This is a genomic window from Lachnotalea glycerini (genome assembly GCF_003201285.1).
GTDB lineage: Bacteria > Bacillota > Clostridia > Lachnospirales > Lachnospiraceae > Lachnotalea > Lachnotalea glycerini.
In genome coordinates this window covers 115,344-282,031 of record NZ_QICS01000004.1, presented here as the reverse complement: position 1 = coordinate 282,031, position 166,688 = coordinate 115,344, and the positions used below count along the sequence as shown (strand labels likewise).

Below are 166,688 nucleotides of genomic sequence, written 5' to 3'. Positions count from 1 at the left end.
ACTTAAGAGCTGTCCTTTGGCATCATATGTATAGATGGTTCCTGCTCCTGCCTCTTTTTCGGCTTCATATTCCTTAGGACGGATAACCTTAACGAGCTGCCCATCGGTATCATAGAACTGTCTGGTTACCCCTCCATCCCGCTCGGTACGGCGGATTTCGCGGTTTAGCAGGTCGTATTCGATTTTGGTTTTACGTCCCTGATTATCGGTTATCTCTATGAGATTTCCGGCTTTATCATACGCAAAATGGGTGGTATTGTGTATTTTGCTTTTCTTCTCTTTGTGTGTTTCTTCGATTAAGCGGTCGGCTGCATCGTATTCCCGAAGAATTTCTCCGCCCGAGGGCAGTTGAATGCGGGTTTGATTACCGTTTTTATCGTATTCATAACGTACCGATACGGCTTCTTTTCCACAGCCTGATAAATCGGCACGTTTCAGCACCCGAATCAAACGGCCTCCCTCATCATAAAAGTAGCGCATGATCTGTTCGGTGCTTTGATTGATTCTTCGCTTTTCCAGCGTTCTTCTGCCTTTTTTGTCATAAGCGTATTGCAGCACGGCTCCGGTGCAGTCGCTGACTTTTATCAAACGATCCTGCTTATCGTATCCGTAGGAAATGATGTGGGTTTCTCCCTCCTGGCTTTCCTTGGTCTGGTAATCGCGGTAGCGTTTTTCTTTGATTAAGTTTCCTGCCAGATCGTATTCGTATTGGATGAACTGATACCATACCGTTTCGTCCCGGTATTCCATGGGAGTGCGGCTTTGTGTCAGCCAGCCAAGGCTGTTATAGGAATATAATTCTCCAATCGTTTCGGTTGTCTCTTTGGCGTTGCCTTCTTTGGTATCGTTTCCTTGTGTGTTGTCTCTTTGCGTATTCACTGCAAGGCAGTTTTTTCCATGAACTGCTTTGACCAGATTTCCGGCTAAGTCATAGGTGTACTGGTAGAGGATTTCTCCCTCTGGTCCTGCGATCTGAATCAATCGGTTAGTGCTGTCGTATTGGTATTGATAACCTGGACCATTATCGGTCTTTTCCTCATACTGTGTCGGATTGCATACCTTTTTGATGTTTCCGTTTGCATCGTACCAGATGCGCCGGATTCCTCCGTCCGGGTACTCGATTTTGTATTTATGGTCACCAGAATCGTAATGGTTTTGGATGCCTTCTCCGTCCTTGTCTTCTTTTTGGTAGGCATTGGGATGAATTTCTTTGACCGGGTTTCCCTCTCCGTCTAAAAGCAGGGCGTACACGCCTCCCACCGCATCGATGTGCATGGTCTGATGGTGAAATGCATCGTATTGGTAACGATCCCCGGATTCAGCCCCCATTGTTTCTTTGTAAAGATTGGGAGACACCACCTGCACCAAGTCAAGCACTCCGTCGTAGACATAACGGCTTGTATGTCCGAGTGGATTGGTTGCTTGACATAAAAGGTCATAATGATTGTAGGCGTATCGGCTGGTTCCGTCTGCGTCTGTACGGGTCATTAAGCGCCCTGCCGCATCATAGGTGTAGCTGGTTTTCTCTCCATTTGCATTCACATAGATCTGCTCTTCACCAAAGAGATGACCGTATTCATAGCTTTCCCGATTGCCGTTTGGATCTTCAAAAGAGGTGATTCTTCCATAGGCATCATAGGTAAAGTGGTAACTGCGGCTTCGATTGTCGTCCACCTTTTGGATTTCTTCTATCAGATTTCCTGCTAAGTCATAGGTATATCGACTGTCCATTTTGGCATTGTCCCATTTATGAATGCAGTTTCCGCTTTCATCGTATTCATAGTAAAGCGTAAGACCGGATGGCTCGCTGCGTCTGAGCAAATGACCGCTTTCATCGTATTCTTGTCTGGTTTCATTTTCGTTTCGGTCTTTTTCCCATACTCTGTTTTCCCATGCATCGTAACCGTATTCCTCAAAGGTACCATCTTCGTATTCGGTTTTGACAAGCTGTTTTAACAGGTTATAGTGATACTTAATCTCTTTCCCATTGTTCGGTGCCAGATAGGTATTGACTCGGTTATCTTCTTCATAGAGCAGGATGTATTCCTGACCGTTTGAAAGACTTTGCTTTGTCACGCGGCCTTTGTGGTCATATTCGTTGTGAACATAGGTGATGCCGTTGGCATCGGTAATCTCATTGACTCTTCCTCTGGTATCGTATCCGTAGGTTTCTGTTTTTTCATTAACCATGGTGACAGCGATCAGATAATCATCCTGATAACGGTATTCCACCGTTCGTCCAATACAGTCTTTCATACTGACCAGCTTATCTTTTTCCCAGGAAAGCATCAGGTATTGACCACTGGCAAAGCTGATTTTTGTCAAGGTATCTTGGTTATACTCATATCGCGTCTGATTGCCATTTCGGTCTGTGATGGAAAGAAGTCTGCCCTCCCTGTCATAGAACCAGCTCGTCTTTGCTGTTTGGTTGGTCAGACGATATCCTTCTCGTTCTTCAGTAAGGCAAAGACGCGTGGTTCCTCCTCTCCGATTTCGATAACCCTCTGCGGTTTTTAAAAAAGTCTCCGTATGCTGGTCTGGAAGTAGAATTTCTATCTTTTCGTCCTCGATATCGGCATGACTGAAAATGCTTAAGGTCCAGCCCTTTCCGACTGGGGAGTCTTCCTCTGACAGAAGGGATTCATACGTTCGCTCAATGGCCGTGGAGCCTGTGATGTCATTGATTAGCATATCACACTGTTCAATCAGATAACTTCCAGTTACCATGTCAATTGGCTCGCCGTTTTTACAACGGTTGGCCGAATATTCATCCAGCTTTGCCTTGGCATTTTTTTTGACGTTATTCACCGTGTCTTTGGCTTTTTGTATGTTCTGCTTTCTGGTTTCCTTTCGCTGTTGACGTTCTGCTTCTTTCTCTCCGCGGGTCTTAAACCGTTCTTTTCCATCCTCTCCTTTTGTCTTTGATTTCTCTACTTTTGATTTGGCAACGTTTGAGGATGCCTGAATGATACTCATCACATCCTGACGGCATTGTGGGTCATTCATGTCGAACGTGCCGTTACTAATGGCAGTTCCAATATCCCAGACAGCCATACCTGTGGTTAGAACCAAGTTTAGATTGCTTGCTCCACTGCTTAACATTTTTGCAACTTTTATTACGGTCCCAATTTTTTTAACTGTTTTTGCAAATTTTCCGGCAGTGACAGCTGCTTTTGCGGCACCGGCTACTGTATTGGCACCTGGAATTAAGGATAAAGCAGCGGTTCCTGCTGAAATAGCAGCACCCATATAGTCCCCTCTTGCCAGACTAATTCCTGCATTCACAAGATTTGCCGCTGTGGATACACCTGGGATTGGAAGAGCACCTACAATATCAAGCGCACACTGAGTGACATCCAATATCATATCCTTCCATGTATAGTTAGCATCCTCCAGATGTTCAAAGGTGGCACTGCGGTCTGTTCCAAGCTGCATATAGGCATTGGTACGAATCTGAATTACCCCTCCTGCAAAGGTGACACAAGTGGTTCCCACCTGCATAATCAATTTATCTAAAGATAGTATGCGGGCTGCTCCATCCTCAAATTCCAAAGCGGCTTCTGCTTCTGCCTCGCTTTCTGTTCCTGCACTGCCTCCGATGCGCCCGGTTAGCTCTTGTAACGTTCCTACCACCTGAAAGGGTGCTTCTATCGTCTGTATCACATTTTGCTTTAAAGCATTATAGCTTCTTGAAGCGAGCAGGGACATGGCATCAAATTCCATCGTTCCGCCATCTGATGTGTATTTCGTGTCTCCTTCTCCATACATCTGGTCAAATTGCTGTTTTAGTTCATCGATTCCACTATAGGTTCCATTTAAGGCCTGTATGTTTATTTTCTCATCCGCTTTTATGCTGATGTCTTTTGTGCTTTGTATTTCGATTCCTGTTTCATCATTGAAGGTGATTTTTGCCTGCTCTCCTCCGTTTCCGTCATATTCTGAGCGATTCCCGATAAAGTCTGCTTCTTTTTCTGCAAATTTCACCATCCGGTTATTGGCGGTCATCATCTTGTTTTTTGTATTGGAAAAGTCAGGGCTTTGATTCACATGGCGGCTTCCTAAGCATACGATTTTTTCACTGTCTCCGGTTTCATAGTAGACAAATACGGTATCTCCAATGTCTGGCATAGAATAAAAGTAGTTACTTACGGGGCTTGCATAGGGCATCCACCTTGGCGCATCGTTTGGTGTATGGAAATCTACTTTTACGTTCGTTCCATCGATTGCAGTTACGGTTCCTGTCAGGATACTGGAACGTTTTGTTGTCCCCTGAGAGCGGGAAACCTCTGGCATGACCCCTTCTGCATTAACTAAAGTAATCCGATTGACCAAAACTCCTTGGCTTGCTTTTATTTCGCTTTGGGTAACCGTTTGTGTCCTGCCCTCATAGTGAATCGCATATCCTGCTCCAATGGTAAGGTCGCAGATTGTTAGTGTAGTCTCTTCAAATTCAAAGACAGAGGCACTTTGACTAGCGCCTGCCTGAATGGCTCTTACCTTGTCCACATTTCTTCCTTTCGATAACGAAAGAATCGTTCCTGCTTCCTTTATGGTAAAAGGTTGATTCCCGACATGTATCTGGCATCCATTTGTCTTACTGTTAACAAATACTTGCTTTCCATACTGATTCGCAATTCTGCGGTTAAATACCCAATCTGTTTCTTCCTCCTGGGACAACATTTCCGGCACTGTCAAGTCGGAATCCACCTGTACCAATGTTTGATTACCAATTCCTTGATTCAGTATTCCTAGTAATGTCTTTCCTGTACTTTGAAAAGTCTTTGTTTTGCTTTGTTGATCCGTTTGTATGGATAAGGTCTTAGCTTGAACCTGTACTTCTGTATACTCTGTCTCCTTTTGCAGCTGAATTGCTGTACAGATTCCCGAAAAAATACATGCCCCTGTTTCATCCAGAACCTGTAGCTGACTGCCTTGATAGCGCAGTGCATCCGTAGACTCCATCTGTTTTTTGGAAAGAAAGCTCACCCTTAGAATGCCGTGTTCATTGGCCTTTTCTATGATGTGAATGTCCTTTATGTATCGTGCTTCCATTTCCGAAAGTAGCACAAGCTGCCCTAATCCAGTCATTTCCTCTTTTGCCATACATTCTCCCTCCTTGTATGTTTAATTCCTATGTCTTACCTTGTCAACTGCCACGAGTAAGACAACTGCCAGAACTAGAAATACTACTGCTGAAATTCCAACTCGAATCATAAATAAGGTAAACTCATGTTCTTCATTCCATTCATTATCGATTGCATACAGAACATAGTCAGGGTTAGCCCCATATTGGCTGCATATCTCGTTCAGATACGACCTTGTTTCCTTTCCTGTTGTTTTCCTTATTCCAAGTGGAAGTGTAACTGTCTCCCCTTTTTCGATTGCCTTTCTATAGGTATCACTAAATTGTGCCAGAATATAAGAATCATCTGGTAGCTGAATCAAATTATATTCGATATAATGGGACGCTGCCATAATAGCACTATCGGTAACTTCTGCTGCTTTTCTGCCTGTCGTGTACAACCTACCGCTGTTATTTCTTCCTTTCGTAATTTGATATGGATCCAGCCACGGCTTCAAGCCATATACCCCTGTCTTTATTACCTTTTGAGGGGTAACCGTGATATACTGTGAACCTGTCATTTCTTCAAATTCTTCACTTCCTGTAAGCCTTGGCACATCTTCTCCGGCCACTTTTCCTGTATAGGCACCGTTATCACCTGCTGGAATATCGGTCAGACTAACCGTCTTACTCTCCTTTTTCAGCCATCCCTCTGGATTTATCTTTGTAAAAAGAAAGAACGCTGCTATCAGACAGAATATTACAACAATAATTGGCAATATTCCTATTTTTCCCTTATCACTCATAAATACCTCCTCATTCATTTGGTCTTTTCCATTTTGATTTACTCCCTTGGTTGTTCTAAATTGCTTAACTTCTTCCAAACAGCATAAGTTATCTTGATTCTTTTGTTCCTCTTAATTCTCCTCTTCCAACTCATAATCTTCATTATGCTTCTTTCTTTTCCTGCAAAACTATGTTTAAAGTCATTCCGATGAATACTGTACTTCTTTTATTTGATAAAGAATTATTGACTGCTTTTTTTACATTAACGCAATTTCTTACGACTAAACTATTCAATTACTTTTTTGTTTTTTAAGTACTTTAAAATATCTTTAATCTCTATTTCAATCTCAAAATGGTCTCCAGCAGTATGTGCTGTAGCAAAACTGATTCCTAAATAATCCTCAGTAAGATAGCTAAAGCAATCTGAACCCAATTCATTATCCGCTTGCCTAAATACATTTATAAAATCATCATCATCATATTCCAATTTTTCTTTATATACAATTTCCAAATCTGGATTTTTGTTAATAAATAGACGTAACACTTCTCTAATCTCTTTAACAAACCCATAATCAACATTTATCATATCTCTAAGTTGTAGTCGGGTTCCTTTATTTAAATCAATATTAATCGTAGTGAGTATTGATCTTGAATAAGCAGAGTCTTTTACAAAAACATCGCCCGTATATTTCACGCTTAAGCAATTATTATTTTGATTTAAAATTTGATATTCTATAAACAACTTTATATCTTCTACACCATTTTCTTCAATAAACGGTTCACCCTGTAAGTCTAATTCTCTAAAGGCTTCTTTTTTCAACAAATCATTAATACGTTGTTGTATTTCAGCGTCTTTTAATCCCGAAATATTTGGATAAGAAACGTTCACATCATTTTTTGTGTATGTTAAACTTGATATATTATAAGTGTTATTAGCTTGAAACCGAGTTCTAGATGTCATATGTATACCAACATAAAACAATGCTAAAAAAAATAATATAACAATAAACACTTTTAATCTTTTTTTTCTCATTTCACTCCTCCCAAAATAATGTTTAATTAGGCGTTTTAGAGACGCGAAAGCGATAAACTTGTTTCGCAATTATCTACAATGTTTTATTGATAATTTCAGAATTCAAATTTATTTATCCCAACGACTATATCTTTTAATGTGAATTTTTATCATAACTATTCGTAAGCACTTAAAACTTCATTAAACCGTTCTTGTCTATCACTCCACTCTCCTGGATCCTTTTTTGAATCAGCATTACCCCTATTAATTGCATTGGATACTCGTTTATAAATCATAATATCGTCTAAATTATCATCATTTCCATCTTGAATAATTTTGTTAATTTCATTTTTATTCCAATAATATCCCGCCGCTTCCCAAGCATATTTTGTAATAATATAATCAGCTCCTCTTTTCATGATTTCTGCATCATAGCCATATTTTATTTCTATATGTTCAGAGAATTTCTGGTAATTATATCGACCAGTAAGTTGAATATATCCAGCACCTCTAAACTTGTATCCGTCACCTGTTTGTATATTTCCTAAATCTTTTCCGATAGATGTATTCGGCTCATACTTCTCACAATATTTTTTGACAGTTTCTGTGCCACACCAACCTGCCTCTGAAAGAGAAAGGCGTGATTCATGTATAGTCGCAGCTAAAAACATTTGAACTTCCTGTTTTGTTGTAATGTTATATTCTTGTAAAACTCTATTCAATTCAACAGCCATAGAATCAGTGACAGCATTTGCTTGAAAATGATTTGTATTTACTAATATTTCAGTTAATTGCTGAGTACTAATACTCCCCTCTGAACTCTCATTTATTTCATTTTCTTTAACCTCCTTATTCTTTGCCGCTATTGCCATTCCTGCCAATGCCGCTGCAACTCCTGCTGTTACTCCTTCCGCCATTTCTGCCTTAGTTTTCATCCCGGTTTCTGCCGTTTCGGATGCCGCTGCTACTAAAGGTACAGCATTCGGTTCAATTTCTACTACTTCCTCTTCCTGCTCGCTTTCCTCCTCTGAAGCCTCCTCTGCCTCAGGTACAATCGTAATAATTCCGCCAAACTTGCAGGCGCACTGGCTCTCCATCGTAAGAGCGGGGGCTCCGTCTATCATATGATCCCTGCTGGCAAAGATCCACGGCAGAGGGGTGTCCAGTTCACACTTATTTGATGCAAATACCGCCTTTACGTCAAGCACTGCCTTCGTTACGGTCTTTGCAACTGCTTTTCCTATCTTAGAAAAGAATCCGTCCCCTTCTTCTGTTTTATATTTTTCATCTGCCTGCTTTTTTGCTTCCTCGTAAATAAGCTTAGAATTACAGTCTCCAAAATGGGTCAGATTCACATTCTTTTCATGATCATTGGCATTTAGAACAGGCTGACCCTGATAGACAATTCCATGTCCGACATCGGTGTTGATATAGTTTTCCATTGATCCTTCGCTGCATTTTGCTCTCATACCATGCACTACATATTTTTGTCCATCCGCCATTTAGACCACCTTAACCCTTCGTAATCCAATTCCGTAAAGCCTCCTTCTAAGTATACTTTCTGCAACCGGGAGAGTGACAATCACTTTGTGCTCCAACAGTCCTGCTACACGGAAAATATTAAGTCCCCTTATCTTCTTTTTATCTAAAATCAATTCCTTTAACATTCCATTGCCATATTTTTGTGAGCTTTCATGCAGACAGTCAATAATAGGAAATCCTGCCACCCAGTACAGCGGACTTGTCGTATTCTCACTTGCCGTAGAAAAGAGCTGCACTCCTTTGTATTCCAGACTTCTGTCATATAATTCAAACAGTCTTTTTATTTCATTGGAAATAAGACAGGTGGGTTCCTTTAGAATATCACACATTTCCTCCGTCTCACGACCGCTGTAATAGGCAACTTTTAATTTATCAAGTACTTCAAAATCTCCTTTTGTCATGGCATAAGGATACTGGCTGCTGTCAAGTCCCATTAGCTCCACAGCATTTTCTACTTTTTCACTTTGAAATAATTCAAAATAGTCCATGCATTACTCCCCCTGTCCATTCAACCATAAAATTTCATCCTTCTCCAAAAAACCGGAATACTCTGTTCGTCCACCATCAATTGTTACTTGTTCCATGTCACATTCATTCGTAGAACAATATGACAGAATGCATTCTTTGAACTGGCTCTCCTTTAAATCACAGCGATAAAACTCCGCAGGCTCATAATATTGTGTCTCATCTTCTTTCGGTTCTTCCAGATCAAATACCACCTCATCCCAAACGCTGTTCTTTATGGTACAATCAAGGAATAGACATCCTATCATTTTCGTATTTTTAATAGTCATATTTTCAAAAACGCAGTTTGAAAACACGCAGTCGTTCATCACACAATCTTCTATAACAGAACATGTGAACGTACAATCCATGAATCTCGCACTATTCATTTTCAGTCCGCTAAATCTCTTGTCCTGATAATAAAATGCAGCGAATCTGCGAAAAGACAACACCGTATTTTGCTCACAATTAAAGAGATCTACTTCTGGAAGAATGGCATATGTGGTTTTCTGCCAATCCATATACTCACCCATCGAAATCACAAAGCTTTCATCTTTCTTTATCTTTGCCATTTGTTTGTAATCCAAAATATCAGGGATAATGTAACGAAACCGGCTGGAAAAGTAATAAAGCAGGCTTCTAACCGCACGAAGCTTAAGTACCTCTAGTTCAGCCGGTCTGACAAAACGTCTGATACTCTCTGTTAATGTATATTCATAAAGCTCCTGAGTAAATTCCTCTACATAAGCATAAAGCCAGTCTGCAGAAAGTTCTTCAGTGAAAACACTTTCCGAAATAAGCCTTCCGCCTTCTCCATAGCTGTCAATGCGAAACTTAGGCTCTCCACATAGACCGGAGGTATACAAAAAGGAAATGTTTATCTCTGATACTTTTGGCGCTAGTCTCTCTTTTTGTAGGTTACAAAGCCCCAGAAAGTAATTTTTCATTTTATCGTTTAATTGTTCTATCGTCTCTTCCAACCGTTCCTCGAATGCTTCTATTGTCTTATTTGTCAGATTTAAAAATGCTTTGGGATAAAAGGTTTCCTCAAACATCTCAATGCAACTGTTTCCCATTATTTTATCCCCCTAATTAATCAATACCTGACTTGCAGCCAGCGTTGCTGAGTTTTGAGTCAGATCAAGATAAGCGCTTTCGGTTCCTATAATAATTTGGTTTTTCGCTACGATTTGCACCTCTGAGGAAGAGTTGATATTAATATTTGCATCGGAAGATATATTAATGTCTTTGTCTGAATGAATTTCTATGCCCTTTTCATCGGTTAAATTGATATATATCTTTCCAGACTTTCCTATAATATACATACCCTCATCGGTAAGAAGTATTTCTTTTCCTCCAGGTGCCTTCCAGCTTTTATGCTTGGGATTGGTCGGTGGATTCGCGCAGACCGAGCTGGCTGCAAAGGCATCTCCTTCATTTCCTGACGGAAAAAATACCCGAACCTCATCTTTGATCTCCGGCATACAGTACCAGCCGCTTCCATCACTTGAGGAATATGCTGTGGAATAAGGAAACCACCAGCTTCCGCCTCCGTCATAACTGCTGTCGACATCCGTAAGGTGCACCTGTACCTTGTCCCCTGATACCGCCATCACTTTTCCCCGCATCATTTTCCCAGATGCTTGAGCATTGGGAGTAACCGGAGCCGCTATTCCTGCAAATCCTCCTGTTCCTGAACCGGCACTGGCTCCTGCACTGGCTGAGGCAGCCGAGCCACCTCCTGATAATAAGCCATAGCTCATCGTTAAGATTCCGTCTTTCAGGCAAGCTTTCACGCTCTTTATTCTTCCGCTCTTTTCTCCAAACGTAATCTGATCTCCCACGTATCCGTATTCGTAGCTCTCAATCTGTTCACTGCCAAAATCCTGTGCCAGTGCACCCGAACCCATCTGTGCATAAGCTCCGGTATCACTGCCGTAAGAATACGAAGTCTTTTTCACCGTAATCGTCTTACTTGCCGGAGGCAAGCCAATATAAATCTGTGGTCGGGGAGAGGATAAATTGGAAACCAAAGGGGCATTTAATTTGGCAGCCATGCGCATTGCAAATTGCCAATCCGTTTCATTATATTTCATGATGAGTGCACCGATTGCCTTATCTGATACCATCATATGTAAATCACCTTTGTCGGAAATATCGGCTGAGATAATTTGTCCATAGGTTTTCGCCGTATTTTGATAAGTCTTATTCTTTTTCTCCATATCCAGTATTCTGCTCATGGAGTATAACTGTAAGGTCACCTTGCTGTACTCTGTTTCCTGTTGCAAGGAAACGTTGCGAACGCAGCCAAAAAAGAGATTTGTGGGCTGACCCTCTGCTTTTGAAGTGATAGACACCATCATCTTTTCATCCACTCGCTTTAAAAAATCCTGTGCCGTTGATGAATCTAGTTCACCAACTACTTCTGCATAGCCATGATCGTTTGGTGCATGGCTGATGAGAAGCTGTTCAATTTTTTGAAAGGGAAATCCATCCACAGTGATATCTGCATAAGAAATTGTATTCATTATTCATTCTCCTCCCCAGAATCTTCTATAAATCGGAATGACTCTAACATCTCTTTCGCAATTGTCTTATACCGATTTAAATATTTATAATTAAAGTTAATAAATCCAATCAATACTTTACCATTTAAGGAGCTGTAAAACATGACATTATAAATGGCATCCGTTACCGTATGAGAAACCAGTTCCATGCTTGAAACGATATGGTTTCCTTTCTTTTTTACCTTTTCGGAATAAATCGTTACTTTAGGTCCTGATTTTTCCAAAATCATTTTTGCTATCTTGTTAAAGTCTCCCATATATTCATTTGGTACTTCGTTGGAAGTAAAATGAAAGCCAATGGAGAAGTTCAGGTATGTGTTACCATACACTACATCCGGCTTGTTCCCAAGGAGGTACACTGCATTGATTTCCTCTTGTGTGAATTCTTCAAAATCCTCTGGCATCCAGATCGCTATCTTATCGTCTAAGAGCGTTCTTTCTGCAAAGCCCACCGGAATTTTATGTATCTCAACCATACCGTCAAAGATTGAACTTTGGTTCTCTATTTCAATCGTCTCCTCGCTAAATCTCTGCTTTTCAAATTCCTCCATCATTTGCTTTTGTTTTAAAATTTTCTCATCTACATGCTCCATATTAATCTTCTCTCCTCCTTTTTAATGAATTAGTAACAATGGTTAATCTCTTAATACAAATAAACTGTTAATTTTTACCAATACTTATCTTAATATAATACGACAAAATCCGAGTCAAGTCTATATTGTTAAACAACTTTTTTTACCAATTATATACTATTTTTGCCAAAAAGTATTCATTATTTGTCAGCATAGGAACAAAGTACTGCACTTTGTTACACCTCTTTACAGAGTGTTTTTTATATTCCAAAAACCCAAGAGAATTTATCAAGGTATAAAACAACCCTCCAAACTTCATGGGTTCGGAGGGTTAAAATTCTATTTTATGAATTACTTTTTCAGCTTTGCAGATAGATTCTTGATCCGTCTGTGAAGCTGTCAGATATCTATTGCTTCATCTTTTTTAAAACAACAGTTGCAAATCCAGCCAATTTCTGGGTATTTTCACCGTAAATAATCGTATATTCCTGTAACGGCAAAGTCATATCTACCGAATCTGGATTAAAGTTTTGTATGATTAGATAAATTGCTTCATCGGATTCTCTGGTGGTGACTTCTACACCTTTTGGAATATAAGAAAGAGGTTTTTCTAAATTTGCCTCTTTCTGTATTGCCTCCAATAAATCATCATAAAATGCCTGCTCCATATCCGCACAAATATAATATGCCTTTCCTTTCCCATATTGATTGCAAGTTAAAACAGGCAAACCTTTATAGAAATCTTTTTCGTAAGTCATAAGCACTTTAGCATCAGACACTTTCACCAATTCACACAGCTTTTGGCAAGTATAGCTCCTTTTAAAGGAAAGCGAATTTCCTTCGATTGGAAGTGCTGTGTTTTCTTCTTTGTCATATAATCCATCCATTTCCATTTGACGTAGTCCAAATACATCTGTCAGATTACCAGGTGTGCCTTTCAAGAAGCAGGCATCCGTTTCATCAACGATGCCCGACCAAAAGGTCATAACCGCTATACCTCCGTTTTCTACAAAGAATTTGATTTTATCTTCAATTCCTGCCCGAAACAGATAAAGCATGGGAATCAAAACAATACGATAATCCTCTAACGAATCTTCCATATCAATGACATCCAAGTCTATTCCCAGTCTTCTAAGTCCACCATAAAGCTTTTGTGCTGTTTCATTATATGGCAAGCCAACATTTCTTGGTCCTTGTGCGTCCATGAGCGCCCATCTGTTTTCTGTATCATATAAAATTGCAGCCTTTGGTTTTTGTATGGTTCCCGCAAGTTCAGACAGACCCGCAAGTGTTTCTCCCACTTGACAAACCTCACGATAAACTCTGGTGTCTTCTCCTGCGTAATGGTCAATTACTGCTCCGTGAAATTTTTCAGAAGCTCCTTGACTTTGCCTCATTTGAAAATACAGTACACTGTCAGAGCCATGTGCTATAGCCTGTAATGAAGCAGCATGAAGCATTCCGGGCTTTCTCAATTTGCTGACTTCTTGCCAGTTTGTAGAAGAGGGTGACGATTCCATTAATAAAAATGGCTTTTTGAGAAGCGTACGCATAAAATCATGCATAAATGCAGTTTCTAATGCTGTTTGAGGCTCTGGCTTGCTATGCCACTGCGGATAGCTGTCCCAAGATGCAATGTCAATTACCTCTTTGAATTTTCTATAATTTAGTCCATCATAATCTCCCATAAAATTAGTAGTAAACGGTTTTTGGCAGCCTGCGTCACGAATTGCTTTCTTCTCCTGTAGTGCAAAATCCACTGTTTGTGCTGTAACAAATCTTTTCCAATCCAAATTTAAAGCATGAAGATGCATTTCCCCGATTGAAGAGGGGCTTTCTATCTGCTCAAAGCATTGGTAGGTATGACTCCAGAAAGTGGTATTCCATCTGCGGTTTAGTTCCTCTATTGTACCATATCGTTTTTTCAACCAGCTTCGAAATTTTTCTTGACACAGCGGACAATGGCAATCTCCGCCATATTCATTTGAAAGATGAAAAAGCAAAACACCGGGGTGATTTCCCAATTCTTTTGCCAGAAAAAAATTTATTTCTCTTACCTTTTGGCGATAAGCAGGAGAAGTATAACAATGATTATGACGTCCTCCAAAAAGATTTCTTTCCCTTTTCTCATTTACTCGAAGCACCTCTGGATAGCACTTGGCAAGCCATTGTGGTCTTGCTCCAGAAGGTGTGCCAAGTATTGTATAAATTTCATTTTGATACATCCGATCAATGATATGTAACAGCCAGTCAATTTGATATTTCCCCTCTTCTGGTTCTAGCAAGCTCCATGAGAACATTCCCACTGTAACTACATTGATGTCTGCCTTTAAAAAAAGCTCCAAATCTCGTTCCAGAATTTCCGGAGAATCCAGCCATTGCTCTGGATTATAATCACCTCCATGCAATATTTTTTCAAGTCTGATTTCCCTATTTTTCTCCATCTTATTTCTCCGTTTTTCACAACTTCCTTGACTACATCGTAGAATCTTTGATTAAAACATGATAGCCAAGGATTAATTTATTGTAATCTGCATTTTTGTTTATGGCATCTAAAAGCTTCTTAGAAGCGACACCACCTATTTCTTTTACATCAAATTCCAGACAGGTGACAGCAGGATAACAACTTGCCAACAGCTTGCTTCCATAGCAAGAAGCAACCTTGATCTCTTTAGGAATCTTGATCTGATTCTTATGAAGCGCATTTAACACCTCCATACAGATATTATCATCAAGGCAAAGTATGCATTCCGCTTTTTTTTGCAGAATCTCCATCACATTTTTTTCCACGATCGATGGATAGACTGCTCCGGTATAAAGTAAATCCTCCTCCATGATAACTCCCGCCTCACGGTAGGCATCTCGTATGCCTTTTAATCGGCTCTGGGTTACAATATGCCCTTCGTCACCACAAATACATGCAATTCTCTTAATATTCATTCGAAGCAATACAAAAGCCAAATCTTTGCAGCCGCCCTCTTGGTCAAAATCAACCTGAATTACCTCTTTTTCCGGCCAGCTTCCAATGACCACAAAAGGAATCTTTTGGTTTTTTAAATAGCGTATTGCCGAATCTCCTTTTATTGTTCTGGAAAATACCACTCCGTCTATTTTATGCTGCTCTACCAACGCTTTTAATGCTTGTATATCCGAAGCAGTTGTCTTGGCCAGTAATACCCCATAATCAAACGCTGAAAAACAGTCATAAATACTTAACAAAATCTCTTGAAAATAAGGCAGTTGCGCATGTCCTTCTTCCCCTGGCAAAAGTACACAGATATTCTTCGACTTTTTATCTGACTTTTCATTAATATTTGGTATGTAATGATTCGTCTCCAAAAAGTCAAATACCTTATTCTGTGTTTCTAAGCTAACCCTGCCTTTACCAGAAATCGCTCTCGACACAGTCGTTGAAGATAATTTCAGCTTCTCTGCTATTTCTTGTATTGTAATTCGCTCATGTCCATTCTCTTGCCCATACTGGAATTTCATACCTACCTCCTGATCAATTCATGAATGCCAATCGTACTGTTAAACTTTATTGATAATTATACCTAATTTCTTCTTTAGAAGAAAGAGAATTTTGAATACCCTTTTGTTTATTGCAACCCATTACGCTGCAGATAGGAATTATATTGAGTTTTTAATTCCTCCGTAACCTTATCAATCCCTGCATCACTTAATTTTTTTTGAAAACTTGTAAATTCTGTTTCAGTATTATCTCCATAAATTCCAAGTGCAAAGCTTTGCTTGTATTCATCTATAATTGATTTAATTACAGTATATTCTATTTCTACATTCTTCGGATCAAAAGTAAATCCTGCAATCTGCGGATGATATTCATTTGCATCAATAATTTTAGAGATTGCAATTTGTCTTTCATCTAGTCCATCTTCATCCGGTTCATCCTGACGGTTGAGAGCCCACGCCCAGTTATTCCAACTGTAATTTTTGGCTTCATCTAAAACCTCTCGTGTCCCTTCCTCTGTTAATTTATAATGTGTTCCCTCGATTCCTCCAAGCAAAAGTCTGTTCAGGGAGACATCACTTTTTATATAATCTAATACCAGCGCCGCTCTTTGCTGATCCTCTGATTTTGTCGTAATAGCAATTGCATCTGTTGCGTAGCTGGCACGGCTTCTCGGTGCATTTGGTGTTAAATCGTAAACTGCATAAGTTCCGATATCTGCTGACTCAAGATTTTTCCCAGCCTGAAAAACTGTAGTGTTCCAAAGAAATGAACCGGAGGTTCCATTTTCAAAATAGGCCTGTGCATCTGTTGTATCATTGATTGCATCTGCTGACCAAATTCCTTTTTTTGCAAGCTCAGCCATTTTCATTGCATATTCCAAGTTTAAATCAGAGCCATAGAAATAAAAGATATCATCGGCTTTTGGTGCATCTTCTTTGCCGTTATGATAATACATCCAGTCATATCCTTCTGCCACATTTTGAATCCCCTTGGTCTGTAAAAACGTAGTAAGTAATTGCTCACGGTTTGCATTCGTATTTAAAGGCGTAACGCCTGTCTCTGATTTTATCGCTGCCAGTTCTTCTAAGTATTTCTGATAATTCTCCCAACTGTCTGGTACTGTAAGAGAGTATTGGTCAATTAAATCCTGACGTACGATTGCCATATTATACGCGGTAAAGGTAGCCTTAGCCTTTGGTACGGCATAGATTTTTCCATCAATTGAAATTTGATCCCAGCTTTCTTTGGGCTGCTCCTCGTAAGTATAAGGCATATTTTCTTTCAAGAAGTCCTCTGTCAACTCTAAAAATGCTCCTTTTGACGCCTCTTCATTATAATAACACCAAGCTGCGGTGTAGATGAGGTCAACCTGCTCTCCTCCTGAAAGCAAAAGTAAATACTTTGTAGTGTAATCACTCCAGTTCAAGAATTTAATTTCCACGGTTGTATTTAAATTAGGTTCAAAATAATCTTCATTTGCCTTATCCAGTACCTTTTGCATATCTGTTGGTTCATCCCCCAACACATACATGACAATCGTTTTTTGTTGAGATAAATCATATCCTTTTTCTGCATATGGACTGTCACTTTTCATTGTGAATGTACCTGTTCCATTTGTGCTGTTTCCAGATACATTGGCGGTTACCTCATTTGAATTTGAACTTCCACAGGCTGCCAGCATAAAAGCAGTAATACATGATAGAGCGAGTGTGAGTGCACGTCTTGCTTTCTTTTTCATTGTTATTTCCTCCTATTTTTCATCTATAATAAAATTAAAAACACTCCTTATTCTTCCTCTTGTAAGACTTCTAATTCTAAATTATCCTTTTACTGCACCAATTGTAAGCCCCTTTACAAAATATTTCTGCAAAAATGGATAAAGCAGCACAATAGGACCTGTAGCAATTACTGTCATTGCAAGTTTTAATCCCTCTGACGGAAGCTGCCCAACCTGCATTCCAGTCTGTGCAGCAACACGCTTTAATGCAGTTGTACTGTTTAAAATATTCTGTAATGTATACTGTAAATTCCAGTTGTCACTCGTACTCATAAATAGCATACAATGATACCAATCATTCCAGTATGCCAATGCAATAAACAAAGTTAATGTTGCAGCAAGCGGCTTTGCCATTGGCATAATTACCTTATAAAAAATTAAGAAGTCTCCTGCTCCGTCTATTTTAGCAGCTTCTGTCATTTCAAACGGAATTCCTTTCATAAAGCTCTTTGCAATAATCATATTCCAAATGGAGAACAGTCCCGGAATTATTAAAGAATAAATATGGTTGCTAAAAGCTAAATATTTAGTACAAAGCAAGTACCAAGGTACAAGACCACCATTAAACAAGGTCGTAAAGAAAAAGAAAAATGAAAATCCATTTCTCCACGGAAAATCCGGTCTTGCCAAAACATATCCTGCCATTGTTGTTAAAAAGATGGATAATATTGTGCCCACTACAGTTACAAAAATTGTTACTCCATACGCACCTATAATACTTTTGGGATCTTTTAATGCCATCTGATATGCTTCCAATGAAAATTCTTTGGCAGTAACAAAAAATTGATACCCCTCTGTAATGATTATATTTTCTTTTGTCATTGATCCTACTATAATCAAGTAAAATGGTATAATGCAGGCAATAGCAAAAATTCCAACTAGTATGTATGCCATAATCTGAAACACAATTGCGTCTTTTCCTTTTTTAATTTTCATTTTCCTGCCTCCTAAAACAAGGTGTAATCCGGATCAACTTTTTTTACAATATAGTTTGCCGCACAAATAGTTACAAAACATAACACTGACTGATACAAGCCGGCCGCCGCCGACATTCCAATATTTGGTGTAGTAATCAAGGAGCGGTAAACGTAGGTATCGATGACATCGGAAGATTGTAACAGCAGTTGGTTAGAACCTACCAACTGATAAAACATTCCAAAGTCTCCTCTAAATATATTTCCAATTGCCAGCAATGTCATAATGATGATAGTGGGTTTTAGACTAGGAATTGTAATATATCGTATTCTCTGCCATACACTTGCCCCATCAATTTGTGCCGCTTCTGTCATTTCCTGGCTGATTCCTGCAATTGCAGCTAAGTAAACAACTGTTCCATATCCTGTCTGCTTCCATAATTTCACCAAAACCATCACAATAGGCCATTGAGAAACATGCTGATAAATACTAAATTCTTCTATACCAAATGTTCCCAATATAGAATTTAGTACTCCATTTTCTCCGAAAATGTTCAACATAATAGTAGAAACCACTACCCATGATATAAAATAAGGTAGAAAAATAAAGCCCTGTGATACTTTTTTAAATACTTTTCCTGTTATTTCACTTAATATAATTGCAAACCCCACCTCAAATATAATTCCAAAGAAAATAAACGCAGTATTATAAAGCAAAGTATTTCTGGTAAGATCCCATATTTTTCCGGTTACAAACAAGTAACGAAAATTATCAAATCCTACCCACGGACTACCAAAAAAGCCACCATAATAATTGTAATTTTTAAACGCCACAATAATTCCAAACATAGGAATATAGCTAAACAGAACAACAAAAATAATAGGAGGAACCAACATGAGTAAAAGGGTTTTGTTTTTTGAAATACGTCTGGTTATGCTTTTCATCAATCTATCCTTTCTCTGACAATGTTATTTATTATAAATCTGCTAATGTTTAGAAGCAGCATTCTTCAAAAGATTAAATACCTGTAAGGAATCCAATGCTTTTCCATTTGTGTCAAACATCGCCATGTTATCCCAAGAGCTTCCTTTATCTTCTGTTGCATATTCGATAATGCTATTATGAAAGAGCAATTCATAATTTCCGGATACTGAGGAAGCAAAACCTGTTCCATATAATCCGCTGCTTGCTGCATCCGTACCAATCCATGCTGGTTCCCAATAAAAGCCTCCAAGTCCGTAACCTTTTGTACCGGCTTGTGTGTTTACTGATGCAACAGCCATGAATACATCATAAATGGCTTTTTTTTGACCGGTAACACTGACTTCATATTCGGAATTTGACATATCACTTTGCGATCTTATGTTATTTTCTGTTGCATCTGCATTGGCAAAGGTATATGGATAAGCAGTTTCAGCTACCATTACTTTTTTATTATAGGTCTTTGCAATGTTTTTTAAAGTAACAGCTAAATTCTTAGGACTGCCATGCCAAAACGGATACGCTGAAACCGCAAATACATCATAATCAATTCCTCTGGCTGCAGCCTGCTCGGCATACCAAGAGGCTGTCGTATTGGGATCTGTAAAATGCAAAGCCTTTAAAATAGCCGTTTTCCCATTCAATCCATATTGTTTGTTGATAGCGTTGACCGCCTCACAGCCCTTTTGCATCGCTGCACCTACTCCGGTAGTAAGATTCCACACCCCATCATAAAGGCCTCCCATTCCAGCCATAGTTCCCATTGTCTCATTTCCAATCTGAACCATACCCACTTCCACACCCGAGGATAAAAGTGTCGAGAGCGAGCTATAGGTGAAGTCATAAACTGCATCGGCTTTTTGTTTCGGAGTATAATTTTTCCATGCTTTCGGTGCATATTGCTTGGCGGGATCTGCCCAAAAATCAGAATACTGAAAATCCACCAATAGTTTCATCCCATGCGTTTTAGCTCGCTGCCCGATTGCAATGGCCTTGTAAATATCATTATTTCCCCCTCCATAACCTTGATGCGTTTTTGTATCATAGGGATCATTCCACACACGTACTCGTATATAGTTCACGCCTGCTTCCTTTAGAATATCAAAAATGTCTCCTTGTGCTCCATTGGAATAGTAAAATTTTTGTCCCATTTGCTCAAATGCTATGATACTCGAAATATCTACTCCTCTAATAAAATCCTCCGTTATTCCCGTGTCCGTTTGAGCCGCTTTTACCTGACTGCTCGCCTGAGGTATTGCTGCCAGCCCGGTTAACATGCTTACCGCTAGAGCGATACGAACCAGTAAGCGTTTCTTTGTTGTTTTATTCATACATACCCTCCCTTTTATTGCGCAATATTACTACTATTGCGTTATATAATTGCGCTACACCTATATTTTATGTCAATTTTATCCAGTTGTAAATACATAATATTATACAAATATTACAATACATTCTTGTGTGTTTTTTTAATTTAAAAAGAGTCTGCGCAATTTTAACTAATTGCACAGACTCTTTTTATGTAACTGCTTCTTTTTTTATATCAATAACTTTTAACTTTTTATTTCAAATTTTCTAAATTCTCAAGCTTTGCGTAAACCCTTAATAGTTCTCCAACACTCCAAGCCTGAGCAAAACAGCCCCTGGATACAGAAGGGGTTTCTCCATCATAGATTTCAGCAATCTGACCTATGCACCCTTCTCTCATACAAGCTTTAAGTGCACATAACTGTTCTTTCACTTTGCTAACTGCCTCCCTTTTATAATCATTTACTTTAAGATATGCCAAATAATAAGCTCCCAAAGGAAACGCCCACACAGTTCCTTGATGATATGCCATATCACGGTTAAAATGAGTTCCACCATAAAATGGTTTATAGTCTTTATCATTTTTATTTAAACTGCGCAATCCATAAGGTGTATATAACGTTTCGTATACCTTATGAACAACCATTTTTTCTTTTTTGGGATCCAATAAAGAAAAAGGCTGAGAAACTGCCCATATTTGATTGCAACGTATTTGATTATCTTTTGCTTTCCCTGAAATAAAATCTTTCAAACAATCTTTGGATTCATTCCAGAATTTTTCACAAAAGCTGACTTTTACCAGCTTTGCAAGTTCTTCATATTGGATGTCTTTTTTCCCTAATAACCTTGCAAAATACCCCATAATTTTTAAATCATTATACCAATATGCATTGACTTCGACCGGTTTGCCATGCCTTGGCGTAGGAAGAATGTCTCCAAAACGAACATCCATCCAAGTTACCTGCTCTAATCCACTTCCAGCCATAATCAGACCGTCTGTATCCATTTTGATGTGATATTTTGTACCCTGTTGATACCATTTAATGATATCCTCCATTGCAGCATAAGCTTCCTTTACAAAATCAAGGTCATTACTTGCCTGATAATACTCATAAACAGCACCAATAAATAAAAGGGAAGCATCTACTGTATTATATAAAGGAACACTTTCACCCTCCGAAAATACATTGGGCATCAAACCATTTTGACAGTGCTCTAAGAACGTGCCAAAAATACTTTTGGCTTCCTTATAACGTTTAGTCACAATGCAACAGCCCACCACCGAAATCATTGTATCTCTTCCCCAGTCGGTAAAAAATGGATAACCTGCCATCAGTGTTTTTCCTTTGGTTGACTTTCTGTCTACAATATATTGGTCTGCACTTTTTACTAATTGTCTGCCTGTTGCATCTTTTATCCCAGACTGCTCCACTAGCCTGCTCTGCCTTTTAATCTCCTCTATGATTAAACCATCCAGTGTATGATTATTCTTTTGTGTACTATAGATAATGTCCAGCTTCTTCTTTTCAAAGCCTTTGACTTGTATGGATATATTATGGTTATGGGCAGTCACTCCAATGGATGCTCGGTCATCTCTTGCATCATAGCCATAATATAAATCATCGATATATTCGGTATCATAAACGCTAAGCTCTCCATTTGCAGTATAATAAATTTTAATTTTGTTACTGATAATTGTATCCTGTTTCAGCTCAAAAGATTGTTTTTTATTTAAAGTTTCCCCTTTTGGAACAAATTGAAGCTGTGGTGTTATAATTAATTTCACTTGACTTTTTCTGCTATTTGTAATCTCATAACGTATCCCGATTGTATTTTCACCATAAGCCATTACCGTTTGCTTTTTCATCTCAACTCCCTCAGCCTGATAGATCCAAATGGGATAATATTCAAACATAAATTGATTTAAATACAAAAATCCCATTTGGTTTTTGGCGTAATTCACGTATTCCTGACTCGATAATTCCACTTTTGTACCTGTCTCTAGTAAGATTGACTCTTCTAGTTTGGTAATGAGGTGATAACGATGATTGGGCGCAGTGGTACACGCCATTAATAATGCATGGTCATTTCGAGTATTAGAACCTATCATTGTCAAGGAGGAGTAACCGCCTAATCCATTGGTTATTAAATAACAGTTTTCCTGCCCTCTCTCCATTGTTTTCCAATCATTTTTTCCGTATATAAATTCCATGTATCCTCCACATTTTTTACATGATTCTGATTTAACCTTTCACTGCACCTGATACCCCCTCCACATAAAATCTTTGGGTTATTAAGAATATAATAGCAATTGGTATGGATATTAACACGCAGCCGGCAAAGAATTGGGTATAGTAATACTCAATAAACTCTTTTTCCAACATACTCCACAAACCAATGGCAATCGTATAATATTTTCTATCCTGACCAAGAATTACTTTTGCAAAGATATAATCTATCCATGGACCCATAAAAGATGTTAACAAGGTAATAGCAATTATTGGTTTTGATAAAGGTATGGTAATTTTACAAAAAACATCCCATTTAGTAGCTCCATCGATAAAAGCAGCCTCATCAATGGTTTTGGGTATGGTATCAAAGAAGCCTTTCGCTATATAAAACCCTAATCCGGCACCTCCCGAATAAACCATAACCAATGCCACTAATTTAAGTGGACCTGCTTCTAAGAAACCCAATCCTTTTAATATATAGTAAACAGCAATCATCGACATAAAACCCGGAAACATTCCTAAAATCATAGCAATTCTCATATATTTTTTACGTAGTTTAAACCTTAATCTCGACATAGCATAAGATACACTTAAAACAAAAAAAGCGGATAACAGGCAAGTAAAGATTGCAACAATCAAGGTATTGGTAAACCACCTGCTAAATGTTAAACTATTGGTCTGACTAAAAAGGTTTTTATAATTATCCAGAGTATATCCTCTTGGTAAAATATAGCTTTTATAGGTTCCGCCTTCTTTGCGAAATGATGTTAAGATAACAAAGAAGATAGGCAAAACCCATACTAATCCAAGAACAGATAAAAACACATGCACAATAGAATTAGAAACAAATTGCCGCACTGTTACAGATGTTTTCTTTTTCATTATTGGAAAGCCTCCTCATCTTTATAGGAACCAGAATGGCGATAAGTTAATAATGATAATGTTGCAAGTATGACAAAAACAATAATGCCGATAATCGATCCAATATTATAATCCTTATTTGTAATTGTTAATTTGTACAGCCAAGTAACTAACAAATCCGTCTTACCTGCGTAATAAAATTCGAGTGATTGAGGACCTCCTCCTGATAGCAAATAAATAACGTTAAAGTTATTTATATTACCAACAAAAGTAGTAATTAATGTTGGCGTTGTAACAAATAACATATAAGGTAAGGTTATTTTGAAGAAAGTGACAAAAGCATTTGCACCATCAACTTTTGCTGCCTCATATAAATCTTTGGGTATGTTTTGAAGTATGCCTGTGGTTGTTAACATGGTAAAAGGAACTCCAATCCAGATATTGATTATAATAATCGTTATTTTTGCCAATGTGGGATCTGTAAAAAATGGTATGGATTCTGTTGAACCAAGGATTCCAATGTTACGTAATATTGCATTAAAAGGACCATTGGCATTAAAAATAGTTCTCATAGTAAGTAAGGATACAAATTGTGGAACCGCAACAGACGTAACAAACAAAAACCTCCAGAACGCTTTCAATCGGGTTCCTTTACGATTAATCAACATAGCCAGCAGCATTCCTAGAATGTAGCAGGTAAATGTTGCAGAAATGGCCCATATTACAGTCCAGCCAAGAACCGGCCAAAAAGTATTGGCCAATGTACTTCCTTTTGAAAACATTGCAACAAAATTATCAAATCCCACCCAATCAAATAAATTCCCAGGCGGCTGATGATTTTTATCATAACTGGTAAATGCAATTAAAATCATAAACACAAGGGGAACGATGGTAAAACACAAAATTCCTATAACAGGCATAAATAGCAATGTTTTATGCAGGTTATTTTCTAATAAGGAATCTAAATCATCCCTAAAAGCAGGAATTTGCTTACTCAGTTCTAATCTTTTTTGTGTATCGTATGCACTTTTTACAGAAGTTTCTAAAAGCAAGATAATGCCAACAGTTAATATTGCCGTAATAACACCATAAAGCAGGCAAAGCATGGAATTGTCACCTTTCACATACTCATAAATCTGCTTTGTTTCATTAAAAACTTCTTCTTGTACACTGCTTCCTAATGTTATAAAGTTCTTAATTGAGCTAAAGCCAAAGCTTATCATGTAATAAAAATAAGCAATTTCCAATGACAGCATTAACAATCCGCGAAGTATCTGCTTATGAAGAAGGTTGCCTAAACCAAATATTACAAAAGACAGCTTCGTAATTTTATTTCCTTTACCAAAAGCAGTTTTAAAGCCAACATCATAAATTGGTGTGTTAATTTGAGACTTATTTTGCTTTTTATAAGCCATAATCCAACCTCTTTTCTCAAATGATAGAATGGGGAGCTGCCAAAACAACTTCCCCATTTACAATTTATTTTATTCTGTAACAAATACGTCAATTCAATCGTAATTTATTTTGCTCTTTATCATCCGAAAATTGTTTTATTCTACTACCAGAGAAGCAACAAAAGTATTTAATTTTTCTTGTACATTATCTTTGTTTAATTCACCGCTTCTGATTTCAGTAGCAATGCCTTCTACATTTGACCAATATCTTGAACTGAATTCAGTCGATGTGGGCTGCATGACAGATGCCGTGTTAGCTTCGTCTACAATGACTTTAGCAATTTCGTCAGCCTGAACTTCTGCTGATTCACCGGCCGTAAGATTAGTTGGCACCTGACCGCTTTCTTCAAAACGTTGCATTTGCATTTCTTCACTGCCAAGATATTGAGCAAAAGCTACTGCTACGGCAGGATAAGCTGCTTGAGAATTAACGCCGATTGCTTTGGAACCATAGAAGCTCTTTAATTGGTAGTCCGTTCCATCTGGGTTAAAGGTAGGAATTACAGATAAGCCCAAATCATCACCTAATGCATCTTTGTATAAATTGTAATTCCAAGAACCATCAAACCATGCTCCCACTCTATGATCTTGTGTTAATTCAGATAAAGAGACATCCTCCATATATGCACACTTAGGATTATGAATCAAATCAATTAAGTAGTTAGTTACCGAAACACCGGTTGCATTATTCCAGTCAGCTCCGGCTGAAAAATCTGTCTGGCTTTCCCCATAGACCGTTAAACCTGCTCCATAATACCAGGAGCTTAGTTTCCAGCCGCCAGCCGAATCAAAGCAAAAATTATATACATTATCCGCTGTTTCTTTTGCCATAATGCTTTCCACTGATTGAATATCATCTTCATTTAACAGTGATTTGTCATAATACATGAAGAATGTGTTATGCGTGAACGGAATCCCATAGATCGCTCCATCGATGGTTACGGTATTAGCAACTTCATTAGCCATGGTAGATTTCACCATCTCTTCAGCCAAGCCGCCTAGTCTTGCAATAGCTCCTGCATTTACTAATTCATTTAATTGGTCATTTGCAAAGAAGAATACATCACCTGCAGCAGTAACGTCTTTAAGAATTTCTTCTTTCGCCGTATCCTCGCCTTGCGTTTCAACTGTAAAAGTGATATTCCATTCTGGATGTAATGCCTGAAATGATTTCGTCATAGAATCCATTGTTCCATTTTGAATTTGATTTTCAGGTGCCCAAATTCTAAGCGTAACCGCCTCAGCCTCTACTGGTTCTTGTGTAACCTCCATAGATTGTGTTGTTTTTGTATCCTTACCACAGCCAGTCAAAGATCCGAACAATGTAGCAATCATAAGGAATGCCAAAAGTTTCATTTTCATAAATTTACCCTCCTTAAATTTAGTTATTGATGTGACAGTTGTCAAAAAAGTTTCTATCATAAAATGTGAAATCACATTTTACTTCATGTTTCATGATACATGCCATATATCCTTGTTATACTCGGCAATGGTTCTGTCTGAAGAAAAATATCCTGCTCTGCCAATATTGACCAACATCATCTTAGCCCACTTTTCTCTATTATTATAATCCGCTAACATTTCTTCTTTTTTCTTGATATATTCTTTGATATCCAATAGAGTCATAAACCAGTCTGTGTTAATTATCTCGTGGTAAAGACGCATTAAATTCTTTTTGTTCCCTATTTTTATAAGTGTATCACCGATAATGAAGTCCACCATTTGTCGTATTTCTTTGTCCCCTTCGTAATACTCTTTGGAAATATAGTCTCTGTTTTCATAATGCGAGATTACCTTTTCACTGGACTCACCAAAAATATAAATATTATCCTCTCCTACCAATTTCGCAATTTCAACATTTGCTCCATCCATGGTACCCAGAGTAACCGCACCATTTAACATCAACTTCATATTACCAGTTCCACTTGCTTCCTTTGATGCCAATGAAATTTGTTCTGATATATCACAGGCTGGAATTAGTTTCTCAGCTAAAGTAACATTGTAATTTTCTACCATAACCACTTTAAGATAGGGGCTTACATCTTTATCATTATTAACAAGCTCCTGCAAGCATAAGACCAAATGAATTATATCCTTTGCAATGATATAAGACGGTGCTGCCTTAGCTCCAAACAGAATGGTAATTGGAGTTGCAGGCTTTTTACCACTTTTGATTTCAAGGTACTTATGGATGATATATAATGCATTCATTTGTTGTCTTTTATATTCATGTAAACGTTTAATATGAATATCAAATATCGAATTTTCATCAATCTCAACACCTTGTGTTTTCAGTATATACTCTTTGAGACTTTTTTTATTTTCACGCTTGATCTGTAATAATGTGTTTAAAACTGTTCTATTCTCTACAAATGATAATAGTTTTTCTAATTCATCCGCATTCTTTTTAAATCCATTTCCTATTAGCTTTGACAGGTAAGCAGTTAATAGTGGATTGCAATGTATTAACCAACGTCGGAATGTAATACCATTCGTCTTATTATTAAACTTTTGAGGATAAATTTTATAAAAGTTATGTAACTCATTTTGCTTTAAAATCTCAGTGTGCAGTGCAGCAACACCATTAACACTAAAACTATAATGTATATCAATATGAGCCATATGAACTCTGTTTTTGGTATCGATGATATATACAGAAGAATCATCGTACTTTCTTCTTACCTTATTATCCAATATTTCAATAATAGGGAGTAACTGTGGCACTACTTGTTGCAGATATTTAATTGGCCACTTCTCTAACGCTTCGGCTAAAATGGTATGGTTCGTATAAGCACAGGTCTTTGAAACAATTTCAATTGCTTCATCTATTTCAATGCCTTGTTTGATTAACAAACGAATTAATTCTGGTATCACCATAGTTGGATGTGTATCATTAATCTGAATTACGGCATAGTCATATAAGTCATGCAGATTGCTTCCCTTAGAAATACATTCCTCCAATATCATTTGCGCACTGTTGCTTACCATAAAATATTGTTGATATATTCTTAAAAGTTCACCCTTTTCATCGCTGTCATCAGGATATAAAAACAAAGTCAGATTATGAGTAATGTCCCCTTTTTCAAAGGAAATCCCTTCTTTAACAATTGATTCGTCAACCGAATCAATGTCAAACAGATGCAGCCAATTAGTTCGGTTATCAAAGCCTGTCACTGCAATGTCATATAATTTTGAGGTTACCGTTAAGTCTTTAAATTGTACCATATATGATTTGTCACGTTTGATCAGCCAGCTTTCATCTGTCATCCATGGATTAACGGTTTCTTTTTGCCGTTTATCATTTAGTATTTGACGAAAGAGTCCCAAATGATAATTTAAACCAATACCATCGCCGTTGATTCCTAAAGTTGCAATCGAATCCAAGAAGCAAGCAGCTAACCTTCCCAGACCTCCATTTCCCAAAGAAGGTTCCAATTCTATATTTTCAATTTCTGTAATCGATTTATTGTTTTGCGTTAATAACTCACTTATTTGATCAAAAATTCCTAAATTGATAAGATGATTGGATAATAACTTACCAATCAGAAATTCTGCTGAGATGTAATATAATTTCTTCTTACTTCTTGTTCTATATTTCTTATCTGCCAATTCCTTTGTCATTTCCAATAATCCGAAATAAAGTTCTTCATTACTGCACTCAGATATTGTTTTTTTATATTTGTTATGTAAAATCTTTTCTAACATATACGTTCCTTTCTGATGGCACAACAAATCTTTTGCTGGAAAGGTTTAATTTTTTTAAGATTTTTACTTCCTTTTTAAACCTTTTAAAGGGTGCTTCTTCCCATTCCCCTTTTACGGCTGTTTCACAAAGCTGCGGGTATCTTCCAGTAGGTATCAAAGGCACGAACAATCCATCCCAAACCAATCCCTCCAAACTAATGTAAATCTCATCACCTGCAGTGTCATTACAATCGTTATATTTAGTTTTGGCTCCACATATAAACCTTGGTATCCACTACTCCTGTACTGACTGAACTAGAAGTAATGACACGATTGGAGGAACTTTCCCAGGTTACATTACCCTTTGCATCTTTTTTTATGAATTTAAACTTAAATGTAGTACCTGCAGGTACGCTTACAGGCAAATACCAATTTGGATATTCTGGGCAATGCATTGCTTCCGTGCAATTGTCAGGATTCCATGAACCCAATTCAGGTATACTGCCTACGACATAAATATTTTCACCGTAATTAGTCTGTGCATTTACATGGAAGATCATCTGATTTTGGTCACCTGATAATACATTGTATTTAAATACATTACTTTTTTGTTCCTTATTTGTTACCGTAATATCATTTATGCCGGCAGTCGCAGCTTCAGGTACCTCTGCAACAATTTCAGTATCGTTTGCCGAAAGCACCAAAGCTTTGGCTGCACCAAAGGATACCGTTGGATTACCTCCAAGTCTCTGACCAGAAATATATACTTTTTGTCCTGCTCTGCCCATCGTATTGATTACATCTCCAACATGAGGTGCCCCATCAGAATCATTTCCCATATCATAGGACCATATATCAACTTCTCCGCCTTGCAGATTCAAGCTGTCAATCACATGACTGCCATTGGAATCAGCAACCGTTACGCTATCACCATATAATAGCCCATCCAGAATATCCTCATATTTTCCGGTTGGAAGGCTCGTCTTAATGTTACTTATTGTATAGGAATGATCCGGTTGACGGTTAGCCGCAACAACAACATATTCATCAAAAAATTGGCGTTCAAAAACCAAAACATTATCATCGCTATATAAAATAGTAGTTGTGCCGTAAGCTACTGCATGATTGGTCTGTCTTAGTCCGGATAATGTGCCAATGACTTTATATGCTGTAGTATTTTCGTCGAAATCGGATGATGTCTGCATAAAGATACGGCCGGCATCATTTCCCGAGGTACCGGGATTTATATATTGCTCTGTGCCATAATAAATATTTGGAATTCCTCTCGATGTCAATAGTACCGCTAACGCAGCATGATATGGTTTCTGATTTTGTTGGATATAACCAAAACGACTGACATCATGATTATCAAGAAATGTTACAGTCTGATTCTCATAAGCATAATCAGTGGATGTATATAACAGCATTTTTCCGAAATCGCTCATTGTAGTTGAAAAGTTACCAAAAGTAGAGGTGGCCGCATTGTAAAATTCAAAATCCAGATTATTTACTCCGGTTCTCGTTGGAAAACTGATGTATTCACTGTATTTGTCACTTGGTCGTCCAATAAAGAACTCGCCAAAATTTGTAACCGTCTGTATGCTGTTGGTTGCATCCATTAAGCCACGGACATAAGCCGGATTCATATGTAATGTAGCATCATGACGAATACCATCAATACCTAATTTAGTCCAAAATCCTACTGCCTTTTCAAGATACGATACTACACTGGAATTCTCATGAGAGAAATCTGCTAAATTTGCTAAATCTTTGTTTCGATAGCTAAAAATATCTGTTTCACTATCCAAGCGATTGCCAAGATGATGAAACCAGCCGTTAGAATCATTATTAGGATCCGCCACAAGATTTTCAATGATACCATCTTGGTTGGCATCGTATGGCTTACCATCCGGGCCAATGGCATATTCACCATTCGTTAATAGATCCGGCTCATATAATTTGCCATCTGTGTTTGTATCGCTTGTATGATTTGTCACAAAATCAATGACAAGTTTTATACCGTTTGTATGAAGCTCATCTCTTAATTCTTTGAATTTATTAAGAGTTCCAAAGTGCTCGTTAGCAGCAAAATAATTACGTACATGATATCCATGGTATGCTACCCAGCTATTATTTCCACTTATAGTAGCCGCTTCACGATTCTCATAGGGTGCGGTTATCCAAACAGCAGTTATACCCATTTTTTTAAGATAGGATATCTTATCAATTATCCCTTGCCAGTCGCCACCCTGATAATGATTTAAGTTACTGCCTGTACCGTCGAAATAGGCTGAATCAAAACCATCCGGTATATTATTACTGGTATCTCCATCATAAAAACGGTCAGTAATAATCTGGTATATTACATCCTTTGCTGTCACTGGTCCTAGATTTGTATCATAACCTGATTCTGCCTGTACCTGTTGAAACGGTTGAGGTACAAAATTAGAAGTAATTAGAAGTGATACTCCCACCATTGTTGAAACAATTCCTTTAATCATTGATCGAAATTTCATTTTTCTCATATTGACCCTCCTTCAATATAATGTTTTTTAGTTACTCTGCTTCCTAAGTATCATTAAAAAGTATCTTCTCATATATGCTTTTTCTTATGTTTTCGTGTTGATGAATGACCTTTTTATATCAAACCACTTTTTACTTCTTCAAGCAAAAGCAGCTTAACATCATATTTACTCAATATTTATTTGAAATAAATAACTTTGATGCGCTGGCACTACAAACCTAAGTTTTTCCTTTTCTGTATCTGAATTAATATGATTACCAAAGAAATCCTCTTTTATTGTAATGTTTTTAATTCCAAAATAGTTCAATGGCAGTGTAACCTCCTGCTCTGTCGTATTCGTAGAGCAGACAACAAAAATCACTTCTGTTTCTGTAAATCTTGCAAATGCAAATACATATTCTTCATCAAAAACCACTTGAAAACCGCCATCACTCAAAGCTTCTGAATTTTGCTTTAACATTGCCAGCTTTTGGTATAGCAAATAGTTACTCCGAGTTTCTCTATCTAGTTTTAAGTTCCAGTTCATCGGAAAACGATATCCCTCATTATCTGTTATTCTCCCCGCAAGAAGTATTTCATCTCCATAATATAGATTTGGTGCTCCCGGTAAGGTAAATAGCATCATAACTGCTCCTTGATATTCCATTGGATGAATCTGCTTGTTATTATGTAATCTGGCTACATCATGACTGTCTAATAAATTAAATAACTGGTTGCAAACACAAAAGGGCATTTGGGAATAGTAGTCTAGTATTCTATTTTTTAACTGCCTTGCATTCATTTTCACTGGCACTGATTTTAGAATCTCATTTCTTATATGAAACAAATCAGTTTCTCCTAGAAATTCACGGATTGGTCTGGCACATCCGAAATAATTCATCGCCGAATCCCACTCATCTCCCTGAAACATTTTCGAGCAATCAGACCAATCCTCTGCCAGAATTAATAAATCTGGTTTTTCTTTCTTCAATTCATAACGAAGCTCTCTCCACACTTCGTGATAAACATCGGCGGTATCATTACGTGCCATACAATCCGCAACATCAAATCTCCAGCCATCAATCGAATAAGGAGCATGAATCCATTTTTTTAAAACCGAATGATAATCCCTATAAATCCTATTTCTCAATTCTTCTGAAGTATAGTTAAGCTTAGGCATTGTTTGAACACCTGCCCACGTATCGTAATGGTTCTCATCGTCAAAGAAATAAAACTCCCGTTCCTTTGCATTTTTATTTTGATACGCACCAACATTTGCTTCATAGAATTCATTATCACGATTGAACCATTTACTGGCTGAGCTAGTATGATTGACTGAGATATCTAAAAGTAATTTCATATTTCTCTTATGAAGCTCTTTTGATAATTCAGCAAATGCTTCTTCTTTGCCAAAATGAGGATCTACGTGAAAGTAATCAATACAATCATATTTATGCACACTCGGGGATACAAAGATAGGATTTAAATAGATCGCGGTAACTCCCAACTCTTGAAGATAATCCAATTTACTTTGTATTCCATACAAATCCCCTCCATAAAAATCAACGCCATGTCCTTCTTCCCATGTAACTGCCGGAGTATTCCACTCTTTCACCCGAACAGTCTCATAACCTTGATAGGTGTACTCCCCATCCTTTACGCTTATCTCCTGTTTTCCATTACAAAAACGTTCTGGAAATATTTGATAAAATACAGATTTTTTTACCCAGTCAGGCTTCTGATAATCTACTAATATGGTAAAATCTCTCGATTCATCCGGTATATAATCAGTTATTCTATATTGAGTGTAATAATAGACGCAATTCTTTGTGATTAAATAAAACTGATAATGCAGCTTTGTCTCCCAAACTGTAACATCATAAGTAAAGTACGTAAGACCATTCTTTTTTTCGAAAAGGTTCATGGTGTAGAGCTGCTCTATCCCAAATTCTTTTGTTCTTAACAAAACATGCTTAATATCTGGGTTGCTAAGCATTCGTAATCGAATGGAAATGGTTTCACCTTTCTTTGGAAAAGGATTACTTACATAATATTTTGAGCCATCTGAATATACACTATCTAACCATTGAAACAATTTATTTTCCTCCTTTTTATATTAATCAGCCGGTTCATTCTCCTGTGCCAGCAAGACTTCACTAATAGCTCCATATAAATCTGCATTCACTGACAAAGTCTGCATTGAGCTTAAAACACTCTTTGCAGAATCTTGTTGCACCCAATCGTAAATTATTTCCTTAAAATAGAAATCAATCTCTGCACGATCTAATATCTGAAAACACAACTCCTTCACATGATTTTGTGCTAATTGCATACCAGTGGTAAACTTTATTTTTATTTGCTCCATCACAAAAGGAATTTCTTTGATTCGAATTTCGTTTTGTATTGAATCATATTGGTAATTCAGCTCCTGCTGTTTCATATTGCAAATCATCAGAATTTTTCCTGGATTTTTAAAGCCTTTCATTCTGATCTGATATTTTCTGTCTTTTGGTAATAAATTAATGTCCCCTTTTGGTTTCTGTATGATGAATTCTCCCTCTTTTTTATAATCTAATATCAATTTGGTTATTACAAAATGACCCTGACCATAATCCATACTAACTCCATCATCTTCATACAGCATAAACTCACCAGCCGCACCGGCAGCCACACAGATTTCTATGCTTTTAGGATTTGAAGTATCGTTGACCCTCTCACCTTCCACCGCTAACGGCACAATAGCTCCGGCTTTCATAAGCACCGGTATACTCATTTTATCTCTATATAAATTCATTCTGCGTTTCCCTTGATAAATCACACCGGTAAAGAAATCAATATATAAGTCCTCCGGAAGCCAAAAGCTCACTTTTGCTACTTTAATCTCTTCACTCACCACGGATGTAATCGGTAATACAATCAATTCAGAACCAAAAAAATATTCATTTGGGCTATGGTATGCGGCTGTTTCTTCAGGATACTCATAATACATGGGAATTATTAGTGGAATTGCGCAAGTATGCGTCCTGTAATTCATGGAATATAAATATGGAATCAGGCTGTGACGTAATTTCATGTACTGACTCATGATTTTTTCTGTCTCAACTGAGTAATTCCAAGGTTCTTTATGATTAAATGCACCAGCCGAGCTATGCAAACGTAAAATCGGAGAAAATACGCCAAACTGCAGCCATCGAATTTGAAGCTCTTCATTATATTTTCCCATCATATGTCCTCCAATGTCGTGACTCCACCAGCAATATCCAACATTAGAAGCAGTCGCTGTAAAATATGGCTGAAAATCCAAAGAGTCCCATGATATGATAGAATCTCCCGAAAACCCAACCGGATATCTATGACTTCCAATTCCTGCAAATCGGGATAAAATAAGAGGACGTTCTTTCCCCTTACTATGGTCCAGAAAATGATAATGATTTAATACCCATAGAGGATCCAACCCCGGCAGTTTGGTTGTTTCTCCCTGCTGCCAATCAATCCACCAAAAGTCTACTCCTTCTTTTTCCAATGGATAATGAAGATATTTAAAATATGCTTCCAAAAATTTTGAATCTGCAGCATCAAAATCGACTGTTTGTTTTTTATTCACATCATAGCCCAAGCTTTTTGCAATTATTTCATATTGTTCTTCATAAGGTCGAACTCCCTGCGCCGGATGAACATTCAGCGTAATCCTCAGTTTCTTGTCATGAAGCCACCGAAGCAATTTCTCTGGATTTGGAAACAATTCCTTATTCCATGTATAACCAGTCCAGCCACTTTCATACTCCGGTTTTACCTCTGTGATATGCCAATCCATATCGATCACCACCACAGACAGCGGTATTTTCTTTTTTTCAAAGGTAGTGACAAGCTGCCTGTATTCCTCTTGCGTATATTTATGATATCTGCTCCACCAATTCCCAAATGCATATCTTGGAAGGAGCGGAGGCATTTGGGTCAAACGATAAAAATCTCTGATACACTCCTGATAAGAATGCCCGTACCCAAAGAAATAACAATCAATATGATTCTGCGGACGTTGCTGTAATTCTCCCTCTTCATTAATCAGATAACTTTCACTATCTTCTATCATAGTAAACCCTTCTCGTGATATCACCCCTTCCCCTAATTTCGTACTCCCGTTCACTGCATCTAAGGTTCTGATTGTTCCTTTTAACGTCTGACATAAATCACCATAATGCCAGCATTGTGCTGCCAGATGCTTGTTTGGAAATATTTGAATTTTTAGAGATTCTTTTGAAAACATATCACCTTTTAGATAGTCTAATTGCAGACTTTTAGTTCGTATCGTGATTGAGTCTGCATCTTGCACCGTTTCATATTCCGTTTTAGGGAAATCCCGAAACCAAATCGTTTGAGATGGTAAATCTACAAATTCGTTTCTCTCATGATATTCCATTCGTATTAATCGTTCAGTCAGTATGGTAAAGCGGTAATTTTCACCCTGAACTATATTTAAGACATTACTTGTAGATACCGTATTAATATGATAGATTTCTTTCATGTATTTTTCTCCAAAATTATTATTCTTTTACTGCTCCTACAACAAGACCTGTTGTAAAATATTTCTGTAATAACGGATATATGATAAGTAATGGAATCACCGAAATGACAATTTTAGCAGAGTTAAGTGTTCTTGTTGAAACCATCAGGTATTGCTTTAATTTTTCAATATCCGTTACTTTCGATAAATCAAAGGTGGCTGAAATCAACTGAATGTAAGTCTGCAATGGGTAATTGGATGTTTTGGAAATATACAAGATTCCGCTAAAATAATCATTCCAATGCCCTACGATGCAAAAAAGGCAAATAGTTGCAATACATGGCTTTGAAGCCGGCAAAAATATATAAGTCAATATTTGCACTGGATTTGCTCCATCAATCTCAGCCGCTTCCTCTAATGATTTTGGCACACTTCGAAAGAAGTTCATTAGCAAGATAACATTACCAACTCCAACCGCTTGAGGAAGTACCAATGACCAGATAGAATTGAGTAATCCGAGTTTATTTACTATCATAAACAATGGAACCATGCCACCATTAAACAACATCGCAAACAAAACAAATTTAATATAAATACCCTGCGCATAAAATTCTCTTCTATTCTTGGATAACGGATAAGCCATTGTAACAACCAAGGCTATATTCAAAGCTGTTCCTAAAATGACACGCACTACAGATATCATAAAAGACCGCCAAAATTGATGATCATCTAAAATTTTGCGATACGCATTTACGGTAAAGTCTACCGGCAGAATACCAACTTTACCCGCTGTTGCCGCAGCACTGCTGCTAAAGGATGTAGCTACAACATTCATTAGTGGAAGCAAGCATAACAGCATGAGTATAAATGTTACGATATCTATCAAAATATCAGATGTATGTAGTCTTTTTCTTTTTTTTAACTTCATTTTGCTCCTCCTAAAACATGGTACGATCCGAGTGAGTCGTAACTAATTTATTTGCAATCGCTATTAATAATGCACCAATCACCGATTTTATCAAACCCACTGCGGTAGCAAGACTATATTGTCTCTGTAACATACCTACACGATAAATGTAGGTATCAATGATATCTCCCGATTCATATACCAATGGGTTATAGAGATTAAAGATCTGATCAAAACCTGCATTCAAAATATTAGGAAGACTCATTGTAGTCATAATAAGAATAATCGGTAAAATCCCCGGTAAAGTGATATGAAGTAATCGTCGCCAACGGTTTGCCCCATCAATTGCTGCTGCTTCATATAAACCAGGATCTATGCCTGTTAAAGCAGCAAGATAAATAATAGATCCATACCCAAACTCTTTCCAGCTTTCTGTAAAAATCATAATCGGTCGAAACCACTTATTACTTCCCATAAACATAATTGGATCGAACGATAATAAGGATCGTAATGAATTGATTGGACCATCATATGCAAATATATATTGTACGACAGCAGCCAAGACAACCCATGATAAAAAATGTGGTAAATACACAATTGTTTGAACTGTTTTCTTAAATACCTTTCTACTGATTTCATTTAGCAGTAAAGCAAAGCATACCGGAACAATAATTCCCAGAAGCATTTTTCCAAAAGCAATTATAATTGTGTTTAGGAATATTTGTTTACTGTCTGGTATTGTAAATATAAACTTAAAATTATCCCAGTTGACCCATTTTGATTTTAAAATGCCTTTTGCCGGAATATAATTTTGAAAAGCCATAATAATACCAAACATGGGAACAAAAGAAAATATAATCAAAAATATCATTCCGGGAAGCATCAAAGCATGATAATATATTTGTTTTTTCCACCTACGCATCTTAATTTACCCGCCTTATATTTACTTAATTGCTTCATTTACTTCTTTTGTAATCTGTTCTCCACCGGCTTTCATCCATTCATCTACAAAAGTATCAAAGTAATCTATATTTTTTTCATTCGTCAATATTTTTAGCATTGCTTCTTTTTCCAGCTTTTCAAGACTAGACCACTTAAGGGGCATTGAATCCGTTTGATCAAAAAATACTGGCTGTATTACATTTACGGGAGTATCATGCATCAGCTTGCTTGATACCAAACGAGCATTGTAGTTTAACCAATCTGTTGACTCTGGCTTTTCTCCTTTATCAAGGGCTTCCTGATACTTTTGACAAGATTGAAACAATGTATTCTCATACATAATCATATTCTTCGAATCCCGTTTTCCTTCTATTGCTTCACTGATATGCTCATAAGCCAATGAAGCAGCTTCATAATAATCAAATCCTCCAATCGGATCGACTCCGTATGCATGATTTACATATTCAAGGTATTCTTTGGCTATATCACTGGTATCCGTATAGCAGGAGGTTCCCTGATTATAATCCAAAGAAATATTAACAGCCTTCACTAACAATTCCGGATGCTCATAACCTTTTCTTACAACTTTATAATGTTGATTAGGATCTCCTGCAAACATCGTTACTTTTCCATCTGCGCCTGCGGGTACAATATATGCTCTCCAATCGGCCTCATTATTTAATGTATAAGATGCTTCCAGTGTATAGGGTGCCCACCAGCCGCAAAATAAAGCACCACATTGCCCTGATGTTACTAATGCCGTAATATCATCAGTAGCTCTGATGGCAACCTGTTGATCGATTAAGCCTTTCTTATACCAGTCTGCCAGTACCTGTAAGCCTTGCTTCATTTGAGGCTGTACCGATCCATATACTGCATTTCCATCTTTATCCTCAATCCACTGCTTTGGACATGCTCCATAATATGTAAAAATATTATTAGCCTGATAAGCCTGTGCATATCCGCCATAATAAATATCTGGATTAAGTACAAGACCTACTGTTTTTCCGGCACCGTTGTTCCCCGGATCTTTGTCAACAAATTCCTGTAAAATATGTTCAATATCATCTATTGTTTTAGGCTCATCAAGGTTCAATTGATCCATCCAATCCCCTCTTAACCATAGCATTTCCTGTCCTGCCGATATTGATGTTATCGGAATTGCATACAATTTGCCATCAAAGGTTGCCATATCAAGAGACTTATTATCATTGGATGCATAAATATCTCTCATCAGATCACTGGCACAATTGTTATAGCATTCTGTAAGATCTTCAATCATATCATTAGCAATTAATTCCTTTAACGTTTTATAATCAACGTTCATAATATCCGGAATTTCCTGAGATGTTATTGCCATAGATACTTTCTGGTCATAATCATCACCATCAACAGCTTCAAAAACATCCTTATTCTGAATGTTTAATTTGTTCTTATACAATCTGGTATATCCGTTGTTTTCAGCGTTGTCATCACTGCCACTTGGATAAGTAACACTTGCATTTACCTGCAGACCAATGCTGTAGGTGACTTCTTCTGGATATGGTTCATATGGAGTTGTTCTTGCCAATTCCCATGAATCTGTTGAGTTTGATTCTAAAGTCTCATTCCTAACCCCGGTTTCCTGAGTTGCGTTATCTTTTTTTAGTGAGCATCCTGTAAATAAATTCATAGTGAAACAAATTGTGATCGTCATTAAGAGACATTGATGAATAATTTTTCTTAGCATATATTTATCCTCCCCTATAAGCCATAAATAGATTTAACGTTAAACTCTATTTATAATATAATACTTATTCATATATCAGTCAATTCGTTTTTTAATATTATATTATTTTTTGGTTATATTGTCGATTGATAATAAAAATTATCTGTGTTAAACTTATGTTAAACCAATATTTTCTACAAATTAGAAATTTTTTGTTCTGCAAAATAAGGTGATTAAGTTTATCGATAAACTATCAAACCAAACGAGAAAGGATATACTTTAATGGCTACATTAAAAGATATTGCAAAAGAAGCTGGTGTCAGTATTATGACCGTATCGAATGTTATTAATGGAAAGTATTCGAAAGTGTCGAGCAAGACTATAACACTCATTCAAGAACTGGTAAAAAAATATAACTATGTACCAAATCTTAGTGCCCGAAGTCTTTCTATGAAGTCTTCCAAACTGATTGCTGTATTTATCAATACTTACGAAGTAAAACAAAACCTCTTTAAAGACCCCTACATCAGCGAATTATTTGGTGAATTGGAATCTTTGATTCGTCAATACGGATATTATGCAATCATTAGGTCCATTGAAACAATAGAAAATGTATCTACAATTTTACAGAACTGGAATGTAGATGGTGCCATATTTATATCACAGCAAACAGAAGAAGAAATGAATCAAATTCTCAAAAATAGTAAATGTCCGATTGTTTTCATCGATAGTTATAATAAAACCAATCCTAAGGCTATTATGGTTGGCGTTGATGATTATAAAGGAGGTTATATTGCTACAAAATATCTTATTTCAAACGGTCACACAAACATTGCTTTTGCTGGTTGCTATAGTGAAACCAATGCAATTGTGAGCCATAGATATCAGGGATATCGTAAAGCACTCAAAGAATCTGGCATCCCTTATAATGAGAAAAATTTGATTAACACTTTCACTCGTTATGAGGATGGAGTCAACATCGGCCGCGATATTGCAAATCGTAAGTATAACATTTCTGCAGTATTTGCAGCCGCTGACCTTTTTGCATTAGGTCTTATTGAGGGTGCAAGAATTAACGGCTGTGTTGTACCCAACGATTTATCCGTTATCGGATTTGATAATCTGGATCTTTGTTCTTTGGTCACTCCAAAATTAACTACGGTTTCCCAGAATGTAAAAAAGAAAGCAGAGTCGGCAGTTAATTTATTATTGAATGCAATCAAGGAGCTTCCTATTCCTTCTCAGAGCATAACTCTAGATGTTCAATTAGAGGTTCGTCAGACAGTTCAAAAATTGTCGAACTAGTATGACAGTAGCAGTCTGTCGAACCAGTATGTCATTCCCTCTAATATTGCAAAAGGACCGCTTAATTATATAAGCTGTCCTTTTCAACTTGTTTCGATTAATAGCACAAAGAATGTTTGTTTTGCATTTTATCTAATGATTTCGGATATAACTTAGCATAGATACCGTTTTTATTAAGAAGCTCTTCATGGGTTCCCATTTCAGCAATCTCACATTGATCAAGTACGACAATTTTATCCACTTTTTTAACAGTCGATAACCGATGCGCAATGATAATTGTTGTTCTATTTCTACTAAGCTTTTCTAATGCTTCCTGTATTTCCTGTTCCGTTTTGGTATCCAGTGAAGATGTAGCCTCATCTAAGATTAAAATCGGAGTATCTCTAAGTATAGCTCTTGCAATGGATATTCTTTGTTTCTGACCTCCTGAAAGGCGAGTTCCTCTCTCTCCAATTACCGTATCATAACCTTGTTCTAAATCAATAATAAATTCATGGGCTTTTGCTGCTTTTGCTGCTCTTTCAATTTCCTCTTTACTTGCATGTTCATAACCATATGCAATATTATCATACACCGTACCATGAAATAAAAAAGTGTCCTGCAATACCATACTAATATTATCTCTAAGGCTTCTAAGTGATACCTCTTTTATATCATACCCATCTATATATATTTTTCCTTTTATAGGATCATAGAATCGATTTAAAAGGCTGCTTATGGTAGTTTTGCCTACTCCTGTTGTTCCTACAAAGGCAACGCTTTGACCAGCAGAAATTGTTAAGTTAATATGTTTTAGTATTGGTATATCTTCATTATAATGGAAAGAAATATTATTTAATTCAATATTGCCTTTAATATTTTCCATTCCTGTCGGATTATTTATTTCTTTCACTGCGGATTGTTCTTCTAACACCTCAAATACTCTCTCACAGCCAGCTATTGCATTATTAATTTGTTCATTCACACCAGAAAGATTATTGATTGGCTGATAAAATAAGTTTAAATAGGTTATAAAACCGACGATATCTGCAACAGAAACTTCTCCAATGGAATTTAAATATCCCCCATAAATAATAACAATAACTGAACCAATCGAACTTAGAAAAGTAATGGAAGGATGAAATATCTCGCTTGATTTGGTTGCTCTTAAAAATACATTGGTTTGCTTTTTCGCTAAGTTCCCAATCTTTTTTGCTTCATATTCTTGTTTATTAAAAATTTGTATTTCCTTTATCCCTGATAAATTATCTTGTAATGATCCACTGAGTTCACCAATCGTTTCCTGATTTTCTCTCCACAAAGGTAAAACATATTTAGAATACGTCATATTTGCATACATTAAAAATGGTATTGATATTAAGCTTGCAAGTGCCAATTTAACATCAATATAAAACAACATGATGGCTACACCCAAAAACATAAGTGCGTTCACGATCAGATCCGGTATTACGTGAGCTATCAGTAATTCTGCATTTACAACATCATTTAATATTCTACTTACAATTTGCCCAGTCTGCTTATCATTAAAGTAACCCAAAGAAAGATTTTGTACTTTATCATATAATTTTTTCCTTGTATCTGCAACATAATGATAAGCGCCATAATGAGTAAAATAACCTTTCAGAAACGAGCATATTCCTCGAATGATATAAGTGAATAATAAAATGGATCCCATATAAAAAGATTTCTTCACAATATCCCTATCACCATTCGTCGCTAATTCGGTAAACTCTTTTAACACCCACGGTGAATAAAGCTGTAAAATGGTTGAAATGGATACCGCAAGCATGCCAATCAATATGTAAATCCAATACTTTTTTGCATCTTTTATTACTTTTATGCATGTATTCATTTCAACTTACTCCTCTCAATAATTTATATGTGATACAAATCGGACGGCCTGTTTCACTTTCTTCTACTATTTTGGCATCAATATTAAATACTTCTTTTAAAACATGCGATGTCATCACTTCCATCGGATTTCCTGCTTTAATTATATTTCCCTTGGAAATTGCTATCATATGATCCGAAAATCGGGCTGCTAAATTTAAGTCATGCAATACCATTACAATGGTACATCCTTGATTACGATTTAAATCATATAATAATTCTAAAATTTCAAGCTGATGAGACATATCTAAATATGTAGTCGGTTCATCTAATAAAATTTGATCCGCTTTCTGTGCCAGTGCCATGGCTATCCATACCCTTTGTCTTTGACCGCCTGATAACGTATCTACTTCTCTATCCTTATACTCATCCAATTTTGTTACATGGATTGCCCACTCTACAATTTTTTTATCTTCATCCGTTAGCTTACCAAAACCTTTTTGATGAGGAAATCTTCCATATGCTACTAATTGGCCTACGGTTAAACCACTAGGCGCTGTAGGTGTCTGTGGCAAAATAGCCATTTTTTTTGCGACCTCTTTGGTTGTCAGCTTTTTAATATCTTCACCATTCAAATACACCGTACCTTGTTTCGGTTTTAAAACACGCCCTACTGCTTTTAGTACCGTGGATTTACCGCATCCATTTGCTCCAATAATGGATGTAATTTTTCCATGAGGAACTTTCATATTTAATTGTTTTACAATTAACGCCTCCTCATAGGCGATATCTAATTTATCTGTCATGATACTATTCATATATTACCTCCGATTTGTTGATTTGCTGTAATTGCATCCTCATGATTTGCTAAGTAAATATAAAAAATAAGGTATACTTAACACAGTAATAATAATACCTGTTGGTATATCTGCACCAAAACTTATCGTTCTTGTAATGGTATCTGCCAACAATACAACAATTGCTCCGCAAAAACCGGAAGCTGGAATTAATAACTTATGATTTGGTCCAACTAATTTTCTTGACATATGAGGGCATATCATTCCAACAAAAAAGAAATTACCACCTAGCGCCACGCTGCCAGAAGACAATGCAATTGCAGCAACAAGTAATCCTGTAAATTCCTTTTTTACTGCTAACCCAAGGCCTATCGCTGTTTGATTGCCAAGATGCAGGGTATTAATCATTCGGGATTTATAAAATGCATAGCCCACAAACAGCAACGTCCATGGTGCTAAAATTTTTAAGTAATCCCAATGATCCCCCCATAGACTTCCTGCGCTCCACCTTTGGGCAAATTCCATCTGCGTTTTATCCAGCTTAAGTGTAATCATTAATGATAGTGCACTATATCCATTGCCCAATGCAACACCCGTTAATATTAGACTCGTGGGTGAAATATCCCGTCCTCGCCGATAGGATAATATGAAAATCAATATTGCCGCTGTAATACCTCCTGCAAATGCTAATAACGGCAATAGATATTTTGATGAAGCTCCACTGGTTGAAAACATCACTACATATACCAAGACAAGTAAGCCTGATCCCGAACTGATTCCCAAGGTTCCCGGACTAGCCATATCATTTCTAAGCAGACTTTGCATAATAATACCCGATACTCCCATACCAATACCTACTAAAATGGCCAATGTAATTCTTGGTAATCGAAAATCAAAAACAATAAGATTTTGCTTCTTAGTACCGTTTCCAACTATTGTTTGGAACACTTCCATTGGAGACAGATTCATTTTTCCAACATACATACTAAAAACACCGATTAAAATACAAAGTAAGAACATAACTGCAATAATCATGATGCCATTTTTCATCGTATATCTTTGCTTTTTCATTCAAACTCCCTCCTCTGTTTTCTAGCAATATAAAGAAAGAAGGGTACTCCAATTACTGCAAAAATAATACCAAGAGGAGTTTCAAATGGTTTATTAATGAATCGTCCAAATATATCAGCCCCAACTAAAAAAACAGCTCCATACAGGGCACAGCTTGGAATGATATAGCGATAATCCACACCTACGAAAAAGCGCATGATATGAGGAACTAAAAGACCTACAAATCCAATAGGACCAACAATAACCACAGACACACCCGTTAATAGAAAAACAACAACTGTTGAGATTCCTTTCACCAAATTCGTTTTAATACCAAGCCCTGTTGCTACTTCTTCACCCAAACTAAGAACTGTGATAGATGGTGAAAACGTTACTGCGATTGCTACACTTAATAAATATACTGGTGCCGTCATAGCAAGTTCCCTCCATTTTGCACTGGCCGTTCCGCCTGCTGTCCAATAAGTTAAATCCTGTCCTATGTTATATTTTATTGCAATATAAGAGGTAAGTGCACTAAATAGCATAGAAATAGACAGCCCTGCCAATACCAGTTTTTGAGGTGACATACTTTTTTTACCCACACTAGCAAAAAAGTATGTCATAAAAGTTGCCAAGGCAGCTCCAAGGCAAGTATATAACATGGTTTCACCATAGGTTCTACCAGGAAAAAAAGCGAGACAAATTGCCATAGCAAAGGTAGCTCCTGAACTAATCCCCATAAGCCCTGAGTCTGCCAGCGGGTTTCTTGTCGTTCCTTGCATAATCGCTCCGGCTACTGCCAGACTGCTTCCTACAATTATGTCAGCAACTGTTCTTGGAAAGCGAAGGGTGCGAATGATTTGATGCTCCATTATAGTTTCATTAAATTGAAATACAGCACCCCAGGCTACCTTTAAATTCATGTCAGCAGCACCATAGGATATGGAACAAAAAAAGGATATCGCCAAGAAACAAATTCCTAATAACATATAGAGTGAAAACTTAATTTTACGCTTTTTATTACGTTTTGTTATATCTCTTTTTACTATCATTTAGAAATCCTCTTTGTGAAGTCAATGACATTGGATGAAGGCTTTGAAAATGTTCCAGTGTCATGACCTCCTTTTGTATTTTGTCTTATTTATTTTCAACGACATCATTTAGTTTATCTATAATATAATCCATTTGTGCAGACATACTAGCAACATCTGAAAAATAGAATAAACCAAGAAATGATGCAGGTATTTCTATTATATTTCCTTCTTTCACTGCAGGAATATTGTTCCATATTTCAGTTTGCGCATATTCTGATTCATTTTCGTCAACTAAGAACCATAATACATAGTCTCCAAAATAATCAGCGGCTACTTCATAGGATACGGAACCTCTTCCTTCCCCTGAGTCCTCAATCAGTTTCGTTAAACTTTCTGGTTGCTTCAAATTAAGATAATGATGGAGCAGGGTACCACCTCTAGAATCCGATTCATAATAGATCCCATAGGAATTGCTTCCCCAGTCTGATAAAATACTAAATGTTTTTTCCGAAAACTCCGCTGATGTAAGTAATTCTTTCGCTTCTTCTAATTTCTGTTCAAATGTGCTTATAGCCTCTTTCGCTTCTGCCTCATGTCCCGTTACTTCACCTAAAAATTCGATACGCTCTACAGATGTCACAGATTCAGGAACTACGATAACAGGGGCAATCTGAGAAAACTTATCAAAATCTTCCTGATCATACGTTATAATTAAATCTGGTTCATATGTTAATATCTCTTCCTTGTCCCAAGTCTCAATAGCCGGTATCTCTTTTACCATATCATAAAACGGCATAGATTCTTGTATCCAACCATATATTGCAACAGGCTTAATCCCTAATGTGACAACGTCGCCAAGATACCAATTCACAACAATCCTTTGAGGATTAACCGGTACTTCCACATCCCCCATAACGGTTGATACAATCTTACTAGTTCCTTGTTCTATATCCTTATCTTCGGTTGAATCTGTACTTGTTTGTGTTGTAACTTCCGTATTAGTTTGTGTTGAATTTACACTTTCTTTCTGGCAGCCTGTTAACCCCATTCCCCCTAATAAAACGACACAGCTCATGATTAGATATCTTTTCATTAAATTACTTTTCATATGTTTCCTCCTGTAATATGTAATCAATATAAATATGATCGAATGCTAATTCTGATTTATTTGGTTAGCATTGACTAACTCGGAAAGTATATCATTGCAGTGTTTCACTGTCAATAGAAGAAAAAAGCGAAGCAGATGTTGATCTGAGCCATAAATACATACACTCGCCATTTTTAATAGCTTTTTCTATCACTTCTCTTTATTTTATTGTTCATTTTGGTGTAGTATTGTCCAATTTAGGAATCGTTTTATTTGATTATAAAATTTATATATGTTATGATTCATTCGATTATATTGATTAAATGTTAGGAGAATTGTTATGCATACAGATGAGTATAGGAATGGATTCGAATCAATGGCATTGCATTTTAATATGACAGAGCGTAAAATGGGTAACGGAAAATCCTTTTATTTTGGAACGAAAAGCAGTGATGGTTGGATTACTCAAATTCAACCGTCGACCGGACTTTTCGTTTCAAGCATGTGGTTTACACCAACTAAAACACTGACTTACACAATGAATATTGATCGCCCATGCTTCTTAATCTGGTGTGTGGATTGTGGTGACGTAACTTTCACCCAAAAGGGAGTCAAAGCATATCATCTTAGCCCCATTAATCACATCATTACCAATCCTTTAAAACCTTATAAAATAACATTTCCAGCACATATTCATACCTGTTGCACTTGTATTCTTGTATTTGAGGAATATTTATACAGATTATTAAATACTCATATAACTGACTGTGAAGATTTCATCGGTAAGTTAAAATCACATAGCAATTATATTTGTAATACGCCTGATATCACACTGGTTCTTGAGCAAACGAAGTGGGCAGCAAGAAATGGTATTCTTCCTTTGTTTAACTATGAGTGTAAGATAGGTGAATTATTTACTATATTGTATAAAAATATGCAATTTATATCGACTATCCATTTTAATCGAAGATACCATATAACCTGGGAGAATGAACAAAAATTATGGAATATAAAAGCTATTCTTGACAAAGATATATTACAGACTCCTACTGTTGAAAGCTTAGCTTTATCCGAGGCTTTCAGCGTAAGCAAATTACATCGTTGCTTTAAACAATATTTCGGAATGACAATAAATCATTATATTAGAGTAGAAAAGATGAAAAGGGCTTTGTTGATGCTTGCAAGTGACGAATTCAGCATTAAAAACATTGCTCATATGTGTGGATATGATAGTCCAAGTAAGTTTACTGAATCTTTTAAAGAAATACATCATATTACACCCAGCCAATACAGAAAAGCTCATTACTTATAAAAACACAGAAATCAGTTGTTTTGTATACTCTTCTTTTGGTTGTTCTATCAAATTTTGCGTTAGTCCCTCTTCTATGCATTTTCCGTTTTTCATGACCATAATTCTTTTACACATATGAGTGACTAAGGCTATATCATGGGAAACAAAAATAATTGCCAACTTTCTTTCTTTTGAAAGTCTAAGTAAAAGCTGAATGATTTCCGCCTGCACCGAAACATCCAGTGCACTTGTAATTTCATCACAAAGTAATATCTCTGGTTGTACTGCAATTGCTCGTGCTATGGCAGCACGCTGGCATTGGCCTCCACTTAGTTTTCTTGGATAGCGATTTGCCAAGGTTTGATCTAAGCCTACCAAATCCATTAGCTCACTTATTTTCTCTTCCCGCGATTGCCGGCTTTTCATCCCACACAGATTTTTGAGACTTTCACTGATTGCCTGTTTGATTTTATGTTTTGGATTAAAAGAATCCACTGCATTTTGAAACACCATCTGGATATTACGTAAATCTTCTTTTTTTCTCTTGCCTAACATATCTTTTTCTCTACATGTCATAACGCCAAGGGATGCTTTTTCTAATCCAGCAATTAATTTTAATAAGGTACTTTTTCCACTTCCACTTTCACCTACAATACCAAGTATTTCTCCAGATTTCAACTGTAAATCTATCTGGCTGACTGCCTGCAACACACCAGTATGATTATGAAATTCTTTACAAATCTTATCTAATACAAGCATAGGATTTTCAGTATTTTCACATTCCTCTACATACCTGATATTAATTTGCGGTACCGCCTGTAAAAGTGACTTGGTATATTTCTCTTTCGGATTTGCTATAACATCTTTTACCAATCCCATTTCAACAATTTTTCCCTGCTTCATAATAGCTATGGAATCCGCTATTTTGGATACTACATGCATATCGTGTGTAACAAGAATAATCGACATATGAAATTCATCACGAAGTCGAATCAGTTCATCCATGACCAACGATTTTGACATACTGTCCAATGCACTTGTTGGCTCGTCTGCCAGTAATATTTCTGGCTCTAACATAACTGCCAGGGCAATAGCTATTCTCTGATTCATACCACCACTCATTTCATAAGGATAACTGTCAAGGATTCTCTTTGCATCGCTCAAGCTTAATTTTTGAAAAACAGAAAAAATTTGTTCTTCAAATTGATCTTTGTTATATTTTCCATGACTTTTTAAGGTTTCTATAAACTGATTGCGAAACTTACGAATAGGATTAAAAGAGGCTTTTGGATTTTGAAAAATCATTCCAATCTTTCGGCCTCGCAAGATTCTTAAGTCTTTTGTTGAACAATTGCTTATTTCTGTATTTTTCAGACAAATACTTCCCTGATTGATTGTCATATCCGAAGATGAAATTGGAAGAATAGCTTTTAAGAGTGTACTTTTTCCGCTTCCGCTCTCTCCTGCAATTCCAAGAATTTCTCCTTGTTTGAGTTCTAAATTTACATCTTCAACAACTGCTTTTTTCCCGTAGCTTACGTACAAATTAAAAATTGATAAAACACTATTCTCCATCTTCTGTTTTCCTTATCCCCATATAATCACTTAGTGCCTCTCCAAATAAATTAAATATAACTACAGTAAGAAACAATGCCAATCCTGGAGCTAACACAGCCCAAGGTGCCTGTTGCATATAAGATAGTCCTTCACTTACCATAGACCCCCATTCTGCTTTAGGCACCTGTACGCCTAGTCCTAAATAAGACAAACCAGCAAATCCAAGCATGACTGACCCAATCTGAATAGAAGCATTTACTATCAATTCTCCAACCAGATTTGGAAGTACATGAACGAACATAATTCTTGTATTCGAATTTCCACCTAGTCTTGCAGCATAAATAAATTCTTCATTTTTTAGCGAAAGTACCTTTCCTCTTGCCAGTCTGGCGTACAAAGTCCAACCTGCAATTCCCAGAGCAATCATCGCATTAATCATGCTTCCTCCAAGAATTCCTGCCACGGCAATTGCAAGTACCATTTGTGGAAATGCAAGCATAATATCTGCGATACGCATAATAATAAAATCCCAAATTCCACCATAATACCCCGCTAGTATACCTAGAAACGTTCCAAGTACCATAGTAATGAGAACCAGAATCAGTGAAGATAAAATGGTAGTTTTGGCTCCTGCTAAAACTCTGGAATAAATACACCTTCCCAGCCTATCCGTTCCAAAAGGAAAATGCGAACTTGGGGCGGCCATCATATAGCCAGCATTTGTCTTATTTGGGTCATTTGCCAGAAAAAGAGTATCGCACAAACTTAATAATATCAGAGAAAAAAGAAAAAAGAATAATACAAGAAGCTTTCTCTTTTTCCTATTGTTTTGTAAGTGAAACATATTCTACTCCTTTACCCTTGGGTCTAAAAAATGATAACTAATATCTACCAATAGATTAACAATTATATAAATGCCTGTCATTATCATGACAAATCCCTGAATAACTGGATAATCTCTTGCCTGAATAGAATCCATAACCAGTTTACCAATTCCCGGCCACATAAATATACGTTCTGTCACAACACTACCTCCTAACAAGGTACCTATTGCAAGTCCTAAAACGGTTGTAATGGATATCATAGAATTATGTAACACATTTTTAAATAAAATATAAATTTCTTTCATCCCGCGGGCTCTGGCTGCTGCCACATAAGGTTGTTCCAACTGCTCAAGCACTGCAGCTCTTGTTTGTGTGATTAACCGACTCATAAATGGTATGGAGAGCGATAATGTTGGGAGAAATAGCCCCTGTGCATTTCCCTTTGCAATGATTGGAAATAAATTTGTCTGAATGCAAAAAAAGTATATCAAAGCAACTGCAACCAAAAAGTTAGCTAAAGAATTGCCTGCAAAACAAAATACTTTAATAATAGAATCCGGCAACTTGTCCTTTTTCACTGCTGCATAGATTCCTAACGGTATAGAAATGACTACAGAAAGTAAAAACGAACTAAAAGCTAGTATCCCTGTATATTTCATACCTTTTGTAAGCTTTACGATAACAGGACTTCCATCCTTATAGGAAACACCCAGATCACCTTGAAGCATATTCAAAAACCAATCTTTATACTGAACCAAAAACGGTCTGTTAAGACCCATTTCTTCTCTGGTCTGTTCCAGCACATCACTGGTTACTGCTGTTTGGGCGGTGAGCTTTCGCTGGGCAGGATCCCCTGGTGCAAGATATAATAGTAAAAAGGAGAGAAAAGTGATACCAATCATGATCGGTATCAGATACAGTAATCTTTTCAAGATATAAAATTTCATTGTAAACTCCATTTCATTTAGAACACAACCCCAAGCTGGCTCTGCTCTTTTACTTATGATTACTCCATATTTGTTTCTGCATTCAGGAAGTAGAAATCAAATGGACTATTTTCATTCACATTGGATACCCCTGTTACCATAGCTGTTGTTTTATTAAACAAGGCTATATACCCAAATGCATTTTCATCGATAGCAATCTGAATAATTTGATTTGCCAGCTCTGCACGCTTCTCCACATCTGCTTCATACTGCAATTCTTCAATTAAATGTTGCGCTTCTTGATTTGAAAAACCACCGCAGTTATAGGGCGCATCCTGTGCCAATGTGCAACTGATAAAATAATAAGGGTCACCAGCTTTATCTGCAATCATACAGTATAATCCAATATCAAAATCTCCTGTTTGAATATAGGTAGCGTCAGGATCTTCTTCCAAAGTAAGTTCTGCCTTGATTCCAATTTCTTTCAATTGTTCTTGCATTAAAGCAGCTACTGTATCCAGACTTCTGGCTGCATAATAAGCAACATTCACAGTCAAAACCTGTCCATCTTTTTCATAATATCCCGAGCTATTTAAAATATAACCTTCTTCTTCCAAAAGTAGTTTTGCTGCATTGATATCTACTGAATCTTTGGTTACCTGTCCATATGCAGCTTTACTGCTAAAAGGCCCAACTGTTGCTGATACAGAACCATTTAAATACTTTTCTATATCAGATGAATCTACGGTTAAGTTAATAGCCTTTCTCACGCTATCACTTAATCTGTTTTGATTTAAAATATAAAACTGAAGTCTGGTAGCTGATACTGTTGACAATTGGTATCGATCCTGTTCTTGCTCCAATGTTTTTGCTGCATCTGCTGTAACACTTGTATAAGTATCAATCTCCCCATTTTGCATTGCAAGTAAAGAAGTGCTTGATTCTGGCATGTAGTAGAATTCTGCGCCATCTAATTGCACCGCTCCATCCCAGTATTGCTGATTTTTTTCTACTGTAATCGTCCCACCTGGTTCAAACGTGGATACAACAAATGGACCAGTTGCAACTAACTGCGTAGCCATATCACCACTTTCATCTAAGTCAACAATTGCAAGTTCCGGGCTTGCTAAATCATTTAATAAAGTTGGATACGGTTCTCCTGTTACTATCTTAAATGTCTTATCATCAACCACTTCATACGTATACTTGGTAAAATAAGTAAATCTGGCATTCATCGTTCCTGCTTTTTGTAAATTACGAATTACCATTTCAGACGTAACAGGAGTTCCATTTGAAAAACTAGCTGCCTCTTTTATGGTAATCGTCCATACATTGCCTTCTACTTCTGTGTTTTCTGCAAGAACAGGTACAACTGCGGACTGCTCATTTATTTGAAACAACGACTGCGTCAATCCATAAATAGATGTATACCAACCCTGATAATCCTGATGAGGATTCAGATTTTCAATTGAAAATGCCTCCGATACCTTAAGAATTTTAGTTTCAGGTGTTTCTGTAGTCTCTGCAATTTTCACCTTTTCTTTGCCTCCACAACCTATCAAAGAAAAAATTCCTGCAACAAACAGTAGCCCTAATAATAAAATACGCTTTTTCATACTTAACTCCTTCGTTTATTTTCTAAAAGTATACGTATTCAAGCATATCTTTACAAGCCTCCGGGGGGGTAATTTTTCTTACGCCACCATAGAGCGAAGTATCCCCTTAGCGGCTAGAGGGTACTGTTTATAGTTTATTCTTTCGTTTGTGTTTTCGAATATTTTTGAAGCCATTTAGACCACAAGCCCATGGCTTTGTGTAGCATCGGTATCAAAATGATGATCAAAATAATTCCCAACAAGCAGGATAGCAGAATTGTTCTCATATCATAGCGTATAATCGTTTGAGCTAAATATAAGATCCAGACATTCGGCAGTATAAAAATAATCGATGTGATTACTCCTGGCACATAGTTTCTAAATCGGATACAAAGCAACATATGGACAAAAACCAGATGTAACGTAATCCCTAAGAAACCACTATACCAAAGAAAATAACTTTGAAATATAACGGAAAACAAACTGATCAGCGAAAAGAGTAAAAACTCAACTTCTACTGCGATGGAAATACCTGGTGTTTTGTAAAAGTGCATATTATTTAATCCAAATGGTTGCCTATTAGGCCAAACTTCGCTGATCTCTTTTCTATAGCGACATCCCCAAACCTCTGCCATAATAATTTCTTCAAAATCGTGGATCATAAAAATAACTGGAAACATCCATACGATAAAATTCATAGTAAACATAAAATTGTCCTCCTTCTATTGTCACACTTGTGTCGATCGGCAATATCTATTATAATAGTTGACGTAATGAAGTCAATCATTTCGATATAATAGCTACACATTAGAAAAAATGTGACGATAGGGGAGGAATTATTATGTCCTGTAAAAATAAAGGAAATCCAGTGTCTAACAAGTCAAAACTGTGGATGGAAAACACCCTGCTTAAATTAATGCAGACAGAAAATTATCAAGAAATAACGATACAAGAGATTACGGATTATGCTGGGCTTTCCAGACGAACATTTTATCGTAATTACTCATCAAAAGATGAAATTATTGAAGGCTGCTTCTATAAAATATGGTTAGAATATAGAGCACTTATCATACAACAAGCAGACTTAACTTTGCCCAATATTGCTAGAGTATTTTTTACAGTGATGTTAAGGCATTTAGACTTTCTCTCACTCGTAAACCGCCATCAACTACTCCCACTTTTTCTCACAAAGGTTGATGCGCTTTTGCCACCCGCTTTTGACGTGGTAAAGGGAGATAGTACGCCTTTTTCCAAAGAAAGTATTCAGTATGCTTTAGCATTTAGTTCTGGCGGGTTTATGCGCATCCTTATTCTTTGGCTAAACGACAGCGTGCAGAAATCACCAGAAGAAATGGCTGTAATCGTAGAAGATTTTATTTCAATCTGTAATTATACGAATAGATAGAATTCCATTCAGCGTAACTGCTTGTTCGGGTGAAAGTGACTGATGTAAAATAGTGTAAAATTATGTCGAGGAATAATTCTTTTTAATTTGTAAAAATTATGATATGATTATGTTTATAGACTAATATTTACCGAGATATTGTCGAAATTTGTCACAATACAGCAAAAAGGGGTGCAAAAGATCAGTTTGATTTTTTTAGAATAGATGAGCTGTTATTTCATAATTAACAGGTTGTTCATAATACTCTAAAAATTTACAAACTAATGTAAAAAGGAGGGTGGGGGCTATGATAGATGTTAGCCTGAATCTTTAAGACAGGGTTCAGTGCTAAAAGACAAATAGGGGGGTTACGAAAAAGCGACTGGGTATTATACTGATTTCCCCGTATAAAGCAAAAGTATAGTATAAACAGATAGAATATTAATGGGAGGGCTAACTATGTTAAAAAGTATAAAAAAACAAATTAGTATATTATTAATCTGCATCATTACATTATCACTAATATTTGAAGTACCTATTTCTGAGGTTTCAGCTGCCGGAAGTGCGACAATAAATCTGGCGGGTACAAAGCAGAAAATAACCGGATTTGGTGCATCAAGTGCCTGGTGCGGCACTATCAATGATACCGTAATGAATTCTCTTTATAGTGATCTTGGATACAGCATCTTAAGACTGCGTATTGAAGAAGGAATAGGTGACAAATGGAAATCAGGTAACTACAGTGCATGGGCATCCGAGCTTTCAAATGCCAAAAAGGCAAGTGCAAATGGAGCTATCGTATTTGCTTCACCATGGAATCCTCCTGCCTATATGCAGGAAAGCTTTACTAAGAGCGGTGATTCTGATGCGAAACGTCTCAAATACGATAAATATGATGAATATGTACAATATCTCAATGCTTACGTTAAATACATGAAAGATAATGGTGTCAATCTTTATGCTATTTCTGTACAAAATGAACCAGATTATGCGAATGATTGGACATGGTGGACTTCGCAGGAAATGCTCAACTTTATGAAAAATAATGCTGGATCAATTAATTGTAAGGTAATGGCACCTGAGTCATTTCAATACCGTAAAGATATGTCCAATCCTATTTTAAATGATTCTGCGGCTCTTAATAATTTGGATGTGTTAGGTCTTCATCTTTATGGCACTCAGCTTAGTGAATTTTCTTATCCTCTTTTCCAACAAAAGGCAGCTGGAAAAGAACTCTGGATGACAGAACATTATTATGATAATGACAATACGGACAACCTGATGAAAATGGGTAAAGAAATTCATGATTGTATGGTAACAGGAAACATGAATGCTTATGTATATTGGTGGATAACCTGGCCCAATGGTTTGGCTTCTTCCTCAGGTACAATCTATAAGAGAGCATATGTACTTGGTCAATTTGCAAAATTTATTCGCCCTGGTTACAATAGAGTTGATGCAACAGCGAATCCAAATACAAATGTTTATGTTTCGGCCTATACAGGTGACAATAAGGCGGTTATAGTCGCAGTCAATACAGGTACCTCTGCGGTAAGCCAAAAGTTTAACATACAGAATGGATCAGTATCAAAACTATCTACATATACAACCAGCAGCAGCCAAAGTATGGCATCCGGCTCATCCATTAATGTATCAGGAGGCTCATTTGATGCACAGCTTCCGGCTCAAAGTATTACCACCTTTGTAGGTGACTTGGGAGAAATCACCTCTACGGATTCAGTCGATGCATATTCAAGGATAGAAGCAGAGAACTATGACAACCAGTCGGGAACTCAAAACGTTAATTGCTCTGAAGGTGGAGAGTACGTAGGATATATAGAGAATGGTGATTACACTGTTTATAAAAACGTTAATTTTGACAGTAATGCGACAAGCTTCCAGGCTAGAGTATCCAGTGCCACCAACGGAGGTAATATTGAACTAAGACTTGACAGCATTACCGGATCCTTAGTTGGAACATGCTCAATTTCAGGAACCAATGGTTGGGAGAATTGGGTTAATGTAACGTGTAATGTCAGCGGCGCAAGTGGAAAACATGACTTATACCTAAAATATACAGGGCAAAATGGATACCTGTTCAATATTAACTGGTTTAACTTTGGAAAATAAATAATTTGATAAGAATAGATGGACAGTGTAAGGAAGAAGTGCTAATAAAATAGGAGATCTTAATTTACTGTTTCATCCAAAATATAATAAAGCAGGGAGAATTATCGCTTGATAGCTGGTAGCTCCCTGTTTTAGCGCTATTAAATGCTGCTACTTTGCTGATTTCAAAACAAATCTATCCATTGAAAGACACTCCCTTGACAGAAGAAATTCGTATCAACTTATTCACTGTTTTTCTTGTGCTCTCAATTCTAATTAAGGCCCATTTTTCATCAACATCTAAAAGGATAAATTTATTTTTGTTAGTGTTGACCATGTCTAAATCTTCTTCATCTTCATAAAAGTCAAATATTACTTCTTTTCCAACATATGGAGTCAATATCATCTTCATATCGTCTTTCATACTACTTCTTACCTGAGAATCATCATTTTCACGTCTTTCCATTCGCTTCTGCTTGGTTGACAAGCTACTAACTTGTAAAAAGGCAAGGAAACCTAAAAAGGCCCATATTCCATATATATATTCCATTTACGAATCCTCCTCATCTACAATTTCAAAGGACAGTATTGACGAAAGCGCAATAATCTTTTTTCGTTCTTCCTTCTTTTTCATAATTATTACCCTTATCCAATTTCCTTCAAAGCCCTCAACTTTACAGATTACATTTGATGCATCCATATCCTCTTCATTATCATAAAAGGACATGCGAACTGTTTTTCTTTCCAATGTAGTGAGCAATCTCGTAACAGAAGTGAACGAAGCTAGATTACCTTTATTTTCATTGATGGGATCTTCATTCCTCATGTTGGAATCTGTCATTAAAAGATAGTCACATGATACATGAAGGATTTCAGCGATATCTACTACTTTCTCTATATCAGGATAAGCCACTCCGGATTCCCAGCGGGATACTGTCTGTCTTGTTACTGACATTTTTTCTGCCAGCTCTACTTGTGTGATTCCTTGTTCACGTCTTGCTTGGGATATTTTAATACCTATTTCCATTTCGGTACCCCTTTCGTTTTGTTGCTATTAGTATATATCAACAGCCAACTACAAACAAGCACTTATCCTGTGCATATGTAACATAGGATGTTACATAGCTAGTATTTCACTACATGTATCAATTGCTTAGCATATAAATCAACCCGTTAAACCAACCGTTTTCCTCATACTGTTTCATACCTTGATAAGTAATTATCAGTTTTTCTTTTACGGTAGATACTCCTATAATATAATTTCTATTCAAACTTATCCTAAAAAATCTCTTGTATCCAATCGGATGCAAGAGATTCTTTTATTTCATACGAGAAAGACCTTGTTGTAAGTAGAGAATGTCACTGCGTGACTGCATTTGGCGTGGTAAAGCGTTCAAGACCCTCATGAGTGAGGGAGTCCGCTTTCTTGTTTGTAGTCCTATAAACGTGAAATTTCTTGAGATACCCTCAAAAATTCTTCAATCTCCTCAGGCGAATTAACATGTAATGGTGAAAGTCTTACAACCCCTTTTGAGTCAAAAGCTTCAACCATTCTCTTGGAATACAAACTAGAAGCAGATCTTTCAAACGTTACTGTATTGCGTTTTTCATACTCTTCTACCGCCTGCTCGCAGCTCATATTCGCAAATTCAATGCTCATAATTAAATCCCTGGTATAGAGATCTGTTCCATCCATTTTCACTGTCAAGCCATCAACATAACGTAGTCCTTTAACATTTTCTGTTCCTTCCAGCATCATGTAAAGTAAACCTCTTTCATGATCGGAAATTCTTTTCATTCCCATTTCGAATAGTTTTCTTCTATTTGTCTCACCATTGCCGTGCTTTTCACCAAGTTCGGCTACATAGTCAACAATTGCTGAAATTGCTGCAAAATGTGCAGGTGCCGGACTACCAATTTCCCATTCATCGGAAGCTTTTCCCAATAACCTATGATGGGCAAATGAGGCAATTCTGTCTGAAAGATATGCAATACTGAATCCCCTTATCCCAAAAAATTTATAAGGTGCAATATTCATGGCATCAATACCATATTTCTCGGGATCCAGAATTCCATGGGGCGCATGCTGTACAGCATCACAAATAATATAAATTTCAGGGTTGATTTCTCTTGCTTTTTTGAATATCTTTTCAATATCATAAATATAGCCGGATATATTAGAAGCAGCCATACAGCATAAAATAGCCGTTTCTGAATCAATGAGTGATGTAACCGCATCAACATCGATACCACCAGTTGAGATATTTACTCCAGCAACCCTCATCTCGCAATTATTTTTTTTAGAATAGTATGTAATTGCGTCATATGCAGATGGATGCTCTAAAGTTGTTGTAACGTAATTTGTTCCTTTTGCATTGTCACTAATTACTCGTACTATTTCCATCATGATCTGGGAAGCTGTAAAGCCTGGATAGATAACGCCGCTTTTTGCATTAAAAATAACACTTTTTATATCTTCTCTTCCTTTATTTTCAACATCAGCCAAATAAAGTGCCAGCTTATTCGAATGCTCAGATGCATCTGGCAATTCATCAATACGCTTGAATTCCTCTTCTGCTTTAATCAATCTTAAAGAGCCACCCGCATTATCAAAAAACAACCTGTTTGTCCCTTCAAAATCATGATCAACATATTTAAATTTTGATCTAATTTCCTGTAGTTCTTCTTTCGTAAACATTTTATCTGTCATATTTTTCATGTTATATCCTCCTAATATCATCAGCTAAATCATTATGTTCTTTCGTTTTGAAGTAATAGATAGGTAGTCCAATTACAACAAGTAATACACTCAGTAAAGCAATCTTAGGCTGATATATAGTTGTTGATATAACTACGAATATACCTCCCATTACACCAATAATTGGGATAACCGGGTATAATGGAACCTTGTAAAACCTTTCAACATCTGCCCATTTTTTTCTTAAGATAAAAAGTCCAATAAATGTCAAGGTATAAAAGAACCAAATTACATAAGAACCAATATCGGTTAAAACGTTGAAGTTTGGAAGTAAAATAGTGCTTAGAATTGTAAGTACAGTTACAAATATTCCACTATTTACTGGCATCTGAGTCTTTTCACTTACTTTACTAAACCATCCACTAAATGGTAGCCAGTCACGTACTCCCAATGCATAAGGGATCCTCCATGCTGCTCGTGTAAATCCTGTATGTGATCCCATTATTGATATTAAAATACCAACGGCAACAGTTTTTTGACCTATATTGCCAAACAACCTTCCTGCTGCATCGGAGGCAACGGTAGCACTTGCTGCCATTTCAGAAGGTGTCATTACCCGAAGATAAGCAATATTAATTAAAAGATATACACCACTGACTGTAAGAAGTCCGCCAATCAGAGCCTTTGGAATATTTTTCTGAGGTTCTACAATTTCACCTCCTATGTTGGTAATATTGATCCAGCCATCCGTAGCATACAATGTTGCTATAACGCTTATGGAAAGTCCCTGAAAAAACGGATGCGTATTAACTGTTACCGGAAATAGTTTGATTTCCACCGGATTTGTATTTAAGAAAAGCCCAAATACAATAATTAAAATAATCGGAACAAATTTTAAAAAAGTTGCTATATTGATGGAATAATCACATACTTTATTTCCCAATAAATTAACAACAAATAAATAAACAGTTAATCCAACAGCAATTGGTATCGCATATTTCTCATCAAGCGCGAATAGCGCCGTAGCTTGTATTCCAAACACTACAGCACTTGCAGATTTTCTAATTGGATAAAAAACCACCATTTGTGCCCAACCAACCATAAAACCTAATGATTTTGAGTATATTTTCTCAATATAGGTCATTAATCCCCCTGTTTCTGGTATCATTGCCCCTATTTCGGCAACTATGAGTCCTCCGCAAAGCCCTAAAAAACATCCGATAACCCATGAGATCAATCCCAGGGAAGCCGTACCAGTCGCACTAAAAATGGCTTGGGGTTTGAAAAAAATTCCAGTCCCAATAATTGTTCCTACGACCATGGTGTATGCATTAAAACCCGAAACATTTCGTTTAAGCTGATCATTTTTTACATTTTGCACCATATTTTAACTTACCTCCTCTTCTTTTATCGTCATTTAAAACAAAATACTCTGCAGAATATATCGTGATTATAGTCATTAATACCATTATTGTAAAATCAATTATTATTATGTATAATATAAATAATATCTATAATTAATACTACAATCTAAAGGAGCTGATTTTTTATGGATTATGATCTTCTCGAAACATTCGTTCTTTTGTGTGAGAACAGAAATTTAACGAAAACTGCTGAACTTCTTTATAAAACGCAGCCAACAATTACTAGTCGAATAAAAACCTTGGAAGAAAAATTGGGCTATTCTTTAATTGTCAGGGGAAAAGGGAAAAAGAATGTTGAAATAACAAGAAAAGGAGGAGAATTTTTAATTATTGCTCAAAAATTTTTAAATTTATATGAAGAAATAGAAGTTGTTCAAGAAAAACTTTCTAAAACATTACTTGTATCTTCTATTTCAAGTTTAGGTTCGCCCATCGTAGCTAATGTTTGTAAAAAAATGGCTGAAGATGAAGAGGTTAATATTTCTATTTTTACCTATCAGACAATTGAAGCTTATGAATTAATCGCAAAAAAAGAATTAGATGTTGCATTTGTTTCTGAAGCAAGAAATGTAAATGGTGTTATGTGTGAACCAGTTTTTATGCAAGATTATTATGTTATTAGACCTTGCAAAAATCCCGAAGGCATCAAGAAAATTTGTACTGAAGATTTAGATGTAAACTATGAAATTTATCAGCGATGGAGCGACGATTTTAAAATGTGGCATGATTATAAATTCGCTTCAAAGAAACCCAGAATCGAAGTTGACTCTTGCGCTTTATTAAAACAGTTTCTTACCAATGAAACTTACTGGTCCATAATACAAAGAAGTAATTTATTACTATTAAATCAGGAAATGTCTCTTCAGATATATAATCTAATTGATTCGCCCCCCGCAAGGATCTGCTACATGTTAACCAATTATTATCCAGACAGGGGAAACATATATTTATTAAAAAAGATGAAAAAGTTATTACACCAATACGCTTTTGACAATGATCTTCAGTTAACTCCAAATTAAAGTAGTGGTTATATTAACTTAAAAAATATAACAATAGTATACATTTGGGTATTTATTATCCAGACTTGGCTTTCCGGTCGGCATACACCTGACTCTCATACTCTATATGTTATTCTATCAATCTTTTCCATTATCATATAAGTTATGAAAACCAAGTTTTCGTTCTATTTGCAATTTTTACCAAGGTAAGCATGACTGGCACTTCTACCAAGACGCCTACTATCGTTGCTAGTGCCACTGGACTTTTTGCACCAAATAACGATATTGCAACTGCAACTGCCAATTCAAAGAAATTAGAAGCACCTATCATTCCTGCAGGTGCTGCAATATCATGCGGCAATCGTAAGAATTTACCAGCCAAATAGGCTAAAAAGAATATAAAGAAGGTTTGTATAATCAAAGGTACTGCAATAAACAAAATATGCAATGGATTCACAATAATCACGTTACCTTGAAAAGAAAATATAATAACCAATGTCAGCAATAAGCCTATCATGGTAATTTGATTAAATTTAGGAATAAAACTCTGATTAAAATATTCTTCTCCCTTATTCTTAATAATAGTAATTCGTGTGATAATTCCTGCACCTAGCGGAATAACAACAAATAAAATTACCGATAAGAATAAGGTTGCCCAAGGTATGCTGACCCCGCTCACACCTAGCAAAAATCCTACAATTGGAGTAAATGCAAACAATATAATCAAGTCATTCGTCGCTACTTGAACTACCGTATAGGCTGGATTTCCTTTGCATAGATGACTCCAAACAAATACCATAGCGGTACACGGCGCTGCGCCTAATAGCACGGCTCCAGCCAGATAATCCTTGGCAAGCTCTGGCGAAATAAATCCCTTAAAGACCACATAGAAAAAGAAAGAGGCAATAAAATACATGGTAAATGGCTTAATCAGCCAATTTGTAACCCATGTAATATACAGACCTTTTGGATTCTTTCCTACATTTCGTACGCTTTTAAAATCCACTTTCAACATCATTGGATAAATCATGACCCAAATTAAAATAGCAATTGGAATCGATACATTGGCATATTCAAATTTGCCAAGAAAATTAGGTATCGCTGGTAAATACGTTCCTATTAATACACCGATTACCATACATAATACAACCCAAATCGTTAGGTATTTTTCAAAAAATCCGATTTCTAATTTACTTTCCTTACTCATAATTACCCTCTCTTTCATTAAATAAATACATCTAACATTGCCATTCTGTTATTCTTGAATAAAGTATCTGCACAGTATCAATATCTTTATAAACAACACTTATCTTTTGTATCAGAGTAGATAACCGTAATTTCTTTCAATAATTTTCTAGCATATTCACTACCCTCTGGACTAATCGAATAATAAATCCATTTTCCATCTTTTCGTGCATTTACCACACCAGATTCACACAAAATTTTCATATGATGAGATAACGTTGATTGACCAATTTTTAAATCTTCCAAAAGCCTACAAGCACATTTTTCACCCGTTTGCAGTAATTTTAGAATCTTTAAACGATTTTCATCACAGAAAGCTTTAAATACCTTTGCATCATTTTCATAAGTACTCACTTTTATTTTCACCTCAAATCTATATTATTCGATATATGTATTATAGATAACAAATCGATGAATGTCAATGTGTTTATACTCTAAATTTAGGTTGCAGTTTTATAGTCTTATATTGCGCATTTTTACACAAATTTAGTACATAGATTATATTCTTTTTCCATCCTATTTACCTCATTTCTTTCTTTCCAAATTGGATGACAGCCAGTGCAAGAACCAGCACAAAGATCAGTATCGCACAAGGCAGGAACGGTAACAGCGAAAGTGCGGTATCGGAGGATGCTGTTGTGAAATCATGCAGCTCCGATACTTCCCTTATCCTAATTATCGCTGATAATGGTATTGGATTATCGGCTGAAAAGCTGCAAGAGTTAGAGGAAAAACCTCATTACATGAACAGCACTGATGAAAGGCTGGATTTGAGACATGGTTTAGGGCTGCTGCTTGTCCGACAGATTGTGGAAGTCCATGAGGGAACAATGCAGATAAATAGTGTTGCTAATCATTTTCCACTTGCTTTCGTGCGCATTGTGTTTTTGTTTCATAGGAATCAATACTTTTATACGTTACCACAAAAAGGTCTTTCCTATGAAAGAAAAAAACTGTGGAAAAATTTCCACAGCTCAAATAAGTGCATTTACTGTTGTGTGTGGAAAACAAATAATCATCTTTGGGTATAAAAACAACACCTGCTGAAATCGTGCAGGGAAGCTATTTTTATGCAATTTATGATTATTTTAGTTTTCCACGTTTCACTTATATTGCTAATTGTCCAATATCAAGTGCGCCGGACTGGATCAACTCCTTTGCTAAGACAACGGTTTTACAAACATTATACAGATATACGACCGATTTTGCAAGACATTGCGCACGATTTAATTATCTACGTTTTAGTCTTGTCTCAACCTTACACAACAAGTATATCCCTAAAAGTGCTGTAAGGCAACAGAACAAAATTTCATTTCCTGATAATAATAACAATTATTTTCACTTATATTTCAAAGCGATATCTAATAACTCTCCAAAACTTTTCAAACTATAATCTGATTTATCATAACTAGATGCATCACCTATTCCAACCGCAATCATACCTGCCGCTTTCGCCGCATAGATACCAGCATGCGAATCTTCTACTACGATACAATTTTTTGGCTCTACTTTCATATATTCCGCTGCCTTTAAGAATACTTCAGGGTCTGGTTTAGAAAGGGTAATATTATTACCATCAGAGATTTCATCAAATGCATCTAGTAATCCTACCTTTTCTAAAATAAACCTCGCATTTTTACTAGATGAACCAATCGCAAGTTTAAAACCTTGATTTCTTAGTGTTTGTAATGTTTCGCGTACTTCATCTGAAACATCTGCTGACGTCATAGTTGTAAGCCGTTCTCGATAGATACCGTTCTTTTCCTCCATCAACTTTGCTTTTTCAACTTCTGTTAATGTCCCCTCATATTTTTCTAGAATTATCTCTAGACTTTCCGCTCGACTTACGCCACGTAAACGATTATTAATAGTCTCGTCAAAGTAAATACCTATTCGATCGCACATCTGCTTCCATGCTTGATAATGAAACTTATCAGTAAATACAATAACACCATCCAAATCAAAAATAAATCCTTTTATACTCATATCATTCTCCTATTACTTGAATCTTGCAAATCTCTTCAATTGCTACTTTAAATTGATTTTGGTCAATTGGTAAAAATCCCATATGCGTAAGCTGCTCTAAGGAGGTTGCTCCTAGTTCTGCATCCCCTGATGCTGCAATGCCGGCTAGTGCTGGTGTGTATTTACCTAATACCTCCATTGCTTTTCCATCTTTCGCCAGTCTGCTTAAGGTTGTTTTCGTATGATATGGAAAACGTAAATCCCTTATTGGCTTATAAGCAAAGTCATAACTTCCTTTACTTAATACCATAATTTCTTCTTTGTATTCTGGTAATTCCACCTGTGCCTCACAGTTAAATGGGATTTCAATGTGAACTCTAAATTCTCCATTATTCTCAATTTTCCAATTACAAATATATCTTCCGTTTACTGAATCATATGTTCCATTCACATAAGTCAAACGCGCGTCTGGATGTGGAGCAATAATAGCTTTTTTAAATCCTGGTTCGGCAAAGCGAATACCTGCCACATAGGCATAGACAAATTCCATAACGGAGCCATATGCATAATGATTCAAAGAATTCATGCCTGTATTGCTAATCGTTCCATCTGGCATCACAGAATTCCAACGCTCCCATATTGTAGTTGCACCTAAATTCACGCTATACAACCAACTTGGAAATTCTTCTCTTAACAAGAAATCATATGCTAATTCATATAGTCCAACCTCTGCCAGCACCGTACAAAGCATTGGAGCTCCAACAAATCCACATTTAATCTGATTACAGTCTTTTTTCAGACGCTCTTTAAACTGTTCTATTACTCGTTCTTTGTCAATATAAATCCCAAATTTTAACGAAATCACATAGGCTGCTTGCGTATCTATGGCAAGTCGCCCATTTGGCGTAAAATACTCTTGTAAAACAGCTTCTTTAATACACTTCTCTAATTTAAGATACCGCGAAGCTTCTGCACTTTTTTCTAATCGTTTTGACATTTCTTTTACTATCTGTACGGAACGACAATAGTAAACACTGGCAATATAAGAATCATCTGTACTACCTTTAAAACTTGTTGGGGTAGATCCATCCAATGCTAACCAGTCTCCAAATGTAAATCCAAAATTGAAGAGATATTGACGCCCCCTTTTTGAATCTTGTCTATCAATATAATCCACCCATTCTTTCATAAGTGGATAAAAATACTCCATCTCGCTCAAATCATCATAATAATGAAATAATGTATTTGGTAGAAATGTAGCCACATCTCCCCATACACTACTCACATCATCTTTGTGACCTAGATTTGGAACAAAGTTAGGAACACCTCCATTTAATACCTTTTGCTCTTCTCGAAGGTCCTTTAAATATTTGCGGAAGAAAGCTCTTGTATCCATATGATAGCTGGCGGTTGGAGCAAATACTTGTGCATCTCCTGTCCACCCAAGACGCTCGCTACGTTGTGGACAATCCGTAGGCATATCTAGGAAATTTGATTTGAGTCCCCATACTGTGTTTTCATATAGACGATTCACTTTTGCATTTGAAGTTTCAATATATCCTGTTCTTCTAATATCCGAATATAATGCCTTTCCTATAAAATCTTCTTTATTCAGTTCACCAACCCATCCTGTAATTCGTACATAACGAAATCCAAAATAAGTAAAATGGGGTCTTACCATCTCTTTTTCCCCATTTGAAACATATACAAATTGTGATTTGGCATCACGATAATTCTTATTATAAAAATTACCTTCTTGTAGAATCTCTCCAAAGTCTAATACAACTTTTGTTCCTTTTGGTAAATCTGCTTCAAATTCCATCCACCCTGCAAAATTCTGTCCCATATCTAGCACAGTTTCACCCTCTGGTGTATGAATAAGCTTTTTTACGTTTATTTCTTCTTTGGCAAGAACAGGCAAGCTTACTCTATCTGTCAAATAAGACTTATTCAGATTTTTTGTTCCTTCTTCTTGTTCTGGATGAAATAATACTTCAATCTGTTTTTCTTTGTTATCCTTCTCATCCCACAATAGCCTGTTATAAATCTCTCCCTTATAGATTCCTGAATCTTCAATATTAGAACCAATGTAATTCCAGGTATTATCTGTTGTAATACAATCTTTACTACCATCTTCATACTCAAGATGTAGTTCTCCTATAGCCGCCATTCGGCTTCCATAGTTTTCATTTTGAAGTTCCAGCCCAAACATTCCCATATACCAGCCTTTTGCCAAGCTGATTTCTAAAATATTCTCTTCATTCAAGCAATCATCTAAATCAAAAGTAATTGTTTGAATGGTCTTTTCATAATCATTTATATAAGGAGTTAATAATTCTTCTCCTAATTTCTTTTTATTTAAATAAGCCTCAAAAAGCCCCAAACCTGTTACATATAATCTAGCTCGCTTTACTTTCTTTTGTATTCCAAATTTTTTTATAAAGATAGGATGGAAGCTATCACTTTTTGCCGAGCTAATCCATTCAGCTTCCCATGATTCTCCCATTTTTCCTGTTTCAAATGTCTGAATATCACTTACCGCTTTATCCCCAGCTTCGCCCGTTACTGTCACTCGATAATAATAAGTTTTTCTAGGCTCTAAATCCATATGCAGTGTTTCACCACTTTGCTTTAATGCTTTATCTTCTTTTTTATAAAGAATATTTCGAAATTCCCTACTATCACTGACTTCAATCGTTGCTAAATCTTGCTTTTTGCTCACTGTATCAATCACATTCCATGAACAGAGTGGTTTATCATAAATAAAGCCTACAGGATTTGCAATTCCATTTATTGAAACATTTGTAATTTTCATGTTAGAATCCTACCTTTTAATATATTAATTCTTCTCTTCCACAGTATGGATCAATTGGTGATATACCTGTAAACTCACTTCTTCCCATAATCTTTTCGATTATAGCTCCAATAACATACTCAGAATTACAATACCCGTTAATAAACGTTTTCACCATCGGTACATCAAGTAAATGATAAGGATTTCCTAGACTGATAAACATCGTTGGAATTTCATGTATCATCCAAGGCATGTTATTTCCTAATCCAAACATGGTATGCCAGTTCATTCTTGCTACTGTCTTATTGGATGCGGTTTCAATATTTCCAATATATAGAATTAAATCATATTTTCCTTTGAAGTTTGTAACTGTGTCACCCATAACCTCAAAACCTTCTGGTACATAAACCGTTACTTCAAAGCCTTCTAATTTTAGCTTCTCAACAAATGATGTAGAAACTCTTTCGTTAGAAGGGAAATCTCCCATTAACTCTAATAATATTCGTTTATGTTTTGTAGGACTTACAGGAAGTAAATCTTGTGTATCTTTTACCAGGGTTACGCCTTGATTTGCACATTCTTTTGCCCATACTTGATGTTCTTTGCAATTTATTACTTTTAATTCACTTTTTTCAGGAACTAATGTTCCTTCTTTTTGTTTTTCTATCAATCCCATTGCTGCTTTCGTTGCAAGGATTCGTTTTACCGCTTCTTCTAAACGAGTTTCCGATAAGATTCCATTTTGATAACCCTCGTGCATAAAAATAAAATCTTCTTCCATATTTTTATTGAATAAGAATAGATCACAACCATTTTCAATACAAGTTGGGACCGCTGTAGCTCTATCCATAGCACTACAAAATCCTACCATTGGTGTAGCATCTGATGTAATAAGTCCATTAAATCCTAATTTTTTACGTAACAAGTTAACCAATAGATTTTTGGACAAGGTTGCAGGAATAACATTATCACATTTCTTACCATCAAAATACTCTTCATAGGCTGGCATAGCAATATGACCTGCCATAATTGTGAGTGTCTCGGCTTCAATCATTTCATTATAGATTATTCCATAGCTTTCATCCCACTCTTTACAAGATAGAGAATTAACACTCGTCACAAGATGCTGGTCCCTTTCATCCACACCATCCCCCGGAAAATGTTTGACTGCTGTGGCTACCCCTTCTTCTTTGGCTGCTCTAATATAAGCTTTCCCCATGTTAATAACGGTTTCTAACTTATTACCAAAGGTTCTTACATTGGTAATTGGATTATGATAATTTATATCCAAATCTACAACTGGTGCAAAAGACCAGTTTACACCAACCGTTGCGCCTTCCTTGCAACTAACTTTGCCTAACTGATAGGCTTTTTCAACATCTCCTGTAGCCGCTACTAACATTTCACTTCCAAAATATGTTCCTTCCGTAGCAGAACCACTGCCACCAGACTCTAAATTAGCTGCGGTAAACAAAGGTATTTTAGATGCATTTTGTAATATCTTATGACTTTTTCGTAATTCCTTGGCGGGTCCTTCCCGAAATAGCATGCCACCAATATGCTTTGTCTCAACTAGTTCTCTCAATTGAGATTCTTCATTTGTGAAAACAATCGGACAAAACAATTGACCTATTTTTTCATCCACACTCATACTTTCATATGTATCATTTACCCATTTTATCTGTTCCTCTGATAAATAAAATGGGTTGTCATTCATTTTAATCATAATACACTCCCTTTATGCAATGCAGCCTCTGCTTTTGCCTTTTTCTCTTTAAACATTTTAAATTCAACAATCTTATAGGAATTAAAGGAATATGCAAAGAATACTAATACAATCATCCCAGTAATTACAGATTGCCATGACGAGGGAACACCTAACTTTCCAATACCTGCAAAAATAATGGATTGAGTCAGCGCTCCCATAATAACTCCTGTATTACGATCAAAATATTTTGCTAAAATATTACCTATAAACATTGGTAAAAAGGCATTTGCCATATAACTTGCACTTCCTAATCCAAGCTCTGGAGTAACAGTTCCTAGTACCGACAAATTAACCACACCCGCCGCTGCCATACATAGTCCACCAATAGAAAAACAGATAATTGCATTTTTCTTTTCATTAATACCTGTATTCACAGCAATTTCTTGTCCTCCACGTAGTGAACCTGTGTCAATTCCAAATTTAGTTTTATTGAGTGCCAAATAAAGAATAAATACAATCATAATACATAATAGATAAACATATGGTTCTTGGCTCCAAACCAATAATTTGTAATTTCCGATTAATTTAACTCCAGCGCCTTTTGTTATGGTAAAACCAATTGCTTCATAAATCATAGCAAGTCCCAAGGTAACAACCATTGGTGGCAAACCTAACAAGGTATATACCAATCCACTCAAACATCCAATCATTGCACCAAACAATAAACTGAATAATAAAAGTGCAATTGGACCTAAGTTCAACTGTAACGTTACAATAGACCCAAGAATCGTTGAAAGGATTAATGTTGCCCCAATACTAAAATCAAATCGTCCAGATGTTAAATTATAGGATACTGCAAGTGCAATAAATCCTGTATATACTGTATTTCTTAAAATAACACGAAGATCTGTTCCAACTCCAAAATTAGTAACTCCTTTTATATGGCAAAGTATCCAAAAAATAAGATAAACTACCGCTGGTATGATAATCATCATAATAAAATTTTTAGTAATTTTTTTTGTTCTAACCATCTTAATCTCCTTTTACTCTTATCCTTAACGTGGTAACAGTTTCGTCCTGTAGGTCATAGATGTAATAAACACTACAAAAATAAAGATAATACCTCGAACAATCTGAATCATATCATTTGAAACATTACAAAGACTAAGCCCATTGTTTAAAATAGTAATTGTTGCCGCCCCTATAATACCAGCACTTATTTTACTTTTCGGACCACCTGTAAGTGGCATTCCACCTAATACAATTGCTACTAAAACATCATTTCCTATTGAACCACCTGAAGCTGCTGTTACAGTTTTCGTTTTTAAAATTGTTATGATTGCTGCCAATGCAATACCTGCTCCACTCATTAAGAACGACATAATAATTATTTTCTTTTCGTCTATTCCTGATTGTCCAGAGGCTAAGGGATTACCACCTTGTAATTTACAAGCCTTCCCAACCTTTGTATAATTAAAAATAATCATAGCTACTAGAAAAAATCCAATAATAAATATAAGGTTAATGGCAGTTAAATCCTTGATTTTTACAATATATCTAACCGATAAAGTCGTTTCATCTCCAAGTAATACCAATCCAATTGCTGAAAGCAAGCTTCCTAAAATGATAGTTACAATGAATACTGGCAATGTTAAATAAGCTGCAAGTAAACCCTTCACTAATGCAATAAGCATTGCCACAATGATTACAACCACTATCATTACTGCCAAACTGCCAGTCTTTACTCCGGCCAGAGCTCCGCAAATTGCGGATAAACAAAGACTTCCTCCTGCTGACATATCAAGAGCTCCACAAGCAAAGCAATAAACCATTCCAATTGCAACAAGTGCTGTCATTATAAATTGATTTGTCAGAACTTTTAAATTTACCTTACTAATACTCTTACCTTCCGTTAAAACTGCAAAAGCAAGCATAACTAGGACAAGACCAATAATAGGTGCGGCACTCATTACTTTTTCTTTATTTAAAATAATTTTTTTAATATTATCTTTTGACATTTTTTCGCCTCCTTATCTAAATCATATTCTCAATGACTGCTTTTTCATCTAAACCGTCATCCCTTTTTAGTTCACCTGAAATAACGCCATCTTTCATGATAAGAAGTCGATCACACATTCCAATAAGTTCTGCCATCTCTTCCGAAATAATTAAAATTGATTTACCTTCCGCTTTCATCTGCACCATAATTTCATACATAGCTGCCTTTACACCAATATCCACCCCACGTGTGGGGCAATCTAGTATTAATATCTTAGTTCCTCGTCCAATCCATTTTCCAAATACAACTTTTTGCTTATTTCCACCGGATAAGAATTTAACTGCTTGATCTATGCCAGCACATTTAATTCGTAGTACTTCTACTTGCTTTCCTACATATTCTTTCTCTGATTTTGGTGTAATAATTCCATGATTTGATACCTTATCAAAACCCGCACCTATAATATTATCTCTGATACTAGCCGTTAAAACTAAGGCTTCAATATCTCGATTTTTCGAAACATATCCCATTTCATGCTTCATAGCAATTCTAGCATTGACAATTTCTTCTCCTGTAGGTGCATAGGTAACCTTACCTGTCACAATTGGCTCTTCTCCAAAAATAGCTCTTCCAAGTTCATGCATCCCACAATGAGATAAACCACCAATACCAAGAATTTCTCCCTTATGTAATTCAAAGCTTACATTCTCTGTCAATCCTCTTCCTGTCGTAACATTTTCTACTCTAATTACAACTTCTTTGTCATAGGTACATATCTTATCTTCTCTATAGTAATGCTCTCCTATTTCACGTCCTACCATGCAGGATTTTACCTTACCTGGTTCAAACTCACTTTTTTCTAGTGTGGTAACCAGCTCACCATCTCGTAGTACAGTTAAAGTATCACAATGCTTCATAGTCTCATCTAAATCATGTGAAATGAATAAAACCGCTTTATTCTCTTCTTTCATTTGCTTAATCAGTTTATAAATAATATCCCTTCCCTTTTGGGATAAAGCAGTAGTTGTTTCATCAACAACTAAAACTTCAGGTTTGTTATACATTACCTTTGCGATTTCTACTAATTTTCTATCTTGCATATTTAATGCATCTATATACATCTTTGGATCACAATCTGTAAAACCAATTGCATCTAGCGCTTTTTTTGCTTCTTTATACATATCTTTCAAACTGATAAAACCATGTTTTTTAAATAAATTTTCTTGTCCTAAAAAGATATTTTGTGCAATAGTAATTCCTGGAATTGTTCCCATCTCCTGCACAATCATTCCAAATCCAGCCTTTGCCCCATCTATCATAGTAGCTGGTTTATGTGGCTGTCCTTTAAAATACATTTCCCCACTCGTTGCTGGCTGCATACCTGCGGCTATTGAAGATATTGTAGATTTTCCAGAACCATTTTCTCCAATAAGTCCCCTTACTTCTCCTCTATATACGGTTAAATTAACATGTTTTAACGCAGCTGTAGAACCGAAATTCTTACATAACTCTTTTGCTTCAAATAAGATTTCTTTGTTATTTTTCATGTTTGCCTCCATTCGTGCGATACTCGCACGCACAAATTGGGAGATGTGAAAGTTGTTATCTCACCCTGATCTCCATATATGTGAACCTAGCTAATGTAGTGTAACCGGCAATTAGATTCTTTGCCGGTTACTACCAAGTGATTCAATCTTTTTAATTACTTTGATAATACAGCGGATATACTTCCTGTTTTAGCAAGCTCTTCTAATGTTGCCAATGAAGCCTGTGGATTATTGCTTACGCTTAATGTCATAAGTTGCTCTGCTGTAAATACGCCCTCACCAGATAAAACTTCATATAACTTTTTACAGTCGTCTGCATTATTAACAATCCAGAAATCTGTACTTAGAAGGGGAGCTTTTCCCTCAGTTTTTAACGCATTTGCATTTCCGTCTACTGCATTACAAATAATTGGAATTACAAACCCATATGTGTCAATATTATTTGATACAAGTAATGAAACAGAGTTATTTTCAAATGCACTTAAATAAGTTTCATTTACAGAACCAATGGTAGCTAACGCTACTTTATCCGTTAAGCCTGCTGAAGCAATTGGCTGTGCCCAGAAATCAAGACCATTAAAGGATGCAACTACTGCTTCTAATCCTTCTGTTGAAAGTGCTGCTGCCTGATCTGCAAAGAACTGGTCTCCTGGGAATCCCCCTACTGTAGTAACTGTCACATCATCTCCGATCGCATCAAGGAACCCTTGTTGTCTATCAACAAACTGACCAACTCCAAAATCTGCTCCACCATTTGCATAAACTACATTTTTATAACCATTTGCTACTACCCAATCACCTAAAGCTTTACCTTTATCATACTCATTACCACCTGCAAGTACACATCCTAAGTAGTATGGATCTCCGGCAAATTCTTCATAAGATGCTTCATCATAGTATCCATAAAAATACATTTCATAATCGATTACACTTTGAATCAGTTGTGCACCAGTAACATTGTAATATCCAAAATATCCCTTGCATCCTGCCATTGCGCAATCTTCAACAAATTTCATTTCTGCATCTGCATCTGCAATTGCTTCTGAATACTTAAATTCAACATTATAAGTTTCTGATAGTTTTGCGAAATATTCTTGCATTGCTAAAGTCTCTGATTCTGTAGGATCATAAAGTTCAACTCCAATTAGAATTTTTTCTTCAGGGTAAGTACCTGTTATGGCAGCACTTGAATCACTTGTTGCTGCGTCTGTTGCTTCTGTCGTGCTTGTACCACTGTCTGAATTGCTGCTTCCACATCCCACTAATGTTACTGCTATTGAAAGACCAAGAAGTAAAGATAATAATTTCTTTTTCATAGTTTTAACCTCCTAAGATATATCTTAATCTTTGTTATTTACTTATTGTATCTGTTTCTACCCTATAATGACATGTAATATTTTCTTTATAATCCGATATTTTTTAAGATTAAATATGTTGTATAAATTAAACATGATTGCTACAATATAACTATACTATTTATTAATTAAGGAGATGCCTGTTATGCCATATTACATTACTTACGGAGAATTTCAAAAACATTTGAAAGATTATTACACAAGAACTGGTAATAGACTTCAATTTACTGAAATGAGTGATTATTTATATAAAAAAGGGTTATTACAGGAAACCAATACTCCTTCTACACCAGAAGGTTTTTTTGACGATATGACAGATGATGAATTTGAACAAGTCATTAATTCATTAACACTGACCCTTTCTGCCACATGGGAAACCCCTGTAAAATCAGCAGTTCAAGAAAGTGATATTATCCCCCTAACTAGAGATGTGTTTGTAATTAGACATCCTCGCTATACCAGACCCCAGAATCATATGCATAATTATTTTGAAATTAATTATGTAGCACAGGGACAATGTAATTTTATATTTGAAAAAGTAAAACGCATCATGCATGAAGGAGAACTTTGTATTATAGCCCCCTCCTCTGAACATGATATCATTATTGAAGATGATTCCACTGTCTTTACTATTATAATTAGAAAAAGCACTTTTGATACTACATTTTTTTCCTTACTATCACGAAGAGATTTATTGTCATACTTTTTTCGCACCATTTTACAAGATGATTCCCATGCAAATTACTTACTTTTCTTTGCTGCTGATAATGTATGGTTAAAAAAAATCATTCGTAATCTGATAGGGGAATGTAATAAATCTGATTCATACAGCAATCATTGTTGTATTAATTGGGTAAATCTTTTGTTTTCATCCTTATTACGTAATTATAGCAAGACCATACAGTTTTATAACTATCAGTTGGGATCTGACTTTTCGTTAGTTTTGCAATATATACAGCACAATTATCAAGCCCTTTCGTTATCTGCTTTGGCTAAACTATTTCATTATAGCGAACCACATCTATGCACATTAATCAAACAAAATACAGGTTATACCTTTACCAATTTAATCAAAAGACTCCGTATGGCTGATGCAGTTGATTACCTACTTAATACCGATTTAAAAGTGAGTGAGATTGCAGAAAAGATTGGTTATAACTCTGCCGACCATTTTTCACGTGTTTTTCGTGCTACCTACAAAATGTCTCCACAAGAATACAAAAAAAAGAACAAAAAACAGAATTTGCCTTTTGTTCCCTTTTCCTGCTAATAATTATACTTCCATGCAAACCTGGCTTTTTAATCCACTATCTGAGCTAAGTTCTACTTTTATTTCTCCTTTATTTTTATTTTTCTTCAAAATCAGTAATGCTCTTCCGCCAAAAGTATGGGTTACTTTTTCATTATAATTATTGCTTGGTTTTGGATTTCCACTTCCAAATCCTGCAACTTCTGCTGCGCCTTCTACTGCAATCTCAAGGCTTATATCCTCTCCTGTAATGATAGTCCCATGCTCATCTTGTAATTCAATTGGTAAATAGATTAACTCTGAATTTATTTTTTCTGGTGTCATTACTAAGTTTCTCTTTTTGCCTGCTGTTGTTAAATTCATTCTTCCTATTTCGATTCCCGCCTCATAAGAAATAGCAGTCAGTGTACCAGCTTCGTAAATGGTATTGAAATAAGTTATAAAACCAACTTTCCCTCCTGCTGGTTTTTTCCCTAACGTTTTTCCGTTACATACTAATTCTACCTCTTCCCCTGGTGCATAGACTTCGACAACAATAGGGTTACCTTGACATCCTGACCATGTCCAGCTCGAAACACTATCACTCAAAATCCAAGGTGTTTTTATCAAATGCTCCCCGTATTTAAAAGGATTTTGTACTGTAATATATGGGTTTTTTCGAAATCCAAACACAATTTCTCTAAAGTAAGATACCGGTCTTCTAAATCCTGTAATATCAAAGTCTCCACAGTAGGCTAGCTGACAAGGAAACTTAGCCCCAAAACCGCCTTCTCCCCAGTTATATGCTGGAATTCCTACTCCAGCTTCCCCAATATAGTCCCATCCTGTCCAGGTAAAATCACCAATAACATGAGCATATTTTTCTACCAGCTCCCAATTTCTTGCAATATCAGGCGGATAAGTTTCGCTTCCAACAATTACTCGGTTTGGATATTTCTCCCCATCCACTTTATATCTTGCTGACATATAGTTATAACCAGCTATATCAGTTGAGGCACATGCCTTTTCTAACCTTTCTGAAATCACTGGATGTACTACTATTTCATCCATATGTCCTTCCATAAGTGTCATAAAGTCATTTACATTTCCATCTATCTTTCCTTCTTTACTTAACTCTGCCACAACATCGGCTACAATTCTGTCTATTTTATCACCGCTTGCAAATACGCCGTTTATAGAAGCTAATGTATATCTCGTATGATCCAGTGATTTTATTTTTTCATTGATTTGATGACAAATTTTTGCACCATGATTCAAACCTATTTCTGGTATTTCATTTCCTACCGAATATAAAATTACAGATGGATGATTGAAATTCTTTCTCACCATGGCTGTAACATCCTTTTCCCACCATTCTTGAAAAAACAGCCCATAATCATAATCTGATTTACAACGATTCCACATATCAAAGGTCTCATCCATTACATATACCCCAAGTTCATCACATGCTCGAAGCATAGACTGTGACATCGGATGATGTGACATTCTGATTGCATTGAACCCTGCTTTTTTTAATAACATCACTTGACGATACTGTGCATCATCGTAAGTAGCTGCCCCAAGAAGTCCACTATCATGATGAATACATGCACCTCGAAGTTTAACAACCACTCCATTTACACGAAATCCCTTTTTTGTATCAAGTTGCAAGGTTCGAATACCAAATTTACTTTCACTTTCATCTATAACGTTTCCATCTTTCATTAATTTACTGCTGCATATATAAAGGTCTGGTGTATGCTCAGACCAAAGCAAAGGATTCTCGATCGCAATTCTCTGAGACATTTTTATTTCTTCCTGTTCAAATAAAACTATAGGAATCGTATCAACTGCAATCACATTTCCATATAAGTCTTTAATGGTGGTCTCAAGCAATAATTCTTCTACTGTATGACACCGATTCTTCAATTCTGTGGAAATGTAAAGAGTTGCATCCGCTTTTGTTGCTTCTTCTGTAACAACTTGAACACCATCTTTTACGATATATGTCAAACCTGATACTAACAGATATACATCTCTGTAAATACCACCGCCAGAATACCAACGGCTATTGGTCATAGCACCATTACGTACAATAATTCGAATTTCATTTTCTTCGCCATACTTAAGATAATCATTCATAGGAACGTAAAAGGTTGAATATCCATACGGACATTTGCCAGCTAATTCTCCATTAATGTACACGGAAGCGTTCATATACACGCCTTCAAATTTTAGTATAGCGGTTTGGTGTTTATAATCTTTTGGAATATTAATTAATTTAACATAATTATAAATGTCTCCATCCCGATATCCTGTATTACCTTTATTATTGCTTTCTACATGTGCAGTATTTTCTAACATTGCGTCATGTGGTAATTGAATTTCTCTTGCATTTTCTGGGATATTCCATACCAGTGCAAAAGCATCCTTATCTATCCAGAATTTCCATGATTGATTAAATTTCTTTTCTAACATAACATTTAACTTCCTCTCTCAAATATTACTTTCTATATAAGTTACCTATATTAAATCTTATCGTTATTTAACTCTTATAGCTATGTTTTATTTTTTTGTAAATCCGACAAATTATAAGATAATAATTTATATAATAAATATGCTGCGAATTTTCAAACTGAATACAAAATGCATCGGAATTTGATTTTTCCCGATGCATTTTATGTTTAGAATTAAATTTTATTGACTATACATATTGTATATTCCCTAGCTTTTCTAAGACCGTTATTTATTTTTTTCTCATTCTCTTCCTCATTGATCTGCTTGGGGAGCCAGTTATTAGGCATCACAATCTCACAGGCACCAATACAGTTATATCCCTTTTCTGTTAGAACTTTTTTCAATGGTCCCACAATAGCACCAGAGAAAGCCATCATGGTATCCACCATAAAGACAGGTGTTTTCTCAGTCCTTGAAAACACCACAAAAATCACCCAAGTCACATTGACTGTGAATTGAGTGATTATAGAAATATTTTTATTCTATTTGTATTTACATGTTCTAAAATTTCCTTCAATCCAAAAAGTTGCTTCAATCGCATGGAACTTTATTAATCTAAATTTAGGGTCATCTATTCCATCCTTAAAAAACTTCCTATCAGTTTCATTCCATATTTGACTTTGTAAGTCCTTATCTACTACAAATTCAACATTTCCAATAAGTGTTACACTATCTTTGTCCTTAAAATAGCATACGCTTGCTTTAGAATTTGCTTCAAAATGCGTGGCTTTACCATTAATTTTAGATCTTTTTGACGTCACAAAATAAATATCCGAAAAAACATCTGCTTTTGTAATAGAAAGGATACATGTTCGAGGGTAACCCTTTTCATTTACAGATGTTAATGTTGCAACATTGCACTGCCTAATCAATGCATTTGCCTTGTCTTCTATATCTTTTATTCTTTCCTTTTGAATTTCATTTTTTGTTTTTTCCATTACGATTACCTTCTTTTCTTTTTAAGTGCCCGTTCGGGTAATTCATCATACATTTCCTTCACCATTTTCTGTAATAACTCTCTGTCTTCCAATATTGTGACTAAAAACATCGGCTTTGCTCCTTCATATGGTGGTTCCGCATCATTATCTGGCATATACTTTCTACCTGCCTCTGTGATTTTCACCATAAAACCATTGCCATAAATTCCACCAAATATTTTCTCTTTATAATAAAATATGTATCCTCCCATCATAGGAATATTCCGGACATCTTTCAAATCAAACAACTGTTCCATGATATAATCTTTAAGTTCTTTATTATCTAACACAGAAACACCTCACGTATTTTTCTTTAATGTCAGTATTCGCATTGCTATATTTTTTTCAAACTCTTCATCTGAGAATTTTGGATCTCTGGTCTTCACCCAGATACTACATGGAACTTCTTCACATTCGCCACAATTCTTTAAATGTTTCTGATTTATAACGCAATCATAAATTGCACAAGCTTCACCCTTTGGAGCATGAAATACTTTACCTTCACATTCATTGCATCCATTACACATATTCCCATAGCAGTAACATGTACTACATTCTGTACCACAACAACTTATATCTGACATATTGGCACCACCTTTCCTTTGGCATATTATCACAAATCACTATAACTCTCTTGTATTTTTTCGACATTCTGCAACGCATATCTTTTGGCATCAGCAATATTCATAGAATGATATTTTTTAAAAAATGGTAACCAACATCAAAATGAGCATTTCTGGTATCACACATTTTTTCCTCTGAAAACACAGGAACACTCCATGCATAAAATCTAATAGCAAATGAAAACATTGTTTGTTCTGTGTCATTATAATTTGTTGTAGAAAATGTACGGTCATTAATTCCACAAAAGCTATTATGTATTCTGTTATTTGTAAAATCAATATGAAAAATAATATCCATACAAGTGTCAGGTATCACAATTCCATTTGTCTTAATATATGTTTTTTCTTGATTAACAGGCTTTTTTGTTCCCCAAAAACATCGAATATATGGCTTTAATGCATCGCATGGAATAAATTCCTTATAATTATCACTACACGCAAATGGAGTCGCTATTATGGGGTTATATATTTTATGTAATTTCATACAGAACAATCTCCTATTTATTAATTCTAGCGCTCTATGCAGCCTTTTCTTTCTTAATAACATTTGTAATGTTATAACCTATAATTTGCAATTATATAATAGCCCACACTGAATTTTTTACAAGTTCTCCCTCTTTAAATTTATTTCATTATACCTCTTTATTCCAGTTATTTCTACAAAGACATGCAGCCAAGTCCGCATCAGCTCCCTAATCCCTCACTCATGGGGACTTGGCCTGCGCCGAATGCAGTCACGCTGTGACATTTTCCACTTGCTTTTGTGCGCATCCTGCGGAGCATTTTTATGTAATAGGACGCAATTTCCTATTGCATGAAAAAACCACTCCTTCGCTTGTTCAAGCAAAGCGCGTGAGTGGTTTTTGTAAAGATTATAACAATTACAGCGTAATACTACTGCTATTCTCTAAGTCGATGGTTACATCAGCTTCTTGAAAATGCACCTCGAATAAAACAAGATATTCTCCTACTTGCTCTATTGTCATGGCATAGTCGGGAATTTTCTTAATAAACTCATCCTTCAGGTCGTAAACGGTATAGTTACTTTTTTGAACAGTTCCTTTTTTTACTCGAACATGAGAATTACCCTCGTGTGGAACAGTTGTAAAAGCAACGGTCGGATTTATTTCAAACTCTTCTACTTTTTGATTATCGCCAAACGTAGAAAAATAAATAACCCCCTTAGAAGTGTTGTTATAACAGAAATTAACAATCCTTACGTTTGGATTTCCTCCTTTGCAAGTAGCCAATGCAATTTCTTTTTGTTCTTCCATAATACAGTTAAATTCTTTTACAAAATCCATTTTCAAACCTCCTTTTCTTTTGATATTCATATCATACTACAGCAACCTTGACAACAGTATGTCATAGTTATAAAATTAAAGAAATTTATTTATCTTTTTAAGGAGAATGCTAATGAAAATTGATCGATTGATTTCCCTCATCATGGTGCTTTTAAACTGCGAAAAAATGAGTGCTACAAAGCTAGCAGAACTGTTCGAGGTAACACCTCGTACCATCTATCGTGACGTGGAAGTTATTGAAAAAGCCGGTATTCCCATTTTCACTACAACAGGTGTAGATGGAGGTATCGGGATTCTACCGGAATATAAAGTGGACAAAAGTCTGTTTACCACCTCCGACATACAAACCCTTTTAATGGGACTAGGCAGCATTTCCACTGTTTTATCACAAAAGGGGTTGATTGGCACACTAGAAAAGGTGAAAAATCTGCTACCTGAAAAACATACAGTTATGGCAAATCAAATTATGGTGGACTTATCTACATGGATGAGCAATAAATCATTGCTCGTTTCTATTGAGCTGATTAAACAAGCACTTGATGAAAGCAGACTTCTAAAATTTGCATATTATAACAAAATGGGTGCCGCAAGTACGAGACAAATAGAACCTTATCAGCTTGTTTTAAAGGAGTATCATTGGTATCTTCATGGCTACTGTCTACAGAAACAGGATTTCCGTATATTCAAGCTAACACGCATGTCGAATCTTATTTTAGAGAAGCAGACCTTTATTTTACGAGATTTTTCACCTAAACCCATGGATGGTAGTGGCTGGATTGACAAGAAACTAATTCCTATTCAGCTTTTGATTGATCATTCTCTCTATGAAAGAATGATGGAGTTGTGCGGCGAAGAACATATCAAGCCTTATGCTGACAACAGGTTTATTGCAGACTTCCTGTTTGCTCCAGATGATTATGGCTACAATCTTTTGCTCGGTTTTGGTGACAAATGTGAATGTATTGCACCACTTGAAGTTAGAACCGAGCTGATAAAAAGAATTGAAAAGCTGGCAAGTCGTTATAAATGATGACATTCCTTTTTCACTACATCCCCTGCGCCTGCCAAATATAAAGTGAAGCAGTCAGGGTAAATTGTATTTATGGTTTATATGAAAACAGAGGCATTAAGATTTTTTATCTCAACGCCTCTGAATTTTCTTATTTGAAATTGTGTTACTTGAATGACCAAAAATTTATAGAAGTTTTTCTGCTGCTTCTACAGTTTGCTGCATCAGCATCGAGATAGTAACAGGGCCAACACCACCTGGAACAGGAGTATAGGCGCTACTCTTAGGAACACAGTTTCCCATATCTATATCGCCAACATTGCCCTTGTTGTAGCCAGCATCCATCAGCACAGCACCTTCTTTTATCCAATCAGCTTGAACAAATAACGGCTTTCCTACTGCAGCGACCACAATATCAGCACGACGAACCACTTCTGATAAATTAACTGTTTTTGAGTGTGCAATTGTAACCGTAGCATTTTCATTAAGCAACAGCGCCGCAATAGGCTTACCCAATATAGCACTGCGACCGATAATCACAGCCTCTTTACCTTCAATTTGAATACCATAATGTTTTAAAAGCGAAAGAATAGCCAATGGAGTCGCACTCTTAAATGCAGGTAACCCCATCGCCATCTGTCCAAAACTAGAAGTATTTACACCATCCACATCCTTTTCTAGAGATATAGCATTGAAACATGCCTGTTCGTCAATCTGCTTTGGTACAGGATGCTGCAACAATATACCGCAAACATCAGGTTTTTTATTCAATTCCTCTATTTTCTCAAGTAACTCCTCTGTGGTTGTATCACCCCTCATCTCTACCTTTAATGATATCATTCCAACTCTAGTACAAGCATTACCCTTCATCCGTACATAGGTTACACTGGCAGGATTATCACCGACTAATATCGTAGCAAGTACCGGAGTTTTACCACATCTTTCCTTAATAGTCTCAACGCGTTTTTTCAGTTCCAAACGTTTCTAATCCATTTATCCAAAAATTCCATCTGCTGGCTGGTGTGAAACCAATGCTCTCCACCGTCCATTACCGTCAAGTCCGCTTTACTTCTCTTTGCAAATTCAGTCATGATATCGATGGATGTAAGATGATCTGCACTTCCGTATAAAATATCTGTTTTCACCTGCCATCGAACCTTTCTTTCCCTCACATAAGACAGATATTCCCATGATAGTGTTTCGCCAAATGTAGTTTCGATGCTCCTCTTCATCTGCAGCTCTTCCTCTGTAACATTTGCCCAGCACATCATATCCCGAATCAGTTTTTCCATATCGACAATCGGTGAAATGAAGTATGCCCTACTGATATCCACATCAATTCCTGCATTCATAGAGAAAAAAGCGCCAATACTATTTGCAATAAGGATGATACTTTCGTGTTTTTTCTTAAGTGCAGCGATTTCCTCTTTTATTTCCTCGCATGTTTCCCACGGTGTAAATGTATGATAATCTAAACCATAAACATCACATTCCGGAAATAAAGGTTTATAGTGTTCGGCTTCCTTTGCATTTCCACCCTTTCCGTGAATATATAAGACTGCTGCTCTCTTATCTGCTATTCTGCTTATCTCCCATTCTTCCTTTGTTAGATAAGTGTAATGTTCTGTTCTTACATCTCCCATCAATTTGCATGGTTTATTTTTTTCTGTATGGTGATATGTAAACCCACATTTCTCCTGACAACGCTTAGACTTTTCATTGCCATCGTAGTAACCACACCACATTGCTTTGCAGCCTAAATCTTCAAAGGCGTGTCTCTGCATTTCACGTACAGCCTCCGGAATATATCCACATCCCCAGAAAGGAACACCAATCCAATATCCTATCTCTATTTCATCCTCAGTGGCAGTTGTGTGAGACTGCATTGGCGGTATCAGGCCAATGCTCCCTATTGCTATATTATCTTCCTTTAAACACACTGCATATGTTTCTGGAGCTGACAGGACATTTTTTATAATTTCAAGACTATTCTCTACTCTTGTATGAGCAGGCCATCCAGCAATTGGTCCAACAGCAGGAACCTTTGCATATTCATATAAACTCTCAGCATCTGATTTCTTCCACGGACGCAGTATTAATCTTTCAGTTTTTAATTCCATTGCTTATTTTCTCCTTAATCAGTTGATTTTTTATAAGATTCGTAATTGATTTGAAAACATCAGGTGTCATTGGTATAATTCTGCTCCACATTCGAACACCCTGATATGCATACAAAATAACATTTACCAATTCATCTGCATTGACATTGCAAAACTCACCACGTTCAACCCCATATTTAATAAGTGCTGTCCATTTCTTTTCGCCAATTTTATTAAAATGTTGCATTAGGTTTGAATCTACACTACCGGAATATTCGTACATCGCAAGGCTTAACGAATCTTCCGGATGCTTCATCTCATTTTCCATAAGCGCAAGCGCGCGATTCATGATCTCTATAGCAGGAATACTTTTTTTCATCTCCTCATAAAAATTCATTTCATCTTTTTGATTTAGCTTTTCAAGTATTACCTCAAAGATTTCTCTTGTGCTGGAAAAATGGCTGTATATACCTCCTCGACTCATATTTGTTGCATCACATATATCTTTCATCGTGATCTTGTTGAATCCATTTTTCGCAAAAAGCGTATATGATATATCTATAATCAATTCTCTTGTTTTTTCTTTTTTTTCAGTCATCATTCAACCTCCCTTCATTTTCGACACTCGTGTCTATTTCAATTATAGACATACCTGTCGCTTTTGTCAATGCCCATAAAACAAAAAGCACTCGGCAATCTATTTTTAGATCACAAAGTGCCTCGGCACCTTAAATGCAAGTAAACTTTACATTATTTATATCTCAATCTCTATTTCAACCCCAGCTTTGAACTCCACAACAAATTTCTCATCAAAAACCCCTCCTTTCCTTTTGAGACATGTCTTTCGACTGATATATTTCTTCTCGCTTTACTACTATAAGAATCATTAATTTAATATTGACTTGACAAAAGCGTATAGCAACCATATACTATTGATATGGATAAAATTAAAAACAACAAACATAAAATTGCATATGAATCTTTAGATTTGGCGTTTGCTTTAATGGAACTAGATAAAAAGACACGTTACTATGGAACGGATGTGCCAATTTTTCACTCTGAAATACATGTAATAAAAGCAGTAGCTGAGCACCCATACATTCATGTGGGCGGCCTGGCGGATATTCTAGGAGTAACAAAAGGAGCTGCTTCCGAAATCCTCAAAAAGCTGGAGAGAAAGGCTCTGGTTAAAAAGGAAGTTGATGAGTTGAATTTATCTAGATATTCACTGAGTCTAACAGAAAAAGGGGAAAAAGCTCATAAAAATCATATGCACTACCATGATATTTTAAACGCTATGGTGGAAGATGAACTAGAGAATGCGTCTGAAGAGGAACTGGAGTTTATGTTAAACTTCTTTTCATCCATGATAAGCAGGATTGAAAAATTCGATGAAAATATAGTTAAATAAAAATTTCGCGCGAGTGTATGGTAGCCATACACATTTTTTACACAAATAAGTTAGGAGGAACTAACATGGAAAAGAAAAAGATTGAACATCATATTTATGAGAATAGCGAGGCTAGTGAACGGCGATATCTACAAAAACTTAAAGCTGACCAGAGTATGCTTCAAGCATTTTGGGGTGCTTTTTCCCAATGTTACCGGGGTCCATTTTATCCATATAGTTATCCATTTGGTTATCCGATGTTTCCGCAAACAGATTTGCTGGTCAATCAATCGGATGATAACATAAATAAGGATTGCTTAAAGAGCAAAAAAACCAAATAATTGCGCCAAATTGTATGGTAACCATATGCATTTTACTAAAGTTTAAAATGGAGGGCTTGTAGTGCAACAAAATAGATGCCGTTATTCTGAGAAAAAGCTTAGTCCTTCAAGGGAGGAATATTTAAAAGCTATATATAAGCTGTCTGAAAGGACTCAATTAGTACGTTCAATTGACATTGCTGAATATTTAGGGGTTTCAAAGCCTAGTGTTCATAACGCTGTGACTAGATTGCGGGAAGAAGGGATGGTCATCAAGCCCTTGGGCGGTGAAATTCAGCTTACTGCGGAGGGACGCAAAAAAGGAGAAATCATTACAGCTAAGTTTCGGATTATAAGGCAATTTTTAAATTCGTGTTGTAATGTTAGTGAACCGACAGCAAGTGCAGATGCTTGTAAAATGGAGCATATACTCAGTGATGAGTCTATATTAGCTCTAAAAAAATATTTGGATTTAGAACACGGAGATGACTTTACTTCAGCTCAGATATCAATAACAACGAAAAATAAGTTTTCCTAGTAAGTATAAAAGAAAAACGCTGCAAACCCGTATCGGCTGCAACGTTTCTTATTCCATATTCTGTTGTGCTTGGGACATTCATTTGTCCTCTGTTTCGACTTCCTTAACCTCTTTTGCTGTGGCGGTAACTATCCTCAATCCCTTATCGCTTATATCATCAAGCAGGCTTTCAAGCTGTCTGCGCTGCGTAGATTTGTCCGTTTCATTATTTGGAAAAAAGAACTGGTCTACTGACACATCTAAAATTTCACGCTTCATTATTATTTCACCCTATTACATCTTACCGTTCACCTTTATGCTTTGGATATGATTACACATATCATATACATGACTTAATTAAATCTAATTATTATACTTAGCGTAAAATTCTATTCTAGTCATTGCAAAGAAATAAAAATGGTGATAAAATATAGTTAACTCACTCATATATTAACTATGTCACATAAATAAAAGCGAGGAAAAAGAATGTCTGATAATTATATTCATGTATCAGGTGCAAGGGAACGAAATCTAAAAAACATAAACGTTCTGATACCCAAAAAAGAAATTACGGTTTTTACAGGTGTTTCCGGTTCAGGAAAATCATCTTTGGTATTTGATACAATAGCGGCAGAATCGCAAAGACAATTAAATGAAACCTACACCAGCTTTATCCGTCACCGTATGCCACATTACGGAAAACCCGATGTGGACACCATTGAAAATTTGTCCGTAGCCTTTATTATCAATCAAAAACGATTAGGCGGTAATGCTCGTTCAACAGTTGGGACAATTACAGATATTTATTCTGTATTACGTTTATTGTTTTCCAGAATTGGAGAGCCATTTGTAGGTTATTCAGACGTTTTTTCATTCAACAATCCGGCTGGAATGTGTGAATATTGCGAGGGCTTGGGCAAAATTGAAACCATTGATATTGAAAGGCTGTTAGATAAAAATAAATCCTTAAATGAGGGGGCTATCCGTTTTCCAACTTTTGAACCCGGCGGTTGGCGATTAACCCGCTATATTCATTCAGGCTTTTTTGATAATGACATAACAATTAAGGACTATTCTGCCGAAGAACTGGAGCTGTTACTCTACGCTGATGGAATTAAGATTAAAAATCCAACACCCGAATGGCATAAAACCTCCTTGTATGAGGGTTTGATTCCACGCATTGAACGGAGTTTTCTTAAAAAAGAAGATGGCGAAAAGGTTAGATATGGAAAAGAAATTGAGCGGTTTGTTGTAAAACAAGATTGCCCCCACTGTCATGGAACACGCTTGAATGATAAGGTATTATCTTGTAAAGTGAACGGTAAAAATATTGCGGAATGTGCAGATATGCAAATAAATGAGCTTTTGGATTTTGTTCAATCTATTCATGTTCCCGTAGCCATTACAATTGTTTCGGAACTTGTGAATCGGATTCAGCACATGGTATCTATAGGACTGGGATATTTGAGTTTAAGCAGAGAAACATCTACACTTTCAGGCGGGGAGTCTCAAAGAATTAAAATGGTTAGCCAGCTTGGCAGTAGCTTGACCGACCTTACTTACATTTTTGACGAACCAAGTATAGGGCTTCACCCTCATGACATAAGCAAAATTAATGAGCTTATGAGGTTATTGCGTGATAAAGGAAATACTGTTCTAATCGTAGAGCATGACCCTGACATGATAAAAATTGCAGACCATATTATTGATATGGGACCGGGTGCTGGAATCCACGGAGGGGAAGTTGTATATCAAGGAAATTTAGATGGGCTGAAAACAGCGGGTACTCTCACGGGAAGATACTTATCCTACTTCCCCAAGCTAAAATCTGATATTCGTGCCCCAAAAGGCTGGCTTTCTATTCAAAATGCAACCATGCATAATTTGAAGAACCTTTCGGTTGATATACCAAGAGGAGTAATGACTGTTGTAACCGGAGTTGCCGGTTCAGGAAAAAGTACGCTTATTAATGGGGTATTGCCACGGTTATATCCAGAAACTGTTTTTATTGACCAGAAAGGAATTCAAGCGTCAAAACGTTCCAACATTGCGACCTTTACAGGTATCTTTGACATGATCAGAAAATTATTTGCGAAAAGGAACGGTGTAAGCGCTTCCTTATTCAGTTTCAATTCACAAGGTGCTTGCCCTGCCTGCAAAGGTCTAGGAGTTACTTATACCGATTTGGCGTTTATGGATACCATCGTTACGGTATGTGAGGAATGTCACGGAAACCGTTATACGGACGAAGTGCTTGCCTATCAGCTAAAAGGAAAAAGTATTGCCGATGTTCTTAAAATGACAGTTACGGAAGCCTTAGAATTTTTTCAGGAAAAAGAAATCGTAACGGTACTAAAACGGCTTTCAGACGTGGGTATCACTTATGTTTCTTTAGGACAACCATTAAGCACGCTTTCAGGTGGTGAATTGCAGCGAATTAAACTTGCTTCCGAACTTGAAAACGGTGGTCAGATTTATGTTTTGGACGAACCGTCAACAGGTTTGCATATGGCTGATATAAAACAGTTGATTCGTGTTATGAATCGCCTTGTAGAACGAAATTCCACTCTGATTGTTATAGAACACAATTTGGATATTATTTGTCAAGCAGATTGGATTATTGACATAGGTCCCTATGCAGGACAGAATGGTGGTAAGATTATGTTTACAGGATTACAGAAAGATTTAATCAACTGTCCAGATTCTTTAACTGGAAAGCACCTGAAAAAGTATATTAATGAAAAATAGGAGGTTGACTTAATGGCTATAAAAGAATTAGAGGAACGTTATGTTCCCTTTCAATGCATGATTGTATCAGATTCAAATCGGTTCAATGTTGAGGGTGTTTCAACGGCACAATACTATATACTCGACACATTGAATAAGCAGGGAGCAAAAACCACAAAAGAACTTGCTGAAATGAAAGGTATCTCACAATCAGGAATTTCAAAATTAACAAAGCGTTTGCTGGAAAAAAAGTATATTATTCAGGAAAGACAGATAAACGACCGCCGCTCTTACAATATTGTTCTTACCAAAGAGGGGAAAGCTTTTTTAAATCGTGTTGAGGATTTTGGAAATGAAATTATGAACCTAATTGAAGAAGCATTAACAGAGGAAGAAGTACATGCTTTTTCAATGATGTGCAAAAGGATTACGAACTTATACGCAGAAAAGCAATAGACATACTTAGTCGAATACAAGAAATTTTCTGCCCTACGGTAAATAAAAACCAGTAAGACAGATTTTTTGTTTTGCAATTGCATAAAGTAACCAGACGGCGGTTTTGAGTAAAATCAAAGCCGCCGTTTTTCTTAAAAAATTGAATTACGGAGGGTGTGTTAAAGTCGCCCATTTTTTAGGACACGACGGTATTAGGATTAATTGGAGGTCAACTACTATGAATCGGAGTGGAAAAAAATGTGTACTTTACCCTCGTGTAAGTACCGAAATGCAGGTGGATGGGTTCAACTTGGACGGGCAAAAAAATAGCTTAAAGCGTTTTGTAATCAGAGAAGAAATGGAGATCGTAGACGTTTACGAAGATGCTGGTAAATCCGGCAAATCCATAGACGGCAGACCCGCTTTTAAACAAATGCTATGTGATATTGAAAATGGGTTAGAAATTGACTACATCTTAGTCTATAAGCTCTCCCGATTTGGAAGAAACGCAATTCTACCAAGAATCAATTATCGGAAATCACTACTGAATTAAAGAATATTTCAAAATCAGAATCCGCTAATTCTCACTTTGATGATAAATTAGATAAGCTTATAAGTCTTATTCAAGATTATATAGATAACTTAGAAAAATAATTTTTCCGAATACTACGACTACCAGCATCTTAATTATCAATCAATATTTCATCTCCGAATCTCTATTCTATTTTTAAAATTATTTCAAGTTCATTCAATATTTTTATTATGAAACGGCATCTCTGCCGTTTCATAATCTATCTAAATCTGTATTTTCCTTTTCCTTGTCCAACAACCGTCTCCAGTAACCCTGCTTTATCCATTTTAGCCAATAAATTACTTGCACTTGTTGGCGATATTTCAAGCAGTTTGGCAACTTCTTTTCTACTGAAAACTGTCTGAATGCCAAAACTCAAAAATACTTCTTTCGCCTTTTCCTTTGTTGGCAAATTAACTTTCATTTCCGTAAGTGCTGTCTCAATAAATTCAATGTTAACTTTTTGACCCTCAAAATCAACTTTTTTGCTATGAAAATCAACTTTTTCATCACCAAAATCAACTTTTTCCACTGGAACATTATAGTTAAGATTATATAGCGTTACCCAGAACGAAGAATTATCGGAATAAAACTTAGGTTCCAGAGCTTCTTTATAATTGACTTCTTTTCGATAATCACCCTTTATCTTCTTGAAACCGCTTCCTCTTCGCTCCATGTAGTTCATCCGATTAAAGATGTCTGCAATAATGGGATTTCTTCTTCTTGAAGGAACTCTGTCCGTATCAAGATTTTGTACCTGTGAACCGTCATACATTCCACCGGGCGAATATATTTCAAGTCTGTCATCATACATATCGATATGAACTTCACTTCCCAAGTCTAAATAATCACGATGAATTAACGCATTCACAATACATTCAAGAATTGCTCGCTCCGGATAGTCTGGCATTTCTAATCTGCCATTGGCCGTTTTCTTCCATCTTTTCTTAGAGTTATTTTTTACAAATTCTTCTCCACTTTGAAGTAATGTTACAAGACTTCCACTGAACTCTTTATCATCAATAGCTTCCATAACACCTGATGCTTTATCAAGCCCATACCATCTTGTACAAAATAATCTAGAATGTCTTACGGGTGAATCGTCAGCTAGTAAAGCACCTGCATTAGTTAACATTCCATTCACATCCGTCAAACCAAAAGATGTGAAGTCCGATTCTTCCAATTCCTGTCCAGCTCTTTTTCTATATACAGATCGTAATTTTGTAAAAGCAAAATTTTCATATTTGTACTGTGAAGTAAGACTATCATAAGTCTTGTTGCTTCCATGAAGTACTAAATGTTTTAGGTCAATGGTTCCTGCTGGAATACTTTGATTACCAACCCTTATAAACGCAGTTCTGTTTCCTTCTCCTATGTAGTAATAAGGAGTCTCAATTCCTGATGGAACTCTTAAAATCACAAATTCATTTCCTGCTTCTTCGTGAATTTCCATAATTACTTGTGGTATTGGATCCATTTTTGTTTTGATGATCTCACTTATTTTTTCAGACACATCTTTTGAATCTGAAAGTCCAACAGGCTCTTCGTTATCTGTGACCCCAAATATTAATGCTCCACCGATACCATTAGCAAAAGCACTTACACTTTTCAACCAACTCTTGGGTCTTCTTTCTTCTAATGTTTCTTTTTTATCATATTCTGTTGCTTCACCAATTAAATCTGATATTTTCAAGATTTCACCTCCCACTCCTAAATTCAATTATATTACTATTCTTGTCATTTACTCTATCATTTATAATACCGATCCTATTCATATCAACTTCTAAAAATTCCACTGGATACCCATAGTCTTCAAACCCTATTGGAGAACAGATATCCCTGTTCAAAAATCTGCAATGAAATTCTTGATATAAATGCTCTGGATCTATTGGTTCTGGTAAGTAATATAAATAATCAATTGCTTTATTCATTCCACCAACCGGTTTTCTTCCATGTGTCTTAGTGAAGACCGGCTCATCTGCCAAACTGAAATATGCATCAATCTGCTCTTTTGTATAACCTTCACTCAAAAATCCGGCTGTTACTGCTTCTTCAAAACGTTTCTGTAGTAACTTCCAGTCAGCAGCTTTCATACCAACCATTAATACCAAAAATCTATTATTTGCATTTACTGCTGCAAGTGCATTCTTTCCTTGAAAACGAATAATATGCAACTCCCAACAGAAAAATAGATCAGCTGGCTTACCATAGGATGGTGATTTTAATTTAAGATGCTTTTGTAGAGAGATTGTAAGTCCTAGTTGCATATAATTCACCTTCCTAAATTCAATTACATTATTATTCTTATCCTGTTCATTATCCTTTATAATACCTACTACTCTACAGCAAACATTATTAGAACGACTCTAAACCCTTAGTTTTCTACCTTTCTTCAAATAATTCCTCATATAACACTGCATATTCTGCCATAGTTTCTTTCCTACTTAAACTCGAATATTTGCTTTCAACCTTATTGTCTTCTGCTGACAATTATACTGACTACTTACCGATAATGGATACCCATCGTTTTGAATGTATTTCATCACCAGCTCTTGTAACTGTGAAATTTCCTTCATGAAAATTGTTTCCGACATATTATCTTTTAGGTAATCTAACTTTATATATAATTCACAAGTACTTTCCACTCTGCTTCCTGTCATTTCAAAGTAATTATAACGACTCGTACTGCATGACACCTGAATAATCACTATGATCCTTTATTATATTTTCATCTGTCACATTAAAATAATCGTAATTAATCTGACCATCTTTTGAGTTACATACATCCCAGGTAGAATCCAAATGACATGCTTGTCCTTTTATATTGACAATATTCCATGCGTGAGGTTCATATTTTCTATGTAATGCTGCATTACCAATCTCATCTTCCGTATACCCTTTGTTTGCCAAACATATACTATCTAAATAATTCTGTATTCCAGAATGTATTTCTTTGTATGCTTGCTTTTCTTTTGCATTAAGACTTTTATAATAATAATAGTCGTGAATCACTACCTCACACCACCTCACATAAACAATCCTTGTACCCTTTTCTTTACGCAATATTCTCTGCAACAAAGATTACCCCACTTTATAACCATGAATCATTAACTTTCTCGAAGTGATCATTATATGCTTTCTATCTTCTCAGTTATTTACATAAAGAAATTATTGCTTGCATTCTATTGTTCTAAGGCTATAGGGCTTCTTCATAATAACCAATCATAACTGTAATATCATCACCGCATCCCAGTGCACTTGTTTCACTTAACCATTCTTTTATATAACGCGCTATCGTCTTGCAACCATGTGCTTTTATTAGATCATAATAATCCCGACATGTTTTATAGAATTCATCCTGACTCGTGAAGCTATTTGACATTCCATCTGAAGATAGCATATACATATATGGCACTTTTTCCCCCTCGTCTTTATTTAAAACTACAGTAATGGCAGACTTCCATGAATCCTGCTTTGATAATGAATGTGTTTCTGTACCAAGTATTTTATCGCCCTCAATAACTGATTTCACCCCATCAACATCCACATACATAATATCTCCATCACCCAGTTGGAATGCGAAAAGAAATGTACGGGTAATCATTACACCTAACAATGTGCTTCCGTACTGTTTATAAATTGCTCCTTTATCAATTTTCCCTTGCTTGTCAAGAACAATTTCTCTTTTATTGTTACGGTGTTGTATATAAACACGTTTCTTCCACTCGGTATCTATAACCTGTGCGACCTTGGTATCGCCTTCTCTATTTAAATAAGTCATTAATGCATTCATATTATCTTCATAATGACAGCAGAAATCTGTCATAACTTTACAAAACACATTAACAGCAATTTCAGATCCAGTTTTGCTGTATGGACACGAATTGCTCCCATGACCATCTGCTACAGAAATAATAGCAATATCCTTTCCGAAGTCAACTTTCTTATAGCTATCCTGACATTCTTTATCTGCTCTTATATGAGAAGCTCCCTGTACGCTTTCACCGAAAATAATTCGATTCATAGGCACTCCTCTCTTACCATACGTCGTTATCATCAATATCATCTGGGTTAGGAATATTATTCATGTCTAGTATAAGAGGTGCATTGCCACCACTGGCCGCAGACCGTTCTCCTGCTACTTCAATTGGTTTACTTGCTGGAGAAGATACCAAGGAAGCAGCTGTGGACGCCCATTTAATCATCTTAACCAGTGCCTGTGGACTATTTGCTTGTAAAACCAATTCTCTGTTACCTGTAAATTCTTCAAGTACACTAATATCTGCATCTTGTCCAATCGCAATTGCAATCTTAACTGCTTTTTTCCCCCAAGGTAAATGCTGCAAGTTATTTAATGATTTCTTATAATCATCAGTAGGCTGTCCATCTGATAAAAGAACTAATACAGGTGGCAATGCTCTATCTGACATAGGTGGTATTGTAAGCTGCGCTGCTAAAAGTTCAAATGCCTTTCCTAAGTCTGTTACGCCACCTGCTTCCAAGTCATTCCAAGCAAAATCTTCAATATTAACCGGATTTGATGTAACCCATGATGCTCCAGATGCAAACTTCAAAGTACGTACCAATAACTGTGCATTTGGATTATCGTCTGCTGCTTCTACCATCTCCGGTATTGTAGATTGAATTGCATGATTCACAGTCCCAATCTTTTCTCCATACATTGAACCTGAACAATCTACTACCCAAAAGAAGTGCAACGGTCTGCTCGCTAATTCTCCACCTGGTCTTTTTAACTTTTCACTCATATTAATATCCTCCTATATGTGTACGAACTATTCCAATTATTTCTATTGTTGTCTTTCTGATTTTCTTATTATTTCTACATAGAAATCCTCAAAACTAATTGTTGGCATTCCTTTATATTGAATTAAGTATATTCTCATAGCCTCTATTTTAGTTGGTGGTAAAACTTCCCTTCTATTTGATTTACAAAAACTGTTATACACTTTTGTAAACCCCTTTGTCCTTTCAAATTGCCTATTAATATTAGATATTTCAAGCATAATATGTTTTCTTTTAATCAGTTTCTTTGCTTTTTCAGCTTTCAGAAATAAAGTTTGTTCATCAATCTTATTTACGTCCATTCCAAATTTTCCAACCATGCCATTACATTTATTTACAAGTTTATCTTCCATCTCTTGGATCAATTTTTCTTGACAAAACGCCTTATTAGTTTCGGTGTACTCTATCTTTTGCAAATTGTCTAATAAATTAACCTCAACTCCAAATGCTCTTGCCCAATTTAGAATACCTTCTTTTGCCACTTCTTCATATATTCCATAATTAATAACCAATTTTTTTATATATCGCATCATAAGAATATTATCAATACTAGTAATTTTCCTCATTTCGACAATGATATCTTCATCAAATACCATCAAAAGAATATTACTTTCTCTTTTCTTATCTGGAAAATAATCCAATAACAGAGCTCTCAACTTCTGTCTATTACTTAATGCCTCTGGATACTTTTCAATAATCTCTTGCAATTTTTCATGCATACTCGCTCCCCGTTAATTAAACTCACCAATCAACTTTCCAAAATCAATCTTAGTTCCTTTTGCAATAGCTGCCGTTCTGCCCACAGTAACTGGAATTTGAGTTCCATCTGCTTTAATATATGTCCAGTTTTCTTTATCTTCATTCTTAATGCCCCAAAGGCTTGGATTGTTCGGATTCTGAACAACCTCTCCAACTACAGTTTCCATATTATAGTCTTCATGAAGATAATGTGAATATATCTTTGTATCCACAGTCAATAAAATATTGCTCTTACCTATAATAAGCTTTGAAGAAATTGTTATTGTTTGTTGACAACTCCAGCATGTATGAGCCACACCTTTTGTTTCTTTATCTGAATCATAAAATACTTCGGCACCACATCCTGGGCATATTATAATCTGAGATAACATATTTGCAAATATTTCTAGCCATTTAGATTCTGTTACTCGTCTATTTGGTTGCTGTAAACCGATTGTAAATGAATTTATAAACAAGTCCTTAAAATATTGTGGGTATAAATCCCAGAAGACAAGTGCATTGTCTTGATATCCGGCTAATGGTCTGTTGCTCTTATCATCTGGATCATAGATAAACAGAGGACTGCTTCCATATAGCTTGTTCATTGCATGAATATCCATACATTTAATTTCCGCCTCTAATTTACCTTCTAGCGGATGATTTAACATGAACATATAAAATAGCAAGACTGACAATGAAAATAAATCTGTATTTCTAGATGGCTTTGCCTTTCCAACAACAATCTCTGGTGCCATGAATCTAGGCGTACCATATACAGAACTATCATCACTTCCATTCACAGATACATTATCATTATCACAAATAAGTACTTCTCCATTATCTGGATTAAAGAATACATTTCCAAAAGAAATATCTCTGTAACTATATCCCTTTGAATGAAGCATCTGATAACCCTTGGTAAGATTAAAAGCTGCCTTACATAAACAATAAAAAGAGGGCTCTGCCTTTCTCTTCATCATATCTACAATACTCTTATAATTCTTTGGGCGTATTGGCATGATATATCCAAACGGTTCTCCTATCGACTTATACACCATATCCTGCGGCCACAAAAAAGACTTATCGGGGCTACCCTTATCAATTAGATTATCTAATATGTCCTTTTGACTCTCCGTAGCCATATGTTTGAAATACCATTTTAAAGCATATGTACTACCATTACTTTCGACTTCATATACTTCACCCTGTCCTCCTGCTCCCAATAATCTTTTTACTTCATAACGATTACCACTTTCAGAGTTCAATATTGTTCCTGCCTTTAATTGACCGTCCACAAGTAAACACCTCCTATGTATTAATTAATTTTATAACATCATTCGCTAAGCTTCCATCGGGAACTAACAAGCAATAAACCGTACTACCATATTGGAATTCGATTGCATTTGAATATGGAATAACCGCTGATAAATAACGATACATTTTATCAAATCCATTCTGCTTTGCAACAAAAATAATTCGCTTATTAGTAATATACAAAATCCCTTTAAACTGCTCTGTGATAATCTCTTCTACTGGATCTACTGTACCACCTCCAACATGGATTCTGTCACCTTTAAATAGACCTGGGACACTATAACCTACATGCTTACCTTTATAATGCTTCTTAGTTTTTTCTTTCAGCAAAATAGCTTTATCAATATAATGACAATATTCATCCTTTTTCAGAAAGATTGTATCTGTATTCAATATTGGCAATCGTCCACCTTCAATCTCATTCACTGCTGCAACTGGTAATACAGATGTTACCGTAGGTAATGGTGGTGGTGTCGGTTGTCCAAACAATGCATCAAAAAATCCCATGCCCGTACCTCCTGATCTGTTTTTATTTTATATATCAAATTGATATTTCACATGGAATGCCTAAAACCCTTTCTCCATAACTGACACACCACAAGGATACTGCCCATGTTGCAGCTTCTTTTCTAATTCCTTGTTCATCAGAGAGCTTTTTAACAAACCGATATAAAAAAGTTGTGTTTAATGAGTCTGCTTCTTTAATCGCTTTTACAATTTCCATTGTATGCAATGAATTAATTAAATTAATTTGCATTGGATTCTGCGGAAAATAATCCTTTAAAAGTCCCAAAAACTGTCTCTTATCATTTATAGATTCCGGATATTTTGTTAGTAAGTTTAGAAACTCTGATTCAAATCCTTTAATATCCCGCATGAAATCTTCTGTATTAGCTTTCTGGGCAACAATTATATCATCTTCCGTCACTTCATCCATATCAATGTCATTGACGCCTTTAGCCTTACCTACTTGAAATTTTTCATTCCATAATGATACTTCTTTAATTCTTCCAATATTCATTAACCAGCCTTCGAAATATGGGTTCAAATTATAATCGTCTAAAAATAATGCCTTAGTCTTACTTTGTAACTTCCCCATAGAACTATCCGCCAATCCTTGTAAATAGTCTGATAAGTCTTTTATGTTATTATAATTCTTCAAATCATAATCAAAGGACTTGTTTTCAGACAACACTACATAGAGTAACGTGGTTAACTTCTTTCTATCAAATCTGCTGTTTTGCCTATTGTAATACTTTTCAATGAGTTTTACATTTTCTACTACAGAAGTTTTCTGTGTAGCATTTACAATATAACTACTAAGTAATTTTTCTTTAACCAGCATTCCTAACAATTGCTCAAGCTCCTTGTCAGAAGATAAAGTACTCTTTTTTAAAAGTGAAATTAATTCAGGTAAATTCCCATAATCTTTCCCTTCCCAATATAGCCTTTCAACTTTACTTGCCTTATATATCCATTTCCAGAAAATAATGTTTCCGTCTTTCGAGTTGGCATGAAAATCTTTCTCAGCATTAGAACTACATAAAGTTATTTCTTTATTGGTATGCTTAAAATGGTCACGAATTTTTCCAGAAAAGACGGCTTGTCGCCCTTCTTTCCAGTTCAACGCCATAGTCTCTACCAATCTATCTATATTCATATATGGTTTCTGCATGAATATAAAAGGTTTCTGTTGATTATTGTCGTTGCTCATTTGAACATCAAGCCTCCTTCCTGTATATTTTTCCATCAACTTCATACAACTTCTCTTCACTAATTAAATCATCAAATACCCTTGCAAACGACTGTTTGATTTTTGGTCCTGTTCGAGCGAATTTAAATGTTCTGGCAGCTTCTGCAAATAAATCTGCTTGATTTAAACCCAATGCATAATCCACAATTTGAACCATTGCATCTTTAATTTCTTCATCACAAATATAATCAATTACTCTTATATCCTCATCAGATACCGGTACACGAGCGTGAATTTCACTATCTCTATAATACAGAAATCCATTTTTTTCTTCTACTTGATGCTTTAGTTTACTTTTAATTGCTAAATCGACTGTCCTTCGTACTGGCTCAGTAGCTTTTTCTCTATCAAATATCGGTGCAAGCCTTTTATATAATAATTCCTTATGGATTGGTTGCTCATGCTGCATTACCCACATAATCCTGCTTGCAACGTTAGTGATATTATCTGCGCCTGCCGTTAGTTCTGCTTCCCGTGGATTGCAAACTTTATATTCTGGAAATTCTAATTTAAGTACTTGGTTAACCGTTTCCGTTTCGCTTACTATTTTTTCAAATTCTTCTCTTACTCCCTGCGTTTCATAAATCGGTCTCTTCAATCCCTTTTTCTGCTTGTCAAGCTTAAATTTTTGTTCTGCATCTTTGAGAAATTGAATCAATTTTTGTTTTTCTTCTATTGGATTTTTAAACCAAGCAACTGACCAGATGTGATAAATATTCCATCCTATCGAATACATAATATTTCTTCTTAATACGTCTCTTTCTCTAGCAGTTCGTGCCATAATGTAATTCCCGCCATCACACTCAATACCAATAAAAAATTCATCTGTTGCATCCGGATGCACAACTGCAATATCCATTTTGTACTTTGATGCTCCAATATTACGTTTTACACTATAACCATTCTCAATGATAAAATCTGATATGATATCTGTAAAAAACTCATCCTCATTAGCTTCTGGCGAACCTTGCGGCATATTATAATCGTCCTGTATTGCATACAAAATATAATCACGAAGTAACTTAACACCTTCTGGACTGGTATTTTTCAAATCAAGATCAGAAGGTAAAATAGAGCCAACCAATTTCACATTATACTTTGCCCTGGTGATTGCAACGTTTAATCGTCGTTCCCCACCAGCATGTCCAAGTGGTCCAAAACGCATATACATATGTCCCTCTTTGTTCTTTGCATAACATATACTAAATATAATGGTATCTCTTTCATCGCCTTGCACACTTTCTAAGTTTTTTACAAAAAAATACTCTTCTCTGTTATCGTCAAAGAAATCATTATATTCTGGATGGTTCATTCTAAAGTCCTCCACAGCATCTTTAATTACACTCTGCTGCTTCTCAGAGAATGCAATAATTCCAAGAGAACGATTCGGATGCTTTTTAATATGTTCCTCCACTAACTGCACGCATCTTTCAGCTTCTTTTACGTTACAGTTCTTAGGTTTCCCCTCATAATATCCATCTTGTACATAATCATATTCCAAGCCTTTATCAGGTTCTTTCTTACAATTTGGGAATGTGATTAACTCGTTCCTGTATATCATTTTATTTGAAAAGGCTATTAAGGATTCATCCTTACTTCGATAATGCCACAACAGTGTACAACTTGGGAGACATTTATTATTTTCAGCCTCCTCTAAAATGGATTCACCGCATATATCATAGTAATTATCCTCTTCATCATCTGAATCATATAAATCATCAGAGTTATTCGACGTAGAACTGAAGAAATTTGTTGGTGGCATCTGTTTAGTATCACCCACAATAACAACCTGTTTCCCTCTATATATTGCCCCAATAGCATCCTCTGGAAGTATTTGAGACGCTTCATCAAATATAACCATATCAAATGCATAAATGTCTGAATCCAAAAAATAGGATACCGACAACGGTGACATCATAAAGCAAGGCTTTAACTTCTGTAATAATGTTGGTATTTCTTTAAACAATTTTCTAAGTGGCATAATCTTACGTTTCTTTTCAGATTCACGACGTAATATAGATACTTCATCCATTGCACTGTTCAATATCCGTGTTCCAGAAGGTTTTAGATTGGAAAGCATTGCATCCAATCGGGCTTGTGCTAATAAAAGTTGCTTTTCATCATGAGATTTAAATTCGTTGATTTTTGCTTCATGTGCATATGCTTTAAACCGTCTTAAATAAGCAAATTCATCCTTTTCCAATATGTTATATACCCATTTCATTAAAAAGCTCTTTCTATATATAGGTATTATTCGTTCTGTATTAATCCCGTGATTCATTACATAATCAGCATATTCTTTTAAACCAGCATTATGGCATTCTGATAAAATACCTGCGAAATCCACCCACTGTTCTAACATATTTAGGTCACTACAAGCAGCTATTCTTTTTACTAATTCTGAAAATGATAATTTACTGATTTCATCTTTTTCTTCAAACCATTCAATGAATCTATCATACTCTTCCGAATTATTCAAAACAGGAGAAATATTATTTAAATGTTTCTCTATCATTATTTTCCATTCATCTATAGTATCAATACTGTAACATTTCCATTGCTCAAATAATCGATTGCAATCCATATCATCTTTTTTACAATCCATAAATTCGGACAATACTTCAATAAATACATCCCCTGTCACGTCCTGCTTAAATAAAATACCTTGAATATCAAGTTGATTGTGTAATTCTATTGCAAAATTATTCAATGTTTGTATCGCAAAATAAACTCGCTTAATATAATCTAGAATTTCCGCCTCTTCTTTTTCGCGATACGAATCTACTAATATGCAAGTAATATTTTTCCAAAATCCATTCAATTTTTCAGCCAATTGACACTTATTCTGTGCAATCTGAATCACATCTTCGATTGGTCCAGAATGCTTTTCTGTAAACTTAATATATTCATTTAGTAGCTCATCATTAATTAGATCACCCAAGGTTGTATTACCAACGCGAAACTGTGATCTATTTGCCAATGTTTGTGCAAGAATTGCAAACGTATTTTCTGAAAATCCTTTTGTATTCTGATATTCATAAAGTACTGTACATGTTTCCAATGAAACCTGTAATTTTGCCCAATTAGTTGAAAATCCTTGATAATTATTCTCGAAATAATTTCTATTTACTACTTCATTTGACTGGTACTCTGCTCGTAGTACATAATAGTCTCTCAAATAATCCATGATACGCTGCATAACAGTATTGTTAATATTCTCTTGCATATTACTATCTACTAGAATAAGTTTCTCTGCTTTTAAAAGTCGGATTAAATATTCATATATTTCCTTATTAAATTCCTCATATTCACCAATTATTTCAATCTTTTTAGCGCACTGCTTTTGTATCTCCAATGCTGACTGTTCACCATTATCGTGAAATAGATCCTTATACTCATCTAAATATACTGCTTCAGACAGCATCTCCAAAGTCATACCTTTGATACTCGCTTTTCTACGAACAGCAAAATCTTCAGTTAGAACCTCCAAAGCTTTTTTCGTAAATCCAAAGTCCGAATGATATTTTACTAATGTCTCACAGGCATTAGCCATATCCTGTAGCAAGTTCCAGTCTGTGTCCAATGCCATATAATAATTCCCAAAATATCGAACAGATAATTCTTTATTAGCTTCAAATTCATTTATTAGCTGCGTATAATCTTTCAGTCTAGTAAGCGCTTCAATAATAACTCCATCATCCAATTTTCCAACTAGGCCACGCTTCATTACTGTAAGCATCTTCTTATCGAATTTATAACTTGAGCCTAACCGCTTAAAGAATGATTTATAATCCGTCTTAAATCGAACTAAAACATCCTTGTAATTATATGTAAGAATGTCTTTATCCCACTCTTGTAAAAGATTGTCCCGCATCTTAATTATATTCTGTGATAATTCCTGCATCTTGTTCATATGGCTATGGATCATGACCATATTATTAGCATCAATCCACTCTGCGGAAATATTATATGGAATCATCAAAAGTTTTATAAATTTTGGAATATTCTCTATTTCTTTATATGTATATGAATACTCCGTTTCAAACTTTATATTAACAGCATCAATCAATTCCATTAATTCTGTTATCTTTACAATCTGCTTCTTTATTTTCTCTACATACGAATTACGTATATCATGATTGTCTATGAATTCTTCTGGAATGCCTATATCAATTAATTTTTTATTCCACGTATCATTTTCTTTAATCCTATTCTGAAGAGTCATCCTTCTATCAACAACATCATTAACTGCTGAATCAAGTAATGAGCAAAAATCGTCATTTTTTAAACCTAGTGCAGATTCCTCCATGCATAATCCATTTTTAAGATTATCAATTATTTTATTTCGTATATTGTGCAAATTACCAATCAAATCAGACATTGCTTTTTCTTGTTCTTTTACTTTTGGTAATCTTCTATCTTTCAGCCAGTTAACATTTATATCTTCAACTGACATTATAAGCCTGAATAAATTCCTCAATTCTTCTAAGTCATTTTTTTTACATTTGTACTCTACTCCAAATTTCTTATCAAAATCTGTAACAAAATCTCTAAGTTCTATAGCCTTTGAAGCAATACACCGCCACTCATTAATATAATTATCACGTTTTTTCTGACTATCCAAATTGTTTGGAATTACCATTGCCTGTACAAATACATCTGTCAATGCAATTGATTCATCAATTATCTCTTTCAATTCAACTGCCGTTGGAATTGTAGCAAATGCCTCCTCCAACCAGTTCTTTGCCTTATTTTCTAAATTATTTATTATATACAACTTTTCGACATTACCAATAATCTTGGAAAAACCATCCCATGACCATTGTTTCTTTGTAGCAAGTTTATCATTTAGATATTCAGTAGTTGCCAAATAGCTATTCACTGTAACCAATAATTTTTCCAAAGTATTACCTATTTTATTTTTTTGTTCCAATGATAACAGCGACAATGTAGTATTTTTCCAAGGATTTTCATTAATATTGCCCTTATAATTTTTCAAAAAATCTCGGTAATGTTTCAATGTTGAAATCATTTTCTGATATTGTATCTTTGTTATAATTTCAACCGGTATATCAAAATTTATATAGTCAGTACTTTCCAGTACAGACAACTGTGTTAGAACATCATATAAGGTCATTCCCAATGGTTCAATAACCATATGAATTTTATCAAAATAAGCATTCAAATCATTTTTTTCCTGTTCAAAATCAGGATAAAAACTGAGCACACCATCATTTATTGCCTTTGCAGGGGCATCTAATGAATCAATCAAATCTGTTATAACTTCTTTTTTATTTGCTTTGTAATTATGCAAAGAAAGACAGTAGTTAGTAAGATGAACATCTTTCAAACGGTTATACACTACACTTAGTGCTGCCATTTTCTCAGAAACAAATAATATCTTTTTTTTATCAGCTAATCCCTCTGCAATAATATTTGTAATAGTCTGACTCTTTCCTGTTCCAGGGGGCCCTTGTAAAATGAAGCTTACACCCTTTTTTGATAATAAAATAGCATCCTGCTGGCTGGAATCAGAATTTACAACCTGATATTTTTCAATTGCCAATTCTTTATCATGTTTATAATCGTTCCACTCCTGTTTCAAATCTGGTATTTCATATGTCTCACCACAAAAAGCATTAAGAACTGAATTCTCAAAGATTCTATTTTTATTTTTTACCATATCTTTGTACATTACAATCTTAAGAAATGATAGTAACCCAAGGTTTACTTCCTTAATTACATTCCATCCCATTAACTTAATACTATTTTTAACTTCATCAACATAACTATCCAAATCATCTTTGTTTGCATCAAATTCTGGCATAGTAATCCCATATTCTGTTCCAAAAAGATATTCTAACGTAGGATTGACTACTATATCTTCATCATGACGCTTCATCTTATAAGGTTCTGTCATTGAGTCAACTGTTAATGTAACAGGAACCAATACAATTGGTGAAAGCATAAAATTATCTGTGGCTTTTTGTCTCCATTCAATAAAACCAAAACATAGATACAAGATATTAATACCTTGCTCTTCTAATGACAATTTAGCTTTTTCCCTGAGATTTTTTAATGTATTCTGTGTTTCATTTACATTCAAATCCGTATCTATTTCTCCAATTGTAATATTAACTGGATTTCCTAGCTTATCAAACAAATAAAATAATTCTGTCAACTGTAAGTCTCTACTACAATCTACTGCCTTTTTAAACTTGATTTCTTCATCTGAATTTACTAATCGGCTGAATAATTCATTGAATGTAGGAGATTTGATTTGTAATGTTGCTCGTTTGGTTTTGCGGTAATTAATCATCTTGTTTCGTTTACTAACATCTAATAAACCGTGTTTCCATATTTCATATTTTTTTTCTTTTATTTCAAGTGACATAAGTTACCCTCCCCCAAATCTATATAAATAGTTGTATTACACACATGGTTAATTATTATACTCTAATCAATTACAATGCACTTTTTCCACTTTTAACCCAATCATCTACTTCCGAGAATTTAAACTGCCACAATCTTCCTACTCTATGAGCTGGTATATTTGTCTTTTTTATCCAACTTCTTATCGTATCTTTTGTAACACCCAGATACTCAGCAGTTTCTTCTAAGCTAGACCATTTTTCATTTATTTCAGACATATTAATCCTCCACTTTTGGATTTAGGTATAACAGCTCCAATGATAATTATAGTTTTTATTTGCTCTAATTACAACCTAATTTTTACCACTTAAACCGCGTTTAGTATTATTTAATATGGATTTCGTTCCTGCTACTTTTCTATTAGTTTCTTCCAACCTACAAAACTCTTCCGTTTCATCTGAAATATACTGATAGACAATTCCAATAGATTGAAGTTTTTCATGGAATTGCTTCATCGACCCATATACATCATTTCCATCTATGCCAATCCATTCAGCTTTTTCCTTATCTGTAATGGATTCATAGATTTCCTTGGTAATAACTTTCTTCTGTGGCTCGACATCCCCATAAACCGCTTTCTCGATTTCATCAAACATTGATAATCCTTTAACATCAAATGCTTTTGTTTCTTCTACATCCTCTATCGTTTCATTGTTAGAAGAAATAATTTCATCAGGTTCCAAATCCATATCTGAAGAATTCATCTCAATAGAAGCTACCGTTTCTTCCTCAACACTAGCAGCAACTTCAACCTCTCTTATTACTTCCGGCATTCTACTTCCCTCTTTCCTCAAATACCAAGGTTTTTTCGGCACATCAACTTCATAAACATTGCCAATTTCAATATTCTAGGGAACCAACAACCCAACATAAAGACTTTCTTTCAAGCATCGTTCCGCAACATGTTTTTCACCTTGAAGTTTCTTCTTTTCCGATTTAATATCTTCCAACTGCTTTCGATATTTAGGTTCAGAAGTATAAAAGTCTAAAATATTATTATCAGTCACACATTTTCTCTTTAAATCTGCTCGCTCCTGATACAATGTTTTCTGCTTCTCAGTTAGTTTTTTTATATTCAATTTCGCTAACCCGATTTTGGTTACGACATCCGCAACACCATTAATATCCTTTCTTCTCAGAAACAGATACTCCTCTTGCAGCATATGCATCCGTTCCAAATCCTCCTTGAATCTAGCTGACTTATATTGAAAACGACACTTTTCAACAATACGCATACGGTAGAGCTTGGCATAGAACTTCTGCTGATAAGGATTCTTTGGCTTAAGTAAATATTTTACATCAGGTGTTAATACTCTTGGTGTTTCAAAGGCAAAACTTCCCTTTGTAAAGAACGCTTCCAGATTTTCTTTGGAATATTCTTCATTAATCGTATCCAATCTACGAAAACGCTTCATCTTCTCTGCTTTTATTGCCAGATGAGCTCCCTTTTTCACCTCATAACCCAATTCCTCCAACAGAAAAAAAAATGTTCGAATCTCATATTTCCAATCACCTTTTTTATACTCATATTTCTTACCTGTATACATATTCACACTATTAAAAACTAAATGCCCAAGACAATGCTCCTTATCCGCATGAACGCTATACACCGCCTCATAATCCTCTCCCAAAAACGCCTGTGCAAATTCCCTCATGAGTTCTAATAACTGTTCAGGCGTACCTTCTCCTGGCGGACAGGATATCACAATATGATATCCCTGCCTTCCTCCCATCTTTCCATATAATTCTTTTATTCCTACCATCTGTTCAAAACAAACTTTGGAACACAATTCCAACCACCGACCAAAACACCGCTTTCTGTCTTGGTTTCATTCATAATATAGTCCAAAGCATGTTTCAGATGATTTGTGATTTTTCCCTTCTTTCCAGCTCCTACATTCATAATCTTGGTTATCGCCATAATTGAATCAACTCCTTTAACAAACCTAAAATAACTCCTAATTGCATACACATTTGATCAATTCTACTCTGTGGAATATACTTGTTTTCGTTTGCTCATTTTGTAGCCTGATTTACATTCGTAGCGACTCCTGTTATCTGTCTTATGATGTTTTGCCGGTCACGGATATAACTATGTCAACACCACCATGCAAAATTAAATGTCTGACATATTCGCTTTCTGACATGCCCGCAGCCTTTGCCCCCTCTGCTAATTTCTGTAGTTCCGATTTCGATAAACGAAATGTTCTATTCTGCCTCGCTATACTTGCTTTCTTCTTTTCCATAATTTAATCTCCTTCTTCGAATTATTTGTTTACGTGCTTTACATCCTGAACACTTTTTTCAATATAAAGATAAGTGCCGGGATTTTTTGCAAGATACGGATTTCGCATTGCGAAATCCTGTCGGGCACTGACGCACCCTTATCTTGTTAGGAATTCCATCCCTAAGACCCCGGTTTATTTACAGCCTTTGGTCTGTAAAAATAGGTACAAAAAAAGACAGATAAGCTATAAAAATTGCCTTCTGTCTCTTTTGCACCCAATATTGTATAAATGGCTACAAAACATTTCTATTTTGTAACCATCATTTATATTGCATATAAAATTATATTTTCTGCTACCATTTCCTCTATTCTTTGTAGCCAACTAAAAATTTTTGATAGCATTTCTGTATCCAATACCTATTACTCCATCATTCCAAAATCAAGGAACTCATTTTCATCAAGTTCTCGCTCCTCTGAAAGATTAGGTGACGAAAAACTTGCATTGCCACTTGCTCGCCAGCATTTCATCTGTCCGAACCCTTGGTTGCTCTTTCTCCAATTGTTGACTTCCTAATTGGCATTTTCCTAAATCATCATAGGAACAAACCAATTGATTCATTTCTAACGTTGGATTTTCTAACTTCGTCCCCACTGGAGACAACGTCCCATCTTCCTGTAACAAATCATTTTGCTTACCCTGATGCTTCATCGCCTCCAATTTCATCTTATAAGCAAAAGCTTTTTCACTAGGTCTGATATGCTCTCTTTGCAGATTGCTGTCTATCATAGCTATTGTCGCTTCTGCATCATCCATCTGCATGACCATTACAGGAACCGTATCAACACCAGCCCATTCACAGGCAGCCTTTCTTCTGTGACCTGCAATAATCTCATATCCTTCACCATGGAGATTAGTTCTAACTATGAGTGGAACCAATACTCCCTTTTCTTCAATACTTCTGGATAATTCAAACAACTGCATATCATACGATTTATGAACGATATATTTTTGTGTCCACTCATACCAGTTCCATAACTACCGAGACTTTAATCTCATTGGAAATCTCTTTTTTTCTTCCAAAATTCGATTTCCCAGTGAACTTAAAAACCCTCGCAAAGTGCGTAAACCTTAGAATCTCTACGAGATTCTCGGTTGTCGGGCAGTCGTCGAATCCCTTATAAACACTGGCTTTACAGCCAGTTGTTTCTTCGTGACCCCGTGACTCTCCTCGTTGCCTCCGTCAAATTCAAGGATTTCTACATATTCACCCTTTGTAGACAACAAACGGTCTCAACGTGCACCGTATGCCCAAACATATCCACTGGCTGCACCTTTTTTACATCATACCCTCTGTCGCACAGATATCTTAAATCTCTCGCCAGAGTAGCAGAATCGCAGCTTACGTAAACAACTCTTTTGGGATTCATTTCAATAATCGTATCCAAGAGTACTTGGTCGCAGCCCTTTCTCGGAGGATCAACGACAATAACCTGAGCATGCTCTCCATCCTCTTTGTATTTGCGTGGAAGAACCTCCTCTGCTTTTCCTACAAAGAATTCTGCATTGAAAATTCCATTAATCTTTGCATTGTTTTTTGCATCCTCAATGGCATCTGGTAGGATTTCAACACCCATAACTTTTTTTGCCTTTTGAGCTAAAAATAGAGAAATCGTACCGATACCGCAGTATAAGTCCCATACCGTCTCACTACCATTCAGACCCGCAAAGGATAATGCTGTTTGATAAAGCTTCTGCGTCTGCACTGGATTGACTTGATAAAAGGATAATGGTGAAATCTGATACTTTACCTCACCAATGTAATCGGTAATATAATCCTGTCCCCATAAAGTCCTGACAGTATTTCCCAGAATCACATTAGTGTTTACCTTGTTTATGCTAATAGAAATACTGGTCATCCCGGCAATTTCTTGTAAGGCTTCTACCAATCTTTCACTCTTTGGAAGCTGATTGTCATTAATTACAATGCACACCATAATTTCTTTTGTAGTAAATCCAACTCTGATTAGAACATGGCGAATCAATCCCTTGCCTGTCTCCTCCTGATATGCCGTAATATGATTTTCTCTCATGAATTCAATCAGTTTAATTAGAATGACTTCGTTTATTTCAGCTCCAAGATAGCATTTGGTATTTGCAATAACGTTATGGCTTCGTCCTGCGTAAAACCCTGTAATAATATTTCCTTCCTTGTCCTGCCGGATAGGAAACTGAGCCTTATTTCTATAGAAGTAAGGTTTGTCCATACCAATCACAGGAAGTACCTCTAAATTCTCAAAGCCACCAATTCGCTTTAAATTATTACTCACCTTATTTTGTTTAAACAATAACTGCTGCTTATAATCAAGTGCCTGAAGCTGGCATCCCCCGCACTGCCTGTGAAATTCACATTTTGGATGAACTCTGTACTTTGATTCTTTAAGAACACTGACAAGTCTTGCATAGCCATAATTTTTCTTAAGCTTCATAGCCTTAACTTCTACCATATCACCTATCACTGCATCCTTTATAAACCATGTAAAACCATCAATTTTACCGATTCCTTCCCCCTCAGTTCCCATATCTTCTATTGTAATTGTAAATACATCATTCTTATTAATTTTCATGTTAACCTCAACTATATTAATCTATTATTTATATTATTTATATTTTTAACATATCCGCTTTTTGATAAGCGATTCTTTCATCACCATTTTCAAGATAAATGATTCCGCATAAAACAAAACCATTCTTTTTAAGCAGTCTTTGCATCGGAAAATTATCCTTATGAGTATCAATTCGTAAATTTTTACACTTTCGATAGCACCAATCCAGACAAAAGGTTGCCACTCCCCTTTTTTGTGCAGATGAAGCAATTCTATGAACCACACCATATGGATTATCATTCACCCAATCACCTTGAACAATAGTTGCATATGTAGGCTCTTTCTCTTCTGCATACATAAATGTGCCTACTATCTTGTTCTCATCTATACACACATAACTTTTCTCATTTACAATATCCTCTTCAATCACCGAAACTTCAGGATAATAATTTCCCCATTGAGTTGGATTATTATGTTCTTTCATAAATTCTCTTGCCTGTTCATACAGATTTAGAATGTGGTTGAAATCCTCTATTGTACTCTTTCTAATTTCCATTTCTTTGATTCCTTTTCCTGCTTATTATTATATGTTAGTATAACATAAATATAAAAAATACATATAAATTATCTCAACTTTATGTCAAAAAACGATACTATAATAACATAGGTAAATAAAGAAGCTTCATAAAATATAAACATTATACTAATTAATGAACTTTATCAACATTTTTTGCTATTATTTTTTTAAAGTAATGTCCGTCTATGTTATTTCTCTATGCCGTGTTATAATATTAAGGATTTTTCATTTAAAGGAGTTAAATGACATATGAAAATAATTATAATAGGCTGCGGCAAGGTTGGCGCTTCTCTTGCTGAGTTATTAGATGAAGAAGGCCATGAAATAACATTAATTGACAATAAGGCATCTGCCATTCGAAATATAACAGATACCCTTGACGTTCTGGGTGTAGTGGGCAATGGTGCCTGCCATAGCATTCAGATAACAGCGGGAATTGAAACTGCGGATTTATTGATTGCTGTAACCAATTCAGATGAATTAAATCTGCTATGCTGTATGATGGCCAAAAAAGCCAGTGATTGTCATACAATAGCCAGAGTACGAAATCCTCAATACAATAGTGAAATATCTTTTATCAAAGAAGGTATGGGGCTATCCATGATTATTAATCCAGAAGAAGAAACAGCGACTGACATTGCACGTTTAATCAGACTTCCTTCTGCAATCAAAATTGATGTTTTTGCAAAAGGCAGAGTAGAACTGCTCCAATTAAAGCTTCCTAAAGATTCTATTCTTCATAATATGATGATTAAGGATATTCAAATTAAATTGAGATGCAATATTTTAGTATGTGCTGTTGAGCGGGCAGATGAAATCTTTATTCCCTCCGGAAACTTTACTCTTCAAGCCAATGATAAAATATCAATAGTGGCAACGCCCAAAAATGCGATTGAATTTTTTCATAAAATTGGTATTACAACAACACCAATTAAAAATGTAATGCTTGTTGGTGGAGGCAATATATCAGTTTATCTGGCGCAGAAATTTATAGATATGGGTGTAACTGTAAAAATTATTGAGCAAAACATAGAACGTTGTGAGCAATTAAGTGAGACACTTCCAAAGGCTTTAGTGATTCATGCAAATGCGTCTGAATATAATGTACTTCTTGAAGAAGGAATTTTAGAAGTGGATGCCTTTGCTTCCCTTACAAATATGGACGAAGAAAATATTCTTTTATCTCTTTATGCCCAGAAGAAAACACATGCAAAAGTTTTTACAAAGATTTCCCGCCTGCTTTATGATGAAATTACAAATGAAATGGAAATTGGAACCATAATAAAGCCAAAGCTAATTACAGCAGACCGAATTGCTCAACATGTACGTGTCATGCAAAATCCAAAAGGCAATAATGTTGAGACTTTGTATAAGATTGTTGGAAATAAAGTGGAAGCGTTAGAATTTCGTATCAGAGATAATTCTAAGCTGATTGGCATTCCTTTATCAGATCTTCCAATTAAGGAAAATATTTTGGTAAGCTGCGTCAATCGCAAAAACCATATTATTATTCCGGATGGACAAGTTTCTCTTCAAAGTGGTGATTCTGTTATCATTGTAACAACAAATACAAGATTAAATGATTTAAATGATATATTAATATAAGAAGGAGCAATTATGAATAAGTCTGTTATTTTGCATGTAATTGGCTGGATTTTAACTGTCGAGGCTGCATTTATGCTATTACCATGCATTGTTGCCGTTATATATAAAGAACAAAGCGGTTTTTCTTTTTTAATAACTATAGGATTATGTTTGTTAATTGGCATTCCTCTTCTCCTACATAAGCCAAAAGAAAAAAAGTTTTTTTCAAAAGAGGGTTTTGTAAGTGTTGCCCTAAGCTGGATTGTAATGAGTATTATGGGTGCTCTTCCCTTTTATTTCAGCAAAGAGATACCTCATTATGTTGACGCATTATTTGAAGTAATATCTGGATTTACTACAACGGGATCCAGTATTTTAAACGATGTTGAGGCTTTAAGCTATTGTATGATTTTTTGGAGAAGTTTCACTCATTGGCTTGGTGGTATGGGAATACTTGTTTTTATTCTCACAATTTTACCTATCACCGGCGGAGAAAGTATGCATCTGCTTCGTGCAGAAAGTCCGGGTCCTACCCCAGAAAAGCTGGTTCCTAGAATAAAGTCAACCTCCAAAATCCTCTATACGATTTATTTGGGAATGACTATTTTACAGATTATACTATTAGTGCTTGGTCAAATGCCATTTTTCGATGCAGTAACGATTTCTATGGGTACCGCCGGAACAGGCGGTTTTGCAATCAAAAATTCAAGCATTGCATCTTATTCTATTTATAATCAAAATATTATTACGGTATTCATGATTTTATTTGGAGTCAATTTTAATATCTACTATTTGATATTAATAGGTAAGTTTAAAAATGCGTTTAAAAGTGAGGAGCTTCGCTACTATTTATTCATTATTTTCTCTGCTATTATGATGATAGCTATTAATCTTGGCGGAATAACACATTTTACTCATTTTATTCAGGTTTCAGCCTTTCAAGTTGCTTCTATCATTACAACGACAGGCTATGCAACTATCGACTTTAATACATGGCCAACTTTTTCAAAAACCATTTTGGTATTCATAATGTTTGTTGGTGCTTGTGCCGGCAGTACAGGCGGTGGAATAAAGGTATCTCGTATTATTATTATGTTAAAATCTTTGAAAAAAGAGCTGTCCTATCTTATCCATAAGCGCAGTATAAAAGTAATTCGATTTGATAATAACAAAGTAGCTCATGAGACACTGCGCTCAATTAATGTTTATTTTATATCTTATATGATAATATTTGCTGCCTCTATTATTGGTATATCCATAGATGATTTTGATTTTGCCACTAATGTAACTGCTGTAGCTGCTACCTTAAATAACATAGGTCCGGGACTTGAAATTGTTGGTCCCGCAGGAAATTTTGGAGGATTTACAGATTTTTCCAAGATAATACTAATATTTGATATGCTTGCCGGAAGACTTGAAATATTTCCAATGTTAGTACTGCTTGCCCCCGGAACCTGGAGAAAATAAAAACAGACCCTGAAAGCAGAATATCGATGCTTAAATCGAATTTTTATCTGTTTTACAAGGTCTGTTCTTTTAAGGTTTGTTTTTCAAGGTCTGTTTTTTAAGGTTTGCTCTTTTATTATTTTACGGCGTTACAAGTTTTGTCGCAAAATCATTAGTATTGTAACACATTGTTGCATCCTCTCCTGAAGCTTTATATACCTTAATCATAAGTTTTTGATTATCTAAGGTAACCGGATCTAATGAATAAGTAAAGTTCGACGCATGGTTTCCTGTACCCGTAGCAGTAACATTTACTGTTTGTGAACCAAGTAGAGTTTGATTACTTCCGTCTGCATCAACCTTATAAATGTCTACAGTAACATTTGATGCTTTGCTTGGACTGTTTGTCCATAAAGTAAAGTTCCAATTACCACCCGAATAAGTTCCGTTAATGGCATCAGAAGTCCAGTAGTTCGGTGTTGTACTAATCTTCTTAGTTGGCTGCCAGCCTGTTACAGTACTTTTTGTCGTTTGCATATTCTGATCGGATAAGTACCATGTTGTACTAGAAAGGTTCTCATCATCGCTTGTACTTCCACCGTCACCATCCTGCTGATAAACACGAACATAGTCTACACACATTTGAGCTGGAAATTGTGTTGAAGCATCAGGGCTTCCTGGCCAGTTACCACCTACAGCTAAATTAAGTAAAATAAAAAATGGTTTATGGAATTCATCAGTGCCATTAATACTGTCTTTAATATTAGATTCCCAATACTGTTCACCGTCAATGAACCATTTTATTGATTCTTTATTCCATTCAACACTATAAACATGGTATTGTGTTACATCAATGCTTGAAGAAACTCCTCCATAATATGCATATCCATTCGTATCCCAATGGATTGTACCATTAATACCAGCTACATTATTCACATGTTCCATAATGTCAATTTCACCACATTTTGGCCAACTAACCTCTGGCATGTTCGCACCAAGCATCCAAAATGCTGGCCATATTCCCTGGCCTGCCGGAAGTTTGATCTTTGCCTCTATTTTACCATATGTAAATTGCTGTAATCCCTGTGTTTTGATTCTTCCTGAGGTATAATTCATACCATTGTAGCTTTCTTTCTTAGCTTCAATAATTAAATTTCCATCCTCTACTCTAACATTATCTGTTCGATCGGTATAATATTCAAGCTCATTATTTCCCCAGCCTCCTGAACCAGTTCCAGTTTCACAAACCCAGTTTGATTTGTTAAGACTATTTCCTGAAAACTCATCACTCCAAACCAGATTATATGTATCACTTGCACTGACATTCATAACTGGAGCCGATGAACATATCAATGATAACGCCGCCATAAAACTAAATATTACTTTTTTCATCCTTTTATCCCTTTCATATGTTTCTAATTTTCTTGTAATTACAATAGTTACAATAGATATCTATGATAAAATCGTAGCATTTTAAGATTTCTATGTAAATAGAATATTTTGACTATTTTCCATCAATTTTAACTGTTTTTTGCCAAAAAGGTAAAATATTTAACTATAAATTATTAATTTAATTATTAATTTATTTATTTAATATAATATTTATATGTATCTGATTACAATGCTATTTTTTATATATAAATTGATAATTTATATATAACTGCTTGCGTGTCTTTTAAACAATATAATAAATTTTCCTAACAATCAAAAAATCCCAAAATGCCTGTTCGCATTTTGAGATTCTTTGAATCTAGAATATTACAGCAGCTTACTAAGCTCTGTGTTTTTAACCAACTCACCCAATGGTATATTTTTGAGCGGAAGCTTCTCAACTCCAAGACAAGTTTTGGCTGCATTTGCCAATACACGAATATCATATTGGCTTGGATAAACTGGGTCTACTACTTTGTCAATTCCCGTTAGCTCATATACTGCCATCATTGCGCTTCTTACGGAATATTCTACTGTAAATACACAATCATTGGGCACTTCAGCATATTGTCCGAGGAAGCCAAAGTTCTTACTTCCTGCCGGTATGACATTTGGTCTGTCACCTGCTACTCTTGGCATAAACTGTGAAGTAATATAAGGCATCATACTAGGAATTACATTCACCGTATGCTTAAGAATTTCAGGAATTTGATCTTTTAATCCCATGTGATACAGCAGCTCTTCAAACATTTCTTTTCCTGTACATTCAGAAAATGTCTTTTTAATATAGTCACCTGCTACATCCATATTTAATGCATATGCCCAAAGTACCTTGACGTGATCCGGTTGATTAATAAAATGCGGATGTTTGGGAACAACCCAACTCATAAGCCAGCTTGAATCCTTAATTGTTACCAGACCTCCCATACCGGGCTTGTCATTTGTCAGCTTTAATAAATAAGGAAATACAATGTCGTCCTCGTTCAAGGTTACGGTAAAGGACATCCACTTTGACTGATCGATATTGGAACAGAATTTTTCAGGGTGACCAAAGTCTGGTGATTTTTTTGCAAGCTTTTCCCAAACACTAAAGCAGCCTTTGTCATTAGACCTGTTAATAACAGCAGGATGGTTGAAATCTCCTCTTGTTGTATTTTCTGTCATGGAACCATTTGTAAATAATACAATATCCTCTTTCGTAACAGAAATTATCTTCTCTTTACCTTCCTTAATAAAGTGAATTGCAGTAGCAACTTTCTCATGATTGGTAAAGTCAAAATCAATATCAGTTATCTTGCAACCTGGTTCAAAGCAAACTTCTTGCTCCTTTAGCCAGCTAATTAGTGGTAAAATTAAAGAATCATATTGATTATATTCTGTATGAAGAATTCCCTCTAGTCGGTTCATCCCACCAATCAAATGCATAAATCTTTCCATATAGCGCTTTACTTCAACAACACTGTGCCATTTTTCAAAAGCAAACATTGTTGCCCAGAAATACCAAAAGTTAGTTTCAAAAAAGCTCTCATCAAAATATTCTCCAATGGTAGCAGCGCCAAGAGCCTCTTCCGTTAACATATGAAGTCTGGCAAGCTGCATGGCATTCATAGTTGATAATCCAAGACTTGAGAAATCTGCTCTTTGTCCTTGTTTTTCTACCAGTCTACAATGTGACTCAATTGGTTCTTGCTTATTAAGCTCAACAAATTCGTCTAGCACACTTCTGTTTTTGTCCTTTAAAGAGGGAATGAAGCTATAAAGATCCATAAAGCATTCAAAATGCTCCTCAATTTCTCGTCCTCCTCTCGCTGTATAGCCGCTTTCTGCCATTCCAGCTCCATCCATAGAGCCTCCTATCACTTCTAACTGCTCCATGATATGAATGTTCTTTCCAGACATATGTGCATCTCTTATTAAGAAAGCAGCCGAAGCCAGGGAACCGATTCCTCCTCCTAATAAATATGCCTTTTTATTTTCAATGTTTTTAGGTGCAATTGGATTAATTCTTTGATAATTATTCATAATAAGTCATCCTTTCTGTTTGTTTGTCCTTTGATAATTTCATATTACGCTTTGCAAAAAGTATTTTCAAATAACAAAAAAAGCATCTGTGTTAAAATTACACAAATGCCTTAAAGTGTGAAAATCAAAATTCACACACTGTTCACTTTTAAAATTCTAAGGATGGTTCCATCAAGCATTTTCTCTATCCGATCAGATATATTTTCCTTATCCTCTTTTAATCCATTGTTGATCCATGTTAAAAACTCACCCGTAATCGCATACGAAAAGAACTCAGCTACTTCCTTTTTTAGCTCATCTTCCACTTTCATTTCAAGGACTATATCCTCTATCACACCCTCCAAAACAATCGTAAAGGTTTTGTGCAAAAAGCGCTCTAAATGCTCACGTCCAAGAGAATTACAAGTATTTATACAAATTATCCTATTGTTTTGTGTATACTGTAAAACTAGTATTAATCCGTCTTTCCATTTTGACAGACTACAACATTCATCCAGCTCTTCAATCACTTCATTTTCGAAAATCCAGCCAAGAAGTTCATAGACATCATGAAAATGATTGTAAAATGTATGTCTGGTTACGCTGCAAGCATCAGTAATCATCAAAACGGATATTTTATTAATTGGGGTATGAAGCATTAATGATTTTAGCGCCTGAGCTAATGCATTCTTGGTGATGAATGAAGATGACATAAATTTACCTTTCCCTCTTTAATCAGTATATTTAAAGTGACTTTGCAAAATCATATACCTGACTCAGTCCTTCGGCTTGTTTAATACTGCCCTTTTCCTTTAAGTTTGGTATCTTAATGATACCTCTATTCTCCCATTTTAAATAGGAGCTAATTGCTCTTAGCTGTGCTTCGGCTGCATCATATACATGATCTGCCCCAGAGTTAAGAAGCATTGCTATTGAGCTAACATGAAAGCCTTTTACTCCAAAGGCATACATGCGGTCTATAAAACATTTCATTTGTGCCGAAACATCAAACCAATAAATGGGAGATGCCAACACAAGCATATCCGCCTGATCCAAATCAACTAACAATTCATTCATATCATCCTTTTGAATACAGACACCATCATGTGTCAAGCGAGGGTTTTCCTTGATAAGATTTAAATTGAGGTCTTCCTCATATTGGATTCAAATAACCGATTATATCCAAGCCAATCCTGATTATCGCCTGCAGCATTGAATAGCTCCGTAATCGTCTGAATCTTTGCATCAGTATTATCTGCAAGATTTAATGCCAACGCCTCCGCAAGTGCCGGCTTTTTCGGTGAACCGTATGCCAGTTCTCCATGATGAGCAATGATACAGTGCTTAAGCTCTAAAGCCAAGCATGCTGGAAAACCTTCGATACACCTGATTCGTTCTCCCAAAATTTCTACTCCAATAATAATATGTCCAAGTAATTGTCCGTCATCGGTATAATCATTGCTCGGAAACTCTGAGATTTCCTTTAGCTTTCCTACATCATGAAACAGTGCCGCCGTAATCAACAAATCGCGATTGAGTACCGGATAAGCATTTGCATAATAGTTACAAAGGTTCACAACTCCCAACGTATGTTCCAACAAACCTCCAATAAAACCATGATGTACGCTTTTTGCAGCGGAATGGGCTTTGAATTTCTTTTCAAATGAATTATCCTCAAAAAAACTTTTGGTTAACTGGCTGAGATATGTATTTTTAATGTTATTTACATAAACCATAATTTCCTGATACATTACATCAATGTTCTTTGAACTAACAGGAAAATAATCGCTTGGGTTATACTCACCTTCTCCTGCCTTTCTGATTCTCTTTATATTTACCTGCAATGCACCCTGAAAGCTGGTAACATCTCCAAATACCTCGATATAATCAAGAATATCAAATTCATCAATTCCTGATGAATTAGGATCCCATATTTTCGCATCCAAAACTCCAGTTTTATCCTGTATTATTAAATTATCGTATGGCTTTCCGTTTTTTGTAGTAGCCGCCTGTCTGAATTTGCACAGATAAATATCTGATATTCTGTCACCCTCATGTAATGTTTCAATATATTTCATAATTTAAATACCAAGTCTCAAAGAAACATGCAAGCATATACCTTTGAGACGCAAACACAGAAAGTGCAAGCTTGTGTCTGCCTTTTTCCTTTCAATAAATTCTTTCACCTTTCCTCCACTTGTGCGTTCAAAATGCACTAGTTCATTGCACCCAGAGTTACAGTAAAATTAATGTCCTTATATTCATCCATTCCCTGCCGTTTTACGACTACCGTAATCGCTTGATTTACCTGATATTTAGCTAATTCGTTTTGCATATCTCTTACTGTCTTAATGTCTGCATCACCAATTTTGGTAATCACATCACCATTTTGAATTCCCGCACTCATTGCAGGAGAATCCATAACAGCCTCAATCACATAAACACCAACCGGAATATTTTGCTGTTTGGCAATTTCAGTTGAAACATCACTTCCCTTAATCCCCAGATACACCACATCTTCCGAATTAGATAACTTCTCAATCGAAGCTTTTAAATCCGATATTGCAAGAGCAGTTACTACGCCCATACTTGTATCCGGAGTGTATTCAGGTGCAATAATTCCTATAATCTCTCCTTTTAAATTGATGATTACCCCACTTGAATTTGAACTTCCAACTGCATCCGTAGTAAGAATCCGGTAATTTGCATCAACCGTAGTAACTGACTTAGAGGTTGAAGTAAGCATTCCATAAGTAACTGAATTGCTATAACCAAGCGGACTTCCAAGCGCAAGTACAATCTCTCCTGTATGAGATGCATAGGAATTGCCCAGTGTTGCAACACTGATACTATTCATGGTTGATTCTTCAATATTCTCTAATGGAACACCGACTACGGCCAGCCTTGTATTACCGTCATACTTTCCGCTTGATGCCTCTATTGTACAGCCATCACAGAAAGTAACCAGAATTTTCTCTGTATTCTCTACCACATCTAAATTGGTTAGCATCAAAAGCTCTTGTCCATTATTGGCAATAATAAGACCGGCAGCCTGGCCTTTATTTTCCAACGTATCATTAAACCAATCTACATCACTGGAAACTCCTGTTACTGTAACTACAGACTGGTCCGCCTCCTTAGCAACCTCATTAAACTTCTTATATAAATCCTCTACGTCATCTAATTCAAGCTCAAAATCCGGAATTACAACCGGAGTATTCTCTGTCTGAGCTGAATTTTGTGCTGTAGCATCTGTGTTAGCAGACACTGCACTGTCAGCATTATCAGATGATGTTTCGTCCTGAGGAATCGATACTTTATCCGGTTCTTCCTTTTTGGTCAGCTTTTCCTCAAAATAAGGCTTAGTAAGTACAAAAGATAAGCTTGCAATCGAACCAAATACAACAGCCATGCCAATGCATAGCAGGGCTTTTAACGCAAGCCTTTTTTTATTCAATGGTTTCTCCTTAATCTTTTCTTTTATAAATGAAAATTCTTCTTCATTATTTAAGCCTGACATGATTCTCTCCTTCTTATCCCTATATTTCAATGCATCCGCATTACTATAAGTCTTATATCACAAGAGTCACTTACCATATAATAATTAATTCTAGCAAATAGATATGAACAATTTATTACACAAATGTAAACGATAACAAGCATGTTTAGCGAGTCTGATATCATAAAAATAACACTTTATCTTGAATATCTGTGAAAGTTTTTCCTATCACTTGTTTTCATTTAGTCCATTATAATGTAAAATAGGAATATAGTAAATAATATTATGAAACAAATATAAAGGACTGTAAAAATTATGAATCAAAAAGCATTAAAAACACTAGAGTATTTTAAAATAATTGAACATCTTGAATCATTGGCATCTTCTCTTATGGGAAAGGAAATGTGCCATAATCTCAAGCCTTCTACCGATATAGAGCAAATACGAAAAGAGCAGACACAAACAAGTGATGCTATGAAACGTATTTTTAAGAAAGGCAGCATTTCTTTTTCGGGAGTGAAAGACATCCGCGCTTCACTTAAGCGGCTTGAAATCGGCAGCATCCTAAATGCAGGTGAGCTGTTAAGAATTTGTATCCTGCTGGAGACAACAAGCAAAATAAAATCTTATTCTAAAAAGGAGAATCCCGATATAGCGGATGATTCTCTGGACTCACTTTTTGCTGCCCTTGAACCAGTGCACCCTCTCTATAGCAGGATTCGTACCTGCATTATATCGGAGGAAGAAATCAGTGATGAAGCAAGCAGCACCTTAAAGCATCTTCGAAGAAGTATGAAAATTGCAAATGATAAAATACACTCGCAACTGACTTCTATGGTTAACGGCTCAGCCAGATCCTATCTTCAGGATGCCGTTATTACGATGCGAAATGACCGTTACTGCATTCCAGTTAAGGCAGAATACAAAGGACAGGTTCCCGGTATGATACACGACCAGTCGTCAACCGGTTCTACTTTATTCATTGAACCGATGTCTGTGGTAAAACTAAACAACGATATCAAGGAACTGTTACTAAAAGAGCAAGAGGAAATCGAGAAAATTCTCGCCGAACTTAGCGAATTGGCAGCCGGCTATACTGAACTGATTAAAGAGGATTTTGCAATTCTGACGGAACTTGATTTTATTTTTGCAAAGGGACAGCTTTCCATACAATATAAGGGCAGTGAACCACAGTTTAATACCGATGGAATAATTGATTTAAAAAGCAGCCGTCATCCTTTATTGAATAAAGATAAGGTGGTTCCTATTAACATTCGTTTGGGAAGTGATTTTGACCTTTTGATCGTAACAGGGCCAAACACAGGAGGTAAAACTGTTTCCTTAAAAACCGTAGGTCTATTGACCTTAATGGGACAGTCAGGACTCCATATTCCTGCCTTTGACGGCTCTCGTCTGGCTGTTTTTAAGGAGATTTATGCAGACATTGGTGATGAGCAAAGTATTGAGCAAAGCCTAAGTACCTTTTCTTCCCATATGACTAATATTGTCACTATTTTAAATGAGGCAGATAAGGATTCTCTTATTTTGTTTGATGAATTGGGCGCAGGAACTGACCCGACAGAGGGGGCTGCTCTTGCTATTTCTATTCTGACCTTTTTACACAGACTTCAAATACGTACAATGGCAACCACACATTATAGTGAGCTTAAGATATTTGCCTTATCTACTCCAGGCGTTATCAATGCCAGTTGTGAATTTGATGTAGAAACGCTTCGTCCTACCTACCGCTTATTAATTGGTATACCCGGAAAGAGCAATGCGTTTGCCATATCAAGCAAGCTTGGACTACCTGACTATATCATTGAGGAAGCCAAGCAGCATATTACAACACTTGACCAAAGCTTTGAGGATGTTATTACTGATTTGGAATCCAGCCGAAGTATCATTGAAAAAGAACGCGCAGAGATTAAGCTTTATAAAACAGAAATCGAAGCACTAAAAGCAGCTCTTACCAAAAAGGAAGAAAAACTGGAGGAAAGAAAAGAGGCAATTTTACGAGAAGCAAATGAAAAAGCCCATGCTATTCTTCGGGATGCCAAGGAATATGCAGACCAAACAATCAAGAATTTCAATAAATATGGCAAGGCCGCTTTTTCCATGAAAGATATGGAAAATGACCGAAATAGCTTAAGAGGTAAACTGTCCGAGGTAGAGAAAAATCTGACTTTGAAAAATAAAGCCCAGACAAAGAAATCAAATAAGCCAACTGACTTTAAAATAGGTGACAGCGTTAAGGTACTTAGCATGAACCTTAACGGAACGGTAAGCACGTTGCCAAATCAGAAAGGTGACTTATTCGTACAGATGGGTATCCTTCGTTCACAGGTTAATATAAAAGATTTAGAATTAATCGATGAGCCTGTTATTACTGCTCCTACAATGTCCAAAACAGGCGGCGGTAAAATTAAAATGTCGAAATCTTTAACGATATCGCCAGAAATAAACTTAATCGGTAAAACGACCGATGAAGCTGTCTCCTTGCTTGATAAGTATTTGGATGATGCTTATCTGTCTCATTTGCCGCAAGTTCGAATTGTACACGGCAGAGGAACTGGGGCGCTTCGAAGTGCTGTTCATAATTACTTGAAAAAACAAAAGTATGTTAAATCATTTCGTCTTGGTATCTTTGGGGAGGGCGAAACTGGTGTAACAATCGTAGAATTTAAATAAATAGGAAACTTTGGAGGAAAGAAAATGGTTTCGAAACAAAAAATACTTATCGTTGATGATGATGTCAATATAGCAGAACTGATTTCCCTGTATTTGACTAAGGAATGCTTTGATACTACGATGGTTCATGACGGCGAAGACGCTTTGACTGCCTTTGATACCTTCCAGCCTAATTTAATCCTGCTTGACTTGATGCTTCCCGGAATTGACGGCTATCAGGTATGTCGTGAAATTCGAGCCAAATCCAGCGTACCAATTATTATGCTTTCTGCTAAGGGAGAGATTTTTGATAAGGTATTGGGTCTTGAACTGGGTGCCGATGATTATATCATTAAGCCGTTTGATTCCAAGGAGCTTGTTGCAAGAGTCAAGGCAGTATTAAGACGCTATCAGGCAGTCAAGCCGGTCGCAGAAGTTCCTGATATTAAGGCCGTGGAATATCCAGGTCTTGTTATCAATCAGACCAATTACTCTGTTGTCTACAACGGTGCTACCATTGATATGCCACCTAAAGAGCTGGAGCTTTTATACTTTTTGGCCTCTTCGCCAAATCAAGTATTTACAAGAGAACAACTGCTTGACCATATATGGGGTTATGAATACATCGGAGATACCAGAACCGTAGATGTTCATATTAAACGTTTAAGAGAAAAAATAAAGGACCATGAGTCATGGAGTCTTTCCACTGTATGGGGAATCGGATACAAATTCGAGGTGAAATAATATATGAAAAGCCGAATCTATCTTAAATTTATACTGGCATATTTATTGTTTGGTGTTCTGAGCTTCATTACTGTTGCGACCCTAACTTCTGATTCAACCATGAATCATTTAAAAGAGAAGAAAGCAGAATCTCTATATAAGGTAGCAAATATTATTGTCTCAAAATATGCTTCCGGCTTTTATAAAGGTGAGCTTTCGATTGATACTTTTCACAATCACTTGGAGGCTATGGGTGCTTATCTGTCTGCTACTATTTGGATTGTTGATTCGGAAGGCAAGATTATTATTAATTCAGAGGAAACAACTGATTTGAATAACTTGACTGTGATTGAAAATTTTGACCGGACAATATCAGGAAGCAGCTATTATCAGACTGGCAATTTCTATGGTATGTTTGATCAAAGTATGCTAAGTGTAATCAGCCCAATGACATCAAATTATAAGGTTAAGGGTTATTTAATTATATTGACCCCCATGAGTGAAATTATCGCTTCAAAAGATCGAATCCTAAATATTACATTCGTTACACTGGTTGTTATATTCTTGTTGTCTACTATTATTATGATTGCCTTTACCTTTATGGTATATTTACCAATTCGAAAAATTACCACTGCTGCCAATGAGTATGCGCAAGGTAATCTGAAATACGAGCTGGATATCAGAAAGCAGGATGAAATTGGGTATCTGGCAAATACGCTGAATTATATGTCAAGCGAATTAAATAAGAGTGAAGAATATCAAAAGAAATTCATCGCCAATATTTCACATGATTTTCGTTCTCCGCTTACTTCTATTAAAGGTTATGTGGAGGCGATTATTGATGGAACCATTCCGGTTGAAATGCAGGAAAAGTATCTAAAGATCATACTCTTTGAGACAGAACGACTTACCAAATTAACTAGCAGTCTGCTCACATTGAATGATTTTAACACGAAAGCCGCAATGCTGGAAATATCAGATTTTGATATTAACAAAGTGATAAAGAAAACAGCATCTACTTTTGAGGGTACCTGCAAGGATAAGAAGATATCAATCGAATTAATTTTGACAGGACACCACTTGTATGTAGCCGCTGATATGAGTAAAATACAGCAGGTACTCTATAACCTGATTGATAATGCGATTAAATTCAGCCACAATAATTCAAATATTTTTGTGGAAACAACAGAGAAAAATGGGAAAATTTTTGTCTCTGTCAAAGATACGGGAATCGGTATTCCAAAGGACAGCTTAAAAAAAATCTGGGAACGATTCTATAAATCGGATTTATCACGAGGCAAGGACAAAAAGGGAACCGGCCTCGGTTTATCAATTGTAAAGGAAATTATTCAGGCTCACTCTGAAAATATTAATGTTATCAGTACGGAAGGTGTCGGTACTGAATTTATTTTCACATTGCCGCTTTCAAAGACTTCGCCAAGAGAGAACTAGCAGTTATTGTTACACCCATAACTCAAAATAAACCCTTTCATATCCATATTTATAAGACATGAAAGGGTCGTTAAAATTACTTACATTATAATATTAGAGTTAGTTCATAATTTATAAAAAGTACTATGCGAATGAAAGACGTGCTTTAAAACATTGCTTACTAGCTTTCCATTTGTCTTCCAAGAAAACCTGCTGCTGATATTGCAAGCTTTTGTTCTGCTTTTTCAGTTTTGCCGCTTTTATCCTTGCAAAGTATAATGACAGCTCCGATTGCGTCTCCTTCACTTAGAATTGGTGCAATAACCTCTGAAGCAAATTCATCCATCTCCTCATCAATAACATTGATAAATTGCTTTTCTCCTGCTGCCACAGTAAGAGTTTCTCTATCATTTATGGCTTCATCCAACTTTTTGCTAATATTTTTTCCCAAGAATTCTTTCTTACTTCCACCTGACACCGCAATAATCTGATCTCTGTCGGCAATGCATACGACATGACCGCAGGTCTGTGCCAACACCTCTGCATACTGCTTTGCAAATAGGCTTAATTCTCCGATTGGAGAATATTTTTTTAATATAATTTCACCTTCTCGGTCGGTGAAGATTTCAAGTGGATCTCCTTCACGAATTCGAAGAGTTCGTCTAATCTCCTTTGGTATAACCACACGCCCCAAATCATCTATTCGCCTTACAATTCCAGTTGCTTTCATTTCGATTCCTCCATTTAATGTTTAGTAACTATTTACTTTGATACTATTATTTGTTAAATCGAGGATTTAATACATAATTATAACAATTATTTAAAAAGATTTTTAATTCCATTTTATTCTAAGTTTATATTTTTGACTATAACAATGCCTGAGTTAATTAAAGTGAGTATACAAAATGCGCCTAAAAGCTTCATGGAAGTATCATTATTTACAAAATTCATCATTGGATTATACTGATCCAAGATAAGAAAGGTTATAAATATAACAGCGAGTATCAAGGTTGCATGAGGCAACAGCTTCACTATTTGATTGAGTATCTTTTTCATTATTCTGTAACCTCCTTAATTAAAATGCAATCACTGCTTTGTCGACCGCCATTTACTGGATTGTTGACAACTGTACCATCATATGTCATAACGGAAGATTTACCTCCATCTAAATTATAGGCACTGGTACAGCCAAGCTCTTCAAAAAGATTAGACAAATTGGTTAATGTCATTCCTGCGGAATCATCATCACGACCATCCACTGTAACCAGACAGTAATGTCCCGGCTCATAGTAACCGATTGCAGTTCGAGGATTTTTACTTTGCAATCGCTTTGATGCATTAAATGACGTAATAGCGTTTCCCGAATCGTCTAACAGCATTGGTCCAAAGGTCCATGCCTGGTAGGCACCATCATTGATTGCCTCATCTATATCAAACTCACTGCCGGAAAAAGTTTTCATCGTTCCATCATAATATAGCACACATACATCTGCATCGGTCTGTGCAGAGCGGTATACGACTCCGTTTCTTATTACAATTCCTTCATTGGAATAGCTGTAATAATCACCGTTTGTTGCTAAAATTGCATTATTATCAGAAGCCATATTAGATATTGTATCTTTATAGCCTGTTCCATATGTATCCTTCGCAAGCGCCGTTTGGAAACAGGTAATATCTGCTACATAAATATCTGCCACATAATAACTAATCTGAGATGAACCTGATTCTGTTGTAACATTTTCTATCGTAATGGATACATCTGGACTTGTATAGGATGAATCCGTTTGTACTACGGTATCTGTAAATTTATCTGCGAACTTCTCACTCCAATCAGTTACTTTTGATGCTGTTGTCGAAGTTGCTACATCTGTTGTACTAACCTCTGTAGTTTCTGAATTACTCGTATCACTTGTATTTGCCGAAGTGCTTTGTGTATTTGTATTTGTGGTTGACGTGCTTGCCGCAGTTGTAGTTGCGGCTGACGAAATTATTGTATAATCGCCGCTTGCCTTACTTGGTATGAGATAATGTGTAACATAAAATACTCCTACACATAAAAGTCCTACGATAATATCAATGGCTATTTTCTTACCTGCTGCCTTTACTGTCTTACTTGTAGTCTGGCTCATGATTCTTCATCCTTTCTTGTTACCTTCTGATTATATACTTTGTTGATTCACTTTTCTTGTAAATATGAATCTTTGCTGTATAAGAAAGCTGACAAAGAATAATAGAATTTCCGTAACTATCTTTGCAATTGCTGCAGGGATAAACATAAGGTTTGTCAAAACATATAAAATAAGTGAATTAGCACATAAAATGCCAATTGCCAAAACAGCGTACTTTATTCCATAACTTCTATTATCATTGTTGCTTTTAAAAACACATTTTTTATTTAGATTGTAGTTCGTTATCGCACTCACCACTCTTGCAAAAATATTACAGACTATAACTGAGAGTGAACTTTGAATGCCTGCAAATAAACTGATTAAGAAAATAAACAATACATAATCTAGTAATGCGCTGACCGCCGATGAGGTCATAAACTTAAATATCACACTATAAATTCTTATCGAATCCTTAACTGCACGAAAATGTGACGTTGAGTTACTAGAATCCTCATAAATTGTCTCAATGGATACCTCTGCTATTTTAATCTTTTCCTTTGCAAAAGTTAAAAGCATATTCATTTCATATTCATATCTTTCACCCTCTATTTCAAGCAGCATTGGAATATATTTTGTTGATACCGCCCTTAGTCCTGTTTGGGTGTCTGACACTGCAACTTTGCTTAATATCTTAAAAATTAATCGGGTTATTTTATTACCAATTAATGATTTAATAGGAATCTTTCCTGTAAATTCTCTGCTTCCTATAATCAATGCACCCTGATTAAGATAAAATGCTTCTATTACTTTTTCCATATCTTCAATGGAATGCTGACCATCCGCGTCTATAAATACGACTCCATCCTCAAAAGGAAATTGTTTTTGAATGTATTTTAACCCGGTTTTCATCGCTTCACCCTTACCTAAATTCGCAGGATGATTGATTACATCCACAAAAGATCTTAAGCGGTCAAAAATAACCTTTTTATCTTCACTGCTGCCATCGTTAACAATGACAATCGGATAATTCGTATAATAGATCAAATTTTCTACCATTTTGACTAAATGATGATCCGGTTCATATGCTGGAATGACTATTACCATACTATCGCCTCCTTGTGATATTACTATAAAATACGGTATTGTTATCCATGTGTAGGCAGTTTGAATGATTTGTGAAAAAAAAGATGATTCTAATATAAGAATCACCTTTTTTAATCCTATTTATAATAATCATTTGGCTACATTCATAACATATAATAAAACGGTAGTATGCCTCGTGGCTTTCTTAAAGCTGTAAATGATACCTATTCCGTCAGACTCATTTTATCAAGCAGCTCTGCTTTCATCTGATAGAGTTGATCTGATAAATCAACATATACATTATGTGGATTTATCAAACGTTTTGTTTCATCCCATAAGGTATCTAATTCTTGTGCGCAATAATTGCGAATTTCCATCACCTTTGGTGTCTTGTAAATACATTCTCCTGACTTAAATACAGGCTCTAAAATTTCTCTAAGTGTATACGTACCGGCCTTAAGCTTTGTTTTCTTCCAAGTTTCAATTGGGTCAAAAATCATTAAATCTTCATCTTCTGAAAAACTCTCACCAACCAACGAAATAAGATCCGCTTTAATTTTACCAGTATCCTTTTCATAAATGCGATAAATTGTTTTATTACCCGGATTCGTAATCTTTTCTGTATTCTCTGAAAGTTTAATCTTTGGAATGAATTCTTGGTTCTCATTCATAATTGCTGCCAGCTTATAGACACCTCCAAATGCAGGGCAATCCTTTGAGGTAATCAGATTCGTTCCCACTCCCCACGAAGATATTGCTGCTCTTTGCGTCTTCAAACTATCAATTAAATATTCATCCAAATCACTGGAAGCGGCAATTACGGCATCATAATAGCCCGCATCATCCAACATTTTTCTGGCTTTTTTAGATAGATATGCCAAATCTCCACTGTCCATTCGTATCCCATAATAAGGCATTGGTATATGGTTTGCTTTCATCTCATCGAATATCTTTATGGCATTTGGAACGCCTGATTTTAAGGTATCATATGTATCCACTAAAAGAATACATTTGTCAGGATAGAGCTTAGCATATTTTTGAAAAGCACTGTATTCATCTGAAAAGCTCATGATCCAGCTATGCGCATGTGTACCAAGTACCGGAACATCGAACAACTGACCTGCCAATACATTAGAAGTCCCAATACAGCCGCCGATTACTGCAGCTCTTGCACCGTAGATACCGGCATCCGGTCCTTGTGCTCGACGAAGTCCAAATTCCATCACTCCATCGCCCTTTGCTGCATAGACCACTCTTGCGGCCTTAGTAGCAATCAGACTTTGATGATTAATTATGGTAAGTATCGCAGTCTCCACAAGCTGTGCTTCTATAATAGGTGCAATCACCTTAATTAACGGTTCCCTTGGAAATACCACTGTACCCTCCGGTATTGCATAAATATCTCCCGAAAATCTAAAATCTTTTAAGTACGCTAAAAAATCTTCATCAAAAATAGATAGACTTCTCAAATATTCAATATCTTCTGTTACAAAACGTAAATTTTTAATATAGTCAATTACCTGGTCAAGACCTGCTGTTATGGCATAACCATTACCTGATGGGTTCGTTCTGTAAAATGCGTCAAAAATTACGGTTTCTGTCTTGTTGTTTTTAAAGTATCCCTGCATCATTGTCAGCTCATAAAAATCTGTCAACAATGTCAAATTCATTGTACTCATCCTAATCTCCTTTATTTAGCCCTATGGTACTTATAAAAGGATTCGAAAGTATCATCGCTTCCCGACTAAATTCAACATTTTTTATAAACGCTTTTATTATATCATAATTATCAAAATATGCACAAGAAAATGTAAAAATTGTTAGAATCTTTATCTTTACTATTTGACGGTAAGTCTGATAGTAACCTCTTGCCAATCCTTATGATATATACTATTATGTTCATATGGCAAAAAAACATAAGCACTTTTATAAAGCCTTTTTAAATGATACGCGTAATAATCAGGAGGATAAAATGGACGGAATTATATTTGATGTAGACGGTACCTTATGGGATTCCACAAAAATCGTTGCCAGAGCTTGGAATCTTGCAATAGAAGAAACCACAGACTTAAGTCTTAGGGTAACTGCCAATCAATTGAAAGGCTTATTCGGAAAGCCACTTGAGGCGATTATTGAAGCTTTGTTTCCTACACTTGAAGAAACAAAGAAAAAAGCCTTGATGCAAAGCTGTTTTGAATATGAGCATGCCTTTCTAGCCAAGGAATGCGGCTATTTATATGAGGGTATGGCAGAAGGTATCAAAGAATTATCAAAGAAATATCAATTATTTATTGTTAGTAATTGTCAGGCTGGCTATATTGAAACCTTTCTTAAAGCAACAAATCTGGGCGGATACATCACTGATTTTACATGCCCCGGTATAACAAAACTTCTTAAAGGTGATAACCTTAAATTAATTATGAAAAGAAACCAATTACAATCAGCTATCTATGTTGGGGATACACAAGGTGATGCCGATGCTTGCAAGATAGCAGGGATTCCCATGATCTATGCAAGCTACGGCTTTGGAAGTGTTGAAAAACCAGATTACCAAATTGCAAGCTTTGGCGAATTGCTGGACTTTGACTTTACTTCCATTTCATAAATTATATGCATGAATTAGAATTTTACGATTCTTAAGTAGACCTTTGCTGTCATTTTATATACTACAACATAGGTGACAGCAAATAATGCTGAGGTTCCTGCGATACACTTTAAAACCAGTTCCATATCAACCATATAAAAGGCTGTCAGCAGAGCCTTAATAATGTTAGAGGCTGCGAGTAAATGAATTAATGCCATAATAAGCGGAATAAAGAATACGATAATAATCTGGCGGTTTATTACTTGTTTTACCATTTTTTCATCCATTCCTACCTTTTGCAATATTACGAAGCGTTCTCTATCATCAAAGCCTTCCGTCACCTGCTTAAAGTAAATGATCAATATGGTTATTGTGAGAAATATTATGATAAATAGTATTCCAATAAAAAGTAAACCACCATACATACCATAGGCCTTAACCCGAAAGGTATCAACACTAGAAGCCGTTGAATTTGCATCAGACAGCTTTGTAACGAAAGTAGCAAATAAAAGTTTATCATTTTCTTCTCCTTGATAATTGATATATTGATAACTCTTTATTTCATTCGTATCATATCTGCTTTCATATACCTGATTGGTAAAAGCAAGCGCTTCTTCATCATTTGAAAAGATAAGATAAATAAAATTGGTTCTGTTTGAATTTTTACACTTAAGAAGAGGCGATTCAGTAATAATATCATCAACCTGATACATCTTTCCTACTGCATCCAGTCCCTCACGAAGCTTTGCTAAATCGTCCAGTGAAGCTAATATTACATGATTTTCTTCCAGACTAAGATTCGTATTGCAAGCTTTATTATATTCTGTTTCGCTGATTGCTACGAAATCATACAATTGACTAAAATCCATATTTTGTATATTTTGGTCTATTTTTTGAACCTTGTTATCTTCTAGAACAAAACTTCCTACTGTGGCTTCATACTCTACGTAATCGTCTATCTCAATCTGGTATTGATCTGCCAATTCCCTAATTGCAGCCTCCTGAATTGGCTCAGCCTGCTTATTGAGCATCATATCAAACGGATTAAACTGTTTAATAATTGTTTCCTGCCCTAAATAGAGTGACATACACCCTGCTGCTGTTACAATTGCCATCGTACTTAATATACAAATATTTGCTAATCCTACTGCATTTTGTTTCATACGGTAAATAAGACTTGAGGTAGAAATAAAATTATTGCTTTTATAGTAAAAGCTTTTATTCTTCTTCAATATATTAAGCAATACTATACTTCCCGTCATAAACAAAAGATAAGTTGCAATCATAACCATGAGAACGGCGGGGAAAAACACCTCAATTGCCTGAACATAATTATCAATCTTATTTGCCTTGTAATAGGCAATTGCCAAAAGCACAAGTCCAAGAATGGTAAGAGGTATCAATCCTCTCATTTTTTTCTCCCCATATTTGGCGCGTTGTAATAAATCGATTGTCTTATTCCTTAGTATGGTAATGCTATTGATAAAGGAACAGAAAACAAAAATGATACCAAACAGCTTAAGCGTCTGAATAAATGGTGTGATACTTAATAAAAACCTTGTTTCTGCTGAAGTATGGCAAATCTTTAACAGCACTAAAAACATAAGCTTCCCAAATATGATTCCAAAAAGCATTCCACTCAAGATGGCTGCTCCAAATAAAATGATATTTTCAGTCAACATGACGTAAATAATATGTTTTTTTTCTAGTCCAAGAATATTATATAAACCAAATTCTTTTAACCTTTTTTTAATTAAAAAACTATTTACATACACCATAAATATGACTGCAATAATACTAATAATAAAATTTGAAATTTGAAAACACTGTACCAATGAGCCACTAGACGGGATATCCTTTAATCCTTTGTTGTTAAGCATTGCGATAACCAGAAAATACATGCCTGCAATAATTGTATTTGCAATCAAGTAAGGCAATACCATATCTTTATTTTTTTTCATGTTGGTTAATGCCAGCTTCATATATAAATTCTTACCCAATGTCAACACCTCCGTCTGATAGTACAGACAAATTTGATACGATTCTTTGGAAAAAATCGTTTTTTGACTCGTCACCTCTGTATATTTGACTAAAAACCTCTCCATCTCGTATAAACAGTACTCTTTTTGCATGACTGGCAGCCTGTGTGCTGTGCGTTACCATCAATATCGTCTGTCCGTTGTCATTAATGCTGTTAAAAATATTTAGTAAATTACTCGATGCTTTCGTATCTAGCGCTCCTGTCGGCTCATCCGCAAGCAGCAGCTTCGGATTGGTGATAATGGCTCTGGCAATGGCACAACGCTGTTTCTGTCCACCTGATATTTCGTATGGATATTTTTCTAACAGCTTTTCTATACCAAGAGACTGTGCAATTGGAATCAACCTTTTTTCCATTTCCTTATAATTTGTCTTAGACAACACCAAGGGCAAGAATATGTTGTCCTTTAATGAAAAGGTATCCAGTAAATTAAAATCCTGAAATACAAAACCCAGATTATTTCTTCGAAAACTTGCAAGCTCCCCCTCCTTAATCTTTCCCATGCTTTTTCCTTCTAATAAAACCTCACCGCTTGTTGGTTTATCAAGAGAGGCTAAAATATTTAAAAGTGTGGTCTTACCGGAACCGGACGGTCCCATAATCGCTACATATTCACCCTGCTCTACGGTGAAATTTACATTCGATAAAGCCGGACACTGCTGCCCGCCAAATCTGGTATGATAAACCTTTTTTATATTTTTTACTTCGAGTAAATCCATATTGTATTCCTCCATTTTACAGCTCTTTTTATCGTATTGGCTGTGCTACCTTATTTTTACTATATCATAATAATAAAAAAAGAAATGTTCTGCCATAGCATAAGCTTACATTTCTTCTTCTAATCTTACATTTTTGTCACTTAAGAATATTTTTTAATCCATATACGCACCCTAGTTCCTTTCGAAACCTCTGATTCGATCGTAATGGTATGGTTGAGAGCTGTTGCTACCTTTTTTGAAAGATAGAGTCCTATTCCACTTGCTTTTTTGTCCATTCTTCCATTAAAGCCTGTATAGCCCTTTTGAAAAATCCGTTTCATATCCTCTTTCCTAATCCCTATACCAAAGTCCTCGATCGTAAGACAAATTTCCTTTTCATCCTCTTTTGTGTAAATTTGTATTTTTCCTTTATTGGAATATTTGATTGCATTGGATAATATTTGTTCTATAATAAATGTAAACCACTTGCTATCACTCGTAATCATCTGGTCACAGCCTCTTACATCGACGCCTAAGCCCTTATAAATAAAAAGAACAGAATATTTTCTTACGCTTTGGCGAATCATGTCACCCAAAGAATATTGGTTAATCACGAGATCTGCTTCAATATTTCCAATTTTTACAAATTGAAGTGCCAGTTCCACATACTGCTCGAGTTTAAATAATTCCTGACTGATAACAGCCTTTTGGGGAATATCTTCCATGTTTTGAAGCACTAAATGTATGGCTGATATTGGTGTTTTGATTTGATGAATCCAAAGCGTATAATACTCCAGCGCATCCGTGTGTTTTTTATCGATTTGACTCAGTGCATCATGGATTACCTCATACAGGCTTTTTATGATTTCACTGTATTTTACATCATAGGGGTTTTTCTCTTTCGGAAGTTCTTGCATGTCAATTGTTATGTTATCTAGTACATCCTCAAGCTTTTGATATCTTTTGGTAAAATGATAAAAATCATAAAGCAGATAGATTAGCATAATGGCAAGATAAAGTAAAACACTATATATGGAATCTTCCAAACCAATATTTAATAAATTTTCAAAGAAAGGAAATATGATAACTGCAATAAACATACTAAACGCAATATCTCTTTTGCATTTTAAATAATCTTTAATCATGTATAAGATACCCCAATCCTTTTTTGGTATCAATAAAGTCCAAAAGTCCTCTTGCTTCTAATTTCTTTCTCAAGCGATTCAGATTCACTGTAAGTGTATTGTCATCAATAAAGCTGTCATTATCCCATAGCTTTTTCATAATCCGGTCTCTTGATACCACTTCATTTTTATTCTCCATCAAAATTTCCAGAATTCGAAATTCATTTTTTGTCAAATCAATTTTACTATCACTATAATATAAAGAAGCATCATTTAAATTCAGCACTGCCCCCTTATGCTCGAGTTGATTGGTTTCGGGCCTGTAATCATATGCACGCCGAAGTAATGCCTGTACCTTAGCTACCACAACCTCCATCGCAAATGGCTTTGTAATAAAATCATCTCCACCCATATTGATTGCCATAACAATACTCATATTATCCGAATCCGAGGAAATAAAAATAATCGGAACCTTGGAAAGCTTACGGATTTCACTGCACCAATAAAACCCATTGTAAAAGGGCAGGGAAATGTCCATTAATACGATTTGCGGATTGACATTTGCAAACTCCGCTGTAACATTTGATAAATCCTTGACTCCTACAGCCATAAAACCCCACTTGCCAAGACTTTCGATTAAATTACTCTCTATTGTTTTATCATCTTCTACAATTAATATCTGATACATCTTCTTCTCCCATAATGCAATTGCATGTACACTGTCAGAGCGAAACTGTTCTAAGCTCTCAGCTTTATTATTATTTTTAAGAATATCATCTGAAGCTTACTGTGTCAATTCGATATCAGTCTTTACAAATTATGGGATACCTTTTATAATTTAATCAGACAATTAAAATGGAGGTATCAAAATGAGCAAAATTGATGAAGTAAGAGCAGCAATGGTCACTGCTATGAAAGCAGGCGATAAAGAAAGAAAAGACTCTCTTTCCTTATTGTTATCCGCACTAAAAAATAAAGCAATCGATAAGAGAAGCGATTTAACCGTAGACGAAGAAAATGAAGTTATTGTAAAGGAAATCAGGCAAACGAAAGAAACCTTGGAACTGACTCCGGCAGACAGAACCGAAATCGTTGAAGAATGTAATGCTCGTATTGCCGTATTAGAAGAATATGCACCTAAAATGATGAGTGAGGATGACATCAAGATCATTGTCAACGAAGTATTAAAGGGTCTTGGAATCGATTCCCCAACTGCGAAAGACAAAGGTAAAATTATGAAAGAATTAATGCCAAAGGTAAAGGGCATTGCAGATGGTAAGCTGGTAAATGAGGTGGTAGGAGCATTGCTAAAATAATGTCTTCTATGTTGTTTCATCTATTATGAAATAAAAAAGGACAAGTCTTTTTCTAAGAAGAAATACTTGCCCTTATTACTTGATTTGGATTCCTTGCTTATGAGGCAGAAGGCTCCATTCTCCCTGCACAGATAGACAATTTTTCACTCTCTCATATTAATCCGCAAAAACTGCTCTTTGGATATAATAATAAATAATGCAGAAAGAAATAATCATTATAGTAATTAAAGTTAACATTAAGGCAAAAGAATTGCCAGATGAAATTCCCAACGCAATATTTAAACTTCTTAAAAGAATATCATTGATTTTATTATTGCTTAATGCATTAATAAATGGCAATATTATTATAAAAAAGCTTGAAATAGCTGTAATTAATATTATTTTCAATTTTCTTGACATTTGATTCTTTATAACAATGAATAAATATCCAAAACAATAAAAAAATAAATAAAATACAAAAGAAAATAATAAGCTTTCAAAAAAAATTCTGAAATCACTATATTGCATTACTCTCTGGTGGAAAAGCATATCGTAGATTCCCTGAAATATATTAATACTATTTTTATTGGGTATCATATTACCAATCACTAATATTAAATTACCTATAATAGACATAGCGAAACCTACAATAAAAATTACATAACATTTACTTATAAATATACTCTTTCGAGAAACAGAGTTTTGCATTAGCATCATGAAATCATTTTTAAAAAAATGAGTTCCTTTAATAAATAAGAATATAGCTGTAATAATTTCCAGACCGTTAAATCTTGAATTATAATAGTCGAAGCTTGGATCAAATTTTCCCCATGGGAGTATAATTGTTAAGGCCATAATGCAAATCACAATTACATATAAAGTTATTATTGAATTTTTCAACTCACTTATTTGATATAGTATTGAAACTTTTTTTCTCATCATAAATCTCCAATCCATTAGTTAGTCAATTTTAAAAATAATTCCTGTAAACCTAATTTTTCAATTGTAATATCTTTTATGCCACTATAATCTGTATTCGTTAATAAGTAAGCTTTATATATATCACCTGAATTCTCAGTTGCAATTATATCTTCATTTTTTATATAATTAGCAATAATTTCTTTTGAACCTGTTACTTTTCTAGCCCTTTCAAGCAAAGTATCTTTTGATTCATCTATTAACACCTTACCTTGTTTGATAAGAATAACTTTTTCTATTATATCTGATAATTCTTCTATTAAATGAGTTGATATCACAAATGTATTCTTACAATCTTTAAATCTTTTCATTAAACTTTTATAAAACAAATCTCTATGATTAATATCTAACCCCAGTACAGGTTCATCAAGAAAAACAAAAGGTACGTTTATAGATAATGTAATTACAATTTTCAATATAGAAGAATAACCGGTTGATAGTGATTCCACAGTTTTATTCCAATTCAAATCAAATAATGAAGAAATTTCTTTTGAGTACTCTAAATCAAAACTTGGATAAAATTTTTTCGTCCAATATATTAAATCTTTCACTTTCATTTTTGGGGGATAATATTTTTGTTCTGACATCACATAAATATCTTGTAATGCCAAATCGTTCTCCCGTACAGAAACTCCGTTTAAGCTTACTCTCCCTTTATCACTAAATATCCGATTTGAAATTATATTTATTAAAGTTGATTTGCCTGCTCCATTTCTGCCTAAAATACCATATATTGCACCATATTCAAGTTTAATATTAATATCGTTTAAAGCATTGATATCTCCATATTTTTTAAACACGGATTCTACTATAATACCTTCTTTCATTATCAAATTCCTTTCTCAATAAATATTATAATTAAAGAACCATTACATAAAAAATGTTTAATTATTATGTAATGGCTCACTTCATTTATAGATTTGTATCCTTTGATGCTTATGTAACTATTTAATTACAGCAAACAAGAATACCTGATGCTGGAGTAATTACTTCCTCCATTTCTTCTAGTTCTTCAAACTCTTCTGCATATTCTATCATCATATTTCACATCTTTACTTTTGACATTATATGATGTTTGCTAGTTGCAGCACCAAGCAATACCTGCTGCTGGAGTAATTATTTCCTCCATTTCTTCTAGTTCTTCAAACTCTTCTGCATATTCTATCATCATATTTCACCTCCTTTCTGAGAATTTACTTAACTTGTAAACTTTTTAAACTTTGTAAAAACTTTTTTATATATATGATAGTTGTTGTTGTAAAAATTCCAACTACAACTATTGTTATAACGCAATTATTTATATTTAAAATATTAAAAGTTTCCAGTACAGCTTTTATTAATTGAATGCATCCATAAATTCCCAGAACATATGAAATCACAACATATATCATAAATAAAATATCATCTTTTGAATTTTGCTTAAGCATTTCACGGGGATTATTTAGCATCTGGCTTATAAGCGTCAAAGCCTTCCACCTTGCGCTTTCAAACCCAAATAATACTGACAATAAATGGTATCCATCACTTGTTCCTAAAGGTATCATGCAATTAATAACACAGCTTAAATTAACGTAAATTCCTATTGCAAATATCCAACTTTGCGTTAACAAACATAATTGTAAGTACACACAAATCTGTAAAATATTTATTATGACTCCGGCTGATAAAACTTTTATTTTATCTATGCTCCGATTTATACAAAAATTTTTATAGCGAATAAAAAAAACAGGACTAATTCCCCAAATAAAAGAAATATTTAGGCTTTTCCATATAAACCCGTTCTTATTTGCAACTAATAAGTGTCCGAGTTCATGCAATATTATCGAAAGAAAAATTTCCACAATAATATATAGAATAGAAATTACATTTATTTGATCCCAATTAAAAACTGATTTTTTAAATGTATTTATTAAGTCTTCATGCATAAAAGAAACTTCATATATTGTCAATAAAAATGTAGCAAATAAGATAGCTAAAAGTATGTAATACATAACATTAAAAATTTTACTATATGCCTTTTGAAAATTTTCTAAAGAAATTTCAACAATTTTTTTGCTGTTGAAGTCTATCATTACTTTCGATACAGATTTATTTTTACTATCCTCAAATAAGTTATATTTATATAAAATATTTAATACATTTTTAATTGTAATTTTTCCTTTGCTTATTTCATAGCACTTTTCATTCAGAATTTTTTCATTTCTTTCCTCTTTGAGATAAGGTAAGAATTCACTAAAAATTTGATACTGAAATTCATTCAGCTTCAAATATTGAGATTTCTTTTCACTTGCCATAAAATATTTAGTTTTACCTCGAAAACAATCCTTTGCTAAAAATATGTCATCTACTATTTGTGGTATCATACATTCATCTTTTAACAAGGAAACCTTCACTTCCCAACTTATTTAAGATATTTTTATAGTTATGTATCAAATTGCGATATTCCCCACTGTCTTTTTTCAATTCTGCCAAAAATTTGATACATTCTTCCATGATAGCTTTTTGATATACACACCTTGGTTCACAAACTTTATACAAATCACCATTAGATAATAACTGAATCCCCTTACACCAAAGTACGCAAATATTTCTGGCAATGCACTCCTTACATTCTTCCCCATCAAATCTGGATAAATTAGCATACTTTTCAACTTGTTTTTTTATTAAGCCTTTTTGTATATCCCCAATACAAGCATCATCAAAATTACAAAAGGTATGACAAGGATAGGCACGTCCATCTGTGTCAATAAATAAAGAATGCCCTGCTGTACAGCTTTTTTCTTTTTTCTTTTTTATAATTTGAAATATTGGTGATACAATGCCTGTAGGAATAACTTTCATATCATTTTCTGTTACCAATTTTTTTAAGTAATATTGTGTTATTTCTCTTGTAAACATATCAAGTTTTTTTAGAGCATCTGTCCCAGATATTTGAAGATCTGTAACACTACTTTCTACTGGTACTACAGTAAAATTAGAGCACCCTGTTCTCTCTATACTTTCAGCCCATTTAATAGCAGCTCCTGGCTCATACATCTCTAAATGATGTTGATTAATAGTCGCTTGTAATAGAAAATTAACATGATTCGATTTTAATAAATCAACCCCTCTCATCACCGAATCATAAACACTCATTTCTTTTGTAATGCCAATTCTTGCAATATCATTAATCTCTTTATCCCCATCTAAACTAATGGCAACTTTTATATTATATTTCTTTATAAAGTTTATAATTTCTTGATCAATTAGAACTAAATTTGTAATTACTGAAAATAATGGCGGATCTAAATGTTTCTCTTCAAATAAATTAAGAATATCTGGAATAACTTTGCTTATTTCTTTATAGCCGATTAATGGTTCTCCTCCAAAAAAGGATATGCTCTTGATTCCTTCTTGATACATATCTAGAACCATTTTTATTGACTTCATATATAATTCGTAAGTCATATATTTTGGTTTAGATTCTACATTCCCATATTCCCCTTCTCCGGCAAAGCAATACCTGCATCTAAGATTGCACGTCCTTGCTGACATAAAAGTTACTCCGACTTTTTCATGCCCTAATCTTAATTTAGGTTGGTCTAAATTATGGTCGATATTTTCTAATAATTGTATTTTGTCTATATCATACGTCTTACTAATTCGCGCGATTTTTGCCTCATCCACCCAATATAAGACATCGTAATCTTTCGTATCACATTTTAATTTAAAAACTAAATGATTCACTGATAATTTACTCCTTTCAGTCTTTACCAATTTTAGTAAAACAAGTAACAATTTATAATTATATATATACATTCCATAATCCAACTGCTCTTTAATCATTTTGTTATAAGTAAGCTCGATCATATATATTTATATGCTTAAAATTATATTGCTTTTTTACGTATACTTCTACCTATATAACATAAATAGACTATTTAAAAGCATAAAAAGACTATTTTTTTAGTTGACTTTATTAAAGTTGTTTCTTTCGAAACTAAAATGTAATCTGCGTTTCACATTTAATAAATGCCGTTCAAGTTTTCGTTAAATGAATTTGTAAGAATTAATAAGTGGAATTTGTATGTGGTTTATTTTCGATGAAAATGGCAATACTTTATATAAGAATTTTTTGTCATAGTTAAATCAGGCAAGCTTGCCTGCTATGTTTATAAAGCATAAGATTGGAGTGATAAGTTTGAGATTACCTTCGCATATAGCCATTATCCCTGATGGCAACAGACGTTGGGCAGTTAAGCATCATATGAATAAGGCAGACGGCTATGACTTTGGACTTTTACCCGGTGTATCGGTACTAAAGCTTGCCAAAGAGATTGGGATTTCTGAAATTACTTTTTATGGCTTCACAGTAGATAATTGCAAACGCCCTGCTGAACAGCTAAAAGCTTTTACAAAAGCTTGTGTCGAAGCGGTTCACTTAATTGCTAAAGAGGGATGTTCGTTACTTGTGATTGGAAATACAAAATCAAAATGCTTTCCAAAAGAATTAATTCCTTATACAAAAAGAACAAAGATCAACGGAGGAGGAATCAAGGTAAACTTTTTAGTTAATTACGGCTGGGAATGGGACTTATCTGGAATTGGTCAAAACAGTGCTATTTATTCAAATGATGTATCAAGAATTGATTTGATTATCCGTTGGGGCGGTATGCGTAGATTATCCGGGCTTTTACCTGTTCAATCTGTCTATTCTGATTTCTATATTGTAGAGGATTTATGGCCTGATTTTAAGAAAGAGCATCTGTCTTCGGCTCTTGTTTGGTATGATAAGCAGGATGTTACCTTAGGCGGCTGATACATGATTTCAATAATTTCAAATTGATATTACAAATTATAAGGCGATTACGCAATCAGTGACAAAACACTCATTGGGTAATCGCCTAAAGCACTGTAATTTATATATTGATTTTACGTTACTCTTGATAAGGTAACATTGTCTTTAGCTCACTGCTGACAAGCAGCTTCGCCTCAGTTAGGTTTTGTACCTCTTCAGCAGTTGTATCATGCGCAATTTCCTTTAGAAGAAAGCCTTCCTTTGTCACTTCAATGACAGCTAACTCTGTTATAATCATGTCCACCTTATTGACTGCGGTAATTGGTAGTGTTACCTTGTTCAGCAATTTCGGTGCACCCTTTGCTGTATGGGTGGTTGCTATAATTACTTTTTTGGCACCTTCCACAAGGTCCATTGCACCGCCCATTCCTGGTACCATCTTCCCGGGTACAATGTGGCTTGCAAGTGTTCCTGTCTCATCCACCTGAAGTGCTCCAAGTATGGTAATATCAACATGACCTCCTCGAATGATTCCAAAGGAAGTAGCACTGTCAAAATAAGAGGCACCAGGCAATACCTTTACAAATTGATTACCGGAATTAACGCAATCCTTATCTTCTTCACCTAGCATACATAGCTCGCCCATTCCAAGTATTCCGTTTTCTGATTGTAGAATAATGTGTACATCCGGCGGAATATAGTTACTTACCAGCGTAGGAAGTCCAATTCCTAGATTTACCACATCACCATTACTTAATTCCTGTGCTGCACGATACGCAATCATTTCCTTTGCACTTGCCATCAGCCTTCACCTCCTACAATATAGTCTACAAATATACCAGGTGTCATGATATGATTTGCATCCAATTCTCCGATTTCTACTATTTTTTCTGCTGCCACAATAACCGTTTTGGCTGCGGTTGCCATAATAGAATTAAAATTCCTTGTAGTGGAATTATAAAATACATTTCCTGCCTTATCCACTACGCTTCCATGTATGAAAGCAACGTCTGCCGAAAGCGGCAGCTCAATCAAGTACTCTTTCTCATTCAAGGTAATTTTTTGCTTTCCCTCTTCTATTTCCGTTCCAACACCAGTAGAAGTCAATACACCTCCAAGTCCTGCTCCTCCTGCTCGTATCATTTCTGCTAGAGAACCTTGCGGCACAAGAGTTACCTTAAGCTCGCCTGCCGTCATTTGTGCTCCTGTTTCAGGATTTAATCCAATATGTGATGCCGTCAGCTCCTTAATTAATTTGGCACTGATTAGCTTACCGATTCCCTTTCCCGGAACGCCTGTATCATTGGCAATAACCTTTAAGTTCTTTATATTTTTTTTTACAATTTCATCCATAAATATTTCCGGAGTGCCACAAGCCATGAAGCCTCCTATCATAACAGTATCTCCATCATGTAGAAATGCCATTGCTTCTTCTAGTGATAGTATTTTATTAATCATACCTCGCTCCATTCCGCCATCCTTTGACGGCTTTGTTCCTCTATGTAAAATAAATGATTAGACCATATATCTGTCGAATTTTATTTTAATCTCGTTCTACTATCATGGCTGTTCCCATACCCCCGCCGATACACAAGGATGCCAAGCCTGTTTTTGCTTCTCTTTTCTTCATTTCATGAAGCAGTGTGACAAGTATTCTTGCTCCTGAGCAGCCAATTGGATGGCCAAGTGCAATTGCACCACCATTGACGTTTGTCTTTTCTTCATCAAATCCAAGCTCTTTACATACCTGCAAGGCTTGAGCAGCGAACGCTTCATTTGCCTCTACTAATTCAATATCCTTTGACGAAAGACCTGCTAAATCCAACGCCCTTTCACAAGCAGGAACTACACCATATCCCATAATGGAAGGGTCAACACCTGCGGAAGCATAGGCCTTTACCGTCGCTAAAATAGGAACGCCAAGCTCTTTGGCCTTTTCTTTTGCCATTAAAACAATCATTGCTGCACCGTCATTGATTCCTGATGCATTGCCTGCCGTTACCGTTCCATCCTTTTGAAAGGCTGGCGACAGCTTTGATAGATTTTCCTTAATTGTTCCAAATCTTGGGAACTCATCTGTGTCAAACACAATTGTATCCCCTCTTTTTTGAGGTATTTTGACAGGAACAATTTCTTCCTTGAATTTTCCCCCTACAATTGCTGCTTCCGCTTTTTGCTGGCTTCTTGCAGCATATTTATCTTGCATTTCTCTCGATATATTCCACCTGTTAGCAATATTCTCGGCGGTGATTCCCATATGATAATTATGAAAAGCATCCCAAAGCCCATCCGTAATCATAGTATCAACGAGTGCTCCCTCTCCCATTTTATAGCCAAAGCGTGCCTTTTTTAAAACATAGGCTGCATTGCTCATGCTTTCAGTACCACCTGCCAGTACAATGTCATTATCACCTGCCTTAATCGTCTGTACCGCAAGACTTATGGCACGAAGGCCGGATCCACAAACCTTGCTTACCGTGAGCGCCGGTACCTTATTGGGAATCCCTGCCTGCATTGCAACCTGCCTTGCTACGTTTTGTCCCTGCCCGGCCGATAGAACATTTCCTATCAAAACCTCATCTATTTCGCTGCTGTCAATGCCTGCTCTTTTGATTGCTTCGATTGCTGCAATTTTACCAAGTTCGATTGCTGATATATCCTTTAGTGTACCTCCAAAGCTTCCGATTGCGGTTCTTACCGCTGAAACAATAACTACTTCTCTCATATTTTTCTCCATTTTGCCATTTAAGAAAGAACGGCAATTGTTTCACTTTATCGTTCACAATATCCATACTCACTTATAGCTATTTGTCTTTATTCCATCTCATTGCATCTTTTATATGGTATTTCTATATAGGACGGATACGTTTCTCCGTAAAATATAGTCTGAACTGCCTTTTGCGTTTTATCCTGCAAGGACCATACTCCTGCATAATTGCTGTGCACATGATATTGTGGAAAATCAGAGGAGGAAATGTCAATACGAAGCCTAGAGCCTTTCCTTAACTGATAGGCAATATCCCACATTTCTATTGTCACGCACTCAATAGCTTGAGGCTCATAGGAATGTCCTATATCGTGGCATAGGCTCGTAATACCGGAACGTATGCTGTAAGCTTTTTTATTTTCTCTTACTTCTATTATTTTGGCAGTAAATGCGGTGTCAGGACAACTTGAGGAAACATATAAATGTACTTTTATTTTTCCTATTATCTGTAAATCCTTTGTAAAAGGTTCTGAAATAAAGCTTAATACATCCTGACGATAATCCGGCTCTGGCTGAACCAGACTGCCATTTGCTTTCATATTTTGAAGCAAGGATTCCACACCATAGGAATCGTTTGGATTCTGAGGATCATATTGGTAGGACAATTTCCCATTTATTTCGTCTTTCTTTTGCTGTAGTATTTTTACATCTTCCTTACAGGTAAGATAAAAGGACTTATTTTCTTGATTTTTCAACGGCCATACCGGAAATTCAAGCCACAAATCAGACCCAATTACATATGTGCGAATTCGCTTATCTGGAAGTTTACCTTTTTTCAAAATAAGCTCGAACCATTCAAGTACAGCAAGGATTTCACTATGATTGATATTCTTTATCTCACAATCTTCCAGACAAGGCTCAAAGCTGTGATTCCACCCACCGATGTCCAGCCAGGAATGCTCTTTCGTTTCTTCACTTAGCATATCCCATGTGTTCATAGCACTACCATGATGATGATCATACCAACCGCTTCTAACGTATAAAGGCACCTTAACTTGTTTTGTAATCTCATAAAGCTCTTTCCACCAACCCTGCTGCCAGTAGCTATCCTCTCTTTGGTCATTGCTAATTAAGTCGCGGTACCAATCAAGTTTTTTACCCCAAAGCTTTTCATCTACTTCTAATTGCGGCATAAATTTACAGGATTCTATATAGTCTGCTTCTACCTGAAAGCCTGCATTTCCCATTGCCCACGCAGTTAAAACGTCCTGACGAAACATTCCTTTTTCATAGGCTGATTGAAAGCGGTCCGTTCCGTAGTGTGTCAGACACATGCCTTTGACCTTATCAGGTACGCGATCGGCAATTGCCCATCCGGTTAGCGCAAGATAGGAATTTCCCCAGTACCCAATTGTTTCAGCCCAATTTTGGCTGTTCAGCCAGAAAAGAGTGGCAAGCCCATCTTCTCTTTCGTTAACATTGGGAAACCATTCTCCCTCTGAACCTCCGGTTCCACGACAATATTGTGAAACAAAGATATAGCCTCTTTTTGCGAAGTTTTCGCCGTTTATATCTCTTAGTTTTTCCTGACCGGGATAACAGGTACGCTCAATGATGACGGGAAGAGGCTTTGCCTCCACTGTTTTATCTACATTTACAGGTCTGAATATGGTGGTTTTTAAGCGTACTTTGTCCGTCATAGGAAGCATTATTTCTTCTTTGCTATAATCCGGATAAATTGGCTTAAATTTTGTTAGTTCAAATTCCTTTTGCCTTAATTCGCAGATTGTATTTAATTTGCTTTCAGACATGATTAGTCCACCTCGATTTCCATCTCAAGCAGTGCCATTCCCAAAGACTTTCCATGCTTGTCAAGCGCAAGCGAGCGAGTAACTCCTCCGCCAAGCGTTTTATCTAATACAAAGTTCAAGGCGCCAATTTCATCCAATTCATATCTGGTTACCTCTCCCTTGCAGATCTCGCTGAAATATTCTTTCACCTTATTTGATGTGATCTTTTCTTTTAGCAATGCATAATCTTCTTTTTTATAGGCTATCAGGGAAATGTTTGATATTTCACCCTTATCGCCTGTTCTTGAATGAGCGATTTCCTTTAATTTCATAGTTATCCTCCTCCTTTTCTGACCAGATATTCAATTTGAATGCTATTCTACCTCTAAATAATGAACCGTAGCAGTAACATCCTTTCTGGCTACAAAGATAGAGCATACAGACACAATTTGTTCTACCCTCTTTACAACTCCGCCACCGCCGGCAGGACCATTGGTATACAATGCCTCTACCTCATTTGCTATTTGTGCGGCATTCCATTCATCCTTCGTCCTTCCACTGATTCTAAGTCTGATTTCTGAATTTGTCTCTCCATTTGGCAAAGTAGACAGCTTGTCACGATACAAGGAATTATAGCCAATATAATCACAGCGGTATTCCTCTAGCTTAGCACCGATAAGATTTAGTCTTTTTCGAACCACATCCTCTGCAAGTCTCGCTCTGCTTAAGCAGTTAGCTCCGCCATAGGAAATCTCACCTTCCCCGATATAACAATCCTCATACCCAATGCTTACCTTTAATTCTTTTGGTTTTCCATGTGATGTGGCATTCTCAACACGTACCCTGTCATTACCTTCCTGAGTGAACTTAACCTTTGAAAAATCTGCAATGGCATCAGGAGTTAAATAGGCTTTGGGATTATGTATTTCATAAATCATCTGCTCCTTGCAGGTATCCGTTGTAATAATACCGCCAGAACCTTCAACCTTTGAAAGAACAAAAGCACCGCTTGCATCTATTTCCACGAGCGGATATCCAAGTCTATCCAAATTAGGAACTTCTTTATAACCCGGATCTGCGTAATAACCACCTGTTACTTGTCCTGCACATTCTAATAAATGTCCGGCAAGTACTGCCTGTCCCATCTTATCCGCATCCTTATCTGCGTCCCATCCAAATTCGTAGACAAGTGCTCCAATTACAAGTGCAGGATCTGACACTCTTCCTGTAATGACTACATCTGCTCCATTTTTTAGTGCCTCTGTTATACCCTCACAGCCCATATAGGCATTGGCAGACATGATGTTTGCTTTCATTTCTTTAAGCTGGTACCCCGTTTCTAATACCTTATAATCGGCATAGAAATCCAGATTATCAGAGATGTCATCTCCTGTTACATATGCAATTTTTATCCCCTTTACACCAAGTTGGTTGGCTATTTCTAATGTTTTATCTGCTGCTGCTTTTACATTGGCAGCTCCCATATTAGTAATAACTTTAATATTATTATCTTTCAATAATGGAAGAATATGATTCATACGATATTCCAAAAAAGAATTGTATCCCTTTGTAGCATCCTTTAATTTTTCCTTCTGTCCTAAGGCGATGGTACGTTCTGCAAGGCATTCAAAAATAATATAATTTAAATTACCTTTCTCCATCAGCTCGACTGCAGGTTCAATTCGGTCACCGGCATAACCGGCTCCACTTCCTATTCGAATTGTTCTCATAATGATGTCCCCTCTTTCTTTATAATATTGTGGAATGCTTTACCACTCCACCGCTCTTTTATTTAGACATCCTATTCCTGAACATTGATGATTACTTTCATTGTTGTCTCTTTGTTCGCATCTATATATTGATAAGCAGCTAAATACTCACTAAATTCTAGCATATTGAATAGCCTGCCCCTTTGTAATGTCATAATTTTTCTCTTTTGAATATTACTATCTTTTAATCAAATAAAGTACATGCAACAAAGTGTCCTGGTGATACCTCTTTAATCGGAATATCCTTGCCCTTACAGCATTCTCTTGCCTTGGGACAGCGTGCTGCAAAGCGGCAGCCCGGCTTTGGCTCAATTGGACTTGTTAATTCACCGCGCATAATTTGTGTAGAAAGTTTTTTACCCCCAAGGCTTGGAACTGGAACAGCATCCAATAAGCCTTGTGTATACGGATGCATGGGATTTCTAAATAGCTCTTGTGTCGTAGCATATTCTACACACTGTCCCAGATACATAACAGCAATTTCATGACTGATATGTTTTACTACACTCAAGTCGTGTGTAATAAAGATATAGGTTAAACCCTTTTCCTCCTGAAGATCCATGAGTAGGTTTAATACCTGTGCCTGTATGGAAACGTCAAGCGCCGAAACCGGCTCATCACATACGATAAATTCTGGATTCATAGCCAATGCTCTTCCAATACCAATTCTTTGACGACGGCCTCCATCTAATTCATGGGAATAGCTGTCTACATAACGCTCCGATAAGCCTACAATTTTCATTATTTGAGCCACCTGCTGCTCATAGTCAGCTTTGTTTTTGTATGCTTTATACATTTTAATTGGTTCACCGATCAAATCTCTTACTGATTTTCTGGGATCCAAAGATGCGGAAGGATCTTGAAAAATCATCTGCATTTTTTTTCGAATCTCGTGCATTTGCTTTGTGTTGTATTTGGTGATATCTTCATTATCATAGATAATCTGTCCGTCTGTTGCTTCGTGCAAGTGAAGTAACAGCCTGCCAAGTGTAGATTTTCCACAACCGGATTCTCCTACCACACCGAGAGTTTTTCCCTTTTTAATCTTGAAGGATATCCCATCTACCGCATGCAGCATGCCCTTTGAGGTCTTAAAATATTTTTTCAGATCCTTTACTTCGACTAATACTTTATCTTCCATCTTTTTCATCCCTTCCAGCATTTTTATCCTTGCTTTCAGCAAATAAATGACATTTTATATAATGTTGTTCTTCTATCTCTATCATATCAGGAGCCTTTTTACATCGCTCCTTAGCATATTTGCAGCGTGATGCAAAGCGACAGCCTTCCATTCTTTCAGTAGGATCTGGTATCATTCCGTCAATGGTTTCCAGTCTTTTTACGTCTTCATCTAATTTAGGTATTGCATTAAATAGCCCCTGTGTATATGGATGAAGATACTTTCCGCTAAAAATATGTTCTGCCCTACCATACTCAATGACTTCTCCGGCGTACATAACCGCAACCTTTTCACAGGTCTGCGCAACAACACCTAAATCATGCGTGATTAAAATCATAGCTGTATTCAGACGCTTTTGCAAATCATTGATTAGTCCGAGCATTTGAGCCTGTATTGTAACGTCTAAAGCAGTAGTTGGCTCATCAGCAAGAATCAGTTTTGGCTCACATGCCAGTGCTATGGCAATGATGATTCTTTGCTTCATTCCGCCTGAAAACTCATGTGGATATTCATTTTTTCTATTTGCCGGAATACCAACCAGCTCCATCATCTGATCTACTTTCTTATTTAATTCGTCTTTGCTTACATTCTCATTGTGAATTGCAAGAACTTCTAATATCTGATCTCCTACTGTCATAACCGGATTTAGACTGGACATTGGATCCTGAAATATCATGGAAACGGTATTGCCCCTTAGATTTCTGACATCCTCCTCTGATATTTTAAGCATATCATGGCCGTCCAACAGAATACTTCCTGCGGTCACCTCTCCGATTCCTTCCGGAAGAAGGCGCATAATGCTTAAGGCTGTAGTTGTTTTGCCGGCACCTGTTTCGCCAACAAGGCCTAAGGTTTCTCCGTGGTCTAACGACAGATTCATACCATTTACAGCATAAACCGTTGCAATTTCTGTGTTATACTCTATACTAAGATTTTTTATCTCAAGAAGTTTATCTGCCATAATGCATATCCTTCCTTCCTATATTGCCTGTTTTATAATTTTTTTCTTCTTACCTTTACCAAGCGTTCCTCTTAGCTTTGGATCTAGTGCATCTCGAAGTGCATCTCCAACCATGTTAAAGCAAAGGACTACTACCATGATAAAAATACCGGGCGCAATTGCGATAACCGGATTGGAACTCATGAATTTATATCCATCATTTACCATACCACCCCAGCTTGCTGTCGGGGGATTGATACCCATTCCTAAAAAGCTTAATGCTGCTTCGTTTAATATGGCACTTCCCAAATTCATTGTCATAAGTACAATATTTGAGGATACACAATTAGGAAGTATATGGCTGATGGTATTCTTAATTTTGGATGCACCACAAAGGGTTCCTGCAGTTACGTAATCCATTTCCCTTACGGTAAGTACCTGTCCTCTTGTCACACGAGCATAGCTTGGAATCATACTGATACCAATAGCTAGACAAATGTTTCCAAGTCCTTTTCCAAAAATACTTCCAAGAAATAGAGACATAATAATCATTGGAATAGACATCATGGCATCCATAATTCGCATGATAACAGCATCCACAATTCCACCTGCCATACCCGCAATCAGACCTAGCATCATCCCGACACTGCCGGCCAAAAGAACAGATACCACTCCAACCGTAAAGGATACACGGCCACCATAAATAATTCGTGATAACACATCACGTCCCATGGAATCAGTTCCAAAGATATGTTCAAAGGACATAGGCTTTAACATATTTACTAAATCCTGCTTATATGGATCATATGGTGCCACAAATGGTGCAAAAACAGAGGCAATCAGCATAACTGCAAGTATAATTAGACAGGCAACAACAGATTTTCTGGCTAAAAGCACTCGAGCTACTCTGGAATTTGATATTTTTTTTAACTTTATTCTTCTTTTTTCCTTCTCCTGCATTGTTTTTCCACTCCTATTTACTAGTCATTTCTAATTCGCGGATCAATGATTCCATATAAAATATCCACGATAAGGTTACAAACTGCCACTGCTACTGCAATGATAAAGACACCATTTTCCACTACCATAAAGTCTTTACCCTGAATAGAGGAAATCATTAAGCTGCCAAGTCCCGGCACTACAAAAATGCTTTCTACTAAAACTGTTCCACCTATCATACCTCCAAGCTGAACTCCCATAATGGTAATAATTGGAATTAAAGCGTTTCGAAGCTGATGTCTGAATATAATTGTCTTTTGCTTCAGTCCCTTTGCTCTTGCGGTGGTTACATAATCCTGTCTGATTACCTCAAGCATGGAGGAACGGGTCTGTCTGGTAAACTGAGCAAGTGGTCCCATTGCAAGCACAGTCATTGGCAAGATTAAATGAAGGAGCCAATTTCCTATTCCATCCTTTGGCGCTACGTAGCCAGAAGTTGGAAGAATTCCAAGCTTTAGTCCAAAGGTTAAAATCAAAATCATACCAAACCAAAACATCGGCATAGACATACCGATATTGGCAAAAAATGAAATAGCGGAATCTATTATTGTTCCTCTGTTTAGTGCCGCTACAATTCCAAGTATGATCGCTAATACAACAGCCAGTATAAATGCCGGAAATACAATTGACATGGTAACGCCAAGCCGTTGGAATATAACCTCTGAAATTTCCTTTTGTAAGGCTACGGAACGTCCCATTTCTCCATGAAACAATCCCTGTATCCATTTCGCATACTGAATAAGTACCGGCTGGTCATAGCCAAATATCTTTGTATAATGCTCAATTTGTTCTTGTGTCGCATTTGCTCCTAAAAAGTTTGCAATAGGATCTCCCGGCACTAACTGCATTAAGAGAAATACCATTAAAGTTACCACAAAAACAACTATAATGGACTGAACAATTCGCTTTATAATCATCTTAAGCAATTTATTCTTCATATGAACCTCCTAGCTTCTAAAGTTAGAGGACGCTTATAATAAACGTCCTCCAATTTATTATTTATCTAACCAGCAATTTTCAATATTCCAAGTACTTGCATGGCAAACACCACAATTATCATCTTTTACATAATACTGTTTGATATTTGGCTCATTCTGGATAAAGAGAGGTTTTCCAAATAATGCAAGTCCTGTTTCTGAATTGTACATCAACTGCTGCATTTGATGCTCTAAATCTATCTTTTCTTCATCGGTTGCTGCCACACGAATCTTTTCTAATAAGTCTTGCGCTTCTTGTGGATGCTGAATTCCCTTTGCATAAAATGCACCGTCTACATCCAGGTGACGTCCCATGTAAAGTCCAAGGTCAGGTGCGATTGATGCATAGTGTCCCATAATTCCTTTCCAAGTTCCTGTCATATACAAATTAGAACCAGTACTTTCATCCACTAATTCAATTTCACAGTGAATTCCTACTTCTTCAAGCATATTAGCCGCTGCAGTAAACATATCTTTACTTCCTGAGTCTGTGGTTAAGGTAGTAGTAAATCCGTCCGGATATCCTGCCTCAGTTAACAACTCTTTTGCTTTTTCCGGATTATAGTCAAAACTCTTTAACGTATCATCATAAGTAACAGCTCCCGGAGCTGCCCATTGGTTCGTTGTTTTAATTAATCCATAACCAAATGCTTTTGCAATGGCATCAGAATCAATTGCATAACACATAGCCTGTCTTACTCGGTAATCTGCAAACGGAGATGTACTGTCAGCACTGTTTGGAATCAAACCGGTCGTAACCAAACCTTGGCCTGAAGTGTTTTCATTGACAACATATTTACCTGAATTAATTAAATCATTGGCCACCGTAAGATTATTCATATGTATCATGTCATATTCACCGGCTTCAAAAGCAGAAGATCTGGTAGTTGGTTCTGATACTACATAAATTTCAACGCCGTCCAAATATGGCTTGCCTTCCTGCCAATAATTCTCATTCTTTGCATATTTTGTTGCAACGCCTGTTTGAAATTCGGTAACTTGGAAAGGTCCTGTTCCACAGGAAGCGTTTCTAAGTGCCTCAACATCCTCTAAAGCAGTTGGTGACATGTAATATACGAAAAATCCAACTGATTCTAGTGTGGAGCTGCTCCAGTTATTCAGAATCATCTTAATATGGGTATCATCAATGACCTGACATTCTTTGATATTTTTGGTTTCATTTCTCTCACAGCTTTGGTATTCCTCGATGTTTCTTTTTACTGCCTCTGCATTAAATGCCGTTCCATCGGCAAACTGAACTCCTTCACGAAGTGTCCAGGTAATGCTTGGTTCATCGGCATCTGTTGTCCACTCGGTAGCCAGCTTAGGTATAATATTACCTGACTCATCATAATACAAAAGAGATTCATAAGCGGTTGTTAAATATAAAAGTCCCGCATTATTGGTGATTTCCGGAGTATAACCCGGTGTTGCTGCTGTGATATGCGTTGCATATTTTAATACACCTCCATACTTTGGTTCACCTGTTGATTCATCAGTAGTTGCAGAATCTGTGGTTGTTGTCTGCGTTTTTTCTGTAGTAGTACCAGAATCACTGCTTGATTCCTTTGAACTGCCGCATCCGCCTAATACCGAAGCCCCCATGCAAGCAGTCAATAAAATAGCAATTATTTGTTTTTTCATATTGTCCTCCTTATACATTGATATATGTTATTTGATACAACGTTTTACTACAACGTTATACCTATTATACATACAACCTGCCTTACTGTCAATTAAATTTTTGACATTTTACAACATTTTTTACAAGCTCAGTTATATTTTTGAATAAATACGCAACATTTAGTACATTATCAATCACATCAGTTGGCATTATCGATACATAATGTACAACTTTAGTTGCATATGCATATACTTAAAAGTAATTAATTTCAGAATTTTTCTTTCAATATTGGATATTTTTATATTACAGTACTTTATAGTTACACTGATATTCGATATAATTCGATGTATTATATATCGTTTTAGTACAACGTGTTACCTATAATTTTAGCTTGATTAACATTTTTTTCTGTGTTACACTTATGCTAAATATGTCTTATTATAAATTTTACCAATTTTTTATATCTCATACATGCTTTATGCTATTTAATTATTGGACTTTTATAATAAATAGAAAGAAGGGCGTTATATTTGGCTACAATACGAGAAATTGCCGATTATACCAATTTATCTGCCAGTACCGTTTCGATTGTTTTAAGTGGTAAATCAGCAGCTCGGAATATTTCTGAAAAAACTACTAAAAAAATTCTGGAAGCAGCGAAAGAGCTTGGGTATACTCCCAATATATCCGCCAGAAGGCTTAGAAATAATAATACTAAAAAGTATGTTTCTGTCTTTTGGGCAAATGATTTTCGTGCGCCGTTATTATTCGAGTTTATTAAAGGGATGCAGCAATATATAGAAAAATCTGCTACGGATATAGAAATTGTTTTGCGTTTGTTTACTCCTGATTTATTAGAAAAAACCGCTCAGCCGGACCAGCTTGCCATGTATTCGGCAAATGTGATTTGTACAGCATCCTCAAAGGATTTGGATTATCTTGAAAGAACCAACTTTATTACTCCTATTGTGTTATACAATAGAGTTTCAGAAAAATACAGTAATGTTTACGTAAATAACGAAGCACTGGGTACTAAGGCGGCTGAAATTTTTATATCGCACAATAGGAAAAATGCTATCGTCTTTACCGTTAAGAAAAGTCAATATATTTACAGTGAAAAACGTATGCTGGGCTTTATGAATACTTTTAATAACAGCGGCGGAATTACCACCGTAATCAATGCGCCTGAAAATACGCTGCGTTCTGCTTATTCCGTTATAAAGGAGGCACAGCAGGTTTTTAAAAATGCAGATTGTGTTTTTTGCCTTCACGACCGTTTTGCAATCAGTTATTTAAACTATATCAGAAACTCAGATTTGATTTCTGTTCCTGACGCTCAGGAAATCATCAGTATTGGAGCTCATGACAGTGATAACTATGAAAGCCTTCATATTCCGCTTTCCATCATAGAGGTTCCTATTTGTGAAATGGGTCAAGAATGTATGCGCATCGTAACAGAACGATTAAATGGAGATCAGTATGAAATAGAATCCCATATTGTTGATTTTAATTATATCGAAAGAGCAAGTACTTTACAATAACGTAGAATTTCTATGATACAAGAAAGCGGATCAGTCAGCATCAGCTCCCTAATCCCTCACTCATGAGGGACTTGACCGCTTTGCAGCGCCGAATGCTGTCACGTAGTGACATTTTCCACTTGCATTCGAGCGCATCCAGTGGAGCATTTTTATGTAATAGGACTCAATTTCCTATTACACAAGAAAAGAGATTATGATTCTAACTAGAACCATAATCCCTTTTCAATTTACTGTTTAATTTTCTGGCGCTGTTTCTTGTGTTGCATCACCTGTAGTTGTATCGTCAGCCGTAGTATTATCCTGCTCTTCATCACTTGTTGAAGCATCATCGCTCACTGCTGCATCCGTAGTAGACTCACCCACTGTTACATCATCTGTACTTACATTACTTGTTACTGTAATCTTTTCATCAAAGTTAATCTTCTTCCATATCTTGTTATTGACTGTAATTTCAGAAGCATCCTTCCACTGCGTATAAGTATCACTATAAAGAGTATCCTGTCTTTCGGATATAATTTCTTCTCTTCTGCTTTGTGTCTGCTCCTCATCATATGCACTGGTTAGATGAATTACATAATAGCCTGAATCAGTTTCAATTACCTGTGATGTCTCACCTTCCGAAAGAGCATCTGCTGCTGTAATGACTGCTGCATCCATTCCTGCATCGTCATCCTTACCATAGGAAGCTGTACTTGCAGTTTTTCCTGCATCTGTAACTGCTGTATCAAAGTCACCGCTTGTCAAAGACGCATCAACAATTGCCTGAGCCTCCGCCTTTTTCGCTGCAATTTCTTCTTCTGTTAACTCAACTGTATTTCCAGACTCATCAGTTGTACCAGATGTGGAAACCAACACATAGGAAAACGTTTTCTGAGCTGCATCCTCATCGGAAACCTCTGTGTCCGCTCCCGCTTTGATTTCATTCTCAATTTTACTTTTCAGCGTATATTTCGTCAAATATTCTTTTAATATTTCTTCATTGGCTCCCATTTCCTCTAATGCTTCTGCATTATTATCCTCCACAAAAGCTTTTGCTGTTGTATCAATATTAGTCTTTTCCTCCTCTGTCAGTGCTACATTATATTCATCTGCATACTGATCCACAATATATATTTCCTTTAACTCCTCTAAAATGCTTTCCAAAGTAGAGTCCTCAAATGTAACACCGTCGCTTATCTGCTGATCCCACATATTATCTCCAAACATTGCTCCATAATAAGTCTCGTAAGTTGCCTGCTGCATTTTAGCATAGAATTTTGCTACTCCAAAAGGAATCTCTTCCTGATTTACTACTGCTACTGCCTTATTTAAATCAACAGAGCCTGCACAGCCTGTTATCATTGTAGCACAAGCAAGCACCCCTGCTGCTGCCCCCACTAATCTTCTACCTATGTTCCTCTTCATAATATCTCCTTTCATCGGCATCCCCTGCCATAGTATTCTTCTATGATTATAGCCTTTTTTTACTCATCTATCAACGATTTTATATCGCGCAAAATATTTTTAACCACTACAATGGTATCTGGCTTTTCTTTATTCTTAATTGGTATATAAGTAAAAAACGGATTCACATCAACTGTAAAGGTCAAAGTATTCCGATACTTACTAATCAATTCTGGAATGTTGGCCGGATTTACCTTTGCTTTTTCATACATTTTAAATTTAATTGTATCACCTTTTTGTGAAATTTCTGTTACGAATACGCTTGCTGCAATTGCTTTTAAGTGGGCTACTGCCAACAGATTGGTAACTGATTTGGGCGGTTCTCCAAATCGGTCAATTAATTCCTCTAGCATATCATCGCATTCCTCTTCATTTTCAAGACTGGCCATACGTTTGTAAATATCCAGCTTTTGAAATTCACTAGTAATATATTTTTCGGGAATAAATGCATCAATATCGATATCAATCGTAGTATCGAATATATCCTCCAATACCTCTGAATTTTTATAGGATTTCACAGCTTCATTGAGCATCTTACAGTATAGGTCATACCCTACTGCCTCCATGTGTCCACTTTGCTGTGCCCCTAAAAGATTCCCTGCTCCTCTGATTTCCAAATCTCTCATTGCTATTTTAAATCCTGATCCAAGTTCTGTAAACTCACGAATTGCATGAAGTCTTTTTTCCGCAATTTCCTTTAACATTTTATTTCTCTTATACATTAAGAAAGCATAGGAAGTTCGGTTGGATCGGCCAACACGCCCCCTTAACTGATAAAGTTGTGATAACCCCAGATTATCTGCATCATGAATAATTATCGTATTAACATTCGAAATATCCAGTCCTGTTTCTATAATTGTAGTAGAAACTAGTACATCAATTTCCCCATTAATAAAATTGTACATGATTTTCTCAAGCTCATGCTCATTCATCTGTCCGTGGGCAAAAGCCACATTGGCATCCGGCACAAGAGCAGCTATCGAATTGGTTATCTCGTCAATATTATTGACCCGGTTATAAACATAATACACCTGTCCCTCTCTTGCCAGCTCACGGTGTATAGCTTCCCTAACCATTTCGTCATTGTATTCCATTACAAAAGTTTGTATCGGCATACGATCCATAGGCGGTTCTTCCAAAACACTCATATCTCTAATACCAATCAAGCTCATATGAAGCGTACGAGGAATCGGAGTCGCAGTCAATGTAAGCACATCTACGTTTTTCTTAAGCTGTTTTATTTTTTCCTTATGCGATACGCCAAAACGCTGCTCCTCATCAATAATGAGCAATCCCAAATCCTTAAATATAACATCCTTTGACAATACTCTATGTGTTCCCACAACAATATCAACAAAGCCCTTTTTTAAATCCTCCACCGTTTTCTTCATTTCAGTCTGTGTTTTGAATCTGGACATCAAATCCACGCGAATCGGAAAGTCTTTCATCCTCTGCACGAAAGTGTTATAATGCTGTTGTGCCAAAATTGTAGTCGGAACTAGATAAATAACCTGCTTTCCATCCTGTACTGCCTTAAAGGCTGCTCGGATAGCAATCTCTGTTTTTCCATAACCAACGTCCCCACAAACAAGACGATCCATGATTTTTCTGCTCTCCATGTCCCTTTTTACTGCCTCAATGGCAATCAACTGATCCTCTGTCTCCTCATAAGGAAACATTTCCTCAAATTCTTTCTGCCAAACCGTATCGCCGCTATAGACATAGCCATCTTTCTCCTGTCTGAGTGCATAAAGCTGTACTAAATCCTTAGCAATTTCCTTCACTGCACCCCGAACTCGGGTTTTTGTCTTATTCCACTCTTGAGAACCAAGCTTATTAAGCTTTGGCTTCTTAGCATCACTTCCTGCATATTTTTGAATCAGCTCAAGCTGAGTCGCCAGTATATAAAGATTGCCACTTGAAGCATATTCAATCTTAATATAATCCTTGGCTACCCTGTCCACCTCAATCTTTTCAATTCCTTTATAGATGCCAAGTCCATGGTTTTCATGTACGACATAGTCACCTACCTTAAGTTCACTAAAACTTTGAATTTTTTGACCTTCATATACTTTTCGCTTCTTCTTTTTCTTCTTCTCTGCACCAAAAATATCGGTTTCTGAAATAATAACCAGCTTAATTAACGGATACTCATAGCCCTTATGAACATTTCCAAAAGTGGTCATGATTTCACCGTTTTGGACCTCTTTATCCAAATCCTCTGAATAAAACGCACTTAATTCATAATCTCTTAAATCCTGTGCTAGTCTCATTGCCCTTGTTTTCGATGCAGAAAATAATATCACCTTATAGCCTGCTCTTTTAAATCCCTGTAAATCCTTTACTAACAGTTCAAAACTGCTGTTATAGGGATTGACAGCCTTTGCTGTAATACCAAATCGATTATTTATTTTAAACTCCTGTTGCTTACCCTCAAGCGTGCAAAGTGCCAATCCTCTTAGCTTGCTGATTTTGGCAACAATCTGCTTGTGATCAAGCAGTATGTCCATCTGACCCGGTAATATATAGCCCTTTTCGATTCGATGAATCATGCTTTCTCTAAATTCATTTTCAATTGCTTTTCCTTTTTCTAATATTCGATTCGGCTCATCCAGAAAAATAACTGTATTCTCGTCAAAGTAGTCTAAAAAAGTAGCAGCATTTACATAAAAATATTTGATATAACTGTCGATTCCCTTTGTACCAAGCCCTCCAAGCTCCAAAATCTGCTCTCTTAGCTCGTCTACAGAGCTTTTAATTTGAAAAGCTTCTTCTGTCTTCATTTCCTTTCTAAGCTTCTCGATATAGGGCTTTGCCTCTGTCTCAATTTTCTTCAATCCATCCTGTATACATTTTGAGTTCAGCACAATTTCTGCTGCAGGATATATTAAAATACTTTCTAATTGTTCAATCGATCTCTGGCTCTTTGCATCAAAGCTTCGAATAGAATCTACCTCGTCATCCCACAATTCTACACGATAAGGATTTTCCTCCGTCAAAGAAAAGATATCTATAATACCGCCTCGAATCGCAAACTGACCGGATGATTCAACTTGAGAGACTTTCTCGTAGCCAAGCCCAATTAGCTGCTCCTTAAGCATGTCGATATGGATGGTTGCTCCACTGTCTATTTTTATAATGGAAGCCTTTACTGCTTCGAGCGGAACAAGATAATCCATTAAACCATCCAACGTAAGAATTACCGTTACGCCCTGATTTTCTAAAATTGCTTTGATTACATGAATTCTTTGCTTTGCAATAAGATTTCCATGAATATCAGCGTTATAAAATATTAAATCTTTTGCAGGATATAGCATTACGTTTTTATCAAAGGATTTGTAATCTTCATAAATTTCCTTTGCTTTTAGCTCATTCCCCGCTACAATAATTTTGTTCTTATATCCTTGTGAAAGCGCAAAAATAAAATGAGACTTTTGAGAATCAATACATCCCGACACTTGAATAAGACCACTTCCTTTATTCAAAGCGGTCTTTATCTCATTAAATTCATTCATTTGGCTTAAAGGACTGATTAGTGCGTTCATTGTTACCTCCATTCGTGCTAGCTTAACTGCACATAATGGTAGCTGTGAAAGAACCTCTCCCATGCTCTCACTACCTTACTTTTTGATTATAAATATTCATTGCTGCATCTGCATCCTTTGTAATCATCAATTCTACAGCAGTTATGACATGATCAATTGACTCATTCACTGTAGATTTATCTTCCTTTGAAAAATGTCCCAATACATAATCGGCTAAATCCATGTGCTTTGGTTTCTCTCCAACCCCAATTTTAATTCGGTTGAAGTTTTGAGTTCCCAAACAAGAAATAATGCTTTTAATACCGTTATGTCCACCGGCACTTCCCTTTTTGCGAATACGAAGCTGTCCAACATCCAAATCAATATCATCATAAATGATAATCAATTCTTCTTCTGGATCTACTTTATAATAATCTATGAACTCTCTTACGCTTTCACCACTTAAATTCATATAAGTTTGCGGTTTTACCAAAATAACCTTGTAGCCTTCAACATAACCTGTTCCATAAATTCCTTTATGCTTCTTGGAATCCACATCTATTTTATATTTTCTGGCAATAGCATCTATGGCATCAAAGCCTACATTGTGTCTGGTTCCATTGTATTCTTTTGTTGGGTTACCAAGCCCCGCTATAATATACATCTTTATTCCTCATCTCTAACATAATTAAATAATTTTTATTTTCTCTTTCTTTCTTGTACGATTTTCTCCACTGCCTTTAACTGATCCTGGTCATTGACTCCTGTCATTTCCATTGCATCCTCTAAAACATAGGCATCTGCCTTAAGACCCTTTGCCTTGATTATTGTAAGTGTATCCGGAAGATAATATTCACCCTGCGAATTATTTGTTTTCAGCTCATTGAGTGCCTCATTTAATTCCTTAGAATCAAATACATACATCCCAGAATTCACTTCCAATGACAAAAGTTCTGTTTCACTTGCATCCTTATGTTCTACACTTTTTTTAAACTCTCCTGCTTCGTTTCGAATAATTCTTCCATAGCCTGCGGGATTAGCTACTATGGCAGATAAAACCGTTACCTTATTTTCATTCTGTCTGTGATATTCCACTAATTTACTTAAGGTAGCTCCGGTAATCAGAGGGGTATCTCCAAATAAAATGAGTGTCTCTCCTTCGCTTCCAATAAATTTCGTCGCACATTTTACTGCATGTCCAGTTCCAAGCTGTTCCGTCTGCATTGCATATGTTACTTTTGAGGTTACACAAGCTTTTACCACTTCACTTTTGTAACCTACCACTAAACAAACTTCATCTGCATTCGCACCTTTCGCAGCCTCTATTGCATATTCGACCATTGGTTTTCCATTAACAGTATGTACTACCTTTGGTAAATCTGATTTCATTCTGGTTCCTTTTCCTGCTGCTAATATAACGGCTTTCAATTTACTCATAATTTTAACCTCCGCCTTATCTTTATCTATTTTAAAGTACAACCTCTCTTTTGAAGCCTACATTACCTGCCTAATCTATTTTACAGTAATAGCCATCATTTGTCACGTAAAAATGCTTGTTCCAACCTTGTAAATAAAAGCTCCAAATAAAATAGAGAACAATTTTATTTTGCACAATTAATATTAGGGTAAACATTAATACGCTTAATTTCTATTATTTATAGAAGATTAGGAAGAACTAATAAATGTTTAACTGACCATCACTTTTTAGTGAAAAAAATTCCAAAACAGATGATTTAATTAAACTAAAAGATTGCATAGAATTGCATTCCTTTACATGAAAGCTGTAAAACAAATACTTTTAATTTGTCATACAGCTTCAATATTTGTCTTTTTATTTTACAGATACCGTACACTTCGCCTTTTTTCCGCTCGCACTTATTACGGTTATCGTTGCCTTACCTTTTTTCTTTGCCTTGATTTTTCCGTTCTTATCTACAGTTGCAACCTTTTTATTATTAGTCTGATAGGTGATTTTATCGGTTGCACTGATTGGATTTTTCGTAACCGTAAGCTTATATCTTTCCCCTTTCATCAGTGTCAGCTTCTTATCACTTAAAATAAGCTTTTTCGTCTTAACTGCCGAGTTTATAACTTTAACTCGACAAGTAGCTGTTGCTCCACTTAACATGGTTACAGAAACAGTAACATATTTTTTATAAGCTTTTATACCCTTTAATACAATTGTCTGCCCATTTAAAGATGCTTTTACAATCTTTTTATTGCTACTGGTTACATTTACAATTTTATCTCCTTCTAGCTCGTTTGAAGCAAGTGTCAGAGTTTTGATTGATTTTCCTTTTTGCAAGTTAAATTTATTAGCATTTAAGGTGATTTTTCCTTCTTTTATTTTCTCTATTTTGTCCGTATTGTCTGTAGATTCGATATTTTCGATGTCCTCACTATTATCGGTATTTTCAGGTGGACTTGAATCTGTATCACCTGCATCTGTTGGACTTTCAGGTGGACTTGGAGTCAAAGGAGTTTTTGATGTTGGCTTTTCAAGTACCATGATATATACATATTTTCCATTGTTCTCATATACATTTCCAAAAACTGAACGAGTATCATAGCCTACTTGTTCTGTTCCAACGGATAAAGCAGTAATTAATCCATTATCACTCACACTAACTACATTATTATTAGTAGTTCCCCATGAGGAGGTGTAAGTAGCATCGTTTGGGGTAACAGACGCTTGAAGCTGCAACGTATCCCCCACATACATTTCAATTATATCATCTACATTTAAACTTACACATTCTACTTTCTTGCGATTTTCCACTACCTTAACCGTTAACAATGTGGTGGTGGTAACGCTATTTTCTAAGTGTTCATCGCCGATAGCAGCCTTTATCAAAGTTGATCCTTCGCTTCTTGCGGTCAAAACCCCATCCGAAACATAAGCTACATACTGGTCACTTGTAGTATAGCTAGACGGCATAGTAACAAAAGCGGTAGATGGCAATACCGCAAAATCACTGTCACTAAATGTATAGGTATCTCCAACATTCAATGTAATGGTCGGATTGGAAAACTCTAAGCTGGTTGGGGAATATTCGTCTAAATAGTAATATTGATAACCTGATTTATAAGTTTCCATATACGTTTGAGCTACACTTTCTGGAGCTGTGTAAACTTTTAATTTATTACTATCCGTATTGCTAAAAACCTCATTTATACTATCTCCTAAATACTCCAATTCGGTAACACTTTTTGGTATTTCCATATAAGATAAGTTTTTACATGAAAAAGCTCTACTTTTTATTGTTTTACAACCACTTTTTATTATGACTTTTTCTAAACTGTCACACCATTCAAATGCTAACCTGTCTATTGTTTCTATTTCCCCTGGTATAATTATAGACCTAATTGTGTTATTGCTTCTGAACGCTTTACTACCTATAGAAATCACCTTATACCCATCAATTATATTTGGTATCGTAAGATCCTCTTGCGTTCCGGTATATCCTGTTATCGTAGCTTCTTTCGTTGTGTCATTTACCGTATAGGTAAATTCATCTGTACTTGTTTCTGCTATTACTTGAATACAAGGCTTCAAAATAAAGATAATACCTATTACAAAAACTGCCGTTCCTATTTTCTTAATTTTTTCCCTCAATTATATACTCCCCTTCAATCATCTGTACTTCTAAAATAAATATTGCGCCCCCCGCAAACTTGTCTATTCTATCTTTATTATTTTATTCATTTACTAACATTATTGTCTTTAATTGTATCAAACTATTTCTTTCTTTACAATCCTTAATACCAATGCTCTACACACACAGTATCGCTGTCCTTTGGAAGATATCTTTCATAATCTGCTCGTTCTATCCTTATTACAAGCTCACATTCTTTATGTCGTCTTTTAAAACCTTTAGAAAATACTAACTTGTAGCGGTCGGATTCGGCTTTGATTCTAAGCAGTTTGGACAACTTTACTAAATAGTATCCTTTTACTTTCCTAGCTTTTGTCTTACCTAATAAATTCCAACTTCCGTCTATCGCCTGACTGTATACTTTAACATTAGAAAACCGGATTAATAGTAAAATGATAAAAATCCCTGCTACTGCCAATACATTTTTAAAAGGAAATCTTGTTCTTTCCTTGCTATTTTGTAAAACGTTTTCTACTATCTTTTCTTCCATTTCCTTAGATAATTGATTCATTTTGTTTTCGGATTGTTCCATCATGAACATCTCTTCCATTGCAACATTTTCCGACTTTTGAATTGGGTTATTAGAGGTATGCGGTGTGTCTGGTTGCAGTGGTTCTTCAGGCTCCGGTGTGTCTGGTTGCAGTGGTTCTTCAGGCTCCGGTGTGTCTGGTTGCGTAGGTTGAATCCCTACCTGAATTGGTGTATCAGTATAAGCAATCACTCCATTCTCCATATAAGATAAATCAATCTTTGTCTGATCCAATGATAAGTTTTTTTCATTTAAAATCACATATTCCTTAATATCTAATGATCTGGAATGGTCATTATAAATGGCATCTACGATCATGCCTTTCTTTTTAAAGTTTTCAGCTTTATGATAAGCGGTCTTATCTGGTGGTACGACAACCTCAATTGCTTTTAGTATTTTTGCCTCTGCTTCTGATACAGTTCTTTTATTACTATTTCCTGCATGATCCTTAATTGTTACAATGTAATTCCCATCTTGGGTAATTCGGTATTCATTTGATGTATGTTTTTGCTCTTTCTCATAGGAAAAGCGAGTTAAAATTTCTATTACCCCTTCATGTTCCAACATAATCTCGGCAATGCCGCTTAATTCATCCGTTCCGTTGTAACTCATAATTCGATAACCATCTTGCTTCCATTTTGTATCAAGTACGGTATTTATGGTTGGTATTTCTTTGTCAATTTTCGTAACCTGAACTACTTGAGCTGTAACATTTCCCGATTTGTCATAAGCTGCAACGATAAATTTTTGGTTTTTTGTAGCAGTGAAAGTAAAATGATACTCGCCATTTTCATCTATTGTAAAGGTCTGTTCTTTTTTATTAAGCGTCATTTTTTCGATTTTGGAATCTTCATCAATAGCTGTAACTGTAATCGCTGCATCGGTATTCTGCCAGATTATAGGATTTCCTTCTACCTTTAACCAAGGTGCACTAAAATCCAAATTTGCTTCGGATATGGACTGAGTTGTTATATTTCCAGCCTGATCCGTAATGGTTACGATATAATCACCGTTTTCAAAAATTTTATAGTTTCCTTTATAATTAAATTTAGCCTTTTCGTATTCAAAGTTAGAAAGTATACTTTCTTTTCCCTGATAAGTTACAGATACCTTTGCTATTTTACTTAACTCATCGAATCCATTCACCCTTAAATTACGGTAATCCTTAAAAATCATACTCCACCATGACTTTGAGATATCCGTATTCAGTACAGGTGCATCTTTATCTATTTTAATTACCTTAATGATTTCTGTAGTGGAATTTCCAGCTTCATCCACTGCAGTAACCGTAAATTCTTGATTTTTTGTCGCCTCAAAAGTAAAATAAAACTCACCGTCTTCATTTTCCTTAAAATCCTTTTCTATTTTATCCAATGTCATTTTTACTATTTTTGTCTCTGCATCGACAGCAGTCACTTGAATCGCAGCATCGGTATTTTGCCAGATTGTTGGATTGCCTTCCACTGTAATGACCGGCATACTGCCATCCAGATTATTTACTACAACCGTATCATTTGAATAAGCTTTATTGTTAACCAAATCGGCTCCCCTCACACGATAAATACCATTCTCCCTGACAGTGTATTCAATAATTACTTTACTTTCTCCTTGTTCTCTTACTTCTTCCTCTGATGGCATCTGATTATTTAAATCAGCACTAGTTTGATTTTCCGCAGCTACTAGCACCCGCTTTCTTGCTACTTTTGTCAGTGTTTCTTCTTTTATATTTTCTTCATCGGATGTTTCTGCTTCTTCCTTACAGGTGTCCGGTTCTTCCCCATTTTTCAGAATTTTGTATTGCGTTTGGTAATCTTCCCATTCTTCATGTTTATTTAATTTTTGTAATTCCGCCTCAGAAAATCCGCTTTGACTGTCTTCAATCACGGTTCGGATTACATAACCCTCACCGGTGCTGATATAATTATCCTGAGAGGAAATGGATTCAATTATTAAATTTGGTGCTTCAGGGTCGATATTATCAACTTCTAAGGCTTCTTCATCTAGCATACGTATGTAATTCCCTGCTTTATCAATTACTTCTGTTTTAAAACAATTATTCTTATGAACATCATATGTAGTTTCTTCTATTGTAATTTCCCCACTAAATTTACCTTTTTTAATTGGTTCAAAATACCCTTTTTCATCTTTAGCCCAAACATTTATTTCGCTTAATCCTGACTCATTATCTGACCCATAGCTGGTGACTTCCACACCTGTTGCTTCATCTACCCATTGAATCGTATCCGGTTCTATACCTATCGTACTTCCGTCCGGCTTAAACGCATCATAATTATTCACCTTTAGTACTTTACTCACTGCTTGAAACCCAACCTGATCGTTTACTACAATTCGGTAATATCCATTATCTGTTACTGAAATCTCTCTGCTAGCCTGATTTACGCCATTGAAAGATTCTGTTTTATAAGTCATCCAAGAATTTATGTCTGTTTTATCTTTTGTATACTGTAACTCTATGGTATTGACACCACTTTGTACATCATCTGCTTTTACCATCATTTGTATCGGAACTTTTGTCCAATCAATTGTATTCGGTGTCAAT

At 35.9% G+C, this 166,688-nt stretch carries 135 protein-coding genes and 4 pseudogenes (1 of these 139 only partly in view); 23 read left to right on the top strand and 116 right to left on the bottom strand.

All coding sequences use genetic code 11. From position 1 onward, the window contains the following. From C8E03_RS10925 to C8E03_RS10800, 26 genes are all read right to left on the bottom strand, one after another. A partial coding sequence (locus C8E03_RS10925) for a DUF6531 domain-containing protein (RefSeq protein ID WP_110291066.1) occupies positions 1-5,103 on the bottom strand: 5,103 nt, incomplete at its 3' end. A gap of 21 nt (positions 5,104-5,124) precedes the next feature. Next, entirely contained in the window at positions 5,125-5,868 is a 744-nt protein-coding gene (locus tag C8E03_RS10920; RefSeq protein WP_094378449.1) for a hypothetical protein, read from the bottom strand. Positions 5,869-6,134: 266 nt separating this feature from the next. After that, the gene (locus C8E03_RS10915) at positions 6,135-6,881 is read right to left on the bottom strand and encodes a polysaccharide deacetylase family protein (RefSeq protein ID WP_110291064.1); all 747 of its coding nucleotides are present in this window, start codon (positions 6,879-6,881) and stop codon (positions 6,135-6,137) included. 155 nt (positions 6,882-7,036) lie between these two features. Next, positions 7,037-8,362 carry a PAAR-like protein gene (locus C8E03_RS10910; RefSeq protein WP_110291063.1) on the bottom strand — a complete coding sequence of 442 codons (1,326 nt, stop codon included), beginning with the start codon at positions 8,360-8,362 and terminating at the stop codon, positions 7,037-7,039. Beyond that, positions 8,363-8,890 carry a hypothetical protein gene (locus tag C8E03_RS10905; RefSeq protein ID WP_110291062.1) on the bottom strand — a complete coding sequence of 176 codons (528 nt, stop codon included), beginning with the start codon at positions 8,888-8,890 and terminating at the stop codon, positions 8,363-8,365. It abuts the gene before it with no gap. Positions 8,891-8,893: 3 nt separating this feature from the next. Next, positions 8,894-9,982 carry a pentapeptide repeat-containing protein gene (locus tag C8E03_RS10900; RefSeq protein WP_110291061.1) on the bottom strand — a complete coding sequence of 363 codons (1,089 nt, stop codon included), beginning with the start codon at positions 9,980-9,982 and terminating at the stop codon, positions 8,894-8,896. Between the two features lie 12 nt (positions 9,983-9,994). Next, positions 9,995-11,434, bottom strand: coding sequence for a hypothetical protein (locus tag C8E03_RS10895; RefSeq protein WP_110291060.1), 1,440 nt, complete (start codon positions 11,432-11,434; stop codon positions 9,995-9,997). Next, complete coding sequence (locus tag C8E03_RS10890) at positions 11,434-12,066, bottom strand: hypothetical protein (RefSeq protein ID WP_110291059.1); 633 nt, start codon at positions 12,064-12,066, stop codon at positions 11,434-11,436. The genes C8E03_RS10895 and C8E03_RS10890 overlap by 1 nt, the downstream gene beginning before the upstream one ends. Before the next feature lie 386 nt (positions 12,067-12,452). Next, on the bottom strand, positions 12,453-14,489 hold the full coding sequence (locus C8E03_RS10885; protein WP_094378456.1) for a beta-galactosidase: 2,037 nt from the start codon (positions 14,487-14,489) through the stop codon (positions 12,453-12,455). 31 nt (positions 14,490-14,520) lie between these two features. Continuing rightward, positions 14,521-15,537: a LacI family DNA-binding transcriptional regulator gene (locus C8E03_RS10880; RefSeq protein WP_094378457.1), complete on the bottom strand. Its 1,017-nt coding sequence runs from the start codon at positions 15,535-15,537 to the stop codon at positions 14,521-14,523. Between the two features lie 107 nt (positions 15,538-15,644). Further along, a complete protein-coding gene (locus C8E03_RS10875) occupies positions 15,645-17,255 on the bottom strand; it encodes an ABC transporter substrate-binding protein (RefSeq protein WP_094378458.1) in 1,611 nt (536 codons plus the stop codon). A gap of 81 nt (positions 17,256-17,336) precedes the next feature. Next, positions 17,337-18,230 (bottom strand): carbohydrate ABC transporter permease, encoded by an 894-nt coding sequence (locus tag C8E03_RS10870; RefSeq protein WP_110291058.1) that lies wholly within the window; start codon positions 18,228-18,230, stop codon positions 17,337-17,339. 11 nt (positions 18,231-18,241) lie between these two features. Further along, complete coding sequence (locus C8E03_RS10865) at positions 18,242-19,153, bottom strand: ABC transporter permease (RefSeq protein WP_094378460.1); 912 nt, start codon at positions 19,151-19,153, stop codon at positions 18,242-18,244. A 42-nt stretch (positions 19,154-19,195) separates the two neighbouring features. Next, positions 19,196-20,521, bottom strand: coding sequence for a glycoside hydrolase family 53 protein (locus tag C8E03_RS10860; protein WP_094378461.1), 1,326 nt, complete (start codon positions 20,519-20,521; stop codon positions 19,196-19,198). Positions 20,522-20,751: 230 nt separating this feature from the next. Next, entirely contained in the window at positions 20,752-22,710 is a 1,959-nt protein-coding gene (locus C8E03_RS10855; protein WP_110291057.1) for an amylo-alpha-1,6-glucosidase, read from the bottom strand. 31 nt (positions 22,711-22,741) lie between these two features. Beyond that, on the bottom strand, positions 22,742-23,611 hold the full coding sequence (locus C8E03_RS10850; RefSeq protein ID WP_094378463.1) for a sugar ABC transporter permease: 870 nt from the start codon (positions 23,609-23,611) through the stop codon (positions 22,742-22,744). Beyond that, the gene (locus C8E03_RS10845; protein ID WP_110291056.1) at positions 23,611-25,005 is read right to left on the bottom strand and encodes a carbohydrate ABC transporter permease; all 1,395 of its coding nucleotides are present in this window, start codon (positions 25,003-25,005) and stop codon (positions 23,611-23,613) included. Before C8E03_RS10845 ends, C8E03_RS10850 begins: the two co-directional genes overlap by 1 nt. Positions 25,006-25,140: 135 nt before the next feature. Continuing rightward, a complete protein-coding gene (locus C8E03_RS10840; RefSeq protein ID WP_170122975.1) occupies positions 25,141-26,406 on the bottom strand; it encodes an extracellular solute-binding protein in 1,266 nt (421 codons plus the stop codon). A 90-nt stretch (positions 26,407-26,496) separates the two neighbouring features. Continuing rightward, complete coding sequence (locus C8E03_RS10835) at positions 26,497-28,749, bottom strand: glycogen/starch/alpha-glucan phosphorylase (RefSeq protein ID WP_094378466.1); 2,253 nt, start codon at positions 28,747-28,749, stop codon at positions 26,497-26,499. Next, positions 28,727-28,942 carry a hypothetical protein gene (locus C8E03_RS10830; protein ID WP_146212320.1) on the bottom strand — a complete coding sequence of 72 codons (216 nt, stop codon included), beginning with the start codon at positions 28,940-28,942 and terminating at the stop codon, positions 28,727-28,729. The genes C8E03_RS10835 and C8E03_RS10830 overlap by 23 nt, the downstream gene beginning before the upstream one ends. Positions 28,943-28,988: 46 nt before the next feature. After that, entirely contained in the window at positions 28,989-31,253 is a 2,265-nt protein-coding gene (locus tag C8E03_RS10825; protein WP_207657802.1) for an alpha-amylase family glycosyl hydrolase, read from the bottom strand. 165 nt (positions 31,254-31,418) lie between these two features. Continuing rightward, positions 31,419-33,326: an alpha-amylase family glycosyl hydrolase gene (locus tag C8E03_RS10820; protein ID WP_110291053.1), complete on the bottom strand. Its 1,908-nt coding sequence runs from the start codon at positions 33,324-33,326 to the stop codon at positions 31,419-31,421. 21 nt (positions 33,327-33,347) lie between these two features. Beyond that, positions 33,348-35,753, bottom strand: a complete 2,406-nt coding sequence (locus C8E03_RS10815) for a glycoside hydrolase family 31 protein (RefSeq protein WP_110291052.1) — start codon at positions 35,751-35,753, stop codon at positions 33,348-33,350. 19 nt (positions 35,754-35,772) lie between these two features. Beyond that, complete coding sequence (locus C8E03_RS10810; protein WP_094378470.1) at positions 35,773-36,660, bottom strand: carbohydrate ABC transporter permease; 888 nt, start codon at positions 36,658-36,660, stop codon at positions 35,773-35,775. A gap of 10 nt (positions 36,661-36,670) precedes the next feature. Then, positions 36,671-37,561 carry an ABC transporter permease gene (locus tag C8E03_RS10805; RefSeq protein WP_094378471.1) on the bottom strand — a complete coding sequence of 297 codons (891 nt, stop codon included), beginning with the start codon at positions 37,559-37,561 and terminating at the stop codon, positions 36,671-36,673. Between the two features lie 21 nt (positions 37,562-37,582). Continuing rightward, positions 37,583-39,310: an extracellular solute-binding protein gene (locus C8E03_RS10800; RefSeq protein ID WP_110291051.1), complete on the bottom strand. Its 1,728-nt coding sequence runs from the start codon at positions 39,308-39,310 to the stop codon at positions 37,583-37,585. Between the two features lie 261 nt (positions 39,311-39,571). Here C8E03_RS10800 and C8E03_RS10795 point away from each other — a divergent pair, with 261 nt between their 5' ends. After that, positions 39,572-40,594 carry a LacI family DNA-binding transcriptional regulator gene (locus C8E03_RS10795; RefSeq protein WP_094378473.1) on the top strand — a complete coding sequence of 341 codons (1,023 nt, stop codon included), beginning with the start codon at positions 39,572-39,574 and terminating at the stop codon, positions 40,592-40,594. Between the two features lie 97 nt (positions 40,595-40,691). On the opposite strand, the gene C8E03_RS10790 is transcribed toward C8E03_RS10795, so the two are convergent. The 5 genes from C8E03_RS10790 to C8E03_RS10770 form a co-directional block, all read right to left on the bottom strand. Next, positions 40,692-42,446, bottom strand: coding sequence for an ABC transporter ATP-binding protein (locus tag C8E03_RS10790; RefSeq protein ID WP_094378474.1), 1,755 nt, complete (start codon positions 42,444-42,446; stop codon positions 40,692-40,694). Position 42,447: 1 nt separating this feature from the next. Then, complete coding sequence (locus tag C8E03_RS10785) at positions 42,448-43,242, bottom strand: ABC transporter ATP-binding protein (RefSeq protein WP_094378475.1); 795 nt, start codon at positions 43,240-43,242, stop codon at positions 42,448-42,450. A 39-nt stretch (positions 43,243-43,281) separates the two neighbouring features. Next, a complete protein-coding gene (locus C8E03_RS10780) occupies positions 43,282-44,292 on the bottom strand; it encodes a FecCD family ABC transporter permease (RefSeq protein ID WP_094378476.1) in 1,011 nt (336 codons plus the stop codon). Then, a complete protein-coding gene (locus C8E03_RS10775) occupies positions 44,289-45,323 on the bottom strand; it encodes a FecCD family ABC transporter permease (RefSeq protein WP_110291050.1) in 1,035 nt (344 codons plus the stop codon). Before C8E03_RS10775 ends, C8E03_RS10780 begins: the two co-directional genes overlap by 4 nt. An 85-nt stretch (positions 45,324-45,408) precedes the next feature. After that, positions 45,409-46,413, bottom strand: coding sequence for an ABC transporter substrate-binding protein (locus tag C8E03_RS10770; protein WP_110291049.1), 1,005 nt, complete (start codon positions 46,411-46,413; stop codon positions 45,409-45,411). A gap of 319 nt (positions 46,414-46,732) precedes the next feature. Between C8E03_RS10770 and C8E03_RS10765 the strand changes: the two genes are divergently transcribed. After that, positions 46,733-47,704, top strand: coding sequence for a helix-turn-helix transcriptional regulator (locus tag C8E03_RS10765; protein ID WP_110291048.1), 972 nt, complete (start codon positions 46,733-46,735; stop codon positions 47,702-47,704). Here C8E03_RS10765 and C8E03_RS10760 read toward each other — a convergent pair. The 5 genes from C8E03_RS10760 to C8E03_RS10740 all read right to left on the bottom strand — a co-directional run bounded on the left by C8E03_RS10760 (position 47,699) and on the right by C8E03_RS10740 (position 53,292). Then, positions 47,699-49,258, bottom strand: coding sequence for an ABC transporter ATP-binding protein (locus C8E03_RS10760; protein WP_110291047.1), 1,560 nt, complete (start codon positions 49,256-49,258; stop codon positions 47,699-47,701). The two genes, C8E03_RS10765 and C8E03_RS10760, sit on opposite strands and share 6 nt — an antisense overlap. Beyond that, positions 49,248-50,084: an ABC transporter permease gene (locus tag C8E03_RS10755; RefSeq protein WP_094378483.1), complete on the bottom strand. Its 837-nt coding sequence runs from the start codon at positions 50,082-50,084 to the stop codon at positions 49,248-49,250. The genes C8E03_RS10760 and C8E03_RS10755 overlap by 11 nt, the downstream gene beginning before the upstream one ends. 3 nt (positions 50,085-50,087) lie before the next feature. Next, on the bottom strand, positions 50,088-51,011 hold the full coding sequence (locus tag C8E03_RS10750; protein WP_110291046.1) for an ABC transporter permease: 924 nt from the start codon (positions 51,009-51,011) through the stop codon (positions 50,088-50,090). A gap of 59 nt (positions 51,012-51,070) precedes the next feature. Further along, positions 51,071-52,606: an ABC transporter substrate-binding protein gene (locus C8E03_RS10745; protein WP_110291045.1), complete on the bottom strand. Its 1,536-nt coding sequence runs from the start codon at positions 52,604-52,606 to the stop codon at positions 51,071-51,073. 134 nt (positions 52,607-52,740) lie between these two features. Next, entirely contained in the window at positions 52,741-53,292 is a 552-nt protein-coding gene (locus C8E03_RS10740) for an HXXEE domain-containing protein (protein WP_094378488.1), read from the bottom strand. 134 nt (positions 53,293-53,426) lie between these two features. Here C8E03_RS10740 and C8E03_RS10735 point away from each other — a divergent pair, with 134 nt between their 5' ends. Together C8E03_RS10735 and C8E03_RS10730 are read left to right on the top strand one after the other, a co-directional pair. Next, positions 53,427-53,990, top strand: a complete 564-nt coding sequence (locus C8E03_RS10735) for a TetR/AcrR family transcriptional regulator (protein WP_110291044.1) — start codon at positions 53,427-53,429, stop codon at positions 53,988-53,990. A gap of 438 nt (positions 53,991-54,428) precedes the next feature. Further along, a complete protein-coding gene (locus C8E03_RS10730; protein WP_110291043.1) occupies positions 54,429-56,099 on the top strand; it encodes a carbohydrate-binding protein in 1,671 nt (556 codons plus the stop codon). Positions 56,100-56,274: 175 nt separating this feature from the next. Here C8E03_RS10730 and C8E03_RS10725 read toward each other — a convergent pair whose 3' ends face one another. From C8E03_RS10725 to C8E03_RS10710, 4 genes are all read right to left on the bottom strand, one after another. Continuing rightward, positions 56,275-56,628: a hypothetical protein gene (locus C8E03_RS10725; protein WP_094378496.1), complete on the bottom strand. Its 354-nt coding sequence runs from the start codon at positions 56,626-56,628 to the stop codon at positions 56,275-56,277. Further along, entirely contained in the window at positions 56,629-57,105 is a 477-nt protein-coding gene (locus C8E03_RS10720) for a helix-turn-helix domain-containing protein (protein ID WP_094378498.1), read from the bottom strand. Between the two features lie 411 nt (positions 57,106-57,516). Then, complete coding sequence (locus C8E03_RS10715) at positions 57,517-58,797, bottom strand: aminotransferase class V-fold PLP-dependent enzyme (RefSeq protein WP_094378500.1); 1,281 nt, start codon at positions 58,795-58,797, stop codon at positions 57,517-57,519. Position 58,798: 1 nt separating this feature from the next. Further along, complete coding sequence (locus C8E03_RS10710; protein ID WP_110291042.1) at positions 58,799-60,160, bottom strand: APC family permease; 1,362 nt, start codon at positions 60,158-60,160, stop codon at positions 58,799-58,801. Between the two features lie 165 nt (positions 60,161-60,325). Between C8E03_RS10710 and C8E03_RS10705 the strand changes: the two genes are divergently transcribed. After that, positions 60,326-61,219 carry a LysR family transcriptional regulator gene (locus tag C8E03_RS10705; RefSeq protein ID WP_094378504.1) on the top strand — a complete coding sequence of 298 codons (894 nt, stop codon included), beginning with the start codon at positions 60,326-60,328 and terminating at the stop codon, positions 61,217-61,219. A 142-nt stretch (positions 61,220-61,361) separates the two neighbouring features. Here the strand turns inward: C8E03_RS10705 and arsB are convergent, their stop codons facing one another. Continuing rightward, the gene (gene arsB, locus C8E03_RS10700) at positions 61,362-62,405 is read right to left on the bottom strand and encodes an ACR3 family arsenite efflux transporter (RefSeq protein ID WP_110291041.1); all 1,044 of its coding nucleotides are present in this window, start codon (positions 62,403-62,405) and stop codon (positions 61,362-61,364) included. Positions 62,406-62,491: 86 nt separating this feature from the next. Then, positions 62,492-62,797 carry an ArsR/SmtB family transcription factor gene (locus C8E03_RS10695; protein WP_330410769.1) on the bottom strand — a complete coding sequence of 102 codons (306 nt, stop codon included), beginning with the start codon at positions 62,795-62,797 and terminating at the stop codon, positions 62,492-62,494. A 308-nt stretch (positions 62,798-63,105) separates the two neighbouring features. On the opposite strand from C8E03_RS10695, the pseudogene C8E03_RS22830 reads away from it, so the two are divergent. Further along, positions 63,106-63,297: pseudogene (locus C8E03_RS22830) on the top strand (ATP-binding protein); the annotation flags it as partial. A 484-nt stretch (positions 63,298-63,781) separates the two neighbouring features. On the opposite strand, the gene pgmB reads toward C8E03_RS22830, so the two are convergent. The 7 genes from pgmB to C8E03_RS10650 all read right to left on the bottom strand — a co-directional run bounded on the left by pgmB (position 63,782) and on the right by C8E03_RS10650 (position 73,772). After that, positions 63,782-64,429, bottom strand: coding sequence for a beta-phosphoglucomutase (gene pgmB / locus C8E03_RS10680; RefSeq protein ID WP_181899231.1), 648 nt, complete (start codon positions 64,427-64,429; stop codon positions 63,782-63,784). 1 nt (position 64,430) lies between these two features. Next, positions 64,431-67,223, bottom strand: coding sequence for an alpha-L-rhamnosidase (locus C8E03_RS10675; protein ID WP_110291040.1), 2,793 nt, complete (start codon positions 67,221-67,223; stop codon positions 64,431-64,433). Positions 67,224-67,239: 16 nt separating this feature from the next. After that, complete coding sequence (locus tag C8E03_RS10670) at positions 67,240-68,928, bottom strand: glycoside hydrolase family 3 protein (RefSeq protein ID WP_110291039.1); 1,689 nt, start codon at positions 68,926-68,928, stop codon at positions 67,240-67,242. Beyond that, a complete protein-coding gene (locus C8E03_RS10665; protein WP_110291038.1) occupies positions 68,925-69,941 on the bottom strand; it encodes an ABC transporter permease in 1,017 nt (338 codons plus the stop codon). Before C8E03_RS10665 ends, C8E03_RS10670 begins: the two co-directional genes overlap by 4 nt. Before the next feature lie 24 nt (positions 69,942-69,965). Beyond that, positions 69,966-70,928 (bottom strand): ABC transporter permease, encoded by a 963-nt coding sequence (locus C8E03_RS10660; RefSeq protein WP_094378512.1) that lies wholly within the window; start codon positions 70,926-70,928, stop codon positions 69,966-69,968. Between the two features lie 16 nt (positions 70,929-70,944). Next, positions 70,945-72,456, bottom strand: a complete 1,512-nt coding sequence (locus C8E03_RS10655) for a sugar ABC transporter ATP-binding protein (protein WP_110291037.1) — start codon at positions 72,454-72,456, stop codon at positions 70,945-70,947. 155 nt (positions 72,457-72,611) lie between these two features. Further along, positions 72,612-73,772, bottom strand: a complete 1,161-nt coding sequence (locus C8E03_RS10650; protein ID WP_110291036.1) for a hypothetical protein — start codon at positions 73,770-73,772, stop codon at positions 72,612-72,614. Positions 73,773-73,956: 184 nt separating this feature from the next. On the opposite strand from C8E03_RS10650, the gene C8E03_RS10645 reads away from it, so the two are divergent. Further along, positions 73,957-75,081, top strand: coding sequence for an AraC family transcriptional regulator (locus C8E03_RS10645; RefSeq protein ID WP_110291035.1), 1,125 nt, complete (start codon positions 73,957-73,959; stop codon positions 75,079-75,081). 3 nt (positions 75,082-75,084) lie between these two features. Here C8E03_RS10645 and C8E03_RS10640 read toward each other — a convergent pair whose 3' ends face one another. The 7 genes from C8E03_RS10640 to C8E03_RS10610 form a co-directional block, all read right to left on the bottom strand. After that, complete coding sequence (locus C8E03_RS10640) at positions 75,085-77,517, bottom strand: glycoside hydrolase family 2 TIM barrel-domain containing protein (protein ID WP_110291034.1); 2,433 nt, start codon at positions 77,515-77,517, stop codon at positions 75,085-75,087. A gap of 212 nt (positions 77,518-77,729) precedes the next feature. Further along, a complete protein-coding gene (locus C8E03_RS10635; protein ID WP_242993494.1) occupies positions 77,730-77,981 on the bottom strand; it encodes a hypothetical protein in 252 nt (83 codons plus the stop codon). A 57-nt stretch (positions 77,982-78,038) separates the two neighbouring features. Beyond that, complete coding sequence (locus C8E03_RS10630) at positions 78,039-78,494, bottom strand: pyridoxamine 5'-phosphate oxidase family protein (RefSeq protein ID WP_094378522.1); 456 nt, start codon at positions 78,492-78,494, stop codon at positions 78,039-78,041. A gap of 5 nt (positions 78,495-78,499) precedes the next feature. Beyond that, entirely contained in the window at positions 78,500-78,823 is a 324-nt protein-coding gene (locus tag C8E03_RS10625) for a TfoX/Sxy family protein (protein ID WP_094378524.1), read from the bottom strand. Between the two features lie 9 nt (positions 78,824-78,832). After that, positions 78,833-79,117 (bottom strand): DUF3795 domain-containing protein, encoded by a 285-nt coding sequence (locus tag C8E03_RS10620; protein WP_094378526.1) that lies wholly within the window; start codon positions 79,115-79,117, stop codon positions 78,833-78,835. Between the two features lie 100 nt (positions 79,118-79,217). Next, positions 79,218-79,640 carry a DUF6597 domain-containing transcriptional factor gene (locus C8E03_RS10615; protein WP_110291033.1) on the bottom strand — a complete coding sequence of 141 codons (423 nt, stop codon included), beginning with the start codon at positions 79,638-79,640 and terminating at the stop codon, positions 79,218-79,220. Between the two features lie 397 nt (positions 79,641-80,037). Further along, the gene (locus C8E03_RS10610) at positions 80,038-80,460 is read right to left on the bottom strand and encodes a pyridoxamine 5'-phosphate oxidase family protein (protein WP_110291032.1); all 423 of its coding nucleotides are present in this window, start codon (positions 80,458-80,460) and stop codon (positions 80,038-80,040) included. A gap of 112 nt (positions 80,461-80,572) precedes the next feature. Between C8E03_RS10610 and C8E03_RS10605 the strand changes: the two genes are divergently transcribed. Next, a complete protein-coding gene (locus C8E03_RS10605) occupies positions 80,573-81,490 on the top strand; it encodes a helix-turn-helix transcriptional regulator (protein WP_110291031.1) in 918 nt (305 codons plus the stop codon). A gap of 165 nt (positions 81,491-81,655) precedes the next feature. On the opposite strand, the gene C8E03_RS10600 is transcribed toward C8E03_RS10605, so the two are convergent. From C8E03_RS10600 to C8E03_RS10590, 3 genes and pseudogenes are all read right to left on the bottom strand, one after another. Next, positions 81,656-82,447 carry a bifunctional 5,10-methylenetetrahydrofolate dehydrogenase/5,10-methenyltetrahydrofolate cyclohydrolase gene (locus tag C8E03_RS10600; protein WP_110291030.1) on the bottom strand — a complete coding sequence of 264 codons (792 nt, stop codon included), beginning with the start codon at positions 82,445-82,447 and terminating at the stop codon, positions 81,656-81,658. 602 nt (positions 82,448-83,049) lie between these two features. After that, positions 83,050-83,589: pseudogene (locus C8E03_RS22825) on the bottom strand (GNAT family N-acetyltransferase); the annotation flags it as partial. After that, positions 83,573-84,169, bottom strand: coding sequence for a TetR/AcrR family transcriptional regulator (locus tag C8E03_RS10590; protein ID WP_110291028.1), 597 nt, complete (start codon positions 84,167-84,169; stop codon positions 83,573-83,575). The gene C8E03_RS10590 and the pseudogene C8E03_RS22825, both read right to left, overlap by 17 nt. A gap of 336 nt (positions 84,170-84,505) precedes the next feature. On the opposite strand from C8E03_RS10590, the gene C8E03_RS10585 reads away from it, so the two are divergent. The 3 genes from C8E03_RS10585 (at position 84,506) to C8E03_RS10575 (ending at position 85,816) form a co-directional block, all read left to right on the top strand. Further along, positions 84,506-84,979 carry a MarR family winged helix-turn-helix transcriptional regulator gene (locus C8E03_RS10585; RefSeq protein ID WP_110291027.1) on the top strand — a complete coding sequence of 158 codons (474 nt, stop codon included), beginning with the start codon at positions 84,506-84,508 and terminating at the stop codon, positions 84,977-84,979. Between the two features lie 65 nt (positions 84,980-85,044). Next, complete coding sequence (locus C8E03_RS10580; RefSeq protein ID WP_110291026.1) at positions 85,045-85,299, top strand: hypothetical protein; 255 nt, start codon at positions 85,045-85,047, stop codon at positions 85,297-85,299. Between the two features lie 61 nt (positions 85,300-85,360). Further along, on the top strand, positions 85,361-85,816 hold the full coding sequence (locus C8E03_RS10575) for a metal-dependent transcriptional regulator (RefSeq protein ID WP_094378544.1): 456 nt from the start codon (positions 85,361-85,363) through the stop codon (positions 85,814-85,816). A gap of 78 nt (positions 85,817-85,894) precedes the next feature. On the opposite strand, the pseudogene C8E03_RS10570 reads toward C8E03_RS10575, so the two are convergent. Continuing rightward, a pseudogene (locus C8E03_RS10570) lies at positions 85,895-86,053 on the bottom strand (transcriptional regulator); the annotation flags it as partial. 228 nt (positions 86,054-86,281) lie between these two features. On the opposite strand from C8E03_RS10570, the gene C8E03_RS10565 reads away from it, so the two are divergent. From C8E03_RS10565 to C8E03_RS10555, 3 genes and pseudogenes are all read left to right on the top strand, one after another. Next, positions 86,282-88,543: an ATP-binding cassette domain-containing protein gene (locus C8E03_RS10565; protein ID WP_110291025.1), complete on the top strand. Its 2,262-nt coding sequence runs from the start codon at positions 86,282-86,284 to the stop codon at positions 88,541-88,543. Between the two features lie 12 nt (positions 88,544-88,555). Continuing rightward, positions 88,556-88,978, top strand: coding sequence for a MarR family winged helix-turn-helix transcriptional regulator (locus tag C8E03_RS10560; protein WP_094378548.1), 423 nt, complete (start codon positions 88,556-88,558; stop codon positions 88,976-88,978). A gap of 217 nt (positions 88,979-89,195) precedes the next feature. After that, positions 89,196-89,468, top strand: a pseudogene (locus C8E03_RS10555) (recombinase family protein); the annotation flags it as partial. A 280-nt stretch (positions 89,469-89,748) separates the two neighbouring features. Here the strand turns inward: C8E03_RS10555 and C8E03_RS10550 are convergent. From C8E03_RS10550 to C8E03_RS10465, 19 genes are all read right to left on the bottom strand, one after another. Then, positions 89,749-91,221, bottom strand: a complete 1,473-nt coding sequence (locus tag C8E03_RS10550) for an ATP-binding protein (RefSeq protein ID WP_110291024.1) — start codon at positions 91,219-91,221, stop codon at positions 89,749-89,751. 4 nt (positions 91,222-91,225) lie between these two features. Further along, positions 91,226-91,795 (bottom strand): DUF6933 domain-containing protein, encoded by a 570-nt coding sequence (locus tag C8E03_RS10545; protein ID WP_110291023.1) that lies wholly within the window; start codon positions 91,793-91,795, stop codon positions 91,226-91,228. Between the two features lie 177 nt (positions 91,796-91,972). Continuing rightward, positions 91,973-92,173 carry a hypothetical protein gene (locus C8E03_RS10540; protein WP_094378554.1) on the bottom strand — a complete coding sequence of 67 codons (201 nt, stop codon included), beginning with the start codon at positions 92,171-92,173 and terminating at the stop codon, positions 91,973-91,975. 25 nt (positions 92,174-92,198) lie between these two features. Continuing rightward, positions 92,199-92,606, bottom strand: coding sequence for a hypothetical protein (locus C8E03_RS10535; RefSeq protein WP_110291022.1), 408 nt, complete (start codon positions 92,604-92,606; stop codon positions 92,199-92,201). A gap of 118 nt (positions 92,607-92,724) precedes the next feature. Beyond that, a complete protein-coding gene (locus C8E03_RS10530; RefSeq protein ID WP_170122973.1) occupies positions 92,725-93,552 on the bottom strand; it encodes a protein phosphatase 2C domain-containing protein in 828 nt (275 codons plus the stop codon). 13 nt (positions 93,553-93,565) lie between these two features. Beyond that, entirely contained in the window at positions 93,566-94,294 is a 729-nt protein-coding gene (locus C8E03_RS10525; RefSeq protein WP_094378560.1) for a vWA domain-containing protein, read from the bottom strand. A gap of 42 nt (positions 94,295-94,336) precedes the next feature. Then, on the bottom strand, positions 94,337-95,050 hold the full coding sequence (locus C8E03_RS10520) for a hypothetical protein (protein ID WP_094378562.1): 714 nt from the start codon (positions 95,048-95,050) through the stop codon (positions 94,337-94,339). A gap of 12 nt (positions 95,051-95,062) precedes the next feature. Beyond that, positions 95,063-96,364: a serine/threonine protein kinase gene (locus C8E03_RS10515; RefSeq protein ID WP_094378564.1), complete on the bottom strand. Its 1,302-nt coding sequence runs from the start codon at positions 96,362-96,364 to the stop codon at positions 95,063-95,065. Between the two features lie 13 nt (positions 96,365-96,377). Continuing rightward, a complete protein-coding gene (locus C8E03_RS10510) occupies positions 96,378-96,890 on the bottom strand; it encodes a hypothetical protein (RefSeq protein WP_094378565.1) in 513 nt (170 codons plus the stop codon). Positions 96,891-96,924: 34 nt separating this feature from the next. Then, on the bottom strand, positions 96,925-98,142 hold the full coding sequence (locus tag C8E03_RS10505) for a hypothetical protein (RefSeq protein ID WP_094378567.1): 1,218 nt from the start codon (positions 98,140-98,142) through the stop codon (positions 96,925-96,927). After that, entirely contained in the window at positions 98,105-104,530 is a 6,426-nt protein-coding gene (locus tag C8E03_RS10500) for a DUF4011 domain-containing protein (RefSeq protein ID WP_094378569.1), read from the bottom strand. Before C8E03_RS10500 ends, C8E03_RS10505 begins: the two co-directional genes overlap by 38 nt. Positions 104,531-104,600: 70 nt before the next feature. Beyond that, positions 104,601-104,786, bottom strand: a complete 186-nt coding sequence (locus C8E03_RS10495; protein WP_094378571.1) for a helix-turn-helix domain-containing protein — start codon at positions 104,784-104,786, stop codon at positions 104,601-104,603. Positions 104,787-104,861: 75 nt separating this feature from the next. Beyond that, positions 104,862-105,341, bottom strand: a complete 480-nt coding sequence (locus C8E03_RS10490) for a hypothetical protein (RefSeq protein ID WP_110291021.1) — start codon at positions 105,339-105,341, stop codon at positions 104,862-104,864. Between the two features lie 75 nt (positions 105,342-105,416). Next, positions 105,417-106,358: a relaxase/mobilization nuclease domain-containing protein gene (locus C8E03_RS10485; RefSeq protein WP_146212319.1), complete on the bottom strand. Its 942-nt coding sequence runs from the start codon at positions 106,356-106,358 to the stop codon at positions 105,417-105,419. Continuing rightward, a complete protein-coding gene (locus C8E03_RS21965) occupies positions 106,325-106,489 on the bottom strand; it encodes a hypothetical protein (RefSeq protein WP_170122972.1) in 165 nt (54 codons plus the stop codon). Before C8E03_RS21965 ends, C8E03_RS10485 begins: the two co-directional genes overlap by 34 nt. A gap of 142 nt (positions 106,490-106,631) precedes the next feature. Next, a complete protein-coding gene (locus C8E03_RS10480; RefSeq protein ID WP_094378577.1) occupies positions 106,632-106,814 on the bottom strand; it encodes a plasmid mobilization protein in 183 nt (60 codons plus the stop codon). A gap of 462 nt (positions 106,815-107,276) precedes the next feature. Further along, entirely contained in the window at positions 107,277-107,777 is a 501-nt protein-coding gene (locus tag C8E03_RS22945; RefSeq protein WP_330410764.1) for a ParB/RepB/Spo0J family partition protein, read from the bottom strand. A gap of 275 nt (positions 107,778-108,052) precedes the next feature. Continuing rightward, entirely contained in the window at positions 108,053-109,420 is a 1,368-nt protein-coding gene (gene rlmD, locus C8E03_RS10470; protein WP_110291020.1) for a 23S rRNA (uracil(1939)-C(5))-methyltransferase RlmD, read from the bottom strand. Positions 109,421-109,457: 37 nt separating this feature from the next. Beyond that, complete coding sequence (locus C8E03_RS10465) at positions 109,458-109,955, bottom strand: GNAT family N-acetyltransferase (RefSeq protein WP_110291019.1); 498 nt, start codon at positions 109,953-109,955, stop codon at positions 109,458-109,460. A gap of 270 nt (positions 109,956-110,225) precedes the next feature. Here C8E03_RS10465 and trkA point away from each other — a divergent pair, with 270 nt between their 5' ends. After that, positions 110,226-111,581, top strand: a complete 1,356-nt coding sequence (trkA, locus tag C8E03_RS10460) for a Trk system potassium transporter TrkA (RefSeq protein ID WP_110291018.1) — start codon at positions 110,226-110,228, stop codon at positions 111,579-111,581. Between the two features lie 12 nt (positions 111,582-111,593). Next, a complete protein-coding gene (locus tag C8E03_RS10455) occupies positions 111,594-113,027 on the top strand; it encodes a TrkH family potassium uptake protein (protein WP_110291017.1) in 1,434 nt (477 codons plus the stop codon). A gap of 120 nt (positions 113,028-113,147) precedes the next feature. Here the strand turns inward: C8E03_RS10455 and C8E03_RS10450 are convergent, their stop codons facing one another. The 6 genes from C8E03_RS10450 to C8E03_RS10425 all read right to left on the bottom strand — a co-directional run bounded on the left by C8E03_RS10450 (position 113,148) and on the right by C8E03_RS10425 (position 119,958). Continuing rightward, positions 113,148-114,398, bottom strand: coding sequence for a glycoside hydrolase family 16 protein (locus C8E03_RS10450; RefSeq protein ID WP_110291016.1), 1,251 nt, complete (start codon positions 114,396-114,398; stop codon positions 113,148-113,150). Positions 114,399-114,764: 366 nt separating this feature from the next. Then, positions 114,765-116,459 carry an oleate hydratase gene (locus C8E03_RS10445; protein ID WP_110291015.1) on the bottom strand — a complete coding sequence of 565 codons (1,695 nt, stop codon included), beginning with the start codon at positions 116,457-116,459 and terminating at the stop codon, positions 114,765-114,767. A gap of 131 nt (positions 116,460-116,590) precedes the next feature. After that, positions 116,591-117,151 (bottom strand): TetR-like C-terminal domain-containing protein, encoded by a 561-nt coding sequence (locus tag C8E03_RS10440; RefSeq protein ID WP_094378589.1) that lies wholly within the window; start codon positions 117,149-117,151, stop codon positions 116,591-116,593. A gap of 31 nt (positions 117,152-117,182) precedes the next feature. Continuing rightward, positions 117,183-117,551, bottom strand: a complete 369-nt coding sequence (locus tag C8E03_RS10435) for a flavodoxin family protein (RefSeq protein ID WP_242993493.1) — start codon at positions 117,549-117,551, stop codon at positions 117,183-117,185. Between the two features lie 23 nt (positions 117,552-117,574). Further along, positions 117,575-118,516, bottom strand: a complete 942-nt coding sequence (locus C8E03_RS10430) for a 3'-5' exoribonuclease YhaM family protein (protein WP_094378591.1) — start codon at positions 118,514-118,516, stop codon at positions 117,575-117,577. A gap of 137 nt (positions 118,517-118,653) precedes the next feature. After that, positions 118,654-119,958: a S1C family serine protease gene (locus C8E03_RS10425; protein WP_110291014.1), complete on the bottom strand. Its 1,305-nt coding sequence runs from the start codon at positions 119,956-119,958 to the stop codon at positions 118,654-118,656. Positions 119,959-120,252: 294 nt separating this feature from the next. Between C8E03_RS10425 and C8E03_RS10420 the strand changes: the two genes are divergently transcribed. The 3 genes from C8E03_RS10420 to C8E03_RS10410 are packed head-to-tail and all read left to right on the top strand — an operon-like array spanning position 120,253 to position 124,782. Beyond that, on the top strand, positions 120,253-122,628 hold the full coding sequence (locus C8E03_RS10420) for an endonuclease MutS2 (protein WP_110291013.1): 2,376 nt from the start codon (positions 120,253-120,255) through the stop codon (positions 122,626-122,628). Between the two features lie 24 nt (positions 122,629-122,652). Beyond that, complete coding sequence (locus C8E03_RS10415) at positions 122,653-123,351, top strand: response regulator transcription factor (RefSeq protein WP_110291012.1); 699 nt, start codon at positions 122,653-122,655, stop codon at positions 123,349-123,351. Positions 123,352-123,354: 3 nt separating this feature from the next. Next, the gene (locus tag C8E03_RS10410) at positions 123,355-124,782 is read left to right on the top strand and encodes a sensor histidine kinase (RefSeq protein ID WP_110291011.1); all 1,428 of its coding nucleotides are present in this window, start codon (positions 123,355-123,357) and stop codon (positions 124,780-124,782) included. Positions 124,783-124,942: 160 nt separating this feature from the next. Here C8E03_RS10410 and spoVT read toward each other — a convergent pair whose 3' ends face one another. The 5 genes from spoVT to C8E03_RS10385 all read right to left on the bottom strand — a co-directional run bounded on the left by spoVT (position 124,943) and on the right by C8E03_RS10385 (position 129,631). After that, positions 124,943-125,491, bottom strand: coding sequence for a stage V sporulation protein T (gene spoVT, locus C8E03_RS10405; RefSeq protein ID WP_110291010.1), 549 nt, complete (start codon positions 125,489-125,491; stop codon positions 124,943-124,945). A 113-nt stretch (positions 125,492-125,604) separates the two neighbouring features. After that, positions 125,605-125,817 carry a hypothetical protein gene (locus C8E03_RS10400; RefSeq protein ID WP_110291009.1) on the bottom strand — a complete coding sequence of 71 codons (213 nt, stop codon included), beginning with the start codon at positions 125,815-125,817 and terminating at the stop codon, positions 125,605-125,607. Continuing rightward, a complete protein-coding gene (locus C8E03_RS10395) occupies positions 125,817-126,890 on the bottom strand; it encodes a phosphodiester glycosidase family protein (RefSeq protein WP_110291008.1) in 1,074 nt (357 codons plus the stop codon). Before C8E03_RS10395 ends, C8E03_RS10400 begins: the two co-directional genes overlap by 1 nt. Positions 126,891-126,920: 30 nt before the next feature. Further along, on the bottom strand, positions 126,921-127,973 hold the full coding sequence (locus C8E03_RS10390; RefSeq protein ID WP_110291007.1) for a bifunctional glycosyltransferase family 2/GtrA family protein: 1,053 nt from the start codon (positions 127,971-127,973) through the stop codon (positions 126,921-126,923). 203 nt (positions 127,974-128,176) lie between these two features. Next, positions 128,177-129,631, bottom strand: a complete 1,455-nt coding sequence (locus tag C8E03_RS10385) for a nicotinate phosphoribosyltransferase (protein ID WP_110291006.1) — start codon at positions 129,629-129,631, stop codon at positions 128,177-128,179. 293 nt (positions 129,632-129,924) lie between these two features. Between C8E03_RS10385 and C8E03_RS10380 the strand changes: the two genes are divergently transcribed. Continuing rightward, a complete protein-coding gene (locus C8E03_RS10380; protein WP_110291005.1) occupies positions 129,925-130,557 on the top strand; it encodes an HAD family hydrolase in 633 nt (210 codons plus the stop codon). Positions 130,558-130,571: 14 nt separating this feature from the next. Here the strand turns inward: C8E03_RS10380 and C8E03_RS10375 are convergent, their stop codons facing one another. From C8E03_RS10375 to C8E03_RS10360, 4 genes are all read right to left on the bottom strand, one after another. Then, positions 130,572-132,536 carry an ABC transporter permease gene (locus C8E03_RS10375; protein WP_170122971.1) on the bottom strand — a complete coding sequence of 655 codons (1,965 nt, stop codon included), beginning with the start codon at positions 132,534-132,536 and terminating at the stop codon, positions 130,572-130,574. Then, on the bottom strand, positions 132,529-133,296 hold the full coding sequence (locus tag C8E03_RS10370) for an ABC transporter ATP-binding protein (protein WP_110291003.1): 768 nt from the start codon (positions 133,294-133,296) through the stop codon (positions 132,529-132,531). The genes C8E03_RS10375 and C8E03_RS10370 overlap by 8 nt, the downstream gene beginning before the upstream one ends. Positions 133,297-133,436: 140 nt before the next feature. After that, positions 133,437-134,420: a sensor histidine kinase gene (locus C8E03_RS10365; RefSeq protein ID WP_110291002.1), complete on the bottom strand. Its 984-nt coding sequence runs from the start codon at positions 134,418-134,420 to the stop codon at positions 133,437-133,439. Next, positions 134,413-135,087: a response regulator transcription factor gene (locus C8E03_RS10360; RefSeq protein ID WP_094377790.1), complete on the bottom strand. Its 675-nt coding sequence runs from the start codon at positions 135,085-135,087 to the stop codon at positions 134,413-134,415. The genes C8E03_RS10365 and C8E03_RS10360 overlap by 8 nt, the downstream gene beginning before the upstream one ends. A gap of 181 nt (positions 135,088-135,268) precedes the next feature. Here C8E03_RS10360 and C8E03_RS10355 point away from each other — a divergent pair, with 181 nt between their 5' ends. Further along, positions 135,269-135,715, top strand: coding sequence for a GatB/YqeY domain-containing protein (locus tag C8E03_RS10355; protein WP_110291001.1), 447 nt, complete (start codon positions 135,269-135,271; stop codon positions 135,713-135,715). A gap of 156 nt (positions 135,716-135,871) precedes the next feature. On the opposite strand, the gene C8E03_RS10350 is transcribed toward C8E03_RS10355, so the two are convergent. The 4 genes from C8E03_RS10350 to C8E03_RS10335 form a co-directional block, all read right to left on the bottom strand. Next, on the bottom strand, positions 135,872-136,633 hold the full coding sequence (locus C8E03_RS10350) for a hypothetical protein (protein WP_110291000.1): 762 nt from the start codon (positions 136,631-136,633) through the stop codon (positions 135,872-135,874). Between the two features lie 17 nt (positions 136,634-136,650). Further along, positions 136,651-137,499, bottom strand: coding sequence for an ATP-binding cassette domain-containing protein (locus tag C8E03_RS10345; protein WP_110290999.1), 849 nt, complete (start codon positions 137,497-137,499; stop codon positions 136,651-136,653). A gap of 366 nt (positions 137,500-137,865) precedes the next feature. Beyond that, positions 137,866-139,053 carry a M50 family metallopeptidase gene (locus C8E03_RS10340; protein ID WP_110290998.1) on the bottom strand — a complete coding sequence of 396 codons (1,188 nt, stop codon included), beginning with the start codon at positions 139,051-139,053 and terminating at the stop codon, positions 137,866-137,868. Further along, positions 139,040-140,398, bottom strand: coding sequence for a radical SAM/SPASM domain-containing protein (locus tag C8E03_RS10335; protein ID WP_170122970.1), 1,359 nt, complete (start codon positions 140,396-140,398; stop codon positions 139,040-139,042). The genes C8E03_RS10340 and C8E03_RS10335 overlap by 14 nt, the downstream gene beginning before the upstream one ends. A 454-nt stretch (positions 140,399-140,852) precedes the next feature. On the opposite strand from C8E03_RS10335, the gene C8E03_RS10330 reads away from it, so the two are divergent. Then, entirely contained in the window at positions 140,853-141,470 is a 618-nt protein-coding gene (locus C8E03_RS10330; RefSeq protein ID WP_094377784.1) for an undecaprenyl diphosphate synthase family protein, read from the top strand. A 118-nt stretch (positions 141,471-141,588) separates the two neighbouring features. Here C8E03_RS10330 and C8E03_RS10325 read toward each other — a convergent pair whose 3' ends face one another. The 12 genes from C8E03_RS10325 to C8E03_RS10275 all read right to left on the bottom strand — a co-directional run bounded on the left by C8E03_RS10325 (position 141,589) and on the right by C8E03_RS10275 (position 153,455). Beyond that, positions 141,589-142,251: a 3-oxoacid CoA-transferase subunit B gene (locus C8E03_RS10325; RefSeq protein ID WP_094377783.1), complete on the bottom strand. Its 663-nt coding sequence runs from the start codon at positions 142,249-142,251 to the stop codon at positions 141,589-141,591. Next, positions 142,251-142,907: a CoA transferase subunit A gene (locus C8E03_RS10320; RefSeq protein ID WP_170122969.1), complete on the bottom strand. Its 657-nt coding sequence runs from the start codon at positions 142,905-142,907 to the stop codon at positions 142,251-142,253. The genes C8E03_RS10325 and C8E03_RS10320 overlap by 1 nt, the downstream gene beginning before the upstream one ends. Before the next feature lie 85 nt (positions 142,908-142,992). Further along, entirely contained in the window at positions 142,993-144,174 is a 1,182-nt protein-coding gene (locus C8E03_RS10315; RefSeq protein WP_110290996.1) for an acetyl-CoA C-acetyltransferase, read from the bottom strand. Positions 144,175-144,263: 89 nt separating this feature from the next. Next, positions 144,264-145,967, bottom strand: a complete 1,704-nt coding sequence (locus C8E03_RS10310) for a CocE/NonD family hydrolase (protein WP_110290995.1) — start codon at positions 145,965-145,967, stop codon at positions 144,264-144,266. A gap of 2 nt (positions 145,968-145,969) precedes the next feature. Then, complete coding sequence (locus tag C8E03_RS10305; protein ID WP_094377780.1) at positions 145,970-146,278, bottom strand: AtuA-related protein; 309 nt, start codon at positions 146,276-146,278, stop codon at positions 145,970-145,972. 42 nt (positions 146,279-146,320) lie between these two features. After that, positions 146,321-147,676 carry an acyclic terpene utilization AtuA family protein gene (locus C8E03_RS10300; RefSeq protein ID WP_094377779.1) on the bottom strand — a complete coding sequence of 452 codons (1,356 nt, stop codon included), beginning with the start codon at positions 147,674-147,676 and terminating at the stop codon, positions 146,321-146,323. Positions 147,677-147,747: 71 nt separating this feature from the next. Further along, positions 147,748-147,870 (bottom strand): hypothetical protein, encoded by a 123-nt coding sequence (locus C8E03_RS22600; protein ID WP_278321179.1) that lies wholly within the window; start codon positions 147,868-147,870, stop codon positions 147,748-147,750. A gap of 29 nt (positions 147,871-147,899) precedes the next feature. Then, positions 147,900-148,856, bottom strand: coding sequence for an ABC transporter ATP-binding protein (locus C8E03_RS10295; protein WP_094377778.1), 957 nt, complete (start codon positions 148,854-148,856; stop codon positions 147,900-147,902). Then, positions 148,846-149,856: an ABC transporter ATP-binding protein gene (locus C8E03_RS10290; RefSeq protein ID WP_110290994.1), complete on the bottom strand. Its 1,011-nt coding sequence runs from the start codon at positions 149,854-149,856 to the stop codon at positions 148,846-148,848. Before C8E03_RS10290 ends, C8E03_RS10295 begins: the two co-directional genes overlap by 11 nt. An 18-nt stretch (positions 149,857-149,874) precedes the next feature. After that, positions 149,875-150,795 carry an ABC transporter permease gene (locus tag C8E03_RS10285; RefSeq protein WP_094377776.1) on the bottom strand — a complete coding sequence of 307 codons (921 nt, stop codon included), beginning with the start codon at positions 150,793-150,795 and terminating at the stop codon, positions 149,875-149,877. Positions 150,796-150,815: 20 nt separating this feature from the next. Then, positions 150,816-151,772 (bottom strand): ABC transporter permease, encoded by a 957-nt coding sequence (locus C8E03_RS10280; protein ID WP_094377775.1) that lies wholly within the window; start codon positions 151,770-151,772, stop codon positions 150,816-150,818. 57 nt (positions 151,773-151,829) lie between these two features. After that, positions 151,830-153,455, bottom strand: a complete 1,626-nt coding sequence (locus C8E03_RS10275; protein ID WP_170122968.1) for an ABC transporter substrate-binding protein — start codon at positions 153,453-153,455, stop codon at positions 151,830-151,832. A 510-nt stretch (positions 153,456-153,965) separates the two neighbouring features. On the opposite strand from C8E03_RS10275, the gene C8E03_RS10270 reads away from it, so the two are divergent. Continuing rightward, entirely contained in the window at positions 153,966-154,976 is a 1,011-nt protein-coding gene (locus C8E03_RS10270; RefSeq protein WP_094377773.1) for a LacI family DNA-binding transcriptional regulator, read from the top strand. Positions 154,977-155,210: 234 nt separating this feature from the next. Here the strand turns inward: C8E03_RS10270 and C8E03_RS10265 are convergent, their stop codons facing one another. The 6 genes from C8E03_RS10265 to C8E03_RS10240 form a co-directional block, all read right to left on the bottom strand. After that, the gene (locus C8E03_RS10265) at positions 155,211-156,380 is read right to left on the bottom strand and encodes a peptidyl-prolyl cis-trans isomerase (protein ID WP_170122967.1); all 1,170 of its coding nucleotides are present in this window, start codon (positions 156,378-156,380) and stop codon (positions 155,211-155,213) included. Between the two features lie 59 nt (positions 156,381-156,439). Next, positions 156,440-159,964: a transcription-repair coupling factor gene (gene mfd, locus C8E03_RS10260; RefSeq protein WP_110291068.1), complete on the bottom strand. Its 3,525-nt coding sequence runs from the start codon at positions 159,962-159,964 to the stop codon at positions 156,440-156,442. A 70-nt stretch (positions 159,965-160,034) separates the two neighbouring features. Continuing rightward, complete coding sequence (gene pth / locus C8E03_RS10255) at positions 160,035-160,607, bottom strand: aminoacyl-tRNA hydrolase (RefSeq protein ID WP_094377771.1); 573 nt, start codon at positions 160,605-160,607, stop codon at positions 160,035-160,037. Positions 160,608-160,642: 35 nt separating this feature from the next. Next, positions 160,643-161,380, bottom strand: a complete 738-nt coding sequence (locus tag C8E03_RS10250; protein ID WP_094377770.1) for a sugar phosphate nucleotidyltransferase — start codon at positions 161,378-161,380, stop codon at positions 160,643-160,645. A 394-nt stretch (positions 161,381-161,774) separates the two neighbouring features. Continuing rightward, complete coding sequence (locus tag C8E03_RS10245; protein WP_094377769.1) at positions 161,775-163,559, bottom strand: Ig-like domain-containing protein; 1,785 nt, start codon at positions 163,557-163,559, stop codon at positions 161,775-161,777. A 143-nt stretch (positions 163,560-163,702) separates the two neighbouring features. Beyond that, on the bottom strand, positions 163,703-166,688 hold the 3' portion of the coding sequence (locus tag C8E03_RS10240; RefSeq protein WP_110290993.1) for a hypothetical protein. Its footprint extends 2,435 nt past the window's final position; the window shows 2,986 of its 5,421 coding nt (coding positions 2,436-5,421); its start codon lies beyond the right edge, outside the window; its stop codon occupies positions 163,703-163,705.

Bases quoted from the DNA above. Each gene is read 5' to 3' on its own strand.
- C8E03_RS10275 (WP_170122968.1), bottom strand. From the start codon at position 153,455: ATGAAAAAACAAATAATTGCTATTTTATTGACTGCTTGCATGGGGGCT.
- C8E03_RS10320 (WP_170122969.1), bottom strand. From the start codon at position 142,907: ATGATTAATAAAATACTATCACTAGAAGAAGCAATGGCATTTCTACAT.
- C8E03_RS10630 (WP_094378522.1), bottom strand. From the start codon at position 78,494: ATGGAAAAAACAAAAAATGAAATTCAAAAGGAAAGAATAAAAGATATA.
- C8E03_RS10850 (WP_094378463.1), bottom strand. From the start codon at position 23,611: ATGAAAAAGAAAACATCTGTAACAGTGCGGCAATTTGTTTCTAATTCT.
- C8E03_RS10825 (WP_207657802.1), bottom strand. From the start codon at position 31,253: ATGAGAAAAATGAAATTTCGATCAATGATTAAAGGAATTGTTTCAACA.
- C8E03_RS10740 (WP_094378488.1), bottom strand. From the start codon at position 53,292: ATGTTTACTATGAATTTTATCGTATGGATGTTTCCAGTTATTTTTATG.
- C8E03_RS10645 (WP_110291035.1), top strand. From the start codon at position 73,957: ATGCCATATTACATTACTTACGGAGAATTTCAAAAACATTTGAAAGAT.
- C8E03_RS10905 (WP_110291062.1), bottom strand. From the start codon at position 8,890: ATGGACTATTTTGAATTATTTCAAAGTGAAAAAGTAGAAAATGCTGTG.
- C8E03_RS10310 (WP_110290995.1), bottom strand. From the start codon at position 145,967: ATGTCTGAAAGCAAATTAAATACAATCTGCGAATTAAGGCAAAAGGAA.
- C8E03_RS10710 (WP_110291042.1), bottom strand. From the start codon at position 60,160: ATGGTGCAAAATGTAAAAAATGATCAGCTTAAACGAAATGTTTCGGGT.
- C8E03_RS10325 (WP_094377783.1), bottom strand. From the start codon at position 142,251: ATGGCAAGTGCAAAGGAAATGATTGCGTATCGTGCAGCACAGGAATTA.
- C8E03_RS10730 (WP_110291043.1), top strand. From the start codon at position 54,429: ATGTTAAAAAGTATAAAAAAACAAATTAGTATATTATTAATCTGCATC.
- C8E03_RS10305 (WP_094377780.1), bottom strand. From the start codon at position 146,278: ATGAAATTAAAGGAAATCGCTCATTCAAGAACAGGCGATAAGGGTGAA.
- C8E03_RS10490 (WP_110291021.1), bottom strand. From the start codon at position 105,341: ATGCCGGAAGTAATAAGAGAGGTTGAAGTTGCTGCTAGTGTTGAGGAA.
- C8E03_RS22945 (WP_330410764.1), bottom strand. From the start codon at position 107,777: ATGCAGTTGTTTGAATTATCCAGAAGTATTGAAGAAAAGGGAGTATTG.
- C8E03_RS10785 (WP_094378475.1), bottom strand. From the start codon at position 43,242: ATGAATAGTATCATGACAGATAAATTAGATATCGCCTATGAGGAGGCG.
- C8E03_RS10640 (WP_110291034.1), bottom strand. From the start codon at position 77,517: ATGTTAGAAAAGAAATTTAATCAATCATGGAAATTCTGGATAGATAAG.
- C8E03_RS10280 (WP_094377775.1), bottom strand. From the start codon at position 151,772: ATGAAGAATAAATTGCTTAAGATGATTATAAAGCGAATTGTTCAGTCC.
- C8E03_RS10720 (WP_094378498.1), bottom strand. From the start codon at position 57,105: ATGGAAATAGGTATTAAAATATCCCAAGCAAGACGTGAACAAGGAATC.
- C8E03_RS10810 (WP_094378470.1), bottom strand. From the start codon at position 36,660: ATGAAGTTAAAAAAAAGAAAAAGACTACATACATCTGATATTTTGATA.
- C8E03_RS10385 (WP_110291006.1), bottom strand. From the start codon at position 129,631: ATGAGTACAATGAATTTGACATTGTTGACAGATTTTTATGAGCTGACA.
- C8E03_RS10440 (WP_094378589.1), bottom strand. From the start codon at position 117,151: ATGTCATCTTCATTCATCACCAAGAATGCATTAGCTCAGGCGCTAAAA.
- C8E03_RS10610 (WP_110291032.1), bottom strand. From the start codon at position 80,460: ATGGATTTTGTAAAAGAATTTAACTGTATTATGGAAGAACAAAAAGAA.
- C8E03_RS10815 (WP_110291052.1), bottom strand. From the start codon at position 35,753: ATGAAAGAAATCTATCATATTAATACGGTATCTACAAGTAATGTCTTA.
- C8E03_RS10430 (WP_094378591.1), bottom strand. From the start codon at position 118,516: ATGAAATATATTGAAACATTACATGAGGGTGACAGAATATCAGATATT.
- C8E03_RS10770 (WP_110291049.1), bottom strand. From the start codon at position 46,413: ATGAAAAGTAATTTAATGAAAAGATATCTAATCATGAGCTGTGTCGTT.
- trkA (WP_110291018.1), top strand. From the start codon at position 110,226: ATGAAAATAATTATAATAGGCTGCGGCAAGGTTGGCGCTTCTCTTGCT.
- pth (WP_094377771.1), bottom strand. From the start codon at position 160,607: ATGTATATTATAGCGGGGCTTGGTAACCCAACAAAAGAATACAATGGA.
- C8E03_RS10560 (WP_094378548.1), top strand. From the start codon at position 88,556: ATGGCTATAAAAGAATTAGAGGAACGTTATGTTCCCTTTCAATGCATG.
- C8E03_RS10835 (WP_094378466.1), bottom strand. From the start codon at position 28,749: ATGTTAGAAAAGATTTTACATAACAAATATAAAAAAACAATATCTGAG.
- C8E03_RS10295 (WP_094377778.1), bottom strand. From the start codon at position 148,856: ATGGAAGATAAAGTATTAGTCGAAGTAAAGGATCTGAAAAAATATTTT.
- C8E03_RS10425 (WP_110291014.1), bottom strand. From the start codon at position 119,958: ATGTCAGGCTTAAATAATGAAGAAGAATTTTCATTTATAAAAGAAAAG.
- C8E03_RS21965 (WP_170122972.1), bottom strand. From the start codon at position 106,489: ATGGCGATAACCAAGATTATGAATGTAGGAGCTGGAAAGAAGGGAAAA.
- C8E03_RS10505 (WP_094378567.1), bottom strand. From the start codon at position 98,142: ATGAAGTTGATGGAAAAATATACAGGAAGGAGGCTTGATGTTCAAATG.
- C8E03_RS10510 (WP_094378565.1), bottom strand. From the start codon at position 96,890: ATGGGATTTTTTGATGCATTGTTTGGACAACCGACACCACCACCATTA.
- C8E03_RS10705 (WP_094378504.1), top strand. From the start codon at position 60,326: ATGGATTATGATCTTCTCGAAACATTCGTTCTTTTGTGTGAGAACAGA.
- pgmB (WP_181899231.1), bottom strand. From the start codon at position 64,429: ATGAGTATAAAAGGATTTATTTTTGATTTGGATGGTGTTATTGTATTT.
- C8E03_RS10580 (WP_110291026.1), top strand. From the start codon at position 85,045: ATGGAAAAGAAAAAGATTGAACATCATATTTATGAGAATAGCGAGGCT.
- mfd (WP_110291068.1), bottom strand. From the start codon at position 159,964: ATGAACGCACTAATCAGTCCTTTAAGCCAAATGAATGAATTTAATGAG.
- C8E03_RS10400 (WP_110291009.1), bottom strand. From the start codon at position 125,817: ATGAAAAAGATACTCAATCAAATAGTGAAGCTGTTGCCTCATGCAACC.
- C8E03_RS10660 (WP_094378512.1), bottom strand. From the start codon at position 70,928: ATGTCAAAAGATAATATTAAAAAAATTATTTTAAATAAAGAAAAAGTA.
- C8E03_RS10895 (WP_110291060.1), bottom strand. From the start codon at position 11,434: ATGAATACAATTTCTTATGCAGATATCACTGTGGATGGATTTCCCTTT.
- C8E03_RS10285 (WP_094377776.1), bottom strand. From the start codon at position 150,795: ATGCAGGAGAAGGAAAAAAGAAGAATAAAGTTAAAAAAAATATCAAAT.
- C8E03_RS10495 (WP_094378571.1), bottom strand. From the start codon at position 104,786: ATGTCTGAAATAAATGAAAAATGGTCTAGCTTAGAAGAAACTGCTGAG.
- C8E03_RS10715 (WP_094378500.1), bottom strand. From the start codon at position 58,797: ATGAAAAATATGACAGATAAAATGTTTACGAAAGAAGAACTACAGGAA.
- C8E03_RS10410 (WP_110291011.1), top strand. From the start codon at position 123,355: ATGAAAAGCCGAATCTATCTTAAATTTATACTGGCATATTTATTGTTT.
- C8E03_RS10865 (WP_094378460.1), bottom strand. From the start codon at position 19,153: ATGAAAAGCATAACCAGACGTATTTCAAAAAACAAAACCCTTTTACTC.
- C8E03_RS10900 (WP_110291061.1), bottom strand. From the start codon at position 9,982: ATGGGAAACAGTTGCATTGAGATGTTTGAGGAAACCTTTTATCCCAAA.
- C8E03_RS10845 (WP_110291056.1), bottom strand. From the start codon at position 25,005: ATGGCTTATAAAAAGCAAAATAAGTCTCAAATTAACACACCAATTTAT.
- C8E03_RS10620 (WP_094378526.1), bottom strand. From the start codon at position 79,117: ATGTCAGATATAAGTTGTTGTGGTACAGAATGTAGTACATGTTACTGC.
- C8E03_RS10395 (WP_110291008.1), bottom strand. From the start codon at position 126,890: ATGAGCCAGACTACAAGTAAGACAGTAAAGGCAGCAGGTAAGAAAATA.
- C8E03_RS10855 (WP_110291057.1), bottom strand. From the start codon at position 22,710: ATGGAATTTATATACGGAAAAAATGATTGGAAAACAATGGAGAGAGGG.
- C8E03_RS10360 (WP_094377790.1), bottom strand. From the start codon at position 135,087: ATGTATCAGATATTAATTGTAGAAGATGATAAAACAATAGAGAGTAAT.
- rlmD (WP_110291020.1), bottom strand. From the start codon at position 109,420: ATGAAAATTAATAAGAATGATGTATTTACAATTACAATAGAAGATATG.
- C8E03_RS10525 (WP_094378560.1), bottom strand. From the start codon at position 94,294: ATGAGTGAAAAGTTAAAAAGACCAGGTGGAGAATTAGCGAGCAGACCG.
- C8E03_RS10780 (WP_094378476.1), bottom strand. From the start codon at position 44,292: ATGAAAAAGCAAAGATATACGATGAAAAATGGCATCATGATTATTGCA.
- C8E03_RS10795 (WP_094378473.1), top strand. From the start codon at position 39,572: ATGGCTACATTAAAAGATATTGCAAAAGAAGCTGGTGTCAGTATTATG.
- C8E03_RS10615 (WP_110291033.1), bottom strand. From the start codon at position 79,640: ATGAAATTACATAAAATATATAACCCCATAATAGCGACTCCATTTGCG.
- C8E03_RS10345 (WP_110290999.1), bottom strand. From the start codon at position 137,499: ATGAAAGAAGGTATTATAGTAGAATCCGTGTTTAAAAAATATGGAGAT.
- C8E03_RS10355 (WP_110291001.1), top strand. From the start codon at position 135,269: ATGAGCAAAATTGATGAAGTAAGAGCAGCAATGGTCACTGCTATGAAA.
- C8E03_RS10880 (WP_094378457.1), bottom strand. From the start codon at position 15,537: ATGAAATTCCAGTATGGGCAAGAGAATGGACATGAGCGAATTACAATA.
- C8E03_RS10920 (WP_094378449.1), bottom strand. From the start codon at position 5,868: ATGAGTGATAAGGGAAAAATAGGAATATTGCCAATTATTGTTGTAATA.
- C8E03_RS10655 (WP_110291037.1), bottom strand. From the start codon at position 72,456: ATGAAAAATAACAAAGAAATCTTATTTGAAGCAAAAGAGTTATGTAAG.
- C8E03_RS10350 (WP_110291000.1), bottom strand. From the start codon at position 136,633: ATGAGAAAAAAAGTTTCAATACTATATCAAATAAGTGAGTTGAAAAAT.
- C8E03_RS10890 (WP_110291059.1), bottom strand. From the start codon at position 12,066: ATGGAGCATGTAGATGAGAAAATTTTAAAACAAAAGCAAATGATGGAG.
- C8E03_RS10420 (WP_110291013.1), top strand. From the start codon at position 120,253: ATGAATCAAAAAGCATTAAAAACACTAGAGTATTTTAAAATAATTGAA.
- C8E03_RS10675 (WP_110291040.1), bottom strand. From the start codon at position 67,223: ATGAAAATTACAAATGTTTCAATAAATGGAATTGCAAATCCTGTAGGC.
- C8E03_RS10300 (WP_094377779.1), bottom strand. From the start codon at position 147,676: ATGAGAACAATTCGAATAGGAAGTGGAGCCGGTTATGCCGGTGACCGA.
- C8E03_RS10735 (WP_110291044.1), top strand. From the start codon at position 53,427: ATGTCCTGTAAAAATAAAGGAAATCCAGTGTCTAACAAGTCAAAACTG.
- C8E03_RS10765 (WP_110291048.1), top strand. From the start codon at position 46,733: ATGCATACAGATGAGTATAGGAATGGATTCGAATCAATGGCATTGCAT.
- C8E03_RS10565 (WP_110291025.1), top strand. From the start codon at position 86,282: ATGTCTGATAATTATATTCATGTATCAGGTGCAAGGGAACGAAATCTA.
- C8E03_RS10290 (WP_110290994.1), bottom strand. From the start codon at position 149,856: ATGGCAGATAAACTTCTTGAGATAAAAAATCTTAGTATAGAGTATAAC.
- C8E03_RS10750 (WP_110291046.1), bottom strand. From the start codon at position 51,011: ATGAAATTTTATATCTTGAAAAGATTACTGTATCTGATACCGATCATG.
- C8E03_RS10480 (WP_094378577.1), bottom strand. From the start codon at position 106,814: ATGGAAAAGAAGAAAGCAAGTATAGCGAGGCAGAATAGAACATTTCGT.
- C8E03_RS10840 (WP_170122975.1), bottom strand. From the start codon at position 26,406: ATGAAAATGAAACTTTTGGCATTCCTTATGATTGCTACATTGTTCGGA.
- C8E03_RS10465 (WP_110291019.1), bottom strand. From the start codon at position 109,955: ATGGAAATTAGAAAGAGTACAATAGAGGATTTCAACCACATTCTAAAT.
- C8E03_RS10915 (WP_110291064.1), bottom strand. From the start codon at position 6,881: ATGAGAAAAAAAAGATTAAAAGTGTTTATTGTTATATTATTTTTTTTA.
- C8E03_RS10910 (WP_110291063.1), bottom strand. From the start codon at position 8,362: ATGGCGGATGGACAAAAATATGTAGTGCATGGTATGAGAGCAAAATGC.
- C8E03_RS10265 (WP_170122967.1), bottom strand. From the start codon at position 156,380: ATGAAGAGGAACATAGGTAGAAGATTAGTGGGGGCAGCAGCAGGGGTG.
- C8E03_RS10585 (WP_110291027.1), top strand. From the start codon at position 84,506: ATGGATAAAATTAAAAACAACAAACATAAAATTGCATATGAATCTTTA.
- C8E03_RS10760 (WP_110291047.1), bottom strand. From the start codon at position 49,258: ATGGAGAATAGTGTTTTATCAATTTTTAATTTGTACGTAAGCTACGGG.
- C8E03_RS10775 (WP_110291050.1), bottom strand. From the start codon at position 45,323: ATGATAGTAAAAAGAGATATAACAAAACGTAATAAAAAGCGTAAAATT.
- C8E03_RS10380 (WP_110291005.1), top strand. From the start codon at position 129,925: ATGGACGGAATTATATTTGATGTAGACGGTACCTTATGGGATTCCACA.
- spoVT (WP_110291010.1), bottom strand. From the start codon at position 125,491: ATGAAAGCAACTGGAATTGTAAGGCGAATAGATGATTTGGGGCGTGTG.
- C8E03_RS10665 (WP_110291038.1), bottom strand. From the start codon at position 69,941: ATGGTTAGAACAAAAAAAATTACTAAAAATTTTATTATGATGATTATC.
- C8E03_RS22600 (WP_278321179.1), bottom strand. From the start codon at position 147,870: ATGACATTACAAAGGGGCAGGCTATTCAATATGCTAGAATTTAGTGAG.
- C8E03_RS10875 (WP_094378458.1), bottom strand. From the start codon at position 17,255: ATGAAAAAGAAAGCAAGACGTGCACTCACACTCGCTCTATCATGTATT.
- C8E03_RS10805 (WP_094378471.1), bottom strand. From the start codon at position 37,561: ATGCGTAGGTGGAAAAAACAAATATATTATCATGCTTTGATGCTTCCC.
- C8E03_RS10455 (WP_110291017.1), top strand. From the start codon at position 111,594: ATGAATAAGTCTGTTATTTTGCATGTAATTGGCTGGATTTTAACTGTC.
- C8E03_RS10520 (WP_094378562.1), bottom strand. From the start codon at position 95,050: ATGCATGAAAAATTGCAAGAGATTATTGAAAAGTATCCAGAGGCATTA.
- C8E03_RS10725 (WP_094378496.1), bottom strand. From the start codon at position 56,628: ATGGAATATATATATGGAATATGGGCCTTTTTAGGTTTCCTTGCCTTT.
- C8E03_RS10590 (WP_110291028.1), bottom strand. From the start codon at position 84,169: ATGATGACTGAAAAAAAAGAAAAAACAAGAGAATTGATTATAGATATA.
- C8E03_RS10745 (WP_110291045.1), bottom strand. From the start codon at position 52,606: ATGAAAAAGCGTATTTTATTATTAGGGCTACTGTTTGTTGCAGGAATT.
- C8E03_RS10800 (WP_110291051.1), bottom strand. From the start codon at position 39,310: ATGCTAAGAAAAATTATTCATCAATGTCTCTTAATGACGATCACAATT.
- C8E03_RS10450 (WP_110291016.1), bottom strand. From the start codon at position 114,398: ATGAAAAAAGTAATATTTAGTTTTATGGCGGCGTTATCATTGATATGT.
- C8E03_RS10500 (WP_094378569.1), bottom strand. From the start codon at position 104,530: ATGTCACTTGAAATAAAAGAAAAAAAATATGAAATATGGAAACACGGT.
- C8E03_RS10315 (WP_110290996.1), bottom strand. From the start codon at position 144,174: ATGAGAGAAGTAGTTATTGTTTCAGCGGTAAGAACCGCAATCGGAAGC.
- C8E03_RS10545 (WP_110291023.1), bottom strand. From the start codon at position 91,795: ATGCAACTAGGACTTACAATCTCTCTACAAAAGCATCTTAAATTAAAA.
- C8E03_RS10370 (WP_110291003.1), bottom strand. From the start codon at position 133,296: ATGGATTTACTCGAAGTAAAAAATATAAAAAAGGTTTATCATACCAGA.
- C8E03_RS10755 (WP_094378483.1), bottom strand. From the start codon at position 50,084: ATGTTTCACTTACAAAACAATAGGAAAAAGAGAAAGCTTCTTGTATTA.
- C8E03_RS10790 (WP_094378474.1), bottom strand. From the start codon at position 42,446: ATGAATACATGCATAAAAGTAATAAAAGATGCAAAAAAGTATTGGATT.
- C8E03_RS10860 (WP_094378461.1), bottom strand. From the start codon at position 20,521: ATGAATAAAACAACAAAGAAACGCTTACTGGTTCGTATCGCTCTAGCG.
- C8E03_RS10885 (WP_094378456.1), bottom strand. From the start codon at position 14,489: ATGGAGAAAAATAGGGAAATCAGACTTGAAAAAATATTGCATGGAGGT.
- C8E03_RS10445 (WP_110291015.1), bottom strand. From the start codon at position 116,459: ATGAATAATTATCAAAGAATTAATCCAATTGCACCTAAAAACATTGAA.
- C8E03_RS10530 (WP_170122973.1), bottom strand. From the start codon at position 93,552: ATGAATCGAATTATTTTCGGTGAAAGCGTACAGGGAGCTTCTCATATA.
- C8E03_RS10605 (WP_110291031.1), top strand. From the start codon at position 80,573: ATGAAAATTGATCGATTGATTTCCCTCATCATGGTGCTTTTAAACTGC.
- C8E03_RS10415 (WP_110291012.1), top strand. From the start codon at position 122,653: ATGGTTTCGAAACAAAAAATACTTATCGTTGATGATGATGTCAATATA.
- C8E03_RS10250 (WP_094377770.1), bottom strand. From the start codon at position 161,380: ATGAGTAAATTGAAAGCCGTTATATTAGCAGCAGGAAAAGGAACCAGA.
- C8E03_RS10365 (WP_110291002.1), bottom strand. From the start codon at position 134,420: ATGATTAAAGATTATTTAAAATGCAAAAGAGATATTGCGTTTAGTATG.
- C8E03_RS10670 (WP_110291039.1), bottom strand. From the start codon at position 68,928: ATGATTAAAATGAATGACAACCCATTTTATTTATCAGAGGAACAGATA.
- C8E03_RS10390 (WP_110291007.1), bottom strand. From the start codon at position 127,973: ATGGTAATAGTCATTCCAGCATATGAACCGGATCATCATTTAGTCAAA.
- arsB (WP_110291041.1), bottom strand. From the start codon at position 62,405: ATGAGTAAGGAAAGTAAATTAGAAATCGGATTTTTTGAAAAATACCTA.
- C8E03_RS10870 (WP_110291058.1), bottom strand. From the start codon at position 18,230: ATGAAAATTAAAAAAGGAAAAGACGCAATTGTGTTTCAGATTATGGCA.
- C8E03_RS10650 (WP_110291036.1), bottom strand. From the start codon at position 73,772: ATGAAAAAGAAATTATTATCTTTACTTCTTGGTCTTTCAATAGCAGTA.